The organism is Massilia sp. TWP1-3-3 (assembly GCF_049897805.1).
Classification (GTDB): domain Bacteria; phylum Pseudomonadota; class Gammaproteobacteria; order Burkholderiales; family Burkholderiaceae_D; genus Telluria_A.
In genome coordinates, this window is the sequence record NZ_JAFCWX010000009.1 from 1 (window position 1) to 230,686 (window position 230,686).

General features: G+C 64.3%; 189 protein-coding genes, 3 tRNA genes and 1 other annotated feature (1 of these 193 cut by a window edge). Of the genes, 113 read left to right on the forward strand and 79 right to left on the reverse strand.

Going from position 1 to position 230,686, the window contains the following annotated elements; genetic code table 11:
- Nucleotides 1–78: 78 nt before the first annotated feature.
- The 4 genes from ACP7D4_RS10700 to ACP7D4_RS10715 all read right to left on the reverse strand — a co-directional run bounded on the left by ACP7D4_RS10700 (nt 79) and on the right by ACP7D4_RS10715 (nt 4,679).
- Nucleotides 79–465 carry a hypothetical protein gene (locus ACP7D4_RS10700; protein ID WP_426209027.1) on the reverse strand — a complete coding sequence of 129 codons (387 nt, stop codon included), beginning with the start codon at nt 463–465 and terminating at the stop codon, nt 79–81.
- A 9-nt stretch (nt 466–474) separates the two neighbouring features.
- Nucleotides 475–2,169, reverse strand: a complete 1,695-nt coding sequence (locus tag ACP7D4_RS10705; protein ID WP_426209029.1) for a DUF1800 domain-containing protein — start codon at nt 2,167–2,169, stop codon at nt 475–477.
- Nucleotides 2,170–2,382: 213 nt separating this feature from the next.
- The gene (locus ACP7D4_RS10710; protein ID WP_426105714.1) at nt 2,383–3,408 is read right to left on the reverse strand and encodes a porin; all 1,026 of its coding nucleotides are present in this window, start codon (nt 3,406–3,408) and stop codon (nt 2,383–2,385) included.
- A gap of 116 nt (nt 3,409–3,524) precedes the next feature.
- Nucleotides 3,525–4,679: a sensor histidine kinase gene (locus ACP7D4_RS10715; RefSeq protein ID WP_426105715.1), complete on the reverse strand. Its 1,155-nt coding sequence runs from the start codon at nt 4,677–4,679 to the stop codon at nt 3,525–3,527.
- A 236-nt stretch (nt 4,680–4,915) separates the two neighbouring features.
- Here ACP7D4_RS10715 and ACP7D4_RS10720 point away from each other — a divergent pair, with 236 nt between their 5' ends.
- The 3 genes from ACP7D4_RS10720 to ACP7D4_RS10730 all read left to right on the forward strand — a co-directional run bounded on the left by ACP7D4_RS10720 (nt 4,916) and on the right by ACP7D4_RS10730 (nt 10,253).
- On the forward strand, nt 4,916–5,686 hold the full coding sequence (locus ACP7D4_RS10720) for a response regulator (RefSeq protein ID WP_426209031.1): 771 nt from the start codon (nt 4,916–4,918) through the stop codon (nt 5,684–5,686).
- 316 nt (nt 5,687–6,002) lie between these two features.
- Complete coding sequence (locus tag ACP7D4_RS10725) at nt 6,003–9,038, forward strand: amidohydrolase family protein (protein ID WP_426209033.1); 3,036 nt, start codon at nt 6,003–6,005, stop codon at nt 9,036–9,038.
- A gap of 9 nt (nt 9,039–9,047) precedes the next feature.
- Nucleotides 9,048–10,253: a hypothetical protein gene (locus ACP7D4_RS10730; RefSeq protein WP_426105719.1), complete on the forward strand. Its 1,206-nt coding sequence runs from the start codon at nt 9,048–9,050 to the stop codon at nt 10,251–10,253.
- Here ACP7D4_RS10730 and ACP7D4_RS10735 read toward each other — a convergent pair.
- Complete coding sequence (locus tag ACP7D4_RS10735; protein WP_426105721.1) at nt 10,147–11,073, reverse strand: alpha/beta hydrolase; 927 nt, start codon at nt 11,071–11,073, stop codon at nt 10,147–10,149. The two genes, ACP7D4_RS10730 and ACP7D4_RS10735, sit on opposite strands and share 107 nt — an antisense overlap.
- A 249-nt stretch (nt 11,074–11,322) precedes the next feature.
- On the opposite strand from ACP7D4_RS10735, the gene ACP7D4_RS10740 reads away from it, so the two are divergent.
- The 12 genes from ACP7D4_RS10740 (at nt 11,323) to ACP7D4_RS10795 (ending at nt 24,473) form a co-directional block, all read left to right on the forward strand.
- Nucleotides 11,323–14,004 (forward strand): GNAT family N-acetyltransferase, encoded by a 2,682-nt coding sequence (locus tag ACP7D4_RS10740; protein ID WP_426209035.1) that lies wholly within the window; start codon nt 11,323–11,325, stop codon nt 14,002–14,004.
- Nucleotides 14,005–14,256: 252 nt separating this feature from the next.
- Nucleotides 14,257–15,699, forward strand: coding sequence for an oxygen-independent coproporphyrinogen III oxidase (hemN, locus tag ACP7D4_RS10745; protein ID WP_426209037.1), 1,443 nt, complete (start codon nt 14,257–14,259; stop codon nt 15,697–15,699).
- Nucleotide 15,700: 1 nt separating this feature from the next.
- Nucleotides 15,701–16,459, forward strand: a complete 759-nt coding sequence (locus ACP7D4_RS10750) for a sulfite exporter TauE/SafE family protein (protein ID WP_426105725.1) — start codon at nt 15,701–15,703, stop codon at nt 16,457–16,459.
- Nucleotides 16,456–18,870, forward strand: a complete 2,415-nt coding sequence (locus tag ACP7D4_RS10755) for a heavy metal translocating P-type ATPase (protein ID WP_426105727.1) — start codon at nt 16,456–16,458, stop codon at nt 18,868–18,870. Before ACP7D4_RS10750 ends, ACP7D4_RS10755 begins: the two co-directional genes overlap by 4 nt.
- 1 nt (nt 18,871) lies before the next feature.
- The gene (ccoS, locus tag ACP7D4_RS10760; RefSeq protein WP_426105729.1) at nt 18,872–19,015 is read left to right on the forward strand and encodes a cbb3-type cytochrome oxidase assembly protein CcoS; all 144 of its coding nucleotides are present in this window, start codon (nt 18,872–18,874) and stop codon (nt 19,013–19,015) included.
- Nucleotides 19,016–19,106: 91 nt separating this feature from the next.
- On the forward strand, nt 19,107–20,534 hold the full coding sequence (ccoN, locus tag ACP7D4_RS10765) for a cytochrome-c oxidase, cbb3-type subunit I (RefSeq protein ID WP_426105730.1): 1,428 nt from the start codon (nt 19,107–19,109) through the stop codon (nt 20,532–20,534).
- A 13-nt stretch (nt 20,535–20,547) separates the two neighbouring features.
- Nucleotides 20,548–21,162, forward strand: a complete 615-nt coding sequence (gene ccoO, locus ACP7D4_RS10770; RefSeq protein WP_426105732.1) for a cytochrome-c oxidase, cbb3-type subunit II — start codon at nt 20,548–20,550, stop codon at nt 21,160–21,162.
- A gap of 1 nt (nt 21,163) precedes the next feature.
- Nucleotides 21,164–21,343: a cbb3-type cytochrome oxidase subunit 3 gene (locus ACP7D4_RS10775; protein WP_426105734.1), complete on the forward strand. Its 180-nt coding sequence runs from the start codon at nt 21,164–21,166 to the stop codon at nt 21,341–21,343.
- Nucleotides 21,336–22,319, forward strand: coding sequence for a cytochrome-c oxidase, cbb3-type subunit III (ccoP, locus tag ACP7D4_RS10780; RefSeq protein ID WP_426209039.1), 984 nt, complete (start codon nt 21,336–21,338; stop codon nt 22,317–22,319). Before ACP7D4_RS10775 ends, ccoP begins: the two co-directional genes overlap by 8 nt.
- A complete protein-coding gene (ccoG, locus tag ACP7D4_RS10785) occupies nt 22,316–23,695 on the forward strand; it encodes a cytochrome c oxidase accessory protein CcoG (RefSeq protein WP_426209041.1) in 1,380 nt (459 codons plus the stop codon). The genes ccoP and ccoG overlap by 4 nt, the downstream gene beginning before the upstream one ends.
- 14 nt (nt 23,696–23,709) lie before the next feature.
- Complete coding sequence (locus ACP7D4_RS10790) at nt 23,710–24,243, forward strand: FixH family protein (RefSeq protein WP_426209043.1); 534 nt, start codon at nt 23,710–23,712, stop codon at nt 24,241–24,243.
- Between the two features lie 8 nt (nt 24,244–24,251).
- Nucleotides 24,252–24,473 carry a hypothetical protein gene (locus ACP7D4_RS10795; protein WP_426105739.1) on the forward strand — a complete coding sequence of 74 codons (222 nt, stop codon included), beginning with the start codon at nt 24,252–24,254 and terminating at the stop codon, nt 24,471–24,473.
- Between the two features lie 158 nt (nt 24,474–24,631).
- Here ACP7D4_RS10795 and fnr read toward each other — a convergent pair whose 3' ends face one another.
- Nucleotides 24,632–25,393, reverse strand: a complete 762-nt coding sequence (gene fnr / locus ACP7D4_RS10800) for a fumarate/nitrate reduction transcriptional regulator Fnr (RefSeq protein ID WP_426105740.1) — start codon at nt 25,391–25,393, stop codon at nt 24,632–24,634.
- A 24-nt stretch (nt 25,394–25,417) separates the two neighbouring features.
- Entirely contained in the window at nt 25,418–26,671 is a 1,254-nt protein-coding gene (locus ACP7D4_RS10805; protein WP_426209045.1) for a DEAD/DEAH box helicase, read from the reverse strand.
- Between the two features lie 52 nt (nt 26,672–26,723).
- Between ACP7D4_RS10805 and ACP7D4_RS10810 the strand changes: the two genes are divergently transcribed.
- The 5 genes from ACP7D4_RS10810 (at nt 26,724) to ACP7D4_RS10830 (ending at nt 31,406) form a co-directional block, all read left to right on the forward strand.
- Nucleotides 26,724–27,266, forward strand: coding sequence for a hypothetical protein (locus ACP7D4_RS10810; RefSeq protein WP_426209046.1), 543 nt, complete (start codon nt 26,724–26,726; stop codon nt 27,264–27,266).
- A gap of 62 nt (nt 27,267–27,328) precedes the next feature.
- Nucleotides 27,329–28,597, forward strand: a complete 1,269-nt coding sequence (locus ACP7D4_RS10815; protein ID WP_426209047.1) for a sensor histidine kinase — start codon at nt 27,329–27,331, stop codon at nt 28,595–28,597.
- Nucleotides 28,590–29,360 (forward strand): LytR/AlgR family response regulator transcription factor, encoded by a 771-nt coding sequence (locus ACP7D4_RS10820; RefSeq protein WP_426209048.1) that lies wholly within the window; start codon nt 28,590–28,592, stop codon nt 29,358–29,360. Before ACP7D4_RS10815 ends, ACP7D4_RS10820 begins: the two co-directional genes overlap by 8 nt.
- 147 nt (nt 29,361–29,507) lie before the next feature.
- Nucleotides 29,508–30,032: a hypothetical protein gene (locus ACP7D4_RS10825; RefSeq protein WP_426105748.1), complete on the forward strand. Its 525-nt coding sequence runs from the start codon at nt 29,508–29,510 to the stop codon at nt 30,030–30,032.
- A 75-nt stretch (nt 30,033–30,107) separates the two neighbouring features.
- A complete protein-coding gene (locus ACP7D4_RS10830; RefSeq protein ID WP_426209050.1) occupies nt 30,108–31,406 on the forward strand; it encodes an NAD(P)/FAD-dependent oxidoreductase in 1,299 nt (432 codons plus the stop codon).
- Here the strand turns inward: ACP7D4_RS10830 and ACP7D4_RS10835 are convergent.
- The gene (locus ACP7D4_RS10835; RefSeq protein ID WP_426209051.1) at nt 31,393–32,133 is read right to left on the reverse strand and encodes a sensor histidine kinase; all 741 of its coding nucleotides are present in this window, start codon (nt 32,131–32,133) and stop codon (nt 31,393–31,395) included. The two genes, ACP7D4_RS10830 and ACP7D4_RS10835, sit on opposite strands and share 14 nt — an antisense overlap.
- A 249-nt stretch (nt 32,134–32,382) precedes the next feature.
- Here ACP7D4_RS10835 and ACP7D4_RS10840 point away from each other — a divergent pair, with 249 nt between their 5' ends.
- On the forward strand, nt 32,383–32,757 hold the full coding sequence (locus tag ACP7D4_RS10840) for a hemerythrin domain-containing protein (protein ID WP_426209251.1): 375 nt from the start codon (nt 32,383–32,385) through the stop codon (nt 32,755–32,757).
- A 48-nt stretch (nt 32,758–32,805) separates the two neighbouring features.
- Here ACP7D4_RS10840 and ACP7D4_RS10845 read toward each other — a convergent pair whose 3' ends face one another.
- Complete coding sequence (locus tag ACP7D4_RS10845) at nt 32,806–34,422, reverse strand: response regulator (protein WP_426209053.1); 1,617 nt, start codon at nt 34,420–34,422, stop codon at nt 32,806–32,808.
- A 280-nt stretch (nt 34,423–34,702) separates the two neighbouring features.
- Between ACP7D4_RS10845 and ACP7D4_RS10850 the strand changes: the two genes are divergently transcribed.
- A complete protein-coding gene (locus ACP7D4_RS10850; RefSeq protein WP_426209054.1) occupies nt 34,703–35,113 on the forward strand; it encodes a hypothetical protein in 411 nt (136 codons plus the stop codon).
- Between the two features lie 151 nt (nt 35,114–35,264).
- Here the strand turns inward: ACP7D4_RS10850 and ACP7D4_RS10855 are convergent, their stop codons facing one another.
- From ACP7D4_RS10855 to ACP7D4_RS10870, 4 genes are all read right to left on the reverse strand, one after another.
- A complete protein-coding gene (locus tag ACP7D4_RS10855) occupies nt 35,265–36,248 on the reverse strand; it encodes a diguanylate cyclase domain-containing protein (RefSeq protein WP_426209055.1) in 984 nt (327 codons plus the stop codon).
- Nucleotides 36,249–36,390: 142 nt separating this feature from the next.
- Entirely contained in the window at nt 36,391–39,453 is a 3,063-nt protein-coding gene (locus ACP7D4_RS10860; RefSeq protein ID WP_426209056.1) for an ATP-binding protein, read from the reverse strand.
- A complete protein-coding gene (locus ACP7D4_RS10865) occupies nt 39,450–40,514 on the reverse strand; it encodes a 5-methyltetrahydropteroyltriglutamate--homocysteine methyltransferase (RefSeq protein ID WP_426105756.1) in 1,065 nt (354 codons plus the stop codon). The genes ACP7D4_RS10860 and ACP7D4_RS10865 overlap by 4 nt, the downstream gene beginning before the upstream one ends.
- A 108-nt stretch (nt 40,515–40,622) precedes the next feature.
- Entirely contained in the window at nt 40,623–41,444 is an 822-nt protein-coding gene (locus ACP7D4_RS10870) for a response regulator (protein WP_426209057.1), read from the reverse strand.
- A gap of 126 nt (nt 41,445–41,570) precedes the next feature.
- Nucleotides 41,571–41,674: a sequence feature (Trp leader region), on the reverse strand.
- A gap of 57 nt (nt 41,675–41,731) precedes the next feature.
- On the opposite strand from ACP7D4_RS10870, the gene ACP7D4_RS10875 reads away from it, so the two are divergent.
- The 3 genes from ACP7D4_RS10875 to ACP7D4_RS10885 all read left to right on the forward strand — a co-directional run bounded on the left by ACP7D4_RS10875 (nt 41,732) and on the right by ACP7D4_RS10885 (nt 44,724).
- On the forward strand, nt 41,732–41,962 hold the full coding sequence (locus ACP7D4_RS10875; protein ID WP_426105758.1) for a hypothetical protein: 231 nt from the start codon (nt 41,732–41,734) through the stop codon (nt 41,960–41,962).
- Between the two features lie 276 nt (nt 41,963–42,238).
- Nucleotides 42,239–42,820 carry a YfiR family protein gene (locus ACP7D4_RS10880; protein WP_426209058.1) on the forward strand — a complete coding sequence of 194 codons (582 nt, stop codon included), beginning with the start codon at nt 42,239–42,241 and terminating at the stop codon, nt 42,818–42,820.
- Nucleotides 42,817–44,724 (forward strand): hybrid sensor histidine kinase/response regulator, encoded by a 1,908-nt coding sequence (locus ACP7D4_RS10885; RefSeq protein WP_426209060.1) that lies wholly within the window; start codon nt 42,817–42,819, stop codon nt 44,722–44,724. The genes ACP7D4_RS10880 and ACP7D4_RS10885 overlap by 4 nt, the downstream gene beginning before the upstream one ends.
- 46 nt (nt 44,725–44,770) lie before the next feature.
- On the opposite strand, the gene ACP7D4_RS10890 is transcribed toward ACP7D4_RS10885, so the two are convergent.
- Nucleotides 44,771–45,316: an FxDxF family PEP-CTERM protein gene (locus tag ACP7D4_RS10890; RefSeq protein WP_426105763.1), complete on the reverse strand. Its 546-nt coding sequence runs from the start codon at nt 45,314–45,316 to the stop codon at nt 44,771–44,773.
- A gap of 343 nt (nt 45,317–45,659) precedes the next feature.
- Nucleotides 45,660–45,736, reverse strand: a tRNA-Arg gene (locus ACP7D4_RS10895).
- Nucleotides 45,737–45,999: 263 nt separating this feature from the next.
- Here ACP7D4_RS10895 and ACP7D4_RS10900 point away from each other — a divergent pair.
- The gene (locus tag ACP7D4_RS10900) at nt 46,000–46,269 is read left to right on the forward strand and encodes a hypothetical protein (RefSeq protein WP_426209061.1); all 270 of its coding nucleotides are present in this window, start codon (nt 46,000–46,002) and stop codon (nt 46,267–46,269) included.
- An 82-nt stretch (nt 46,270–46,351) separates the two neighbouring features.
- On the opposite strand, the gene ACP7D4_RS10905 is transcribed toward ACP7D4_RS10900, so the two are convergent.
- Nucleotides 46,352–46,428 (reverse strand) — tRNA-Arg (locus ACP7D4_RS10905).
- A gap of 242 nt (nt 46,429–46,670) precedes the next feature.
- Here ACP7D4_RS10905 and ACP7D4_RS10910 point away from each other — a divergent pair.
- The gene (locus ACP7D4_RS10910; RefSeq protein WP_426209063.1) at nt 46,671–47,225 is read left to right on the forward strand and encodes an OmpA family protein; all 555 of its coding nucleotides are present in this window, start codon (nt 46,671–46,673) and stop codon (nt 47,223–47,225) included.
- 27 nt (nt 47,226–47,252) lie between these two features.
- Here ACP7D4_RS10910 and ACP7D4_RS10915 read toward each other — a convergent pair whose 3' ends face one another.
- Nucleotides 47,253–49,109 (reverse strand): protein kinase domain-containing protein, encoded by a 1,857-nt coding sequence (locus ACP7D4_RS10915; RefSeq protein ID WP_426209065.1) that lies wholly within the window; start codon nt 49,107–49,109, stop codon nt 47,253–47,255.
- Between the two features lie 390 nt (nt 49,110–49,499).
- Between ACP7D4_RS10915 and tssA the strand changes: the two genes are divergently transcribed.
- The 11 genes from tssA to ACP7D4_RS10970 all read left to right on the forward strand — a co-directional run bounded on the left by tssA (nt 49,500) and on the right by ACP7D4_RS10970 (nt 62,729).
- Complete coding sequence (gene tssA / locus ACP7D4_RS10920) at nt 49,500–50,546, forward strand: type VI secretion system protein TssA (RefSeq protein WP_426104331.1); 1,047 nt, start codon at nt 49,500–49,502, stop codon at nt 50,544–50,546.
- Between the two features lie 66 nt (nt 50,547–50,612).
- Nucleotides 50,613–51,113 carry a type VI secretion system contractile sheath small subunit gene (tssB, locus tag ACP7D4_RS10925; protein WP_426104332.1) on the forward strand — a complete coding sequence of 167 codons (501 nt, stop codon included), beginning with the start codon at nt 50,613–50,615 and terminating at the stop codon, nt 51,111–51,113.
- 24 nt (nt 51,114–51,137) lie between these two features.
- Nucleotides 51,138–52,628, forward strand: a complete 1,491-nt coding sequence (gene tssC, locus ACP7D4_RS10930) for a type VI secretion system contractile sheath large subunit (RefSeq protein ID WP_426104334.1) — start codon at nt 51,138–51,140, stop codon at nt 52,626–52,628.
- An 85-nt stretch (nt 52,629–52,713) separates the two neighbouring features.
- Entirely contained in the window at nt 52,714–53,208 is a 495-nt protein-coding gene (locus tag ACP7D4_RS10935) for an Hcp family type VI secretion system effector (protein ID WP_426209066.1), read from the forward strand.
- Nucleotides 53,209–53,308: 100 nt separating this feature from the next.
- Nucleotides 53,309–54,172 (forward strand): type VI secretion system accessory protein TagJ, encoded by an 864-nt coding sequence (locus tag ACP7D4_RS10940; RefSeq protein WP_426209068.1) that lies wholly within the window; start codon nt 53,309–53,311, stop codon nt 54,170–54,172.
- Entirely contained in the window at nt 54,165–54,677 is a 513-nt protein-coding gene (gene tssE / locus ACP7D4_RS10945; RefSeq protein ID WP_426209070.1) for a type VI secretion system baseplate subunit TssE, read from the forward strand. Before ACP7D4_RS10940 ends, tssE begins: the two co-directional genes overlap by 8 nt.
- A complete protein-coding gene (gene tssF / locus ACP7D4_RS10950) occupies nt 54,674–56,548 on the forward strand; it encodes a type VI secretion system baseplate subunit TssF (RefSeq protein ID WP_426209072.1) in 1,875 nt (624 codons plus the stop codon). Before tssE ends, tssF begins: the two co-directional genes overlap by 4 nt.
- Nucleotides 56,533–57,576 carry a type VI secretion system baseplate subunit TssG gene (gene tssG, locus ACP7D4_RS10955; RefSeq protein WP_426209074.1) on the forward strand — a complete coding sequence of 348 codons (1,044 nt, stop codon included), beginning with the start codon at nt 56,533–56,535 and terminating at the stop codon, nt 57,574–57,576. Before tssF ends, tssG begins: the two co-directional genes overlap by 16 nt.
- A 21-nt stretch (nt 57,577–57,597) precedes the next feature.
- Nucleotides 57,598–60,315, forward strand: coding sequence for a type VI secretion system ATPase TssH (gene tssH / locus ACP7D4_RS10960; RefSeq protein WP_426104343.1), 2,718 nt, complete (start codon nt 57,598–57,600; stop codon nt 60,313–60,315).
- Nucleotides 60,316–60,333: 18 nt separating this feature from the next.
- Nucleotides 60,334–61,428 (forward strand): Bd3614 family nucleic acid deaminase, encoded by a 1,095-nt coding sequence (locus tag ACP7D4_RS10965; protein WP_426209076.1) that lies wholly within the window; start codon nt 60,334–60,336, stop codon nt 61,426–61,428.
- Between the two features lie 74 nt (nt 61,429–61,502).
- A complete protein-coding gene (locus ACP7D4_RS10970) occupies nt 61,503–62,729 on the forward strand; it encodes an anthrax toxin-like adenylyl cyclase domain-containing protein (RefSeq protein WP_426104346.1) in 1,227 nt (408 codons plus the stop codon).
- Between the two features lie 41 nt (nt 62,730–62,770).
- On the opposite strand, the gene ACP7D4_RS10975 is transcribed toward ACP7D4_RS10970, so the two are convergent.
- Nucleotides 62,771–63,670: a hypothetical protein gene (locus ACP7D4_RS10975; RefSeq protein ID WP_426209078.1), complete on the reverse strand. Its 900-nt coding sequence runs from the start codon at nt 63,668–63,670 to the stop codon at nt 62,771–62,773.
- 242 nt (nt 63,671–63,912) lie between these two features.
- Between ACP7D4_RS10975 and ACP7D4_RS10980 the strand changes: the two genes are divergently transcribed.
- From ACP7D4_RS10980 to tagF, 7 genes are all read left to right on the forward strand, one after another.
- A complete protein-coding gene (locus ACP7D4_RS10980) occupies nt 63,913–64,302 on the forward strand; it encodes a DUF4280 domain-containing protein (RefSeq protein ID WP_426209079.1) in 390 nt (129 codons plus the stop codon).
- Between the two features lie 54 nt (nt 64,303–64,356).
- Complete coding sequence (locus ACP7D4_RS10985) at nt 64,357–66,390, forward strand: type VI secretion system Vgr family protein (protein ID WP_426209081.1); 2,034 nt, start codon at nt 64,357–64,359, stop codon at nt 66,388–66,390.
- A gap of 125 nt (nt 66,391–66,515) precedes the next feature.
- Nucleotides 66,516–68,081 (forward strand): type VI secretion system-associated FHA domain protein TagH, encoded by a 1,566-nt coding sequence (gene tagH, locus ACP7D4_RS10990; protein ID WP_426209083.1) that lies wholly within the window; start codon nt 66,516–66,518, stop codon nt 68,079–68,081.
- 10 nt (nt 68,082–68,091) lie between these two features.
- Entirely contained in the window at nt 68,092–69,435 is a 1,344-nt protein-coding gene (gene tssK, locus ACP7D4_RS10995; protein WP_426209085.1) for a type VI secretion system baseplate subunit TssK, read from the forward strand.
- Between the two features lie 6 nt (nt 69,436–69,441).
- Nucleotides 69,442–70,797 (forward strand): type VI secretion system protein TssL, long form, encoded by a 1,356-nt coding sequence (tssL, locus tag ACP7D4_RS11000; protein WP_426209086.1) that lies wholly within the window; start codon nt 69,442–69,444, stop codon nt 70,795–70,797.
- A 37-nt stretch (nt 70,798–70,834) separates the two neighbouring features.
- Entirely contained in the window at nt 70,835–74,386 is a 3,552-nt protein-coding gene (gene tssM / locus ACP7D4_RS11005) for a type VI secretion system membrane subunit TssM (RefSeq protein WP_426209087.1), read from the forward strand.
- 5 nt (nt 74,387–74,391) lie between these two features.
- Nucleotides 74,392–75,105: a type VI secretion system-associated protein TagF gene (gene tagF / locus ACP7D4_RS11010; protein ID WP_426209088.1), complete on the forward strand. Its 714-nt coding sequence runs from the start codon at nt 74,392–74,394 to the stop codon at nt 75,103–75,105.
- A gap of 102 nt (nt 75,106–75,207) precedes the next feature.
- Here the strand turns inward: tagF and ACP7D4_RS11015 are convergent, their stop codons facing one another.
- The 3 genes from ACP7D4_RS11015 to ACP7D4_RS11025 all read right to left on the reverse strand — a co-directional run bounded on the left by ACP7D4_RS11015 (nt 75,208) and on the right by ACP7D4_RS11025 (nt 78,260).
- Nucleotides 75,208–76,638, reverse strand: a complete 1,431-nt coding sequence (locus ACP7D4_RS11015) for a PA domain-containing protein (protein WP_426209089.1) — start codon at nt 76,636–76,638, stop codon at nt 75,208–75,210.
- The gene (locus ACP7D4_RS11020; protein WP_426104363.1) at nt 76,625–77,056 is read right to left on the reverse strand and encodes a post-PEP-CTERM-1 domain-containing protein; all 432 of its coding nucleotides are present in this window, start codon (nt 77,054–77,056) and stop codon (nt 76,625–76,627) included. Before ACP7D4_RS11020 ends, ACP7D4_RS11015 begins: the two co-directional genes overlap by 14 nt.
- Nucleotides 77,057–77,384: 328 nt before the next feature.
- The gene (locus ACP7D4_RS11025) at nt 77,385–78,260 is read right to left on the reverse strand and encodes a GlxA family transcriptional regulator (RefSeq protein ID WP_426209091.1); all 876 of its coding nucleotides are present in this window, start codon (nt 78,258–78,260) and stop codon (nt 77,385–77,387) included.
- Nucleotides 78,261–78,354: 94 nt separating this feature from the next.
- On the opposite strand from ACP7D4_RS11025, the gene ACP7D4_RS11030 reads away from it, so the two are divergent.
- Nucleotides 78,355–79,581 (forward strand): M23 family metallopeptidase, encoded by a 1,227-nt coding sequence (locus ACP7D4_RS11030; RefSeq protein ID WP_426209093.1) that lies wholly within the window; start codon nt 78,355–78,357, stop codon nt 79,579–79,581.
- Nucleotides 79,582–79,587: 6 nt separating this feature from the next.
- Here the strand turns inward: ACP7D4_RS11030 and ACP7D4_RS11035 are convergent, their stop codons facing one another.
- From ACP7D4_RS11035 to ACP7D4_RS11045, 3 genes are all read right to left on the reverse strand, one after another.
- Nucleotides 79,588–80,292: a M50 family metallopeptidase gene (locus tag ACP7D4_RS11035; RefSeq protein WP_426104368.1), complete on the reverse strand. Its 705-nt coding sequence runs from the start codon at nt 80,290–80,292 to the stop codon at nt 79,588–79,590.
- A 1-nt stretch (nt 80,293) separates the two neighbouring features.
- Entirely contained in the window at nt 80,294–81,973 is a 1,680-nt protein-coding gene (locus tag ACP7D4_RS11040) for a protein kinase domain-containing protein (protein WP_426209095.1), read from the reverse strand.
- A 362-nt stretch (nt 81,974–82,335) separates the two neighbouring features.
- Nucleotides 82,336–82,412, reverse strand: a tRNA-Arg gene (locus tag ACP7D4_RS11045).
- A 237-nt stretch (nt 82,413–82,649) separates the two neighbouring features.
- Between ACP7D4_RS11045 and ACP7D4_RS11050 the strand changes: the two genes are divergently transcribed.
- The 4 genes from ACP7D4_RS11050 to ACP7D4_RS11065 are packed head-to-tail and all read left to right on the forward strand — an operon-like array spanning nt 82,650 to nt 85,066.
- Nucleotides 82,650–83,123 (forward strand): hypothetical protein, encoded by a 474-nt coding sequence (locus ACP7D4_RS11050; protein ID WP_426209097.1) that lies wholly within the window; start codon nt 82,650–82,652, stop codon nt 83,121–83,123.
- Nucleotides 83,074–84,204: a sensor histidine kinase gene (locus ACP7D4_RS11055; RefSeq protein WP_426209099.1), complete on the forward strand. Its 1,131-nt coding sequence runs from the start codon at nt 83,074–83,076 to the stop codon at nt 84,202–84,204. The genes ACP7D4_RS11050 and ACP7D4_RS11055 overlap by 50 nt, the downstream gene beginning before the upstream one ends.
- Nucleotides 84,182–84,922 (forward strand): LytR/AlgR family response regulator transcription factor, encoded by a 741-nt coding sequence (locus ACP7D4_RS11060; RefSeq protein WP_426104377.1) that lies wholly within the window; start codon nt 84,182–84,184, stop codon nt 84,920–84,922. Before ACP7D4_RS11055 ends, ACP7D4_RS11060 begins: the two co-directional genes overlap by 23 nt.
- A 21-nt stretch (nt 84,923–84,943) precedes the next feature.
- On the forward strand, nt 84,944–85,066 hold the full coding sequence (locus ACP7D4_RS11065) for a hypothetical protein (RefSeq protein WP_426209101.1): 123 nt from the start codon (nt 84,944–84,946) through the stop codon (nt 85,064–85,066).
- Here ACP7D4_RS11065 and ACP7D4_RS11070 read toward each other — a convergent pair.
- Together ACP7D4_RS11070 and ACP7D4_RS11075 are read right to left on the reverse strand one after the other, a co-directional pair.
- Nucleotides 85,063–86,007: a D-2-hydroxyacid dehydrogenase gene (locus ACP7D4_RS11070; RefSeq protein WP_426209102.1), complete on the reverse strand. Its 945-nt coding sequence runs from the start codon at nt 86,005–86,007 to the stop codon at nt 85,063–85,065. The genes ACP7D4_RS11065 and ACP7D4_RS11070 overlap by 4 nt on opposite strands.
- A gap of 16 nt (nt 86,008–86,023) precedes the next feature.
- Entirely contained in the window at nt 86,024–86,941 is a 918-nt protein-coding gene (locus tag ACP7D4_RS11075) for a LysR family transcriptional regulator (protein WP_426104381.1), read from the reverse strand.
- A 131-nt stretch (nt 86,942–87,072) separates the two neighbouring features.
- Here ACP7D4_RS11075 and ACP7D4_RS11080 point away from each other — a divergent pair, with 131 nt between their 5' ends.
- The 7 genes from ACP7D4_RS11080 to ACP7D4_RS11110 all read left to right on the forward strand — a co-directional run bounded on the left by ACP7D4_RS11080 (nt 87,073) and on the right by ACP7D4_RS11110 (nt 95,866).
- Entirely contained in the window at nt 87,073–87,261 is a 189-nt protein-coding gene (locus ACP7D4_RS11080) for a hypothetical protein (protein ID WP_426104383.1), read from the forward strand.
- Nucleotides 87,258–88,106, forward strand: a complete 849-nt coding sequence (locus tag ACP7D4_RS11085) for an alpha/beta hydrolase (RefSeq protein WP_426104385.1) — start codon at nt 87,258–87,260, stop codon at nt 88,104–88,106. The genes ACP7D4_RS11080 and ACP7D4_RS11085 overlap by 4 nt, the downstream gene beginning before the upstream one ends.
- A gap of 143 nt (nt 88,107–88,249) precedes the next feature.
- Nucleotides 88,250–89,452, forward strand: coding sequence for an efflux RND transporter periplasmic adaptor subunit (locus tag ACP7D4_RS11090; protein ID WP_426209103.1), 1,203 nt, complete (start codon nt 88,250–88,252; stop codon nt 89,450–89,452).
- A 4-nt stretch (nt 89,453–89,456) separates the two neighbouring features.
- Complete coding sequence (locus tag ACP7D4_RS11095) at nt 89,457–92,633, forward strand: efflux RND transporter permease subunit (protein WP_426209105.1); 3,177 nt, start codon at nt 89,457–89,459, stop codon at nt 92,631–92,633.
- A complete protein-coding gene (locus ACP7D4_RS11100; protein WP_426209107.1) occupies nt 92,633–94,042 on the forward strand; it encodes an efflux transporter outer membrane subunit in 1,410 nt (469 codons plus the stop codon). The genes ACP7D4_RS11095 and ACP7D4_RS11100 overlap by 1 nt, the downstream gene beginning before the upstream one ends.
- Before the next feature lie 215 nt (nt 94,043–94,257).
- Nucleotides 94,258–94,842: a sigma-70 family RNA polymerase sigma factor gene (locus tag ACP7D4_RS11105; protein WP_426104390.1), complete on the forward strand. Its 585-nt coding sequence runs from the start codon at nt 94,258–94,260 to the stop codon at nt 94,840–94,842.
- On the forward strand, nt 94,829–95,866 hold the full coding sequence (locus ACP7D4_RS11110) for a hypothetical protein (protein ID WP_426209109.1): 1,038 nt from the start codon (nt 94,829–94,831) through the stop codon (nt 95,864–95,866). Before ACP7D4_RS11105 ends, ACP7D4_RS11110 begins: the two co-directional genes overlap by 14 nt.
- A 103-nt stretch (nt 95,867–95,969) precedes the next feature.
- Here the strand turns inward: ACP7D4_RS11110 and ACP7D4_RS11115 are convergent, their stop codons facing one another.
- Together ACP7D4_RS11115 and ACP7D4_RS11120 are read right to left on the reverse strand one after the other, a co-directional pair.
- Nucleotides 95,970–98,879 (reverse strand): VIT domain-containing protein, encoded by a 2,910-nt coding sequence (locus ACP7D4_RS11115; protein ID WP_426209111.1) that lies wholly within the window; start codon nt 98,877–98,879, stop codon nt 95,970–95,972.
- Nucleotides 98,880–99,031: 152 nt separating this feature from the next.
- A complete protein-coding gene (locus ACP7D4_RS11120; protein ID WP_426104395.1) occupies nt 99,032–99,421 on the reverse strand; it encodes a hypothetical protein in 390 nt (129 codons plus the stop codon).
- Nucleotides 99,422–99,606: 185 nt separating this feature from the next.
- Between ACP7D4_RS11120 and ligD the strand changes: the two genes are divergently transcribed.
- Nucleotides 99,607–102,147 carry a DNA ligase D gene (gene ligD / locus ACP7D4_RS11125; RefSeq protein WP_426209113.1) on the forward strand — a complete coding sequence of 847 codons (2,541 nt, stop codon included), beginning with the start codon at nt 99,607–99,609 and terminating at the stop codon, nt 102,145–102,147.
- 205 nt (nt 102,148–102,352) lie between these two features.
- On the opposite strand, the gene ACP7D4_RS11130 is transcribed toward ligD, so the two are convergent.
- The 3 genes from ACP7D4_RS11130 to ACP7D4_RS11140 are packed head-to-tail and all read right to left on the reverse strand — an operon-like array spanning nt 102,353 to nt 104,569.
- Nucleotides 102,353–102,586 carry a hypothetical protein gene (locus ACP7D4_RS11130; protein WP_426104398.1) on the reverse strand — a complete coding sequence of 78 codons (234 nt, stop codon included), beginning with the start codon at nt 102,584–102,586 and terminating at the stop codon, nt 102,353–102,355.
- Nucleotides 102,587–102,593: 7 nt separating this feature from the next.
- The gene (locus tag ACP7D4_RS11135; protein ID WP_426209115.1) at nt 102,594–103,559 is read right to left on the reverse strand and encodes a Ku protein; all 966 of its coding nucleotides are present in this window, start codon (nt 103,557–103,559) and stop codon (nt 102,594–102,596) included.
- A gap of 14 nt (nt 103,560–103,573) precedes the next feature.
- The gene (locus tag ACP7D4_RS11140) at nt 103,574–104,569 is read right to left on the reverse strand and encodes an SDR family oxidoreductase (protein WP_426104400.1); all 996 of its coding nucleotides are present in this window, start codon (nt 104,567–104,569) and stop codon (nt 103,574–103,576) included.
- 150 nt (nt 104,570–104,719) lie between these two features.
- On the opposite strand from ACP7D4_RS11140, the gene ACP7D4_RS11145 reads away from it, so the two are divergent.
- Together ACP7D4_RS11145 and ACP7D4_RS11150 are read left to right on the forward strand one after the other, a co-directional pair.
- Nucleotides 104,720–106,171, forward strand: coding sequence for a diguanylate cyclase (locus ACP7D4_RS11145; protein ID WP_426209117.1), 1,452 nt, complete (start codon nt 104,720–104,722; stop codon nt 106,169–106,171).
- 88 nt (nt 106,172–106,259) lie between these two features.
- The gene (locus ACP7D4_RS11150) at nt 106,260–107,894 is read left to right on the forward strand and encodes a SulP family inorganic anion transporter (protein ID WP_426209119.1); all 1,635 of its coding nucleotides are present in this window, start codon (nt 106,260–106,262) and stop codon (nt 107,892–107,894) included.
- A gap of 122 nt (nt 107,895–108,016) precedes the next feature.
- Here ACP7D4_RS11150 and ACP7D4_RS11155 read toward each other — a convergent pair whose 3' ends face one another.
- The 6 genes from ACP7D4_RS11155 to ACP7D4_RS11180 are packed head-to-tail and all read right to left on the reverse strand — an operon-like array spanning nt 108,017 to nt 113,899.
- Nucleotides 108,017–108,862 carry a GNAT family N-acetyltransferase gene (locus ACP7D4_RS11155; protein ID WP_426209121.1) on the reverse strand — a complete coding sequence of 282 codons (846 nt, stop codon included), beginning with the start codon at nt 108,860–108,862 and terminating at the stop codon, nt 108,017–108,019.
- Nucleotides 108,863–108,922: 60 nt separating this feature from the next.
- Nucleotides 108,923–109,666 (reverse strand): LytR/AlgR family response regulator transcription factor, encoded by a 744-nt coding sequence (locus ACP7D4_RS11160; protein WP_426104557.1) that lies wholly within the window; start codon nt 109,664–109,666, stop codon nt 108,923–108,925.
- Between the two features lie 20 nt (nt 109,667–109,686).
- On the reverse strand, nt 109,687–110,826 hold the full coding sequence (locus ACP7D4_RS11165) for a sensor histidine kinase (RefSeq protein WP_426209122.1): 1,140 nt from the start codon (nt 110,824–110,826) through the stop codon (nt 109,687–109,689).
- Nucleotides 110,823–111,953, reverse strand: a complete 1,131-nt coding sequence (locus ACP7D4_RS11170; RefSeq protein ID WP_426209124.1) for a serine hydrolase domain-containing protein — start codon at nt 111,951–111,953, stop codon at nt 110,823–110,825. The genes ACP7D4_RS11165 and ACP7D4_RS11170 overlap by 4 nt, the downstream gene beginning before the upstream one ends.
- A gap of 19 nt (nt 111,954–111,972) precedes the next feature.
- Entirely contained in the window at nt 111,973–113,469 is a 1,497-nt protein-coding gene (locus ACP7D4_RS11175; RefSeq protein ID WP_426209125.1) for a carotenoid oxygenase family protein, read from the reverse strand.
- Nucleotides 113,470–113,482: 13 nt separating this feature from the next.
- Nucleotides 113,483–113,899 (reverse strand): DUF2141 domain-containing protein, encoded by a 417-nt coding sequence (locus ACP7D4_RS11180; protein WP_426104411.1) that lies wholly within the window; start codon nt 113,897–113,899, stop codon nt 113,483–113,485.
- A gap of 489 nt (nt 113,900–114,388) precedes the next feature.
- Here ACP7D4_RS11180 and ACP7D4_RS11185 point away from each other — a divergent pair, with 489 nt between their 5' ends.
- Genes ACP7D4_RS11185 through ACP7D4_RS11220 form a run of 8 tightly spaced genes read left to right on the forward strand, consistent with a single transcriptional unit; the run spans nt 114,389 to nt 119,982 of the window.
- On the forward strand, nt 114,389–115,237 hold the full coding sequence (locus ACP7D4_RS11185) for an urease accessory protein UreD (RefSeq protein WP_426209127.1): 849 nt from the start codon (nt 114,389–114,391) through the stop codon (nt 115,235–115,237).
- Between the two features lie 11 nt (nt 115,238–115,248).
- Nucleotides 115,249–115,551 (forward strand): urease subunit gamma, encoded by a 303-nt coding sequence (ureA, locus tag ACP7D4_RS11190; RefSeq protein ID WP_426104558.1) that lies wholly within the window; start codon nt 115,249–115,251, stop codon nt 115,549–115,551.
- Nucleotides 115,552–115,560: 9 nt separating this feature from the next.
- Entirely contained in the window at nt 115,561–115,884 is a 324-nt protein-coding gene (locus ACP7D4_RS11195) for an urease subunit beta (RefSeq protein ID WP_426209129.1), read from the forward strand.
- Between the two features lies 1 nt (nt 115,885).
- Nucleotides 115,886–117,586 (forward strand): urease subunit alpha, encoded by a 1,701-nt coding sequence (gene ureC, locus ACP7D4_RS11200; RefSeq protein ID WP_426209130.1) that lies wholly within the window; start codon nt 115,886–115,888, stop codon nt 117,584–117,586.
- Nucleotides 117,587–117,595: 9 nt separating this feature from the next.
- Nucleotides 117,596–118,102 (forward strand): urease accessory protein UreE, encoded by a 507-nt coding sequence (gene ureE, locus ACP7D4_RS11205; protein ID WP_426104415.1) that lies wholly within the window; start codon nt 117,596–117,598, stop codon nt 118,100–118,102.
- Nucleotides 118,099–118,764: an urease accessory protein UreF gene (locus ACP7D4_RS11210; RefSeq protein WP_426104416.1), complete on the forward strand. Its 666-nt coding sequence runs from the start codon at nt 118,099–118,101 to the stop codon at nt 118,762–118,764. The genes ureE and ACP7D4_RS11210 overlap by 4 nt, the downstream gene beginning before the upstream one ends.
- 10 nt (nt 118,765–118,774) lie before the next feature.
- The gene (gene ureG, locus ACP7D4_RS11215) at nt 118,775–119,479 is read left to right on the forward strand and encodes an urease accessory protein UreG (RefSeq protein WP_426209132.1); all 705 of its coding nucleotides are present in this window, start codon (nt 118,775–118,777) and stop codon (nt 119,477–119,479) included.
- The gene (locus ACP7D4_RS11220) at nt 119,476–119,982 is read left to right on the forward strand and encodes a HupE/UreJ family protein (RefSeq protein WP_426209133.1); all 507 of its coding nucleotides are present in this window, start codon (nt 119,476–119,478) and stop codon (nt 119,980–119,982) included. Before ureG ends, ACP7D4_RS11220 begins: the two co-directional genes overlap by 4 nt.
- Before the next feature lie 224 nt (nt 119,983–120,206).
- Here the strand turns inward: ACP7D4_RS11220 and ACP7D4_RS11225 are convergent, their stop codons facing one another.
- Complete coding sequence (locus ACP7D4_RS11225) at nt 120,207–120,836, reverse strand: 1-acyl-sn-glycerol-3-phosphate acyltransferase (RefSeq protein ID WP_426209134.1); 630 nt, start codon at nt 120,834–120,836, stop codon at nt 120,207–120,209.
- A gap of 168 nt (nt 120,837–121,004) precedes the next feature.
- On the opposite strand from ACP7D4_RS11225, the gene ACP7D4_RS11230 reads away from it, so the two are divergent.
- From ACP7D4_RS11230 to ACP7D4_RS11245, 4 genes are all read left to right on the forward strand, one after another.
- Nucleotides 121,005–121,319: an ArsR/SmtB family transcription factor gene (locus ACP7D4_RS11230; RefSeq protein WP_426104422.1), complete on the forward strand. Its 315-nt coding sequence runs from the start codon at nt 121,005–121,007 to the stop codon at nt 121,317–121,319.
- A 10-nt stretch (nt 121,320–121,329) separates the two neighbouring features.
- Nucleotides 121,330–121,752 carry an arsenate reductase (glutaredoxin) gene (arsC, locus tag ACP7D4_RS11235; protein WP_426209136.1) on the forward strand — a complete coding sequence of 141 codons (423 nt, stop codon included), beginning with the start codon at nt 121,330–121,332 and terminating at the stop codon, nt 121,750–121,752.
- Nucleotides 121,753–122,466, forward strand: coding sequence for an arsenical resistance protein ArsH (arsH, locus tag ACP7D4_RS11240; RefSeq protein ID WP_426104425.1), 714 nt, complete (start codon nt 121,753–121,755; stop codon nt 122,464–122,466). It begins immediately after the preceding gene.
- A gap of 88 nt (nt 122,467–122,554) precedes the next feature.
- Nucleotides 122,555–123,070 (forward strand): SRPBCC family protein, encoded by a 516-nt coding sequence (locus ACP7D4_RS11245; protein WP_426104427.1) that lies wholly within the window; start codon nt 122,555–122,557, stop codon nt 123,068–123,070.
- A gap of 32 nt (nt 123,071–123,102) precedes the next feature.
- Here ACP7D4_RS11245 and ACP7D4_RS11250 read toward each other — a convergent pair whose 3' ends face one another.
- The 4 genes from ACP7D4_RS11250 to ACP7D4_RS11265 form a co-directional block, all read right to left on the reverse strand.
- Nucleotides 123,103–123,531: a DUF5990 family protein gene (locus tag ACP7D4_RS11250; protein WP_426104428.1), complete on the reverse strand. Its 429-nt coding sequence runs from the start codon at nt 123,529–123,531 to the stop codon at nt 123,103–123,105.
- Between the two features lie 45 nt (nt 123,532–123,576).
- A complete protein-coding gene (locus ACP7D4_RS11255; RefSeq protein ID WP_426104430.1) occupies nt 123,577–124,629 on the reverse strand; it encodes an alkene reductase in 1,053 nt (350 codons plus the stop codon).
- An 8-nt stretch (nt 124,630–124,637) separates the two neighbouring features.
- Complete coding sequence (locus ACP7D4_RS11260) at nt 124,638–124,934, reverse strand: ArsR/SmtB family transcription factor (protein WP_426104431.1); 297 nt, start codon at nt 124,932–124,934, stop codon at nt 124,638–124,640.
- Nucleotides 124,935–125,013: 79 nt separating this feature from the next.
- A complete protein-coding gene (locus ACP7D4_RS11265; protein ID WP_426104433.1) occupies nt 125,014–125,385 on the reverse strand; it encodes a DUF1304 domain-containing protein in 372 nt (123 codons plus the stop codon).
- A 127-nt stretch (nt 125,386–125,512) separates the two neighbouring features.
- Between ACP7D4_RS11265 and sugE the strand changes: the two genes are divergently transcribed.
- Nucleotides 125,513–125,833: a quaternary ammonium compound efflux SMR transporter SugE gene (gene sugE / locus ACP7D4_RS11270; protein WP_426104435.1), complete on the forward strand. Its 321-nt coding sequence runs from the start codon at nt 125,513–125,515 to the stop codon at nt 125,831–125,833.
- A gap of 89 nt (nt 125,834–125,922) precedes the next feature.
- Nucleotides 125,923–126,855 (forward strand): proline racemase family protein, encoded by a 933-nt coding sequence (locus ACP7D4_RS11275; RefSeq protein ID WP_426209138.1) that lies wholly within the window; start codon nt 125,923–125,925, stop codon nt 126,853–126,855.
- 84 nt (nt 126,856–126,939) lie between these two features.
- On the opposite strand, the gene ACP7D4_RS11280 is transcribed toward ACP7D4_RS11275, so the two are convergent.
- Nucleotides 126,940–127,920 (reverse strand): succinylglutamate desuccinylase, encoded by a 981-nt coding sequence (locus ACP7D4_RS11280; RefSeq protein ID WP_426209139.1) that lies wholly within the window; start codon nt 127,918–127,920, stop codon nt 126,940–126,942.
- Nucleotides 127,921–128,011: 91 nt separating this feature from the next.
- Between ACP7D4_RS11280 and ACP7D4_RS11285 the strand changes: the two genes are divergently transcribed.
- Nucleotides 128,012–129,139 carry an acyltransferase family protein gene (locus ACP7D4_RS11285; protein WP_426209141.1) on the forward strand — a complete coding sequence of 376 codons (1,128 nt, stop codon included), beginning with the start codon at nt 128,012–128,014 and terminating at the stop codon, nt 129,137–129,139.
- Nucleotides 129,140–129,143: 4 nt separating this feature from the next.
- Here the strand turns inward: ACP7D4_RS11285 and ACP7D4_RS11290 are convergent, their stop codons facing one another.
- From ACP7D4_RS11290 to ACP7D4_RS11300, 3 genes are all read right to left on the reverse strand, one after another.
- Complete coding sequence (locus ACP7D4_RS11290) at nt 129,144–129,590, reverse strand: hypothetical protein (RefSeq protein WP_426209142.1); 447 nt, start codon at nt 129,588–129,590, stop codon at nt 129,144–129,146.
- 153 nt (nt 129,591–129,743) lie between these two features.
- Nucleotides 129,744–130,619 (reverse strand): pirin family protein, encoded by an 876-nt coding sequence (locus tag ACP7D4_RS11295; RefSeq protein ID WP_426209144.1) that lies wholly within the window; start codon nt 130,617–130,619, stop codon nt 129,744–129,746.
- 39 nt (nt 130,620–130,658) lie between these two features.
- Entirely contained in the window at nt 130,659–131,258 is a 600-nt protein-coding gene (locus tag ACP7D4_RS11300) for an FMN-dependent NADH-azoreductase (RefSeq protein WP_426209146.1), read from the reverse strand.
- A 107-nt stretch (nt 131,259–131,365) separates the two neighbouring features.
- Here ACP7D4_RS11300 and ACP7D4_RS11305 point away from each other — a divergent pair, with 107 nt between their 5' ends.
- The gene (locus ACP7D4_RS11305) at nt 131,366–132,283 is read left to right on the forward strand and encodes a LysR family transcriptional regulator (RefSeq protein WP_426104444.1); all 918 of its coding nucleotides are present in this window, start codon (nt 131,366–131,368) and stop codon (nt 132,281–132,283) included.
- 83 nt (nt 132,284–132,366) lie between these two features.
- Nucleotides 132,367–132,816 carry a nuclear transport factor 2 family protein gene (locus tag ACP7D4_RS11310; protein ID WP_426209147.1) on the forward strand — a complete coding sequence of 150 codons (450 nt, stop codon included), beginning with the start codon at nt 132,367–132,369 and terminating at the stop codon, nt 132,814–132,816.
- 40 nt (nt 132,817–132,856) lie between these two features.
- On the opposite strand, the gene ACP7D4_RS11315 is transcribed toward ACP7D4_RS11310, so the two are convergent.
- From ACP7D4_RS11315 to asd, 3 genes are all read right to left on the reverse strand, one after another.
- A complete protein-coding gene (locus ACP7D4_RS11315) occupies nt 132,857–135,901 on the reverse strand; it encodes a ligand-binding sensor domain-containing diguanylate cyclase (RefSeq protein WP_426209149.1) in 3,045 nt (1,014 codons plus the stop codon).
- A 231-nt stretch (nt 135,902–136,132) separates the two neighbouring features.
- A complete protein-coding gene (locus tag ACP7D4_RS11320) occupies nt 136,133–137,545 on the reverse strand; it encodes a C13 family peptidase (protein WP_426209151.1) in 1,413 nt (470 codons plus the stop codon).
- A complete protein-coding gene (gene asd, locus ACP7D4_RS11325) occupies nt 137,545–138,396 on the reverse strand; it encodes an archaetidylserine decarboxylase (RefSeq protein WP_426104559.1) in 852 nt (283 codons plus the stop codon). The genes ACP7D4_RS11320 and asd overlap by 1 nt, the downstream gene beginning before the upstream one ends.
- Nucleotides 138,397–138,605: 209 nt before the next feature.
- Here asd and ACP7D4_RS11330 point away from each other — a divergent pair, with 209 nt between their 5' ends.
- Nucleotides 138,606–140,858: a TonB-dependent receptor plug domain-containing protein gene (locus ACP7D4_RS11330; protein ID WP_426209153.1), complete on the forward strand. Its 2,253-nt coding sequence runs from the start codon at nt 138,606–138,608 to the stop codon at nt 140,856–140,858.
- A gap of 10 nt (nt 140,859–140,868) precedes the next feature.
- On the opposite strand, the gene ACP7D4_RS11335 is transcribed toward ACP7D4_RS11330, so the two are convergent.
- Entirely contained in the window at nt 140,869–142,104 is a 1,236-nt protein-coding gene (locus tag ACP7D4_RS11335) for a TCR/Tet family MFS transporter (RefSeq protein WP_426104451.1), read from the reverse strand.
- A 295-nt stretch (nt 142,105–142,399) separates the two neighbouring features.
- Between ACP7D4_RS11335 and ACP7D4_RS11340 the strand changes: the two genes are divergently transcribed.
- A complete protein-coding gene (locus ACP7D4_RS11340) occupies nt 142,400–143,155 on the forward strand; it encodes a hypothetical protein (RefSeq protein WP_426104453.1) in 756 nt (251 codons plus the stop codon).
- Here ACP7D4_RS11340 and ACP7D4_RS11345 read toward each other — a convergent pair.
- The 3 genes from ACP7D4_RS11345 to ACP7D4_RS11355 form a co-directional block, all read right to left on the reverse strand.
- Nucleotides 143,133–143,819 carry a ribonuclease HI family protein gene (locus tag ACP7D4_RS11345; RefSeq protein WP_426104455.1) on the reverse strand — a complete coding sequence of 229 codons (687 nt, stop codon included), beginning with the start codon at nt 143,817–143,819 and terminating at the stop codon, nt 143,133–143,135. The two genes, ACP7D4_RS11340 and ACP7D4_RS11345, sit on opposite strands and share 23 nt — an antisense overlap.
- 81 nt (nt 143,820–143,900) lie before the next feature.
- Entirely contained in the window at nt 143,901–144,791 is an 891-nt protein-coding gene (locus ACP7D4_RS11350) for a hypothetical protein (RefSeq protein ID WP_426209155.1), read from the reverse strand.
- A gap of 207 nt (nt 144,792–144,998) precedes the next feature.
- Nucleotides 144,999–145,253 carry a hypothetical protein gene (locus ACP7D4_RS11355; protein WP_426209156.1) on the reverse strand — a complete coding sequence of 85 codons (255 nt, stop codon included), beginning with the start codon at nt 145,251–145,253 and terminating at the stop codon, nt 144,999–145,001.
- A gap of 199 nt (nt 145,254–145,452) precedes the next feature.
- On the opposite strand from ACP7D4_RS11355, the gene ACP7D4_RS11360 reads away from it, so the two are divergent.
- From ACP7D4_RS11360 to ACP7D4_RS11395, 8 genes are all read left to right on the forward strand, one after another.
- The gene (locus tag ACP7D4_RS11360; RefSeq protein ID WP_426209158.1) at nt 145,453–148,581 is read left to right on the forward strand and encodes a penicillin-binding transpeptidase domain-containing protein; all 3,129 of its coding nucleotides are present in this window, start codon (nt 145,453–145,455) and stop codon (nt 148,579–148,581) included.
- A 72-nt stretch (nt 148,582–148,653) separates the two neighbouring features.
- A complete protein-coding gene (locus ACP7D4_RS11365; RefSeq protein ID WP_426209159.1) occupies nt 148,654–149,952 on the forward strand; it encodes a hypothetical protein in 1,299 nt (432 codons plus the stop codon).
- A gap of 4 nt (nt 149,953–149,956) precedes the next feature.
- A complete protein-coding gene (locus ACP7D4_RS11370; RefSeq protein WP_426104460.1) occupies nt 149,957–150,514 on the forward strand; it encodes a hypothetical protein in 558 nt (185 codons plus the stop codon).
- A 7-nt stretch (nt 150,515–150,521) separates the two neighbouring features.
- The gene (locus ACP7D4_RS11375) at nt 150,522–151,535 is read left to right on the forward strand and encodes a hypothetical protein (protein ID WP_426209161.1); all 1,014 of its coding nucleotides are present in this window, start codon (nt 150,522–150,524) and stop codon (nt 151,533–151,535) included.
- Nucleotides 151,528–152,517 carry a hypothetical protein gene (locus ACP7D4_RS11380; protein WP_426209163.1) on the forward strand — a complete coding sequence of 330 codons (990 nt, stop codon included), beginning with the start codon at nt 151,528–151,530 and terminating at the stop codon, nt 152,515–152,517. The genes ACP7D4_RS11375 and ACP7D4_RS11380 overlap by 8 nt, the downstream gene beginning before the upstream one ends.
- Nucleotides 152,518–152,665: 148 nt before the next feature.
- Nucleotides 152,666–154,882 carry an SPFH domain-containing protein gene (locus tag ACP7D4_RS11385; protein WP_426209164.1) on the forward strand — a complete coding sequence of 739 codons (2,217 nt, stop codon included), beginning with the start codon at nt 152,666–152,668 and terminating at the stop codon, nt 154,880–154,882.
- 8 nt (nt 154,883–154,890) lie between these two features.
- Nucleotides 154,891–157,122, forward strand: a complete 2,232-nt coding sequence (locus ACP7D4_RS11390) for a bifunctional serine/threonine-protein kinase/formylglycine-generating enzyme family protein (RefSeq protein ID WP_426209165.1) — start codon at nt 154,891–154,893, stop codon at nt 157,120–157,122.
- Nucleotides 157,123–157,183: 61 nt separating this feature from the next.
- Nucleotides 157,184–157,399 carry a hypothetical protein gene (locus tag ACP7D4_RS11395; RefSeq protein ID WP_426104470.1) on the forward strand — a complete coding sequence of 72 codons (216 nt, stop codon included), beginning with the start codon at nt 157,184–157,186 and terminating at the stop codon, nt 157,397–157,399.
- Here the strand turns inward: ACP7D4_RS11395 and ACP7D4_RS11400 are convergent.
- The 3 genes from ACP7D4_RS11400 to ACP7D4_RS11410 form a co-directional block, all read right to left on the reverse strand.
- Nucleotides 157,380–158,873, reverse strand: a complete 1,494-nt coding sequence (locus ACP7D4_RS11400; protein ID WP_426209167.1) for an FHA domain-containing protein — start codon at nt 158,871–158,873, stop codon at nt 157,380–157,382. The genes ACP7D4_RS11395 and ACP7D4_RS11400 overlap by 20 nt on opposite strands.
- Before the next feature lie 146 nt (nt 158,874–159,019).
- The gene (locus tag ACP7D4_RS11405; RefSeq protein WP_426209169.1) at nt 159,020–159,991 is read right to left on the reverse strand and encodes a PP2C family protein-serine/threonine phosphatase; all 972 of its coding nucleotides are present in this window, start codon (nt 159,989–159,991) and stop codon (nt 159,020–159,022) included.
- 41 nt (nt 159,992–160,032) lie between these two features.
- Nucleotides 160,033–161,286: an MFS transporter gene (locus ACP7D4_RS11410; RefSeq protein ID WP_426209171.1), complete on the reverse strand. Its 1,254-nt coding sequence runs from the start codon at nt 161,284–161,286 to the stop codon at nt 160,033–160,035.
- Nucleotides 161,287–161,412: 126 nt separating this feature from the next.
- On the opposite strand from ACP7D4_RS11410, the gene ACP7D4_RS11415 reads away from it, so the two are divergent.
- Together ACP7D4_RS11415 and ACP7D4_RS11420 are read left to right on the forward strand one after the other, a co-directional pair.
- On the forward strand, nt 161,413–161,820 hold the full coding sequence (locus ACP7D4_RS11415) for a GNAT family N-acetyltransferase (protein ID WP_426209172.1): 408 nt from the start codon (nt 161,413–161,415) through the stop codon (nt 161,818–161,820).
- A 2-nt stretch (nt 161,821–161,822) separates the two neighbouring features.
- Nucleotides 161,823–162,656, forward strand: a complete 834-nt coding sequence (locus ACP7D4_RS11420) for a hypothetical protein (protein WP_426209174.1) — start codon at nt 161,823–161,825, stop codon at nt 162,654–162,656.
- Between the two features lie 40 nt (nt 162,657–162,696).
- Here the strand turns inward: ACP7D4_RS11420 and ACP7D4_RS11425 are convergent, their stop codons facing one another.
- From ACP7D4_RS11425 to ACP7D4_RS11440, 4 genes are all read right to left on the reverse strand, one after another.
- Nucleotides 162,697–163,164 (reverse strand): SH3 domain-containing protein, encoded by a 468-nt coding sequence (locus ACP7D4_RS11425; protein WP_426104482.1) that lies wholly within the window; start codon nt 163,162–163,164, stop codon nt 162,697–162,699.
- Nucleotides 163,165–164,488: 1,324 nt separating this feature from the next.
- Nucleotides 164,489–167,026 carry an FtsW/RodA/SpoVE family cell cycle protein gene (locus ACP7D4_RS11430; RefSeq protein WP_426209176.1) on the reverse strand — a complete coding sequence of 846 codons (2,538 nt, stop codon included), beginning with the start codon at nt 167,024–167,026 and terminating at the stop codon, nt 164,489–164,491.
- The gene (locus tag ACP7D4_RS11435) at nt 167,023–168,111 is read right to left on the reverse strand and encodes a protein kinase domain-containing protein (protein ID WP_426209178.1); all 1,089 of its coding nucleotides are present in this window, start codon (nt 168,109–168,111) and stop codon (nt 167,023–167,025) included. Before ACP7D4_RS11435 ends, ACP7D4_RS11430 begins: the two co-directional genes overlap by 4 nt.
- Before the next feature lie 111 nt (nt 168,112–168,222).
- Nucleotides 168,223–168,771 (reverse strand): YMGG-like glycine zipper-containing protein, encoded by a 549-nt coding sequence (locus ACP7D4_RS11440; RefSeq protein WP_426209179.1) that lies wholly within the window; start codon nt 168,769–168,771, stop codon nt 168,223–168,225.
- Nucleotides 168,772–168,987: 216 nt separating this feature from the next.
- Here ACP7D4_RS11440 and ACP7D4_RS11445 point away from each other — a divergent pair, with 216 nt between their 5' ends.
- Together ACP7D4_RS11445 and ACP7D4_RS11450 are read left to right on the forward strand one after the other, a co-directional pair.
- Complete coding sequence (locus tag ACP7D4_RS11445; RefSeq protein WP_426209181.1) at nt 168,988–170,124, forward strand: metallophosphoesterase; 1,137 nt, start codon at nt 168,988–168,990, stop codon at nt 170,122–170,124.
- Nucleotides 170,125–170,200: 76 nt separating this feature from the next.
- Complete coding sequence (locus ACP7D4_RS11450) at nt 170,201–171,625, forward strand: M20/M25/M40 family metallo-hydrolase (RefSeq protein WP_426104492.1); 1,425 nt, start codon at nt 170,201–170,203, stop codon at nt 171,623–171,625.
- Between the two features lie 150 nt (nt 171,626–171,775).
- On the opposite strand, the gene ACP7D4_RS11455 is transcribed toward ACP7D4_RS11450, so the two are convergent.
- The 3 genes from ACP7D4_RS11455 to ACP7D4_RS11465 form a co-directional block, all read right to left on the reverse strand.
- Complete coding sequence (locus tag ACP7D4_RS11455) at nt 171,776–171,967, reverse strand: Thivi_2564 family membrane protein (RefSeq protein WP_426104494.1); 192 nt, start codon at nt 171,965–171,967, stop codon at nt 171,776–171,778.
- 121 nt (nt 171,968–172,088) lie between these two features.
- Complete coding sequence (locus tag ACP7D4_RS11460; protein WP_426104496.1) at nt 172,089–172,460, reverse strand: DUF1566 domain-containing protein; 372 nt, start codon at nt 172,458–172,460, stop codon at nt 172,089–172,091.
- Between the two features lie 167 nt (nt 172,461–172,627).
- On the reverse strand, nt 172,628–174,835 hold the full coding sequence (locus tag ACP7D4_RS11465) for a TonB-dependent receptor domain-containing protein (protein WP_426209183.1): 2,208 nt from the start codon (nt 174,833–174,835) through the stop codon (nt 172,628–172,630).
- A 328-nt stretch (nt 174,836–175,163) separates the two neighbouring features.
- On the opposite strand from ACP7D4_RS11465, the gene ACP7D4_RS11470 reads away from it, so the two are divergent.
- From ACP7D4_RS11470 to ACP7D4_RS11485, 4 genes are all read left to right on the forward strand, one after another.
- Nucleotides 175,164–176,882 (forward strand): rhamnogalacturonan lyase B N-terminal domain-containing protein, encoded by a 1,719-nt coding sequence (locus ACP7D4_RS11470; RefSeq protein ID WP_426209184.1) that lies wholly within the window; start codon nt 175,164–175,166, stop codon nt 176,880–176,882.
- Between the two features lie 83 nt (nt 176,883–176,965).
- Nucleotides 176,966–177,583 carry a PEP-CTERM sorting domain-containing protein gene (locus tag ACP7D4_RS11475; RefSeq protein ID WP_426209186.1) on the forward strand — a complete coding sequence of 206 codons (618 nt, stop codon included), beginning with the start codon at nt 176,966–176,968 and terminating at the stop codon, nt 177,581–177,583.
- A gap of 237 nt (nt 177,584–177,820) precedes the next feature.
- The gene (locus ACP7D4_RS11480) at nt 177,821–179,773 is read left to right on the forward strand and encodes a family 43 glycosylhydrolase (protein ID WP_426209187.1); all 1,953 of its coding nucleotides are present in this window, start codon (nt 177,821–177,823) and stop codon (nt 179,771–179,773) included.
- Between the two features lie 24 nt (nt 179,774–179,797).
- Nucleotides 179,798–181,039: an oligogalacturonate lyase family protein gene (locus ACP7D4_RS11485; RefSeq protein ID WP_426209188.1), complete on the forward strand. Its 1,242-nt coding sequence runs from the start codon at nt 179,798–179,800 to the stop codon at nt 181,037–181,039.
- Between the two features lie 15 nt (nt 181,040–181,054).
- On the opposite strand, the gene ACP7D4_RS11490 is transcribed toward ACP7D4_RS11485, so the two are convergent.
- The 6 genes from ACP7D4_RS11490 to ACP7D4_RS11515 are packed head-to-tail and all read right to left on the reverse strand — an operon-like array spanning nt 181,055 to nt 187,826.
- Nucleotides 181,055–182,416 (reverse strand): FGGY-family carbohydrate kinase, encoded by a 1,362-nt coding sequence (locus tag ACP7D4_RS11490; protein WP_426209190.1) that lies wholly within the window; start codon nt 182,414–182,416, stop codon nt 181,055–181,057.
- Complete coding sequence (locus tag ACP7D4_RS11495; RefSeq protein ID WP_426104509.1) at nt 182,413–183,429, reverse strand: ABC transporter permease; 1,017 nt, start codon at nt 183,427–183,429, stop codon at nt 182,413–182,415. Before ACP7D4_RS11495 ends, ACP7D4_RS11490 begins: the two co-directional genes overlap by 4 nt.
- Nucleotides 183,426–184,424 (reverse strand): ABC transporter permease, encoded by a 999-nt coding sequence (locus ACP7D4_RS11500; RefSeq protein WP_426104510.1) that lies wholly within the window; start codon nt 184,422–184,424, stop codon nt 183,426–183,428. Before ACP7D4_RS11500 ends, ACP7D4_RS11495 begins: the two co-directional genes overlap by 4 nt.
- Nucleotides 184,421–185,950, reverse strand: coding sequence for a sugar ABC transporter ATP-binding protein (locus ACP7D4_RS11505; protein WP_426104512.1), 1,530 nt, complete (start codon nt 185,948–185,950; stop codon nt 184,421–184,423). Before ACP7D4_RS11505 ends, ACP7D4_RS11500 begins: the two co-directional genes overlap by 4 nt.
- 5 nt (nt 185,951–185,955) lie before the next feature.
- A complete protein-coding gene (rhaS, locus tag ACP7D4_RS11510; RefSeq protein WP_426104514.1) occupies nt 185,956–186,963 on the reverse strand; it encodes a rhamnose ABC transporter substrate-binding protein in 1,008 nt (335 codons plus the stop codon).
- Nucleotides 186,960–187,826, reverse strand: a complete 867-nt coding sequence (locus tag ACP7D4_RS11515) for a DeoR/GlpR family DNA-binding transcription regulator (protein WP_426104516.1) — start codon at nt 187,824–187,826, stop codon at nt 186,960–186,962. Before ACP7D4_RS11515 ends, rhaS begins: the two co-directional genes overlap by 4 nt.
- A 326-nt stretch (nt 187,827–188,152) precedes the next feature.
- Between ACP7D4_RS11515 and ACP7D4_RS11520 the strand changes: the two genes are divergently transcribed.
- From ACP7D4_RS11520 to ACP7D4_RS11545, 6 genes are read left to right on the forward strand one after another with little or no spacing between them, the layout of a single operon-like run.
- Entirely contained in the window at nt 188,153–190,261 is a 2,109-nt protein-coding gene (locus tag ACP7D4_RS11520) for a bifunctional rhamnulose-1-phosphate aldolase/short-chain dehydrogenase (RefSeq protein ID WP_426209192.1), read from the forward strand.
- A gap of 27 nt (nt 190,262–190,288) precedes the next feature.
- Nucleotides 190,289–191,581, forward strand: coding sequence for an L-rhamnose catabolism isomerase (gene rhaI / locus ACP7D4_RS11525; RefSeq protein WP_426209193.1), 1,293 nt, complete (start codon nt 190,289–190,291; stop codon nt 191,579–191,581).
- 6 nt (nt 191,582–191,587) lie between these two features.
- Entirely contained in the window at nt 191,588–194,284 is a 2,697-nt protein-coding gene (locus ACP7D4_RS11530; protein ID WP_426209195.1) for a tRNA(Met) cytidine acetyltransferase TmcA domain-containing protein, read from the forward strand.
- Nucleotides 194,281–195,729: a glycoside hydrolase family 28 protein gene (locus ACP7D4_RS11535; protein ID WP_426209197.1), complete on the forward strand. Its 1,449-nt coding sequence runs from the start codon at nt 194,281–194,283 to the stop codon at nt 195,727–195,729. Before ACP7D4_RS11530 ends, ACP7D4_RS11535 begins: the two co-directional genes overlap by 4 nt.
- A gap of 1 nt (nt 195,730) precedes the next feature.
- Nucleotides 195,731–196,915 (forward strand): glycoside hydrolase family 88/105 protein, encoded by a 1,185-nt coding sequence (locus tag ACP7D4_RS11540; RefSeq protein WP_426209199.1) that lies wholly within the window; start codon nt 195,731–195,733, stop codon nt 196,913–196,915.
- 17 nt (nt 196,916–196,932) lie between these two features.
- A complete protein-coding gene (locus tag ACP7D4_RS11545) occupies nt 196,933–197,226 on the forward strand; it encodes an L-rhamnose mutarotase (protein WP_426104561.1) in 294 nt (97 codons plus the stop codon).
- On the opposite strand, the gene ACP7D4_RS11550 is transcribed toward ACP7D4_RS11545, so the two are convergent.
- Nucleotides 197,227–198,132 carry an alpha/beta hydrolase gene (locus ACP7D4_RS11550; RefSeq protein WP_426209201.1) on the reverse strand — a complete coding sequence of 302 codons (906 nt, stop codon included), beginning with the start codon at nt 198,130–198,132 and terminating at the stop codon, nt 197,227–197,229.
- Nucleotides 198,133–198,305: 173 nt separating this feature from the next.
- On the opposite strand from ACP7D4_RS11550, the gene ACP7D4_RS11555 reads away from it, so the two are divergent.
- From ACP7D4_RS11555 to ACP7D4_RS11570, 4 genes are all read left to right on the forward strand, one after another.
- Nucleotides 198,306–199,940, forward strand: coding sequence for a GDSL-type esterase/lipase family protein (locus ACP7D4_RS11555; protein WP_426209202.1), 1,635 nt, complete (start codon nt 198,306–198,308; stop codon nt 199,938–199,940).
- Between the two features lie 118 nt (nt 199,941–200,058).
- A complete protein-coding gene (locus ACP7D4_RS11560) occupies nt 200,059–202,515 on the forward strand; it encodes a glycosyl hydrolase 115 family protein (protein ID WP_426209204.1) in 2,457 nt (818 codons plus the stop codon).
- 301 nt (nt 202,516–202,816) lie between these two features.
- The gene (locus ACP7D4_RS11565) at nt 202,817–206,590 is read left to right on the forward strand and encodes a TonB-dependent receptor (protein WP_426209206.1); all 3,774 of its coding nucleotides are present in this window, start codon (nt 202,817–202,819) and stop codon (nt 206,588–206,590) included.
- Nucleotides 206,591–206,595: 5 nt separating this feature from the next.
- A complete protein-coding gene (locus ACP7D4_RS11570; protein ID WP_426209253.1) occupies nt 206,596–208,029 on the forward strand; it encodes an SEL1-like repeat protein in 1,434 nt (477 codons plus the stop codon).
- A gap of 295 nt (nt 208,030–208,324) precedes the next feature.
- On the opposite strand, the gene ACP7D4_RS11575 is transcribed toward ACP7D4_RS11570, so the two are convergent.
- From ACP7D4_RS11575 to ACP7D4_RS11590, 4 genes are all read right to left on the reverse strand, one after another.
- Entirely contained in the window at nt 208,325–209,887 is a 1,563-nt protein-coding gene (locus ACP7D4_RS11575; RefSeq protein WP_426209208.1) for a GDSL-type esterase/lipase family protein, read from the reverse strand.
- A complete protein-coding gene (locus ACP7D4_RS11580; RefSeq protein ID WP_426209210.1) occupies nt 209,884–211,101 on the reverse strand; it encodes a rhamnogalacturonan acetylesterase in 1,218 nt (405 codons plus the stop codon). The genes ACP7D4_RS11575 and ACP7D4_RS11580 overlap by 4 nt, the downstream gene beginning before the upstream one ends.
- A complete protein-coding gene (locus tag ACP7D4_RS11585) occupies nt 211,098–213,443 on the reverse strand; it encodes a glycoside hydrolase family 2 TIM barrel-domain containing protein (RefSeq protein WP_426209211.1) in 2,346 nt (781 codons plus the stop codon). The genes ACP7D4_RS11580 and ACP7D4_RS11585 overlap by 4 nt, the downstream gene beginning before the upstream one ends.
- A gap of 181 nt (nt 213,444–213,624) precedes the next feature.
- Nucleotides 213,625–213,948 (reverse strand): hypothetical protein, encoded by a 324-nt coding sequence (locus ACP7D4_RS11590; protein ID WP_426209213.1) that lies wholly within the window; start codon nt 213,946–213,948, stop codon nt 213,625–213,627.
- Between the two features lie 215 nt (nt 213,949–214,163).
- Here ACP7D4_RS11590 and ACP7D4_RS11595 point away from each other — a divergent pair, with 215 nt between their 5' ends.
- The 3 genes from ACP7D4_RS11595 to ACP7D4_RS11605 all read left to right on the forward strand — a co-directional run bounded on the left by ACP7D4_RS11595 (nt 214,164) and on the right by ACP7D4_RS11605 (nt 218,554).
- The gene (locus ACP7D4_RS11595; RefSeq protein ID WP_426209215.1) at nt 214,164–215,831 is read left to right on the forward strand and encodes a rhamnogalacturonan lyase B N-terminal domain-containing protein; all 1,668 of its coding nucleotides are present in this window, start codon (nt 214,164–214,166) and stop codon (nt 215,829–215,831) included.
- Between the two features lie 205 nt (nt 215,832–216,036).
- Complete coding sequence (locus ACP7D4_RS11600) at nt 216,037–217,173, forward strand: alpha-hydroxy acid oxidase (RefSeq protein ID WP_426209217.1); 1,137 nt, start codon at nt 216,037–216,039, stop codon at nt 217,171–217,173.
- A gap of 22 nt (nt 217,174–217,195) precedes the next feature.
- Entirely contained in the window at nt 217,196–218,554 is a 1,359-nt protein-coding gene (locus ACP7D4_RS11605) for an enolase C-terminal domain-like protein (RefSeq protein ID WP_426209218.1), read from the forward strand.
- Between the two features lie 80 nt (nt 218,555–218,634).
- Here ACP7D4_RS11605 and ACP7D4_RS11610 read toward each other — a convergent pair whose 3' ends face one another.
- The 5 genes from ACP7D4_RS11610 to ACP7D4_RS11630 all read right to left on the reverse strand — a co-directional run bounded on the left by ACP7D4_RS11610 (nt 218,635) and on the right by ACP7D4_RS11630 (nt 224,649).
- A complete protein-coding gene (locus tag ACP7D4_RS11610) occupies nt 218,635–219,561 on the reverse strand; it encodes a hypothetical protein (RefSeq protein ID WP_426209220.1) in 927 nt (308 codons plus the stop codon).
- 5 nt (nt 219,562–219,566) lie between these two features.
- Complete coding sequence (galA, locus tag ACP7D4_RS11615) at nt 219,567–222,482, reverse strand: beta-galactosidase GalA (protein WP_426209222.1); 2,916 nt, start codon at nt 222,480–222,482, stop codon at nt 219,567–219,569.
- A gap of 151 nt (nt 222,483–222,633) precedes the next feature.
- Nucleotides 222,634–222,828 carry a hypothetical protein gene (locus ACP7D4_RS11620; protein ID WP_426209223.1) on the reverse strand — a complete coding sequence of 65 codons (195 nt, stop codon included), beginning with the start codon at nt 222,826–222,828 and terminating at the stop codon, nt 222,634–222,636.
- A gap of 46 nt (nt 222,829–222,874) precedes the next feature.
- The gene (locus ACP7D4_RS11625) at nt 222,875–223,507 is read right to left on the reverse strand and encodes a head GIN domain-containing protein (RefSeq protein ID WP_426209225.1); all 633 of its coding nucleotides are present in this window, start codon (nt 223,505–223,507) and stop codon (nt 222,875–222,877) included.
- Nucleotides 223,508–223,647: 140 nt separating this feature from the next.
- Entirely contained in the window at nt 223,648–224,649 is a 1,002-nt protein-coding gene (locus ACP7D4_RS11630) for a glycoside hydrolase family 53 protein (protein WP_426209227.1), read from the reverse strand.
- A gap of 206 nt (nt 224,650–224,855) precedes the next feature.
- Between ACP7D4_RS11630 and dgoD the strand changes: the two genes are divergently transcribed.
- The 5 genes in view from dgoD to araG are tightly spaced (at most 43 nt apart) and all read left to right on the forward strand, a layout consistent with a single transcriptional unit that may run on beyond the window.
- A complete protein-coding gene (gene dgoD / locus ACP7D4_RS11635; protein WP_426107754.1) occupies nt 224,856–226,004 on the forward strand; it encodes a galactonate dehydratase in 1,149 nt (382 codons plus the stop codon).
- 43 nt (nt 226,005–226,047) lie between these two features.
- Nucleotides 226,048–228,501 carry a beta-galactosidase gene (locus ACP7D4_RS11640; RefSeq protein WP_426209229.1) on the forward strand — a complete coding sequence of 818 codons (2,454 nt, stop codon included), beginning with the start codon at nt 226,048–226,050 and terminating at the stop codon, nt 228,499–228,501.
- On the forward strand, nt 228,498–229,319 hold the full coding sequence (locus tag ACP7D4_RS11645; RefSeq protein ID WP_426209231.1) for an SMP-30/gluconolactonase/LRE family protein: 822 nt from the start codon (nt 228,498–228,500) through the stop codon (nt 229,317–229,319). The genes ACP7D4_RS11640 and ACP7D4_RS11645 overlap by 4 nt, the downstream gene beginning before the upstream one ends.
- 43 nt (nt 229,320–229,362) lie before the next feature.
- The gene (locus tag ACP7D4_RS11650) at nt 229,363–230,352 is read left to right on the forward strand and encodes an arabinose ABC transporter substrate-binding protein (protein ID WP_426107757.1); all 990 of its coding nucleotides are present in this window, start codon (nt 229,363–229,365) and stop codon (nt 230,350–230,352) included.
- Between the two features lie 6 nt (nt 230,353–230,358).
- On the forward strand, nt 230,359–230,686 hold the beginning of the coding sequence (araG, locus tag ACP7D4_RS11655) for an L-arabinose ABC transporter ATP-binding protein AraG (RefSeq protein ID WP_426209233.1). Its footprint extends 1,184 nt past the window's final position; the window shows 328 of its 1,512 coding nt (coding positions 1–328); the start codon lies at nt 230,359–230,361; its stop codon lies beyond the right edge, outside the window.

Consider the following 230,686-nt stretch of genomic DNA (forward strand, 5'->3'; position numbering starts at 1 on the left):
AGGGATAGTAAAAATCCATGCTGGACGCCGCGATTTTAAGGTGATGTCAAGTGTTATTGTGAAAAAATTGATAATAATTTACTGAAATGCACGCCAACTGCTAACTTGGGTGGATTGGGGCGCGAGCGCGTACTGGTGCGCAAAGCCGGCCGAGTCTGTCGGGCTGACCGCGCTCGACAGTGCAGTCGCGGCCAGACTGTCGCGGCTATACGCGAAAGTTGGCCGCGCCTGCTGGTACAGAGCATGGCTGGAAATGTCGTAGGGAACGACGGTGTTGGCGTAATCGTTGCCGCCGTACAGGAACACGCACACCAGCGCCTTGTAATCTGTCGCGCTGGCAGCGCTTGCTTCGGCCATGGCGGCCAGGTTGAGCGCCCAGGGCGCCGCCACGCCAACGAGCGACATGCTCGCCGCGCGTTTTAAAAAAGTGCGCCGTGAGGCGCTCGCGCCATTCTCGGTGTCCATTGTCCGCTCCTATTTTTGTACGATGAATTCGGGGGCCGCCATCACCATGACCAGGGCGGCACGCACCCGGTTCAGGCGCGCCGCGTCGTCACCCGCCGGCATGCCGTCAAGGCAACTGACGACGAGCGCCACTGTGGTCGCGGAAAGCTGGCCGGCGGCAAGTACCAGGTTGACTTCATCGACCAGGGCCCGCGCCGTCTCGGCCAGTGGCAACAGGGTGCTGTAGTCAGGCACCAGGTCGCCAATGCCGCTACCGATGACGTTTTGCATGAAGTTGACATAGCCGACCACGGTCGACTCGTTGGTGATCTGGAACTCCGGCGCCACCAGTCCTGCGCGTGCGATGGCCGTGTTGGGCGGCACGTAATCTGGGCGGAAGAAATTAAAGACCGACGGCGCGCGCAGCGGGCTTTGCCCCAGCCGCGTGGCCGGATCGGAAGTATTACCAATACCCCAGGTGTCGCCGGGCGAGGTGACCTTGAAGGCGCGCGCCCACGCTGCCAGGCGCAAGATGGGTTCGCGCAGTTTGCCGAAACCGGGTGCACTCTGGTAAGCGCTGTTGCGCGCCTCGTCGTCGAGCAGGATGGCGCGGATCACTGCTTTTAAGTTGCCTTTGGTGCGGCTTCCGTCGTTGTTGAACACCGTCGCCACGCGCGCAACGTAAGCTGCGCTGGGGTTGCTGGTGACCAGACGCTGGATCAACTGGCCACTGATGAAAGGCGCAACGTTGGGATGGGCGAAGATGGCGTCGAGTGCCTGGGACAGACTGCTGGCGCCATCGGTGCCCACTGCAATGGTAGTGCCCAGGAAGGTCTTGCTGCCGCTTTCGTGCAACGCCCCGTTCTGGATCAAGGGCATGCGCTTGAAGAGCGGGGTCGTCACATCACCAGCGGACCAGTCATAATCCCATCCCGTAAAGACGCGCGCCAGGCCCATGATGTCGTCCTGGGTGTAGGTTTCGCGCGCCGCCCCGGCACTCAGTTTCAGCGTGCCGTCGAGGTTTAACTGGACCACGCCGATGGTATACAGCTGCAAGAGCTCGCGCGCATAGTTTTCATCAGGGATAGTGCCGGTGGCGGGGTTTGACTTGACATTGTTAATATAGGTTAGGTACTCGCCCATGGGTGCGCTCAGCGAAACTTGTTGCAGTAGCGCGCGGTAATTTCCAAAGGCATTCGCTTCCAACAAGTCCATGAATGCCGCGCCGGCAAATGCATACCATTCATCGCCGGCAAAACCTGAAAGCCCGGCGACCACGATCTCTGACAAGGCAAGCGTCACGCGCTGGCGCAAGGTGTCGTGCGAGCCTAGCAGCTTGCGCCACTGACAGGCATCGGCGCTTGCATCCGGGGCCAGATTGCCGGGCGCGCTGAAGCCAGCGCCAACCAACCAGTCCCAGCGCGACCGGCTGGCCGGCAGCGCGAACTGCTCGTCCAGCCAGCCGGCGTAGCCGAGCGACTGCACCATGGCGATCTGCTCGCGCGTGGCGCCCATCGATGCTTGTGCCAGGAAGCGTGCGGCGCGCTCCGGGGTGACGCTCTCGCGCGCCGGGGGCGGCGTTGCGGCCCCCGGCGCGGCGGCGCCGCCGCCGCCGCCGCCGCAAGCGGATAGCAGGGCGCCGGTCAACAATGCAGCGGTGGGAACGGCGGCGGGAACGGCACTGTCGGCAGGGCGCTCGGCCAGGTCTTGGCTAGTGGTAATCATCATCAACTCCATCCCAAAAAAAACGTTTCTGTGGATTGATGGTCAATGATTTCCTGGCAACGACCTTTGTGCCATTCGTGAAGTTCGCGTTCAATTGACGATAATCAAGATCGTCACTTCGTAGCCATGCGGACACTTTGCGTATTGGCAAAACTTGCCGGCGAAAAAAAAGCTCACGGCAGTGAGCTTTTTTCCTGCGCCGCGTCACGCCCCTCAGAACGCGGCGCGCAGCCCCAGGTCCAGATGATGGACGTTGGTGGTATTTTCCTTGCGCGACGCATCGGCGTACAGGTAAGTGCGCTTGGATAGCGGATACTCGTAGCCGATCGACAATTGCCGGGTGGCCGAGACGCCCTCCGGCTCCTTGCGCCCGTAGCCGATCAACAACGTGCCGTTGACGATGGTGTAATTGGCGCCCACCACCCAGGCCTTGGTCATTTCATTGGCTGCGATGGTGTGGCCGCGGTCCTGGTGGCTGTAGATGGCCATCAGCTTGAGTGCGGCGAACGGCTTGACCGAGGCGGCGGCCGACCACAGTTCGGACTCGATGGCGTTGCGTTCCACCCCCAGCATGGCGCCCATGTTGCCGCTCTTGTAGGTGGCCGAGATCGAGAACGGATTGGCCGAGGCCGAACTGTTGGCGCCGTATTGGGGCAGCAAGGCCGTGCCGCGCCCGATGATCTGGGCGCCGCCGTTCGCTTCTTTGGCGCCCACCGTGGCGTTGAACTGGAAGCCGCCGAATTCGGGCGTGTTGTACCAGGCCGCGTTCGCGATGCGATTGAAGGAGTTGCCGGCGGCGTCCAGCGGCTGCACGGTGTAGCCCGCCACGGCCACGTCGGTGTAAAAGCCGGCCGGCGACGGCGTGCCGTGGAAGGGCTCGAAGGCAATCACCGACTCCATGTACGAGGTGGTGCCGCGCCCGATGCGCAGCGTGCCGAAGCCGCCCTGCAGGCCGACCCGGCTCTGGCCCTGGAACAGGGGGCGCACGCCGCTTTCCAGCGTGCCGGTGTCCGGCTCGTAGCGAATTTCCAGGTGGACCAGCGCTTTCAAGCCCCCGCCGAGTTCCTCCACGCCGCGAAAACCGAGCGTATTGGCGTCGCGCTTGCCGACGGCGGTGCTGCTGCCGGTCCGCTTGATCAGGCCGGCGTCCACGGCGCCATAGAGGGTGACGTTGGACTGGGCCTGGGCGCTGAGCGCAAACGCGCTCGCCAAGCTGACTGCCAGAAGTGATGTTTTCATGCGCGTCAATAGCCTCTTGTGTGGTTAACCGATGGGAAATAAGTCCGGTCCAGCACATAGGAAGTTATTGGAAAGCACAGGCAGGCGGCGAGATTCGACTGCTTCTTTGATTTACCTCAAGGGGAGGTGATCGCAGGGATGGCTTGACTGTCTTTTTCTTGCAAGAAATGATTGGGCGGCATGCGCGGCAGTGTCAGCGTGAAGCAGGTGCCGGCCAGCAGGCTCGAGCCTAGGCTGATGCGACCGCCATGGGCGGCCACGATTTCGCGCGTGATGTACAGGCCGAGGCCGAGGTTGTCGTTGCCGGCATGGTTGCGCTCGCTGATCGGGCGCATCGCAAAGCGCTGGGCCGGCTCGAACACGGTGCGCATGCTGGCCACATCCATCACCGGGCCCATGTTGCGCACCGAAATGACGATCTGCGCGCCGCCATGCACGCTGACCGACACCGGCTCGCCGTCGGCGCCATGCTCGACGGCGTTGCCCAGCAAGTTCGACAGCGCCTGGTTGATGCGCGAGCGGTCCCACACCACGTCCAGGTCGCCGTCCTGCACCAGGTCGATGCGGCGCTCGGGATGAAAGGCGCGCATTTCATCGACCACCAGCATGCATTGCTCGCCCAGCGCATATGGCGCCGGCTTGATCGGAATGCCGTCGCCCAGGTGGCTGGTGGAAAAATCGAGCAGGTCGCCCACCAGTTCGTTGACCCGGTTGGTGCTGGCGAAAATGCTCTTGGCAACGATCTGCTGACGCTCGGTCAGCGCTTCGTCCTGCAGCAGGATTTGCGCACCCATGCTGATCGCCCCCAGAGGATTGCGCACGTCGTGGCCGAGGATGGCCAGGAACACGCTTTGCGATTCGCGCAGCATGCGCGAGTAACGGCCCACCGATTCGGTGAGCGACTGGTCGATCGCTTCGTTAAAGCGCAGCATGTCCTCGACTTCATGGTCGTCGGCGGCAGCGCTCCTATGTTGCCACAAGCGCAACACGCTGGCGCGCACGGCGCGGTATTCGGCCACCAGCTCTTCGATCGCAAAACCGGAATTCATGCGTTCCGAAGCGTGAATTTCCGCAGCCGTATCTTCGCTCACGGCGGGCGCTTTGCCCTGCGACTTGTCGATGCTGTCGCGTTCGCCCTGGTAGGTGTCGAGGTCGGTGCAAATGACCAGCAGCATTTGCTGGGCATGGTCGCGCAACTGCAGCTTGCTCGACGCGCGCATGGGATTGAGCGTGAGGGCGAAGTTTTCCCACTCCTGCAAAATGAGTTCCATGTGTTCACGGATAAATATGGATAGACGCACGGTAATTCTTTCTGGGACAAGCGGGGAGGGCGACGCGGGCATCGACCTGCTAAGCAGCGGGAGGGGATCGGGAAACGATGAGGTGTTGCCGCAGCATACGCTATTCCCGTGCATATGGCACGTGAGCAATAAAAACGTACGACAATGCTGAATAAGAGTCATACTGAAAGACAATTAGTGGTTGATTATTTATTAATGGAAATTACATGAGCACAGACGAGTGCGCCGCACTGCGGGCGAAAATCGCCGGGCTCGAGCAACAACTGGCGCTGCTGCAGGCCGGTTCGCCAGGCGCCGCCCCGCAACAGGATGCTTTCCTGTCGCTACTGACGCACGAGTTGCGCAATCCGCTCGCGCCCATCATCATGGCCAGCAGCATGCTGGCCAAACTGCCGGGCGCCACGCCCGAACTGCTCAAGCTGCAAGCGATCATCGCGCGCCAGGCCGCGCACCTGTCCGGCGTACTCGACGAGCTGCTCGACACCGCCCGCCTGCAGCGCGGCGACGGTGGCGTCTCTTCCGCCGTCCCGGCCGTCCCGGCCACGTTGCCGCTGTGCCGCCCGCTGGCGGCAAGCGGGGCCAAGGCGCGCCGCATCTTGCTCATTGAAGACAACCGCGACGCCAGCGACACGCTGCGCATGCTGCTGGCCGCCGAAGGCCACCACGTCACCGTCGCGTTCGACGGCATTGCCGGGCTGGGGCTGGCGCGGGCGCAAAGCTTTGATGTGCTGGTGTGCGACATCGGCCTGCCCGGCATGGACGGGCTCGAACTGATCGGCCAGCTGCGCCGTTCGCTGGGCATGCCGATTCCGTTCGCGATCGCCATTTCGGGCTTTGGCCGCACGGCCGACCGCGAACGGGCCATCGGCGCCGGCTTCGGCCATTATTTCGTCAAGCCGGTCGACGTCGCGGCCTTGCTGGCGCTGGTCGCCTCCGACGCGGTCACGGGCTTTATCGCGGCCAGCCAACGCCGCTAGTGTCCTGAGTTGGAAGTTCGTTGTATAAATATTCCGACAATCCCCACGATGCTGCGTCAAAAATGCTCGCAAGGCCCCGGCCTTGCTCCGCTTTTGTTCCTTGCCTCATGGCGATTTCGGAACATTTATAAACAACGAACTTCCAACTCAGGACACTCGCTGCGCTCGGGCACCGGCTGACGCGCCGCACCGGCGTTTCCTGCTGGATTTGCCGATGGCGGGCGGCCTGTCACGCGTCAAAAAGCGAGCCCGGCAGTGGGACTAAGGTAGGAATCGCAGCCGCTATTGTCGCGGCGGTTCTCGCCGGGAGTGCCCCATGAAAACGTTTGCCATCCGCTGTGTGCTCGCTGCCTGCGCCACCTTGCTGTGTGCCTGCCAGCGCACAGCCGAGGCGCCGCTGCCGCACGTGGAACAATTGAACCGGCTAAGCGGCCCCACGCGCGACCTGGCGATCGAACTGCGCGAAGGCACCAATATGGCCGCCTCGCCTTCGCCCGACGGCAAGCAGGTGGTGTTCAGCATGCAAGGGGCGCTGTGGGTGATGCCTATCGCCGGCGGCAATGCGCAGCGTATCACTGGCTGGGAGCTGGAGCCGACCTGGCCGGTCTGGTCGCCCGACGGCAAGACCATCGCCTTCCAGAACTACGCGGCCGACGGCAACTATCACCTGTGGACGATTACCCCGGACGGGCGCTCGGCGAGCGAACTGACCAGCGGACCGTGGGACGACCGCGAACCGGCCTGGTTGCCCGACGGCAGCGCCCTGGTGTTCGCGTCGGACCGCGGCAATGACCAGCAATACAAGATCTGGCGCCTGACGCTCGATGGCATGGCGCTGGTGCAGCTTACCGAGGGCAAGGGCGCCGAAAGCCAGCCGGCCGTGTCGCCCGACGGCAAGCGCCTGGCGTGGACCGACAGCGCGCGTATTTACACGCAAGCGTTGACCCCGGGCGCCGCGCCGGTGGCGGTGGCGCCCGGTTCGGCCCCGGCCTGGACCCCGAACAGCAAAACGCTGGCCTACCAGAATTTGGCCGGCCAGCTCACGCTTGGCAACCGCGAAGTGACCGTCAACGAAGACATGTTCCCGTTCCCGGTGCGCTTTTTGCCCGACGGGCGCTTCTTGTACACCGCTGACGGCAAGATCCGCCTGCGCCGGGGTGACGCCAGCGACCCGGTCGACCTGGGTTTCGAGGCCACCATGCTGGTGCGCCGGCCAGGTCCGGCGCGCGCGCGCGAACGCGGTTTTGGCAACCGCTCGGCGCGCCCGGTGCTGGGCATCAGCGCGCCGACGCTTTCGCCGGACGGCACCCGCATCGCCTTTGTCGCCCTCAACGACGTGTGGGTGATGGCGCTCGGCCAAACGCCGCAGCGGCTCACGCACGACCTTGACCGCGACGCCGGCGTGCAGTGGACGAGCGACGGCGGCGCCGTGTATTTTGCCTCGGAACGGGCCAATGGCGGGCGCTTTGCCATCGACCGGATCGACCTGGTGACGCGCGCGCGCACGCGCCTGGCCGCAGTGCCTGGCCAATCGATGGGACACCCCAAAATGTCGCCCTCGGGCCGCTACATCGCCTACACGGGCGAGGCCGGGCAGCTAGCGCTGTGGGACCTGGCCGGGGCGAGCTCGGTGCAGATCGCCGCGGGCGCGGGCAGCGAAGTGAGTGCGCCGTCCTGGAGCGCGGACGAACGGCACGTGATGGTGGTTGCCAACGAGCGCGTCAACAACCGCTTTCGCGAAGGCTACAACAAGCTGCGCGTGAGCGACATTGTCACCGGCGAGCAGCGTTTTTACGCCGTCGGTCCGGCCCCGCGCCAGGTGTCCGAGCGCGACGAGGGCGCCGCCGTGCTCGCCCCTGATGGCCGCCAGGTCGCCTTTATTATGGACTCGGTGCTGTACGTGATGCCGCTCAACGCCGACGCTTCGCCGGCCGGCGCGCCGCGCCAGCTCACCACGGAAGCTGCCGACCTGCCATCGTTTTCCGGCAACGGCGCCACCATCTTGTACAAGGCCGCCGACCAGCTCAAGCTGATTGCCGCCGCCGGCGGGCCGGCGCGCCAGGCGCGCCAGGTGCACCAGGTGCACGTTAACCTGGCGTGGACCCAGGCCGCGCCAACGGGCACCTTGCTCATTCGCGCCGGCGCGCTGTGGGATGGCGTCTCGCCGGTGCTGCGGCGCGACGTCGACATTCTGGTCACGGGCAACCGCATCGTGTGGGTGCGCGCGCACCAAGACGGGGCCGAGACGGCGGCGGCGCGTTTCATCGACGCCTCGCAGCTCACCGTGCTGCCGGGCCTGTGGGACAGCAGCGTGCTGCCGGCCGACCGCTTTGGCCCGGCCGCCGCCGCCATGCTCGCCTACGGCGTCACGTCGGCGCTGTCGTCCGGCGGCCCGCTGCACCAGGGCGTGGAACTGCGCGAGGCGCTCGAGGCGGGCGACATGGTCGGCCCGCGCCTGTTCGCCGCGACTGCGCTCTTGGGCGGCAACCGCGTGCTCGAGCTCCACGCGCGCAGCCTGCGCACGAGCGCGGTGGCCGACCTTGAAATTGCCAAGGCGCGCCGCATGGGCGTGGACTTCATGGCGGCCGACGCGCGCGCGCCGGTGGCGCTGATGAACCGCATCGCGCAAGGGGCGCTGGCGCTGGGCGTGCAGTCGGGCGCGGGGGCGGCCGCGCCGGCCCTGATCGCCGGCATCGGCGGCGCCGCGCCGTTGCCGGGCGGGCAGCGCCTCGGCTACGACTGGTCGCGCTCGGTGCTGATGGGGATCGGCTACCAGGATGCGCACACCCTGTACGGCAACGGCGAATTGCGCCTGACCGACACGCTGGCGGCGACCGGCGCGCTGCTCGCCTACGACCCGGCCTTGATGCTCGATCCGCGCATGCTGCTCGCGCCGCCCGACTTCGCCGCCGCCATGCGCACTGCGCGCACGCCGGGCGCCGCCGTCATGGCCGCGATCCGGCGCGACGCCCAGCAGCAGGCCCGGGTGATCGCGGCCGGGGCCTTGGTCAGCAACGGCAGCGCCGGGCCGCCCGGCGCGCCGGGCATTTCGCTGCACCTGAACTTGCGCGCAGCCGGCATGGCGATGACGCGCCACCAGGCGCTGCAGACGGTGACGATCAACGCAGCGCGGCACGCGCGGGTCGGGCAAGACCTGGGTTCGGTCGAGGCGGGCAAGCTGGCCGACCTGGTGCTTGTGCGCGGCAATCCCCTGCAAGACCTGACTGCGGCGGCCAACGTCGAATACGTGATCAAGAACGGCAATGTCTTTACCCAGGCGCAGATCGTGGCGCCATTCCGGATGCCGCCCTGCGCCGACCAGGCGGGCGCTTGTGGCCCGTCGGACGAATAGGAGAGCAGCATGGATCGCCTTGTGAATTGCCCGGTCAGCCGGCGCGTGCGCCTTGCCGCCGGCGCACTGTGCACCTCGCTGCTGACTGCGTGCGTGCTTTACCTGCCGCCGCGCCCGCGCCCGGAACCGGATCTGTCCGCCCATGCCGACGTGTTGCTCGCTACCGAACGCGGCATGCGCAGCGTCGTGTTCGACGCCCACCATGGCTACCTGTCGCTGTCCAATACTACTGGCGGCCCCAGCCTGGTCCTGCGCACCGGTTCCATGGTCAACCGCTTTTCAACCTGGTTGCCGCTCGACCTGGAGCAATGCGCCCTGGGCCCGGCGCGCGGCGGTGAAGCGCTGCGCGCGCCGGCGCTGGCGCGCGTGGACGGCAAAATCTTCCTGTTCCAGAGCACGCCCGGCAGCGCCAAGGAGCATTCGCTGTGCCAGTTCGAGCACGCCATGGAATGGTTCGCCCCGCGCGACGAGGCGCTGCGCGTGTGCACCGGCCTGTACTGCGAACGGCTGTGGATGACGGACCTGCAGTCCCATCGCGGGCAATTGCTGTCGAATGCCGGGGGCGGAATTAATCTGCTGGCCAGCGCCGACGACGCTCGCCACTGGCGCGCGCTGCTGGGCAGCGTGGACCACGACGCCTGCCCGCATTCGGCCTGGCGCATTGTCGGCAACCGGCTGCTCACCGGCGGCGCCTGTCCGGGCGAGGGCGCCTTCCTGCGCGCCTACGCACTGGCGCCGGACGGCGTGAATTTGGCGTCGACCGAACCGCTGCCGATGGCGCTGCCGGCGCTGGAAAACCGGCGCGTGCACTTCATTGGCGAGGCGGGAGGGCGGGTCTTCGCCGGGGTCGAGGGCGGCTTGCTGCGCAGTCTGGACGGAGCGCGCTCGTTCCAGTTCGTGCTGGGCCAGCTGGAGGCGAGCGGCCAGCCGACCATTCTCAGCCTGCTGGCGCTGCGCAACCGGCCCGGGATCGTGCTGGCAACCGGTTTTGTCCAGGCCAGCGGCAAGCCTTTTCTGGCGCTCTCGCGCGACGGCGGCGCGCGCTGGACCGATGTCAGCGCCAGCCTGCCCGGCTACGAGCGCGCCCGCTTCGAAGGCAGTACACGGCTCACGTCGCTAGTGCAGGACCGGCTGGGACGAATTGTCCTGACACTGAATCTGGATCAGGATGCGCGTGGGCGCCTGGTGCTGCTGACGCTGGGAGGGGTAGACTGAACCGGGAATGCAGGAAGGCGGCGATTTTTTCCTGGGTCGCGGCCAGGTAGGGAATGGTCATGTGGTCCGAGCCGGGCACGATTTCGTCGAGGTGCAGGCGGCCGAGCTGGGCGACCAGCAGATCGGTGTGCGAATGGGGCACCACGTCGTCGCTGGCGGCGCGCAGCACATAGGTGGGCGCGGTGAGCGAAGGGGCGTACTTGACCGACTCGAACCGGTGCCGCAGCACGTATTCGACCGGCACCGCGCGGAATTTGCGCTTGGCAATGGCCAGGATCGAATCGTAGGGCGTGATCAACACCAGCGAATGGACGGGACGCTCGAGCGCCACCTGCACCGCCACGCCGGAACCGAGACTGCGCCCGACCACGGCCACGCGAGCGGCGTCCACGTGGTGGCGCTCGGCCAGCCAGTCGAACAGCAGGCGCCCGTCTTCGACCATGTGCTGCTCGGCCGGGTCGCCCTGGGAGGCGCCGTAGCCGCGGTAATTCACGGCCAGTACCGCCATGCCAGGGAACATGCTGGCCGCGTCGCGCACCACCCACGACACTTCTTCGGAGCGCCCGCCAAAGTAGACCACGGCCGGATGGGGCCCGACCACCTGGGGCGTCATCAGCCAGCCGGACAGCTTGGTGCCGTCGTTGGCGCGCAAAACAATCGGGCGCGTCCGATGGCCGCTGCTGCGCGGCTTGTCCACCTCGCGCTTGAGCGTGGGATTGAACACCAGCCGGCGCTGGCTGGCGGCAATGGCGGCAGTCATGCCCAGCCAGATCAGGCTGAGCGCACCCGCGACACCGGCAACTTTTTTCGAATTATTCATATGTGCAACTTTAACCCTCATGAACCCAGCACTATATGCGCAGGTTCATCCAAACGCCAACTCGTGCGTTAGCCTGCATCAGGCGCCGTGCTGGGAACAGGGGTGATAACCTGCTGCCAGCACAGCGTGGTTTCTTCCGCCACCCGATGGCGCAAGCGGCCCCATGGACAAATTTGATGCACATCAACGGAATATTGCCTTGTTCCGTCTACGCTGCACCACCAATCACACAAACAGGGTGAGACCCGCATGAGCGTAAGAAACCTGGAGCGCCTGTTCGCGCCCGCTTCGGTAGCCATCATCGGCGCCTCCGAACGGCACGGCAGCGTGGGCGCGACCGTGCTGCGCAATGTGCTGGCCGGTGCGTTCAAGGGGCCGGTGTACGCGGTCAACCCTAAGCACGCGTCGCTGGCGGGCATGGAATGCTACGCCAGCGTGGCCGCGCTGCCCGAGGCGCCCGATCTGGCCCTCATCTGCACCCCGCCGGCCAGCGTGCCGGCGTTGATCCACCAGCTGGGCGAAAAAGGCACGCGCGCGGCCGTCGTGCTCACGGCCGGGCTGGGGCAGTTGCATGACGAGCAGGGCGCAACGCTCAGGCAAGCCATGCTCGACGCGGCGCGCCCGTTCGTGCTGCGCATCCTGGGGCCGAACTGCGTGGGCATGCTGGTGCCGGCCATCGGCCTGAACGCCAGTTTCGCCCACACCAATGCGCTGCCGGGAAAAATCGCCTTTGTATCGCAGTCGGGCGCCCTGGTGACGGGCGTGCTGGACTGGGCCAATTCGCGCCACATCGGCTTTTCCAAGTTCATTTCGCTGGGCGAGGGCGCCGACGTCGATTTTGGCGACGTGCTCGACTACCTGGCCAGCGACCCGCACACCAGCGCCATCCTGATGTACATGGAAGACTTGCGCCACGCGCGCAAATTCATGTCGGCGGCGCGCGCGGCGGCGCGCGGCAAACCGGTGCTGATCTTGAAAGCGGGCCGCATGGCCGAAGGCGCCAAGGCGGCCGCTTCGCACACCGGGGCCCTGGCCGGCGCCGACGACGTCTACGACGCCGCCATCCGGCGCGCCGGCATGCTGCGCGTGCTCACCACCGAAGACTTGTTTGCCGCGGTCGAAACGCTGGCCCATGCGCGGCCCCTGTTCGGCGAGCGCCTGACCATCATGACCAACGGCGGCGGCCCGGGCGTGATGGCAACCGATGCGCTGGTGGCCGGCGGCGGCAGCATGGCGGTGCTGTCCGCTGACACCTTGCGCAAACTGGACGCCGTGCTGCCTGCCACCTGGTCGCACGCCAACCCGGTTGACATCATCGGCGACGCGCCGGCCGAACGCTATGCGCGCACGCTCGCCCTTTTGCAGGACGATCCGCAGTCCGACGCCATCCTGTTCATCCACGCGCCCACCGCCATCGTGCCCAGCGCCGACATTGCGCGCGCGCTCGCGCCGATTGCCAAGGCGGCGTCGCGCAACATCCTGTCGTGCTGGCTGGGCGGCGACGCGGTGGCCGAAGCGCGCCAGATCTTCGCCGACGCCGGCCTGCCCACTTTTGGCACGCCCGAAGAAGCGGTGAATGCGTATTTACAGATCGTCAATTTCCGGCGCAATCAGGATTTGCTGATGCAGGTGCCTCCCAGCGCCTGCGGCAGCTTCGTTGCCGACCGCGCCAAGGCCGCTGCCATCGTGGGGGGCGTGTTGCAAGCGGGGCGCGACATGCTCACCGAACCGGAAGCGAAAGCTTTGCTGTCGGCCTATGGCATTGCCGTTGTCGCCACCCGCACCGCGGGCAGCGTGGACGATGCCGTAGCCGCCGCCGGCGAGATCGGTTTTCCCGTCGCCGTCAAGATCCTCTCGCCCGACATCAGCCACAAGACCGATGTCGGCGGCGTGGCGCTCGACCTGGACAGCGTGGCGGCGGTGCGCGCGGCTGCCACCAGCATGCTGCGCCGCGTGGCCGAGCTCAGGCCTGGCGCGCGCATCGATGGTTTTTCGGTGCAGCAGATGGCGCGCCGGCCCGACGCCCAGGAACTGATCATCGGCGTGGCTCTCGACCCCGTATTCGGGCCGGTGCTGCTGTTCGGGCAGGGCGGCATCGCGGTCGAAGTGATGGACGACCATGCCGTGGCGCTGCCGCCGCTAAACGTGGTGCTGGCGCGCGACATGATCTCGCGCACGCGCGTGGCCAAGCTGCTGGCCGGCTACCGCAACCGAGCGCCGGCCGACATGGACGCTATCATCCACGTGCTGATGCAGGTCTCGCAAATGGTGGCCGACCTGCCTGAACTTGTTGAACTGGACATCAATCCGCTACTGGCCGACAGCGCCGGCGCCATCGTGCTCGACGCGCGCGTGCGGGTGGTGCGTGCAGACAAATCGGCCAGCACGATGGACCGCCTGGCGATCCGGCCTTACCCGCGGGAACTCGAAGAGACCATCGAATGGGATGGCACGGCGCTGCTGCTGCGCCCCATCCGCCCGGAGGACGGTCCGGCGCACGTGGCGTTCTTCGACGCGCTCGAGGCGGACGACGTGCGCTACCGGATGTTCGTGCGCGTGCGCGAACTGCAGCCCTCGCAGCTGGCGCGCTTCACGCAGATCGATTACGACCGCGAAATGGCTTTTATTGCAACCCGGCCCGGTGCCAACGGCGCGCCCGAAACCATCGGCGTGGCGCGCGTGGTGGCCGACCCGGACAATGTCGAGGCAGAATTCGCCGTCACGGTGCGCTCGGACCTGAAGGGGCATGGGCTGGGCCAGATGCTGATGGAAAAGCTGATTGCCTACTGCCGGCAAAGGGGGACGCGCGCCATCGTGGGCGAGGCGCTGCCGCAAAATACGCGCGTGATCCGGCTGGTGAAAAAGCTTGGCTTTATGGTCACGCAAAACCCGGCGGACGACACGCTGCATTTGCGCCTGCCGCTGGAGTAGGGTTTAATCTGGGCTTAATTAGGACATACGCAGGGCTTACGCAGGGCTTACGCAGGGCTTACATAGGGCTTACGTAGGGCTTACGTAGGGCTTACATAGGCATTACGCAGGGCTTACATAGGCATTACGCAGCCCTTACCTGAAGCTTACCTGCAGCGATCTCCCGGCGTCCTGCCGTTTTTGATGCACGTCAAGGATTTTTGAGGTCCTGATCCATACACTCGCTGGATGTTAGATCAGGAGCATCACCCCATGCATGCAAGTTTAATACCCGCAGCTACCTCGCGTCCGCTCGAGTTCGACCCGGTCCTCATTCGCAAACTGGCCAAATCCGGGCCGCGCTATAGCTCCTATCCGACTGCGGACCGCTTCACCGACGCCTTTACCTACCGCGACTACCTGCAGGCGGTGGCCAGCCTGCGCACGCGCGGCAGCGACAAGCCGCTCTCGCTGTACCTGCACATTCCCTTTTGCGACACCGTCTGCTATTACTGCGCCTGCAACAAGATCGTCACCAAGAACCGCGACAAGGCGGCCGTCTACCTCAGCTACCTGAAACGCGAAATCGACATGCAGGGGCGCCTGTTCGGCGGCATGAACCATGTCGAGCAGCTGCACTTTGGCGGCGGCACGCCGACCTACCTGTCGGACGCGCAAATGGAGGAGTTGATGCTGCACCTGCGCCGCTGCTTCCAGTTCGCCCCTGACGAGGTGGGCGAATATGCCATTGAAGTCGATCCGCGCACCGTGTCGGCCGAGCGCGTGCACAGCCTGCGCCGCCAGGGCTTCAATCGCATCAGCCTGGGCGTGCAGGATTACGACGAACAGGTGCAGGTGGCCGTCAACCGCGTCCAGCCGGAGCACGAAACGCAAGCCATCATCGACGCCGCCCGCGCCGCCGGCTTTCGCTCGGTGAGCATTGACCTGATCTACGGCTTGCCGAAACAGGACCTGGCGACGATGGCGCAAACGCTGGCCAAGGTCATCAAGGCGGCGCCCGACCGCATCGCCGTCTACAATTATGCCCACCTGCCGCACCTGTTCAAGCCGCAGCGGCGCATCATCGAGGCCGATTTGCCCAGCGCCGAGACGCGCCTGGCCATGCTGGGCCTGTGCATAGCGACGCTGGGCGCCGCCGGCTACACCTACATCGGCATGGACCACTTCGCCCGTCCCGACGACGACCTTGCCATCGCCCAGAAGCAGGGGCGGCTGCACCGCAATTTCCAGGGCTACTCGACCTACGCCGACATGGATCTGGTCTCGTGCGGCGTGTCGGCCATCAGTTCCGTGGCGGCCACTTACAGCCAGAACGTCAAGACGCTGGACGCCTACTACGACCTGATCGACCGCAACGAACTGCCGATCGAGCGCGGCATTCGCCTGAACATGGACGACGCGCTGCGGCGCACTATCATTCAGATGCTGATGTGCCAGTTCGAGCTGTCGATTTCCGCCATCGAGATGGCGTACCCGATCGTGTTCGCCGATTATTTTGCCGCCGAGCTCACGCAACTGGCGGCGCTCGAGGAGGACGGACTGGTCACGCTGGAGCCGGAGTGGCTCAGCGTCACGGCGCGCGGGCGCATCCTGATTCGCAATGTGTGCATGGTGTTCGACCGCTATTTGTCCACCGGCGCGGCCGGCGGCGCTGGCACCGGCCCGACGCCGGCGCGCCACTCGCGCACCATCTGAGATGGACTTGAACCTGTTTCCCGTGTTTGTCGTCGGCCTGGCCGGCAGCCTGCATTGCGTGGGCATGTGCGGCGGGATCGTGAGCGCGTTTTCGATGGCGCCGGCCGGCCGCAGCGCGTTTCCCGTGGCCGTGGTCACGCAGGCGGCTCCGCGCGCAGCCGACAGCGCGTTGCGCATGGCCGCCTACAACACGGGGCGCATCGCCAGCTATGCGGCGGCCGGGGCGATTGCCGGCGGCCTGGCCGGCGGCGCGCGGACGCTGGCCGGACTGGAAGCGTGGCAAACGCTGGCTTATTGGTTCGCCAACGCCATGCTGGTGCTGCTCGGCCTGTACCTGACGGGCGCCTGGGCCGGTCTGGCGCGCCTCGAACAGCTCGGACAGGGACTATGGCGCAAGCTGCGCCCCTTGATGGGCAAGCTGCTGCCGATCGATAGTCCGTTCAAGATGCTGGCGCTGGGCGCCTTGTGGGGCTGGCTGCCGTGCGGGATGGTCTACAGCGTGCTGCTGACCGCCATGCTGGCCGGTTCCGCCCCGGCCGGCGCCGCCGTGATGCTCGCCTTTGGCCTGGGCACCTTGCCCATGCTGCTGGCGCTGGGCGCGGCGGGCGCGCGTTTGCAGCGCGCCTTGCAGAACAAACATGCCAGGGCTGCGGGCGGGCTGCTGGTGCTCGCCTTTGGCCTGCTCGGCATGCTGCGCGCCGCCGGCGGCGTCTCGCACGGCTGGCTGGACGCCCTTTGCCTGAGCGGGGCGGGCGCATGAACGCGGTGCTGGCGCCGCAGGCGTGCTTTCATTGCGGCCTGCCGTCGCCCGCCGGCAGCACCTGGGCGGTGCGTATCGACGGCGCACTGCAGCCGATGTGCTGCCCCGGCTGCGCGGCGGTCGCGCAGGGAATTGTCGACGCCGGCTTTGCCGACTACTACAGCACCCGCAGCGAGTTTGGCGCCAACAGCGCCGCCGCCAGCCTGATCCCGCCGCAGCTGGCCCTGTACGACGCCGACCCGCGTCTGGCCGAGGGCGGCGACGCCGTATTCTCGGTCGAGGGCATCCGCTGCGCGGCCTGCATCTGGCTCATCGAGCGGCGCATGGCGCGCGTGCCGGGCGTGCTTGGCGCCGACATGAATGTGGCCACCGAGCGCTTGCACGTGCGCTGGGACGGCGCGCAATGCAAACCGAGCGACATCATCAGTTCCCTGCGCGCGATCGGCTACATCGCCTATCCGTATGCAGCGCAGCGCCAGGGCGCGCAGCGCGAGCGCGCGCGCAAAAAGCTGTTTCGCCAGCTGTTCGTGGCCGGCCTGTCAATGATGCAGGTGATGATGTACGCGCTGCCGGCCTATATCGCCGCCGACGGCACCATGGACGCGGGCATGGACGCGCTGATGCGCTGGGCCTCGCTGGTGTTGACCATGCCGGCGCTGCTGTATTCGGCCCAGCCCTTTTTTGCCGGCGCCTGGGCCAGCCTGCGCCAACGCATGCCGGGCATGGACGTGCCGGTTGCGCTGGGCATCGGCGCGGCCGCCGTCGCCAGCGTCGTGGCCACCGTGCGCGGGCAGGGCGAGGTCTATTTCGATTCGGTCACGATGTTCATCTTCCTGCTGCTGGCCAGCCGCTACCTGGAGCAGCAGGCGCGCCGCAAGGCTTCGCGCGCGCTCGAGCAACTGCAGCACGCCTTGCCCGCGTCGGCCATGCGCCTGGCCGGCTGGCCGGCCTCGCGCCAGGGCCAGCTGGTGGCCGCCAGCGCGCTGTGCGAAGGCGACTTGATCATGGTCGCGCCGGGCGAGCCGGTGGCGGCCGACGGCGTCATCGTCGACGGCGCCACCGAACTGGATCTGGCCCTGCTGACCGGCGAAAGCCGCGCCCAGCCGCGCGCCGCGGGTGCCGAGGTGCCCGGCGGCGCCGTCAATACGGCGCAGCCGATCGTGGTGCGCATCACGCGCGCGGCGGCCGACAGCACCCTGGCGCGCCTGGTCCAGCTGGTCGAAGGCGCGGGCGCGGGCAAGCCGCAGCTGGCGCTGTGGGCCGACCGCATCGCCGCCTGGTTCGTGGCCGCGCTGCTGCTGCTGGCCGTGGTGGTCTTCGTCGCTTGGCAAGTGATCGAGCCGGCGCGCGCCTGGGAAGTGGCGATCGCGGTGCTGGTGGTGTCGTGCCCGTGCGCGCTGTCGCTGGCCACGCCAAGCGCGCTGGCCGCGGCCACCGACTTGCTGGTCGGGCGCGGCGTGCTGATCGTCAAGGCGCACGTGCTCGAGACGCTGCACCGCGCCACCCACGTCATCTTCGACAAGACCGGCACGCTGACCGAAGGGCGCCCGGTGCTGCGCCGTGTGGCCGTGTTTGGCGCCTGCGACGCGGCGCGCTGCCTGGAACTGGCCGCGGCGCTGGAAGCTGGCAGCATTCATCCATTGGCCGCGGCCTTGCGCCGCGCCGCCGGGCAGGGCGATCTGCAGGCCGGGTCGCTGCTCAATGTGCCGGGGCAGGGGGTCTCGGGCGTGATCGAAGGCGTGGCCTACCGCCTTGGGAGCGCCGTATTTGCGGGCGGCGACGACCTCGCGTTCGCAGGGCCCGGCGACGCCAGCAGCGTGTTTTTGGGCACCGGCGCGGGCGCGGGTACTGTGCTGCTGGCGCGCTTTGACGTGGCCGACGCGCTGCGCGCGGACGCCGCCGGCGTCGTGCGCGCATGCCAGGCGCGCGGCCAGCGCGTCATTCTCCTGAGCGGCGACCAGCAGGCCGTGGCCGACAGCGTGGCGCGCCAGCTCGGCATCGACACCGCGCTCGGGGGCCAGCTGCCGGATCAAAAGTTAGCGTACGTACGCGCCTTGCAGGAGCGCGGCAGCGTGGTGGCCATGGTTGGCGACGGCATCAACGACGCCGCCGTGCTGTCGGCGGCCGATGTCTCGGTTGCGATGGGCGGCGGGGCCGCGCTGGCGCAGCTGCACGCCGACTGCGTGCTGCTGTCAAACCGCCTGGGGAGCCTGGATGACGCGGCCAGGGTGTCCGCGCGCGCGTTGCGCGTGATCCGCCAGAACCTGCTGTGGGCCACGCTGTACAATGCGCTGGCGATTCCGGCGGCGGCCTTCGGCCTGCTCAACCCGTGGCTGTGCGCGGTGGGCATGTCGGCCAGTTCGGCCCTGGTCGTCATCAACGCGCTGCGCCTGCGGCGCTGGAAGGATTGACATGGAAGCCTTGTACTTGCTGGTCCCCTTGAGCGTGATCATTGTCGCCTTTGCGGTCTGGATTTTTTTCGGCGCGGCCGACAGCGGCCAGTTCGACGACCTCGATGGTCCGGCCCTGCGCATCCTGCACGACGACGATCTTTGATCATCTGGCCGTTTTTGATTCACATCAAGGATTTATTGTCTCCAGAAAACTACTCTTCTGCTGTCATCGGAGTATTTATCAGGAGAGCGTTTTGGACAAAGCTTTAAATTACAACAACAAGGTCGTCAGGCAGTTCACGATTGCGACCGTCGTCTGGGGCGTGATCGGCATGCTGGCGGGGGTGTTCATCGCCGCCCAGCTGGCCTGGCCAGCCCTCAATTTCAACATCCCATGGCTGAGCTACGGACGCTTGCGTCCGCTGCATACGAACGCGGTCATTTTCGCCTTCGGCATCAACGGCCTGTTTGCCACGTCCTACTATGTAGTGCAGCGCACCAGCCAGGTGCGCCTGTTTTCGGACGCGCTGTCCGCCTTTACCTTCTGGGGCTGGCAGGCGGTGCTGGTGCTGGCCACCATCACGCTGCCGATGGGTTTCACGCGCGGCAAGGAGTACGCCGAGCTTGAGTGGCCGATCGCGCTCTTGATTACGGTGGTCTGGGTCACCTACGCGGTGGTGTTCTTCGGCACCCTCATCAAGCGCAAGGTCAAGCACATCTACGTGGCCAACTGGTTCTTCGGCGCCTACATCATCGCCGTGGCTCTGCTGCACGTGGTCAATGGCGCCTCGATGCCCGTCACGTTCTGGAAGTCGTACTCGGCCTACGCCGGCGTGCAGGACGCGATGATCCAGTGGTGGTACGGCCACAATGCGGTCGGCTTCATCCTGACCGCCGGCTATCTGGGCATGGTCTACTACTTCATTCCCAAGCAGGCCGAGCGTCCGGTGTACTCGTATCGCCTCTCGATCGTCCACTTCTGGGCGCTGATCTTTACCTACATGTGGGCCGGCCCCCACCACCTGCATTACACCGCGCTGCCCGACTGGACCCAGTCGATCGGCATGGTGTTTTCGCTCATCTTGCTGGCGCCTTCGTGGGGCGGCATGATCAACGGGATGATGACGCTGTCGGGCGCCTGGCACAAGCTGCGCACCGATCCGATCCTCAAATTCATGATCGTTTCGCTCTCGTTCTACGGCATGGCAACCTTTGAAGGCCCGATGATGTCGATCAAGACCATCAACGCACTGTCGCACTACACCGACTGGGGCATCGCCCACGTTCATGGCGGCGCGCTCGGCTGGGTGGGCTTCATCACGATGGGTTCGATCTACTATCTGATCCCGCGCTTGTCGGGCAAGAAGGAAATGTACAGCACCTCGCTGATCGACCTGCACTTCTGGGTCGCCACCATCGGCATCGTCCTGTACATCGCCTCGATGTGGATCGCCGGCGTGATGCAGGGCCTGATGTGGCGCGCGGTGAACCCGGACGGCACGCTGACCTATACCTTCGTCGAAGGCGTGAAAGCGACCTATCCGTACTACGTGATCCGGGTCTCCGGCGGCGTTCTGTACCTGACCGGCATGCTGATCATGGCGTACAACACCTTCCAGACGATGCGCGGCACCGTCGGTGCGGACGCGAAGATCCCGTCCCTTTTACCTTCACACGCTTAAACCAGGAGCCATCATGAAATTTTCCCATGCGTGGATCGAAAAGAACCCCTGGCTGCTGATCGGACTGATCTTGCTGGTCATTTCCGTCGGCGGCCTGGTGGAGATCGTTCCCTTGTTCTTCCAGAAGTCCACCACCGAGCCGGTGGCCGGCCTGAAGCCGTATTCCGCGCTGCGCCTGACGGGCCGCGACGTGTACATCCGCGAGGGCTGCTACAACTGCCACTCGCAGATGATCCGGCCGTTTCGTGCCGAGACCGAACGTTATGGCCACTACTCGGTGGCCGGCGAGTACGTCTACGACCACCCGTTCCAGTGGGGCTCCAAGCGCACCGGGCCGGATCTGGCGCGCGTGGGCGGGCGTTACAGCGACGACTGGCACCGCAGCCACCTGGACGACCCGCGCTCGCTGGTGCCGGAATCGAACATGCCGGGCTATCCATGGCTGGCGGCCAACAAGCTGGTGCCTGAAGACGTGCTGCCCAAGATGCGCGCCATGAAGCGCCTTGGCGTGCCGTACTCGGAAGAAGAGATTGCCCAGGGTCCGGCCACGCTGGCCGACAAGACCGAGCAGGATGCGCTCATTGCGTACCTGCAGGGCCTGGGCACCCAGATCAAGACAAGGAAATAAGATGGAACATATTTTCGATAGTGCGAGCAGCATCATGACCGTGATCAGCTTCGTGACCTTCCTCGGCATTTTGCTGTGGACCTTTGCACTGCGCAGCAATGCCGACTTTGCGATCCAGGCGGCGCTGCCGTTTGCCGACGACGCCCTCGATGATGGCGTGCAGGAGAAGCGCCATGTCTGATTTTACCCACGTATTCTGGGACCTGTTCATCGTCGTCATCACGCTGCTGTCCGTGGCCGGCTGCGGCATTTTGCTGTACTCGCAGTCGCTGCACAAAGTTGCGCCCGACGCGCCGAGCGACGGCACCACCGGCCACGTGTGGGACGAAGACCTGTCCGAGTTGAACACGCCGCTGCCGCGCTGGTGGATGTGGCTGTTCTACATCACCATCGTCTTCGCGCTCGCTTACCTGTTCCTGTATCCGGGCCTTGGCAGCTATGCCGGCAAGCTTGGCTGGAAGTCGAGCAGCGCCTACACTGAAGAACTCAGTAAAGCCGACGCCGAATACGGTCCGCAGTTTGCGCGCTTTTCCGGCCAGCCGATCGAGGTGGTGGCGGCCGACCCGAAGGCGCATGCCATCGGCGAGCGCCTGTTCATGACGTACTGCGCCCAGTGCCACGGCTCGGATGCGCGCGGCAACAAGGGTTATCCGAACCTGACCGACAGCGACTGGCTGCATGGCGGCACGCCGGAGATCATCAAGACGACCATCATGAAGGGGCGTCACGGGGTGATGCCGCCAATGGGCGCGGCGGTCGGCTCGGATGACGATATCGTCAACGTTGTCCAATACGTCAAGAGCTTGTCGGGCGCCTCGCACGATCCGATCAAGGCGGTGTTCGGCAAGTCCAAGTTCAGTGCCTGCATGGCTTGCCACACCGCCAGCGGCGGGGGCAACCAGGCCATCGGCGCGCCGAACCTGACCGACAAGGTCTGGCTGTATGGCGGCAGCGCCGACACCATCATGGAAACCATCCGCAAGGGGCGCGACAACCAGATGCCGGCCTTCGAGGACTTCCTGGGCGCCGACAAGGTGCACGTGCTGGCAGCTTACGTGTGGAGCCTGTCGAACGACCCGGCCGGCACCAAATCTGCCAGCATCACCGCGGCCAGTCCTAACGCGGCCAGTGACAACGCGGCAGTGGCTAAAAAATGAAGCAGTCCAGTCCAAAGGTGATCAAAATGTACGCGGCGCGCGAGGAGATTTATCCGCGCGAGGCGAAGGGCCGCTATGCGACCCTGCGCTGGGCCTGCGTGTGGATCACGCAGATCGTGTTCTACGGTCTGCCGTGGCTGACCTGGAACGATCGTCAGGCGGTCCTGTTCGACCTGGCCGCGCGCAAGTTCTACATCTTTGGGTTGGTGCTGTGGCCGCAGGACTTCATTTACCTCGCTGCGCTGCTGATCATCTGCGCCTGGCTGCTGTTTTTGGTGACGGCCGTGGCCGGGCGCGTGTGGTGCGGCTTTGCCTGTCCGCAAACGGTGTACACCGAAATTTTCATGTGGATCGAGCGCAAGATCGAAGGCGCGCGCAGCGCCCGCATCCGGCTCGACCGCCAACCCTGGACGCTGGACAAGATCTGGCGCAAGAGCGCCAAACACAGCGCCTGGTGGCTGGTGGCGCTGTGGACCGGGATCTCGTTCGTCGGTTACTTTGCGCCCATGCGCTCGATGATGGCGGGCATTGGCGCGCTCAGCCTGGGGCCGTGGGAATGGTTCTGGATCGGCTTTTACGCGCTCGCCACCTACGGCAACGCGGGCTGGCTGCGCGAGCAGGTGTGCAAATACATGTGCCCCTATGCGCGCTTCCAGAGCGCCATGTTCGACAAAGACACGCTGATCGTTACCTACGACCGGGAACGGGGCGAGCCGCGCGGCGCGCAAACGGCCGAACGCACCAAGGGCGACTGCATCGACTGCACCCTGTGCGTGCAGGTGTGCCCGACCGGAATCGACATTCGCAATGGCCTGCAGTATGAATGCATCGGCTGCGCGGCCTGCGTGGACGCTTGCAACGGCGTGATGGACAAGATCGACCTGCCGCGCGGGCTGATTCGCTATTCGACCGACCAGGCCATGGAAAAGGGCTGGTCGGCGCGCCAGATCGGCGCGCACATCGTGCGCCCACGCGTGCTCATTTACAGCGCGCTGCTGGCCCTGATCGGCATCGGCTTTGGCACCGCGCTGGCGCTGCGCACCCCGCTCAAGCTTGACGTCATCCGCGACCGCGGCTCGATGGGGCGCGAAGTGGGCGACGGCGTGATTGAAAACGTGTACCGCCTGCAGGTGATGAACACCGGCGAAACGGCGCATCGCTTCCACATTGTCGTCAGCGGCCTGCCCGGGGTGCGCCTGGCCGACCAGGAAGAAGTGCTGCTCGACGGCGCCAGCACGCGCGCCGTGCCGGTGCGGGTGCAGACCGAACGGGCAGCCCTGACGGGCGGCTCGCATGCGATCATGTTCGAATTGAGCGCGCTCGACCAGCCCTCGCTCAAGGTCACCGAAAAAGCCGTATTTATCGTACCGAGATAATGAAGGAGAACCGCATGCAAACTGCTTCCCAACCCAGGCTGCGCACGGCGCCGCCATGGTATGCCCAGCGCTGGCCATGGCTGCTGATGCTCGGGCCGGCCGTGGTCCTGGTGGCCGGCGGCTACACCGGTTACCTGGCCTATACGCGCCAGGACGCGATGGTGGTCGACGACTATTACAAGCAGGGCAAGGCGATTAACCAGGACTTGCGGCGCGACCGCGTGGCCAGCGCCCAGCGCCTGTCGGTGGCGCTGCACTACAACGCCGGCGCGCATGCGATGCAGGGCGAATTGACCAGCTTTGGGCAGCCGGTCACGACCCCGTTCAGGATCGGACTGGCGCATTCGACGTTGCCTGAAAAAGACATTTTGCTCGCCGTGTATCCAGATGCACAGGGGCGTTTTTCGGCGCCGCTGCCGGCACTGGAGCAGGCACGCTGGCAGGTGAATGTGGAAGGGGGCAAGCGCGACTGGCGCCTGGCCGCCGAATGGCAATTTCCGGCCCAGCAGTCGATGACGATCGACGCCGATGCGGCCATTGCGCCATGAGGCAGGGCATGAAGCGCCTGGCGATGGCGGTGCTGTGGCCATCGTTCCTGGCCGCGGCGCTCGCTGAAGGCTTTTTCTTCTCGTGGGTCGAGCCGGAAGCGCTGTCGTCGCTGGCGCCGATGGCGGTCTACAGCATCGGGTTTTTCTTCTTCTGGACGTTTTGCACGCTGGCCGGCTTGCTGACGGGGTATTTGATCGTGGTGCCGGACGATGGAAAGGCGCCGTTTTGAGTCGTCGGGTCCCATGGGGCCCAAGTGACCAACGACGGCCGGCGCGTGAACGCGGGGGCGACGATTGGCGGCAATGGAACGGTTCAACTGAGCCAATGTTCCATGGGTCCGTCGCGTGCGCGACGACGATGTGGGGGGACTTTTACGGGTAGCCTGACTCAGGCCATCGGGCTGCACTGCGCGGTACCGGCGGCCATCGCCTTGAGCATCACCGGGTCGAGCAGCGTCACTTCGCGCTTGTCGACCTTTAACCAGCCCTGCTTTTTGAAGCGCGACAGCAATCGACTGATGCTTTCAATGGTCAAGCCCAGATAATTGCCAATATCTTCACGCGACATGCGCAGCTGAAAGCTGGTCGGCGAATACCCGCGCGCCGCGTAGCGCGACGACAAATTGACCAGAAACACCGCAAAACGCTGCTCGGCGCGCATATTGCCCAGCAATAGCATGACGTTTTGTTCACGCGTGATTTCCTGGCTCATGATGCGGTGAAAGTGACGCAGCAGCGTCGGCACCTGGCCGAACAAGTCTTCAAGGCGGGTGAACGGAATCTCGCACACTTCGCTATCCTCGAGCGCCACTGCGTCGCAATGGTGGCGGTCGCCGCTGATGGCGTCCATTCCCAGCAATTCGCCGGCCATCTGAAAACCCGTAATCTGTTGTTCTCCGGCCGCATTGACCTGGTAAGTCTTGAAATGGCCGAAGCGAATCGCGTACAAACTGCGAAAAGGCTGATCCATTTGGTACAGGCGCTCGTCGCGCAAAATGCGGCTGCGCTTGCCAATGATCTGGTCCAGCCGACTCAGTTCGCCCTCGTCGAGCCCCATGGGAAGGCATAATTGGTGCATGCTGCATCCTGCGCAGCTTGCTTTCAAGACGTTGATATTTAATACAGCTGCAGGGGGATTCGGTTGATTCATTCAGTCATCATACTTCATCGCAGCTTATCGGGTTTTTAAAAAGCGGACATCCACGTGCAAAACATCGCCCGTCACCTTGGCCTTTTTCGCCTTCTTCGGCTTCTTGACGACCTGGCCTGCCGTATCGGTCAGCGGCACCCGGTGCTCGGGCGAAAAGCCGGGCTCTTCGATGCGTTCCAGGGTTTGCCGCGTGAACATTTCAATGGCGGCGAGCAAGTCCACCTCATCGGCGCATACCAGCGACACCGCCTGGCCCGCATTGCCCGCGCGGCCGGTGCGGCCGGTGCGGTGGATATAGTCTTCGGCCACGGTGGGTAAGTCGAAATTGACCACTTGCGGCAAGTCATCGATGTCCAGCCCGCGCGCGGCGACGTCGGTTGCCACCAGTATCTTGCACTGGCCCGCCTTGAAACGCTCCAGCGCCCGCAGGCGCGCCGGCTGCGCCTTGTCGCCGTGAATCGCGTCGGCCGCCACGCCATTTGCCGCCAAGGTGTCGACCAGTTGGTCGACACCCTTGCGCGTCTTGACGAACACCAGCACCTGGCCCCAGCGCAGCTTGTGCAACAAATGCAAGAACAGTTCCGGCTTGCGTTTTTTATCGACCGGCACCACCCACTGCCGAATCCGCTGCACCGTGCTGTTGCGCGCGCTAACTTCAATGCTCAGAGGGTTGTTCAAGAGCTTGCCTGCCAGCGCGCGGATCTCGTCGGAAAACGTCGCCGAAAACAACAGGGTTTGGCGCTTGGCGGGCAGGGCGGCAAAAATCTCATTCAGTTCGCGCGAAAAGCCCAGGTCGAGCATGCGGTCGGCCTCGTCGAGCACCAGCGTTTGCAACTGGTCGAACTTGACCGCATTCTGGCGGTACAGGTCGAGCAGGCGCCCGGGCGTGGCCACCAGTACGTCGAGCCCTTTGCGTAGCTTCATCATTTGCGGATTGATGCTCACGCCGCCGTAAGCGACATGGGTGCGCAGCGGCAGGCCGGCGCCATATTCCTTGAAACTGTCGTGCACTTGTTCGGCCAATTCGCGCGTGGGCACCAGCACCAGCACGCGCACCGCGTTGCTGCCCGCCTGGCCGCCTTCCATGGTCAGGCGCTGCAGCAGCGGGAGGGCGAAACCGGCGGTCTTGCCGGTCCCGGTCTGGGCTGCGGCCATTACGTCGCGCCCGGCCAGGACCGGGCCGATCGCCTGTGCCTGCACCGGCGTGGCGCTCGTGTAGCCAAGCGCATCGAGCGTGCGCATGAGCGGGTCGATCAGACCGAGGGAAGCAAACGACATGGGCAAACCTTGCAGCGTTGGGAATGGAGCCGACAGTTTAGCCTGTCCGCCCGTGTCCGTCCCACAAAGGTGGGCCAGCGCGGCCGCGACGCTGCATTGCCAGCCTTCGGCTCAAGGCAATGTGGGGAGCGATGTCTCATCACCGGAAATTAGTCTGGCCCATCTGCATCACGACTTGCTGATTTTGGGACATGGAAATTATGGCGACCGCATTCAAAAAGACGCCGGGTATACGCATTCGGCGCGCTCACTGGCTCGCCTGCTCGAGAAACGGGGTCTGCCGAAAGCGTTTGCGGGCAAGGTCATCCTATGGTCGTGTTTCGGCGGCGCGGCCGCTGGCATGGCGCAATCGCTGACATTCAAATTGTCCTGTCGCGGCTATACGAACGTCCAGGTAGGGGGCTGCCGCTGGATAACGGGCACCATCGTCAACCGTGTGCTGTTATGCCGCAGAAATACCACGCCCGAGAATATAGCCGGTGTGGATGCTCCCGCCGCCATGGAGGACATGATGCGCTACTGCGATAGGACCGTCGACGATGACATTGGCTGGTTTTCCCGCCTCCGTCGGCCCCTGCGGGGTTCTGTCGGATAATGCCGGAAGTCACGGACCGCGCTTGCTAAGCTGCGCCTACGACTACTGACCCGGAACCCCTCATGACCAGCCTCTTTTTCCTGTTTCGCCTCACCGTTTCCTGGATGGTGCTGTATTTCCTGTGCGCCTTGATCGCCAACGACGCGCTGCTGCAACCGATCGGGCGCGACGCCGGCGGCTTTATTGCGGCGACCGGCATGCTGCTCGGCGCCGTGGTCTTGATCACGGCCTTTTCGCACCTGCGCCGGGTGCGCCTGATTACCGGCGAAGTCAACAGCAGCTCGCTGTCGAACCGCCAGCGGCGCCAGATCGAAATCCCGTTCGAAGCGGGAGCCGCCTTCGACCTGGTCGAGGCGGCGGTGCGCGAACTGCCGGGCATCGAGTCGGTCGACAGCGCGCGCGACAGCTTGCAACTGCGCGCCAAGATCAAGCGTATCGACCCTTACAGTGGCGACACGGTGCAAATCCAGTTCACGCGCCACTTGCGCACCCACTTCAACCAGATCCTGGTGACGGTCGCGCCGAATGGCGAGGCCGGCAGCGTGACGCTCATTTGCGAACCGGAGCGCTCAGCCTGGAGCGACTGGTTTTTCGTCGACTTCGCCACCAACCTGGAAAACGCGGAAGCGATCGTGCGCTCGGTTACGCGGCGCGTGGCCGGCCTGCGCCGCGCCGAGCAGGCCAGCGTGGTCCAAAGCGCCACCGAAAAGGAATTGACGGTGGCCAAATTGAGTTTGCTGCACGCCCAGGTCGAGCCGCACTTTTTGTACAACACGCTGGCCAGCGCCCAACTGCTCACGCGCACCGATCCGGCCCGCGCTGACGAGATGCTGGGCAACCTGATTCTATACCTGCGCCATTCGCTGCCGCGCACCGAAGATAGCCTCTCGACCATTGGCGATGAACTCGAACGGGCCCAGGCTTACCTCGACATTCTGAAAATTCGCATGGGCAGCCGCCTGTCGCTGCAGGTCGAGGTCCCCGCTGCGCTGCGCGCCGTGCTGTTTCCCACGATGATGCTGCAAACGCTGGTGGAAAACGCCATCAAGCACGGGCTTGAACCCAAGTCCGGCGGAGGCACGGTGTGGATCCTGGCGCGCACCCACGAGACCGCGGTGGCGGTCACGGTGGCCGACGACGGGCGCGGTTTTTCGGCCGAGGGCGGCGGCACCGGCATCGGACTGCGCAATGTGCGCGAACGGCTGCGCCTGGCCTACGGCAGCGCCGCCTCGTTTGCCATCGTGGCCAATTTTCCCAGCGGGGTTGCGGCCACGATCACGGTGCCCAACACCGCCCTGAACACGATCAAAAAGGGAGCGCAGCATGACTAAGTGCGTAATTGCCGAAGATGAAACGCTGCTGCGCGAGGCGCTGGTGATGCTGCTGGGCGAGGTCTGGCCGGAACTGAACATTGTCGCGGCCTGCGACGACGGCGGCAGCGCGCTGGAAGCGATTGCCCTGCACCAGCCCGAGGTGGCCTTTTTAGACATTCGCATGCCCGGCTTGAGCGGCCTGGAAGTAGCCGCCGCACTGCCCGACGCCAGCCCCGGCACCCAGGCGGTGTTCGTCACCGCCTACGACCAGTACGCAATCGACGCCTTTGACAAGGGCGCAGTCGACTACCTGCTCAAGCCCGTGGCGCGGGCCCGCCTGGCGGCCACGGTGCAGCGCTTGAAAGCGCGCATCGCCGGCGGCGCCGGCGACAGCGCCGCGCTGGCCGCCCTGGTGGAGCGGCTTGGCCGCAGCATTCCCAACAGCGGCAAGGAGCCGCCGCTGGTGTGGCTGACCGCCAGCGCGGGCGCCGAAACGCGCCTGATCATGGTTGACGATGTGGCCTACTTCCAGTCGGACACCAAGTACACGGTGGTGATGACGGCGGGCGGCGAAGCGTTGCTGCGCAAACCGATCCGCGAACTGCTCGACGTGCTCGACCCGGCGATCTTCAAGCAGATCCACCGCTCGACCATCGTCAACCTGCGGGCGGTGGCGTCGATCACGCGCGATGACGCGGGCAGGGGCATGGTCAGGCTGAAAACGCGGCCGGAGACGCTGTCGGTCAGCCAGCCATTCATGTCGCTGTTTCGCAACATGTAATGCGTGTAAGCAGCGGTAACTATGTGTGTTGGCGAACAGAAGTTCATGTTGCCTCTGTTAAACTTCGTGCATGACCAGGAGCGGGCATCAGCCCGCTGCCTGTGGTCAGGCGCCATTGGCGTTTCGTCACTTGCGAAGAGGCACACAATGAAAAAATTACTAATCGCCGCAATGATCATGACGGCTGCGGCCGGCGCGATGGCGCAAAATCTCAGCCTGCAGCTGGGCCAGTCGGGCTACTACGGCAGCATCGACCTGGGTAACCTGTCGCGTCCGCCGGTGATCTACCAGCAGCCGATGATCATCCAGCAAATGCCGCAATACCGCAACGCGCCGCCGATGTACCTGCGCGTGCCGCCCGGCCACGCCAAGAAGTGGAGCAAGCACTGCGCTGCCTACAACGCCTGCGGCCGGCCAGTCTATTTTGTGCAGGACAGCTGGTACAACAATACTTATGCTCCGCAGTATCGCCGCTCGCATGGGGGCGATGGCCACCGCGACGAGAACCGTTACGACAACCGGCGCGACAATGACCAGCGCGGCTTCCGGCTCGACGAGCGTACCAATCACGACAACTACGACAAGCACGAAGGCAAGCACGAAGGCAAGCACGAGGACAAGCACGAAGGCAAGCATGACAAGGGCCACGGAAAAGGCCACGACAAGGACTAAGGCCACCCGCCGTGCGCCGCTCCTGTTGCGGCGCGTAGTAAACTCTCGTCCAATAACGGTGGACGGGAGGATCGCGTGCAGGGTGACATCGTCATTGTCGGAGGCGGCGCCGGCGGGCTGGAACTGGCCTGCAAGCTGGGGCGCAAGCTGGGAGCGGGCAAGGTCACGCTGGTCGACCGGGGCCTGACCCATATCTGGAAGCCCTCGCTGCATGAGGTAGCGGCCGGGACGCTCGACCTGCACCAGGAAGGCTTGTCCTACCAGAAGCTGGCGCATGACAACGGTTTCACGTTCGTCTATGGTGCCCTTACCGCGCTCAATGCGCCGGCGCACAGCCTGACCGTTGGCCCCATTGCCGGCGCAAACGGCGAGTTGGTCTTGCCGCAGCGTACCCTCTCTTTCCATACGCTGGTCATTGCCGTGGGTAGTACCTCGAATTACTTCGGCGTGCCCGGCGCGGCCGAACACACCATTTCCCTCAATGCCACCGAAGACGCAGAACGCTTTCGCCTGCTGCTGCTGACCCGTCTGGCGCAGGCCGATACCCGGCGCGCCGCAGGCGGCCAGGGCGCGGTCGACATCGTCATCATCGGCGCCGGCGCCACTGGGGTGGAGCTGGCCGCCGAACTGCGCGAAGCGAGCGGGGTATACGCCGCCTACGGCTTTGCCCACCTGCGGCCCGAACGGGACGTGCGCATCTTGCTGCTTGAAGGGGCGCCGCGCATCCTGGCGCCGCTGCCCGAGCGCGACTCGGCCCCCGCCCACAAGCTGCTTGAAGAACGCGGCGTCAAGGTCGTTACCGGGTGCCACGTGGCCAGCATCGAAGCGGACCGGGTGCTCGACGCCGACGGCGCCGCCTATCCGGCCAGCCTGTGCGTCTGGGCCGCCGGCATTCGCGCGCCTGCCTGGCTGGCGCAGCTCGGCTTGCCGGTGAATCAGGGCGGCCAGCTCGAAGTGGATGGTACGCTGCGCGTCACCGGCTTTGCCGACATCTACGCACTGGGCGATTGCGCCGCCAGCATGGGGGGCAACGGCAAGCAAGTGCCGCCGCGCGCCCAGGCCGCGCACCAGCAGGCCGATTACCTGTGCCGCCAGCTTGCGCGCCGCGCGGCGGGCAAGGCGCCTGACAACACACCCTATGTTTACCGCGACTACGGCTCGCTGGTGTCGTTCGGGCACCGTAATACGGTCGGTAGCCTGATGGGTTCGCTAAAAGGATTGAACTTTTTCATCGATGGCTTTTTTGCGCGGATGATGTACGCAAGCTTGCACCTGATGCATCATGCGGCCGTGCTGGGCGCACTGAAAACGGCGCTGCTGGCGCTGGCGCGCTTTTTAATCCGGCGCAGTTCGCCGCTGGTCAAGCTGCACTGATCAGCGAGGGAGGACATTCAGGCTGGCGCGGCAGGATGATCGCCAGCGCCGTCCCGCCGCCGGGCAGGGCGGTCACGGACAGCCGTCCGCCCAGGTAGCCGGCGCGCGCGCGCAGCAGGCGCAAGCCGTGGCAGTCGCTTGCCTTGCGGTCGTAGTCGGCCGAACCGATGCCGTTGTCGCGCACGGTCAGCATGATTTCTTCGTCGTTGTCGTCAAGTACCACGTCAACGCCGGTGGCGTGCGCGTGCGCCAGCACGTTGCGCAAACCTTCTTCGCAGGCACGCAGCAGGGCGACGCCCTGGTCGCGCGGGTAGGCCGCGTCTTCGTCAGGCAGGCTGATGCGGGCGGTGATCGGGTGCAGCTTGCCGAACTCGTGCACCAGTTCGCTCAGAGCCGCTTTCACGCCCAAGAACTCCAGCTTGTCGTTCCAGATCGTGATCTGCATCTCGCGGTTGGTGTTGATGATGTTCATCAACAGCGTTTTCATTTGCGCGGTGCGGTTTTGCAGTGTTTTGTCGGCGGGCAGTTGTTGCGTCAGCAGGGCCAGGTGCATGGTGAGCGCCGTCATGGACGAACCCAGGCTGTCGTGCAGTTTGCGGGCCAGATCCCGCCGTTCGTCGTCCCAGCAGGTGGTCAGGTGGCCCAACAGCTCGGCGAGGTCCGCGGTGCGCGCGGCCACCTTGCGTTCAACTTCGGGGTCAAATTGTCCGGGTGCCGGTGCGTTCATGCTCGACTTCGTGAATGTTTCCCAAATCATACAACAGCTCGCATGCGCCTGTCGCCAGTTCAGTGCACGCGTGCGTGAACTGGCGCACAGTCGGCGCCGGCCCGTTTGTCCAAGCTGACGGTAAGGCCCGTCAAGGGCCAACCAGAACCGACCGGAGGGATACGCATGAATGCCAAGACCGTTGACGCCATTTCGATATTGTCAGCCGACCATCGCGAACTACAAGACTTGTTCGAGCAGTAAGCGGCGCTGGGCGAAAGCGCAGGCAGCAAAAAGAAGCATCTGGCCGACGATATCTGCATGGCGCTGACGCTGCACACCATGGTGGAAGAAGAGATTTTCTACCCGGCCCTGCGCCCAGCGGACAAGAATGCGGCCGACCTGCTCGACGAAGCGGCGGTCGAACACGCCGGCGCCAAGGACTTGATCGCGCAGATCCAGGACATGGATCCGGACGATGACTTGTACGACGCCAAGGTGAAGGTGCTGGGCGAGCAAGTCGCGCACCACGTCACGCAAGAAGAGAAGGAAATGTTTCCCAAGGCGGAAAAAGCGGGGCTGGACCTGGAGGCTCTGGCTGACGACATGCTGGCGCGCAAAGAGGAAATCAGCGCGACCTTGTGAGTCTTGTTAGCCTTGTAGGCAAGAGCGGGCACAACAAGGCAGCTGCGTTTATTCGGCCGGCAGGATCGCGCATTGGGTGAGCGCTTCGAGCAGGTGGTTGATGTCCACTGGCTTAACCAAATGCATATCGAAGCCTGCTTCGAGCACGCGGCGCTGGTCTTCGGGCAGCCCGTAGCCGGTCAGTGCAATGAGCTTGATGTGGCGCGTACCATCGTTCTTGCGCAGGCGGCGCGCCACTTCGTAGCCGTCGATGCCGGGCAGGCCGATATCGACCAGCGCCACGTCGGGCGGGTGTGCCACGGCCATGTCGACGCCCTGCAAGCCATCGGCGGCGTGCTTGATCGGGTAGCCGCAGGCGGTGAGCATGGTGGCCATCATTTCGCGGCCGTCGTCATTGTCTTCGATCAGCAGCACGCTTGGCTTGCCGGTGTCCAGGTGGGACGGCGACTCGTTCGCCGGGGCGGGCGCCGCCGCGGCGCGCGGCAGGCGGATGGCGAAGGTGCTGCCGGCGCTGGCGCCGCTGCTGTGCGCGCTGACGCTGCCGCCGTGCAGCTCGACCAGCCGGCCCACCAGCGCCAGGCCAATGCCCAGGCCCCCTTGCGAACGGTCCAGCGTGGTGCTGGCCTGCACGAACACATCAAATACATGGGGCAGCAATTCTTCGGAAATGCCCACGCCCGTATCGCGCACGGTCAAGATAATGTCGTCGTCATCGTCCCTGACGGCAATGTCGATGGCGCCGCCCGGTGGCGTGTACTTGAGCGCATTGTCGATCAGGTTGGTGGCGATCTGCTCAAGCCGGGTCGGGTCGCCATCGACCCAGGCTTGCGCCATGTTTGTGTTCAATAAATAGTTGCCCGTGCGGCCGGTGGCCTTGAAGGTGTCGAGGCAGGCCGAGACCAGCGCGGCCAGGTCGACCGGCCGGCGCGCCAGCAGGATCTTGCCGGACATGGCGCGCGACAGGTCAAGCAGGTCGTCCACGATGCGCGACAAGTGCTGGCTCTGACGCTGGATGATCTGGCGGGCGCGCGCGACCGTGTCCGGTCCGGCTCCGGCCAGGCCGATCAGGGCAGCGGCGCTGCTGATGGCCGACAAAGGATTACGCAGTTCATGGCCCAGCATCGCGAGGAACTCGTCTTTGGCGTGGCTCTTGCGTTCCGCCGCCTGCCGCTCTTCCATTTCGCGGGTGAGGCGCTTGTTGGTGGCGGTCAGTTCGGTGGTGCGCTGGGACAGCTTGTGGGCCTGGCGCTTGAGTTCTTCATTCTTGGTGGCCAGCGCCACGAACACCTGGACCTTGGCGTGCAGGATTTGCGGGATCACCGGGGTGAACAGAAAGTCGGCCGCGCCGCGCTGGTAAGCCTTGAGACGGTCGATTTCATCGGCCAGGAAGGCGGTCACGAAAATGATGGGGATATCGGCCGAGCGGGTGCGCTGGTGGATCGCTTCGGCCGTTTCAAAACCGTCCATGCCGGGCATATTGACGTCGAGCAGAATGACGGCAAAATCGTGCAGCAATACCTGGCGCAGCGCCTGCTGCCCCGAGCGCGCCGAGATGACGTCGTAGCCCGATTCTTCCGCCCATTGATCAAGCAGGCTGGTCAGGGCCAGCAAGCTCGCGGCGTCATCGTTGACCACGAGAATTTTCGGTTTTTCTATTTTTGGCACGTCGTTCCTGTACTGCACGGTCAAGTTTTGTTGGGTCCGCTTGTCTCAGCTCACAGGATAGCAGAATCGTGAAATTTCCTCTGTGAAAACTCCCGTGAATCGTGCCGCAAGTACATTTCCTCCTATCATATCCACGCAGGAAAATGCAGTCCAAACGGACCGTGTGCATAAGGATACATGGCTAGGTTCGCTGGCGCACATACGCGCCGTGCTTGTTGTGCGATAGTCAAGTCAGTTTAGGGACATCGCCCCACCGGGCAGCACTTCGAGAGGACAGAAAATGAATATCAATACCGTAGTCGACAATGAGTTCGCAGGAAAATGTTTCCGCGATATTTGCAACGCACCGCTTTCCGCCATGCGCGGCTTGAGCACCGGGGACGCCAAGGCCTTGCACGCCGCTTTCGGCATCACCACCATCGGGGACCTGGCCGAGCTCAAGTTCGTCAAGTGGGCCACGGCCATCAAGACCTTGGCTGCCGAAGAATGCGATACGCCCGAGCAAGTGGCCAAGGAAACGCTGCTTGATGACGCGGTCGAAATGACGTTCCCGGCGAGCGACCCGATTTCCGTCGACTCCGGCATTACGCGCATTGAAGTGCCGCCCGACATGGTCGATGCCAGCACCGATCACCAGCACGCCAAAGAAGTGGAAGCAAGCACCGAAAAAGGCAAGGGCAAGTCGGCGTAAGCTGATCGTGCAGCATTAAAAAAGCGGGCTGCGGCCCGCTTTTTTAATGGTAAATGACCTGCGCTGCCCTTGTATGCAGCGCTCTTGTAGGCAGCCTGCGTTAGCGCCGCTGGCGGCCTGGTCGTTCCAGCGCCGCAAGCGACTATTGGTGTCAGCGGTGGGGCGCCAGGTTAACTTTTTTTTGGGGAGGCGGCAGGGGCGCCGATTGCGTGGAGGTGGCGCAGAACCGGTTCTTGCCGCCGCGCTTGGCTTCATACAGCGCGTAATCGGCAATGCTGATCAGGGACTCGACATTCTCGGCGTCATCGGGATAGATGCTAATGCCAATGCTGGTGGACAGTTGCAAGGTGAGGTCATTGATGAAAAACGGTTCGGAAACGGCTTCGACCAGTTTGGCCGCCGGCCCTTGCGCATCGGCCAGGCTGTGCACTTCACCCAGCACGACCATGAATTCATCACCGCCCAGCCGGGCCACCGTGTCTTCCTTGCGCGACGCCGCCACCAGCCTTTGTGCGACGATTTTCAGCACTTCATCGCCGTAAGCGTGCCCGTAGGTATCGTTGATGGCCTTGAACCCGTCCAGGTCCAGGTACATGATGGCCGCCTTGTGGTGGTTGCGGCTGGCATGCTGGAGCGTGGTTTCGATACGGTCTTCCAACAGGCGCCGGTTGGGCAGCCCGGTCAGCGGATCGTGCAGCGCGAGCGCTTGCTGCGTCTTGCTGTACTGCGCCAGCTCCTTGTACAGCAAGCGCACTTCCAGCATGTTGTGGATGCGCTTATGCACCTCGAGCAAGTCGAACGGTTTGCTGATGAAGTCGCGCGCGCCCGCTTCGAGTGCGGCTATCTTGAAACTCGGTTGCGCGGTGAGCGCCAATACGGGCAAGTAGCCACCCTGTTCAATTTCCTTCAAGCCCTTCATGACCTGAAAACCATTCAGGCCAGGCATTTGCAGGTCGAGCAAGATCAAGTCGTAACAGTGCTGGCGGTGCAGTGGGCAGACTTGTTCGGGGAGCATGGTCGAGCTGACGCAAACATAGCCTTCTTCCCGCAAAATCTCTTCCATCAATTCAATATTGTCAGCTGAATCATCGACCACAAGAATCTTCGCGTTCAGTATTTCGTCTCGGCTTGGCATACGGCAATCTCGTTTAAAGCGGAATGGGGGAGCCGCGTAACATTGGGGCACCGATTCACTATCAATCCACATAGTGTATCAGCACCAGGAATATTTCTTGTAGGACAGCGCCGCGTAGGACGGTAGGAGGCCGATTCCTTAGCTATTTATTATGACCAGGCGCCATCGCCGCCACCGTGGCTATCAGCTCGCTTGGCTCGACCGGCTTGGAGATGTGCGCCCCGAACCCCGCTTCGAGCGCGCGCAACCTGTCTTCAGAGCGGGCAAAGGCCGTCAGCGCCACCGCTGGCAGCAAGCCACCGTGCGCCGGACCCAGGGCCCGCACCCGCGCCAGCAATTCAAAACCGTCGACGTCGGGCATGCCCAGGTCGCTTACCAGCACGTCCGGCATTTCCTCGGCAATGGCAGCGAGCGCCTGAGCGGCGCTGCCGGCAGTGCGCACGATGGCGTGGCAGTCCGACAGGATACGGTTGATCAGCTCGCGCGCGTCGGCTTCGTCGTCAACCACCAGCACGCGCAAGCCGGCCATGTCGCGCTGCAAAATGTCGGCGGCAAGGGGCGAGGGTGAGCGATACGCCGGCCGGTCCGGGCGCGACGACAGGCTTTGCCGATTGGCCGACGGCAGCGTGAGCGTAAAGCTGGCGCCGCGCTCCTCGCCTTCGCTGTCGACCCGCACGGTGCCGCCATGCTGCTCGATCAAGTGCTTGACGATCGACAGCCCCAGCCCCAGGCCGCCGTGCTTGCGCGTGGTCGAGGCGTCGCCCTGGCGAAAGCGCTCGAACACATGGGCCATGAATTCGGGCTTGATGCCCACGCCGTTGTCTTGCACGGCAATTTCGACATAACCGTCCAGGGCGCTCAGCAAAATGTCCACGCGTCCGTCGCGCGGGGTGAACTTAATTGCGTTCGACAACAAATTCCAGATGACCTGTTGCAGCCTGGCCGGGTCGCCGGCAATCGGACCGACGGCCGGGTCGTAGTGCTTTTCAAGGCGGATATTTTTCGCGTCCGCGGCAGGGCGCACCGTTTCGATGGCGGCATCGATGAACACCGACGGCGCCACCGTCTGCATGTCGAGCAGCACCTTGCCGGACGTGATGCGGCTCATGTCGAGCAAGTCCTCGATCAGCTGCGCCTGGGCGCGCGCATTGCGCTCGATGGTCTGCAGGCCGCGTTGCAGGTCGGCCGTGTCGCGGCTGCCGCGCCGCAGCACTTGGGCCCAGCCCAAAATGGCCGAGAGCGGCGTGCGCAATTCGTGCGACAGCGTGGCCAGAAATTCATCTTTCATCTGGCTGGTGCGCTCCGCTTCAGCGCGCGCCGAGCGTTCGCTTTCAAGCAATACCTTGCGTTCTTCGGCGGCGCGCTGGGCCGCTTCGTACAAGCGCGTGTTGTCAATCGCCACTGCGGCCTGGGCCGCGATGCCGCCGACGATGCGTTCGGTGCGTTCAGTAAATATGCCCGCTTCCGGATGGCCGAAAAACAGGTTGCCGAGTACTTCGCCCGAGCGCGCAATGACCGGCACGGCCAGGTAGCTGCGCACGGCAGGCGCGCAATCGGCCGCGCCGCCGGTGCTGCCGTCGCTGTTGCCATCGCCGTTGCCATCGCACTTGCTGAAAAATGGTTCCGCCTGGCGGTAGCGATCGTCCTGGGTGATGTCGGCCAGGCGCGTGACGCCATCGCCTTGCAAACCGGGTTCGAACAAGGTGCTGCCGTGCGCTTGCCCGAACGGGTCGAAGCCGGCCGGCGCGGTGCCGCTGACGGTATGCAGCGTAAACAGGTCGCCGTCCGGATCCTTGCCATGATAGAAAAAGGCGCCGAAGCGCGCGCCCGAGACGCCCGTGGCGGCGTCGGTGACCGTTTGCAGCAGCGAGCGCAAGTCGCGCTGCGAAGCGAGCGCCGTGCCGGTGCTGTTGAGTAGCTCAAGCACGTTCGATTCTTCGCGCAGCGCCTGCTCCACGCGCTTGACCTGGTCGACGTCGGTATTGGTGCCGAACCAGCGCACCACGTGGCCGAGGCGGTCGCGCACGGCGTTCACGCGCGTGAGGAACCAGCGGTACTGGCCGTCGGCGCCGCGGATCGGATATTCCATCTCGAACGGATTGCCGGTGTGCAGGGACTCGTGCCAGCGCGCCAGCATTTGCGGCAGCACGTCCGGGTCCTGAGTCGCTTGCCAGCCCCAGCCGACCACCTGCTCGGGCGTGGTGCCCGTGTAGTCGTACCAGCGCTCGTTGAACCAGACAATGGCGCCATCGGCCTGCGCCATCCAGGCCAGCTGGGGGATCGAATTGGCCAGTGCGCGCAGCACTTCCTCGCTCTCGCGCAACGTGTCTTCGGCGCTCTTGCGGGTGCTGATGTCTTGCACCACGCCCGTCATGCCAAGCACCGCGCCGGCGCCGTCGCCGTCGCTTTCGTTGTCGTAGTCGATGCGGCCCACCACGCCGATCCAGGCCGCCTCGCTGCCGTCGCCCGCGTGTTTCAGCCGGCATTCGATGTTCAGGTCGGTGCGCTCGGCCACGGCCTGCAAAAATTCGGTGCGCGCCGCCTCGTGGTCAGTGTCGTGCATGCGGTCGCGCAGCGCGCTCCACGGCATCGGCGTTTCCGGCGCCAGGCCGAAGATTTCAGCCGCGCGCGCGCCCAGCGTGACCCGGTCGCTGGCCGCGTCCCAGCGCCAGTCGCCCAGGCGCCCGGCCGAGAGCGCTACTTGCAGGCGGTTGCTGCCGTCCTGCAACGCTTTTTCGTCGGCGCGCCGCTTGCTGATATCCTGGATATAGATCGTCAACCCTTCGGGCGACGGGTAGGCGCGCAGGTCGAACCAGCAATCGAGCTGCGTGTAGAGCAATTCGGCGCTGACGGTCTGCTGCGCGGCGACGGCGCGCTGGCAGTGTGCCTGCATGGCGCTGCCGCGCAGTGCCGGAAAAGCGTCCCAGATCGACTGGCCCAGCAGGTCGGCGGGGCGCTGGCCGCCGGCGCCCAGCAGTTGCAGCGCGCGCGCATTGATGTACGTGATGCGCCACGCCAGGTCGACGGCGCAAAAGCCGTCGGTCAAGCTTTCGAGCATGTTTTCCATACGCGTCTTTGCGCGCTTGAGTTCGTCGCGTGCCTCAAGCAACTCTTGCTGCGCGCGCTGGCGCGCGACCAGCACGCTGTTGGCGTTGCGCAGCGCTACCGAGCGCATTTGTTCGATTTCATCCATGTCTTCGTTCATGCGCGCTCCTCGATCCGGGCCGCGGCCAGCGCGGTGCCTTCGACGCGCGCGCCGATCTTGGCGAAGGCCGTGTCGCGGGTGGTCGATTTGTCGTCGCAAAACGGTGAGAAGCCGCAATCGTCCGTGGTGCCAAGCTGGGCCAGCGGAATGATGCGCGCGGCCTGCAGCACGCGCGCGCAGACTTCCTCGGCGCTGTCGATGTGGGCATTGAGCGGATCGATGACGCCGACAAACACGCGTTGGGACGGCTTGAGGTAGCGGGCGATGATCTTGAGCACGCGCTGCGGATCGGCTTCGCCGGCCAGTGCAATGTAGAAATTGCCGACCTTTAATTCAAACAGGCTGGGCAGCAGTTCGGCGTAGTCGATATCCAGGCTATGGGTCGAGTCGCGGTCCCCGCCAGGGCAGGTGTGCACGCCGATGCGGGCGCGCTCGGCGGGCGAAAAACGGGTCAGCGCCATGTTGTTGAGGTCGATAAAACTGTTGAGCAGCTCGCCGCTTGGATCGAGCTTCATGGCAAGGCGTCCTTCGGTGAAATCGATTTGCACCTTGTGCGCGCCGCGTGCCAGGCAGCGCCGCACCTCGGTTTCGTGCTCGGCCAGCAAATCGTGAAGGAATTGCTCGCGCGGATAGTCGGGCAGGCCCTCGGGCGGGTACATCAGCGACAGCGCGGACGGCGAAATGACCGCTTGCTTGACCGGCGCGCGCGCGTAGCGCTGGGCGGTGACGAGGTATTCGTCGGCGTAGCGCTGGTAGCTGAACGGCCCGCTCGTCAGGCGCGGCATGCGCCGGGTATGGCCGGCCGCGAAGGGGATCTGGAAGCCGTCGGGCGCCATATTGCGCGCGCCGTGCACGCAATAGGTCCAGAAGTTATGGTATTTGCGCTGTTCGCCATCGGTAATGACGGGCGAGCCGGTCGCCTCGAAGCGCGCGACGGTGTCGCGCACGGCCGCCTCGTACATGGCTTCGAGCTGGGGGCCGGCAACATCATCCTGGTTGGCCGCGGCGACGAGCTCCGCGGGCCGGGGAATGCTGCCGATCGGTTCAGTAGGAATGATCATCAGTGTGCTTCGGTCAGGAGCCGGAAGGCGCAACGCAGGCCCACCGGCACGGGGCCACGCCTGCCGGCCGGCCCGGGTCCAATTCTAGCCCAGGGCGCCAGGATTGACTCACACACTTGGCATGGCGCCGGCGCGCGCCAGCGCCGCTTGCAACTGCTCGATTTCATACGGCTTTTGCAAGGACTGGAAGGGGAACTCGACATGGCGCAGCAGCGCTTCACCGTAACCGGAGGCAAAAATAACCTGCATTGACGGGTGCTCGGCGAGCGCCTTGCGCGCCAGGTCCACGCCCGACATGCCGGGCAGGCTGACGTCCGAAAACAGCACGTCGAAGCTGGCCTGCCCGAGTTGCTCGAGGGCGCCTTCGGCATGGCCTACGCCGAGCGCTTCATGGCCGAAGGCCTTGAGCATTTCGCACACCAGGTATTGCGAATCGAGGTTGTCTTCCACCACCAGCACGCGCAGCGCCTGCGCAACCGGTGGCAGGGCCGGCTCGGCGCTGCGCGCCACGGCGCACAACACGCCCTGGACCACGCCCTGTTCGTCGCGCAGCGGGGTCAGGTGCAGGTCGCACAGCAACTGTGGGTGAGTGCCGGTGCCCGACAGCGCGAGCGCCTGCTGCAGGTGCAGCGCTTCGCCGTTGGCGGCGCGGGCAAAGGCGTTGGGCGCGGCGGCCAGCGGCGCGGAAATGGGCGCCGCCGCGTTGCCGCCGGGCGCGGGCGGATGCTGCGGACCGGCCAGTTCGGCATACGCGGCATTAAAGGCGGCGATGCGGCGCGGACCCCATAGCAGCAACATGGGGGAGGGCGCGCCGAGCATGATCTCCATGGAAAGGCGCAGCGTGTGCGGCCAGGCGGCGCTATCGCCGAGGTCGGTGGAAAGCCAGTCGAAAGCTGCCGCCAGCCCCGCGCTTGTGCTAGGTGCGAGCATTGGTTGCCTGTATCATCAGTTGGAAGTTGTAGAAGCGCAAATATTTGGCTATCGTACACCAAGCGCGACTTTTCGTCCGTTTCCGAGGCAACATCCACCCCGGGGTAGATGGCGGCGGGGGTGGGCAAAAAAAAGCCCGCTCAGGGAGCGGGCTAAATCTATTTTTCTTTGAGGAAGAATAGAGGAGACAGATGCATCATGCCAAAATGCAAGGCGCGTTGCTAATTTATCTTTGTGATGTCAGGTATGGGATGAGCGTATAACGCCGTCCGCAAGCGGGGAACAGCATGGCCACCATTATCACGCACCGGAAAGTCAATATCGTCATCCTTGGGCCGGACGAGCCGATCGCCAGCCATTGCGGACCGGGCGACATCGCCATTTGCGCCAGGGCCGATGGCTGGTGGAACAGCTTCATCGATGCCGACGGCGCCGTCGATACCTACGACGCACCGTATCCTACCTACAATGAAGCGTTGTGGGCAGCCAAGGCGGCTGCGGAGTACGGCGTGCTGTAGCAGCCGGGCAGGGGCGCGCCCGGTTGCGCGATTGTGCCTGCTACTTGCTTGACAATTGCACGGCGGATGCGCGGCAGTTCGGTGGCAAATGCAGGCCGATTGCTCGATGGTCGCTCGATGCTTGCTCAAAAAATGAAATATTCACCGTTTCGGCCCCGTCGCCAAACGTGCGCTCTTTATGCACAGCAGAAAATGTTTTACGATAACAAGAACGTGCACATATCTCATCCTTTCACACCAGGCGCGCCGTCTTCCCAGGCGCGAAGGTGCGTTCGCTTGAGTGGCGAGTGCGCACCGGGGCGGCGCCGGACCGTGCTGGGATTGGCGATCGGCGCGCTGCTCGCCGGCGTACCGGTCCTGACAAGGGCGCAAGCGGGTACGACCACGTCGCTCGAGCGCAAGGTCAAGGCAGCCTTCCTGTACAAGTTTCTTGGCTACACCGACTTTCCCCCTGGTGCGCTGGGTGAGGCGGGTGCGCCCCTGGTGATCGGCGTCGTCGATGCCGACGAACTGGCCGCCGAACTGACGCGCATCGTCAGCGGGCGCACGGTTGGCGCGCATCCGATCACGGTCAGGGTGCTGCGCGAGCAAGATGCGCCCGGCGGCGTGCACCTGCTCTTTGTCGGCGGCGCCGACGCGCTCAAGGTGCGCAACGTGCTGCGTTCGCTCGCGCCGGCGCCGGTGCTGCTGGTCACTGAAGCGGAAGACGGCTTGCGCCAGGGCAGCGTCATCAACTTCAGGATCGTCGAAGAGCGCGTGCGTTTCGACGTCTCGCTGGGCGCGGCGGAAAAAAACAGCGTCAAGCTCAGTTCGCGCCTGCTGACAGTGGCCAACCAGGTATACAAGGCCGCGCCATGAGCTGGCAAGACAGCAAGCACCCTGACAGCGGCTCGGTGCGCAGCAAGCTGATATTGATGGCGGTCGCAACCACGTTCGTGGCGCTGTTCGCCTCCTCGCTGGCGATGCTGCTGTACGACCTGCGCACCTTCAAGCAATATTGGGTTGATGAACTGATGACCCAGGCCGACCTGATCGCCAGCGTTACCGCGCCGGCGCTCACCTTCAACGACGCCAGGAGCGCGCAGCAAAATCTGGCGGTGCTGCGGGTGCGTCCCCAGATCCTGGCCGGCGCCATTTACGGCGCCAACGGGGCGCGCTTCGCTTCCTACGCCCAGGGATCGCGCCTGGTCAGCTATCCGCCGCGCCCCGGGGCGCCCGGTTACAGCATCGACGATGGCGAACTGGTCGTCTATCATCCAGTCATCGACAACGGCGAGGTGCTCGGCACAGTCTACCTGCGCGCCCGCTACGGCCTGGTCGAGCGCCTGCTGAACTATGCCGCCATCCTGGGCGCGGTGCTGCTCGCGTCATTGGTGCTCGCCGCGCTGGTTGCTTCGCGACTGCAACAAGGCATCACGGCCCCTTTGCTGGCGGTGACGGGGGTGGCGCGCGAAGTGATGCAGCGGCGCGACTTCAGCCTGCGCGTGCCGGGCCACAGCGGCGGCGAGATCGAGGTGCTGGTGGCCGCCTTCAATGACATGCTGGCCGAGATCGGCAAGCGCGCGCACGCCTTGCAGGAAGCGAACCTGACGCTCGAGCACGAAATGCAGGTGCGTCAGCAGGCCGAGGAAGCGCTGCTCGTGGCCGACCGCCGCAAGGATGAGTTCCTGGCCACGCTGGCGCACGAATTGCGCAATCCGCTGGCGCCCATTCGCACCGGCCTGGATATTTTGCGCATTCGCAGCGGCGACGCTACCGCCACCCAGAAGGCGACCGACATCATGGAGCGCCAGCTGCGCCAGATGGTGCGCCTGGTCGATGACCTGCTTGACGTTTCTCGCATCAATACCGGCAAGTTTGCCATCAAGATGGGGCGGGTGGAACTGAAAGCGGTCGTCAATGACGCACTTGAGGTGGTGCGCTCGTATATTGAGGTGCACGGCCACGAGCTGGTGATCGAATTGCCCGACCGTCCGGTGTTCCTGCACGGCGACGCCACGCGCCTGGCGCAGATCTTGTCGAACCTGCTCAACAATGCCGCCAAATACACCAACCGCGGCGGTCGCGTCAGCCTGGCCGCGCGCGTCGAGGAGCACAACTTGATCGTCAACGTGGCCGACAACGGCATCGGCATTGCGCCCGACATGCTGCACCACGTGTTCGACATGTTCGTGCAAGTCGATTCAACGCTCGAGCGCACCAACGCCGGCCTGGGCGTGGGCCTGTCGCTGGCGCGCCGCCTGGTCGAACTGCACGGCGGCAGCATCGAAGCCCACAGCGCCGGCCTGAATCGCGGCAGCGAATTCGTGGTGCGCCTGCCGATTGTAGTCGAGCCGGAATTGCCTGCCAAGTCGGTCCCGGCCGCCTTCATGAGCGCGGAAACCTTTCGCATCCTGCTGGCCGACGACAATATCGACTTCGTCAACAGCATCGGCGCCTTGCTTTCAGCTATGGGACACAGCGTCGTGATCACCCATAACGGCCCCGATGCGCTGACCGCTGCTGCGCGCTTTTGCCCCGATTACGCGTTTCTTGACATCGGCCTGCCGCAAATGTCGGGCTACGACCTGGCGCGCGGCATCCGGCGTCTGCCCAGCGGGGCGATGACGATGCTCATCGCCGTCACCGGCTGGGGCCAGCAAAAAGACCGCCAGCTCGCCTTCGAGGCCGGCTTCGACCATCATATGGTCAAGCCGGTGCGCTTCGAGCAGATTGAGGAAATCCTCGGCAACCGCACCGTGGTCAAGAAGGTGCGGACCTGATCGAGAACGCAAGCTGCCTTGCGTTCTCGATGGCGCTCGTGCAGCCTTACTGCTCATTGGCGGCCTTGCGCCGGCGTCCGAGCAAGCCCACCACGCCCAGGCCGGCCAGCAGCATGCCATAGGTGGCAGGCTCGGGCACGGGGTTGAGCATGACGGCGCCGCCAAAGCTGCCGGAGGTGTCGGACAACATGGTGCCGCTGACCATCAGGTAGTAGCTGCCTTCGGCAAGGTTGTTGGCGCTGACGGTCCAGACGTCCTGCGCGCCCGAGCTGCCGCTGCCGGCGCTAATGAGCGAGCCGGCCGACGAGAACAGTCCGAATGCCGTGATATCCAGGCCGGTGGCGGCCGTGCGGCTCACCGAGGACACGATGGCGTCCAGGTTCAGCGGCACACCCGAAACATTGAACACGAAATGGTCCATGAAGGTGTCGCCATTGTTGTTGGCCGCGAAGGAGTCGCCGAAGTAGGCGCTGTTGTCGAGAACGGCGAGCGCCTGCGGCCCGTTGGAGATATCGTCGGCGTGGGCCGCCGGTGTTCCAAGCGACGCGGTGGCCAGCACCAGCGCAGCGATCAGGGATGTCGAATTTTTCATAAGTTACCTCGTTTAAAGACAGCCGCCCGAGGGCAGCCGGTTAATCAAGCGTCGGGGTATCTCATGCTAGCAAAGAGGCGTTCAAAATCGGACCGCCTGCAGCGTGTGCGCCACGCCATGCGCCTTGGTGCCGGCGGGCAGGAAATTGCTGTTGGAAGCGCTGCGGCCGGCGCTGTCATAGGAGAGGAGACGCGAAGTGCTGACCGGCCCGCAAGCTTGCCCTGCGTGGGTCGGTTCACGCCTACGCGCAGTCGCGTCGCCATCCTGTGCCGAGCACGCTAGAGGCGACTTGCAAAGAAAAAAGGCCTGAAGATTGCTCTTCAGGCCTTTGGTCTGGTGTTGTTGGTGCGGCTGGCAGGAATTGAACCCACGACCCCTTGGTTCGTAGCCAAGTACTCTATCCAACTGAGCTACAGCCGCGACGAACCAAATTATACCAGCTGTTGCCGCAATCGCAAAGCCGTTGTGCTGCGCGCATTTTTTCCGCGCTCGATGCCGTGGCGCTGCACCCAAGAAGTGACAAAAATGGTCACGAGTGGTCGCGAATGGTCGCGACAGTGACAAAATTTTAACGACAATGCCTGGTTGTGCTTGATTTTTCGTCATCGCTAGCCTCAAATTGTCATGGCACGCGACTTGCATTGCAGGAAAGTATTCTGTTCACTTCAGCCAACTGGAATGCAATGACTTCTCTCCCTTCCTTGAAAACGGGATCTGTCCCCACCGCAGCGACCGCGCTCTTGCTCTTTGTTCTGTCGGCAGCGTCGCTGGGATGCGCCTACGCCGCCTGCTTCGGCGTCACCGCGTCGACCCCGGCGCCGCGCCCCACCGCGCCGGCGGCCAGCTTGCAAGAAGCCGACCCGATGGCCGGCGCCGGCGCGCACATGCGCTGTTCGCCAGGTGCGCGCTTGCGCCGTCCTTACTGCCGCACGGCTGACCTGCCTGCTGTCTGATCGCCGCGGCGGTTAACCTTGCTGCGGACGAAAAAAAAGACCTGCGCCGCAATGCGACCCAGGTCTTTTTTCCTACGAATGTTGGTGCGGCTGGCAGGAATTGAACCCACGACCCCTTGGTTCGTAGCCAAGTACTCTATCCAACTGAGCTACAGCCGCGACGAGCAAGATTATAGCAGCGCCGCGCCAAATTACCAAGGCCGGCGCGCAACCTCCCGCGCGCGTGGCTTGGCGGCCCACCCTCCGGGCCGGGAAGCAGCAAGCGCGCCGCCCTGCGGAACCGGCAATGGCGGATCGTCAAAGTGAATAATTTACTACGATTATTGACGCATTCTCCCGTATAGTAAGCAAAAAAGTTTCCATAATGGCCAAGTCGAGCTTCACTTAACCAGGAGTCCACCATGTACGCCAAATTGCTGATCTCGTTTTGTCTCGTTGCTGCCGCCTTGCCCATCTGCGCCCAACAGGCACCGGTCATGAAGGAGGGACAGGTGACTGAAAATGCGCTGGTCGACGCCTTGACCCCGGCCGAAGAGCCGATCCGCACGCGCGGCATCCGCGTCATCCGCGACGAGCAACCGGGCGGCGCGGCGCCCAAGCAGCCGGCCAAGCGCGCCGCTGCATCGTTGCTGATCACCTTTGAGACCAATTCAGCCGCGCTCACCGCGCACGCCAAGCGCTCGCTCGACGTTGTCGGCCAGGCGCTCGCGTCCGAGAAGCTGGCCGCGTTCCGCTTCGGTATCGAGGGCCACGCCGATCCGCGCGGCGGCCAGGAAGTCAACCTGAAGCTGTCGCAGGCGCGCGCCGAATCGGTGCGCGACTACCTGGTTTCAGCCAAGCAGATCGATACGGCGCGGCTGGAGCCAATCGGCAAGGGCGCAAGCGAGCTGATGAATAAAACCAGTCCGGCCGCCCCGGAGAACCGCCGCGTCACGATCGTCAATTTGTCCAAGTAAGCGTGCAGCGGGGATGTGGCGCGCGCGTCAGTTCGCGTATTCTTCCACCGAGAACATGCTCGCGCCATACAGCGGCGAGCACTGTGCCGGGTCCGGGCACACCGGGACCCCGGCGAACACGGGCGCCGCGCCCGTGTAGCGTTGCAGCGCCCTGGCCGCGCCGGCAGGGGAAAAGTCCAGGAAATCCCCACCCTTGACGCCGCCGGTGGCGCTGAAATCGCGCTCTACATCGGAGACGATGACCAGCACATGATCCTGCCCGGCGGGCCCGGTCATTTCAAGCTTGAAGCCGCGCGGCAGCTTGATCGTTTCGCCGGCCTTGATCCGATTGCGCGTGTCCGAGCGGTTTGGAAACAGCATGACAAAGGTTTTCGGGTCGGCCCCCAGCAGGTGGACGTACAGGTAGCCTGCGTGCGAAGCGGTCACTGAAAAAGCGAGACGGTCGCGTTTGATCAGCAACCGCCGGGGGCCGCTGTCTATGCCCACGCTGCGCTGCTCGCTGGCGCCGGCCACCACGTGCTGAAATGCGGCGAGCGGGTTGAACGGCGCGCTCGCCGCCGTGGCCGGGGGCGGGGCGACTGGCGGCGCCACGCCGGGATGCACTACCGGCACCACCACTGGCTGCACTGCCGTCGGCGGAGCCACGGCTACCGCCGGCGCCGGCAGGACAGCTTGATTCACGCGGGCCGGTTTTCCCATCATCAAGTAGCCAAGCCCGGCCGCCACCGCCAGCGCGCCGGCGACAGCGCCCCCGATCAGCATACCCTTGCGCGCATGTGGCGCCGGCGCCGGCATCGGCGCGGCCAGCGGCGGCGGCGGCGGCGGCTTTGGCGACGGCGGGCGCACCGACGCCGGCGGCGCGTACGTGGTGGCGCCGGGCGGCAGGCCCAGCAGCGCGCGCATCTCGGCCGCGCTTTGCGGGCGCTCTTCTGGCCGCACCGACAGCGCCTGGTCGATGGCGGTCAGGAAAGCGACGCTGTAACGGTCGGCGTAGCGCTGCGCCAACGGCACGTACGGGTCCGAGATGGCGCGCCCCACCGCCGGCGGCGGCGCCTTGCCGTCGATTGCGAAATGCACGACCGAGGCGAGCGCGAACAGGTCGGTCCAGGCGCCCTGTTGCATGCCCGGCGTTTCGGCGTACTGCTCGATGGGTGCGTAACCCTGCTTGAGGATGACGGTAAACGCCTGATCCATGCCGCTGATGGCGCGCCGCGCGGCGCCGAAGTCGAGCAGCACCGGCTGGCCTTCATCAATCATCATGATGTTGTCGGGCGCAATGTCACGGTGAAAGCATTGCTGGTCGTGAATCAGCGTGAGCGTGTCGAGCAGCGGGGCAAGCAAGCTTTTCAGCCACGCTTCGTCCGCTGGCGCCGTGCGTTCGCGCAAAGCCTGCTTGAGCGTGATGCCCTGGTAGTACGGCATGATCATATAGGCCGTGCCGTTCGCTTCCCAGAAGCGGTAGACCTTGATCAGCGACGGATGGTCGAACTGGGCCAGCATGCGCGCTTCATTGACAAAGCTGCGCAGACCGGCCTGGAAGGTTTCCAGGTGGCGCTCGGACTTCACCCGCACTTCCGAGAGCAGGGTGCGCGAAGCGAATGCGGAGGGCATGTATTCCTTGAGGGCCACGTGGCGCTCGAGCGAGCTGTCGTAGGCCAGGTAGACGATCCCGAAGCCGCCTTCGCCGAGCAATCCCGTGATCTCGAATTCTCCCAGGCGCGTGCCCACGGCCAGCGCATTGTGGGGTCCGTCGTCGGCCGGCGCGCCGGTGGCCGGCCCCGTCACCGGCATGTGGCCGGGGCCGGCGGCGCCGCTTGAGCCGGGAGCGGACGCCGCCTTGTTGGCCGCAAGGACAGTACGTTCGTCGTCAGAAGGAAGTGTCATGAAGGGACTCTGGTTGGCCAGGCGGCGGCACGTTGCCGCCTGCTCGCATTTTTATTCTAGGGGCAAGCGCTCGCCGGCGGCATGATCGGCGGCGCTGTCCGCGCTCTTTTTACGGGCATCGGTCCGCCCGCAGCAAATGTTGAGGCCGCTATTTTAGGCTCGTATATTACAGAATATACGCCCTTGTAAAGATGTTCTAATAAAAATATTTTTTTGTAATTTTTTGAGATTTTTTGCCGTATAGTGAGGTTTCTGTCCCGTGTCCATACAACAATTCTAAATGCGGATGACCATGACCATAATTGCAAGGTATGCGCACTCACGCGTACTGTCCGAGCCCGCCTTCGCCGTCGATGTTGACGCACCAGTCTGCCTGGCGGGAGTGCTCCTTTGAGTCAGATTGACGTGGAGAGCCTGCTGCAGGAACTCGATCCGGCAGCCCCTTGCGGCCCCAACCTTGAATACGATCCCATCTTTGTCGCGCTGGAGCTGGAAGCGATTGGCAAGCCCGAAGTGCAGTACGGCGAGACTATCACGCCGGCCGTGCCGCCCGACTGGAAAGCAGTGCGCAAGATGGCTGCCGGCTTGCTCGAGCGCAGCCGCGACCTGCGCCTGGCGGTCTACCTGCTGCGCGCCGAACTGGCGCTCACTGGTCTGGCCGGCATGGCCGACGGCCTGCGCCTGATCGAGCGCCTGCTCGACGAGCGCTGGAACAGCGTCCACCCCGAACTGGACGCCGACGACGACAACGACCCGATGTTGCGCATCAATTCGCTGGCCATCCTGGCCGACGCCGGCACCGTCCTCAAGGACTTGAAGGAAGCGTCGCTGATCGTGCTGCCGGGGCTGGGACCGTTCAGCCTGCGCACGCTCGAGATTGCGAACGGCGAATTGCCGCCGCCGCCGGGCCAGGACAAGGTCTCGCTCGATTCGTTGCAACGCTCGCTGGACGACGTTGACGCCGCCGCGTTGAGCGCCGCGGTCGATCTGCTCGGGCGCGCGCTGGAAAGCGTCGTCGGCATTGAAACCTTGCTGGTGCGCCAAGTGGGCAGTTCGCAAGCGCTCAACCTCGATGCGCTCACCCGCCCCCTCAAGCGCGGGCGCGACTTCCTGGCGCTGCGCGAAAGCGCGCGCGCACCGGCCGAGCTCGCCAACGAAGAAGCCGGCGCCGTCCCACGCGCAGACGGCGCCGCGCACGCCGCCCTGATCAGCGGGGCCGTCGCCAACCGCGACGACGTGGTGCGCATGCTGGAAAAATTGATTGCCTACTATCACAAGTATGAGCCTTCCAGCCCCTTGCCCATCCTCCTCGAGCGCGCCAGGCGCCTGGTGCCCAAGTCGTTCATGGAAATCATGGAAGACCTCGCGCCCGATGGCATGGCGCAACTGATGGTGATCAAGGGCCCGGATGGTTCTCAGCAAGAAGACAGTTACTAGCTGCCAGGTTAGGACCGGGCATTGGGCGGGTGGGTTTGTGTGTGTTCATTCAAGGAGGTATCAATCGTGGGTAAAGAGAGTAGCCAGAAGTTCATCGCACGCAACCGTGCACCGCGCGTGCAGATCGAATACGACGTTGAAGTCTACGGCGCCGAAAAGAAGATCCAGCTGCCTTTCGTGATGGGTGTGATGGCCGATCTGTCGGGTCAGCCCGCCGATCCGCTGGCGCCGGTTGCCGAGCGCAAATTCCTTGAGATCGATGTCGACAATTTCGACGAGCGGCTAAAAGCCATGAAGCCGCGCGTTGCCGTGCAGGTGCCCAACACGCTTACCGGCGAAGGCAATCTGTCGGTCGAAATGACGTTTGAAAACATGGATGACTTTACTCCGGCGGCCATCGCCCGCAAAGTCGGCTCGCTCAACAAGCTGCTGGAAGCGCGCGGCCAGTTGTCGAACCTGATGACCTATATGGATGGCAAGACAGGCGCCGAAGACCTGATCGCCAAGCTGCTGGCCGAACCTGCCCTGATGCAGGCGCTGACCTCGGCGCCCAAGCCAAAAGACTAACACCTGACGTCCTGGAGAACTACGATGGCTGAACTTCAACAAGATACCCAGCAGACCGGCGGCACGCTCGAGATGAGCGAGTTCGGCAGCCTGCTGCAAAAAGAATTCAAACCGCAGTCGGACAAGGCCAAGGAAGCGGTCGAGAACGCCGTGCGCACGCTCGCCGAGCAAGCCCTGATCGGCAGCAACGTCATCTCCGGCGACGTGCTGGCCACGATCGAAGGCTTGATCGCCCAGCTCGACAAAAAGCTGTCCGAGCAAATCAACCTGATTTTGCACACGCCCGAATTTCAGGCCGTGGAGGGCGCATGGCGCGGCTTGCATCACTTGGTCAATAATACCGAGACGGATGAAACGCTGAAAATTCGCGTGCTCAACATTTCCAAGAATGACCTGGGCAAGACGCTCAAGAAGTTCAAGGGTACGGCCTGGGACCAAAGTCCGATCTTCAAAAAGATGTACGAAGAAGAATTCGGCCAGTTCGGCGGCGAGCCGTTCGGCGCCATCGTGGCCGACTATTATTTTGATAACAGCGCGCCGGACGTCGACCTGCTCTCGAACATGGCCAAAGTGGCCGCCGCCGCCCACGCCCCGTTCATCGCCGCCGCTGCGCCGTCGGTGATGCTGATGGAATCGTGGCAGGAACTGGCCAACCCGCGCGACCTGACCAAGATTTTCCAGACGCCGGAACACGCCGCCTGGCGCTCGTTTCGCGAGTCCGAGGATTCGCGCTACGTCGGCCTGGCCATGCCGCGCTTTTTGGCGCGCCAGCCGTACGGCGCCAAGACCGACCCGGTCGAAGCGTTCGATTTTGAAGAAGATACGTCCGCCCCCGGCAGCAAGAATTACACCTGGGCCAATGCCGCCTACGCGATGGCGGTCAATATCAACCGTTCGTTCAAGGAATACGGCTGGTGTTCGCGCATTCGCGGCATCGAGTCCGGCGGCGCGGTAGAAGGCTTGCCAGTGCACTCGTTCCCGACCGACGATGGTGGCGTCGACATGCAGTGCCCGACCGAAATTGCCATTTCCGACCGGCGCGAAGCGGAACTTGCCGCCAACGGCTTCATGCCGCTGGTACACAAGAAAAACACCGACTTTGCCGCCTTCATCGGGGCCCAGTCGCTGCACAAGCCGGCCGAATACGACGATCCGGACGCCTCGGCCAACGCCAACCTGGCGGCCCGCCTGCCATACCTGTTTGCCACCTGCCGCTTCGCCCACTACCTTAAATGCATCGTGCGCGACAAGATCGGCTCGTTCAAAGAGCGCGATGAAATGGAGAAATGGCTTTCCAAGTGGATCGCCCAGTACGTCGATGGCGACCCGCAAAACTCGAGCGAAGCGACCAAGGCCCGCAAACCGCTGGCCGCGGCCGAAGTGCTGCTTGAGGAAGTCGAAGGCAATCCCGGCTATTACCGCTCAAAATTCTTCCTGCGTCCCCATTACCAGCTTGAAGGTTTGACCGTGTCCCTGCGTCTCGTGTCGAAAATGCCGTCTGCCAAGGGCGGTTGATGTGCCTGCAGTAAGCATCACAACTGTCACTATCGTTGTATAACTTGCCGGCGCTGGTCGCCGGTCAAAATTAGGGAGAAAAATCATGGCATTAGATATGTTCATCAAGTTCGACGGCATGACCGGCAGCTCGCAGGACAAAGCGCAAAAGGGCAACTCCGATGTCCTCGCCTACAGCTGGGGCATGTCGCAGTCGGGCAGCTTTCATACGGGCTCCGGCGGCGGCGCAGGCAAGGTCAACATCCAGGATCTGTCGTTTACCAAGTACCTCGATGATTCGACCACCGCGCTGATGATGCATTGCTGCACCGGCAAGCACATTCCCAAAGTCGTCATGCTGATCCGCAAGGCAGGCGGCGAACTGGGCAAGCCGGGTGACAAGGAAGTTGAAATCACGATGACCAAAGTGATGGTCACCTCGGTGTCGACCGGCGGCAGCGGCGGCGAAGACAAGTTCACCGAAAACGTCACCTTGAATTTTGCCGAAATTAAATTCGAAAACTTCAAGCAAGACGCAAAAGGCGTCGTCAGCACAGCTGGCAACCTGGACTGGAACATCGCGGAAAACGCCGGCAAATAAACGCCGCGCAGTAAGTCGGAACCGACCGTGGGAGCCTCTGGCCCCCACGGTGTCTACTTCGCGCCGCAGGCCAATGCCCGCGCACTAACGAAAGCTGCCGATGCTCGCTGAACAATCCCTTGAAGCGGGCAATCTGCCCGCCGCGCTCACTGCGCTGCAAGACGCCGTGCGGCGCGAGCCGGCCAACGTCAAACACCGTATTTTCCTGTTCCAGCTGCTGTCCGTCATGGGCCAGTGGAACCGGGCCTTGACGCAATTAAATGTCGCCGGCGAACTAGACGCCGCAACCTTGCCGATGGTCCAAACTTACCGCGAAGCCATCCAGTGCGAAGCCTTGCGCGGCGCCATATTTTCCGGCGCCCACGCCCCGCTCGTGTTTGGCCAGCCGCAACCGTGGCTGGCGCTGCTGCTGGACGCGCTGCAGTGCGACGCGGCCAATGCGCCCGAACGCGCGGCCAGCGCCCGCGCCCAAGCGTTCGAACTGGCGCCGGCGATTGGCGGCAGTATCGACGGCCAGCGCTTTGCATGGCTGGCCGATGCCGACCAGAGCTTAGGTCCGGTGCTCGAAGCGGTCGTCAATGGCCGCTATTTCTGGATTCCCATGCAGCGCATCAGCCGCATCGAGATCGACGCGCCGGCCGACCTGCGCGACGCGGTCTGGATGCCCGCCTCGTTTACCTGGACCAATGGCGCGCACACGGTGGGCTTGATTCCCACGCGCTACCAGGGCACGGTGGCCCATGGCGGCGACGCGCTGTTGCTCTCGCGCCGCACCGAGTGGGTGGAAGAGGGCGCTGCGGCCGGGCGCGGCCTTGGCCAGCGCACGCTGGCTACCGATGTGGGCGATTTTGCGCTGATGGACGTGCGCGTGATCGAATTTGACGCCCAGGACCAGGACCAGGACCAGGACCAGGACCAGGACCAGCTTGATGACGCTGAACCGGGCGCGGTGCAACATGGCTGAGTTGGCCCCGCGCGAGCGGCTGCAGCCGAGCTTGCTCGACCGCCTGTGCGACGACGAGCCGGCCAACGGCAGCGAGTCGCGCGAGCGGCGCGTGCTGTCGCTGCGCACGCTGCGCGAAGGCGTGCTGCGCGACCTGGCCTGGCTGCTCAATACCACCAATTTGCTCACCGTCATTGATGCTGCCGCCTTGCCTTACCTGGCCAATTCGGTGATCAACTTCGGCGTGCCCGATATCTCGGGCAATTCGGCGGCGAACATGAACGTGACCAAGCTCGAACGGGGCATTCGTCAGGCGATCTGGGACTTCGAGCCGCGCCTGATCCGCGCCACGGTGGTGGTGACGGCGCGCGCGGGCGGCGCCATCGAGCAAAACAAGATTACCTTCGATATCGAAGCGGACCTGTGGGCCCAGCCCTATCCGGAACGGCTGTACCTCAAGACCGAGCTCGACCTTGAGCGCGGTGCCGTCGTTGTTGCCGAAGCGAACGGCAGGGGCCGGCCATGAATCCCCGTTTTTTGCGTTATTACAGCCAGGAATTGCAACACTTGCGCGAAGTGGGCGGCGAATTCGCCCAGGACTTCCCCAAGATCGCCGGGCGCCTGGGCCTGGACAGTTTCGAGTGCGCCGACCCGTATGTGGAGCGCTTGCTGGAAGGCTTCAGCTTCATGGCTGCGCGCGTGCAGATGAAAATCGACGGCGAGTTTCCCCGTTTTACCCAGCATCTGTCGGAACTGGTGTATCCCCATTTGCTGGCGCCCACGCCGTCGATGGCGGTGGTGCAGCTGCAGCCTGACTTGAGTAATCCCGCCTTGCAGACGGGCTTTGTGGTGCCGCGCGGCAGTAGCATGCGCAGCGTGCTGGGCAAGGGCGACAACACGGCCTGCGAGTACCGCACCGCCCACGAGCTCACCTTGTGGCCGATCGAGCTCGTTGACGCCAAGTTCTTCACGTACGGCGGCAGCCAGGCCGGCCTGAACGTGCAATTGCCCGACATCGTCAAGGCCGGCATCCGGCTGCGGCTGCGCAGCAGCGGCGCGCCGTTCAATGCCTTGCCGCTGGAGCGCTTGTGCCTGCACCTGCGCGGCGCCGACGATATGCCGGCGCGCATCTACGAAAAACTGCTTGGCAGCGTGGAAGGGGTGCTGGTGACGCCGCCGGGGCGGCCCGCCGCCTGGCACCGCCTGCTGCCAAAAACGGCGCTGCGTCCGCTCGGCTTTGCCGAGAGCGACGCACTGCTGCCCAGCGGAAAGCGCACCTTCCAGGGCTACCGCTTGCTGCAAGAGTATTTTGCCTTCCCGCAGCGCTTCCAGTTCGTCGAGATCGGCAGCCTGCAGCAAGCGCTGCGCCAGTGCGACGGCAATGAAGTCGAGATCACGATTCTGCTCAACCGGGCCGACGCGCAACTGGAAAAAACGCTCGACGCCGCCAATTTTGCGCTGCATTGCACCCCCGTGGCCAACCTGTTCCAGCGCCGCGCAGACCGCATCAACGTCACCGGCGAGCAGCTTGAATACCACGTGCTGGTGGACCGCACGCGGCCGATGGACTATGAAGTATTCCAGATCGAGTCGGTCACCGGCTACGGCAGCGGCGCCGCGTCCGAGCAAAGCTTCCAGCCTTTTTATGCGGCCAAGGATATCGGCACGCTCAATCAGGACCAGGCTTTTTTCCAGCTGCGCCGCGAAAAGCGCGTCATCTCGCAGCGCCAGCGGCGCGACGGCCCGCGTTCGAGCTACATTGGCAGCGAAGCGTTCATCGCCATCGTCGACGCGCGTGAAGCGCCGTACCGCAGCGACCTGCGCCAGCTTGGCCTGGCGCTCTGGTGCACCAACCGCGACTTGCCGCTGTCCATGCCGCTGGGGACCGGCAAGACCGATTTCATCCTCGACGCCGGGGCCCCGGTCACGGCGCTGCGCTGCGTGGCGGGACCGAGCCAGCCGCACCCGTCGTTTGCCGAAGGCAGCGTGGCCTGGCGCCTGCTCAACCACCTCTCGCTCAATTATCTCTCGCTGCTCGACACCGACGCCGCCCAAGGCGCGGTGGCGCTGCGCGAAATGCTTGCGCTATACTGCCATCCGGCCGACTTGAATGCGCAGCGCCAGGTGGAAGGGGTGCGCAGCATCGCCTCCAAGGCGATTACCCGGCGCCTGCCGTCGCCCGGGCCGATCACGGTCGGGCGCGGGATCCAGATCACCGTCACGCTCGACGACGCCGCTTTTGAGGGCACCGGCGCCTTTATGCTGGGCGGCGTGCTGAGCGAGTTTTTTGCCCAGTACGTGTCGATCAATTCGTTTACCCAAACCGTGGTCAGGACGCTCGAGCGGGGCGAGATCATGCGTTGGCCGGCCAAGGTGGGCGCATGCGCGACCCTGTAGAACTCGACCTCCTGCTTGAAGCGCAGGTGGCGCGCATGGATTTTTACCAGGTGCTGCGCCTGATCGAGAACGCCCATCCGGAGCTGCCGCGCATCGGCGCCTCGCTGCGCGCGCGCGACGACGCGGTGCGCTTCGGGCAAGACCCGGCGCTGGTCTTTCACGCCACCATGCTGGGCCAGTTCAAGCGCGCCGACGGCGAGGCGCGCGCGCGCCTGGCGGTCAATTTTTTCGGCCTGCTGGGCGCCAACGGGCCGATGCCGGTGCATATTACCGAGTATGTGCGCGACCGCCTGCGCCATGGCGGCGACGCCACCATGCTCGCCTTTCTCGACGTTTTTCATCACCGCATGCTCTCGCTGTTTTACCGCGCGCGGGCGGCCGCCGAACCGGTGATCAGCCTTGACCGAGTTGACGGCGACCGTTTTTCCGTCTTTGTCGGCAGCATGTTCGGCATCGGCGCCCCGGCGCTGCGCGAGCGCGACGAGATCGGCGACTTCGCCAAGCTCCATTTCGCGGGCCTGTTGGCGAACAAGGCGCGCCCCGCCTCGGGCCTGGCGACGATCCTGCGCGAGTACTTCAAGCTGCCGCTGCACATTGAGCAATTCGTCGGCCACTGGATGCGCCTGCCGACCGAGGCGCACAGCCGCATCGGCAGCCACGACGAGTCCAACCGCCTGGGCAGCACGCTCCTGCTGGGCAAGAGCGTCTGGGATTGCCAGCACAAGTTTCGCATCGTGATCGGCCCGGTGGGCTACGCCGACTACCAGCGCTTTCTGCCCGGCGGGGCCAGCACCCGGCGCTTGCTGGCCTGGGTCAAGAACTACGTGGGCCTGACGCTGGACTGGGACGTGCGCGTGATTTTGAAGAAGGAAGAGATGCCGCCGCTGCGCCTGGGCGGCGCCACCCGGATGGGATGGAGCACCTGGCTGGCGAGCGCGGCGCCGGTGCGCAACCTTGACCAGATGTTGATCAATCCCGTCCTGATCGAAAGCAGCACCCGAGAACCGGCCGCACCAGGCCGGCATTAGAAAACCATCTGAGGGGAAGTCATGGCCGACATCAGTCGCGTTGCATTGTTTGGCAAGCTGAACAGCCTGTGTTATCGGGCGATCGAAAGCAGCACCGTGTTTTGCAAGCTGCGCGGTAACCCCTACGTGGAAGTGCTGCACTGGATGCACCAGATCTTGCAGCTGCAAGACTCCGACCTGGTACGCATCATCCGCCAGTACGACCTTGATCCGGCCACGCTGGCGCGCGACCTGACGGCGGCGCTCGACCGCCTGCCGCGCGGCTCCACCTCGGTCACGGATTTGTCGTCGCAGCTGGAAGAATCGGTCGAACGCGCATGGGTGTACGGCACGCTGATGTTCGGCGAGTCGCAGGTGCGCTCGGGCCACCTGATCATTGGCATGCTGAAAACGAACGGTCTGAAAAACGCGTTGTACGGCATGTCCAAGCAGTTCGAGAAAATCAAGCTGGAGCACCTGAGCGACAATTTTGCCAGCCTGCTGGCCGAGTCGCCCGAAGCAAAAATGGTCGCCACCGACGGCTTTACCGGCGGCGGCGCCGCGCCTGGCGAAGCGTCCGGCGCCATCGCCCCGGCGGCGATGGGCAAGCAGGAAGCGCTGAAAAAATTCACGGTCGACCTGACCGAGCAGGCCCGCAGCGGCAAGATGGACCCGATTGTCGGGCGCGACGACGAGATCCGCCAGATGGTCGACATTTTAATGCGGCGCCGCCAGAACAACCCGATCATGATCGGCGAAGCGGGCGTGGGCAAGACCGCCGTGGTGGAAGGCTTCGCCCAGCGCATCGCGCGCGGCGACGTGCCGCCCGCGCTCAAGGAAGTGCAACTGCTCACGCTCGACGTGGGCCTGCTGCAGGCAGGCGCGAGCATGAAGGGCGAGTTTGAGCAGCGACTGCGCTCGGTCATCGACGAAGTGCAGGCCAGCCAGAAGCCGATCATCCTGTTCATCGACGAAACCCACACGCTGGTGGGCGCGGGCGGCGCCGCCGGCACCGGCGACGCGGCCAATTTGCTCAAGCCTGCCCTAGCGCGCGGCACCTTGCGCACCATCGGCGCGACCACCTTTGCCGAGTATAAAAAGCACATTGAAAAAGACCCTGCGCTCACGCGCCGCTTCCAGAGCATCCAGGTCGACGAGCCGAGCGAAGAGCGGGCCATTCTCATGATGCGTGGCGTTGCCTCGACCATGGAAAAGCACCACAAGGTGCAGATCCTGGACGAAGCGCTGGAAGCTGCCGTCAAGCTGTCGCACCGTTACATCCCCGCGCGCCAATTGCCAGACAAATCGGTGAGCCTGATCGACACCGCCTGCGCGCGCGTGGCCGTCAGCCTGCACGCCACGCCGGCCGAAGTGGACGACAGCCGCAAGCGCATCGAGTCGCTCGACGTTGAGCTGGGCATCATCGGTCGCGAGAGCGCGATCGGCATCGACATCGGCAAGCGCCACAGCGACGCCACAGCCTTGCTGGAAGAAGAAAAGAGCCGCCTGGCGGGCCTGGAGACGCGCTGGAACGACGAGCGCGCGCTGGTCGACCAGTTGCTCTCGCTGCGTGCCCGCTTGCGCGACGGCGCGCAGCCGGTCGAAGGCACCGGCAGCAAGCTCGAAGCGCAGGCCGATTCCGTGGCGCCGGCCGCGCCCTTGTCGGTCGAGCAGCGCGCCGACTTGATGGAGCAGCTAAAAGGCGTACAGTCCAGGTTGACCGAGCTGCAAGGCGAAACGCCGCTGATTTTGCCCACCGTCGACTACCAGGCCGTCGCCGCAGTGGTGGGCGACTGGACCGGTATTCCGGTCGGGCGCATGGCCAAGAACGAGATGGAAACCATCCTCAAGGTCGCCTCGCTGCTCAGCCAGCGGGTGATCGGCCAGGACCACGCGATGGAGATGATCGCCAAGCGCATCCAGACCTCGCGCGCGGGGCTGGATAATCCGAGCAAACCGATTGGGGTGTTCATGCTGGCCGGGACTTCGGGCGTGGGCAAGACCGAAACGGCACTGGCCTTGGCCGAAGCGCTGTACGGCGGCGAGCAAAACCTCATCACCATCAACATGAGCGAATACCAGGAAGCGCATACGGTGTCGACTCTGAAAGGCGCGCCGCCCGGTTACGTGGGTTACGGCGAAGGCGGCGTGCTGACCGAGGCCGTGCGCCGCAAGCCGTATTCGGTGGTGCTGCTCGATGAAGTCGAAAAAGCGCACCCGGACGTGCACGAGATGTTCTTTCAAGTGTTCGACAAGGGCTTCATGGAAGACGGGGAAGGGCGCTTCATCGACTTCAAGAATACCCTGATCATCCTGACGACCAACGCCGGCACCGATTTGATCGCCGGCTTGTGCAAGGACCCGGACCTGATGCCGGACCCGGAAGGCATGGCCAAGGCACTGCGCGCGCCGCTGCTCAAAGTGTTCCCGCCGGCGCTGCTGGGGCGCCTGGTGACGATTCCATATTATCCGCTGTCCGACGAGATGCTGGGCCAGATCGTCAAGCTGCAACTGAACCGCATCAAGAAGCGGGTCGAGGCGCGCTACAAGATTCCGTTCATGTATGGCGAGGACGTGGTCAAGCTGGTGGTGTCGCGCTGCACCGAGGGCGAGTCGGGCGGGCGCATGATTGACGCGATCCTCACCAACACGATGCTGCCCGATATCTCGAAAGAGTTCTTGACGCGCATGATGGAAGGCAAAGCCGTCGAGCGCGTGCAGGTCGACGTTGCCGATGGACAATTCCATTATCAATTTTAAACGGCGAGGGAGGAATCGATGGCTACCGTTGGTGATTTCTTCAGAAACAAAGGCGCCAAAAAAGTTGCGGCACGATTGTCCACCAAGAACCGGCTGTACTATTACGAGACAGACAATCTGTCGCTGGTTCCACCGTCGGTGTATTTGCACGACTACATGTCGTCGCTGAAGCCTGGCTTGCTGGTAAAAGGCAAGCTGCTGGTGAATTACCCCCGGACGGAATGGGTGAACAACAAAGAGGGCGCAAAGTTCGAGTTTGACTGGAACGATGAAAAGGACACCGAGTTCCAAGGCGCGCCCATCCTGGTCAAGCCGACGATGGCGCACTACAAGCAGTTTTCCCTTGAAAAACTCGGCGCGCCGCCGAACTTGACCTCAATCTACGAGGAAACGGTGCCGTACGGCGAGAGCAAAGCCAGGCGCATCTACATGCTGGCGACCTTCTGCGTGCTGAAAAAGCATGGGTTTGTGTATTACCACAAGACGGAAGGGCATAACATCGGCGCGATCTTGACGTCCAAGCACGGCGATGTCCTGGCCTGGGGCGTGAATACGGGGGAGCACCGGCATGCCGAGGTCAATACCGTCATCAGCTATTTCCTGCGCAATCCTGGCGCCACCAGGTTGCCGGTAGACTCAGTGCTGTTCTCGACCTTGAAGCCTTGCAAGATGTGCTCCAGTCTGATCAAGGCCGCGTCCGATGCCGCGCGCACCCGTGTTTGGTACGGCATGATGGATGAAGGGAAAAGTGGCGCCAGCAAGTTGCTGGGAAATATGGCGTCCAGTTTCACCGGCGTCGATCTTGCCGAGCTAGACGTGTTCGAATTGATGAGCGAGAGCGGCACGCTCGACACGGCCATCACGGCCAAGGGCACCAAGCCGGTATGGGTGCCGGTCGACGGTGGCAAGGTTGACCTGTACGCGACCTTGAACGCCAGCAAGAAGAACGACCCCATCAATAAATCGGCCGCCGACTGGGTCGACGACAGCGCCGACATGATGAAGCTGGTCGAGGCAGCGCTGGTCAAGTTTCAGGGCAAGGCCGACAAGAAGAATCGCGCCGACGGCGCCGTCAAGAAAGTGCTTGCGCACTTGCAGGAATTCGTCAAGTAGGAATCAAGGTAACGGTCCCGTTTTGCCAGGTGCGCAAGGCAGGCCGGCGAGGTCAATCAACAAAAGGATAGCTTATGCGATACGGTGATGCCGCCTGCGAGGAAACCGGGATTTCACAGCGCCACGCCGCCGTGTTCCAGGAGGTGGCTAACGTCACCAAATGCATCATCGCATGCAGAGCGGTGGGCAAGTTCGCAACAGGACTGATCAGTGAGAGCTACTCATCGAAAGGCTTTCACAACAAGGCCAAATCGTGCAACTGGGGGCCGATGGCTGGCTTTGTACTGGCCGATCCGCGCTTTACCAAGTCGCCCGACTTGAAAGGGCAAACCAAGACGCTGGTCGCCGCCTATCTGGCGGGCGCGACCCAGGTGCCATTGTTTATTTCCGAGCAGCGCAGGATCTGGCTGCAAAACGCCGGCTTGTTCCAGTTCCGGTACGGCGACGAGCGGGTGCAGGAAGTTCGCGCGCAGCGGGAGGGACTAGTGATCGATTTTGAGTTGCACCGGGATGTGGGCGAACCCAAAGCTTTGACCTGGGGCATGTGGGCCGTCATGTACAGCATTAACGATCGTGTTGAAGCCTTGGTTCCCCCGTTGGCAAGAGCGGCCGCGCAGTCCACGGTTGAAAAGGTAGGCACCCGTGCGCTCCCCAAGCCGCCCAGCGATCGCGCCCAGCCCAGTTCCGGCAGAATCGGCCCGCCGCGGCCGGCGCTGAAAGTGGCTGTGCAAAGCAGCAGCAGGGAACAAATCGAAGAGCGTCTTGCGCGCATCAATGCGCCCCCCGTGCAGCAGCGCATGGCCGACCCGCACCTGGTGCCCGTGATGGCGGTGCGCGATCCGCACTGTACCGTGGCGGCCAGCGATTATCGTTCGGCGACGACGGGTGATTATGATTTGTTCGCCGTATGGCCGCGCGTCGGCCCCGCAGAACTGATGAACCACCTGGACAGGCGCATGATCCAGACCCACGAACTCGAACAACGCATCACTGCAAGGAAAACCTACAGCTACGAAAGCGAGCACCAGGGTAATCTGACGCCGCGCATCTCCGAGGTTAAAAGCTTGCTCAATGGCGGCTTCATGCGCGCAGGCTACACCGGCGGCAACATGGTGCACCATAGCGACGAGGGTGGCCGCCCGTTCGTGACCTCGATCGACTTGCCTGTGTTCGCCGTTGTTCCCGGCGAAACGCAACCGTATTGCATCGAGTCGGCGCAAGACATGCGCGCCTTTGTCCGGGGGCGCGACGACTATGAATTCCCGATGAACCAAGGGTGGGTGCATGAGATGCGGAACTGAGGCAGACGGCTGCCTCAGCCCGGGCCGGCAGCATTGCCGCCTCAGTGCGCCGCAGCGGCAATCGCGGCGAACGTATCGAAGATCGCCGCATTCGGGTTGCCCGCCGGTGCGGCCGGCTCGAGCGCCGTCACGGGCGCGCCGTCATGCTCGAAGATAGCGAAGATCAGGCCGCCGGTCGGATCGTTGTGCGAGCCGAGCACCAGGCCGCTGTCGCTGTCGGCGCGCGACGAGGCTGCGCACACGCCCGCATTGCCGGTGCTGTGGCGGCGGTCGAAGACGGCGTCGGCCAGGCCGCGCGCGGCGCTGTAGTCTTGCGACTCGCTGGCGGCCGAGACCAGCATGTCGAACGGCGCCCAGTCGACGATGCCGTAACGGCTGCGCGCCTCGCCGCTGGCGCGCAGGCGCTGGAACAGGGGCGCGAGCGCGCTTAGGCGCAGGTCGGCAAACTGCAGCGGGTGGCGCAGCCGGAACAAATGAAAGCGTTGCGCCGACAGCGGCAGGGCGCCGCTTTTTTGCTGCTGCATGAAGGCGCCGGTCTGGTCGGGCGCACCCGGTTTCCACAGCGCCGGCGCCGCCTGCTGCAGTGTGGAGGCCGGGTAAGACTGCAAGGAATAGTGGGCGTGCTCGCGCAAGATGCCGCCCACCGTGCCCACGTACAAGGCGCCCTGGCCGTTGCGCCCGTCAAGGCGGGGGCCGCTGAAACGGTTGTTGCCGTTCATGGAGCTGCCCGGGGGAATGGTGCGCGCTTGCTGGATGCTGAGCGCGCTGTTGACCACGCGCAGCACCAGGCGTCCTGCGCCCAGCGTCATGGTCGGCAATTGCTCGCGCAGCATGGCGTCGTAGGCGATGTCGTAGAACACGTCATACAGCGAAGGATGGCGGATCTTGCCGGCGACCGTCATTTGGCGGCGCGGCTGGTGGCGGCTTTGATAGGTAGTCATGGGCCTCTCGATGTGTTTGTGTCGGACAAAGCCTGGCCAATTGCGGCAGGCGCCGTGCTGTCGAGTATGTCATTGTTAAGGCCGGCCGCAAACGGGAATTGACGGCGCAGCGATCTTGTTGCGTTGCTGCCCAATAGTTGATTGCCATGCCTGCCGCATGCAGCAAAATATTGCATAAATGTACTTTTCCCGACATACTGAACACGAGCGCCACGCAGCGCTCACATTGCAAAGGACGACACATGGCAAGCCAGGTTTCAATGGGAGCGATGATGATGTGCACGATGGGCGCGGCGCCATCCTCGCTGGTCGTGCTGCCCAAGAACAAGGTGCTGTGCGAAGGGCCGCCAGCGGCCAACATCATGGACCATGTGCCGATGATGAACATCATGCCTTTTGGCGTGTGCATGTCGCCGGCCAATCCAATGGTCGCCGCAGCCACCGCAGCCGCGCTCGGCGTGCTCACGCCCATGCCCTGCATCCCCGTCACCGCCGCGCCCTGGGCGCCGGGCGCGGCGACTGTCTTGATCGGCAATATGCCTGCGCTGAACAATATGTCCAAATGCATGTGCAACTGGGGCGGCGTGATTTCCTTCACCATGCCCGGCACCGTCAAGACCATGATCCCGTAGCCGCGCCTTGGCCCGGCCGCAACCGCAGCTCCCTTCCACTTTCAGCACACTCCTATGCCACTAGCCCGCCAAGTTTCCGTCACTTCCGCACTGGCAACCGACGTGCTGCTGTTCAAGTCGATGAGCACGACCGAGGCGCTTGGCCGCCTGCCGGAGTTTCGCGTGCAATTGCTCAGCAAGGATAACGAAATCAAGATCGCCGATGTGCTCGGCAAGGCCATGAGCATCGAACTGCTCGGCGGGCTGGGCGAGGGCGAGCGCCACTTCCACGGGATCGTCACGCGCTTTGGCAGCACCGGCTGGAGCGGCGAATTCGCCACCTACGAAGCGACCATCCATCCCTGGTTGTGGCTGCTCAAAAAGAGCGCGAACTGCCGCATCTTCCAGGATTTAAAGGTCACCGACATCGTCAAGAAAGTGTGCGCCGTGTATGGCGGCCTGGTCAGCCTGTCGCTCGACTCGCTCAGCGGCGAGTATCCCGTGCTGCCGTATTGCGTCCAGTACCGCGAGAGCGATTTCGATTTCGTGTGCCGCCTGCTCGAAGACGCCGGCATCTATTTTTACTTTACCCATACGGCCGACGCCCACACCATGGTGCTGGCCGACTCGCACAATGCCCATGAGCTCATTCCCGGCTACGGCAGCCTCAAATACGCGGTCCACAAAAACCCGGGGGAACTCGAAGAAGAGGCGATCTACCAATGGTCCGCCGGCGGCGAAATTCAATCCAGCAGCTACGTGCTCAACGACTTTGATTTTGAAAAAACGGCCGCCAGCAACAGTGCCGGCCTGTTGACCACCAGGACCATCGCCGCCTTGTACCGACAGGAGGCGTTCGAGATGTTCGACTATCCCGGCGCCTACACCGATGCCGACGTTGGCAAGGCGCTCGCGCTGGCGCGCATCGAGCGCCTGCACGGCCAGTGCGAACAGATTGAAGCGCAGACCGATGCGCGCGGCCTGTTTGCCGGCGGCGTGTTCGCGATGGCCGACCATCCGCGCGACGAGCAAAATCGCAAATACCTGGTCACCAGCGCCCGCCTGGAAATCGGCGGCGGCCAGTACCGCAGCGGCGAAGAGGCGCAGCCGTTTACGGTGCTGTGCCAATTCACCGCGATCGGCAACGCCTACCCGTACCGGCCGAGCGCCACGGTGACCAAGCCGATCGTGCAGGGGCCGCAAACGGCGATGGTGGTCGGCAAGGCCGGTGAAGAAATCTGGACCGACAAATATGGCCGCATCAAGGTCCAGTTCCACTGGGACCGGCTGGGCAAGGAAGATGAAAACAGTTCGTGCTGGGTGCGCGTGTCGCAAGCCTGGGCCGGCAAGGGCTGGGGGGCGATGGCCGTGCCGCGCATCGGCATGGAAGTGATCGTCAGTTTCCTCGAGGGCGACCCGGACCGCCCCTTGGTGACCGGCTGCGTCTACAATTCCGACGCCATGCCGCCGTACGCGCTGCCGGCCGAGCAGACCAAGGCGACCTTCAAGACCAACACCAGCAAGGGCGGCGGCGGCTTCAATGAACTGCGCTTCGAAGACAAGAAGGGCGCCGAAGAAATCTTCATCCAGGCGGAACGCGACTGCAACCGGATCGTCAAGAACAACGACACGCTCAAGGTCGGTTTCGAGGTCGCCAAGAAGGGCGACCAGACCATCGACATCAAGAACGACCAGGCCGAAACCATCGGTAATGACCAGACGCTCAAGGTCGGCAACGACCGCAACGTCACGGTCACGCACGACGAGACCGTCAAGGTCGACAACAACCAGACCATCACCATCAAGGTTGACCAGAAACTCGATGTCGGCGCCAACCAGACAGTGTCGATCGGCGCCGACCAGGAAACGGCCATTACCGGCAAGCAGAAAGTCGATATCGGCAGCACGCTGGTGATCGAAGCGGGCACCTCGATACTGCTCAAGGTGGGCGGCAGCAGCATCAAGATCGAGGCCGCCAAAATCACCATCAAGTCGGCTGAAATCGAGATTTCCGCCGACGCCAACGCCAAGCTGAAGGCGGGCGCGATGATGGAAGTAAAAGCGGGCGCGATCATGACGGTCGAAGGGGCGATGGTCAAGATTAATTGATGCCGTTAGACATTTTTATTGTGTAAATTAATTGTTTGTGCAAAGTATAATCATCTGACTCGGTCGGCTGGCGGCGCGTTTTGCGATCGTGGCGCGACCGCAGGCAACCTTACCTATCTCATCCGATGCTGTTGTACCTACGAATCCTGACGTATCGCAATCAGCCCGTGCCGCCCGCCGGCCCTGTCGGCTTTGCCAAGGCCGGCGGCACCATCGGGCGCGCACCCGACAACGCGCTGGTGCTCGACGACGCCTCCAAATACATCTCGCGCGTGCACGCCAAGGTCGCCTTGCGCGACGGCGTGTTCATGCTTGAAGACGTGGGCAGCAATCCCAGCGTGGTCAACGACCGGCCGCTGGGCAAGGGCAAGGAAGTCGCGCTCGCCCACGGCGACCGGGTCACTATCGGCGACTATCAATTGATGGCCGTGATTGAAGCGGGCATGGCCGCGCTGAACTTGCCGCAGGCGCCACTCAACAATCCCGACTTGCCCCTGTTCGTGCCGCCGCCGCCACCGCCGCCGGTTCAGCTGCCGCCGCTTGAGCTGACGCCGCGCCCTGCATCCGGCATTCTGTCGGCCTCGACACCCCCGCCGGCCATCGGCATGCTCGACGCATTGTCTGCCGCAAGCATCCTGGACGTGGGGCCGGGCGACAGCTTCCAGGTCGGCGGCGCCGATCCGCTGGGCCTGAATTTGTTCGGCGATGGCGCCGACGTGCCGCGTCACGCGGCCGAGAGCGACCATGTGTCGCCGGAACTGGCTGCGTTTTCCATGCCCGCGATGTTTGCCGCAGCGCCGCCTGTACCTGCGAGCGCGCCGGCGCTAGCACCGGCTGCGCCTGGCAGCTTTGCCTTCCCGGCCGATTACGATCCGCTGGCCGACTTTTTCGCGCCACCGCTGGCCAAGCCGGCGCCGCCGGTGTATGCGCCGCCTCCCGTGCCCACCTCCGCCCCCGCATTCGTGCCCGACGAACTGGCGTCGTTCGACCTCGGCGGCCTGACCGACGCAGCGCCGTCGCCCGTCGCGCCGCCCATGGAGATCGCGCCGCCGGCCGCCGCGCCGGCGCCATCGACGGGCGCCGCCGACAGCGAAATCCTGCAAGCGCTGCTGCGCGGCCTGGGCTTGCCCGAACTGCGCTTTCACCGTCCGGCTACCGAAGTGGCCGAGATCGTAGGCAGCATGCTGCGCGAAGCGACCGCCGGCACCATCGACGTGCTCATGGCGCGCGCGCTGACCAAGAAGGAAAGCCGGATGGACGTGACGATCCTGTCGGTGCGCGAAAACAATCCGCTCAAGTTTTTTCCCAACGCCGAGGGCGCGCTGACCCAGATGCTGACCGGCACCATGGCCGGCTACATGGCGCCATCGCAAGCGATGGCCGGCGCCTTTGACGACCTGCGCGCGCACGAACTGGCCGTCATCGCCGGCATGCGCGCGGCGCTGGCAGCCGTGCTGCACCGCTTCGACCCGGACCAGATCGAGGCGCGCCTGGCCGTGCCGACGGTGATGGACAAGATGCTCAGCTCGAACCGCAAGGCCAAGATGTGGGACCGCCTGGTCGAGCTGTACGGTGAAATCGCGCGCGAGGCCGACGACGACCTGCAGCGCCTGTTCGGCGAAAAATTCGCGGAAGCGTACGAAGACCAGGTCGCGCGCCTGCGCCAGGCTAAAAAAGCGGCACTCAACTGAAAGAGACACGATGGCGTGGAAAAATAAGGTAGTGTGGTCGGAAGGCATGCTGTTGCAGCCCCAACACTTGCAGCAGCACGACCGGTACTGGCAAAGCCAGCTCGAAGCGCGCGTGGCCGGCTTGCGCCCGTACAGCTGGGGTTTCATCGACGTCAAGATCGACGAACAGCAACTGGCGCTGGGCAAGGTTGCCTTGCAAGCTTGCAGCGCGGTGCTGCCCGATGGTACCCCGTTCGCGCTGCCGGCCGAAGATGAACTCCCGCTGCCGCTGGACATTCCGGCCGATGCCCGCAACGTGATGGTGATGCTGGCCTTGCCGCTGCGCCGCCACGGCGTGCCCGAAACACGCTTTGACGGCGGCGCCGACAGCGGTGCCGATCACTTCGCGCGCCACCGCGCCGACGAATACGAAGCCTGGGACAGCAATGGCCTGGACAACAGCGCGCTGATGCAAGTGGGCAAACTGCGCCTGCGGCTGGCCCTCGAAAGCGAGGTCGCCAACGCCTACGCCACCGTGGGTGTGGCGCGCATCATCGAACGGCGCTCCGACAACCGCGTAGTGCTCGACCCGGACTATTGCGCGCCATGCCTCGATTTCCGGGCCGCGCCGCGCCTGGCGGGCTTCGCCGACGAACTGGTGGGCCTGTTGCACCAGCGCGGCGACGTGCTGGCCAGCCGCCTGTCGCAGCCGGGCGCTGCGGGCGCCGCCGAAATCGCCGACTTCCTGCTGCTGCAACTGCTCAACCGCGCCGAGCCGCTGTTCATTCACCTGGCTGCGGCCACCGGCGTGCATCCCGAAACGCTATACCGCGCAATGCTTGGCTTGGCCGGCGAACTGGCAACCTTTACCGATGCCGGCAAGCGCTGCAGCGCTTATCCGCCGTACCGCCACACCCACCTGGGCGAGACGTTCGCGCCCTTAATCGCCGACCTGCGCAAGTCGCTGTCGGTGGTGATGGACTCGCAGGCGGTCCCGATCCCGCTCGAGGAACGCCAGTTCGGCATCCGCGTGGCGGTGGTGCCCGACAAGGAGCTGCTGCGCTCGGCCACGTTTGTGTTGGCGGTCAATGCGCAGATGCCGCCCGAGACGCTGCGCGGTGCTTTTCCGTCGCAGGTCAAGATCGGTTCGATCGAAAAAATCCGCGACCTGGTCAACCTGCAGCTGCCGGGCATTGGCATGCGCGCGCTGCCGGTCGCGCCGCGCCAGCTGCCGTTCTATGCCGGCTACACCTACTTTGAACTTGACAGCAAGAGCGAGTATTTCCAGCATCTCCATCAGTCGGCCGGCGTTGCGATGCATGTAGCCGGGGACTTTCCAGGCTTGCAGATGCAATTCTGGGCCATCAGGAGGTAGCACCGCGTGAGCAATCGAGAGAGCAACCCAGAGAGCAACCCAGAGGGCCAGGATCCGCCCCAGGATCCCGACAAGACGATGCTGGTGCCCACGCCGGGCGGACGGCGCGCCGCTGCCGCGGCCAGTGCGGCGCCGCCCGCGCCGGCTTACAATCCCGGCCACGCGGGCGCGTCCGCCGCGCCGCTGGCCACGCTGCCGGGCAGCGGCGTCAATCCCCTGGTGCGCGCCGCCAATGGGCTGGTCGACCTGGTGGTCCCGCTGCGCATGACGGCCCAGCCGCCCGACCAGCAGCAGCTGCGTGAAAAGCTGGCCACGGCCATCAAGGCGTTCGAGAACCAAGCGCGCGCCGCCGGCATTGCCGTCGACACCATCGCAGCAGCGCGCTACGTGCTGTGCGTGCTGCTCGACGAAACCATCTCCAGCACCGCCTGGGGCAGCGGCGTGTGGGGTTCGCGCAGCCTGCTGGTCGCCTTTCACAACGAAGCGTCGGGCGGCGAAAAAGTTTTCCTGATCCTGCAAAAGCTAAGCCAGAACGTGGCCGCCAATATCGACCTGCTCGAACTGATGTATCTGTGCCTTTCGCTTGGCCTGGAAGGGCGCTACCGCGTGATCGACCAGGGCCAGGCCCAGCTGGCCACGCTGCGCGAACGCCTGCTCAAAATGATCCAGGACCAGCGCGGCCCGCGCGAGACCGACCTGTCTCCGAACTGGCGCGGCGAGGCGTCCAGGCTGGTCTCGCCGCTGTCGGGCGTGCCGGTATGGGTGATGGCCGCTGCCGCCTGCGCGCTGCTGCTGGTGCTGCAACTGGTGGGCAGCACGGTGCTCAACCGCGCTTCCGACCCGGTGTACGCGGGCCTGTCTAAAATTCGCGTAGCCGTGCCGGCGCCAACCGTGACCCCCGCCGCCGCCGCCCCCGCGCCGGCCAAATTTGCCACCTTCCTCGCGCCCGAAGTCGCGCAGGGCCTGGTGAGCGTCAAAGAGACGGCCGAACGCAGCGTGATCACCGTGCGCGGCGACGGCATGTTCGGTTCCGGCAGCGCCGAAGTGCAGGACAAGGTCGCGCCGCTGCTGGCGCGCATCGGCGACGCACTCAAGACCGAACGCGGCAAGATCATCGTGATCGGCCACACCGACGACACTAAGCCGGGCCTGTCGGCGCGCTTTCCCTCGAACTTTGACCTGTCCAAGGCGCGCGCGGCAGGCGTCATGGTCGAACTGGCCAACCGCGCCGTCACGAGCGCGCGCTTTAGCGCCGAAGGGCGCGGCGACACCGAGCCGATGGTACCCAATGTCTCGCCGCTGAACCGCGCGCGCAACCGGCGCGTCGACATCGTTGTCCTTGCGCCGCCGGCGGCGCCATGATCGCTTACCTTTTCCCGGGCCGCCACGGCGCGCAACCATGAAAAAACTATTTACCTGGATGTTCAAGCCGGCAGTCCTGGCGCTGGCGGGCGTTTTCCTGCTCGCGCTGGTGATCTGGTTCGAGGCGCCGCTGCTGGTATTTGACGGCAAGGTGCCGTTCGGCTCCAGCGGCGTGCGCTGGTTCATCATCGTGCTGCTGCTCGCGCTTTGGGCTGGATACTTTACCTGGAAGGTGGTCGCCGCGCGCCTGGCCAACAAGCGCCTGATGGCGAGCCTGGCGCCGCCGCTTGATGCGCCGCCGGCAAACGCCGGCGCGCCGGCCCAGCAGGCGGCACTGGCCGAACAGGCCGCACTGGCGCAGCGCATGCAGCAGGCCGTGGGCCTGTTGAAAAAATCGGCATCGGGCAAAAAGCAGTGGGGCGGCCAGTACCTGTACCAGCTGCCCTGGTATATGTTTGTCGGCGCGCCAGGCAGCGGCAAGACCACCACGCTGCTCCATTCGGGATTGAAGTTCCCGCTGGCCGAAGCGATGGGCCCCGGCGCCATTGGCGGGGTGGGCGGCACGCGCCAGTGCGACTGGTGGTTCACCGATGAAGCCGTGCTGCTCGATACCGCAGGGCGCTACACGACCCAGGACAGCAACGCTGAAGTCGACCAGGCCGGCTGGCAGGGCTTTTTGGGGCTGCTAAAGAAACACCGGCCGCGCCGCCCCGTCAACGGCATCATCGTCGCGCTCAGCGTGGCCGACCTGCTGCAGCAAGGCCCGGCCGCGCGCCAGGCGCAGGCGCTGGCCATTCGCGCCCGCATCAAGGAGCTGCACGACACCCTGGGCAGCAGCTTTCCGATATACGTAGCCGTCACCAAGTGTGACCTGCTGGCCGGCTTCGTGGAGTTTTTCGATCACCTTGGCCGCGACGAGCGCGCCCAGGTCTGGGGCATGACGTTCCCGCTGGCGCTTGAGGGTCAGGCCAGCGCTGCGCTGGCCAGTTTTCCCGAGCGTTTTTTGGCGCTCGAGCAGCGCCTGCAGGTGCGCGTGCTTGACCGCGTGCAGCAGGAGCGCGACCTGCAGCGGCGCGCCTTGCTGTACCGCTTCCCGCAGCAGTTCGCCGCGCTTGGCGACGTGCTGGGCGGCTTTTTGACGGCCGTGTTCGAGCCGAATCGCTTCGAGAGCGCTTCGTTGCTGCGCGGCGTGTACTTCACCAGCGGCACCCAGGAAGGTAGCCCGATCGACCGCGTCATGGCGTCGCTGGCGGCGGCCTTTGGACTGGACCGCAAGGTGCTGCCGCCGAACGCGGCCAGCGGGCGCAGCTACTTCATTACGGCACTGCTCAAAGAGCTGATGTTCAAGGAAGCGGGCCTGGCGGGCACCGACAGCCGTTTTGAAAAGCGCCGCAGCCAGATGCGCCTGGCGCTGGGCGCAGGCGTAGCCTTGCTGGTGGTGTTGGTGGCGACCGGACTTGGCGTGAGCTACTTTCGCAACCAGGCGTACGTGGCCCAAGTGGCCGCCAAGAGCGACCAGCTGGGGCAACTGGCCGGGGCCGCGCCGCAGCACGGCAGCGTGGTGGGCGTGCTGCCGCTGCTGAACGCCGCGCGCGAGCTGCCCGGTGGATATGCCGAGCGCGATGCCGGCGTGCCGGTCATGAATCGCTTCGGGCTGTCGCAGGCTGACAAGTTGGGCAATGGCGCCCAGAACGCCTACCGGCGCCTGCTGCGCAGCGCGCTGCTGCCGCGCGTAACGAGCCGGCTCGAAGAAGTGCTGCGCCGCGGCGACGCCAATAACCAGGAATATTTGTACGAAGCCTTGCGCGTGTACCTGATGCTCGGCCAGAGCGGCCATCTCGATCCCGATTCGGTGCAAGCCTGGCTGGCGATCGACTGGGCGCGCAACCTGATTGATGCCACACCCGAGCAGCGCGACCAGCTGGCGCTGCACGTGGGCGCCATGCTCGCGCCTGGCGCCGACAGCGAAGAACCGGCGCCGCTGGACGCTGCGCTGATTGCGCAAACGCGCATGACGCTGGCGATGATGCCGCTGCCGCAGCGCCTCTACAACCGCCTGAAGCGCCAGGTGGCAACGGCCAAGCTGCCGGAGTTTAGCGTCAGCAGTGCCGTGGGCCGCGACGCCACGCAAGTTTTGGCGCGCAAGAGTGGTGAGCCGCTCACGCGCGGCATTCCCGGCCTGTACAGCGTGGCCGGCTACAAGGAATTGTTAAAAGAAGCGCCCCAGGCCATGCTCGACATCGCCCAGGACAGCTGGGTGCTCGACAAGCGCGAAGCACAGGGCGCGCTGGACGCCGTGACCGGCGACCAGATGCGCGCCGCCGTGCTTGCCTTGTACTACGCGGACTACATTGCGCAGTGGGATGCGATGCTGGCCGACGTGCGCATCTTGCCGTTTTCCAGCCTGGACCAGGGTGCGCGCATCACCAATGCGTTGGCGGCGGGCGACTCGCCGCTGCGATTGTTCTTGCAGGGCGCGGCTAGGGAAACCAAGCTTGCCGCAGCAGCGGGCAAGGCGCCCGCGCTCGACCAGGCGGTACTTAACAAACTGGCCGCCGCGCGCAAAAAGCTGGAAGCGGCGCTCGGCGCCGACGCCGCGCCTGCCGCCGGGCCGGCCGCCACCAACCCGGTCGACCAGCATTTCGAGCCGCTGCACAAGCTGGTGGGCGCGCCTGGGGCCCCTATGCCGGCGCCGCTGGACGCCATGCTCGCCATGCTCAAGGAAGCGTCCGTGTATTTTGACGCCGCCGAAAACGCGCGCAAGGGCGGCCTGCCACCCCCGCCTGCGGAAGTGCTGCAGCGTATCAAGCGCGAGGCCGACGGCAAGCCGGCGCCGCTGGGCGAGATGATGCAGACCATCGACAGCGCCGGCGCCGGCCTCACGCTGGGCAGCGAGCGCGCGCGCCTGAAAGCGTTGTGGGATGCCGCCGGCGCCACCTTCTGCCGCGAAGCGAGCAGCGGGCGCTATCCGCTGGTGCGCGGCGCCACCAAGGATGTGACGCTGGACGACTTTGGCAAGTTGTTCGGGCCGGGCGGGGTGATGGAGGACTTCTTCAACAAGAACATGGCGACCCAGGTCGACATGTCCGGGCCCCAGTGGAAGTGGCGCGATGCGGCGATCGGCATCCCGCAAGACACGCTCAACCAGTTCCAGCGCGCCGCGCGCCTGCGCGAGATGTTCTTTTCCGCCGGCGGGCGCCAGCCGGGCCTGCGCTTTGACCTGACCCCGGTCAGCGCCGATCCCGTGCTCACCAAAGTCACCGTCGACATCGACGGCCAGCCGGTGGTGTATGCGGCCGGCGCGGTGGCGCGGCCCACGCCGATCACGCTGCCAAGCGGCAAAGGCGGCGGCCTGGTGCGGCTGGAGGCGACGCCGGCGCAAGGCGCCGAGCTGCGCGGCGACGGCGCCTGGGGCTGGTTCCGCATGCTTGACCAGGGTGTGCTGGCGCCGACCGGCCAGGGTGAGCGCTACAAGCTGACGTTCGACCTGGGCGGCCACAAGATTGTCTATGACCTGACCGCCAGCAGCGTGATCAATCCATTCCGGCGCGACGGCCTGGAACAATTCCGCTGCCCGAGCGCATGGTAGACATGGTGGATCCACGGCCAGGCTTTTACGGCAAAGTCACCAGCCATGGCGACTTTGTCGGGCGCCGCCTGGCGCCTTCGTTCCAGCAGGGCTGGGATGGCTGGCTGCAGGCGGGCATGCAGCAAAGCCGGCAGACGCTGGCCGAGCGCTGGGTCGCCACCTGGCTGAGCAGCCCGATATGGCGCTTTGCGCTGGCGCGCGGCGTGTGCGGCGAGAACGCGTGGGTCGGGCTGATGATGCCCAGCGTGGACCGGGTGGGGCGCCATTTTCCGCTGACGCTGGCCGCCTGCATCGACGCTCAGGAGTCGCTGCTCGACTGCGCGAGTTTGCATGACGACTGGTTCAAGGACCTGGAAGAACTGGCCCTGTCGTCCCTGGGCGAAGGGTTTTCGCTTGACGCTTTTGACACGGCCTTGTGCAACCTGGGTCCGCCCGATCAATCCGGTGCTGCCAACGCGGCTGGCGGCAGCGAGGCCGGCACCGTGATTGCGCTCGATCCGGCGCTTCAATTGCATCAGCAGTTGGCAACGCCCTCACCAGGCTTGGTGAAAGCGGTGGCCGGCGCCGCGCTGCATGGCCACAGCTTGTGGTGGACCGATGGCTCGCCCAAGATTGCGCCTTGCATGCTCGTGTGTGACGGCTTGCCCGCGGCCGCTGCATTTGTTGCGCTGCTCGATGGGACGTGGAATGCGCATGGGTGGGTTGGGGCGCATGCTTGACGCCACAATCTCCACAATCTCCACAATCTCCACGATCTGGCATAAAAAAACCGCCTGCAAGCAGGCGGTTTCGTTATACGGCGGTGGCAAGCAGCTTGCGCATTACCAGCCAATATCCTTGAGCAGCTCGAACGTCAGGTCAACCGGCACCGTCAGCGAATGGGTCAGGTCGGCGCTGATGGCCGGCTCCATCAATTGGTTGCGCCGGGCCGAGGTGTTGTAGTGCGATACCGACGAGCCTGACTCATACGGGTTCGGCGTGTACATCGTGATGCGCCGCTGAGAGTCGGTACCGGCGATCAGCGTTTTCGACAGTTCAAGCTTGCCGACCGTACCGGAGGTGTCGCCGTTGGGCTTGCTCAGACTGGCGCCGATCGCGGCGCCGTCAGTTTGCGTGACGCGCACCGCCGGAATGCTGATGCTGGGATCCGCGCCGCCTAGGCCACTGAGTTCAGCGGCGACATTGTCGGCAACAATGACACCGATCGCACCGGCATTCTGGGCGTTCTTGACCTTGATCGTAAAGCCGCAAGTGCCGCGGCTGACCAGCGCAATTTTACCGTACACGGAGGCCGTATTGGCTGGATTGAAAGGCGTGCAAGCCGAACCGGGGCTGTCGGCCTGCAGGGCCACTTTGGCGATTTCGCCCGTGACGGCCGCACTGCCGATCGCCGGGCCAAAGTCGGCCGCGCCCACCGCATACAGACTGGCGGCCTGCTTGGCGCCATAGCCGACCAGGCGCAGCTGCGGTGTGGCCGACAGCACCTTGGGCACGGCCGCCGTCACGCGCGCGCCGGTCCAGGACAAGCCTGCCGGCTTGAGCGACGATGCAACGCGCTCGGCGGCGGTCATGTTGACCCACAGTTTGTTGGTCGTATTGTCGAGCAGGAAGTGGTCCCAGACCGACGGGTAACCGGCCAACTGGCTGCCCGTCAGGCCGCTGGTAAAGGTCTGAAAGCCCAGGCCGTGACCCATTTCGTGCAGCAGCGTGGCGACAAAGTCGATGTTGCTGCCGTGGTTGGCATCCAGGCCCAGGTAAAACGAGGTACCGGTGAGGCAATTTTCCTTGCCCAGTTCGGAATTGAAGTTGGCGTTGATTTGCGGACCGACCTCGTCCGAGATTTCCGCACCATACAGCTTGTTTGCCAGCGCGTACGAATACAAGGTGCCAGCCTTTGGCGCGCCGGGGAAGTCGGCGAAAATCTGGGTCGCGCCAGCGCTGCCCAGTACGGCGCCGGTGGCGGTACAGGTGAGCGGCCGGAACTGCGCATTGATCACGATGGGCACGGCGCTGGTGACGGTCGCGCCCCAGATATTCGCCGCGTGGGTAAAGGCGATCAGGCGCTGCGCGCCGACCGTGGTGCCGGTATTGCCGCCCACTGGCGTGGCGGGCGTGGCGTCGTTAAAGCCGACACCGGCCGCGTTGGCGTTGTTGATGACAATCGTGGCCGCTGCCTGGGCGGCGCCGGCGGCGAACGAGCATGCCAGTGCCGCGGCAAGCAGGGTGAGGCGAGGGCGCTTATTGAACATCATTGTGCTGCTCCTTCGATTGCCTGGTCACTGGGCTCGACATGGTGCTCACTGCGGCGCTGGCGCCGGTGACGCAATCGGTTTCAAGGCCGCCTGCAGCGCTGCGCCGCACGACCGAATACGAGATCGATTCTTCGTCGACGTGGGCGGCGAGGATGCCGTTTTTTTGCAGGCGAATGACGTTGGCCTGCGGCGCGCCGGTGGCCTTGCGCGCGGCAAGCTCGCTGGCGCGGTGGGCGGCGCGCAGGTCGTTCAGTTGCTTCGCTTCAGCCGCGGTCGGGTTGCGCATCTTGCCGGTGGCCGGATCCTTGAACGCGGTCTGGCCGGCTTGGGCGTCCTGGCCTGCGGCGGACGCCGTGGCGGACAGCGCCAGGGCCGCGACAGCGACCAAAGTGCGCAGTGAAAACACGGAGGTATGCATTTTGTGATGTCTTTCTAAAATGTACTTCGATCGGTCTTTCAGGTCTACCGTCCCACTGTTCAAGCCGGTTGGCAATAACTATAGCTTCCCCGATAAGCTGCATGATTGAAATTCTCACGGTGAATATCTCGTTCTTCTCGTAAATGTAAAAATATCGTGCGGTTTCTCCTGGTAAAGCCCGGGCAGTGGCCGGCTTGGCACTGTTGTTTTCCGCGTTATGCGAAGCGTGCCTGGTACTCGCTCGGCAACACACCGAGTTGCGCCGCGAAGGCGCGCCGTAAATTGTATTCGGTGCCATAGCCGCTCTGGCGCGCCGCCTGTTTGACGCTCATTCCCGGCTGTTAAGCAGGCCGCAGGCCAGTTCCATGCGCAGGCGCAGCAGCAACTGGGCCGGCGCGACGCCGGTCTCCTGGCGCAGCCTTCGGTGTAGCGTGCGCACCGACAATGCGCATGCGCCAGCCATCTGCACGACATCAACTTCCTGGCGCAGGCGCGGCCGCAGCCACGCGGCAAGCTGCCCGCCAACGCTCTGTTCGGGCAAGTGCGACAACATCTCTGAACTGAACTGGCGTTGTCCGCCGGGCCGCTTGAGGAAGAAAACCATGCGCTTTGCGACAGCGAGCGCAGTGGCGCGCCCAAGGTCCTGTTCCACCAGGCACAAAGCCAGGTCCATGCCCGCCGAAATGCCGGCCGATGTGTGAAATTTTCCGTCGCTCACATAAATTTCGTTGTCTTGCGTAACGACGCCTGGATGCTCGCTGCGAAGTTGCGCGACGTCTTTCCAGTGCGTCACGGCGCGCCGCCCGTCCAGCAGCCCGGCGCGCGCCAGCACGAACGCGCCCGTGCAGACCGAACAGCAGCGCGCGACGGCGTCGCTGGCGCGCACGATCCAGCGCAGCAGCGTCGCGTCTGTTGGCAAATCCGCGCAGCGACCGCCCGCGACGATCAGCGTCGCGCCGGCAAGGCTGCGCCTCGGTAGTGCCGCAGTCAGCACGCTGATGCCAGACGACGAGACGACCGCGCCGCCACCGAGCGCGATGAGATGGATGCGATAGGGTAGCGGCCGGCCGGCGTCGCGCGCTTCGTCGTTGGCGGTGGAGAAGACCTGCGCGGGACCAGTGGCGTCAAGCAGCAGAAAGTGGGGAAACACCAGCAGCCAGATGTCGATGGGCGCTGCCGCATCGTTGTTTCTTGAAATTTTCATCGTGGCCGATATTCAACCATGAATGTCATTTATGTCAATCGCCGTATCGCTACAATTGCGCCTTACCAAGTTACTTCAGAAAGAGAAATTGCCAATGCCGATCAAACAACATGCCCGTTCATTCGCGCTTGCCGGCCTGCTAGGCTTTGCCTGTACAGCATCGTGGGCCATTGCCGAAGCGCTGCCGGCCGGGTGTCAGTTGGCAGCCAGCACGGCAGCGGCCACGGGCGCGGGCGCGGCCAGCGCGCCTCAGGCTGCGTTTCCCCCGGTGCAGCTGGAAGTGCGCACGCCCGTCGCGCCGGTGCCTGTTCCGCGCGAGGGACGCAATTACCTGATCTATGAGCTGCACTTGCACAATTACGCCGCCGAGGCGTCGAGCGTGCGCGCCATCGAAGTGCGCAGCGCGGATGGTCGCAGCACGGCGAGCGCCCAATTCAAGGACGCGGCCCTGCAGGCGGTGCTGGCGCCGGACAGCGGCGACGAAATCGACAATAGCAACAGGATCAACCATGTGCGCCGCATCGGCGCAGGGCAGGTGGTGGTTGCCTTTTTGTGCGTGGCGTTTGACAAAACGTTGCCAATCCCGGCCAGACTGCGGCACCGCATCGTGCTCGATGGCGCGATCGCCGACGGTCCTGTCGTTGACGTGCGCCGCACCGCCTTGCCGATGCTCGGACGGCCCCTGACCGGCAGCGGCTGGCTCCCCCGCAACGGGCCGCACGCCGGTTCGCATCACCGCATGGGCCTGTTCGTTGCCGACGGCCTCGCAACCATTTCGCGGCGCTACGCGATCGACTGGCACAAATCGAAGCAAGGGGCAACGTTTTCAGGCGATCCGCGCGACCTGCACGCGTACTACGCTTATGGCGAAAACGTGCTCGCCGTGGCTAGCGGCACGGTGGTGGCGGCAAGCGACGGCATGCCGGACAATATCCCCAAGACCGAGGCCGGCTTTGCGACAGCGGTACCAATGTCCATGGCGTCGATCGCCGGCAACGCCATCGTCATTGCACTCGGTGACGGTCAGCTCGCATCCGATTCCCATTTGCAGGCCGGCAGCGTGCGCGTGAAGACGGGGGAGCATGTGAAACGGGGTCAAATGATTGCCCGCGTGGGCAATTCAGGTGACGCGCGTTGGCCGCATTTGCACTTCCAGGTCACGGACCGGGTGCACGCGCTGATGGGCGAGGGCAGCCCTTTTGTGATCGACCACTACCTGATCCAGCAACCCGGTGCTACGTGGGAAGCGCGCAGCGGCGAGTTTCCCTGGGGTGACACTGCCGTGATCGATTTCGGGCCTGGCGCCAGCGCCGCCCAGTAGTTAGCGTCAGCGCCTGGCCGGGACTGGCCCCGGGCGCGCGTTCGGCAGCTTGATATGGCCATGGCGAAACGCCGTCCACCAGATCAGCAGCGACAGCACGGCCATGCACAGCGCAATGGGCAAGGTCAGCAATTGCACGCCCATGTACCTGGCCAGGATGCCCGCGTCGGTGCGGCCGGGAATCGAAAACAGATACATCTGCACGTCGCGCCACGATTCGGAGGCGAACAGGGCCGACACAAGCAGCGTCACCGGTCCGGGGAACTTGCGCCACAAAAAGAACAGCCCCACGCTGATCGCAAGGATAGCCAGCAGGCTCAGGCTGATGCCATTTCCAAAGAGCATAACCAGCGGGGGCAGCGCCACCGTTAGCAAATGCATGGGCCAGATCCACGCGGGCCTGCGCGCCGTGACCAGCAAGGCCGCGCCCCACAGCGAGGTGCCGACATACCCGGCCATGGAAATGACGGGGAACCAGCCGCCCGACGTCCACGTCACGCCATTGCGCGCGTGCACTTCCATGCTGTGCACGGAGCCGCCGGTCAGCCAGGCGCCCACGGCGTGCATGCTTTCGTGCCAGGCGATCAGGTACAGGTCGACCGGCGCCATCAGCGCCGTTTGCCGCAGGTACGCGACGACAATGCCAAAGGCGATGAAGCCAAACAGGGTCGGCCAGATCCGGATGTCGAACCATTGCTTTATTTGTGGCATCTCAGATTGGTCCGTCCTGGCACAGCGCAATTAAGATCGTGATGTTGTCGCGGCCCCCGCACTCCTTGGCGCGTTCGATCAGCTGGGCGCAAATGGCCGCCAGCGACGCCGTCGTCGCGCCGCCCAAAGCCGCTTCCATTTCACCGTCCGTCACGCTGCCGTGCAAGCCGTCGCTGCACAGCATCAGAACGTCGCCCGGCTGCACCAGCTGCGAGCGTACTTCCGGCGCCACGGCAGGCGACGGCCCCATCGCCTGCAGCAGCATGTTGCGCGGCGGGAGATTGTCGAACAATCCCGCATCGAACGCCTGCTGGTACATGGTCTGGTCGCGCGTGAGCTGTTCGAGCCGCCCGCCGCGCAGGCGGTACAGGCGGCTGTCGCCGACATGAAAGAGCACGAAGGGCGCCTGTCCGGCCGGGCGCCAGATGCCGGTCAGCGTCGTGCCCATGCCGCCGCCGTCTTCGCAGTCATTGTCCATGTTGCGCCGGTACAGGCTGCGATTGGCGAACTCGATCGCGTCGTGCAGCAGGCCCACGGCGCGCATGGACGGGTCGGACCAGGTGGCGTCCGGATCGGCGGCGGCGAAGTCGCCGCCGTCGGCCAGCTTGTGCGCATGTGCAGTCAAGTACTCGCGCAGCGCCGTCAGCACGCCGGCGCTGGCCACTTCGCCGGCCGCGTGGCCGCCCATGCCGTCGGCCACCATCGCCAGGCCGAGCGCGGCGTCGATCAGGAAGTTGTCTTCATTGGTGGTGCGCACAGTGCCGATGTCGGTGGCGCCGTACGCCACGATCGAAGGCAACTGGTGCAGCTTGCTCGGGGAAAGTGCGGTCCAGGTGCTCATGGCGTCCTTGTCGGGAAAAGGGTCGGGGCGGGGCGGGGCGGCGCGCGCCAGCGCATCGAGAAAGGCGCGCGCGCACTGAAATCGGTCTTGCGGTGCCTTGGCCAGCGCACGCGCGACGATGGCGTCGTACGGGCCCAGGCACGCCAGCAGCGTCGATGGCGGGGCGGGGGACTCATGCAATATCTGGTGCATCACCGCTGACGACGAGCCGGCAAAGGGCCGCGCGCCAGTGAGCAGCTGGTAGAGCAGCACGCCGCATGAAAACACGTCGGAACGGGCGTCGGCGGTCTCGCCGCGGAACTGCTCGGGCGACATGTAGCTGGGCGTGCCGATCATCGAGCCGGTCTGGTTGAGCGCGGACGGCTCGATGCGCGCGATGCCGAAGTCGCTCAGCTTGACGCAGCCGCAGGATGTGATCAGCAGGTTGGCCGGCTTGATGTCGCGGTGGACGACGCCGCGCGAATGGGCGTAGTCGAGCGCGAGCAGCAGCTCGCTCATCCAGGCAAACACGCGCGCCGGCGCGGTGGGCCGCTGGGGGAATATCAATGTAGAGAGTGGCGCGCCGTCGACAAATTCCATGGCGATGTAGGCTGAGTCGCTGTCTTCGCCGTAGTCATGGACCATGACGATATGTGGATGGTTCAGCCGTCCGGCCGCCTGCGCCTCGTTCTTGAGGCGGCTGATCAGGTCTGCCTGCTGGCTGTTGGAGAACAACTCCTTGCGGATCGTCTTGAGCGCGACGACGCGTTCGCGCTGCGGGTCGAACGCTTTGTACACCACCCCCATGGCGCCTTGGCCGAGGATGCTGTCGATGCGGTATTTGCCTAGCTGCTCGATCATGCCGATCCGTCCCACCTTCGCTTTTCCGACCCACGCTCCGGCTCATGCAAGTAAGTATAATTTGTCAAGATTGTACCGCAGCGTTCCTGGATAAAGTTGTGAAAGTTTGGGGTTTTTGGGGAGGCGAGGGTGTTCAAAGAGATACTGCGTGTTTCGGCTAGCATCTCAAACAACATCGTCCTCGCGCACGCGGGGATCCATGGAGCAGTTGCTCAGTTGAACCGTTCCATGGGTCCCCGCGTGCGCGAGGACGATGTCGTGCTGCGGCATTGCTGCCCCTTTTGCAACAGCCTCGTGCGAGAGGACGATACAAAGAAAAAGGCCTGAAGATCACTCTTCAGGCCTTTCATCTTACGAATTTTTGGTGCGGCTGGCAGGAATTGAACCCACGACCCCTTGGTTCGTAGCCAAGTACTCTATCCAACTGAGCTACAGCCGCGAAAGAGACAGGAGTATAGCAGCAATGTTTTAATTCTGGAAGCGCAAAATAATAGTGGCGTTCCCTACAATGCCGCAGGCCGTTGCAGCATCGTGCCGCGCACCTCGATCTCCAGCGAAGGAAACGCCAGTTACCTTGATTGCCGCAGTCATCCCCGAAAGGAAGCCATTCATCGCAGAGTGGCTGGTGCATACCCTCTTTGAAAGAATCGGGTTTCCCCCATTCTTGGAGCGACACATGCACACCCTTGCCCACCCTGCGACAGAGAAGCTTATTGCGCGTAAGTTCCTTTTGCTATCACTAATTTGCCTGCTTGCCGCCCGCGGACTAGGCACCGTCTTTGCCTGCGCCGCGGCCGTGGTGCGGATTTTTTACCCTGCTTTCGATGTCCATCCGGCGCTGTCGTGGGCGCCGTTGACGCTGGTCGCCGCGCAGCTGGGCTATTTCGGGTTCTGCCGCTATCTGACGGAGGGGAAGACATCGTGGCCCGTCAGCGTTCTGTATTCATGCAAACTCCAGTTGCAGGCCACGTTTGAGTGTTTGTTAGTGATGGCTTGGATCCCACTTGGGATCGGGGGAATTTTACATCGCTGCAAGCATGAGGGGCGATCAGTCCACGGTCCACTGGATACTTCAGACCGTTGCGACGGGGCGCTTTGGGATGCTGGTTGTGGAGCTGTGCCTCGCAGCGCCCATCCTGGCGATCATTAATGCCAGCATACGCCTGTATGCCGCAAGCCGGCGCACTGACGCGCTGGTCAGGCTAATCGACGGCAGCCTCTTGGTGGACACAGTGCTTTTGCGCGGCAATGCCCTCGACTGCGAAAGCGAAATGGCACGCCAGATCGAACGCATTACCAGCGGGCAGATGCCGGGCTTGGGCCGCTTAATCTACGGCAGCCACGCTAAACTGACAAAGCGAATCAGGGGCAAGCAGACCGTCCACGCATTAACCTGGCTGGGCTGCCCGATGCATGTGGAGATCTCCATGCACGCGCTCGAGAATGGCCTACAGCAATTGCGCGTGCGTACTGTACGGTCCGGCGGGCTCGCCTGGTTTGTCGCCGCGCCACTGGACGCGATCGCGCAGATGCAGTACATGGACAGCAACTTGGTACAGCCATTGGTGAACCTGCTTGAGCGCAGGACTGCACAGCGCCAACGCGAAGCGCTGCACAACCAAGCCATTGAAGCGCAGTTGCGCATCCTGCAGGCGCAGATCGAGCCCCACTTCTTGTTCAATACCCTGGCCAATTTACGCCAGCTCTACCGCACCAGCGCGGTCGATGGCGAGTCGATGCTCGATCATCTGATCGCGTACCTGCGCAGCGCCATGGAAAACCTGCGTGCCGAGTATTCATCCGTGGTGCAGGAAATGGACCTGGCTATGCATTATCTGGCGATCATGCAGATTCGCATGGGCTCGCGCCTGGCCTATCGTTTTGTCGTTCCGGATGCATTGCTGAAGCACCCGCTGCCACCGGCCATGCTCATTTCGCTGGTGGAAAATGCAGTCAAGCACGGCATCGCGGAGAGCAGCGAAGGGGTAATCACACTGTCCGTTGCGCGCATAGGCGCCGCGCTGCACGTTAGCATTGCCGACAACGGACCAGGCATCTCCAGCGTAGGCGGCACGGGTCTTGGCTTGTCGAATATCAGGCAGCGCCTGGAAGCGATCTACGGCAGTAGCGCTTGCCTGGAAGTGGGTTCCCCGGTCGAGGGCGGATTTACTGGCACGATTATCATCCCGTTTGAAGAAGGAGTTGTTCATGCCGACCGCATTGCTGGCTGAGGATGAAGCACTGCTGCTCGCCGAATTGCGCACCGCGCTTGCCGACCTGTGGCCAGAGCTGCGTATCGTGGCCGAGACCACCGATGGCGCGGCCACGCTGGCGGCGCTAAGGCAGCATGTACCGGACGTGGCCTTCCTGGACATTAATATGCCAAAGGCGACCGGCCTTGACGTTGCGCGTGTCCGACCGGCTGGCACCGCGGTGGTCTTTCTGACCGCGTACGGGGAACATGCGGTTGACGCGTTCAATGTGGGCGCTGCGGATTATCTGCTGAAGCCGCTCGACCGGGGGCGCTTGCTCGATACCATCGAACGCTTGAAACTGCGACTGGCGGGACCACCCGTTGCGCTCGTCGCACCAGTACCCGCGGGCGCGCCTGAACAACCACGTTATCTGTCGTGGATTCAGGCATCCGTGGGCAACCTGCTGCGCGTGATCACGGTGGATGAAGTGATCTATTTCCAGTCCGATGCGAAGTACACGAAAGTGGTGACTTCAAACGTTGAGGCGCTGATTCGTTTGCCGGTCAAGGATTTGGTGGAACAACTTGACCCGCAGGAGTTCATACAGATTAACCGGGGCGCGATTGTCAATCGCCGCCGGATCGAGGCCGTCTATCGGCAAGATGGCCACATGGAGGTGCGGCTGAAGGGCCGCGCCGAGGTGCTGAGCGTGAGCGCGTCGAATCAAAGCGAGCAGGCGTTCCGTCAAATGTGAATGATGGGCATGGAGATGCCGATGGATGACGCTTTCAGGGACAAGATCGGCAATGGGCTTGACCTGGCGATGGCCTTTTGCGGCCTGCGCGTCATCCTGGATGTCGACCGCCGCATCCTGCTTTCCGCCACCTGTCCACCTTAAACGACGTTCAGCGGCCTGCCCGCATGCCAGGCTTCAATATTATCGATCAGCATATCGGCCAGCGTTTGCATTGCGCCTGCGCTGGCCCACGCCACGTGCGGCGTCAGTATAAAATTGGGCAGCCGAAGCTGCAGCAGCGGATTGTCGGGCAAGGGCGGCTCCTGGCTCAAAACATCAAAGCCGGCGCCCCCGATCACGCCATTGGTCAAGGCTTGCGCCAGCGCCGCCTCGTCGACCAGGCCGCCGCGCGCCGTATTGATCAACAGCGCGCTGCGCTTCATGGTAGCCAGTTCCGCCGCACCGATCAGCTTGCGCGTCTGCTCGTTCAAGGGCAGGTGCAGGCTGATGACGTCGGCCGTGCGCAGCAGTTCGGCCAGCGGCAATTCGGTCACGCCGGCGTCGGGGGCCGGCGAGCGGGACGTCACGCACACTTGCATGCCAAAGGCGCGCGCAATTGCCGCCACCTTCTTGCCCAGCGCGCCATACCCCACGATGCCAAGGCGGCTACCGGCCAGGTCTGCAATTGGATGGTCGAGCAGGCAAAACCGGCTCGATTGCTGCCACAGGCCCGCCTCGACATCGGCGCGATAGGCGCGCAGGTTGCGGCGCAAGGCCAGGATCAGCGTGAACACGTGTTCGGGCACCGACACGAGCGAGTAATTGCGGATGTTCGACACCAGAATGGCGCGCTCGCGGCAGGCCGCCAGGTCCACGTTGTCGGTCCCGGTGGCGGCGACAGCGATCATTTTCAGCTCCGGCAGCTGCGCGATATCGGCCGCGCGCAGCGGCACCTTGTTGGTAATGGCAACGCTGGCGCCGCGCAGGCGCTGCACAAGGTCGCCGGCGCCGGTGGCCGCGTGCTCGCTCCACTGGTGTGCAAAGCCCGGGCGGCGCACCTGCGCCTGCAGGCTGTCGCGGTCCAGAAAAACAATACGATCCATGACGCTACGCTCCATGTCAGGCTTTCTTCGGTTGCAAGCTGGGGTGGGTCATCAACAGGTCAGCCACCCATTCCACGAACACGCGCACCTTGGCCGACAGGTGGCGGTTTTCCGGGTACACGATATTGATCGGCATGGGCGCACTGGTCCAGTCTTGCAGCACCAGTTCCATCTGCCCCGAGGCCACCAGCGAGTCGACCTTGTAGCTGGCCATCTGCACCAGCCCCAGGCCCTGCAGCCCGGCCGTCATGTAGACGGTGGAGTCGTTCACCGCCAGGCACGACGGCACGGGAATGAAAATGGTTTCGTCGCCGCGCACAAAGTCCCAATCATGCGTCTTGCCGCTCTTGGACGAAAAATAATTGATGCAGCGGTGCTCGGCCAACTGGTCGGGGTGCGTGGGACGGCCATGCATGTCAAGGTACTCGGGCGTGGCGGCAATGGCGAAGTGCAGCACGCCGATGCGGCGCGCAATCAGGGCCGAATCGGGCAGGTTGCCGCCGCGGATGGCGCAGTCGACGCCTTCTTCGATCAGGTCCACGGCGCGGTCGCTGCAGCCAAGGTCGAGCCGGATGTCAGGGTAGCGCGCAAAAAAATCCGGCAGGGCGGGGATGATCAGATCATTTGCCATGCCGGTGGAAACGTCCACCCGCAGGCGCCCGCTGGGCGAAGCGCGGTTGGTCGAGAGCGACTCCTCGGCTTCGCGCACGTCCGACAGGATGCGCAGGCAGCGCTCATAATAGGCGGCGCCGTCGGAGGTCACGCTGACCTGTCTTGTGGTGCGGTGCAGCAATTTGACGGTCAGCGCCGTTTCCAGCGCCTGCACCAGGGTCGACACCGTCGCCTTGGGCAGTTGCATGTTCTCGGCCGCGCGCGTAAAACCGCCGGCGTCGACCACCTGCACGAATACTTCCATTGCCTGTAACTTATTCATTTTTCCCTTATTGTTCGGATTCCTGAACAATCAATTCGCGCTTGCCATCTTTATTAGATTGTAGAACAAGTTTAAAGTGTCTGTACTGGCTCAAGAGATGCAGTCAACAACAAAGCGGGAAGGGGTGTCGTATGCGTATTCAAAATGGTTTGTTTGTCGTGGCGGCGCTCACGCTGGCGGCCCTGACCGCTTTCGGTACCGTCTATACCGCCCCGTACCAGCAAGCGTCACGCTCGCAAAGCGCCGGTTTTGATGCACTTGCACATGACCTGTTCGGGGACCTTATGGGTTCCGGCCAGGGCCAGGACGCGGGCAAATGAGCGCGCCCATGAATCCCGCCGAGCTGACACTGCGCGACATTGACGTTGCCGGCGCCGAAGGCGCCCTGGCTGCCCGCCTGTACCGCGGCGGCGCCGACAAGGCCAGGCGCGACGGTCTGGTGGTGTTCTTTCATGCGGGTGGTTTCGTAGGTGGCGACCTTGACGAGGCGGACGAATTTCTGCGCCATCTGGCCTGCTGCTCGACCCGGCATCTGGTGCTTGCCTCGTGCTACACGCTGGCGACCGAACGGCCTTTCCCGGCAGCGGTCGAAGACGCCCATGCGGTGCTGGCGTGGGTGCGCAAGAACAAGACCAAGCTGGGTTGGACCGGCAAGCGCCTGGTGGTGGCCGGCATTGAAGCGGGGGCCAACCTGGCTGCGGTGGCGGCCCTGATGGCGCGCGACCGCGGCGGTCCGGCGCTCGCTGGCCAGATCCTGGTCATGCCCATGCTTGACCCGGGCTTGTCGACCTGCTCGATGCGCGAAGTACCGGTTGATTCCGGCGTGGCCGGCGTGGCCGGCGCGTGCGCGGCGAGCTATCGCGGCTACCTGCCCAACGCCGCCGACCGCAGCCACCCGTATGCGTCGCCCTTGCAATCGAGCCGCCTGAAAAACCTGCCGCCGGCGCTGATTCTATCGGCCGAAGACGATCCATTACGCGACGAAGCTGAACAATACGGCGCCAAACTGAGCGCCAGCGGCGTCACCACCACCATCAAGCGGCTCAATCCCGAGCCGCTGCCGGACGCCGCGGCGCGCAATGAATGCGCTTGCCAGGCGGCCGCGCTCCAGGAAATCGGCAAATTCCTGGTCGCCCTGGAAGAAGAAATTCCGGTTCTTTCCTAGTCAAATCCGCTGTACCAGTTAAACCCGTGCAGCTGCGCTGAGAGACCCTCGGTGCAGCGTACGGACCCTATTCGCCCGCAGTTTGCGGCGCGGACGCTTTGTCGTCTTCATCATTAAAAATATTCAATAAAACAAGGAATCTCATGAAAGCCGTTAATTCACGAATTGCTCCGCGAATTTCTCCACTACGTCGCCCGCTCATCGCCGCGCTGGCGCTTGCCGGGTTGGCGCTGACGCTGTCGGGCTGCGATGAAAGCCGGGCCACGCCATCGGCGCCGATGGCCCCGCCGGTCACCGCCGCCGCCGTCATCGAACGCCAGGTCACTGAAACCGAGGAGTTTTCGGGCCGGCTGGAAGCGGTGGAGCGGGTTGACATTCGCTCGCGCGTGGGCGGCTTTGTGGTCTCGTCCAACTTCACCCCGGGCAGCCTCGTCAAGAAAGGGGACCTCTTGTTCGTGATCGACGCGCGGCCATTCCAGGCCGAGGCCAGCCGCGCCGAAGCGGCGGCCGGTTCGGCCCGCGCGCGCGCCGACCTGGCCAAGCTGGAACTGGCACGGGCCGAACGGCTGCTGGCCGACAAGGCCATCGCCCAGCGCGAGTTCGATGAAAAAGCGTCCGGCCTGAAGGAACTTGACGCCAATGTGCGCGCCGCGCAGGCCTCGCTTGAAGCTGCGCGCCTGAACGTGAGCTACACGCGGGTGCTCTCGCCTATCAATGGCCGCGTCTCGAAAGCGGAAGTCACCACCGGCAACCTGGTGGACGGCGCCGTGATCCTGACGACGGTGGTGTCGAACAATCCCATCTACGCCAGCTTTGACGGCGACGAAGACACTTACCTGCGCCTGGCGCGCGTGTCGCAAAAAGGTGCACCGGTCATGGTCAAGGTGGGCCTGGCCAATGAAGAAGGCTTCCCGCACAGCGGCAAGCTTGACTTTGTCGACAACACGCTCGACGCCAAGACCGGCAGCGTGCGCATGCGCGCCACGTTCGACAACAGCGACAACACGCTGGTGCCGGGCCTGTTCGCCCGCGTCCAACTGGGCGGCGCGGACGGCGCGCAAACGAAAGCCGTATTGATCAGCGAGCGCGCCGTCGGGACCGACCAGAATCGCAAATTCGTGTATGTGGTCAAGGCCGACAACACCGCCGAATACCGCGCCGTGACGCTCGGCCCCGTGATCGATGGCCTGCGCGTGGTGCGCAGCGGCGTCAAGCCGGGTGAAAAAATCGTCGTCAACGGCCTGCAGCGGGTGCAGCCGGGCGCACCGGTGACCGCGCAGATCGTTGCGATGGACGCCGACACCAAGGGCGCAATCAAACTGGCTGCTGCCGCAGTCAAGGAATAAGAACATGAATTTTTCGCGCTTTTTCATCGACCGGCCGATCTTTGCAGCGGTCCTGTCGATCATCATCTTTGTCGCCGGCCTGCTCGCCATTTTCGAGCTGCCGGTGTCTGAATATCCCGACGTGGTGCCGCCATCGGTGGTGGTGCGCGCCCAGTACCCGGGCGCCAATCCCAAGGTCATCGCCGAAACCGTGGCCGCGCCGCTCGAAGAGCAGATCAACGGCACCGAAAACATGCTCTACATGTCGTCGCAATCGACGTCCGACGGCTCGCTCGCGCTGACCGTCACCTTTAAGGTCGGCACCGACGTCGAGAAGGCCGAGTCGCAGGTGCAAAACCGCATCCAGCGCGCCTTGCCGCGCCTGCCCGAGGAAGTGCGCCAGATTGGCGTCACCGCCGTCAAGAGTTCGCCCAACCTGACCATGGTCGTGCACCTGGTCTCGCCAAGCGGTCGCTATGACGACACTTATCTGCGCAACTACGCCGTTTTGAACATCAAGGACCAGCTGGCGCGCCTGCAGGGCATGGGCGAGGTGCAGCTCTTTGGCGCGGGCGACTACGCCATGCGCATCTGGCTCGACCCGCAAAAAGTGGCGGCGCGCGGCATGACTGCCGGCGACGTGGTCGCGGCAGTGCGCGAGCAGAACGTCCAGGTGGCGGCCGGCGTGGTCGGCGCGTCGCCTTCCAAAGGAGCCGAGTTCCAGTTGACCGTCAATACCCAGGGCCGTTTGACGACGGTCGAACAGTTCGGCGACATCATCGTGCGCACCGGCGAAGACGGCGCACTGACGCATCTGCGCGACGTGGCCCGGCTGGAACTGGGCGCCAACTCGTATGCGCTGCGCGCACTGCTGAACAACAAGTCGGCAGCCGCCATTCCCCTGTTTGAAGCGCCGGGCGCCAACGCCCTGCAATTGTCGGCCGATGTGCGCGCCACCATGAAGCGCCTGTCCAAGGACTTCCCGGAAGGCGTCGAATACCAGGTCGTGTACGACCCCACCCAGTTCGTGCGCGAATCGATCAAGGCGGTCGTGGTGACGCTGCTCGAGGCAGTGGCGCTGGTGGTGCTGGTGGTGATTATTTTCCTCCAGACCTGGCGCGCCTCGATCATCCCGCTGGTGGCGGTCCCGGTGTCGATCATCGGCACCTTTGCGGTGATGCTGGCGTTCGGGTTTTCGATCAATACGCTGTCGCTGTTCGGCCTGGTGCTAGCGATCGGCATCGTCGTCGATGACGCCATCGTCGTGGTGGAAAACGTCGAGCGCAATATCGAATCGGGCTTGAGTCCGCGCGACGCCACGGTGCAGGCCATGAAAGAAGTCAGCGGCCCGATCATCGCCATCGCGCTGGTGCTGTGCGCCGTGTTCGTGCCGATTGCCTTCGTGTCTGGTTTGTCGGGCCAGTTCTACCGCCAGTTCGCGCTGACGATTGCCATTTCCACCGTAATTTCGGCATTCAGCTCGCTCACGCTCTCGCCGGCGCTGGCCGCCGCCTTGCTCAAGCCGCATGACGCGCCGAAAGACGCCCTCACGCGCGGCATGGACAAGGTGTTCGGCGGCTTTTTCCGCTGGTTCAACCGGTTCTTCGGGCGCGCCTCGACCCGCTACGAGAGCGGCGTCAATGGTGTCCTCAAGCGCAAGAGCGCGGCCGTTGCCGTGTATGCGCTGCTGGCGATCGGCGCCGTGTTCATGTTCAAGGCGGTGCCGAGCGGCTTTGTGCCGGCCCAGGACAAGCAGTACCTGGTCGGCTTTGCACAACTGCCCGACGCGGCGTCGCTGGACCGGACCGAAGCCGTGATCCGCCGCATGTCCGACATTGCCTCCAAGGTGCCGGGCGTGGAATCGTCGATCGCTTTTCCGGGCCTGTCGATCAATGGCTTTACCAATGCCCCCAACGCCGGCATCGTGTTCACGTCGCTCAAGCCATTCGACCAGCGCAAGGGCAAAGGCGAGTCGGGACCGGAAATCGCCGCTGAAATCAACAAGCGCCTGGGCGCCATCCAGGACGCCTTCATCATGGTGTTCCCGCCGCCGCCCGTCAATGGCCTGGGTACCATCGGCGGCTTCAAGATGATGGTCGAAGACCGCGGCAACGTGGGCTACGATGAGTTGTACAAGGGCGTGCAGGCACTGCAGGCCAAGGCCTGGCAAAATCCCCAGCTGGCCGGCGTGTTCTCCAGCTTCCAGATCAATGTGCCGCAGCTGTTTGCTGACGTCGACCGCGTCAAGGCGCGCCAGCTCGGCGTGCCGCTGGCGACGATCTACCAGACCTTGCAGATCAACCTCGGTTCCCTGTACGTGAACGATTTCAACCAGTTTGGGCGCACCTACCAGGTGCGGGTGCAGGCGGACGCGCAGTTTCGCTCGCAGGCCGACCAGATCGCCCAGCTCAAGGTGCGCAGCGACAAGGGCGAGATGATTCCGCTGTCGTCGCTGATGCGGGTGAAGGACAGCTATGGCCCGGACCGCGTGCAGCGTTACAACGGCTATGTATCGGCCGATATCAATGGCGGCGCCGCGCCCGGCGTGTCGTCCGGCCAGGCCCAGGCGGCGCTGGAAAAAATCGCTGCCGAAGTACTGCCAAAGGGCGTGACGTTCGAATGGACTGACCTGACGTACCAGGAAATCCTGTCGGGTAATACGATGGTGCTGGTCTTTCCGCTGTGCGTGCTGCTGGTGTTTCTGGTGCTGGCCGCGCAGTACGAAAGCTGGACGCTGCCGCTGGCGGTGATCCTGATCGTGCCGATGTCGATCTTGTGCGCGCTGGTGGGTGTCAAGCTGACCGGCGGCGACAACAATATCTTCACGCAGATTGCCTTGTTCGTACTGGTGGGGCTGGCTTCCAAGAATGCGATCCTGATCGTCGAATTTGCGCGCGAGCTGGAAGACCATGGCCGCAGCGTGGTGGAAGCGGCGCTCGAGGCTTGCCGCCTGCGTCTGCGTCCGATCCTGATGACGTCGATCGCCTTCATCATGGGCGTGGTGCCGCTGGTGTTTTCCAGCGGCGCGGGCGCCGAAATGCGCCACGCGATGGGGGTGGCGGTGTTTGGCGGCATGCTCGGCGTGACGTTCTTCGGCCTGTTCCTCACGCCCGTGTTTTACGTCCTGCTGCGCACCTTTGCAAAGCGCATGGAGCGCAAGGCTCCCTTGCCCCAAAAATTGATCATTGAAGGAGCCATCTGATGAACCGCATTGCACAACGGGTCGCCCCCCTGCTGGCGGCGCTGCTGCTGGTGGCCTGTTCCACCGTACCCGTGTTGAAACCAGCGCCGCTCGAGATGCCGGCGGCCTACAAGGAGGCCGCAGCCAGCGGCGTATGGCAACTGGCCGCGCCGGCCGACGCCCAGCAGCGCGGCCAGTGGTGGCTGGCCTTCAAGGATCCGGCGCTCACCGCGCTGATCGACGAGGCGACCAGGGCCAACGCCAGCCTGGCGGTGGCGGCGGCGCGCGTCAAGCAGGCGAGGGCGCTGGCCGGCCTGTCCGAGTCGGAGCGCAGCCTGCAGCTGGGCGCCGGACTGGGCGCGCGGCGCACCGGTGCCGACGGGGTGAACGCGGCAACCCAGTACCAGGCCCGGTTGAGCGCGAGCTACGAGGTCGACCTGTTCGGGGGCGTTGGCGCGAACGTCAGCGCGTCGCGCGCCGATGCCGCGGCATCGACCGCGACGTATCATTCCGTGCTGCTGTCGCTGCAGGCCGATGTCGCGCAGACCTACTTCAGGCTGCGCGCCACCGATGCGGAGCTTGAAACGCTGGCGCGTTCGGTCGACTTGCGCACGCAAGGCGTCAAGGTCAACCAAAGCCGCTTCGACAATGGCGACATTGGCGAATTCGATCTGGCGCGCGCCAAAACGGAGCTGGCCAATGCGAGAGCGGAAGCCATTGGTTTGCAGCGCCAGCGCGTGCAGACCGAGCATGCGCTGGCCGTCTTGCTGGGCAAGCCGGCCGCCATGTTCAGCGCGGCGGCGGGGCCTTTGCCTGAAACGCTCACCTTGCCGCTGATCCCGGCCGGCGTGCCGTCGCTGCTGCTGCAGCGCCGGCCCGACATCGTCGCCGCGCAGCGCGCAATGGTGGCATCGAATGCGCGCATTGGCGTGGCCAAGGCGGCGCGCTTTCCGTCGCTGATGCTCGATGGCGGCCTGGGAACCGATGCGGCGAGCGCGTCGAACCTGTTCAAGTGGAACGCGCATTCCTGGGTGCTGGGGGCGGTGATGTCGCTGCCGATCCTGGACGGCGGTCGTAACAAGGCCAATATCGCGCGCAGCGAAGCGGTGCTGGAGGAATCGGTGGCCGCCTATCGCCAGAACGTGCTGGTGGCGTTCGCCGAAGTCGAGGACAACCTGGCCGGGCTGCGCATTTTGGCGGGGCAGGCCGAACAAGTTGATGCGGCAGTGGTGTCGGCGCGGCGCTCGGCGGACCTGGCGCAAAAACTGTACCGTGCCGGTCGTTCGAGCTATCTCGACTTGCTCGACGCGCAGCGCAATCTGGCGGCGGTGGAACGCAGCGAAGTGCTGCTGCGCGGCGACCGCGCGGTGACGACCGTGGCGCTGATCCGCTCCCTTGGCGGCGGCTGGGACCAGGTCGCGCTTAAATAGCCCTTAAGCACCAGTCAAGAAACACCGGGGTCAGACCACTTTTGCCGAATCGCAAAAGTGGTCTGACCCCGTCTTGGTTTTGACCGCGCGTCGGTTTGGTAGGCAGGTGCGTTTGGTGCGCGGCTTTTGGTGGATTGGACCGATAATCGTAGTCATGAAACAGTTTTGCCCCCTGCGATTGCGGTTTGGTATGGCGCACCCTACAATGTCGTTACATGCCGCCCACACCCATTCCCGACGAAGAGCTGATGATCCGTTACCGCGAAGGCGACTTGCGCGCGTTCGAGGAACTGTATGGTCGTCACCGCCTCGGCCTGTACCGCTTCGTGGCATGGCGTTCGCCGCGCGCCGACTGGGTCGACGAAGTCGTGCAGGACAGCTGGGCCAACCTGCATCACGCCCGCGGACGCTATCGGCCCGAGGCCACCTTTCGTACCTATCTGTATCAGATTGCGCGCAACCGCCTGCTCGACCTGGTGCGCCAGCAGCAGCCTTTGCTGGCCGCCGACATGGGCACCGGCACCGATGGCCGCGACGTTTTCGACAGCCTGGCCGATACCGCGCACGAAGTGATGACGCCCTACGCCGCGCTCGACGAAAAGCAGCGCAACGACCGTTTATATATGGCGCTGGCTGCCTTGCCGAGCGAGCAGAAGGAAGCGGTCGTGCTGCAGCAGTTCAGCGGCATGAGCCTGGACGAAATTTCAGCCATCGTAGCCGCGCCGGTCGAAACAGTCAAAAGCCGCTTGCGCTATGCGATGCGCCGGCTGCGCGAGGGGAGCCTTAGTGAACAAGGATGACATGAGCGACGACGCGCTATTCGACGCTTTTATAAGCGGCGAGGACGACCTTGCGCGCCGCCTGCAGGCACTTGCGCAGCCGGCTCCGAGCGCGGCCCTCGATGCTGCGATTCTTGCCAGCGCGCGCGCGGCCATGGCGCAGGAGGCGCGGCCAGCGGCGGCCAACGACAGCGGTGACAGCACTGCCGCGCCGCAGTTGGCGCCCAGCCTGGGATGGCGCTGGCGCATGCCGGCGGGGATCGCCGCAGCGGTGCTGGTCGGGGTGTTCGCCAAGCAGGCGTATGAAGCGTCGGCCGACTTGCACCAGGGCGGGGCCCCCGCTCCTGCGCAGTCCGAAGCGGTGATGGCTCCGGCTCCAGAGGCCACGGCCCCAGCTCCAGAGGCGACGGCCCCGACTCCAGAGGTGACGGCGCGGGATGATCGGCGTGCTGCGGCGCCGGTATTGGAGCCGGTGCCGGTGCCGGCGCAAAAACCAGCCGCTGCGGCGCCGCGGGTGAAGGCGGACATGCCGTCGCCTCCACCGCCGCCGACGGCGGTATCTGAATCGTCTGTGCCTGCGCCTGCTCCGGCACCTGCTCCTGCTCCGCCGGCCAAAAGCGCTCCGCCTGAAATGGCCGACAAAGCTTCCATTCCCGCATTGCCGCTCGAGGAGTACGCGCGCGCGGCGCCACGCACGCCGCCCGTGTTCAATTACAGCGCAGCGCCGGCGCCAATGGCGAAACAGGAATTCAAGCCGTCAGCGCCGGTTACTGTCTCGGTTTCGGGACGACGCAACCGGGTGGACGCTGCGGGCGCTGATGTCGCGCGCGAGCTGGCGCGGCCTGTGGTGGCTGCGCCGGCAGCGCCAGCGGTCGCCGCGCCGGCAGCGCCGACGGGGGTGATGGCTGAACGTGATTGGCTCGAGCGCATCAAGAACCTCCTCGCCCAGAGGCGGCAGGCGGAGGCTGTGGCTGACTGGAAGGCGTTTCGGGAGGTGTATCCGCATTATCCGGTGCCTGAGGAAATCAGGTCCCGGTTGGAATAAAAATGCGGCGCTGGCGGAGCAAGGCGCAATGCGCTGCGCTTTTCCGCCCTACGTATGGTTACTGTACGGTGGAAAAGCGGCAGGATTTTCGCCTCTTCTCGCTTTAGGGCTTGACCTCGAACTCCCCGACGAACACCGTTTCGCTGGCTTCCTTCAGGCGCAAGGTAATTAACTGTTCCCTTTGCCGTGCCGTGCCGAATTGGCTGAACAGCGTTACTTGCAGCGTCGTCGCGCCGGCGATGACTTGCTGGCGACTGCCAAAGAAATTGGCTTCGATTTTGTACTTGCCCGGTCGCGCGCGCCGCAGCGAAAACTCTTCCGGACCGTAGCCGCCGGTGAAGTCGCGGGTCATGCGCCCGCCTTGCGCCGTTAGTTGATTCTGGTACGAGCAGCGTTCCCCGGTCGGATCGGTGACGTACAAATCCATGTCGGTGTTGTCCGCGTCCCACGTCATCACCACCCGCAGGTCCAGCGGCAAACTGGCGAGCAGGCGCGGGTCGATACGGCTGGTGTCGAGCTTGTGGCTGCTGGTGGCGACGATGGCGTTCAGTTCGGCCAGTGCGATCGATTCGATGTCGGGAAAACGGTCATGCCACGGCCTGAGCGCCACTTCGTAGAGCATGTCGACGGCTTCTTGCTGGCGGCCCGCTGCGGACAGTGCCAGGCCCAGGTCGCGAAACGATTGCGGCTCTTCCATCGCAATACGCTGCACCTGTTCGAACACGGGGACGGCCAGTTGCGGCTGGCCGGCCTGCAGCAGGCGGTAGCCCAGGATGCGCAGCACGGCGCGGTTTTCAAGGTCCATTTCGGCCAGGTTGGATAACACGCGCAGCGCCAGGTCAGCCTGGCCGCGGGCGGCCAGGATATCGGCCGCATCGAGGAAGAAGGCGCTGCTGTTCGCATAGTCGGCCTTCTGGTCCAGATAGACTTGGTACACCTGGTCAGCCGGGGCGCGCTTGAGGCGGTCCATGTAGGGTGCATTGGCTTCCCACTTGCGCAAGGCAATGCCGATCGACGGCGCTATTTTTCCGGCAGCCGCGAAGTTTGACCGAGTACCGCTGTCCGCCGCCTTTTGCGATTCTTGCGGCGCCATTGCCAGCGCCATCGACCGGCGCGCCGTTACCACTACCGATTCAGGTGGCGGCGGTGGGGGCGCCGTCGCCGGCATTGGTAGAAAGGCTTCCATCGATGGCTGGGCTTCAAGCCGGGCTGCCCCTGCAACAGGCGGCGCCTTGCGCCGGTTGGCCGCAAAGGTGCGCTCCCACCACGTCTTGCGCTCTTCGAACCCCTGCACCACGCGCGCGAAGTGATCGCGGCGCTGGCCGGCGCGCTGCTCGTTTGCGGCGCGCTGCAGGCGCTCATACTCGGCCACCAGCTGCGCGGGCGGCGCGATGCTGTAGCGCAGGTAGTCGCTCACCTCTTCAAGTACGATCAGCGACGTTTCGCGCGTCGGAATGCCGAAGCGGCGACCGATGCGGGCAATTTCGCCGCGATGCGCTTCGAAGTCCGCTTCCAGGGTGCGCAAGCGAAAACTGGCCCACATGGCGCCAGCACGTGGATGCGGCACCGCATCGGCCGGCAGCGGCACGACGATGGTCTCGCGCTTGCCGCCATTGACGAGCGTGACCGTCAGCGCAGCCTGCGGCGAGAGCACGCGGCCCGCCACGCGCAGCATCGCGCCGCGCACCGTATGCGAGTCCATCTCGATCTCGGTGGCGCCGGTGGCGCTGATACTATCGACATGCGCTTCCTGGAACAGCAGTGCTTGCGCCCCCGCGCCGGGCGCGGCCCGGTCGATGGCAATCAACTGGCCGCCCTGGCGCTCGGCCAGCGCCGCCAAGCGCGCGCTGTCGGCGGCCAGGGACGAGGTGAGCGCAAACAGCTGCTGGTGCGCCGCCAGTTGGGGGAAGCGCGCGCCGCCATAGTTGTACAGGCCATCGCTAAAGAGCAGGTACTGGTTAACTGCCGGGTCGACCTTCCAGTCGTTTAGCGCAGTGGCGCCGTCGTACACTGTTGTCTCAAGCGCGCGCCGCAATTGGCTCCAGTTGCCACCCCGTACAGCAAACGTTTGTGTCGCTTCCGGTCGGTCGCGCAGGCGCGTCAGGCGAATTTCCACGTTATTCAGGGCTGTCAGGTAGCGATCCAGTTCGGCCAGTTCAGCGTCCACGGCGCGGTTGGCGCCGGAGCCTGAACTGTCCCACAACAGTCCGATGACGCGCGGGGCGGTGCGCGCCGCGCGTACCGATTTGACGGGAATATCGGCTACGAACCAGGCGGTGTCGCCAAGCTGCTGGCGATACACGCGTGGTTCGGCGCTTGCGCGGGTGACGATGTCGAGCGCGCCGTCGGTGGAAAAGCGCGTGCGGCTGGCGCGCGCTTGAAAGCCGTTGCCAACCTGCTCGAAAGCCAGGCCGGCCAGCGCGCCAGAGGCTTGCGGCGGCGCAGCGCTGTCATTGACACGAATTTTCAGGTCAAGGTCGCGCACCGTGCCGTAGGCCAGCGGCAGCTTGTAGGCCCACGCCTGGGCGCGCCGCACCAGCGCTTCGCTGTAGCGTAGTTCGACGACGCGCACCGCCTGCGGCTCAATCGGATAGACGCGCAGTTTGAAGTTATTCCCTTGGGTGACTTCAAGCAGGCCGGGATCGACCCGTTGCCGCGCCACCGCTTCGAACACTTCCCGGCCGCGCGCCTTGTCGACCGGTACGGCCGGACGCATGTCGCCCTTGATATCGAGCGCAAAGCCGGTGATCTGCTGGCCGTCGGCGAGCGGGAACTGCAGGTTGCCTTCGAGCCGGCGCCGATTCGGATTGAAAAAGACCATCCGCACTGTCGTTTCGGCCATGCCGCCGCTGATGTCGGCGCTGATCTCCAGGCGCTGCAGTTCAATCGGTGTGGCGGCCTTGTCGGCCAGGGTCATGAGTGGCGCGCGCACGCGCTGGGCCGGATGGGTGGCCGGTTGCGCCAATGCGGTGCTCGCGCACAGGAGGATGAGGGTGAAATAGCGCGTCAGCATGGGTCTCTCCAGGTTGCCGGAACGTCCGGCTTACTGATGAAACGTGACTGCGCCAATAAAGGGGTTAAAACGGACGCCCGTTTGGACTACCGAAGCGAAAAGGGCAGGTCCCTTGCGAGACCCGCCCCTTGTTCGGTACTGCCGGACTGAAATTACTTGGCTGCGGCTGCTGCGTCAACCTTGGCATCGACCATCGCGGACGATTTGTCAGCGGCTGCGGCTGCTTTGGCTTTTGCCGATTTACGCTTGGCTTTGGCTTTGGTAACTTTAGCGTCGGCCTTGGCAACTGCGACGTCGCCCTTGGCGTCGGCGGCTACTTTAGCGACTTTGGCGTCGGCCTTGGCATCGGTCTTCATTTCTTTGGCATCGGCCTTGGCGACAGCTTTGTCAGCCTTGACTTCAGCTTTGACAACAGCAGCGGCTGGAGCAGCAGGCACTGCCTTGACCGCTGGGGTGGCAGCCTTTGCCGGGGTCGCTGGATCAGCTGCAAATGCGGAAGTTGCGAACAGGCCTGCGATCAAAACTGCGATGACTTTTTGCATGATGTATCCTTAGATTGGTTTATGGCGTTGCGTTTTATATGTGCTGCAAGGATACAAACGCAGGCCCCACACCTTCGGTTGACATGTTATTTGGAAATTTTGAAATAGTGCTCGGTTAGCTGGCGTACGGTGCGTCCCCGATGCCAGTCATAGACTGATGGTATCTCTCCAGAAGGTACTGCGTCATGCCTGATCCATTAGAACGCTACAAATCCAAACGCGACTTTTCCATCACGTCCGAGCCGGCCGAGGGCGGGGAACAGGGCAAAGAGGAACTCAGCTTCGTGATCCAGAAGCACTGGGCCAGTCGCCTGCACTACGATTTTCGCCTTGAACTGGACGGGACAATGAAAAGCTGGGCCGTGCCCAAGGGGCCGAGCTACGATCCCAAGGACAAGCGCATGGCCGTGCATGTCGAGGATCACCCGATTGCCTATGCCAGCTTCGAGGGCACCATTCCGGAAAAGCATTACGGGGCCGGCAAGGTGATTATCTGGGACAAGGGGACCTGGACGCCGCTGGACGATCCGCACCAGGGCTACGAGGCCGGCAACCTGAAGTTTGAAATGCATGGCCACAAGATGCATGGCAAATGGGCGCTGATCCGGATGAAGGGCAAGGGGGAAAAGCAGGAGCCGTGGCTCCTGATCAAGGAGAAAGATGCGCTGGCGCGTCCGGCGGCCGAGTTTTCGGTCATTGACGAGATGCCCGACAGCGTCAAGGAGCTTGCGCTGCCGGGCGCCGCCAAGCAAACCGCAGCCAAACGCGCAGCCAAGCCTGCCTCCAAGGCCGCGTCCAAAGCCGCCATGCCGTCCGAGGCCGCCATGCCGCCCGAGGCAGTCAAGGCTGCGCTGCCCGCGACGCTGGCCCCGGAGCTGGCAACGCTGGTCGACCAGCCACCGTCCACGCCCCAGGACTGGATTTTTGAAATCAAGTTCGATGGCTACCGCATGCTGGCCCGGGTCGACGGCAAGGACATCAAGCTATTTACGCGCAACGGCAATGACTGGACCCACAAGCTTGGTGCGCTGCACAAGAACCTGTTGAAAGCCAAGCTGGCCGACGGCTGGTACGACGGCGAGATCGTGGTCCACGATGAGCAGGGCCGCCCCAATTTCGGCATGCTGCAGCTGGCGTTCGACGGTTCCGACACCGCCGACATTGTCTATTTCGTGTTCGATGCGCCTTACCTGGACGGCTACGACCTGCGCGAGGTGCCGCTCGAGGCGCGCCGCTTGCTGCTCAAGGCGGCGCTGGGCGAGGACAGCGCCGCGCTGCGCTTTAGCGAGGAATTTGGCACCGATCCCGAGCAACTGGTGCTTGCCGCCTGCAAGCTGGGACTCGAAGGCGTGATCGGCAAACGGCGCACGTCGCGCTACGTCACGCGCCGCTCGCCCGACTGGATCAAGCTCAAATGCGGCCAGCGCCAGGAGTTTGTGATTGCCGGCTACACCGACCCGCAGGGCGCGCGCACCGGCATCGGGGCGCTGCTGCTGGGCGCGCACGATGATCATGGCGTGCTGCAGTACGCAGGCAACGTGGGCACGGGCTTTAATGAAGCAACGCTGCGCGACCTGAAGAAAAAGCTCGACGCGCTGGCCACCGACGAGAGCCCCTTTCCGCCCAAAGCGGTGGCGGGCCGCAAGCATCACTGGGTCAAGCCGACGCTGATCGCCGAGGTCAGTTTCGCCGAATGGACCAGTTCCGGCTCGGTGCGGCACGCCGTGTTCCAGGGACTGCGCGCCGACAAGCAGGCCAAGGCAATCGGCCGCGAAAAAGCACAACCCGTGGAGGAAACCATGCAAACGCGAAGCGAACCGGCAGCACCCAAGGGCAAGCTGCCCGACAGCCTGAAAATCACCAATGGGGAACGGGTGATCGACGCCGAAAGCGGGGCCACCAAGCTTGACCTGATCCGCTATTACGCGCTGGTGGGCAGCCTGATGATGGAGCACCTGAAAGGCAGGCCCGTATCGCTGGTGCGCGCGCCGGCCGGCGTAAGCGGTGAACTGTTTTTCCAAAAGCACGCCGATGTCGCCAAAATGCCGGGCATGAAGCAGATGGACGCCGCACTGGACCCGGAGCATCCAGCGATGCTGGAAGTGGGCAGCGCCCAGGGCTTGTTGTCGGCGGCGCAGTGGAACGTGGTGGAGTTTCACACGCAAAACGCGGTGGGCAAGGCGTACGAGACGCCCGACCGGATGGTGTTCGACCTCGATCCGGGCGAAGGCGTGGAGTTCGCCACCATGCGCGAAGCGGCGCAATTGATGCATGCCTTTCTCGACGAGCTGGGACTGCCGTCTTTTCTCAAGACCAGCGGTGGCAAGGGGCTGCACGTGGTGGTGCCGATCAAGCCGTCCTTGGACTGGGACACGGTCAAGGATTTCTCGCAGGCGATCGTGCGCCACCTGGCCGCCGCGTTGCCCGAGCGTTTTGCGTTCAAGAGCGGGCCGAAAAACCGGGTCGGGAAAATTTTCATCGATTACCTGCGCAACGGGCAAGGGGCGACGACGGCCTGCGCATGGTCGGCAAGGGTGCGCCCCGGGCTGGGAATATCCGTGCCGCTGGCGTGGGATGAATTGGCCAATCTCAAGGCCGGCGACCAGTGGAATGTTAAAAATGCGCACACCAGGCTCGATCGCGGCAACGAACCGTGGGCAGGGTATGCCAAGGCCGCCAAGTCCCTCACGGCAGCGATGAAAAAAATGGATTTCAAACCGGATTAACGGCCTGTGAAGATAAGCCTCCCCCCTTTAATGCTGAGCTCGTGTCGCAATTGGGGGAACTGACCCCGGCGAAGGTTGTGCAATCGTAGGGCGGAAAAGCCCATCGGGCGCATTCCGACATCCGGTACAGCGGCGCCTGCCGACACCCGCGCCGTCCGCTTTCCGGCCCTACCGGCGGCAACGGCCGCTGCCCGCGACCAGCCCGTCAATCCTCATTTTTGACAATGCCCCTGACGTTCAAGGCCAGCAGGCCAACATTGAGCGCAATGAGCGCCCACGCCTCGTCGCCCCAGCCCCACGCGATCCACATCAGGTTCCCGGCGATTAACAGGCAAAACGCCATGATGCGTTTTTCAGCTTTTTTGGACCCCATCCACCACGCCGCTGCAAGGCTGATGGCCATGGCGGGCCACTCAAGGTAAGCAACAATGTCTTCCATAGGCAGCTCAGGCCGATTTGCGACGCGCCGGCGCCGCCTTGGCGGGAGCTGCAGCCTTGCCGGTCTTGGCCGCTGCCGTCTTGGCGCTTGGCGTGCGCTTGGGCGTGCTCTTGGCTTCTTCCACGTCCTCAGCTTCGTCTTGCTCTTCGTGGTTCGCCGCCGTGGTCTTGCCCGCCGGTTTTTTGCCCAGGCTTTGCTGCAGCAGTGCGACCAGGTCGATCACGTTGCCAGACTTGGCAGGCGCTTTTTCCTTGCCCGGCATGGTGATGGTCTTGGTTTCCTTGGCCTTGACCTTTTTCTCGACCAGGGCCAGCACGTCTTCGCGGTAGGTATCGTGGTACTGCTCCGGCTTCCATTCCTCGCTCATACCCTCGACCAGCGCCATCGCCATCTTCAGCTCCTTGTCCGAAATGGCAGCTGCCTTGGCGCCCGAGTCGGGGATTTTCAGGTCGGCGGTGTCGCGGATTTCGTCGCTGTAGCGCAGCGTGTTCATGACGATCGCGTCCCCCACGCACACCAGCACGCACAGGTGCTGCTTGACGCGGATCACGACGTTGGCAATGCCGACCTTGCCCGTCTTGCGCAGCGTTTCGCGCAGCAAGGCATACACCTTGTCGCCGCCCTTGCCGGGGGCGAGATAATAAGGCTGTTCGTAATGCAGCAGCGGCACCTGGTCGGCGTCGACAAAGGCAAGGATGTCGATCGTTTGCGTCGCTTCGGGATTTGCCTGGCGCAGGTCTTCGTCGGACAGCACGACGTATTCGCCATCGCTGTATTCGTAGCCTTTGACGATGTCGTCCCAGGTCACTTCCTGGTCGTTGCCCTTGTTGTAGCGCTTGAAGCCGATGGGCGAAAAATCACGCCGGTCCAGCATGGTCAGATCGAGCGATTGTTCGCGCGCGGCCGAATATATCTCGACCGGAATATGCACCAGCCCGAAGCTGATAGCGCCTTTCCATAAACTGCGTGCCATATGCCCGTCCTTTTTTAGGCGCCGACGTTGCCCGTCACGGGCAGCACTATGCCCGTGATGTAGCTTGAACAAATGGACGAGGCCAGGAACACATAGGCCGGCGAGAGCTCTTCGGGCTGCGCCGGGCGATGCATGTCGGTGTCCTCGCCGAAGGTGGCGATTATTTCGGGTGGCTGGTCGGCCGGATTGAGCGGCGTCCAGACCGGGCCGGGCGCGATGGCATTGACGCGGATCCCTTGGTCGAGCAGGTTCGACGCCAGCGACATGGTAAAGGCGTGGATCGCACCCTTGGTAGCGGAGTAGTCGAGCAGGTGGCCCGCGCCGCGCAGCCCCGTCACCGAACCTGTATTGATGATCGCCGCACCGCGCTTGAGGTGCGGCAGGGCGGCCTTGGCCATGTGAAAGTAACCGTAGATATTGGTGCGCATGGTCTCGTCGAAGCGCTCCTCGGTCAGGTCCATCAGCGAATAGGCATGTTCCTGAAAGGCCGCGTTGTTAACCAGTACGTCGAGGCGGCCAAAGGTTGCTACCACCTTGTCGATCGCATCCTGGCAAAAGACCATGTCCTTGACGTCCCCTGCCACGGTCAGGGCGCGCCTGCCCTCGGCCTCGACGCAGCTGGCCGTGTAGGCCGCGTCTTCATGCTCGTTGAGATAAAGGATGGCGACGTCGGCGCCTTCGCGCGCGAACAAGACCGCCACGGCGCGCCCGATGCCCGAGTCGCCCCCGGTGACCACGGCCACTTGCCCCTCGAGCTTGCCGCTGCCCTTGTAATTGTCTGCCATGAAGCGCGGCTTGAGTTCCATTTCGGACTCAAAGCCCGGCTTTGCGAGATGTTGATGGGGAAAGGGTGGTGCCGGTTGAATAGACGGACCTGCCTGGAAAGGCTCCTGGCTTTCCGACTTGATTGCTTCCCCATCCTTTTGATCTTGCCGGCCTTGAATCGCGCGCTGCTGGTTCGCGACAGACTCGACTGACATGTTTCCGCCTGATTGATTCCCTATGGCCATGATTGCCTCCTCCTATAAAAGCCGAGTATTGGCGCACTCTGTTCGCGCGACCGTGCGCACGCACACACATGAACAGGATTGGTCGTGTGCGCCGCCTTTTATGGCAAACTAAGCCGCATGTGTGGATCAAAGAAATTATCAGGAGAATGCATGTTGCAGCAAGAGCAGAAAATGTCGCATCAGGTCGCCGTGTACCTAAACCCGGTGGCCGAACGGCGCGTGCACTTCCAGTCGCTGTTCGGCGAGCAATTCGCCCGCCTGTTCCTGGCCGACGGCCTCGAACAGGCCCGCGTCTTGCTCGCCCAGCAGGAGGTCGGCCTGCTGGTGATCGACCTGGCGCGCTTTGAACGCGGCTTCGATGGCGAGGCGCTCGGTCAACTGATCGGCCAGCGCGCGGGCGCGCCCACCTTGCTGCTGTGCCCATTTGAAAGCGCCGGCTGGCTGCCGCTCTTGATGTCCTTCGGCCCCATCACCTACGCCATATCGCCGCTGGCCGACGAGCACTTGCTCAGGCAAGTGCAGGCCGGAGATGCCATGGCGGCGCCCCCGGACGAAGAGCGCCTGCGCGCCTTGCTCGCCACCGACGCCCGGCTGCAGCACGCTGTCGCGCATGAGGACGGCCTTGCCAACATGGCCGGGCGCCTGTGCGCGGCCATCGCCTGCCTTCCCGGCGTGATGCACGCGTCGCTGTTTCATGCGCGCGACGGGGGCGAACTCCAGCTCGAGGCGCAGCACTCGACGACTGGCCTGAGCCTGGCGCGCGTGCTGTATCGAACCGACCGCCTGATGCATTCGCCGCTGCGGCATGCGTTTCCCGGCCTGCTGGCTGCTTGCACCGGCGAGATGGCGCTGCTGGACGCGCCGGCCAAGTGCGGCGAACCGGAGCTGGCGGTGGCGCTGGTTGATTGCGGCGTGGAGATGGTGCTGGCGGTGCCGTTACCGGTGGGCCGCAGCGGCGCGCAGCGCGGCTCGCTGTGCCTGATGTTTGACACAGCGCGCCAGTTTTCAGCTGTGGAGTTGAGCGCCTTTGGCGGTTTTGCCCAATTGGCCGGCGTTGCCCTGCGCGTGGCTGACCTGAGCCGCGAGAATGAGCAATTGGCGGGTCGGCTTGTCCACATGTCGAGTAGCGATGCGCTCACGGGCGTGGCCAACCGGCGCCACGGCGAATATCTGCTCTCGCTCGAAGTGCGGCGCGCGCGGCGCTACCACGTGCCGCTGGCGCTGATCGCGTTCGATGTGGACCGTTTCAAGGCCATCAACGACCAGTACGGCCATCCCGTGGGCGACGGGGCGATCCGGGCGGTGGCCGAAGCGGCGCAGGCAGCGCTGCGCAACAGCGACGTGCTGGTGCGTTCGGGCGGCGATCAATTCCAGATCATCGCGCCGCATACCAGCGCGATCGATGCGCTCAAGGTCGCCGAAAAGATCCGCCTGGCCATCGCCGCGACCGATATTCCCGGCTGCGACAGGGTGACGGTGAGTCTGGGCGTGGGGCAGGTGTCGGAGCAGGAGACGCCGGACGCGCTGGTGGTGCGGGTGGACGCGGCGCTGGCCCGGGCCAAGCGCGCAGGGCGCAACTGCGTGGAGCTGGCGATGTCATAGGCTGGTGCCGGCAGGAGGCGAGGGGGCCGGCCTTGGGGGAACGCAGCGGCGGTGTTAAGCTGACGCTTTTCCCCACAGTCCTTCCAACATGCTCCACTGGCTCAGGCACTACCGGCGCTCGCTGCTGGCGGGCGACATCAGCGCCGGCATCGTCGTCGCCATGATGATGGTCCCGCAAGGCATGGCTTACGCGCTCGTCGCCGGCCTGCCGCCGGTGGTCGGCCTGTACGCCAGCATCGTGCCGCCGCTGCTGTACGCGCTGTTCGGCTCGAGCATGACGCAGTCGGTCGGGCCAATGGCCATCACGTCGCTGATGACCGGCGCCGCGCTGGCGGCCATTCCCAACGTCGGCCCCGGCCTGTACATGGTGCTCGCCGCCCAGCTGGCGCTGCTGTCGGGCGCCGTGCTGCTGCTGTGCGGCCTGCTGCGGGTCGGCTTTCTCGCCAATTTTTTCTCGCGTCCGGTGATGAGCGGTTTTACCATCGGCGCGGCGCTGCTGATCGCGTGGGGGCAGGTCGAACCGCTGCTTGGCGGTTCCGTGCGCACCCTCCACCTGCCCAGTGCCGCGCTGGGACTCGGTTCGCTCGCGGCGCTGTTCCTGGCGCGCCAGTTTCTCGCCGCGCTGCTGCGCGCGGCCGGCATGCGCGCCGGCGCGGCCGACGTCGTCGCGCGCCTGGCGCCCATGTTCGTGGTGCTTGGCGCCACGCTGCTGGTCGCCGCGCTGGACCTGGGCGGCGCCGGCGTTCACCTGACGGGCGAGGTGCCATCCGGCCTGCCGGGCCTGAATTTGGCCAGCTCCGCGCGGCACTGGCCGCAGCTGGTGAAGCCGGCGCTGCTGATCGGGTTTGTCATTTTCCTCATCAGCATGTCGGCCGCGCAGACGCTTGCGCTGCGGCGCCAGGAAAAGCTGCAAAGTAATTACGAGCTGGTTGGGCTGGGTCTGGCCAACATCGGCAGCGCGCTGACCGGCGGCTTTCCCGTCACCGGCAGCATCTCGCGTTCGGCGGTCAATTTTTCGGCGGGCGCCAACACGCCGCTGGCAAGCGTCATCAGCGCCGCCCTGCTGGCGCTGGCGCTGGTCGCGCCCACCGGCTGGCTGGCGCTGCTGCCGCTGCCCACCTTGGCCGCCACCATCATCGTCGCGGTGCTCGGCATGCTCGAACTGTCGACGCTGCGCACGGCCTGGCGCTACGACCGCGGCGACGCGCTGGCGCTGCTCGCTACACTGGCCGGCGTGCTCTCGCTTGGCATCGAGGCCGGGGTTGTGCTGGGCGTGCTGCTGTCGATGGGGAACCTGATCTGGCGCGCCAGCCGGCCGCACATCGCCGTGCTTGGCCGCATCGCCGGCTCCGAGCACTTTCGCAATATCGAGCGCCACCCGGCCCAGACCACGCCCGATGTGCTGATGCTGCGCATTGACGCCAACCTGTTTTTCGGGAACGTGGAAGCGGTCAACGCACGCATCGAAGAAGAACTCCAAGCGCACCCGGACACGCGCCACCTGGTGCTGGTGATGACGGCCGTCAGTTCGATCGATACATCAGCCTTGTTCGGACTGGAAGAACTGAACCTCTCGCTCAGGCAGCGCGCGATCGGCCTGCACCTGGCCGAAGTCAAGGGGCCGGTGGTGGACCGGCTGCGCCATAGCGACTTGATCGACGCCTTGAACGGCAAGGTGTTCCTGAGCGCGGCCATGGCGTGCGAAACGCTCAGCGCGCAATGAGCGCGGGACAATTTGCCAGCGACGGCTTCGCGCCGGCCGAGCGGGTCCTGTCGGCCATGCCTGCGCTGCCGCGCTGCAGTTAGGCGCTGCAGTTAGGCGCTGCAGTTAGGCGCTGCAAAAGCTTAAAGCACGCCCCGCGTGGTCCACGGCGCGAGCGTCACCGTGGCGTAGTCGCCCACCACGTTAAAACCGATCGCGCGATAGGCTGCCTGCGCGGCGGCGTTGCTGCGGCCCGTGGCCAGGACCGCTTCCACCACGCCCACGTCGCGCGCAATGGCCAGCGCGCCGGCTACCACCGCGCGTGCATAGCCGTGGCCGCGCAGTGCGGGCGGTGTCCACACGTTTCCAATCTGGACCATCCCCGGCAAGCGCGCGTTAAACGAGCAGCACGCCAGCGCCTGTTCGCCTTCGAGGATGAATAGACTGCCGGCGGGGAGCAGGGCGGCGATGTCGGCGCCGCTGGTGAGCATGGTTTTCTCGCCTGGCGCATCGTTCAGCGTGGCCTGACGAAATGCGTAGCGCCAGGCCACCAGGTGCTCAAAGTCGCTCTCCACTGCCACCCGGCAGCGCACCTGTTCCTGCGCCAGGATGGCGGGCACGCGCAGGTCCGCCAGCGCGAGCGCAAACAGGTCTTCGGCGGTGTCCTTGAGCAGCCCCACCTGGCCCAGACCCATGTCGCGCAAGGCGCTGCGCACCTGCACCAAGGGACCAAAAAATCCGGCCAGCCGGCGCGCGCTGTCATTCAGGACGGCGGTGGCGACGGCGCCGGCGCACTGCGGCGCCTGCAGCAAGACCATCCCGCTTGGCGCCTGGGTGGCGGCGGCGACAATGCGACCCTGATCACGCGCGACGAAAAAGGCGCCCGTGGCGCGCCGAAGTTCCGAGCGCAAATAGGCCGAACTGTGGGCGTGCAGGGTTAAAAAGGCGTCCAGTTCAAAGGCGTCATGGACGCGGCTTATCTCAATCACGATTCGATTCTACGGCGCGTTAAAGGTGTCGCGTCAAATCTTCGAGCCGCTGGCATGGCCTCACATCTGGCGAAAGAGATCAGCATAGTTGCGGCTGACGGTCAATTGCTCGGTGCGGCCTTTGAGCTTGACCACCAGGCGCCCGCGAAAGTCGGTATGCGTTCCCGCCACGTGCCGGGCGGCGACGATTGCGCTGCGGTGGATCTGCCAGAACCGCGATTCGTCGAGCTGCTCGCGCAGTTTGGAGAGCGGCGTGCGGATCAGGCATTCTTCGTCCTGCAAAAAGACGCTGGTGTATTTGTCATTGCTCTGAAAGTACACCACTTCATCGATGGCGATCAGGCGCGTTTCGTCCCCGTGCGCGGCGCGTATCCATTGCAGCGGCGCGGGCGCCGCCAGGATGGGCGCGGCGGCCGGCGCCAAATGGCCAAGCAGCGCGCGCAAGGCGTCGGCCGGCACGCCGGGCGCGGCGGCCTGCAGCGCGGCCTTGACCTTGGCCACCGTTCTGGCCAGGCGCTCGGCGCCCACGGGCTTGAGCAGGTAGTCCAGCGCCGAATGCTCGAACGCGTCCACCGCATACTGGTTGTGCGCGGTGATGAACACGATGTGCGGCGCCTTGCCGTCGCTGGCCAGCTTTTCGGCCAGGCCCAGCCCGGACAGGCCCGGCATCTGGATGTCGAGGAACACGACGTCCGGGGCCAGTTCGTCGATCAGGCGCAGCGCATCGAGGCCGTTGACGGCCTTGGCGACGATGCGCAGTTCCGGCCACGCGGCGGCCAGCTGCGCTTGCAGGTACTCGAGCAGTTGCGGTTCGTCGTCGGCGATCAGGGCGCGGGGTTGGTTGATGGCAGGCTCTCCGTAAGTGGCAGCACAATGCGCAGCGTGATGCCGCAGGGTTGATTTTCCAATAATTGTACCTGAGCGGCGCCGTGATACAAACTGCGCAACCTGGCGCGCAGGTTGGACAGGCCCACGCCGCCGCCCGGCTTGACGGGCGCGCCGGACAGGCCGGCCCCGGTATCGCTCACTTCGATCAACAACTGGCCGTGCTGGCGCAACGCGCGCAGTACGATCTCGCCGCCTTCGACCTTCGGCTCCAGGCCGTGCGCGACCGCGTTTTCCACCACCGGCTGCAGCAGCATCGGCGCGATCACGATGTCGCGGCAGCCCGCTTCGATTTCGTAGCGGTAGCGCAGGCGCGGCCCCATGCGCACCGCCAGCACGTCGAGGTAGGCGGCCACCAGGTCCAGTTCCGCGCCCAGCGTGGCGCTGTCGGCGCGGCTGGCGTCGAGCGAGGCGCGCAGGTAATCGATGAAGCGTTCCAGCATGTGGCGCGCCTGGGTCGGCCGGGTGTCGATCATGCCGACCACATTGGCCAGCGTGTTGTACAAAAAATGCGGCTCGATCTGCGCCTGCAGCGAGCGCAGCCTGGCTTCGGCCACCAGTTGCGCGGCGCTGGCGATCTGCTCGCGCTGGCGCAGCGCCAGTGTTTCGGTGGCGATGCGCCGCTCGCCAAGGACGAACACGGCGAACATGAAGATGGCCGTGAACAGGGCAAAAGGCAGCAGCGTCATGGCCGCGCCGCGCGTCATGTAATGCAGGGGGTTGACGCCCTTGAGCAGCGCGCTGCCCAGCACCGTGCCGAGCACCACGCAGCCTGCCACAAGCACGACGTAAAAGAGCAGGCGCGGCAGGCCGCGCGCGCGCGCCGGCCACGCTTGCAGCAGGGGACTGGTCACCGTCATGGCGCCGTGGATCAGGTAACCAATCGTGTTCGACAGCACCAGCGAAGGGTAGAGATCGGCCCAGAATGTGCCGCTGCGCTCGCTGAACATCCGGTTCACGACCACCAGGAACAGCGCCAGCAATGTGTTCCAGATGCCCGTGTAGAGCAAATTGCGCGCGGGCGAACCGGGCCAGCGCCGGAAGTAAGGAATCAAGTCGAGCGGGTGCATGCTGGTCATGGCGCGCCTTTTTCAGTGTTGGCCGCCGGGCCGTATTCCCATTCCCACGGCATGCCGGTGGCGCCCAGTACCAGGTGCGCCAGCTCGGGATAAATGCGTTCTGCCCGCACGTCGTTGGAGAGCATGACGATGCAGCGCCGGCCCGCCTCCTGGCAGATCACCATGTTCGCGGTAGTGTCATTGTGGCCGCCCTTGAACCACGTCAGGGCGCCGGCGTGGCGAAAGGTCACCACGCCCAGGCCCGCGGCCAGTGCAATACGCGCGTTGTCCGGATTGACGCCGGGCGCCAGGGTGGGGAACTGGCGGCTGGACGTGATCGGCAAATGCGCCCTGACCAACTGCGCGCGCGCTGCGGCGGAGAGACCTTCGCCGCGCACGATGCCGGACCATAGGCGTGCCTGGTCGGCGATGGTGGTGTCCATCGACCCCGCAGCGCGGACGCGGCTGCGCTGGTCATGCGCTTGCATGCTGCCATCGATGCCAAAGCCATCGGCCAGGTCAGTGGCGAAGTCGGCGCGCCAGGTCATGCCGGTGCGCGTCATGCCGAAGCGGTCGAACACCCGCCGCTGCATTTCCTTGCCGGTGTCCAGCCCCAGGCCCTGTTCCAGCACGAGCTGCAGGATGTAAAAGCCTTCGCCTGAATAGGCGTAGCGGCTGCCTGGCGTGAAGTGAAAGCGCAGCTTTTGGTCGGGCTCGAGCCAGCGGAAGTTGGCAAAGCCGCCGGCGTGCGTGAGCAGGATGCGTGGCGTCAGCTTGCGCCAGCGCTCGTCGCCTTCCAGGTCGGAAAAATCGAAGCCGGCGTCCCGATATTGGGGCAAGAGGCGCGGCAGGGGGCGCGGCAGCAGCGCGGCGATCGAGGCATCCAGGTCGAGCCGGCCCTCATCAGCGAGCTGCAGCAGCAAGTAAGCAAAGGCGGTCTTGGTCAGTGAGGCGCCATACATGACCGTGTCTTGCGTCAGCGGCTGCGACCCATTGCGCCGGCCATAGGCGCTCACCTTCACCACGGCGCCGTTGTCGATCAGCGCCAGGGCCAGGCCCTCGACATTTTCGCGTGTCATCAGGCGCGCGGCCTGCGCGTCAAGGTCTGGAGCAACGCTGGCGCAGCCGGCCAGCACTAGGAGCAGCATGAACGGTGCAGCACGCATCTTAGCTTTGAAGGAAATTGCCATGGAAGCATTGTGGCGCACGGTAGGGCAGGCGCGCAAGTGCAACCGGTCCCGCGCTGACGCGGCTGGCGTCAAATACCGTCAACACGGTTTGCGCGCGCCGGGTGTCTTGCGCCACCCCGACCAGATAGCCGTCGGTTTCGGACCTGGCGTTGGCGCGCGGGACCAGCACATGTTCCTCGACTTGCCAGCCGGCGTCGAAAAGGTGGGAATCTGCCTTGCCGTTGTCGGTGTCGACCAAGTTGACGGTATCGAATTTGACGTCGGTCTTGCGCGGCGAGCTGCTGATCAGGGCCAGCCTGCGATGGCGCTGCGCGACCACGTGCGGCATCACGCGCGGGAACTCGCTGGCCGCCAGCATGCGTTCGATGCTCGCCTGGCCCGTCGCGTAATTGAGCGTGACGTGCACGCAATCGCTGCGCTGGTCCCGGTTCTTCTGGCGCTCGCCCTGCATCAGGCGCGCCAGGTCGCCCAGCACGTCGCCGGCATGGAGCACCACGTCAAAGCGGGTTGCGGCGCCGTCATCCCAGGCGTTCCCGAAGTGAAAAACCATCAGCGGCGGCAGCTCGAACACCTGGCGTACCTTCAGCGTCGCCTTGGAGACGACGATGGCACGCAGCGGGCGCGCGCTGGCGCCGCTGCCGGCCCAGTGATGCTGCTCGGCGAAGCTCTTGTCCTCGGCCGCCACCATGTCGTACGGCGGCACCAGGAAAATCAGGTGCCTGGCGCTGACCACGAAGTCGTGCACCATGGCCAGTTGCGGCACGTCGATCACGGCGTGCGACAGCATCTGGCCGTTGGCGCCGATACGGTAGATCACCAGCTTGTCGGCGCCGGACAGGGCGCCGAAGTTCCACATGCCGCCGTCCGGATCGAGCTTGGGGTGGGCCGAAAACGGCATCGACTTCAGTTCGTCGGTCCAGGTTTTGAGGCCCACCGTGGCCAGCGTGAGCGGATCGACCTCGGTGGCCGAGCCGCCTTCCCACAACGCGTACACGCGGCCCTGGAACGGCAGCAGGTTGGTATTGGCCGCATTCAAGGTGTCGTTGTCCTTGATGCCGCGGCGCGCAATGTGGGTGCCGAACGTGGGGTACAGGAATTGGCCCGCCGCCGACTCCTCGGTGAATTTTTGCGTGGCGACGAAGCGGCCGCGGTGGCTCACCTTGCCGTCGGCAATCTGCCAGCGCTGGGCGAAGCCGTCGCCGTCGAACAGGTGGTGATAGCGTTCGCCGCCCAGTTCGAGGCGCCCGGGCCCGTTGCGGTAAAAAATGCCGTTCAGGTCGGCGGGAAGGCGGCCCGTGACTTTGGCCTCGCCGGCTTTTTCGCCGACAGTGTCGGCATACACGACCAGGCTCGGGTCGCGCTGCAGCGCCGCCTGGAAGCGCTTGAAGGTGGCGGCGTCGGCCAGCGCGGCGCCGGAGGTGAGGGCGAGAGCGCCGAAAGCGGCGCCGGAGGAGAGAAATTTGCGGCGGTCCATGCTGTTTTCCCCCTTATTTCAGTGACACGCGCAGGCTGGCGCCGGCGGCGGGCAGTACGAATCGGGCGCTGGCATAGCTCGGTGGCCCCATTTTTCCCAACGCGTTATTGCTGAAGCCGTAGTCTTCGGTGGGGATGCCGAGCAGGTTCCGGTCCATCTTGCCATTCGCGTTGGCGTCGTGGTAGACGGCGAAGGCATAGTCGCCCTCCGGCAGATCCCCGATGACGACGGTAGTGCCGTTCAGCGTGGCGGGCGCGCCGCCGGACTTGGCCGCAGCCTTGAGGAAGGTGCCTTCCGAATTGAAAACGGCGACCAGCACGCTGCCGGTAGCGGCCTTGACGTCGTCGACCTGAATGGTGAGATCGGCGGCGCCGGCGAGGCCGGTGGCCAGGCTTGTGACGAGGAAGGCGGTCTTGATCAGGGTGTGCATGGTTGTCTCCGGTGGTGTGGTTGCGATGCATGCCACTGTAGGGAAAAGCCGGCGCCGCAAGTTGGTGATGCGACCAATGGCAGCAAAACGGCGCCAGTTGCAGCCACGCGCCGCCAGTTGCGGCGATCAGCCGGGGGCTGCCTGCACCGGCACAGGATAGCGGGCAAATTGCGCTCGTCATGCACAGCGCATTGACCCGGAAAAACGGCAGGACTACGATCATCTTACGCTCAGCCGCAGGGCGAAAAGACCAGCTTGCACTTGCGACGGGCATGGTGTGCCAGGCGGTGCACCGGCACGGTGCGATCCGGTGTTGGATGTTGCTGTAGTTGCTGTAGTGGCTGTAGTTGCTGTAGTTGCTGTCTGGTGCGCCAGGGTGGGGGCCCTGGTGCGTCCTGAAAGGGTCAGGGGTGTCCGTTGGGTTCGGATGCCCCTTTTTTTGCGTCCTTGCAGATATTGGGCTGGCATGCATCCTGCTAAGTAGAAAATATGCCCGACTCCACCCACCCATCCTCCGTCGACGCCAGCGCCTGGCAAGCCAGCCTGCGGCTGCGCTTCGCCGACGATGCCGGTACCACGCGTTTGGTCGAACGCGCGCACAGCGGACCGCTGCGAGTCCAGAAGCCGCTTTATCCCGAAGGCGCGCACATCTGCCACGCGATCGTGATCCATCCGCCGGGTGGCGTGGTCGGCGGCGACCGCCTCGCGATCGACGTCGGCGCCGGCCCCGCCACGCATGCCTTCCTGACGTCGCCGGGCGCCGCCAAGTGGTACCGCGCCAACGACAAGCTGTCGATGCAGGACGTGCACATCAGCGCCGGCGCCGGGGCGTGCGTCGAGTGGATGCCGCAGGAAGCCATCTTTTTCAATGACGCCAACGTGCGCATGACGCACCAGGTCGAACTGGCGGCCGACGCGCGCTACATCGGGGCCGAGATCCTGTGCTTTGGCCGCAGCGCCTCGGGCGAACGTTTTGACAGCGGCGCCGTCGCCCAGCGCACCGGCATCCGGCGCGCGGGCAAGCTGCTGTGGTGGGAGCAGGGTATGCTGACAGGGGGCAGTGCGGCCATGCACAGCGTGTTCGGCCTGCATGGCGCGACCGTCTGCGCCACGCTGATCGGGGTCGGCGTTGGGCCGGGTGTGCCGGCGCCGCTGCTGGCGGCCATGCGCGCGCTCGATCCGGCGCTTGCCGTCACGCAGATCAAACCGGTGTTCGTCGCGCGCCTGCTGTGCGCCGACAGCGAACGGGCGCGCCGCGTCGTTACCGGCGTATGGCAATTGCTGCGCCCTTACTTGCTCGGCTGCGCCGCGCCGGTGCCGCGCATCTGGAATACCTGATTGGAGGCCGCATGGACCTGACACCCCGCGAAAAAGACAAGCTGCTCATTTTTACCGCCGGCCTGCTGGCCGAAAGGCGCCTGGCGCGCGGACTGCGCCTGAACTATCCGGAGGCGGTGGCGCTGATCAGCGCGGCCATCATGGAGGGCGCGCGCGAGGGCAAGAGCGTGGCGCAGCTGATGTCCGAAGGCGCCCGCATCCTGAGCCGCGCCGACGTCATGGAAGGCATCGCCGAGATGATCCCCGACATCCAGGTCGAGGCCACTTTCCCGGACGGCAGCAAGCTTGTGACCGTCCACAATCCGATTCCGTAGAAGGTTGCCATGATCCCTGGTGAATATTTGCTCGAGGACGACGATATCACCTTCAACCTCGATCGCGCATGCGTGACGCTGGTCGTTGCCAACAGCGGCGACCGCCCGATCCAGGTCGGCTCGCACTTTCATTTTTTCGAAGTCAATACGGCTCTCAAGTTCGGGCGCAGCGCGGCCATTGGCATGCGCCTCAATATCGCGGCCGGCACGGCTGTGCGCTTCGAGCCGGGCCAGCAACGCACCGTCGAACTGGTGGCGCTGGCCGGAGAGCGCCGTGTGTTCGGCTTTAACGGCCTGGTGATGGGCGAGCTGCCGCCTGCGGGAGCGAACTGACATGCCGTCCATTACCCGCCGCGCCTACGCCGAAATGTACGGCCCCACCACCGGGGACCGCATCCGCCTGGCCGACACCGAGCTGTTCATCGAAATCGAGAAGGACTTCGCCTTGTATGGCGAAGAGGTCAAGTTCGGCGGCGGCAAGGTGATCCGCGACGGCATGGGCCAGTCGCAGCGCGTGCACGCGCTGGTAATGGACACCGTCATCACCAACGCCGTCATCGTCGACCATTGGGGTATCGTCAAGGCCGACATTGGCATCAAGAACGGCCTGATCGCCGCCATCGGCAAGGCCGGCAATCCGGACATCCAGCCAGGCGTGACGATGGCCATCGGCGGGGCGACCGAGATCATCGCCGGCGAAGGCAAGATCGTCACCGCCGGCGGGGTCGATACGCACATCCACTTCATCTGCCCCCAGCAAATCGAGGAGGCCTTGATGAGCGGCGTGACCACGATGATAGGCGGCGGCACCGGCCCCGCCACCGGTACAGCTGCCACCACCTGCACGCCGGGGCCGTGGCATCTGCATTCAATGCTGGCCGCTGCCGATGCGTTTCCGATGAATCTGGGCTTCATGGGCAAGGGCAATGTGAGCCTGCCGGCGCCGCTGGAAGAACAGGTGCTGGCCGGTGCGGTGGGCCTCAAATTGCACGAGGACTGGGGCAGTACCCCGGCCGCCATTGACAATTGCCTGGCCGTGGCCGACCGCATGGACGTGCAGGTGGCGCTGCATTCCGATACCCTGAACGAGGGCGGTTTTCTGGAAACCACGCTGGCCGCCTTCAAGGACCGCACCATTCACACCTTCCATACCGAAGGTGCCGGCGGCGGACACGCGCCGGACATCATCGCCGCGGTAGGCCAGGCCAACGTGCTGCCATCGTCGACCAATCCCACCCGCCCGTTCACCGTCAATACGCTCGACGAGCACCTCGACATGCTGATGGTGTGCCACCACCTCGACCCGGCTATCGCCGAGGATGTTGCCTTTGCCGAGTCGCGCATCCGGCGCGAGACTATCGCGGCCGAGGACATCCTGCACGACATCGGCGCCATCTCGATGATGTCGTCCGATTCGCAGGCCATGGGCCGCGTGGGCGAAGTCATCATGCGCACCTGGCAGACGGCGCACAAGATGAAAGTGCAGCGCGGGCCGCTGGCGCCGGACAGCTCTCGCAACGACAATTTCCGGGTCAAGCGCTACATCGCCAAGTACACCATCAACCCGGCCATCACGCACGGCGTGGCACACGTGGTCGGCTCGCTCGAAGTGGGCAAGATCGCCGACATCGTGCTGTGGAAGCCTGCCTTTTTCGGCGTCAAGCCGTCGATCATCCTGAAAGGGGGCATGATCGCCGCGGCGCAGATGGGCGACCCGAACGCGTCGATCCCGACCCCGCAGCCGGTGCACTACCGGATGATGTTCGGCGCCTATGGCGGCGGGCTGAAAAAGTCCTTCACTTTCGTCTCGCAGGCCGCTTTCGACGCCGGCATCAAAGAGCGGCTGGGCCTGTTCAAGGACGTGATTGCGGTGCGCGGCATGCGCCACCTGCGCAAGACCGACATGATCCACAACGGCGCCACGCCGAGCATGGAAGTCGACCCAGAAACCTACCAAGTGCGCGCCGACGGCCAGTTGCTGGTCTGCGAAGCGGCAGCCGTGCTGCCGATGGCGCAGCGTTATTTTTTGTTTTAAGGAGAACCCATGCTGATGCTGCACACCAAACTGGATCGAGCCGACCGGATCGACGGCGAACTGCTGCTGCCCTACGACCAGCGCGAAAAATGCCGGCTGCGCGCGCGCCTGGTGTCAGGCGAGGAGGTGGCGCTGTTCACCCCGCGCGCCAGCGTGCTGCGCGACGGTGACCTGCTGACCGGCGCCGATCGGCGCGTGATCCGCGTGCTTGCAGCAGCGGAGGCGGTATACGCCATTCATTGCGCGACCCCGAACATGATGGCACGCTGCGCTTTCCACCTTGGCAACCGGCATACACAGGTGCAGATTGGGGACGGCTGCCTGCGCATCCGCGTCGATCCCGTGCTGCGGGACATGCTTGAAGGCCTGGGTGCGCGCGTGGAGCCGCAGACGGCGCCGTTCGAGCCGGAGGCGGGCGCGTATTCCGGCGCAGGCCACGTTCACGCCGACCATTTGCTGGCGCCAGTGCCGCTGCGCCAGAAGATCCACCGTCCCGGCGACGCGGCCGGCGCATGAACGCTGCGGCCCTGCTGCACCTGTTGCAATTCGCCAGCCCGGCGCTGCCGATCGGCGGCTACAGCTATTCGCAGGGCCTGGAAGCGGCGCTCGACGCCGGCGTGGTGCATGACGCCGTGACCGGCCGCGCATGGATCGCCGCCTATCTTGACGAAGTGGTGGCGAGCTGGGACGCGCCGCTGTTCTGGCGCCTGCTCAAAGCCCTGGAGGCTGGCGATGATGTCTTGGTCGCGCTGTGGAGCGAACGCTTCCTGGCCGCGCGCGACAGCGCAGAGTTTCGCGCCGAGACGGTCCAGATGGGCTATTCGCTGACCAGGCTCCTGGCCGAACTTGGCGTGGCCGATGTCGGCGCGCTCGGGTCCGAGGTCGGCCTGCCCACCGCGTTTGCCTGCGCCGTCAACGCGCTCGGCATCCCGCACCACGAAGCGCTGCTGGCGATGCTGTTTTCATGGGCCGAGAACCAGGTGCTGGTGTGCGTCAAGTCGGTCCCGCTGGGACAAGTCGCAGGCCAGCGCATGCTGTTGTCGCTGCGCGCCGACCTTGAGCAAGCGGCGCAACGCGCGCAAACGATGGGCGACGAGGCCATGTCGAACTGGTCGCCCGGTTTATCCATCCTGTCGATGCGCCACGAGGTGCAGCACGGCAGGCTTTACCGTTCCTGATAGGGCAATCATGATATCAAATCCACTGCGGGTCGGCATCGGCGGTCCGGTCGGCTCGGGCAAGACAGCATTGTGCGAGCGGCTTTGCCGCGGCATGCGCGACCACTATGACATGGCCGTCATCACCAATGATATCTACACGCGCGAGGATATGGACATCCTGGTGCGCGCCAACGCGCTCGCGCCGGAGCGTTTGATGGGCGTGGAAACCGGTGGCTGCCCGCATACCGCGATCCGCGAGGACGCCTCGATCAACCTGGAAGCGATTGCGCGCATGCATGCCGACTTTCCGGCGCTGGAGCTGATCCTGATCGAGTCGGGCGGCGACAACCTGGCTGCGACCTTCAGCCCCGAGTTGTCGGACCTGACGCTGTACGTGATCGACGTCGCAGGCGGCGAGAAGATCCCGCGCAAGGGCGGGCCGGGCATCACCCGGTCGGACCTCCTAATCATCAACAAGACCGACCTGGCGCCGCATGTGGGCGCCGATCTGGCAGTCATGGCCGAGGATGCAAAGCGCCAGCGCGGGGAGCGGCCGTTTGTGTTCACCAACCTGCGCAGCGGGGAGGGCGTGGAAGAGGTGATCGCTTTCATTCGCCGGCAAGGTTTGCTGGACCAACCAGCAAATGGAGAAAACCCAGGAGAAAACCCAGGAGAAAACCCAGGAGAAAACCCAGGAGAAAACCCAGGAGAAAACCCAGGAGAAAACGCATGAGGAAAATATTGTTCTTCGCGCTGTGCTGTGTGGTGCTGCCGGCCGTCGCCCACCCTGGCCATGCAGATGCATCCGGCTTGGCGGCGGGACTGCTGCATCCGTTCATGGGGCTGGACCATGTGCTGGCGATGGTGGGCATCGGCATGTGGAGCCGGCGCCAGGAGGAGCCGTTGGCGTTGCCGCTGGTATTTGTGGCGATGATGGCGATCGGCGCGATGGCGCCTGGCGGGTTCGTTGTTGCGAATTCCTCGATTGCCGCCAGCGTGGCCGCGACGGGAGTGCTGCTGGCGGCGGTGCGGCTGCCGCAGTGGGGAGCGGTGGCGGTGGTGGCTGCGTTTGCGCTGCTGCACGGGCAGGTGCATGGACATGAGTTGCCTGGTGTCGCCAGCGCGTCCGGCTACCTGCTTGCAAGCGCCGCGCTGCTGGCGGCAGGACTGGCGATCGGGAAGTCGCGCGTGACGGGCGTGGCCATTGCGTGCGCCGGGTTTTGGATGCTAGCCTGACGCCACCATCGCTCTAACCTAGTGTCCCGAGTTGGAAGTTCGTTGTATGAATATCCCGAGAATCCCCGCGATACTGCGTCAAAAATGCTCGCAAGGCCTCGGCCTTGCTCCGCTTTTGTTCCTTGTCTCTCGGCGATTTCGGAACATTTATAAGCAGCGAACTTCCAACTCAGGACACTAGGCTGTCGGGACCTACGGCCGTGATCCGTTTTGCGACAGCCTCGCTACCCCTGCGCAGCATCCGCACCATCCTTGCGCGGCGGCGCCAGCGTGATCGGCGCGGCAAGTTCGGGATGCTTGCCCAGATGTCCCTTGTAGGCGGCCGCAATGGCCGCCATATCGAGTTCCTGGTCGCCGGTCAGCCTGATCGTGTCGACTACGCCCAATTCCTTGTTCGGATAATCGAGATACACAATTACCAGCGGCACTTTGGCCATCACCGCCAGATGATAAAACCCGCTGCGCAGGTGGGGGCGGTAACTGCGCGTACCTTCCGGCGCCAGTGCCAGCCAGAACCAGTCCGACTGGCGCATCTTGTCGGCCAGGCGCTGCGTGGCGCCGGTCGACGCGCCGCGTTCGACCGCCACCCCGCCCCACGAGCGCATGAGGCCGGCCCACGGCCCGCGAAATAGTGACTCCTTGCCGAGCCAGCGAAACGGCAGCCCAAGCGCCCATTTGCCCAATAGCCCAACCACGAAATCCCAGTTGGAAGTATGTGGATAGACGATCGCGACGCCGTGCCGGCCCGGCAGCGGCTTGTAGCGCACCTTCCAGCCAAACAGGTGGAACAGGCGCAGTGCCAGGCGCTGGCCAAGGCGGGGAAGGGAGGCCGCGCGCAGCTCGTAATTACTCATGATGGACTCCGTTATCAAAGGGCAATCCCGCAATGAAACTTGCGCTGTGGGAAATTTGCGTCTGGATTCTACAGTGCACCGAAGTGGCTGGACAAGCAAAAATAATTGTTCTGGTTTGATAATTCAAGTATTATTGAAATATCGAATTCATCATCAGGCACAGCTTAAGTGGATACCAAAAATGCCCTGGCGGCCTTGACGGCAGTGGCGCAGGAGTCGCGCCTTGCCGTATTTCGCCTGCTGGTCCGGTCCGGTCCAGGTGGGCTGGCCGCCAGCAAGATTGCCTATCAACTCGGCATTGCGCCGTCGTCGCTGTCGTTTCACCTGAAGGAGCTGGCGCATGCGGACCTGGTCACGCAGCGCCAGGATGGCCGCTTCGTCATCTACAGCGCCAACTTCGACACCATGACCGCGCTGATCGCCTTCATGACCGAAAACTGCTGCGCGGGTGCGCCGTGCAGTCCCCCCTTACCCAACGCTTGAGGAATCCACCATGGACATCACCATTTACCATAACCCGCAATGCGGCACCTCGCGCAACACGCTGGCCCTGATCCGCAATACCGGCGCCGAGCCGCAAGTCATCGAATATCTGGCCAATCCACCAACGCGCGAAGCGCTGGCGGCGATGATCGCGCAGACGGGCTTGAGCGTGCGCGAAGCGATGCGCGCGAAAGAAGTCATGTTTGCCGAACTTGGGCTGGACGATCCTTCCCTCAGCGACGACGCTCTGCTCGATGCAATGATGGCCCATCCGATTTTGCTCAATCGTCCCTTCGTGATCACGCCTGCCGGAGCGCGCCTGTGCCGCCCGTCGGAACTGGTGCTCGACATCCTGCCGCTGCCGCAGCGCGCCGCCTTCAGCAAGGAAGATGGCGAAGCCGTCATCAATGCCAGCGGCAAGCGGGTGAACTGAATGGACACCAGCCTGCCCAATCTGAGCGAAGCGCAGTTCGACGTGCCAACGCCGGCAAAGCTGGCGCCTGCGCTGCCGTTCGACCATCCGCCGCGCATCCTGATTCTGTATGGATCGCTGCGCGAGCGCTCGTTCAGCCGTTTTTTGGCCGAGGAAGCGGGCCGCATCCTCACGCGCATGGGCGCCGAAGTGCGCTTTTTCGATCCGCGCGAACTGCCCGTGACCGACACCGTGCCCGCCACCCATGCCAAGGTGCAGGAACTGCGCGCGCTGTCGTTGTGGTCCGAAGGGCAGGTCTGGTCCAGCCCCGAGCGGCACGGCGCCATCACGTCGGTGATGAAAAACCAGATCGACTGGATCCCGCTGGAAGTCGGGTCGACCCGGCCGACCCAGGGGCGCACGCTGGCCGTGATGCAGGTGTCGGGCGGCTCGCAGTCGTTTAACACGGTCAACACGCTGCGCCTCTTGGGCCGCTGGATGCGCATGGTGACCATTCCCAACCAGTCGTCCGTGCCCAAGGCGTACGAACAATTCGACGAGGCGGGACGCATGAAACCGTCGCCGTATTACGACCGCGTAGTGGACGTGATGGAAGAGCTGTTCAAATTTACGTTGCTGATTCGGGAGCGCAGCGACTACCTGGTGGAGCGCTACAGCGAGCGGCGCGATGCGGCCGCCAAGCTTGATGCGCAGGTGGCGTTGGCAAAAATGTAGCGTGCGAAGCTTGACATCTTCTCAACAGCTGGGATGATGGCGCTGACTGCCTGCAAGACCAACGCAACGCTAGCCAAGGAGAAACTGGATGACAAGGGATACGAGCGTCGATTTCGTCATTGCGCGTACTTTTAACGCGCCGCGCGCGCTGGTGTTTGCCACCATGACGCACAGCGAACACTTGCAAAAATGGTGGGGGCCGCAGGGCTGCACCATCGATGTGCTCAAGAACGAAATGCACGCCGGCGGCGTGTTTCACTACTGCATGCGCTTTGGACCCGGCGTCGAAATGTACGGGAGGTTCAATTATGTCGAGATCGCGCCCGTTGAACGCCTTGTATTCATCAACGGCTTTGCCGATGCGCAAGGCAATCGGATTGCTTACGCGATGAGCCCGACCTGGCCGCTGGAAGTGCTCAATACCGTCACACTGGTGGAACAGGACGGCAAGACGAACATGACGCTGGTGTCCTCGCCCATCAATGCCGACCCGGTGGGGATTGAAACGTTCCGGGCCGGGCACGGCTCGATGCAGCAAGGCTTTGGCGGCATGTATGACGAGTACGAAAAATACCTTGCGACTTTGGTCACGGCAGAGCGTTGACTTGTTATGTCAATTTTTTGACGACGGAAACCCTATGCACGAGCACCCGCAGCGAGCTTCCATACGATGGGTTCGCTCGCGTGGGGTTTGCGCCCGGTAATATCCGCTTCCAAAGGCAGCCCCGCCTCGATCAGGTGCCAGGGCAACGCCGACCGCGGGATCTTGACCCGTTGCTGCCACGGCGTCGGCGCGTCGCCAAGCCGTTTCCAGCTCAGGTACAAAAATCTCTTTGCCGGCGTGCCGTGGACAAATGGGCCTGAAAAAGCGGGCAGCGCGCTAGCCGGATCCGGTTTGATTAGCACGGTGCACGCGAACCGCCAACCCGCCTCGCCGTGCACACCTTCGTGGACCTGCTGGAACTTGTCCTGTATGCCAACGGTGACCGGCAGCGGGTCTGCCGCGAGCTGGGGCAGCGAGCGGCAAGCCAGCCAAAGGGTGAGGGTTCGCGGTGCTTGTTTCATGAGGCTCCTTGAGGCTTCTTGATACCGACCGGGCTGGACGTCAGCTTACAACGCCGGATAGTCAGTATAGCCTTCCGAGCTCGGGTGATAGAACCGGTCCGGCCGCGCTTCGTTGAGCGGCGCATCTGTCTCCAGCCGGCGCGGCAAGTCCGGATTGGCGATGAACCACTTCCCGAACGCAACGGCGTTGGCTTCGCCGGACTTGACCAGTTGCTCGCCACTTTCCTTGGTCAGGCTTTCGTTGGCAATGTACACGCCGCCAAACTCCTGCTTCAGGTAAGGCCCGAGCCGATCGTCGCCCAAGCCTTCGCGGGCGCAGATGAACGCGATGCCGCGCTTGCCAAGTTCGCGCGCCACATAGCCGAACGTCGCTTTCGGATCCGAGTCGCTCATGTCGTGCGCATCGCGGCGCGGCGCCAGGTGCATGCCGACGCGGCCCGCGCCCCATACCTCGACGCAGGCGTCGGTCACTTCGAGCATCAGGCGCGCGCGGTTTTCAATCGACCCGCCATAGATATCGGTGCGTTTATTGGTGCCGTCCTGCAGGAACTGGTCGAGCAGGTAGCCGTTGGCGCCGTGGATCTCCACGCCGTCGAAGCCGGCCAGCTTGGCGTTTTCGGCGCCCTTGCGAAACGCTGCCACCACGCCGGCAATCTCTTCCAGCGCCAGCGCGCGCGGCACCACATAGTCGCGCAGCGGCCGCACGATGCTCACATGGCCCTTGGCCGCGACCGCGCTCGGCGCGACCGGCGCTGCGCCGCCGAGGAAAATCGGGTCCGAAATGCGGCCCACGTGCCACAGCTGCAGCATGATGCGACCGCCGGCCTTGTGCACGGCGTCGGTCACTACTTTCCAGCCTGCGACCTGCTCGTCGGACCAGATGCCCGGCGTGTCGGCATAGCCCACGCCTTGCGCCATGACAGCGGTCGCTTCGCTCAAAATCAGGCCGGCGGAGGCGCGCTGCACGTAGTACTGCGCCATCAGCGCGTTGGGCACGCGTTCGCCGCCAATGGCGCGTGCGCGCGTGAGTGGTGCCATGATGATGCGGTTTGGCAGTTCAAGGTCGCCAACGGTGATCGGATCGAATAATGTAGTCATGAGTATTCCTAAAGTCCCTGGTTCATATGGTCGAGGAAGGCCTGGATGGTCTCCTCGTCGCGTTTGTAGAAGATCCACTGCCCGACGCGGCGCGATGTGATCAACCCGGCACGCTGCAGCGTGGCCAGGTGGGCCGACACGGTCGACTGCGAAAGACCAGTGCGTTCGTCGATCAGGCCGGCGCAGACACCCATGTCGAGCCCATGCTGCTGGTGCCCGAAATGCGTTTGCGGATCCCTCAGCCACTGAAGGATTTCGCGGCGCACCGGGTTGGCCAGCGCTTTGTGAATAGCGTCGATTTGCATATATCGGATTTCTACGAAACTAATATCGTTATTCTACGATATAAACCAGGAACCTGCCTGAGCCGGGCGAAAACGACGATTACGCCGCCGTGCGGGCGATGTTGTACAGCATCAGCGCGAGGATGGCGGGGATGGTCTGGAAGAACAGGATGATGGTCTTGACCGTCAGTGCGCCCCACACGCCGGCCACGGCCACGCAGCCGAGGCCATACAGGACAAAGGTGTGGGCCACGGCCGGATCGCGGTGCAGCAGGCCGATCGCCAGGGCCACCACCAGAAAGCCGTTATAGCAGCCCTGGTTCGACATGGCCGGGGCCATGACGTCCGCCTTTTCGGCGGAGAGGCCAAACGCGCGGCGCCCGCGCGTCTTGAACAGGACCGTTTCGAGAAGCAGGAAATACACGTGCATGAACAAAATCAGGATGATCAGGACTTTGGCGACAATGGCCATGGGCGGCTCCTTTTTAATTATATGAATGGCGCAGTGTACCTGCCTGCGCGCCGCGTGGCGAGACTCGGCTTGCGAGGCCAGGCAGGCACGGCCAATGCTATACTCTTGCCTGCCATGAGGAGCCGAAATGCCGTGGATTTACCTGTTAGCCGCCGGACTGCTTGAAATCGCCTGGGCAGTGGGCCTGAAATATACGTATGGCTTCAGCAAGCTGGGACCTTCCGTGTTCACGCTTACGGCAATGGCCGGCAGCGTCGGCCTGCTTGGTCTGGCGCTGCGTCATCTGCCGCTCGGAACCGCGTACGCGGTGTGGACCGGCATCGGGACGGTGGGCACCGCCATTGCCGGGATGGTGATGCTGGGCGAGCCGGCCGGGGCGATGCGCCTGGCGTGCATCGCGCTCATCGTGGCGGGCATTCTGGGCCTGAAACTGTTGACGCCTGCTTGAGTTCCTGCGGTCGGCTTTGTGCCATTTTTCGTGGCGCCCAGGGTGTTTCAGTACAAGACAGACGGGTTCGGGCTTGGTATGCTGCGTCCATGAAACCCATTACCATTATCGACTCCCACACTGGCGGCGAGCCGACGCGCCTAATCATCGAAGGTGGTCCGGATCTGGGCAGCGGCCCCTTGTCCGAACGGCTGGCACGCTTTCGCGACCAGTTCGATCACATACGTTCGGCCGTCGTCTGCGAGCCGCGCGGCTCCGGCGTGGATGTCGGCGCGCTGCTGTGCGAACCGCATGCGCCGAACTGCGTGGCCGGCGTCATTTTCTTTAACAATGTCGGCTACCTGGGCATGTGCGGCCACGGCGTGATGGGCCTGGTCGTCTCGCTCGCGTATTTGGGGCGCTTGGCGCCCGGGCGCCACCGGATCGACACGCCGGTAGGCGTGGTGGAAGCTGAACTCCACGGCGACGGCTCCGTCACGATTGAAAACGTGGCCTCCTACCGGACCTTGTCCGCAGTGCCGGTGCACGTCGAGGGGCGCGGCACCATCACCGGCGACGTGGCGTGGGGTGGCAACTGGTTCTTTTTGGCGGGCGACCATGGTCAGGTGCTGGCCACTGATCATGTGGATGCGTTGACGGCGTACGCGGTTGCCGTGCGCGAGGCGCTCGAAGCGAAGGGCGTCACCGGGGACGATGGGGCGCCGATTGATCACATTGAACTGTTTGCCCCGTCGCGCACTGGCGCGCACTGCCAGAATTTTGTGCTGTGTCCGGGGGAGGCCTACGACCGCTCGCCCTGCGGGACGGGCACCAGCGCCAAGATGGCTTGCCTGGCGGCCGATGGCGAGCTCGCAGAAGGCGCCATCTGGCGCCAGGAAAGTGTGATTGGCAGTGTGTTTGACGCCTACTATCGGCGTGACGGCGCCATGATACGGCCAAGCATTCGGGGCAGGGCGTGGGTGATCGCGCGCTCGATCTTCATATTCGATGAGACCGACCCGTTTTTGTGGGGAATTCGGTAGCTTGTGCGGCTAATTGGTCGCTACTGCGCAGTTACCGAAGTCGGGGTATCACCGCAGCTATAACTCCAGCTATTACTCCAGCTGTTACTCCATATGCCGATCAAAGTCGGTATTGGGCCGCGTCAGGTAATACCACTCATTGTTCGGCTGCGCGTTCACGTCCGGGAACAGGATCTTGCCATCGAATTCGGCCGTTGCCGCGGTGCCGTCGGCGCGGGTGCCGATAAGGTCCCCTTTGGCCAGCGCATCAAAACTCGACCAGGTGCGGCTGAACTTGTCGCCGGCATCGAGCTTGTCATGCACAACCACCATCGACAGCGACTCCATCGCCTCAAGCGCGATCGGCTCCGGTTCCGGCGCCTCGATCAGCTTGAGGAAAGCGAGCGTATTCATGATGGCACGGTAAGCCACGTCGGGCGCGGCCGGATCGGCATGCTGCCCGCACTCGAGCGTGAGCGCGTAGCCGCCGGTGGTGCGCATGTATTCGGTGGTGCCGACGCCGTAGCGCAGCACGGTCTCGAGCTGCGCGGCAGCGCTGCCCTGCATGCGGCGCTGCACGCCCTGGCCGTAGGTGGCCAGCCAACCGTCCACAAAGCGGCTCACGCCAAGCCGGCGCGCCAGGGCGCGCTCCTTTTCGGCGTGCCGGAATGGCTGCAGCGCACCGTCGTTATTGCGCGGGCCGACCATCACGAAGGGCTGGCTCTGGGCGTTGAACGAGTGCAGGTCGAGCAGCACGTCATGCTGCGCCAGCAAGGGGCATAGCCAGTTGGCGACTTGGTCTTCGAAGTCTTGCGGCGCATCCTTGGGGAACAGGTTGCGGTTCAGGTTGCGATCGCCCGAGCGCCGGTTCAACTGATAGGCGAGGGGATTGGTGATGGGGACAAAGGTCACGCTGCCGGCGCGCACCAGCAGCTGGCCGCTGTCGATCTCCTCCATCACGCGGCCAATTGCGCGCGTGCCGCAAGTCTCGTTGCCATGGACGGCGCCGGTGATGATCAGGCGCGGTCCGCTTTCAAGACCCGTGTAATTGATCGATTTGAACTGCAGGTCGCGTGCACTTGTCATTGCTGGTCTCGTCCTCGGATATAGATGGCAGCGCTCATTTTAGCGGTAAACACTGGCGCGCGTTGCCGACGCATGGCATCATCGCCGCTTCATGAAAACCACGCTCCCCACACAGCGCAATCACGGCCTCGACACCCTGCGCGCCCTTGCCATCATCTTCGTGGTGCTGCACCATTACGTGCTGTTCGTCAGCGGGGAAGATACGTTCGGCTGGGTCGGCGAGATCGGCTGGGTCGGCGTCGACCTGTTTTTCGCCCTCTCGGGCTACCTGATCGGGAACCAGATCTTTGCTGCCTTGCGCAGCGGACGACCGTTTTCGCTGCCGCGCTTCTATGCGCGCAGGCTGCTGCGCACCTTGCCCAACTTTTACGTGGTGCTGGCGCTGTATTTTTTGTGGCCCGGTTTTCGCCATGGTTCGCCGCTGCTGCCGCTGTGGCACTACGTGAGCTTCACGCAGAACATCAACTTGCAGCCGGGCAGTGCGTTCTCGCATGCCTGGTCGCTGTGCATCGAGGAGCAGTTCTACATGCTGCTGCCGGCGCTGGCGCTGGGAGTCGCATCGATGCGCCGTTCGCTGCGCTGGGCATGGGGCGCCATCGCGCTCGCATTCGTCGCGGGGATGGTGATCCGCTACACCGTGTGGGGCGAGCTGGTCGCGCAGAGCCGGGAACCAGGCACCAGCTACTTCAAGTACATCTACTACTCGACCTTCTGCCGCTTTGACGAACTGGTGGCCGGCGTGGCGCTGGCGCTGCTCAAAAATTTTCATCCGCGCGCGTGGCGCAGTCTGACCGGGCATGGCAACGGCCTGCTGGCGGGCGGCGTGGCGCTGGCCGGGGTGACGTTCTGGCTGTTCCTGCACGAGCGCCAGGCGCTGCCGATCACCGTGCTTGGGTTTCCGCTGCTGGCGCTGAGTTTTTCGATGCTGATTGTCTCGGCATTGTGCCGCAAGAGCGTGCTGCGCACAGTGCGCGTGCCCGGCGCCGCCAGCCTGGCCCTGTGGTCGTATGCGATCTACCTTGGGCACAAGCAGCTGTGCATCCTGGCGCGCGGCCCGCTCGAACGCCTCGGGTACGGGCCCGAATCGGCGCTGGCGATTGCCGTGATGCTGTTCTCAAGCGTGTTTGCGGGGTGGCTGCTGTATCGCTGCGTCGAGACGCCGTTCATGCGGCTGCGGGCCAAGTACGTGCCGACCAATTTCGCGCCGGCCAAGGCCTAGCAGCTCAGGCTTCGATCACATTGAACGCCGCCGGCATCGCGCCCAAAAAGTCCATCACGCCGCGCGCGTCACCGTCGCAGGCGACGATGGCGGCGCGCAGGCCGGGGATGACGTCTGGCGTGTGGGGGCTGCGGTAAGCGTTGACCAGCATCGCCACCAGGTCGTTGGGATTGGCGCCGGGGCGGCGCATGCGCGCCTCGATCACCGACAGCAGCGCGCGCTGCATGGCCGGCGTGGGATTGGCGATCCGCACGAAAATGGTTGGCGTGTTGAAGATGCGTTCACAGATCGAACGCTCGATTTCTTCGGGCTTGAGGTCGGAAGCGATGTCGAAGTAAGCACCGTTCCAGTGCGTGCGCGCGTGGGGGTGTCCCGGCGGGAAGGAATCAACTGTTTCAAAGCCGCATACGCGGCTGATCCAGGCGAGGGCTTGCATAAAAAGTGGAAGCATAGGCAGTAGCGAAATGTAGGGTGGAACAGCGATAGCGCATTCCATTAAAGGCATGCGTCGCGTGAGCGCCGGCCTTCGTTGGAATGCGCTATCGCTTTTCCACCCTACGAAAACCAGGCGGCATGGGCGACGCCCCTAGTTTAACCCAGAATTTCAGGCAGCCGTCAGGCGCCCCGACCGGAAGTCTTCCACCGCCTCGATCAGCTCTTGCTGGGTATTCATCACGAACGGGCCGTGCTGCGCGATCGGTTCGCCCAGCGGCTGGCCGGCGATCAGGATCAAGCGGCTTGGCTGGGCGGCGACGATGCGCACGCCATCGGCCGCCGGATCGTTCTTCAGAATCGCCATTTTTGTTTGCGGCACATTCTGCTCGTCGACGACGACCTGTCCCCGGTACACGTAGATGAAGGCGTTATGCCCTGGCGGCAGCAACTGCTCGAACGTGGCGTTGGCCGCCAGGTGCACATCCAGGTACAGCGGCTCTGTATGCGCGCGCTGCACCGCCCCGGCCACGCCATGGCTGGCGCCTGCGATCACCTTGACCGTCGCCCCGCCGCTGGTCTCAAAGCGCGGCACTTCAGCGTCAGGGATGTCGCGGTACCACGGCGCCGTCATCTTGTCCTTGGCGGGCAGGTTGAGCCAGAGCTGGAAGCCTTCCATCAAGCCGTCGGTTTGCTCCGGCATTTCGGAGTGGGCCACGCCGCGCCCGGCCGTCATCCACTGCACGCCGCCATCGGTGATGAGGCCTTCGTTGCCGGCGCTGTCGCGGTGTCGCATGCTGCCGGCGAGCATGTACGAAATGGTCTCGAAGCCGCGATGCGGATGCTCGGGGAAGCCGGCGATGTAGTCGCCCGGCTTGTCGCTGCCGAAGGCGTCGAGCATCAGGAATGGATCGAGCCGGCGCTGCAAGGCGTGGGTGAGCACGCGGTTGATGCGCACCCCCGCGCCGTCCGTCACGAACTGCCCGCTGATCAGGCGCTCGACCCCGCGTGCGTGCTTGACGCGTTCTGCTGTCACTTGTTCAATCATGGCTTCCTCCGGGTGATATTGCTGCACAAGCAGCTGCAATTATGCCAGTTCGGCTTCGATCTGCGCGTCGGCCTTTGCCTGTGCGGTGGCCACCGCTTCCGGACCCATGCCCAGCCCTTCGGCGTAGACAAACGTTACGTCTGTCATCCCCAAAAAGCCGAGGAAGGTTTTCACGTGCTGGGTCTGGTTGTCGTTGCCGCCTTCCCTGTGAAAGCCGCCGCGGGCCAGCGTGACGTACACTTTTTTTCCGCTCAACAAGCCAACCGGGCCGGTTGCCGTGTAGCTGAACGTGGTGCCGGCGCGGGCCACGGCGTCGAACCAGCTCTTGAGCTGCACGGTGATGCCAAAGTTGTACATCGGCGAACCAATGACGACCACGTGCGCAGCTTGCAGTTCGGCAATCAGCGCGTCGTCAAGCGCCACGCGGGCAGCTTGCTCGGCGCTGCGCTTGTCAGCGGGCGTAAACAGCGCGCCCAGGGTTGCTTCGTCGATCGGCGGATGCGGCGTGACGGCAAGGTCACGGCGCACCAGCGACGCTTGCGGCGTGGCGGCCTGCAACTTGGCGACGATGGCATCGGCCAGGCGGGTGGACTCGGAACCGTTACTGCGGGCGCTGGAATTGATTTGCAAGATGTTCATGGTGTTTCCTTTGTTGGTTCAGGTGCGATGGAATACACTTTATACGTTCCAAAAACAATGCGGAAGACCGTAAAATGGATATCATTATTCAACTGGTGGCATAATTAATGGATGTGGAACCAAACGACTTGCTGCTGTTTGCGCGTATTGTCGAGAGCGGTAGTTTCAGTGCAGCGGCATTGCGGGTGGACTTGCCCAAGTCGACCGTGTCGCGCCGGATCGCACTGCTGGAAGCCCGGCTGGGCGAGCGGCTGCTCCAGCGCACCACGCGCAAGCTGATGCTCACGGAGTTTGGCGCCAGTCTGCTCGAGCATGCGCGCAAGGTGGTCGAGGAGGTCGAGGCGGCCGGGGCGCTGGTCCAGCACCGCCAGCAGGCGCCCAGCGGCCGGCTGCGCATTTCGATGCCGGGCGACTTTGCCAACCTGGGGCTGACGTTCATGATTGGTGCGTTTATCGAGCGCTATCCCGCCATTACGCTAGAGCTTGATTTGTCGCCGCGGCGGGTGGACCTGGTCAGTGAAAACTTCGATATCGCAATCCGCATGGGTGACTTGCCGCAGGATTCGACCTTGCATGCGCGCCGGGTGGCGCTGGAGAAAATCAATTTATACGCCGCGCCATCGTATATCGCCCGCAAAGGGATGCCGCGCGAGCCTGATGATCTGTTTCAACATGACTTGCTGTGCTTGTCGCGCCAAGCGGGCGGGGCGCAGCCGTGGATCCTAACGCGCGGAAAAACGGTGTGGCAGCGCGAGTTGCCGGCAAGGCTGGCAGCGAATTCGCCTGACTTGCTGGCGCGCATAGCCTGCGCCGGGACCGGGATTGCGGCCAGCTCCGACCTGTTTGCGGAGGGGTACGTAGAAAAAGGCGAGCTGGTGCGGGTGCTACCGGAATGGTCGCTGCCTGAAGTAACCGGGTGGGCGGTGTTCCCGGGCCGGCGGCTGATGCCCGCCAAGACGCGCGCGTTTCTCGATATGATGGAAGAGATGTGCTGCGACGAGGCGCGCAAGCGGTTCCGGGGGTAAGCCAAGCGCACAACTTTCGCAGCGCAGCACCAAAATAGTTCTGCACCAGCCTGTTACTCAATCCATCAACGAAAGGATTTCACATGTCCGAATCATTGGCAGAATCATTGCTTGATACCGCTGCAAAACCTGATCTTGGCGCCCCTTTTGGCGCCGTGACGGCGCTCCTAAGTGACTACTTTGATGGCATCTATTTCAGCGACACCAGCATTTTGCGCCGCGTTTTCCATCCTGGCGCCCTGTATGCCTGCGCGACGGACGGCACCTTGTTGCAGCTTGGGATGGCTGACTACTTTGCCGTCGTCGACCAGCGGCCGGCGCCCGGCAAGCTTGGCCAGCCAAGGCAGGACCGCATCGTCTCGATTGAATTTGCCGGCCCCGGCCTTGCCATTGCCCGCGTTGAATGTGCAATTTTCCCCAAACGTTTCGTTGACTTGCTAACGCTGGTCCATCTCGACGGCCGCTGGCAGATCATGTCCAAGGTGTTCCACTTCGAAATCGCTGACAACGCCGCCCCGGAAAAAGTAGCGTAATCCCCGATCTACCCCGGGTGCGGCGGTAGCGTCGGGTGGGCTAGCGCCATCGCAGAGCTTGTTCTGGCGCAATCGACGTCATCGCCGGCAATATTGCTTCGGCTACCAGGTCGCCAAGGGCGTTGGTGACGCGCGGCCCGGGGTTGGGCGCGTTGGCCGATAGCACCACGCCGACCCAGGCGTCGCGCCCCGAGTGCTTGGCCGCGTACAGGCACTGGTCGGCCATTTTCACGGCGTCTTCCCAGGCATACGCTTCCGGTTCCGATTCCAGCACGGGGAAGGCGGCAAACCCGAGCGAACAAGTCTTTTCCAGAATCACGCCATTGCCGATGTCGATCCGCAAATCGCGCACGGCGTCGCGCAGCTTGTTGGCCAAGACATCGGCGGCACTGCGGTCGGAATTGCGCGCAACGATCAAAAATTCCTCGCCGCCCCAGCGCACCACGAAGTCTGCATCGCGGCAAGCGCCCCTTAACGCGGTGCTCGCTTGCTGCAGCACCAGGTCGCCTGCGGCATGGCCGTAGGTATCATTGATTGCCTTGAAATGGTCCAGGTCCACCATGAAAATGAGCAGCGTCTTGTTGACGCCGTCGTGCGCGTGATGGCTTGCCCGATATTGCCGCATGACCCGGGCCAGCTCATCGGGCATGCTCAGCCCCAGGAAGCGGCGGTTCTTCAGACCGGTCAGGGGATCGATCATGCTCGCGTCGTGCAGCGCGGCATTGGCTTGCTCGAGCGCCTCGGTGCGCGCGCGCACCAGCGCCGCCAGCTCGGCGTTGCCGCGCTGCAGGCGGCCGTGGCGCCAGCGCATGAACAGAAACAGCAGCAGGCCGGCCGCAATCACGGCCATCCCAGCCGCCCACGCAGTGCGCCACCACGGCGCCAGAATGATTACTTCGCGCATGCTGGTCGGGCCGTATTCGTCTGCGCTCATCGAAGCGCGCACCTCAAAGCGATATTTTCCCGGCGGCAGGCCGGTGTAGCGCGCTTCGCGGATGTCGGTCCCGCGCCACGCATCTTCAAAGCCGAGCAGCCGCACTTGCGCATGGATGCGTGTTTCGTTCAGGTAGCTGAGCACGGCGAAACGGAAGGTCAGCGTGCGATTTTCCCATGTCACTTCGGGCACCGGCGCGCTCAAGCTGGCGCCCGCGCCGTCCTCGAGGCGCAGTACGTGCGTGCCGGGCAGCGGTGCCGTGCCAGGCTGGGCGTCGGCATGATAGTGCGCCAGTCCGCTTGCCATGCCGACCCACACGTCGCCGTTGCTGTCGGCCCAGAAGGCATTGGCCGCGGCGTCTTCGCTGGGCAATCCTTCGCCCCGGCCGAATTGCTCCACGCGGCCATCTTTCCAGCGCTTGACGCCCTGCGCCGTCCCCATCCACAGCGCACCGTGGGCGTCGAAGCCGAGTGAGTAGATGTTGTCGGACACCAGGTTCACGGGCGTTGCGAGCTGGGTCGCCTTGAGCAAGCCGGCGGCATTGGTCGCAAACTGCGTCATGCCGTGAACGTTCCAGTAGCTCACTACCAACGTGCCGGCCTGGTCCACCGCGACCGTTTCAATGTGGCTGTCGAGCAGGCCGTGCTGCTTGCCGAAACGGCGCCATGTGTGTCCGTCAAAAAAAGCCAGGCCATTTGCGCCTGCCACCCACAGCCTTCCCTGTGGGTCGCGCAGTACCTGGTTGATCTGCTCCTTGTTGCCGCCCTTTGGCAAGCTGACCGCCTCGCCCCGGTAGCCATCGCCGTCCCGCACCAGGCGATGCAGGCCGCTCATCATTCCCAGGTAGAGCGCGCCGTCAGGGCCGAAGTCCATACTGTTGATGCTGCCTGGACCCTCCAGGTGGCTGATGGGAATCGAGCGGAAGGCCGAGCCGTCGGCCGGGCGCATCAGCAACGCATTGCGCGCAGCTTTGGCGTTGTTGCCGCCCGCCCAAAGGTTGCCTGCGGCATCCTGGGCCAAGGTGTAGACGATCCGTTCCTCCGTGCCGGGCAGCACCACCCAGCCCTTGGGGGTCGACTGCGCCAGGCCGCGGTTGGTCCCGGCCCACAACACGCCGTCGCGGCTGCGCGCCACGTTCCAGACCGTATCCGATGGCAGTTTTTGGTGCCGCGTTTGCGCGCTCCACATGAACCGGCCTTGCAGCCGGTGCACGCCTTCGGACGACACCCACAGGTTGCCTTCGCGGTCGAACATGATTGACGCTGCTGACTGAGTGGGCAAGCCTTGCTGCTCGGCCAGAATCCAGATGCCCCGGTCGTCAAAGCGCGCCACACCCAGCGTGGTGGTGGTCCAGGCGCGGCCTTGCGGGTCCAGCGCCAGGTGCCCGCGCAGCATCGCGGCGCCGGGCAGTGTACTGCTCAAGTCTTCCGGCGTGGCGCGGGCGCTGGCCATGCGCAGCAGCAAGCGCGGTCCGCGCAGCCAGATGCGCCCGCGCGCATCCTTGATGACCGTGTGGATCAGTTCGTTTTTGGAGCCGACCGGAAGTCGATATGCCGTCCATGCGCCCCTGCCAATACGCTGGTACAGGTCGCCGCGCCAGGCAATCAGACTTTCCTGGCCGTTCGGCGCGATCCACACGGCGCCCCCATCCATGCTGGGCAAGCCGGGCACCCGCACCAGCTTGTCAGGCGGTCCTTCGTATACCCCCTCGGCGCTGGTGACGATCAGGCTGCCAGCCATCGACGCCCCCATCGTAAAGATCTTTTCGTTGGGCAATATGACGGTCTTGGCCAAGGGATCGGGGGTGGCGCCGTTCCAGGCCATGGCCCCCTTGTTGCTGATGACCCAGACCCGCCCGCCAGGTTCGGTGTACAGCGATACGATACTATCGCTGAACATGCCCTGGTCCATGCCGAAGCGCTCGAAACGGTTGCCGTCGTAGCGGAACAAGCCGTCTTCCGTGGCGGCCAGGATGAAGCCGTCGCGGTCCTGCGCCATACCGGTCACGGCCTGGTTGCGCAAGCCCTGTTCCGGGCCGTAACTGCGGAAGGTGTAGGCGCCCGCAGCGTCGGCGCCCCACGCCAGTGGCTGGCCGAGCAGCAGCAGGACGGCGCCAACGAGCAGGGCGCGGATGGACGAAATCAATGGCAAGATGTGTGGGTCCTTTGCCGCGAACGGCAAGCGTGTATGTACATTTGTGACAGTAAAATTGAATACGCGCAATAAGCTACAAGTATCAACGGACGGGATGGGGACGTCAACGGAAAGTGGCGGGCCACGACGTATTTGACTGGCGGGGCAACACTTCTCGCAGAGGGTATTGTTGGTATGATATTGAGCGCGATGGCAACGTCGCCAAAGAGCCGCGCTAGCCTCGCGGCGCTAGCCCTTCAACCGCATCCGCAGTTGTTTCAGGTATGCTCTGATTCTGGTGCCCACCTTGATCTGTGGATTGGAGTATCCGTCATCCTTGCCCGCTTCCTTTTCGCGTTGATCGATGACCAGCCTGGCAGCGGTGTGCGCTTCTTCAAACGACAGCGTGTTGGTGCGCAGCTGCTCGTCATACATCGCCCGTCCAAAGAAGGTCAGCTCTGATTTTTTTCCGCATCCATACGACGTGTGGTCGGCGTCGGACGCCGTCATCACCAGCGTATCCTCACCGGCCAGAGGTGCAATCCAGTTGCCGGCGTAGCAGGCCGATATCGATATCACCCGATGCTTGATGCCCGCTTCGTCGAGCCAGCGCTTCAGGTCTTCCGGCGTGACCGGCGCCACCTCGAGCGGCTCGAAGTTCGCCGCCAATTGCCCGTCCTGCGCGCCGTGCGATGTCAAGTGAATGAAGAGCACGTCCTCATCGCGGTCCATGGTCTGCGCCACGCCCGCAATCGCGCGCTGCAGATTGAGGGGCGTGGCCCACACCGTCTGCTCGATTTCCTCTGCATGGTTGATCAGCGTCAGGCCGCGTCCGGCCGCGTCGAAGCGCTTGGCCATCACCTCATTGACCACCCGGGTCTCGCGCCGGAACACTTCTTCGCCTTCGAACGGGGCAAAGGTGATGGTGTACATGTCGGCCACGCCGGGCCGCTGCGGCTTGAGGGCGGCCACGTCTGCCTGCAGCATCGGCTGCTGCATTTCGATCAGTTCCTGGTCGAAGCGCAGCGCCGGCGGTGGTTCGTCCAGATCGTCTTCGAGCGCTGCTTCCCGCTCGCGCCAGAACGACGGGGCGGGGGCCACGTAGTACGACAGCACGCCACCGGCAACGACGGCGCAGACGGCGGCGAAACGGCGCAGCATGGCGCGCTCGCCGGTGCGCACCATCAGCGTCAGCGTGGCGAGCGTGCTCCAGAGGACCGGCACCAGCCACAGCGCCAGCTGCCCCCACTGGCCGACCTTGCCAAACCAGGCGCTGCGCGCAAACAGCGCGTACGCCAGTCCGTACACACACGACAGGCACAGCGACAGCGCCAGCACGAGGGTCAACAGATGGGCCGCGCCGGGCGCGGCGGATGGCGCTTCGCCGGCCACCGGTTGCGGGCGCATCACATGGCAGGCCCAAACGGTCAGCAGCAGGCCGGCCCATCCCGCCGCGCCGGCCCGCCAGTTAAATACGGCGCCGCTCTCGTAAAACAGGCGGCTCACGCCGATCGACACCAGCAGGCGCAGCGCGACCAGCAGGGCGATGAACGCCGGGCCGGTCGCCAGACGCTCCCAGCGCGGCAGGCGAAAGCACAAGGAGCGCGCCCCTTCGTGCAGCCAGCGCAGCAGCGAAAGACGCGCAGGCTGGCCGCTGCCCATCATGCGCTCTGGTTGCCCATGACCTCTCCGAGCCGCACCGCGCGCTCAGGCGCCCACTGTGGGTTGAAACGGATCGTGTCCTTCTTGAACAGCATGACGATGGTCGAGCCAAGCAGGAAGCGCCCCATTTCCTCGCCTTTTTTAATAACGATCTGCTGGTCGTCGTAGCGCCATTCGCGCAATTGGCCCGAGCGCGGCGGATTGACCAGCCCATGCCACGTCGTGGCCATGCTGCCGACGATGGTCGCGCCCACCAGCACCGACACGAACGTGCCATGCTCGGGCGAGTCGAACACGCACACCACGCGCTCGTTGCGCGCGAACAGGTTGGGAATGCCGCGCGCGGTGGTCGGGTTGACCGAAAACAGCGCTCCCGGCACGTAGATCATCCGCATCAGGCGGCCGTCGCACGGCATGTGCAAGCGGTGGTAATCCTTGGGACTGAGGTACAGGTTGGCAAAGCTGCCGTGCTGGAACTGGGCGGCCAGCGCCGCGTCGCCGCCCACCAGCGCCGTGGTCGTGAAATGGTGTCCCTTGGCCTGGAAAATCTGGTGGTCGTCAATCACGCCGGTCTGGCTGATGGCGCCGTCCACCGGGCACACGAAGTCGGCCTGCGCCAGCGGCCGCGCGCCTTCGCGCAGCGCGCGCGTGAAAAAGTCGTTGAAGCTGGCGTAGCTGGCGATGTCCGGATTGGCCGCTTCATCCATGTTCACGTTGTACTGCTTGACGAACCAGCGAATCAGCGTGGTGGTGTAGCTGCCGCCCTGGTGGCCGGCGACGCGCCCGGCGAGCTTGGTCAGCCCCTGTTTCGGGAGTAGGTACTGGGGTAGAACTTTGAGACGCGACACGATAGGGGCCTGTAAGGGTGACGATTCCCAATTATAACGGTCCGTTTCCGCGCGCAGTTCACAATTGCTTGGGGCTGCGATGCGGGTGGCGGGCCGAGGCGCGAAAAGTCCCTGATGCAACATGCATATCAAAAATATATGTTTTCTGCTGCCACGGCACGTGCTTTCTGTTGGACAATGTCGGCCTTGAATACTTTTGCTGGAAAATCCCTATGTTTTTGCACAACCGCCGGTTTCGCCTGACCGTTCTCGCCGCCGCGCTCGCCGCTGTCTTGCCGGCCTTCGCCCAGCCCGCCTTTGCCCGGCAAACGGCGCCGGTCGTCAAGCCACAACCGGCCGACCCTGCGGCCATCCAGAAGGTCGAGGTCAAGGGCGCTGCCGACTCCTATGATGCGCGGCGTGACGACACTGCCTCCAAAATCGTGCTTAATCACGAGGAAATCATCAAGTTCGGCGACACCAATGTGCTCGATGTGCTCAAGCGCCTGCCGGGCGTGACCGTGTCGGGGGCGTCGGGCCGCGGCGGCGGCGAGGTGCGCATGCGCGGCCTGGGCAGTGGCTACACGCAGGTGCTGATCAACGGCGAGCGCGCGCCGGCGGGCTTTTCGATGGATTCGCTCGCGCCCGACGCGATCGAGCGCATCGAAGTGCTGCGCGCGGCCACTGCCGAATTTAGCACGCAGTCGATCGCAGGCACCATCAACATCGTACTGAAAAAGGCGATCAAGACGGCCCAGCGCGAACTGAAACTGAGCGTGGGTGCCGGCGCCGATACGCTCACTCCCACGGCCAACTTGCAGATGTCGGACCGCAAGGGCGCGCTCTCGTATTCGCTCACCGTCAATGGCGTGCACCAGAAGTTTGACCGCGATACGCCGGTGGAGGAAGTCGAGACCGACGGCGCCGGCGTCCTGCGCGCGCGGCGCATGATCGCCTACTACGAAACCGGCTCCTACGACGGCCTCAATATCGGACCCCGCCTGAACTGGACGTTCGCCAACGGGGACACCCTGACGTCGCAATCGTTCTTCAATTACGGTCGCTTCAAGCGCCTCTTCGAATCGACCACCAGCGCCTTTCCAAGCAGCGCAACGGGGCCGTATCCTTATCTCGACTGGGATATGGAAAACGTCAGCAAGAACTTTCGTTCCGACCTGAACTGGGTCAAGAAGCTCGCTGACGGCGCCAAGCTCGACGTCAAGCTCGGCGGGTTCATCGGCCGCGCCACCAACGACTCGTACCGCCAGGGCTACACGGCCAAAAACGGCGCGCTCACGCTCGACAGCGACGTCAAATCGATCTTGAAAGAACATGGCTATACCAGTACCGGCAAGTATTCGGTGCCGCTGGGCCAGGGCCACGCACTGTCGGCCGGCTGGGATGGCGGCTACACCACCCGCTACGACATGCGCCTGCAGGCCGAAAAGCGCGCCAAGGTCCCGAGCGCACAAGACCCGGTGCCCGGCTTTGTCGACTTTCCGGCCGACGAGCGCTATACCGCCGACATAACGCGCTTTGCCGGCTATGCGCAGGACGAGTGGAACGTGACGCCCCAATGGTCGGTGTACATGGGCGTGCGCTGGGAAGGCATCTGGACGGCGGTGTCGGGCAATCACTTCAAGGACAGCAAATCGCGCACCAGTGTCTGGAGCCCGCTGTTCCAGACGCTCTACAAGATCCCCGGCACCAAGGGCGACCAGCTGCGCTTTGCACTGACGCGTACCTACAAGGCGCCCAGCGCCGACCGCATCTTGCCGCGCCGCTGGACTTCGCCCGACAACAAGAACCCGAATGCGCCCGACCTGCTCGGCAATCCGGACTTGAAGCCTGAACTGGCGACCGGCATCGACGCCGCGTATGAACACTATTGGGCCAAGGGCGCGATGGTGTCCGTCAGCGCATCGATGCGCCGGCTCACCGACTACACGCGCACCTCGGTCCTGCCGGAAGCTGACGGCACCTACGTCTCGAAGCCGGTCAACGATGGCACCGCCAACACGCGCGGCCTGGAATTCGAGGCGAAGTTTCCACTGACGGCGGTGTTCGAAAAGGGGCCGGCGATCGATCTGCGCTTGAACATGAGCCGCAACTGGTCGAGCGTGTCGGCCGTTGGTGGACCGAACAACCGGCTCGACCAGCAGACGCCGTTTTCGGCAACGCTGGGCGCGGACTACAAGATGGGCAGCCTGACCACGGGTGCGAGTTATTCGTTCAGGAACGGCGGGCCCGTGCGCGTGTCCGCGACGCAGGATGCGTACACCACACCGCGGCGCGACCTGGAGATGTACGGGCTATGGAAGTTCAGTGCCAAGAACCAGTTGCGCGTCGGCTTGACCAACATCCTGGCGCAGGAGTACATCAGCGAGACCACTTACACCTATCTGAATGGCAGCGGCGCGAGTCGCCGCCGCACGTTAACGCCGGGCGAAGCGGTGCTGCGGCTGACGATGGAGATGAGGTTCTAAGGCAGTGCAATCAAACCTTGTAGTGGTGGGACTTGAAATACCGGCTCGCCACGAAAATGGCCACCGCCTGCATCGCGGCGCACACAAAAAACGTGGTCCCGATGCGCCAGTCGTTCGGACTCAGATGGGTGCTGCGCGCCAGGATGGCGGTGCCCAGCAAGGGCATGAACACCACGCCCAGGCTCTGAATCGATTGCAGGGACCCCATCAACTCGCCCTGTTCCTCGGACGACGTAGCTTTTGAAATCACCCCTTGCAGCGCCGGCCCGGCTGCAAAGGCGAGCAGATTGCACAGGATGAAAACGTACATCATCCACCCCTGCGTGGCCAGCCCGTAAAGAATATAAGTGATCCCGCCCGAGGCCAGTCCAAGCAGCGACAGGCGCACTTCGCCAAAGCGCTTCAAGAGCACCGCCAGCAGGCCCGCCTGCACCACGGCAGCGGTCAGGCCGACGCAAAACAGCGCAATCCCGTTTTGCAGCGGCGTCCAGTTGAAGCGAAACGTGGTGTACAGCACCCAGGTAGTTTGCAGCATCATCTGCGCCAAGGCCGAGAGCGCAAACACGATCACCAGCCCGCGAATCTCGACCCGCCCGGCCAGCTTGACCAGCGCCGTGAAGGGATTGATGCGCGCCAGTTCAAACGGCTTGCGGCGCGCCGCGTCGAGCGACTCGGGCACGCATAAATAGCCATAGATGAAGTTGGCGGCGCTGAGCGCGGCGGCCACGTAAAACGGCAGGTGCAAATTGCCCTGACCGAGCACGCCGCCCAGCATCGGCCCGCAAATGAACCCCAGCCCGAAAGCGGCGCCCACCTTGCCGAAGCTCTTGGCCCGGTTGTCGGGGGTGGAGATGTCGGCGGCGTAGGCTGACGCGACCGACATGCTGGCCGACGACATGCCGCCGATGACGCGCCCGAGGAACAAGAAGCCGAGCGTGGGCGCCCAGGCGGTCATCAGGAAATTGAGGCACATCCCGGCCATCGAATAGAGCAGCACCGGCCGGCGGCCCACGCGGTCGCTGACCGCGCCCAGCATGGGCATGAACACGAACTGCATCAGCCCGAACACGGCCGACAGGATCCCGAACCACAGCGCCTGTTCTTCGCGCCCATGGACGAACTCGCCCACCAGCACCGGCATCACCGGGATGATCAGCCCGATGCCGAGCATGTCGATGAAAATGCTGACCAGGACAAAATTGAGGTTGCCTGGCTTCGCTGCCGCGGCGGCGGGGACGCTGGTCATGGGTATGGGCCCGGGCAGGGCATGGTGGCGGGACCGTCTATCTTAACGCAACATTGCCCCTCTTTGCGCCCTGCGAAGCCAGCAGGCAGGTCGGGAAAGGACGCAGTCGCATTCCGACCAGCGCCGTCGAAACGCATTGCGCCATGCGGCCCGCGCCCGCCAGAACTAAGGTACGGACAATTGCCATTCATATAAGTTCCTAGTGCGATGATGACCTGCCGCATTGCCAAGACATTGCAAATTGTTTAACATGCGCGGCGCACCTTAATTTAATTTCATTCACTCTGGAGCAAGTATGCCGATTGCCGGTTTGGGCCTACATTTCATCATCGCCCTGTTTTTCGCCATCCACGCGGTACGTTCCGGCCGCGAGCTGTACTGGCTCATTTTGCTGTTTTCCTTTCCCCTGCTGGGCAGCCTGGTGTACTTCCTGGCCATTTTCCTGCCGCAGTCGCGCCTCGAACGCACGCTGGGCAAAGCCGGCAAGACCGTCGTCGCCGCCCTCAATCCCGGGCGCGCACTGCGCGAAGCGCAACAGGCTTTCGACCTGACCCCGACCGCGCACAACCAGACGCGCCTGGCCAAGGCCATGCTCGAGGCGGGCATGCATGCGCAGGCGGTGGCGCAGTTCGACGCTTGCCTGGCCGGTCCCTTTGCCAACGATCCCGACATCATTTTCGACGCCGCCCAGGCGCGCCTCGCCAATGGCCAGCACGATGGCGCCATCGCCGCGCTGCTCGGCCTTCAACAAGGCAAGCCATCATTTCGCACCGAGCAGGTGTCGGTGCTGCTGGCGCGCGCTTACGCCGCGGCCGGCATGCATGCCCAGGCGGGACAGGAGTTCGCCACGACCGTGCAGCGCTTCACCGGCATTGAAGCGCGCGTCGAATACGCGCTGTGGGCCCTGTCGCGGCGCGAGGCCGTGGTGGCCCAGGAACAGATCAGGGAATTGGCGCATTCGCGCAAGCACATGAACAAATATACGCGCTCGCTGCACGACGACATGTTCAAGCGCCTTGACAGCGCCGTCAGGATGCAGGGCCGGCAGTAGACGGCTCGGTCCACGCCGCAATCGCGCGTTGCGACAGGGCGTCGGCTTCACCATTTTTGTGGCGCGGAATCCAGCGCAGCGCTGGTGCGCCAAGCCTGGCGATCAGCGTGCGGGCCTGCTCGCGCAGGCGGGCGAGCGCCGGCGACTGGCCGCCATCGCTGCGCGCCACATCATCGATGACAACCTGGCTGTCGCCGTAAATCGTCAGAGCGCGCGCGCCGGCCGCCAGCGCCGCGTCCAGCAATGCAATCAGCGCCAGGTACTCGGCCTCGCTGCTGTTGCCGTATCCCGCCGCGCGGGACACCACGAATTTTTCGCCGCCAGGACCCAGCAGCAGCGCGCCGATGCCGCAGCGGCCCGGGTTGGGATGGGCTGAACCGTCGAACCAGCCGCGCCAGGGCGTCGCCGCACCGTCATGGCGGGCGGCGCGGGTCTGGTTGGCGCGCTCTTTTTCTTCGCGCCGCGCCACGGTGCGCGCATGCGCGGCGGTTTGCAGCGCGTTGCGGCCGGCGACTAAACCGGCCAAACCCGCCAGACCGGCCGCCTGCTCCAGCGTGATGCGCAGCGCGGCTGCTTCGGTCACGCCGCTGCGCGCGGCGAGACGGCGGGCGGCGACGCGTTCGCCGTGAAAGGCGATGGCGCACAGGTCGGAAAAATCAGTCATGGGCGAAGCATAACTAAAAAACGTAAAAAAAGCGCCACCACGGAAAAGCCGGGTGGCGCTTTCAGCGGTTATGCAAACCGTTTAATGGCGACGCTGGTCGTCCGGAAAGCGGTCGTTCTCATTGCGGTAGCCATCGCCATCGCGGTCGGCATCGTTACGGTTTCGCACACCGTCGTTGTCGCGGTCGCGGTCGCGCGCGTCGGGAACGCCATCGTGGTCGCCGTCGCGCCGTTCCATGCGGTCGGGCACGCCGTCGCGGTCACGGTCGCGTCCTTCGAGGCGATCGGGCACGCCGTCGCGGTCACGGTCGCGTCCTTCGAGGCGATCGGGCACGCCGTCGCGGTCGCGGTCGGCGCCACCTTCCATGCGGTCCGGGATGCCGTCGCGGTCGCGATCATGTCCGCGGCCACGGTGAGCATCTTCCCATCGACCCTGTTCCATATACCACTGGCCGTTGCGCTCAATCCAGCGCGGTTGGGCGTACATGTAGCCCGGGCGTTCACGCATGTAGGTACCGGCAACCCATTCGTGGCGGTTGCCGCGCCAGTTCCAGTAACCCGGCACCCACACGTAGCCGCGCCGTGCATGCGGCGCGCGCTCGTAGCGTGCCGGTGGCGGCGCGACGCCAATCATGTTGCCGTTGACCGCAGCCTGCACCGCCACTTGCTGCCAGCCGCCGCGGTTCAGGCGCCAGCCGTTGTTGTCGCGTGCCCATTCATGGCGCTGGTACTGGTAGCCGCTGCGGATCGTTTCCCAGTGGCCCGCGGTCCAGACGTGGCGGTTGCCTTCCCAGTTCCAGTAACCAGGCGCCCATACCTGACCGGTCCGGGGCGCGGGAATGCTCTCGTAGCGAGGGGCCGGAGGGACAGTGGTGACGAATACGTTGATGCCGGCTTGCGCCATCGAAGGCAAAGGCATGAGGGCTGCTGCGCCTAACGTTAATGCTGCTGCAAAGGTGAGGGTGCGTTGCATTTTCAGGTCTCCTTGTGAAAGCGTACGGTCCAATATAACGTCCAGAATTTGCATTCAGGACAATTGAATCAAGTGCTTACATCTGAAACAACGGGAGGCCGTTTGTAAGTGCGGTAGCCAACACAGATCAGGAGCACTGCGGGCCAGGCTGTATCGCGTCAGCCGGCGCGCAGGTCGGTTCTGGAAATCCCTTGCGACCGCATGCCATTACATGCGGTTCGCTGCGTTCTGCGCTACGGCGAACTGGCCGTCGGCGTCGCGTTCAGCCTGCAGCGACTGGCGCTTTTCTTCGGCAGTCATGCGCTTGGCCTTGACCACGACCGCCGGTGCCTGGGCGCCCGCACTGGCCGTCACCGCAGCTTTGGCGTTCGCCTGCGGCAGCGTGTCGATGGCATATGCGCCGCCTACGGCAAGGACGACGGTGGCGAGGAATACGGCTTCCATGTGCTTGAGGATGTTCATACAATTTCCTTTCAATGTGGGGTGTCGATGAATGTACTTTAGACGCACAATTCGCCCCCTTCCACCCGTATGCGATGAAGGGCCGCTTTCGCGGAACGGCCTGCGAAATTGGCCGATAAGTTGTTGCCGGGCTCGCTTTCCCGCCCCCCCCGCTAGTGTTGTGCAGGCCGGGTGGCCGCTTTCAGCGTGGGGGAGTGCGATGGCAGGTTGGTTCGACAGGGTGGCGCTGGCGCTGGCGGGGCGTCACAGGCAGTGGCGGCGCGCGCGCAACCTGCGCGCGGGCACGCAGCGCCCGGCGCGCCCGGCCGCGCGCTGGGTCGGCGCCGGCGGCGTGCTCGTCGCGCTGGCTGGTGCCGTCATCATCGCCGGCCATGCGCGTCACCTTGGTCGCTCCGCGCCCGGGCCGCTTGACACCGGGGTGCCATCGGCGGTCGATATTCTTCCGCCGGCGCTGGCGGGCATGGGGTTCACGGTGCCAAAGCAAGCCGGCGTCACAATGGCCTTGAGCGACCAGGGCGCTATCGTGATCGCCGCCGGCATGCACGCCGCCGACCCGGTGCGCGTGAACTTGTGCGACCAGGTTCAGGGCGCGCGCATGCTGCCGCTGCGCATCGGCTACCAGTTTGACGACGTGGCGCGCCTGGTCGCGCGCAGCGAAGCCGGCGGCAAATTATTAACAATTCGAAACGTTGCGCTGGCGTCGGACATGCCCCAGGTGCAGATCAACGGCCTTGCCTTGCCCGCAGGCGGCCCGCTGCAGGTGTCGTGGCAAGCGGCCGGGCGCAAGGTGCGCTGGGCCAGCGATGCCGGCTCCGGCGCCTTCCGGCGCGACGGGTTTCTGGTGTGGAGCGACGGCGCCTTGCGCGTGCAGCGCCGCGCCGCTGCCGCTTGCAAGAGCGCGGGCGAACTGGTGCTGCAGTTGTATCGCAACGGTGATGGCGGCGCTGCAAAAGCGCTGGTCACGGCCTTTCCGGCAGGCGGCGACGCCATCTCGACGTGGCTGCCCCCGGGGAGCTACCGCGTGCCGGCAGCGCCGCGCGCCAGCCTGGAAGACCAAACGCTGTTCCAGCAATTGGCCGCGCACGGCCTGTTGCGTTTGGGTGATGACGGTTTGATCGAGTTGGCGCCGCGCGACCTGGCCAGCTGGCAAGCCGCGCCCGGCAGCGCGCGCAGCGGCGAACTGGGCAGTTGGCAAGCGCTGGCGTCCGACGCCGCCGCCACAATGCTGTTCAAGCGCCTCTATCGCATGGCCGACGGCGCCTATGTGCGCGAGCAGGTCCGCATCTTCAATAACGAACGCCGTTTGCTGGCCTGGCGCGTGCGTCCGGCGCTGGCCGGCGCCGTCTGGCAAGCCAGCGTGGCTGGAGCGAGCGTGGCCACCGGCGCCGAACTGCCGCTGGCGGCCGCGCGCCTGTTTGCCGACGTGCCGCAGGGATGGGCACCATGGAACCGGGTGGCGGCGTGGCCTGCGGGCGGGCCGGACGCGGCGGCGCGCCTGGTCATGCAGCAGCCGCGCGCCGGACAGCGCATCGAACTGCTGCTCGTTGGCCGCGTGCTGGGCGTGGAAGGGGCGCGCATGCTCGCGCCCCCGCGCGCCGCCTGCAGCGGGCGCGCCTGTCCGGCGCCGGGGGCCGTGCAGCTGGTGGTGCTGGAAGCATTGCCGGGCGCGGCCAACATCGCACTGACGGCCGCGCCGCTGGCGATGGACGCGCTGGCCGGCGCCGACGCCCAATATCGCCATCTAAGCGTTGCAGGCGGCAAGCTGGCGTGGCGCGCGCTGGCTGCCAACAGCGCCACCGCGCGCCATGCCGATCCGGCCGGCGTTGTCCTGCAAGACCGGCATGGCGTGGAAGTGTGGAGCGGCGGCGCGCCGAGCGCGGCCGCCATCGATGCGGGCCTGGCGCCGCTGCTTGGCCTGCGCGCCGAACACGCCAGCAGCGTGGCCGGCATGCTCGCCCGCGTTCCCTCGCCAAGCGGGGAGCCGCACCGCGCGCGCCTGTCGCTCGACCTGGCGCTGCAAAAGGCCAGCCACGACGCGCTCGATTGCATCGGCATGCGGCGCGGCCGGTGGGACGGCGCGCGCTGCACCGGCGCCATGGCCGTACCGCCTGGCCGGCAGGCGGGCATCGTCATCCTCGACACCGACAACGGCGACATTTTGGCCGCGGCCGGCGCGGGCGGGGGCGTTGTCGACGCCGCCAACTGGAATGAAGTACGCGACTTCGACCGCGCCAATCCCGCGCGCAGCCCCTTGCGACTGCCTGCATTCCAGCATGACGGGGGCGCTTACCGCAGTCCCGGCTCCACCTTCAAGATCGTCAGCGCGCTGGGGCTGGAACTGGCGGCGCAGCGCGACGCGCAACTCGACATGCTGCTGGCCGGGATGCCGCTGGCCGCCCTGAACCGGGTGGCGCGTGCCAAGGGTTTCGCGTTCCAGACCAATGCCGCTAGCTACCCGTTCGGCACGCGCCTGGCGCACATCACCAACTACAAGGACCAGCACCTGGACCGGCGCGCGCAAGACGGCCGCATGGGACTGGCGCAGGCGCTCACTTATAGCTTGAATACCTGGTTCGCCTGGTCCGGGGAGCTGAGCGACCGCAGCCTGTTTGGCCGTGCCGACGGCGGCGCGCCCGACTTGCAGGCGCTGGAACCCGGCTCGCTGGACAGCGTGCGCCCGATCGCCGCCATGGCGCACAAGGTCGGCTTTGGCCAGCAATTGCGGCTCGATGGCGGCCTGCTGCCGGCGGACTTCCGCTGGTCGCCGTGGGACGCGCTGCAGCCGAGCGAAGCGCACATCGATCCGATTCACACCCGCCACGAACTGCGCCAGATGGCCATCGGGCTGCGCATGCAGGTAACGCCGCTGCACATGGCGATGGTGGCCGGTGCCATTGGCGAGGGCCGCGTGATCGCCCCGCGCCTGCTGCTCGAACTTGACGCTCGCGCGGCGCACGCAGCAGCGCCGCCCAGGCTTGGCGTGCGCCTGGACCGGATTCGCGCCGGCATGAAGGGCGTGGTCGACGCCGGCACCGCCGCCGCAGCGTTTCGCGGCGCGCCTCTGGACGCGGTGCGGCGCGGCCTGGCCGGCAAGACCGGGACTTCGCCGGCCATGGTCACGGGGCCGGACGGCGTGCGGCGCGAGCTGGCCACGGTCTGGTTCACCGGCTACCTGGAACCGGGCAGCGTGCCGGGACAGCGCCACCGGCTCGCCGTTGCCGCCTTTGTCAGCCATTCCGAGGCCAGCGGAGGCGAACATGCGGCGCCCATCGTGGCCTCGGTGCTGGGATCGATGGCGGGCCTGAACCGCGAACAGAAGGGTAAATAGGGGTTTCAAGCGCGCCTTGCCCAATCCCGTTGTGTGGCATCATTTTGAGGTAAACACAACATTGAGGATGGTATGCGCCTGCCGGGCACCCGCTACCAGGAACACGGCTGGGAACATGTGCGCAAACTGCTGGGGCGCTGTTCCCTGCAGGCGTTCGCCCACGCCGGTCTGTCCCTGCTGCCCGATGCGAACGCAGACGATCTGCAGCTCGCCCTGTACGTGGACCTGGTAGCCGAAGCGCTGCATACTGGCGCGCGCGCCGCGCGCGCCGAGGCGCCCGGTAACAGCTATGGCGATAGCGTAGCGGAACTGGCCCTGAGCCTTCTGTACGAGCTGCAGGCGCGGCCCGGCGACTGGTCCGCGTTCCGGGCCGCGGTGGCCGCCGAGCATGCGCGCAGTGGTCCTTTTTGGGAAGGCGCGGGGGGCGAGGCCATCTTGCGCAAGAAGGTCAATGACATGTTCGCCGTTTTGCGCGACAAGGTCGACGCCGACAATTACCAGGCGGCCTGCGCCCGCCCGTGCAGCGCCAACAAGATCTACACCTACCGCATGCTTGATACCGCCTACGGCGAGATCGCGCGCATTTTCGGCAACTGGCAAGCCCACCTGGCGCAAGTGTCGGCTATCTTGGGGCGCGAGGTTGATGCGGCGCCGATCGAGGTGCGCCAGATGAAGTCGATCGCGGCGTGCCGCCCGGAGTGGGTAATACGCTGGAGCGAGTCGCTGGCGCAGTTCGGCGCCGGGCCGGGCCCCTTGCATACGCGCTCCAAGCGCTTTGCCAGCCTTAAAAACAGTCCGGCGAGGATCGCCGAGCTGATGACCGAGATCGGCGACTATAAAGAATTGTCGTCCAACCGCGACCAGGACTGGCTGCACGACGCCGGCGAAGCTGCCGAATGGCTGGAAGACCTGTGGCGCGTGCTGGACGCGCCGGCTGGCCCACAACCCGACCAGATTTTGCCGCCCGCCGAAGATGAATTCGACGGCAGCGTGCTATCTGATGCGCCGCCGGACGATGCGGGCAGCGACACCGGCAGCGACACCGGCAGCGACGCCGAACGCGCAGCGGCCAGCGCGCTTTCACTGCCCCCCCGCTTTATGCAACTGGCAAGGGCTGCGCAGGAAGCGGGCAGCTGGACCGCGCGCCAGCTGGCAAACGAATCGATGGCGGTGCGCCTTGCCGTGTACCTCAAGCTGATGGGAAGCGCCGACGACACGTATCCGTCGCAGTGGCTGGACCCGGCAACGGGCGAACTGCCGACGATGGCGCAGTTGGCGGCGCTGGACCAGCTTTCGCTGCCGACGCTGCGCAAAAGGCGCGATGCGGCGATTTCCGTTCTGCTTGCCGCCGCGCCCCCACGAAAGGAGTGATGTGATGACTGAACAACTTGACGCCAGGCTGCAGGAACAACTGCTGCTATCGCGCCGCGTCGAAGGCGACCGGCTGGTGCTGGCCGACACCGTGATCGTCGCTGCGCTGGCCGGCAGCCGGGCACTGACTGCCAAAGAACGCGACGCATTGCGCGCGTCACCCCTCACGCTGCGCCGCTTCAAGGCGCTGGCGCAAGAGCGCAGGGGTGCTGCGCTGCGCAGCTGGCCCGATTGGAAGGGCAGCAGCGGCATGCTGCGCGCGGCGTCAAGCAGCGCGCCCTTGAGTGCCATCGCAACCGATGATGGTTTCTGGATGCTGCACTTCGTGGAGCAGGACGGCGCTACGCGCGTGATCCTCGCGTTGAATGCAGCGGCGCCCTTCGCGGCCCGCCTGCTGCGCGAGCAACCCATGCTGCGCGTGCTGGACGGCGCCGGCGCCGTCGTCCTGCAGGGCAGCCTGGATGCCGACGGCGAGTGCGAGAGCGCCTGGCCGTTTGCCAGCGCACCGGCGCCGCACTTTCAGCAGGCCGGCGCGGCCTTCTCCGTGCTAGCTGCACCCTGACCGAGCGATGCGCGGCCTGTTCAAACGCACCGCCCCCGCCGGCGCCCCCGATACCGCGGCGCTGGGGACAGACGCACTTGCGCTGCGCGTGCCTTCGGGCACGCTGGTGCCGCATGCCTGCATCGGCCTGGCCTGCGGCAAGGGTGGTGCGACCCGGCGCGTGGAGCACGGCGCGCGGCTGGCCGCTGGCGACAGCGAGAGCGCCTATTGCTTTCATCCGGGCCCGTACAGCACTGAACTGACCCCGTTCGCCGCCGCGCCAGAAATTGGTCTGCAGCTTTCGTTCGTTGTCGACGACCCCGATCCGCGCGTGGCCCAGCAGCGTTTTGACCTGTACCTGGCCAGTGAAGGCGGCGAGGGCGTGTCCCTGGCCGCTTTCGCGCTCGCTGTCGACTTGGCACTGCAGCGCGAACTGGCGCAAGGTAATCTGGAACTGCCGCCCTGTACAACGCTGGACGAATGGAATCTGTTCCGCGCGGGCCTTAATCAACTGCTGTACCAGCGCTTTGGCGTGACAGTCGAGGACTGCCTGCCGGTCGACCTGGGCGATCGGGTCGACTATGCGCAGCTGCTGCTCGCGCGCGCTGTCGATGTGCGGGCGAAGAGCGCGGTGAGCGCGCCGGCGCCAAGCGTGCCGGCACTCACCGACGCTCAGGCGCTGCGCCGCCTGTTCCTTGAACTGCCCGGCGTGACCAGTGCCCTGCGCCTGGTTGCCTTGCCGCCGGGGCAGGCGCTGTTCCGCCAGCACCAGGCGCTGCTGCAGCGGCTCGATGGTGTCGCCCTGCTGTTTGCAACCATGCCATCGCTGGAACTGGCAGCGCCTGGCATAGCGCTGGATGTGGCCAGCCGCGCCGCCCGCGAGCGGCACAGCGCCGGCGCCGTACTCGCGCTGGACGAAGCCTGGTCGCTGGCGGCGCGCTTTGCGCACGCGCCGGCTGCAAGCTGGCTCGACGACGCCGACCGCATCGTCGCCAACCTTGAACACCATGGCGCCGGGCGCCGCGCGAGCGAGCATGCATAAACTTCCCGACACCGCGCATTGCCGCACCACGCTGGCCGACGGCTCGATTGCAACCGTCACCGCCACGCGGCGCCCGCGCGCAGGGCGGGCCGACGTCAAGTGCAGCCCCGCGCAGGTGGCCGAACGCATGCAGCAAGTGGTGCGCCTGGCGCGCCACACCGAGCCGCGCGTTGACAGCCGCGACCAGGTTGTCATCAGCATCGACCGCGCGCCCGGCCGGGACGAGCGCGACTGGGAGCTGGCCGTGGTGCTGGCCGACCGCATGGTGCGCGCCGTGTGGCAGGGCGCAGGCCAGGTGCACGCCAACGGCTGGTCTGACCAATGGGAACTGGGGCGCATCGGCGGCCATGACAGCGCCGCTGCCGGGGCGATAGTCGGCGGGCCAACCGGTCTGGCGCATCTGGGCGCTCTGTCGGGCCAGCCCGATTGCGGCGCCAGCGTGTCCGCGGCGCGGGCCTGGTTTCCTTTGCATAGTGGCGGCATCAACGACTGTCTGTGCAAGGTCGAGGTCAGCGTCTATCCGTTATCTGGCGCGGCCGGGGAGGAAGAAGACAGCATCGCCACGCCCGGCCTGGACCTGGCCGCGCAACTGGCGGTGCGCCAGGTGCTGGCGGGCGCGCGTCACTTCGATGGGCGCGGCCTTGGCCGCTGGCGCACCGTAGTGCGTTTCGCGCAGCCGCGCTTTCAAGGCAATTCGTTCGAACTGGCGCTGGTGATGGCCGACCGCATGGCGCGCGGGCGCGAATTCGTGCCGCGCGGGCGCGTGATCGCCAGCGGGTCTTCAGGCGCCTGGCACGCGGGGCAGGTCGACGCGGTGGAAGGGTGCGCGCCGAAATGCGCGCTGATCGAGCGCGAGGCGGTGTCGGGCGACCGCATTTTGCTGCCAAAGGCATGGGAAGCGTCGGCGGCGCCCGAGTTTGCGGGAGCGCTGCACGAGCGCGGCGCCAGCGTGGCCTGGATTGACCGGATCGGGATCATCTGAGACCGAGAATGCACGACCACGAGAATGCATGACCAGGAGCGTACGCTTGCGTGCGCAATGTACGGCGCGCTGTCCCCTGCTAGAATCGACTTGAACAGGGCGGGCGCCGCGAGAGAAGCAGTGCAGAGTAAACAACCAGGAGTCTCATATGTTCCAGATGTTTGGATTTGGCGGCATCAAGTGTCCGCGCTGCGAGCATAAAAATGCCGGCGATTCGGGCTATTGCGCCCAATGTGGACTCACGCTTGGCGCGGGCCGCAGTGAACCGATTTTCCGCGACAACCGCTGGATCCCGGCCGAGAACGAACTGGCCGTGTTTTTTGGCGTGCGCGAACTATCCGGCCTGTTTGTCAAGACCTTGCGCGTACCGGCCACCACCCGCGCCTACATTCTGCAGGCGGACAAGGCGACCGAGGTGCCGCAGGGCGAATACGAAATCGAAGGCTTTTTCACGCGCCTAAACAACCTGCTGCGCGACCAGCATGCCGAGATCCTCATCACGCGCAGTTCGGCCATGCCGGTCCACTTTGCATTCGACGACCTGCAAACGGCTGAACACCTGACGGTGTCGGCGCGCTTTTCGGTCAGCGTCAAGGTTGAACAGGTGGCCGCCTTTGCGCGCCACTTCATGACCATGCCGGGCACCGTCACCAGCGAAAACCTGCGCGACCTGCTGGCCCCTTCGGTGCGCCAATTGGCCTCTGAATTTATCGCCGGCCAGCCGATCCGCGACCTGGCCAGCAACCTGGACCTGCGAGCGCAGCTCGACGAGCGCCTGCAAGGCTCGCTCAAGATGCGCCTGGCTCAATATGGCCTGGCAGTGGTGCAGGTCGATACGCTCAGATTGCAGCACGACAAGTTCGACGCCAACCGGGCGCGTATTGGCAGCCTGTATCTGGTGGCCGACGAGCGCAACGTCCAGCTCGAGCATGCCAAGCACATCGACCAGCTCTACAACGACGAGGAATGGCTGCGCCTCTGGCGCGAGGAGCAGGAAGGCCGGCTGCGCCACCGCCGCCAGGAGATCGGCCAGGACGAGCAGGCTGACAAGGCCGAGCTGACCTTGCAGGGCGCCGAGCGGCTGCAGGCGATTCGCGCGCGCGAGATCGAGCTGTATGGCCGCATCGTCGACTCCAAGAACCGCAAGCAGGCGCTGGAACGGGGCGCCGGCGAAATCGTCACCGAACTCGAACACGAGCTGGCCAAAAAAGGCGCCGCGCGCGACGATGAATCGACCCAGTGGGCGCATTTGCGACACCTGGCGCAGATCCACATGCGCACCGAGCTTGAAATCGCGCAGCAGGCCGCTAACGAAACGCGCCAGCTTGCGCAGCAGCGTTTTTCGCACCAATTGCTACAGCAGCAGATCCAGAACAAGATCAGCCAGGCGCTGGGCATCGAGGACGAAGCGCGCAAACGCGCCGAGCTGGCCGGCCTGCACCAGCGCCAGCTCGCCGCCAGCGCGCGCGCGAGCGAGATCGAAGGCGAGCAGCACAAGGCCCAGTGGCAGGCGCTGGCCCTGACCAACGCCGCCCACCAGCGCGGGGCCGAGCGCATCGCCGAATGGGAAGAGCAACTGGCGCTGGACCGCAAGCGCGACCTGCTGCGCACCGACGCCCTGAAGGAAGTTGGCGGCAAGGCGCAAGTGGAAGAAGTCGCGCAACGCATCGACGCGCTGCGCCGCACGGGCGCGACCGCCGAATCCATCGCCCAGCACGAAAAGCTGCTGCGCACGATCGAGGCCGACGGCGTTCACCAGCGCCAGTCGCAGCAGCTTGCACTGGACGGCGAGCAGCAGCGCCACGCGCTGCGCCAGCAAGAGCACGAGGCGCAGTGGCAGCAAGAATTGCGCCGCCTGGACCATGCGCGCGAGGAGAAATTCGCGCAGCAGGCCCATGTTGCCGACATGGCGCGCATCGACATCGCGCGGGCCGAATCGATCGGCGCCATGAGCGACAGCGCCAAGGTGGCCCTGGCCGCCGGGCCGAATGCGGCCGCCCTGGCCGACGTGATGAAAACCCAGGTGCACGCCGGAATGAGCGCGCAGCAGCTGGCGGCGCTGGCGGACGTGGTGGCGGCCACCAATGGCGTCACCGCGGGCGAGGCTGCGCGCCAGGTGCAGCAGCAGCTTGAACGCGAGCAGGCCAGGCGCGACGCCGAGGTTGACAAGGACCGGCGCCACCAGCTTGACCTGCTTAACTTGCAGAACGACGTCAACAAGGCGGCGCTCAAGACCCAGTCCGACCTTGGCGCCGGCGTGGCGCACGCGCGCTTTGCGCCTGCCCCGCGTGCCTGCCCCAACGGCCACGCGGCGGGACCGAACGACCAATTTTGCGCGCGCTGCGGCGCCGCGATTGCAGCTTGACGGGACCGATGCAAACGGCACGAGACAAGATCCGCGAACTGCGCGCCCTGTTTGAGGACGGCCTGTTAAGCCTTCAGGAGTTCGAGACCCGCAAAAACGCCATCCTGGACGCGGAGTACGCGCCGCCGGGAGCGAGCGCTACGCCCATGGCGCCGGCAATCCATATCAACCGTGGCACCGAGATCGGGCTGATGGCCGGCCAGGAGATCGGCCCGCAAAACCGCCGCTACCGGCTCGAACGGTTGATCGCGCAGGGCGGCATGGGACAGGTGTGGCAGGCGACCGACCTGGCCACCCACGCCGAGCTTGGCCACAGCGCCATGGTCGCGCTCAAGATTTTGCCGCCGATGCTCACCCAAAGCCCGACCCACGCCAAGCTGCTGATCGAGGAAGCCACGCAGGCGCGGCGTCTAGCGCACGAACACATCGTGCGCGTGTATGAATGGGCGCAGGACCCGGCCACGGCCAGCTATTTCATCATCATGGAATGCCTCGAAGGCGAGGATCTGGACAGCCTGCTGGCGCGCGAAGGGCCGCTGCCGCTCGCGCGCGTGCAGCAGCTGCTCGCGCCCATCGGCGAAGCGCTGCGCTACGCGTGGGACAAGCACAAGCTGGTTCACCGCGACATCAAGCCGGGCAATGTGTTTGTCACCAACAAGGGCGAAGTCAAGCTGCTCGACTTTGGCATCGCCGCGCGCGCGCGCAGCAGCGCCAGCGTGATCGGGCTGGAAGCGCCCGCCAATTCCGGCACCGCCGGCTACCGCGCGCCGGAGGCAGGCACGCTGCAGCGCCAGAGCGGCCGCGCGCTCGACGTCTATGCGGTGGCGGTGATGGTCTACCAGATGGTGGAGGGGCGCATGCCCTTTGACGGCATGCGCAGCGCCGGCCACGAGCCTTTCATGCCGCCTGCGCTGACCACCCGCCAGTGGGGCGTGCTGCAAAGCGGCTTTGCGTGGGACCCCGAGCGCCGTCCGGCGTCGGTCGCCGCACTGTTGGCTGCGCTGGACAATGCAGTGGCGCCAACCCAGGCCGAACTTGCCGCTCAAACCGCCGCCGCGCACGCGCAGGAAGAACAACGCGCCGCGCAGCTGGCCGTCAGGCGCAAGGCCGACGCCGACGCTGCGGCGGCGCTGCACTTGCAGCGGGACAAGCAGCGCCGCGAACAGGAGGCGGCCGAACGCGCCCAGGCCGAGCAAGCCAAGCGCGAACGCAAGGACGCGCTGCGCCAGCAACTGCACGACAGGCGCGTGGCCGACGCCGAAAAGGCGCGCCTGGCCAAGGAAGCGGAAAACCGCAAGGCGCTGCAGGCCAGGGCAGCGGCCGCCTACCGCAGCGAGCAGGAACGCGCCCGTTTCGAACAGGCCGCGCGCAACGAGGCCGAGCTTGATGCGCTGATGCCGGTGCCGTCCAGCCCCGTGGCCGACACCGAGGGCGTGCTGCGCGACCGGTTTTTGGACGGCAGCGGCAAGGGACCCGAGCTGGTGCTCATTCCAACCGGGCGCTTTCAGATGGGCTCGACCGAGGGTGAACGTAAAAAAGCGATGGACGCCGGCGCCCAGAAAGCCTGGGTGGAGCGCGAGAAGCCGCAGCACTGGGTCGGCATCGAGCAGTCGATCGCCCTGGGCCGCTACCCGGTCACGGTGGGCGAATGGCGCCAGTTCGTGCGCGCCACGCTGTGGGAACCCAAGGGGGAAGTGAACTGGTCGGCGCCGGGTTTTCGGCAAACGGAAAGCCACCCGGTGGTGGGGGTGACCTGGCACGACGCGCAGCAGTATGTGGTGTGGCTGAGCGTGCGGACCGGCCAGGTGTATCGCCTGCCCAGCGAAGCGGAATGGGAATACGCTTGCCGCGCCGGCACAAAAACCGCGTTCAGCTTTGGCGAGGACATCAACACCGGCTTGGCCAATTACGACGGCAACACCACGTACAACGGCAGCCCCAGGGGTGAATATCGCAAGGGGACCACGCGCGTGGACATGTTCGACCCCAATCCGTGGGGCTTGTTCGACATGCATGGCAACGTGTGGGAGTGGGTGCAAGACGTGGTGCATGACAGTTACGAAGGCGCCCCGGCAGACGGCAGCGCCTGGGAAGAGGGCGGCGACCAGGGCCGGCGCATCCTGCGCGGCGGCTCGTGGCTGTACAACCCGTACTACCTGCGCTCAGCTTTGCGCAATGGCTTTTCGGCGGTACTGAGCAACGATATTGTAGGCTTTCGCGTCGCCCGTAATCTCATCTGACTTGAACTTTTCGCCTGGCCGCCTAGACTAAATGTTGTGTCCTGGTGACTTAGGAGAGACCATGAAAATCCCTGACGAGCTGCGCATTCCCGCCATCGTGTTTGGCCTGGAGGGCATTTTGATCACGGGCGCCGCGCTGGTGTTCATTGTGCTGGTGCGGCTGGTGCTGCTGGTGCTGCTGGTGCTGCTGGTGCTTCTGGTTCGGCTGATGCGGCCAGTGCGGCTTATGCGGCTTATGCGGCCGGTGCTGGCACTGTTCAGGCAGTGTACATATTGACGGCGTCTGCTGTTGTCGGCGCCTTCAGCGCCGAGCGCACAATCCAGCACTCCGGATACGACTCGGGCGCAAAGCGCGTGTGCGCGCTCACCTGGCTCAACTTGTCCATGGCCGTTTGCGGCGTGAGCGGCGTTTCTTGCCCGGTCACCCGGTCAAAATGCCAAAACCCGCCATGCTGGTGGAACAGCAGCGGCATGGCCGCCGCCTGCGGCAGCGCGCCAAATGCCGTCACCGGATAGCCTGGATGCCTGCCTGGCTCAAGAAAATAAAAGCACTCCGCATGCACACCCTGGTCGATCCGGTGCATGATCACCCCATGCGGCATGATTGCCGTCACGCTCAGCACCACAATGCCCTTGATGCTGGCAGACAGTTCAATACGCATCCCAAGACGCAACTGCACCGGCTTGTTTTTGCCCGGCCACACGCCGTCCAGCAGCAAGCCGTAGCGCGACACGTCTTCAATGTCAAAGCCTGCCCCCGCGCGCCGGATCACGGCGTGGCGTCCCGACAAGCGCCGCGTGAGGCCGTCACGGTCCTGGCCGTCGTCCCCAAAATGGGTGAGCAGCACGTCCGCTTCGGGGTCATGCAGCTCAAAGCGCCCCAGCACGCATTGTTCCATCGCGAACAGGCGTACCTGGCGCTGCGCCCCGGCGTCCGGCGCGGCATTGACCAGGCACGCCATGACGCTCTGGTGGGGGTGCGGTTCGGCATGGGCCGGAACGTCGATTTCGATCAGGTCTTCGTCCCAGGCGATGGTCGAAAAGCCCAGGTTGACCTTGCCCGGCCGCGCGTCCAGATTCAGGTGCGCGATGGAAGCGTTGCGCGCGTGGACGTCGATGTCGAGCCGCCCGCCGCCCGCCTGCGCCTGCACCCTGGCGATCGATGCATCGTCAGCCATCACGCGCACGTTCTTGTGCGTGGACAGAAACGTCTGGTGGATTTCGGTGAGGGTGGCGTCGGGACGGGGGATCAGGATCACCGGCGTGCACACCCACTTGTGGCTGATGCGCGCGTCCTTCTGGCAGTGCAGCTCAACGTCGATGCGGTACTGGCCGTGTTCCTTGTCGCGCGAGGAAAATTCAATGAACAGCGGACGCCATTCGCCGCGCAGCGTGCGTGCAAACGAATGGCTGGCCACGCCTTCGGGCAGCAGCGCCGATTGCAGGCGCATCGTCACCAGCGGCGCGCACCCTGCAGGCATGTTGCGTAGTTCGACCTTGATGGCCTGGCGTCCGCCGGCAGCGCGCGGGTCGAAGCCGCTGATATGCAGGTGCGGTGCGCCGTCGCGCGTGGCGGCATCGACGCTCTCGAGGGAACGCGACGGTGCGCTTGGCGTCGGTGCGACCGCGTAGCCCACCGGGTGCGGGTGCGCGGCACGCGTGCTGCGCAAGGCGCTGATCAATTCAAAGCTGGACGGCACGCCCTGCGCTTGCGCGTGCCCGCTTGCGCACGCCGTTTCCCCTGGCGTCACCCATAAGGTGCAGTGCGGATGCTGAGAGTTGCTGCATTTCTTCATAGCCTGAAAGCCCGTCCGTTTTTTGATAAAGCTTACGCGATTTCGCCATTCGACGGCATTTCGCTACGCGTGAAATACAACGCTGATTCTGGCTGGAACATTTAATGCATGGGCACCGCCCTTGGCAGCGCAGTTTCATGCATGTTGCCGAGGGAACGCAGCACAATGGCGGTCATGTTGTCGGGGTGGAGCGCCGGCGGCGGGTTGGCGCCGATCTCGTCAAACAAGCGCGCGTTCAGGGCCGCAGCGCTGGCAGCGCCCTCGAACAGCGCCGGCCAGCGCGCCACCCAGTGCTGCGGCGACGGGCAAGCCCAAAAGCCGTCTGTTGCCAGTACATACAGCGCTTTTGGATCGAGTTCCAGCGCGCGCCGATCAGCCATATGGGCCAGGAAAAACGGCAAGTTCAAGGGCGACAAGGCATACAGCGGATCGCGCAATTCTGCCGGATTGGCAAAGGCGTTGCCAAGAATAAACGCTTGCGAAATCTGTGAACGGTATTCGCCGTGCACCTGTTCCCACCAGGCGGCCTCGTCGAGCAAACCGTCCATGGCAAAGGCGGTGGCCGGAACGTGGTCGACCGTTAGCGGCGCCGCCTTGCCGCCGGCGATCTGGTACAGGCGCGAGTCGCCCACGTGGTACAGCAGCGCGGCCTGGCCGGGGCGCAGTTCGAGCATGGTCAGCGTGGTGCCGGGGCGCTTGCCGGGTTGGACGTCGGCGCCGAAGTGTTGTTGCAAGCTTGCGTGCAGGCTATCGAGGCGGCTGCACAGTTCGCCCAGGGTATCGCAGGCAGGCAAGGCGAGCAGGCCGGCGACGACCGCCTCGGCCGCTTCGCGTCCGCGTCTGTGGCCGCCCATGCCGTCGAGCACTGCAAGGCGGATATGGCCGGGTGGCCAGCCTTGCACTTGCTGGCGCCGTTCCACCTGGTCCGCGAGAAAACATGCCATGCCGCTCGTGTCGATCAACAGGTAATTGTCCTGGTTCTCTGTCTGCGAGGCAGCTTTGGCGCCGGCGGCGGTGCGCACCGCCACATCGAAGTGGGGACCGAACCGCAGGCTGTGGGGAGATGGCGTCATGGCATCAGGATAACCGACTTGGCCGCCGTCCAAAGCACCGATCAGATGGAGGTTTCCCTCTCTCCAGTGAGCAAGGCAACGGCGTTAATCATTACACAAGCGCCGGCGGTGGCGAGCGCGGCCTGCACACCAAAGTGGTCGGCGACGCGGCCCCACACCAGGCTGCCGAGCGCGTACCCGCCGGCCATCACGAACAAGTAAATCGACAGCGTGCGTGCGCGTATCGCCGGCGGAAAGGCCAGTTGCGCGGCCGCATTGAGCGTTGACACCGTGGCCGACCAGGCCATGCCCGCTGCCATGATCAGGGGCACCATGAGCGCGACGGTATGCAGGAAGGGCAAGGTCATCAGCATGATGCCGTACACAAACAGGGATGCGGCCAAAAGGCGCGTCTTGCCGACGTACTGGCGCACGGTGGGCAGCAGCAAGGCGCCGCCCACGGCACCGATGCCCAGGCTGCCCATCAACAGGCCAAAAATGCTGGAATTCATATGCAACACATTCTTGACGAATACCGGCAACAGGCCGGCGAAGGCAATGGTGGAAAAAAACACGGTGCTCACATTGACCAGGATGCGGCGGTAGCGGTGGCAGCCCAGCGCGCTCGACAGTCCCAGTTTCAGGCTGCTGGCAAAACTGGTGCGGACGATCACCGGCGCCGTGCTTTCGCGCCACCAGACGGCATACACCCCCAGCAGGCCGACAAAAGAGATGGCATTGATCAGGAACAGCGCCCCCGGGCCAATCCATGAAAACAATACGCCGCCCATAGCGGGCCCGACGATGGCAGCCACGTTGTAGCTCAGGTTGTTCAAGGTGGCGGCGGCCTCGACTTCGTCCGTCTCCACCAGTCCCGACATCGACGCTTGCCATGCGGGCCACATGAAGGCCGAGCCGGAACCGATGCAAAACGTGATAGCGAGCACCGGTCCCGCAGCCGCATGGCCGGTATTGACGAGCAAGGCCAGTGCGCACGCGCACAGCGCCATGAAGCAATTGCAAAAGAAAAGGAACTTGGGCCGATGCACGGCGTCGGCAATCACGCCGGCGAACAGGGCGAACAGGAACACGGGGATATACGTTGCGGTCTGCACCAGCGTGCTGGTCGAGGCCGACGTCGAAACGGTGGCGATCAGCCACGCGGAGGCGAAAGTCTGGGTCCAGGTGCCCAAATTCGATACCAGGTTGGCAAGCCAGAGCTGTCGGTAGCGCCTGTGCCGCAAAGGCTTGGTCAACGGCACCTTGGGGCGCCGCGATACCGCAGCGCGCGGCAGGGACAGGCTTTGTTTCGACATGCTGGTAGTCTACGGGCCGTTGATGCAGTGCGTCAACTTATACACCATAATGTGTGCGCATGTTATCTTTAGGGAATGACCATACGACCTATCACAGACGACGATATCCCCGCAGTGGCTGCGCTCATGCGTTCGCTCTCCAACGAATTTATCGTGCATGACTGCAGCCCTGTTGCTGCGGCCAGTTTCGTCCGTGAAAATGACGAACACGCCATCCGCGCCTTCGTGCGCGCCGGGATGGCGTATCACGTGGCCGAGAAAGAGCAGGGCATTGCCGGATTCATTGCCATTCGCGACAACAAGCATGTGTTTCACATGTTCGTGGCCAAAGCGCATCATCGCCAGGGCATCGCCAAGGCTTTATGGGCGGTGGCCCGGCAGGCCGCGATCGAGAAGGGCAATCCCGGACAGTTCACTGTCAACGCTTCCAACTACGCTTTGTCCGCGTATGAGGCGATGGGCTTTGTGCGGACCGCGCCGGTCCAGTGCAAGAATGGCATCACCTACAATCCCATGCAATTTGACGGAACATGACGATGACGATGCGAACCATGGCAGCGTTGCTGCTGACGCTGGCCTCAACCGGGCTGCACGCGCAGCAAGTTCAAGTGTTTTCGGATGGCAAACCGGTGGCCATGGCGGATGATGGCAACGGCGCCCGCTTGCGCGCGCACGACGAGCGCGCTGCCAGACAACCCTTGGGCGAGCGCGCGGACGGTCCCGCCATCGCAGCGGCGCATGCGGCAGCTTTTGTGCGTTGCGGCTTGAATGAGGCGCGCTATCCGGCGGAAAAACCGAGCACGCCGGAAGAGCGCGATTATTTTGTGCGCAACGCCAGTTACATTCCGGTCAAGGGCAGCAACAACATCATCCTGATCGGTGAATTTTCGCGTGGCAAGGCGCTGATCGACCTCGACAAGCTGACCGTGCTGACGCCGCAATGCCCGGCCGGCGTGCGTTCGCTGTTCTGGTCGCATGATACCGAACGTGTCATGTTTGCCACGCAACAGGTGGACGGAATCGCGTTTCACGGCGACAGCCGCGCCCTGTGGACGGCCGCGTTCCAGGAGCCGCAGGACGTCTGGTTGGGCGACAGTGCGCATTCGGGGTTCCGAAAATTGATGAGCCTGCCGAAGGAACGCGTGCTTGATATCATGCTGCCGGACAAGGCGGACCATGTCTGGGTGCTGAGCCAGTCCGAGAAAATAGACCTGGGCAACCCGGGCGCATGGATAAAGGCGGTGACGGGCGCGCCCGCCAAAAAAATGGATATTTTGCTGCGCAAGGTGGATTTGCAGGGCAAGACGCTGGAGATCATTACGGTGGCCAAAGGCGTGGCGGCGGGGTCGGCGCTTTTCGTGCGCGAATAGCGTTGTTTCCTGCCCCTTGCATCGCACGCGCGAGGCCGGACTAAAGGCGCGCTTCGTCAGCACGGCGCAGCCACAAACTGCTCGACCACCCGCGCACTTCCTTGCCATCGACCCGTGTACTGACCTGCCACCAGTCGCCGTCGCCGTCCCCGGTCGTGGTCACTTCGCTGCCGGCCGGTACCACGGCAATTCTGCGCGCTCCGGTCCCCTTGGCAGAGCGCAGGTTCAAGTCTTCATGCACGCGATAGCGCGTTCCCTTCCCTGGTGCCGCCATCGAAAGAGGCGCAATTCCCATTGTCACCGGTGTCAATGCCAGCACCTGCGCAGGCCCAGGCATCAGCCACAGCACCAGGCTGCCGATGCCCCACGTGCCCGCCACGACAATGGCCAGCGCGCGCGCGTTCATCTGGCGCCACCAGCGCGCCGGCGTGAGCCAGGCCGCCAGCACCAGCGTGGCCACCAGGCCCAATCCAAACGCGGCTAAGGCAAGATAACTGACGTTGAACATAGCGGCTCCCTTCAGGCGTCGAAACGCAGCATGTAGTGACCGGCGACCACATGGTGACCATGCGGCAGCAGGTACGGCTGCTCCGCGTTCGCTTCCCCGATGCTCGCGACAAAATTGCGCTGCGCGTCCAGGTGATACAAAGCTTGCGTGGGGCTGATCCGCCCGATCTTGAAGGCGCCGGCGACAGCTTCGAAACTGAACGCATTGCGCGACAAGCCGATGCGGTCGGCGCTGGCGCTCGCAGCGCCATCGGCGCAGCGCACAAAGTGCGGCGAATCGAGCACGCGCAGCGCCGCCAGCATGGGCGCGCTGCGGCCAAAGACCAGCCGCGCGCCGCTCGCCACCGGCAAGGTGGCCGGTTGCGGCAGCATCAGGATCGCGCTGTAGCGTTCCAGCATGCCCGGCGCGACCTCGGCCAGATCGATCTTGCCGCCGCTGGCTGCGATCGTGAAGCTGGCCGGGGCGCTGACCTCCTCGCGTCCGGCGTCCGTGGCGGCGTGCAACTGGTCGTTGTCATCGACGGAAAATCGGATCGCCGCCGGTGCGCCCGGACCGGCGATGTTCGATGCAGCGTCAAAGCCCAGCTCCAGGCTGGTGGCGCCGGTATCGCGGTAGCGGCTAAGCCGGGGCAGGGCAATGCCCACCAGCGTCACGCACTGCTGCGCCACCGGCGCGAAGGTGGCGTCGGCGGGGCGATGGCTGAACGGCACTGCGGTCAGTTCCGGCGCGGCGCAAGCGCGCGCCTTCCAAACGGCCGTCGGCTTGACGGTGGGCGGGGCTTTGGCCACGCGCTCCACCTTCATCAAGAACTGCACCGGCGCGCCGGCCTGATCGAACCTGGAAAAAGTATGGACATTGCTGGCCGCGTCCAAGCTGTACTCGAGAACACCCTTAGGGCGCACCTGCACTTCGAGCGGCGCATCGGGGCCGTCGTTGACCAGCAAAATGGCGCCCACGGGGCCAAAGGGCCAGCCCGGCGCCGCATGGCTGGCCAGTTCGGCGTCTTGCCCAATGAGCGCCAGGCGCTGGTGCAGGTAGATCGGGCAGGCCGGTTGCCACTGTTCGCCGTCGTGCGAGGTGCTGACCGTGTACAGTGTGCTTTCACCGGCGCTTGGCAGGTACACCGCGTGGCCGAACTTGACTTCGACTTCGCCCGGCGCCAGCGCCTCGGTGCCGATCACGTCGTAGCGCACTTCGTCGGCGCCGAGCAGGTCGCCAAAGTCCTTCTGGTGCAGCGCCTTGAGCGACTGCGCCAGGTCGCGCACGCGCGCGCCGCGCGTCAGGTGCCGGTCGTCGTCGAGTTCCTCCTGCGCCAGCAGCAGCGTTACGTGCGAAAAGCAGCGGGTCGGCGCGCGCCCGCGAAGCTCGCGCGGAGAGCGTTCCAGCAGGTCGCGCAGCAGCGGGCGGCGCGAGAACAGTGCCAGTCCCGGCGCCTGCCAGAGCGCCTCCGCATTGAAAACATCGTGAACCTTGCCCAGGACTTCGTGTTGGACATAGACCGGCATGACAGATTCTCCTCTAGTAATTGCGCGCTGATCGCATTGAACGCTAGCAGGGGGCAGATGAAAAACAGCAGATGGCTGCCGCCGGCCGACAAAAAGCTCATTGGCTGGCCCATGATCGGAAAGATCGCCAGGTTGGTGCCCCACGAGAGCAGCAGATGCCCCAGCACGAAGGCGGCGCCGCCGCACAGCGCAAAGCTGCGAAAGCGCCACAGCCAGGCCTGGCGAAAGTCGCGCGCCGCTTCGCTGGCTGCAAACGCGCGCGCCGCCGTTTGCAGCACGCCGACCAAAAACAGTGCCTGCAGCGCCCATAGGCCGAGCGCGCCCACCAGACCGTGGCGGTTAATGAAAAACGAGGGCGCAAAATCATCCTGCACCGCCGGGATGTGCAGCGCGCTGCCGCCAGCTTGGCCCAGGCTGCCAACGCCGAGCCAATTGTCGGCACCCCACCATGCACCGTCAGCCACTGCGCGCGCGCCCAGCAGCAACTGCTGACCCGTATGCGGATGGCGCGCCGGATCGAGCCACACCGCGAACCGGTCGGCGTAAAAGCCCCATTGCGCGATCTCCTCGCCGCCGGCTACGCGCAGCCAGGCAATGGCGCAGACGGCCAGACAGGCAAGGCCCGCCAGCAGGGCGGTCACCTTCAGGCGCCGCGCCGCGACCGACCAGGCCAGCGCCATTGCCATGGCCCACACCAGCAGCAGGATCAGCGGCGAAAAATCGTCCACCTGCAGCAGCGCCAGGCCAAGCAGGGCGGCAAACAGCAGCGCGGGACCGGCCAGGCGCAGCCAGCGTACACAGGGGCGAGCGCGCTGCGGCATGGCCCGATGCCAGCCAAGGCCGATCGCCAGGCAGTGGGCGCTCAGTGCCGTGAGCGCCAGCTTGGCAAATTCGACCGGCTGCAGGTCGAACACCCCGGTTTCGTCGCCGAACAGCACTTGCATCGACAAGGCCACGAGCGCCGCGCCGGCCAGCAGCGCCAGTGTCCATTCGAGCCAGGTTTGCGGCGCCATGGCGGTGCCGGCGCCAGAGCCAGAGCCAGAGCACATGCGAAGGCGCAGGTGCGCGCCCACCCCCAGGCCAATTGCCAGCAGCGCCGTGGTTTTTTGAAAATGCCGCAACCATGACGACTCCATCGCGCCCAGGCCCAGCTCCAGCTGCATCAACAGGCCAATGGCGAGCAGCAGGATGGCGGCGCAAGTGGCCAGCGCCGGGCGCCCTGCGGCCAGCAGGAAAGTCCACAGCGCGGCCCAGCCCAGCAGCATCGACACGCCCACGCCCAGGTTGGCACCGGCGCGTTGGAGCAGCAGCGCGGTGACGCCGGCAATGGCCAGCAGCGCGGTCGCGGCGGCAGCGACGCGCATGTCGGCCGAAGCCTCGCGCACAAAAGGCCAGCGCCCCTGTTGCCAGGCCAGTGCGCCGGCGGCGGCCAGCACGGCGCACAGCGCGGCAGCCACCCACCACTGCGCGCCGGCGGGAACGCTCCACGCCGAGCGTTCCCGCCACTCCCAAACGAGCGTGGTTGGCAAGGCGACGCGCGCCTCGGTGAACAGCGCCACATGGCGCAGCGGGCGCAATTGGAGGCGCGCGCCGTCCAGCGAGACGGCAAAGCGCGTGCGCCCGGCGACGATGGCGGCGACACCATCGAGCCGCTCCTCGCGCTGGGCCAGGTCACGCTCACCCTGGGTTGACGAGAGCAGCAAGGGCGTCTGCGCTTCGCTGCCGGCGGCATTTGACAACAGCACCGCGTCCTTGGCGCGCACCGCGAGCGCGCTGCCCCCGGCGAGGTAAGCGATGCCCAGCCGGTTGCCGCAATTGAGGTTGCCGCCAAAGGACAGGGGCCGGGCGAGCGTCAGGCTGTACGGGGCCGCGCGGTTCCACAGCGCGACCGCGCCCGCCGCAAAGCCGGCGCCGGGACAGGCAGCTTGCGCAGCGCCGTCGCGGCGCAGCGTGGCCCCGTCGTAGCGCCAGGCGTGGCCCGCTCCCGTGAATGCAATCTCGCGCGCGTTCGCGGCGTCGACCGTAAAGCTGGCGCTGCCGATGCGGAACCACTGGCTCTGGCGCAGCGCGCTGCTGCCCATGCGGCGATCGACGCCGTCGCGCAATGCCAGCACCTGCCTGCCGGCGCTGGCATTGCGCAACCACCAGTGGCCCGCGCGGTCGCGCCGCAGTGCCAGGTGGCCGGGTGAAGCCTGGGGTGCTGCCAGTTCATCGCGCCCGAGGGTGAATGCCTGCCCCGGTTCCAGCGTAATATTGACGGCAGAAGGCGAGTACACCGCCGGCGCGCGCCAAAGGCAGAGCAACTGCAGGGCGCACAGCAGGGCGAGCAGGGGCAGCGCCAGCATGCGCGCACTCATGCCCGGCTCCCGGCGCGATGCTGCCCGACAGTGGAAGTGCGCGTGAACGCGGACGGCGCTTGCAGCTGGCGGCCAATTGCGACCAGCATGCGGCTGATTTGCAAGGCGTGCCGGGGGCGCGCGTTGCGGTCGGGGGCGAGCAGCATGCGCAGCAGCGCAAGCGCCGCCGCCGGTGGCTTGACGGCGGCGCCGGGGAACCAGGTCGCGTCGGTCCGACCAAGATCTGCGGCATCATTAGCAGTGCCATGATCAGCAGCGCCGGCCGCAAAGCGCTGCAGGAACAGGGCCGCTTCATCGTCATGAAGGGTGGGGCCCATGCCGCCGGGGCGCGCCAGCAGCACCGCCGCTGCGCCACCCTGATGCTCGCGGTAAGCCTGGCCGCAGTCGCCGCAAAAGCGCAGTGGCACGCCGCCCGTCACCAGGTAAAAAAACATGGCGCCTAGGGCGAAATAGTCCGTGCGGAGATCGGTCGTGAAGCGCTGCTGCGGGTCGGGAAAAAACTGCTCCGGCGCCTGCCAGCTGGCCGTACCCGCGTACGCGTACGCGGGCAGGGCGCTGCGCAGACGGTTGGTGCCGAAGTCCGCCAGCTTGACGGCGCCGTGGCGTGTAAGCAGCACGTTGGCCGGCTTCAAGTCCAGGTAAAGCCAGCCATACTGATGCACCTTGGCGAGCGCCTGGTTCACCTGGGCGATCCATTCGAGCACATTGATGATGGTGGCATTGTGTCGCTGGCCCAGGTCGCCCTCCATCAGTTCGAGCGCCATCACGGGCAAGCCGTCATGCGCCCCGCTGTCGAGCAGGCGCACAATATGGCGTTCATCCCACGGCGCCAGAGATTGCAGGAAAGCGATTTCGTTTGCCGCGCTGGCGACCCAGCGTGTGTGCAAGGCCGGCTGCGCGCGTTCCATCTGTACCCGGTTGATTAACTTGAGGGCGACGTCCGGCATCCCGTCTGGCGCTGCCGCGCGCCACACCACGCCGTAGGCCGACCCCGCAAGCTGCTGCTGCAGACGGTAAGCACCCTTGCTCAATGTAACGATGTCGTCCGACTGCAGCATGCCCATCCCCCGATAAGCGGCAACCATGCCGTCACCGAGCCATAGCGGAGGGACCCGCAAAAAACAACGCCTCGCCCGGGGGAAGGGGTGAAAAAAAGCCTGGCGGGGCGGCCAGGCTATGTGTGCTGCGAGTGTGGGTTACCAGCCGTGGCCGTGGCCATGGCCGTAGCCGTGGCCGCGACCGTGACCGCGCCCGTAGTAGCCGCGCGGCTCGACATACACCACGGCCGGCGCATAGTAGCGGGGAGCCGGGCGGTAGTACACGGGCGCAGGCTCGTAATACACTTGCGACTGCACGTACGTCGGCGCCTGGCGGTAGCGGTTGTCGTAGCCCTGGTTGTAACGGTTGTCGTAGCCCTGGTTGTAACGGTTGTCGTAGCCATTGCTGTAGCCGTTGTTATATCCGCCGTTGTTTTCGCCGCCGTTGTAACCGCTGTTGTAATAACCCGTGGACCGGTTATCGTAGTAGCCGTTGCGGTGATTGTTGTTGGTGCTGATCGAGTTGCCGACGGCGGCGCCGATCACGCCCCCCACCAGCGCGCCATTGCGATGGCCCACCTGGCTGCCGATTGCTGCGCCGACAACGGCGCCAACTGCGGTATTGACACCGCGGTCGCTTGCCATCGCCGACGAAGACACTGCCGTTGCGGCAATGATGACTGCGCCTACGAATTTGGTATTGAACATGGCGTTTCCTTTGGCCTCAACCGAGATCGGGATGATCAACTTAGCGCTGGGGCATTGATGTCACTATATAAGGCGGCGCCCGGAACACCATTAGTCATAACAGAATATTACAAATGTCGAAGGCTCTGTAACACACCGGGGACGCACGTCCCAGCCCTTGCAGATGGCCGCCTTTGCCCCATGTAGTCATTCCTCCTATAGACACTCTCGACTCCCATGCCCCCGCGCCGTACCGTCTTTACCGTTCTTGCTCTACTGATATTATTGCATATGTATATAGGCGTGCGTCTGATTCCCGCCATGGGTCTGCATGCCAGCGCGCTCATGGCCGGGATTGCGCTGCTCGCCCTCTCGACGCTGCTGCTGCCCTTGGGACTGATGTCGTCGCGCTTCAAGCGCTGGCGCGGCGCCGACCAGCTGGCCTGGGCGGGGCTACTGGCGATGGGCTTTTTCTCCTCGCTGCTGGTGCTCACGGTGCTGCGCGACGCGGGACTGATCGCGCTCGCGCTGGTGGGCGCCGCCAGCGCCAAGGTCGACCACGTCAGCGCTTATGGGGTGCCCTTGATGGCCTTGGCGGTCACGCTCGTCGGCCTGGTCAACGCGCGGCGCGTGGCGCGCGTGGTGCAGGTGGAGGTGCCGATCGCCGGCCTGCCGGCCGCGCTGCAGGGTTACTGCATCGTCCAGATATCGGACGTGCATGTCGGGCCCACCATCAGGCGCGGCTACCTGGACGCCATCGTCTCCAAGGTCAACGCCCTAAAACCCGATGCGATCGCAATCACCGGCGACCTGGTCGACGGCAGCGTGCAGCACTTGTCGGTGCATACAGCGCCGCTGGCGCGCCTGGACGCACGCGACGGCACGTTTTTCGTCACGGGCAATCACGAATACTACTCGGGCGCGCATGCGTGGATCGCCGAACTGCGGCGCCTTGGCCTGACGGTGCTGATGAACGAGCATGTGGTCTGCGAACGCGATGGCGAAGCCTTGATCATCGCCGGCGTCACCGACTTTACGGCGCACCTGTTCGACCCGGCGCACCGCAGCGACGCGCGCGCGGCCGCCGCCGGTGCGCCCGGTCATGTGAGCGTCAAGATCCTGCTGGCGCACCAGCCGCGCAGCGCGCCGGCTGCGGCCGAGGCGGGGTTCGACCTGCAGCTCTCCGGCCACACGCACGGCGGCCAGTTCTTCCCGTGGAACCTGTTCGTGCCCTTGCAGCAGCCGTTTACGGCGGGGCTCAATCGCCTGAGCCAGTTGTGGGTCTATACCAGCCGCGGCACCGGCTACTGGGGACCGCCCAAGCGCTTCGGCGCGCCGTCCGAGATCACCTGCGTGCGCCTGATGGCGGCCTGACAGAAAGGCAGTCCTGCAAAAGAATGGCAAATGCGCTATCGTTCAGATCCACTTCAAGCTTTCAAGGACCTGCCGCATGCAACGCACGCCACTGCTCTCCATCCTGCCCGCACTTCTGCTGGCCATCGGCGCCCACGCCGCCACGCCCGGGAGCGACCCGGCCGCGCTGAATAAGGTGCGCGATACGGGCCTGGCCAGCGACTGGGCCTATGAACGCCTGGCTGACCTGACCGACCTGGTTGGACCGCGCCTGTCCGGCTCCGCCGGCGAGGCGGCGGCGGTGGTGCAGGTGGCCGATGCGATGCGCAAGCTGGGCGCCAAGGTGACGCTGCAGCCGGTCAAGGTGCCACACTGGGTGCGCGGACTCGAAACGGGCGAGCTGGTCGAGTACCGCGGCCGTCCGGCGGGCCTGTCGCAAAAGGTGGTGCTGACCGCGCTGGGCGGCTCCGGCGCAACCCCGGCCAACGGCCTGACGGCGCCGGTCATCGTGATCAAGACCCTGGAAGAACTCAAGGCCAGGGCGGGGGAAGTGAAGGGGCGCATCGTGCTGTTCGACGTACGCTTCGACCAGGACATGGCCGACCGCGGCCAGGCCGGCCAGGCCTACGGGCAGGTGACGCGCTTTCGCGGCGGCGGCACCCGCATGGCCGCCGAGATGGGCGCCGTGGCGGCGCTGGTCAGTTCGGCCGGCGGCGCCAACTACCGCCTGGCGCACACCGGTTCCAGCGGCCTGCAGGATGGTGCGCGCATTCCGGCGGCCGCCGTGTCGGTGGAAGACTCGCTGCTGATGGTGCGCCTTGCCGCGCGCGGTCCGCTCAGCATGAAGCTCACGCTCACGCCGCAGATCCTGCCCGACGCCGACAGCTTTAATGTCATTGCCGACTGGCCGGGCACCGACAAGGCCGATGAAATCGTGATCGTCTCGGGCCACCTCGATTCGTGGGACCTGGCCACCGGCGCCAATGACGACGGGGCCGGCGTGGCCACCGCCATGGGCGTGCTCGAGACGCTCAAAAAGCTCGACTACCGTGCGCGCCGTACGATCCGCATGATTGCCTGGGCCAACGAGGAAAACGGCGGGCGCGGTTCCAAGGTGTATCTGGAGGCGAACAAGGAGAACACCGCCCGCCATTTTGCGGCGATTGAAAGCGACAATGGCTCCGGTCGCCCGTTCGGCATTCGTTCAAGCGCGCCGCAACAGGCAAACGCTTTGTTCGCGAACCTGGCGCCGACGCTCGAATCGATGTCGGCAGGCGCGTTTCAGCGCGCCGATGCATTAGCGTCACCCGATTTGCGCGGGCTGGAAGAGGCGGGCGTGCCAAGCTTTACCCCGCTGATCGATACATCGGACTACTTCAATTACCATCATACGGCGGCCGATACGCTGGACAAGGTCGATCCACGCAACTTGAAGCGGCATGTGGCGGTGATGGCGTCGCTGGCGTGGTATCTGGCCAATATGGAGCAGCCGATCGGGCGCTGGTCGGCGCTGTCCAAATAGCACCAGTGCGCATGCAAACCCTCTGACGGCAAGGATGCGCCGCACAGCCTGCTGCAGCGTGCGGTGCTTTGACGCAAAAAAGCGCGGGGCAGAAAAACCAGTTGACTGGCTTTTCCGCCCCGCGCAGGGATTGCTTGCAGCGTGAGTGTGCTACAGGTTCAGCTTGGGCAGGTAACCGCCGGGGATAATGCCAAAGACGGACAGCACGATCAGGATCAACAGGATGATGAACAGAACGCGAACGATCTGCGCTACCGGGGCCGGTAATGGCAGCATGCTGACCAGCCACCAAATCAGGCCAAAAATGACCAGATAGACGATGAGGTTGATTAGTAAAGTCATTATTATTCCTCTATTGCTATTGTTATCAATGCGTTTTGTCGGAAGACAGACACAAGATAGCTGGAAAACCTTGTTTTTTCTGTACGGCAGGACACATAGCGGAAGGCAACCTTCATCCCCGCTACTCTTCCACCAGTCTGCGCACCGCGCGCGCACGCCCGCGAAATGGGCGCCCGTACATGGTTTGGATTCCACTAGTAAAGTTTTGCCCCCATACCAATTGCGCGCGGGGTTCCTGCGGTTCGCATGACCAGTACCAAACCCGTTCGAATTGTTCACGCATGTTGGCGTATAGCAGTGCCAGCTCGCGCCGCGTCGGCAGTTCGCCGCCCGCGCCACGGGCCCATTCGCCCGCTGCCGACCATGAAACCTCCTGCGCTTCGCCGGGCAAAAGCACCACATGGTGGTCCGGCTTGCCTTCCTTGCCCAAAATCAGCCCCGCATATTGCTCGCCGTCTTGCAGCGTAGCCTTGACCTTCTTGTAATCGCTCATCTAGCCCTCTCCGCTCATGGTTCCAGCTTTAGGACAGCGGCGCGGCCATGCAAGTTGCATCCAATTGTTTGACTTCCATACAGATATCTTGATTGACAGGATAAGGTGTATTCGCGTAAATAAGGGTTGTGGCCCTTGCGCGCGCGGCGGCGAACTGCCCCCACGTCTCATGTGCTTGGCTGGCTCCGGCGCGCGCCGGCAGGTCCCCTGCGCTGGGCCACGCCGCCAAACCGGTAGCTTAAGCCAACATACACAAGCCGACCATCCGACCTGCGCGTGTTCGTCTCCTGGAGCAGGTCGGTATCGGTAATCGTTTCTATCTTGTTGGTATTGAAAACATCGGTCACGTTCATCACCAGGCTCAACGCTGGCGTGAACGCATGGCGCAGGCTCAGGTTGGCGGTGGCATTGGGCTGCCGGTAGCCCTGGCGCGACAAGGCCTTGCCCTGTGCATTGACCGACAGCTGTACCTGGCCGCCATTGGGTAAATCGTAGCGCAGGCGGGCATTGCCGCCGAACGAAGGCGCGCTGCGCTTCGCATCGGGGCTTGACCCCGCATTAGCGCCCGGATTAACAATCCTCTGTTCGGTATAGGCCAGGTTGCCCGACGCGTTGAGCGTCAATCGGGGCATCAGTTTGCCGCGCAAGGTGAATTCGAGTCCGCTGGCCCGGTTGGTGCCCGCGTTGTCGCGCGTGGTCAGCAACACCGTCTCGCCGATGAATAGCTTGCGTTCCGAAATCAGGCCGCTGTCCTTGCGGTAATAGCCGCGCAGGTTGGTGTCGATGGGGCCGAACTTGGTCTCATACGCCAGCTCGAACGCGTCGGTAGTGGTGGGCTTCAGATTTGGATTGCCCGCCGAGACATTGAATTCGTCGCGGTACACCACGAAGGGATTGAGGTCGTTCGCGCCAGGGCGCCGAATGCGGCGCGCGTAGCTGAAACGAAAATCGGTGTCTCCCGATGCGTTGTAACTGATGAAGGAGCTGGGAATCACATTCAGGTAGTGATTGCTGGCCTTGAGGGCGCCCGTCATTTGGGCGATATCCAGGTCCGTGCGTTCAACGCGCAGGCCGCCGACCAGGCCCCAGCGCTGGTCCAGGCGCATCGTGTATGACCCGTAGGCTGCCAGGATCATTTCGTGCAGCGCAAAGCGGTTGCTGCGCGCGCCGTTGGGACGCTCTTCCAGCGTAGTGTTGTCGATGTTGAGGTAGCGCGTATCGAAGGTGTTCTTGTTGCTGGCGACCTTGTAGCCAACCCTCAGAAAACTGCTGCCGAGCGGCCGCTCATAGTCGCCCGTCACATCGACAATGGTGGTCCCGGTCCGGCTGGCATCCCGTCCACGCGCGTCGGCCGGGTTGAATGCGCCCAGCGTAGCCGTGTTCAGGTATGCGTTGTTGCTCTCGTTGGCAGTGGACGATACGCGCATGTCGAGTTTGGCCAATTCGCCGCTGACCGCACCCTTGTGATCGAGGCGGGCATCCCAGCTGACGCTTTTACTGCCGCCGGCGGTGCGCGACGTGCGCGCGTAATCGCGTGCCACGCTGCCATCGCCGCCAAAGCTGATGTAGCGGTTGACCGCATCACGCTCGTTGCCGCGCTCCATGAAAGCCACGCTGCTCGTGACCGTATCCTTCTCGCCCAAGTTGTAGGTGAGCGTTGCATTCAGGCCGGCCGAGTCGTTCAAGCCCTGGTTCCGCGTGGCCTGGCTGGTGCGGCTGGCCGCGCGCGTGACCGGGTCGATACGCACGCGCGCGGCGTCGGCCAGGTCGTTGCGCCCGTCGTGGCGCAGGTGGGCTGTACCCTGGACGCCGAGCCGGCCGCTATTGTAACTGCCCGAGGCCGATGCGTTGTAGCGCCCGGCCGAACCCGCGTTGGCGCTCAGCGCACCATAGCCGCCGGCCTTGCGGGTGCGCCGCATGACCAGATTGAGGATAGGCCCGCCGCCCGCCTCGTTGCCGAACTGCGCACCGGGGTTGTTGATGACCTCCACCGATTCAATGTCTTCGGCCGGCATCGCGTTGAGCGTATTGCCGCGGTTATCGCCCTGCAGCATCGCTGACGGCTTGCCGTCGATGAGCACCTGCACGTTGGTGCTGCCGCGCAGGGTGACTGTGCCGTCCGGGTCCACCGCCACCGAGGGGATATTGGCGAGTGCATCGGCGGCCGAGCCGTTACTGGCGCCCACATCGGACTTGACGTCGTAGACCTGGCGATCGACCCGGTTGGTAGGGCGCTGCGCGCTGACGTTGACGACCGGTTCAATGCCTGCCGCGACAACCGGAGGCGGCTTTTTGACCACCGCGTTTGCAGCGACGGTTTGCGCGACGGCGGGCAGGGCGAGGCAGGCGATCGCGGCGAGGGGAAGGTGCTTCATGCGGCGGAGGTAGCGGGGATCATGCGAGCGAGCTTAGTGACAAGCCGGTCGCAGGCATAGGGCGCCCGGCAAATAATCAGGCGCGTGAGTGCGCAGTGCGTGTTCCTGACCATCTGCCGTTGCGCTCGATTTCCGATCACGCCCGTGATTCTTTTTAAAAGTTACCGCCGCGCGATTGACTGCAATGTAACGACAACCCAATACTGATGCACACATTCCAAAACAAGAAACCCATGTACCGCAGGCCTTCCCGGGGCGCGCGGGTGGATCGGGTCGCGTGTGCGGTGCGGGCAATCCGGCCTGGCCCTCGACAAACAATGGAGACAAAATGAGAACAACCCTAATCCGGTCGGCCACCGCCCTGGTCGCGCTATCGGCCATGATGGCCGGGTGCGGCGGCAGCGATGCTGGCCCCGCCGCGCCCCAGCAAAAACCGGCCATGCTCGCCGCCGTGGTCGGCTCCTTCGGGCTGACCACCGACGCCACCTTCTACACCATCGACACCGGCGCTGGCCTGGTATTCAAGATACGCCGTTTCGATGACGGCGCCAGCACGCGTTCGGCCGGCGATATCGCTTCCATGGTCTACAACGGTGTGCAGTACCAGGATCCGAGCCGGGGCACGCAGGTCAATTCCGGCTTCGACTTCCTGTACACGGGCGTGTCTGCCGTCACAGTGACCGCCGAAAGCATTGGCCATGACTACGTCAAGGTAACCGTCAAAGGCGGCAACCTGACCCACTACTACATCGCCAAGCGCGGCGACCCGAAGATCTACATGGGTACTTACTTCACGACGGAGCCGAGCACGCTGAACCTGGTGCGATTCATCGCGCGCATACCGATCAATGCGCTGCCGTTCAGCCCACAACCGTCGGACCTGCGCGGCACCACCGGCACCGTGGAGTCGGGCGATATTTTCAGCCTGCCCAATGGCGAAACGCGCTCCAAGCATTATTCCAACATGCGCCTGAAGGACTGGAAGTACATTGGCGCGACCAGCAACACGGCAGGCGTGTGGATCGTGCGCGACAACCAGGAAGGCGGTTCGGGCGGCCCGTTCTACCGCAGCCTGCTGAACCAGGCCACGTCCACCAACCAGGAAATCACCTACATCGTCAACTATGGCGAAGCGCAGACCGAGGCGTACCGGTTCAATCGCCTCAATGCGTACACGATGGTGTTCAACGATGGCACGCCGCCCGGCGCTGTCGATACGTCGTTCTTCGGCAGCCTCGACCTGCTCGGTTACGTGGGTCCTGCGGGCCGCGGCGCGGTAGCGGGCGGCGGCATCAGCGGACGCAATACGACCCACGCCTACACGGTGGGCTTTTCCAACGCCGGCGCCCAGTATTGGACCGACGTCGATCCCGTCGACGGGCACTTCAGCAGCACCGGCATGCTGCCGGGCGACTATACGATGAAGGTCTACAAGAACGAACTCGAGGTCGACACGCGTAGCGTGAAGGTGACCGCCGGCGCCACCACGCCGTTTGCGCCGTTCGCCATCGCGGCCGACCCGAGTGCGGCGCCGCCGCTGTGGCGCATCGGCGACTTTGATGGCAGCCCGGCCGAATTTTTGAATGGCGCCAAGCTGACGACGATGCACCCGTCCGATCCGCGCATGAGCTCATGGCTTACCGGCGACTACACAATTGGCAGTTCCACGCCGGCCCAGTTCCCCGCCTACCAGTGGAAGAGCGTAAACGGTTTTGTCACCATCAAGTTCAATTTGCGCAAGAGCCAGATCGCACCGCTGACGCTACGCGCCGGCATCACGACGGCGTTTGCCGGCGGACGGCCCAAAGCGCAGGTCAACGGCTGGGTCTCGCCCAACCCGGCGGCGTCGGCGCAGCCAAACAGCCGCACCCTCACCGTGGGCACCTACCGCGGCAACAACACCATGTACAGCTTTAACATTCCGGCCAGCGAGCTGGTGGTGGGGGAGAACGTGGCTTACCTGAGCGTGATCAGTGGTTCGAGCGGAACCACGTTTTTGAGTCCGGGTTATGCCGTCGATGCGGTTGATCTGATTCGTACACCTTGAGTTTTTAGAACAGGCGGGCGGCTGCGGCTTCCCGCCAAACAGACAGAGAGAAAATAATGAAGAATGTTTTACTGAAGTTGGTAGTGGGCGTGAGCGCGGCAGCGGCGATGATGACGGCCTCGGCTGGGGTGGTGCAAACCTTCGGCGCAGGATCGGCCGTGAAAACAGTCACCAACAGCGCCAACTTCGCTGCCAACGTATCGCTGGCAAACAAATATATTGAAAATGGTCTACTGTTCAGCTTTACCGGATCGGCTGCCAATAATAACTGCGGTTACGCGGGCGCGAATTGCTACGACGACCCAAGCGAATTGAGTTCTTCGTTCGAGGGCAATTACATGGCCACGGCCGGCGAAGGCGCCTATTTGAGCGTGAAGAAAGCCAATGGCGCCGATATGCAGGGCATTGAATTTGCAGCGGGGACCTCGTATGCGAGCCTGAATGGTTTCTGGAGGACGTTTAATAATAATGTGCAGACGGGGATGGGCAATTTTAGCGGCGGCGATGGAACGGTGTTGGGATTGTTCGACCTGAGCGGTTTTGACGAAGTGCGCTATTTTTCCTACTCGCGCGCCAATCGCCAGAGCGGCTTTAGTGCGCCCGCATTCGACCAGGTCACGGTCGGCGTGCCGGAGCCAACCAGCCTGGCGCTGATGGGGCTGGCGTTGATGGGACTGATGGGCGTGAAACGCCGCAAATAAGCGGTTTTGCGCGGGAGTGTGTTGCAAGGCGTTTCGCGACCATTTGACGGCACATTTTTGTGCAAGGAATTGGTCCTAAAACGTTTGCAACACCGCTGCGCGAGGACCACGCAGCGGAATGGCCCCGTCCGATACCAGCTTTACCCCTAAACCAGGCATTGCGATGATTGTTTCGCAGAAACACCCGCGGTACCGTTGCCATTGCATAAAATACGAGCTTTGCCTGGAGCCTGATCAATGACTGCTATCCTGCGCTGGTTCACCTGCGCCCTTCTATTGACATGCACCGTCGCAAGCGCCGCAAGTCCCGAATTCGCCAACCCCCTGGTGCGCCAGCGTGCCGACCCGCACGTGACGCTGCACACCGACGGTTACTACTACTTTACCGCGACCGTTCCCGAATACGACCGCATCGAACTGCGCCGCGCCCGCACGCTGGACGAACTGGGCAAGGCCGACACCAAGGTCATCTGGCGCAAGCACGCCAGCGGCCCCATGGGCAACCATATCTGGGCGCCCGAACTGCACTTTATCGACGGCAAGTGGTTCATGTACTTTACCGCCGGTACCGCTGAAGACAAATGGGCTATCCGCCTGTACGTGATTGAAAACACGTCAGCCAACCCCATGGAAGGCACCTGGACCGAGCGCGGCCAGCTCAAAACTGGCTGGGAAAGCTTCACCCTGGACGCCACCACCTTCAGCAACGCGGGCCAGCGCTACCTGGTCTGGACCCAGCGCCGGCCTGAAAAAGATCTGCCTGCAACCAATATCTACATCGCAAAGATGGACACGCCTACGTCCATCAGCAGCGCCCCCGTGCAATTGTCAACGCCCGAGCACAAGTGGGAAAAGGTCAAATTCCTCGTCAATGAGGCGCCTGCCGCGCTGCTCAGGAACGGCAAGGTCTTCATTACCTATTCGGCCAGCGCAACGGACGCCAGCTACAGCATGGGCTTGCTGACGGCCGATGCCGGCGCCGAGCTGCTCGACGTCGCCTCCTGGCGCAAGTCGGGCGACCCGGTCTTTGTCACCAGTGCTGCGAACGGGCAGTACGGCCCCGGCCACAACGCCTTTACCACCACACCCGACGGCAAGACCGACGTGCTGGTCTACCACGCCCGCAACTACCGCGACATCAAGGGTGACTCGCTGCTCGATCCCAACCGCAACACGCGCGCGCAAGTGATCAATTGGCGCGCTGACGGCAGCCCCGACTTTGGCGAACCGGTTGCCGACCGCGGTCAGATTGCCGCCAAGCCGCTGTTTCGCGACCCGCTGTTCGATGGCGCGGCTGACCCGGTACTGGTGCGCAACGTTGCAAAAGACCGCTGGTGGATGTTTTATACGAGCCGCCGCGCCACCGCGACTGAACTGCCCGGCGTATCCTGGGTGCACGGCACCCGGATCGGGATTGCCGAGAGCAGCGACGAAGGCGCCACCTGGCACTACGTCGGCACGGCCGACATCACCTTGCCAATCGAACTTGGCGGCAAGGATGCCACGCACTGGGCGCCGGACATCGTGCGCGCCGACGATGACGTGTATCACATGTTCCTGACCCTGGTTCCGGGCATCTTTACCGACTGGAACCACCCGCGCCATATCGTGCACCTGACCAGCACCGACTTGCTGAAATGGGACAACGCGCAGACGCTCAAGCTGGCCAACGAAAAAGTCATCGACGCCGCAGTAGCGCGCCTGCCCGGGGGCGCCTGGCGCATGTGGTACAACAACGAGAAAGACAACAAGTCGATTTACTACGCCGACAGTACCGACCTGAAAACGTGGACCGATCACGGCCGCGCCGTGGCTGACCAGGGCGGCGAAGGCCCGAAAGTATTCGAGTGGAAAGGCGCCTGGTGGATGATTACCGACGTCTGGCATGGCCTGGCCGTGTACCGTTCGCCCGATGCGAAAACCTGGACCCGGCAGAGCGGCAATTTGCTGCAGCAGCCAGGGCAGGGCGCCGACGACAAAGTCATGGGCGGGCATGCCGACGTGGTGGTTAGCGGGGGGCGCGCCTACTTGTTTTACTTCACCCATCCCGGCAGACAAGGACCTGACGCCAAGAAAGATGGCGCCGAGCAGCGCCGCAGTGCGATCCAGGTGACCGAGTTGTTCCATGCCGACGGCAAGCTCACGGTGGATCGCGACGCGCCCACGCGCATCGTGCTGCGCAACGATTAATCCTCATCGATAAAACAGGTCCGCATGTCACGCAATGTCAGTTTTGGAATCATGGCCTTGGCGCTGGTCGCGCGCGTGGCAAGCGGGGCCGAACCCGCCGTTCCCCCCACCACCTGGATCGACAAGGATACCGGTCACCGCGTCTGGCGGCTGACGCCCGAGCCTGGCTCGTCTTCATTGTATTTCAACTATAACGCGTTTACGCCGGACGGCAAGTCGATGGTGTATAACTCGCCGGCCGGCATCCATGCGCTGGACATGGCGAGCCGCAAGACGCGCTTGCTGGTGCCTGCCGGGCCGGGCCGCAACCGGCCGCATACGATTTCCGTCGGCCAGAAAACCAATTCCGTGTTTTACCTGAAGACAGATTCCGAAACCAAGATCACCAGCATTTACTCAGCAAGTTTCGACACGGGTCTGGAAAAGAAGCTGGTCGAGCTGCCGGCAGGCAAACGGGTCGACAGTATTAATGCTGACGAAACACTGGCCGCAGGCACCTTCGAGCCGGTATCGGCCACACCGCGACCGCCCCAGCCCAAAACGAACAGCAAGGGCGCCATGATGGAGCAGCGCCTCGCTTCCAGGACGCCGCTGGTGCTGTTTACCATTAACCTGCAAACCGGTAAGGTTACCGAGTTGCTGCAGTCAAGGGATTGGGTCAATCACTTGTTGTTTTCGCCGACCGACCCAACGCTGCTGATGTATTGCCACGAAGGTCCGTGGCAAAAGGTGGACCGGATCTGGACCATTCGCACCGACGGCAGCCAGAACACCCTGGTCCACAAGCGCACGATGGCGATGGAAATTGCCGGGCATGAATGGTGGGGCAAGGACGGCAAGACCATCTGGTACGACTGGCAGTATCCGAAGGGCGTGGTGTTTTACGTGGCGGGGGTCAATATCGACGCTGGCAAGCGGACTGCATACAGCCTGCAGCGCAATGAATGGTCGATTCACTACAACGCAACGAGCGACCTGGCACTATTTGCCGGTGATGGCGGCGATCCGGGCCAGGTGGCCAAGGCGCCGGATGGGCAGTGGATTCAATTGTTCCGGCCGCAAAAGGTGATGGTGCCGGGAGCGACTGACGAACCGGGATATGTGCAGGGCGGCGTGTTCAAGAGCGAACGGCTGGTGAACATGGCAAAGCACGATTATCGACTGGAACCGAATGTGCGATTTTCTCCGGATAACAAGATGGTGATTTTCCGGACAAATATGTTTGGCCCGTCCTATGTCTTGGGCGTTGGGGTAGACCGGGAGTAAGCATCTCTCCCAGGTCTAGTCGAGCAGTACACGCCAACGAGCCTGGTAATCGTGCAAGCCGACTAAATCGAGCGCTTGCGCTTCAATACTGTTGAATGCGACAGAAATCGCAAGCTGGCGGTGCAGTTTCCATCCCCCGCAAATCGTCCCGTTGGCGTCATTGGACACGACTATTTTCTGTCCCTGTCGCAAGAGCGCCAGCACCGCCGGGAAGTGCGGATTCACGCTGAAGCTGCCCTCCAATGCAACGACGCCACGCGCATTGAGCGCTTCGAGGCAGTAGTCGCTCATCAGCGCCGTGTAAATTGTTGCCAGCGCGTACCATTCTTTCGCAGTACGCGGGCGAGGTCCTGTGATGGAGCCCACTCGGCCACTGAACGGTCCGCCCGATTGCGCAAAGCACGGCAGGGCAAAAATACCTTCATCGATAATGTGCTGTAAGTCCTGCAAAGTGCACATTTCGGGATTTGGCCCGGCCAGCACCCCGAACTCGCGCCCGCCCATGAAGCGCATGCACGCTACCGGTTCACCCAGTGCATTGGTATTGGCCAGCATATCGGCACGCTCGCACAACGCGTCAAGCGGGGTGCCGAACGAAGCGGCAATCACCCATGTGCCCGTGGACAGTACCGCGCCAACGTTGCCATCCAGGTAGCGCAGCAGTGATGCATTGCTGTCGTGAATCCCGCACAAGACCTTGCAATCGGCTGGCAGGCCTGTCAGCGCCACCAGTTCAGGCAACAGCGCCCCCAGCACCGCAGACGCGGGCTGAATGGGAGGAAACAATTCACGCCAGCCCCGCTGGGCCACGAGTGACGAATAATCCTGCCTTTTCGGGTCCCACAAATCGGTATGGCAACCAAGCGATGTGACTTCACTGGCCAACACGCCCGACAACCGCCACGCCCAGTATTGTGGATACATCAATATGTATTGGGCGCGCCCGAACTCGGTAGGAAATCTGGTCGACAACCATTCCAGCTGCCGCCCCAGGTTGAGCCCGGCCGCCAGTGCCGGCGAGTACGTTTCTTCAAAGGGCGGGCGCACCTCGCCATATTGCGCGTTTACTTGTTCCGGCAACGTACTTTCATAATCGAGCACGGGCAGGACCAGAGACTTGCTGTTCACCAAGGCAGCAGTGGCCCCGTGGGTCACCGGCACGATGGCGCCAACCTTGGCAATCTTGGCAAACGCGCGACAGGTGGTGAGCATCCAGTCCCAGATGCGCTCGGTATCGTGATGCGGATATTGTCCTTCGTACAGGATTGCATTCGGGCAGCGCTGCTCGGCCAGCGTGGCGCCGTCGACATCAATCAGCGTCAGCTTGCAGTTGGTCTTGCCAATATCGAGTACCAGCGTGGCGTCACGTTCCGTCATTTGTTCGTCTTTCGTCCGCGCATCAGGCGGGGTAGGGCAATGGTTACCAGAAGCAGCACGCCAACAACAATCGTCATGATGATGCCGGGGATATTCGCCAGCGACAGCCCGTAGGTGACAATGCCCAGCGTCAGCACGGCCAGCAAGACGCCGCCAATGCTGCCGGCGCCGCCCTCGATGCGCACCCCGCCCAAAATGACCATGGTGATGATTTCCAACTCCCAGCCCATGGCGATGTTGGGTCGCGTGCTGCCGATGCGCCCCGTCAGCAGCCAGGCGGCAAGGCCGGCCATGGCGCCGGTCAGCACGAACAGCATCATGCGATAGCGGTCGACCGGGATGCCGGAAAATCTTGCCGCCACCGGGTTATTGCCAATGGCAAAAATACGGCGACCCCAACTTGTGGTGTGCAAGATAAAGGCAAACAGTGCGGCACACACCAGCAGGATCACAAACGCGCGCGGAATCACGCCAAGGAAATAGCCTTGGCCCCAGTCGCTCATCAGTTGCGGGTAGCCAGTGAACGCCTGGTCGCCCAACACGACGCTGGCAAGTCCCCTGAACAGTGATACCGTGCCGATGGTCACGACGATTGACGGCAAGCCAAAGCGCGTCACCAATACGCCGTTGAGGCTGCCGCACAGGATCCCCGTTGCCAGCGCGACCACGATCAGCCCATGCGGCGGCATGCCGTGCGCGTGCGCCATGCCCATCGCTACGGATGACAAGGCCAGCGTGCCGGAGACCGAGATGTCGATCTCGCGGCAAATGATCAACAGCGCCATCGGCAGCGCAATAAGGGCTTTTTCGCTGAAGCTGAAGGTGGAATCGGCCAGGTTGTACAGGTCGAAAAAATTTGGCAGCAGGATGCTGTTGGTGACGAAGGCCGCAATGAACAGCAGACCCAGCAAAGTTTCCCAGCGGCCCAGAAAAGCTTTCCACTGGAACGCGGGCCGGTCGTGGATGGTGTAGCGCGATTTACTTGCGGCTGGCAAAGTGATGGTTGCACTCACGCTGCGCTCCTGTTGGCGGTTGGGTTGACCAGATGCAGCGGCAGGATTTGGCGGCTGCCTTTTTTATCGCCCCGGGCGTTGATCAGCACGGCAGTGAGGATGACCAGGCCCGTCAGCGCGCTCTGCCAGAATGGGGAAACCTTCACAATCGGCAAGGCGTTGTTGATCACCGAGAGGAACAGCGCGCCCAGCACCGCACCGCTGACCGTGCCAACCCCGCCCGCAATATTGATGCCGCCAATCACGCACGCGGCTATCACGGTGAACTCAAAACCGTAGGCAATTTCTGTGTAGGCAACGGCGTAGCGCGCCACCCACAAATAGCCGCACAGCCCGGCCATGGCGCCGGACAAGCCGTACGTCCACAGCAAACGGCGCGCCGTGGGAATGCCGATATAGCGCGCGGAGTGCGGTTCATTGCCGATGGCGTACAGGTCGCGGCCAAAACGGGTGTGGCGGGCAATGAACCATGTCAGCAGAATCACCAGCGCGGCGATCCAGACCAGGTGCGTGATGCCCAGTAATCGGCTGAGCGGAAAAGCAATAAAGTCAGCCGGCATCTGGTGCGAGGATACCCACGCGCCGCCCGAGAGCACAAACACGAGCCCGCGATAGACGCTCATCGTGCCCAGTGTCACCACAATCGGTGGCAGCGCGAGCTGGCCAATCAGATAACCGTTGATGAGACCCAGCGCAAGCCCAATGGCGACGGCGACGGCAATGACCGCCACCAGCGGCAAGCCAGGATACTTTGCTGCCAGCAAGGCTGACATCATCCCGGACAGCGCCAGGTTGGACGCGACCGACAGATCAATCCCGCGCGTGATGATCACAAACATTTGCGTGAGCGCCAACATGACCAGCAGCGTGCCGTCCGTGAGCAAGTTGCCCAGGCTGGCGGGCGTCAGGAACACCGGCGCGCGCATTCCCACCATCAAGATCAAGGCGCCAATCAGTGCCGCCAGCAATAGTTCACGTCGTTTCAGCAGCTTCATGCGCATTCTTTCTGTGCCAGTTCGCTGCCCGATGCGGCCGCCACCACGTTTTCCGGTGTGGCTTGCATGCGCGAAAAGATTTTTTTGATGTGGCCCTGATGCATCACGACCACGCGGTCGGCCATGCCCAGCACTTCCGGCAACTCTGACGACACCAGGATCACCGACAGCCCGCGCGTTACCAGTTCACTGATGAATCGGTGCACTGCAGCCTTGGAACCAATATCGATGCCCTTGGTCGGCTCATCGAGGATGATGACCTTGGGACTGGTCGCCAGCCACTTGCCCAGCACCACTTTTTGCTGATTGCCGCCTGACAGTTCGGACACAAGTTGCTGCAAGTTATGCGCCTTCAATTCCAGTTCGGCACTGAAATGGCGGGCAATCGTCGTTTCCACCGCGCGCTTGCCGCGCAAGAAGAAGCCGATTTTCGCCAGGATCGGCAGCGTGATGTTGTGTGCGATCGGCATCGACAAGTGCGCGCCCTGGTGCTGGCGGTCTTCCGGCACGTAGGCCAAGCCTTGCTTGACGGCGTCGGCGGGGCAGGTGATGCGAACCAGCTTGCCTTCAATGCTGAGCTTGCCGCTGACGCCAGCGGACAGCCCGAATAAGGCTTGCATTACTTCAGAACGCCCGGCGCCAACCAAGCCGTAAAAGCCGAGAATCTCGCCCTTGCGCAGCGCAAAGCTGACCTGATCGAACTCGGTCGGATGGCATAAATTATTCACCTCCAGCACCGTTTCCCCCAGCGCCACGTCCTGCTTGGGAAAGGTTTGGTGGATGATGCGGCCCACCATTAATGACACCAGTTCCGGCTCCGTAATGTCCGCCAACGCACCTTCGGCAACAAACTGGCCATCGCGCAGCACCGTGTAACGGTCGGCCACTTCAAAAATCTCATCAAACTTGTGCGAGATGAAAATCACCGCCGTGCCTGCGGCCTTCAACTGGGCAATGATGCGGTACAGCTCGTGGATTTCGCGCTGCGACAGCGACGCCGTCGGCTCATCCATGATCACCACCCGCGCATCTTGCGAGAGGGCGCGCGCAATTTCCACAAAATGTCGCTGCGCCACGCTCAAGTCTTTGACGCGCGCGCGCACCGGCAGCGTCACTTCCAGTCGAGCAAACAGTTTCTCGGCCTCGGCCTCGATGCGCGCCCAGTCCACGCGCGGCGGAAAGCCCCGCGTCGGTTGCCGGCCGACATAGATATTCTCCGCAACGGTCAATTCATCGAACATGACGGTTTCCTGGTGCACGGCGGTGATGCCCGCATGCATGGCTTGCTGCGCGCTGCCGAATACCATGTCTTCTCCGGCAAGGCGGATCGTGCCGCCATCGGGCCGGTAAATGCCGGTCAGCGTCTTGACCAGGGTCGACTTGCCGGCGCCGTTTTCGCCGATCAACGCCATCACTTCGCCGGCGCGCACGTTCAGGCTCACATTGTTGAGCGCAACGACACCGGCGAACCGTTTACAGATGCCGGAAAGTTCCAGCATGGGGACGGGCAAGTTAATTACAGACATAAGCGTCAAAACACCTTGGAGAATTTGTCGACGTTCTCTTTGTTATAGGTGAACGGTGGCGCCAGCGCGGCTTCGGCGCCGCCGTCAAGCGCCACGTCGCCCATCCGGCCCAGGCGCAGCGTGCCGCCGGCCTTGGCGTTCGGGTTGCCCTTGATGAATTCATTGGCGGCGTAGGTGGCCGCGTAACCCAGGTCGATGGGATTCCATATCGCAAATTCCTTGACGGCGCCGGACTTGACATGGCCCGCCATTTCGGACGGCAAGCCCAAACCCGTTACATACACCTTGCCAACCATTTTCTCGTCCACCACGGCCTTGGCTGCTGCATTGATACCCACCGTGCTGGGCGAAATGATGGCTTTCAGGTTCGGATAGGCGCGCAGCAAGCCCACCGCTTCGCGGTAGCTTTTGTCGGACTGGTCGTCGCCATACACGGTTGCCACCAGCTTGATCTTGGCAAATTCCGGCTTGTTCAACGTGGTTTTCATGACGCCAATCCAGATATTCTGGTTGGTCGCCTGGGCCGATGCCGACAGGATGGCAATATCGCCAGCGCCGCCAATCGCGTCGGATGCCATCTGCACTTGTTTTTCCCCGATCAGTTGCGCGTTCGATGGGTTCAGTTGCATCAAGCGGCCTTCGGGCGCCAGAGCGCTGTCAAAGGAAATGACCTTGATGCCGCGCTGCATCGCTTTCTTGGCGATGGGCACGATGGCGTTCGGATCGTTGGCTGAAATCACGATCGCATCGACCTTTTGGCTGATCAGTGAGTTGATGATCTCAATCTGTCCTTCGGCACTCGGTGTGGTGGGACCAGTGTAGATGATCTCGACATTGCGCAGTTCGGCGGCCGCCTCGAGCGCGCCCTCATGGGCGGCATCGAAAAAACCGTTGCCCAGGTTTTTGACGACCATCGCGATGCGCGTTTTGGCCGGTTTCTTCTCGGCGCAGCCGGCAACGGCGACTACCAGGGACACGGCCACGGTCGCCGCCAGGAGTGTTTTAAGGCTCAATGTGCTGTCTCCGAAAGGTAGAGCGCGCTGGATCGTTGATCGAAGGCTTGATTGAAGGCACTGCTGTTCGCTTGTGGCGGCAATGTTTCCGGCGCCACTGTGATCACTTTTACGCCCGATTGCTCAAGCAATTGAACGGCGGAATCGGTCGCATAGGTATCCGTGATCACCGTCGACACACGGTTAAGACCGCACAGGATCAATCCGGCCTTCTTGGCGAACTTGGAACTGTCGGCCAGCACGATCAATTCTTCCGCCTGGCCGATCAAGCGTTTTTCGGCCTGGATCAGCAGCGGGTCCGCTTCCATCAGGCCGAGCAGCGACAAGCCATGCACGCTCATGAACATTTTGGCTGCGTAATGGTGCTGGGTAATGTCGTTCTCAAATGGGCTGAGAATCACGTTTTGTTCGCGGTAGACAGTGCCGCCGGGAAGGATGATTTCATTCTCGCTCGACACCAGCAAGCGCTCAGCCATGAGGAAGGAGTTGGTCAGTATCTTGAGGTGCTTGTCGACCAAAAACTCGGCCATCATGAAGGTGGTCGTGCCGCCGTTGATGATGATCGTTTCGCCATCCACGCATAGCGTGCTGGCATGGCGGGCAATGGCGCGTTTGCGTTCGCCGTAACACTGGATATTGTTTTGAAAAGTTTCACTGGAAAGCGCGAAGCAGCGCTTCTTTTGTTCCAGGTTGGCGGCGCCGCCGCGTGTGCGGGTCAGCAGGTTGCGCGTGGCCAGCCAGCTGATGTCGCGGCGCACCGTTGCGGGGGAAGCGCTGAGCCACTCGACCAGTTGCGGCACAGTGGCCGTGGTATGTTCGGCGAGCAGTTTCAGCAAACGTTTACGGCGTTTGTGATTGACCATTTTGTGTCTCCATGAATGCCGTCTTTGCGGCCTGCGCCGGTAGTCGTTTCGATATTGAACGCCCCGATGACTGTGCAGACTAGTCAGTTAAAATCAGGCCGTCAATCACATCTCGATCAATTAATTGATTATTTCGAAAACAGCGTTTTTGCGATATCCAAACCAATCAACAAAATGATTATTCGCCGATTAATCAGTATCGTGATCGCCGATTGATTGACACTGACTGCCGTGCTGAATTCTACTGAATGCACTTGCTGGGGCTCGCATTGCATCCACATGCGCATGCAGCAAAACGCATTCACACATTCAAAAACGGAGATCGTATGACGGTGGTAAACCAATCGCAGCAACAACAAGCCATTACCTCGCTGTGGGACGACAGCGTTGCAGCAACCATGAGCGAACCTGAGCTGCTGCTGTATCGCTCCAACCTGCTCGGCTCGGATCTGCGCATCACCAATTTTGGTGGCGGCAATACGTCGGCCAAGGTAGCGATGACCGATCCGCTCAGCGGCGAACCGGCGGAAGTGCTGTGGGTCAAAGGCTCCGGCGGCGACCTGAGCAGCATCAAGATGGACGGCTTTTCCACGCTCTATATGGACAAGCTCAATGCTCTCAAGGCCCGCTACCGCGGCCTGGCGCTGGAAGACGAAATGGTCGCCTACCTGCCGCACTGCACCTTCGACCTGAACCCGCGGGCCGCCAGCATCGACACGCCGCTGCACGCCTACATCGCGCGCCGCCATGTCGACCATATGCATCCAGACTCGGTGATCGCCATTGCCGCCTGCAAGAACAGCGAAGCGCTCACCGCCAGAATTTTTGAAGGTGAACTGGGCTGGCTGCCGTGGCAGCGCCCGGGCTACGACCTGGGCCTCAAGCTCGAACAGGTGTCGCAGTCGCAGCCGAAATTAAAAGGCATCATCCTCGAAGGCCACGGCCTGTTCACCTGGGGCGACAGCGCCAAGTCCTGCTACGAAACCACGCTGGCGATCATCCAGCGCGCCGAAAGCTGGCTGCAGGCGAACACCAAAAAGCCATCGTTTGGTGGCGCCAAAGTCGCGCCGCTGGCTCCCGCCGAGCGCGCCGCGCTGGCCACCCGCCTGATGCCGGTCTTGCGTGGCAAGATCAGCAAGGACGAATACAAGCTTGGCCACTTTGACGACAGCAGCGCCGTGCTGGAATTTGTCTGCAGCGCCGATCTGGCGCCGCTGGCCGCACTTGGCACGTCCTGCCCGGACCACTTTTTGCGCACCAAGATCCGTCCCTTCCTGATCGACTTCGATCCTGCCAATCCGGATATCGATCGCCTAGTCGCCGGCCTGGACGATGCGCTGGCCAACTACCGCGCCGACTACATTGCCTACCATGCGCGCTGCAAGCGCGATAACAGCCCGGCCGTGCGTGACGCCAATCCGATCATTTACCTGATTCCCGGCGTGGGCATGCTCTCGTTCGCCAAGGACAAGGCCACCGCGCGCATCGCCGGTGAGTTCTACGTCAATGCGATCAACGTGATGCGCGGCGCGGCCGGGGTGGACACCTATGTGGGCCTGCCGGAACAGGAAGCCTTCAACATCGAATACTGGCTGCTGGAGGAAGCCAAACTGCAGCGCATGCCCAAGCCAAAAAGCCTGGCCGGGCGCGTCGCGCTGGTCACCGGCGGCGCCGGCGGCATTGGCCAGGCAGTGGCACGCCAGCTGCTGCAGGAGGGCGCTTGCGTGATGCTGACCGATATCGACGTCGAGGCCCTGGCCGAAGCGCATGCGCATCTGGTCAACGTGGCCGGCAAGGACAATGTAGCCACCATCGGCGCCAACATCACTAGCGAAGAGGGCGTCGAAGGCATCTTGCAGGCCACCGCGCTGCGCTTTGGCGGCATCGACCTGCTGGTCTCGAACGCGGGCATCGCCTCGTCAGCCCCGCTGGAAGACACCACGCTTGAAAGCTGGGAGCGCAACCAGGCGATCCTCTCGACCGGTTACTTTTTGGTCAGCCGCGCCTCGTTTCGCATCATGAAGCAGCAGCAGCTGGGCGGCAGCATGGTCTTCGTGGCCAGCAAAAACGGCCTGGTGGCGTCGGCCGGCGCCTCCGCGTACTGCACCGCCAAGGCAGCCGAAATCCATCTGGCGCGCTGCATTGCGCTGGAAGGCGCGCCGCACGGCATTCGCGTCAACGTCGTCAATCCGGACGCCGTGATTCGCGGCTCGCGCATCTGGGACGGCAAGTGGAAGGAAGAACGGGCCGCGTCGAACAAGATTGAAGCGGGCGACGTGGAAGACTTTTACCGCCAGCGCAGCATGCTCAAACTGAGCGTGCTGCCCGAAGATATTGCCGAAGCCGTATACTTCCTCTCCAGTAGCAAGGCGGGCAAGAGCACCGGTAACATCATCAACGTCGACGCCGGCAACGCCGCCGCTTTCACGCGCTAACTATAAAAAATCCGGGAGACGCAGCACATGACTACACTGATTGACAGCGCACGCATCGAGCAGCACAACGCCAGCGTGCGCGCCGACCTCGAACTCGATTACGCCGCGCTTGGCGGCATGCTGGCGCGCCGCGGCCAGGACATCGAAAAGCTGACCGCGCTCGCGCAAACCTTCGCCGTCGCGCTCCCCAGCTGGGGCGTGGGCACGGGCGGCACGCGCTTTGCGCGTTTTCCGGGCAAGGGTGAGCCGCGCAACGTGTTCGAGAAAATGGAAGACTGCGGCGTGATACAGAAATTGACGCGCGCCACCCCAGCTGTATCACTTCACTTCCCGTGGGATAAGCCGGGCGACGTCAAGGAGCTGCGCCAGGTCGCCGCAAGCTACGGCCTGGGTTTTGACAGCGTCAACTCGAACACCTTCCAGGACCAGGCCGGCCAGGCGCACAGTTACAAGCACGGCAGCCTGACGGCCTTGAGCGCCGAGGCCCGCGCGCAAGCCGTGGCGCACAATATCGAATGCATCGAGCTGGGCGCCGCGCTCGGCTCCAAAGGATTGACGGTATGGGTCGGCGACGGCGCCAATTTCCCCGGCCAGCACAATTTGCGCGGCGCGCTTGAGCGCTACCTGGACAGCATGCGCGGCATCTACGCGGCCTTGCCGGCCGACTGGCTGATGTACATCGAGCATAAATTGTTCGAGCCGGCGTTTTACGCCACCACCATTGCCGACTGGGGCACCAGCTTTGCCTGCGCCACCGAACTGGGACCGAAGGCCAAGTGCCTGGTCGACCTGGGGCACCACGCGCCCAACACCAACATCGAGATGATCGTGGCGCGCCTGGCGCAGTTTGGCAAGCTGGGTGGCTTTCACTTTAACGACAGCAAATACGGCGACGACGACCTGGACTCGGGCAGCATCAACCCGTTCCAGCTTTTCCTGATCTTTAATGAGCTGGCCGACGCCACCGCGCGCGAGCCGGCTTTCAAGCCGTCGTACATGCTGGACCAGTCGCACAACGTGACGGACCCGATCGAAAGCCTGATGAACAGCGCCATTGAAGTGCAGCGCGCCTTTGTGCAGTCGGCCCTGGTCGACCGCGCGGCGCTCGAGCAGCACCAGATGAACCACGACGTGCTGCAATCGGCGCAGGCGCTCAAGCACGCGTTTCGCACCGATGTCAGTCCGATCCTGGCCATGGCCCGCCTGCGCCTGGGGGGCGCCGCCGATCCGGTTGGCTGCTACCGCGCCAGCGGCTACCGCGCCAAACAGGCCGAACTGCGTCCGGCAGTCGCCGGCGCCAGCAGCAGCGGCATCGTTTGACGCGCAATGAAGAGCGCCAAGCTGCTAGCTGTCGTACTGTCCACCCACATCGGCCTCGCGCAGGCGCTCAGTCCTGGCGCGCCGGCGCCGGCGCCGTCCCTTGCGCAACTGGCCGCGGGCTTTGTCACCCCGCCTGCCAACACGCGTCCTTTGGTGCGCTGGTGGTGGTTCGGCCCTTCGGCCAATAAACAGGAGCTCGAACGCGAACTCCTGGCCATGAAAGCGGGCGGCTTTGGCGGCGTTGAAATCCAGCCCGTGTACCCGATGGAGCTGGACGACCCTGCCCGGGGTATTCACAACACGCCTTACCTGTCGCGCGAATTTCTGGACGCGCTCAGCTTTGCCAACAAAACGGCCAACGCCAACCACCTGCGCGTTGACATGACGCTGGCCAGCGGCTGGCCGTACGGCGGGCCGCACATCGCGCCTGCCCACGCCGCCGCACGCCTGCGCAGCGTGGTCACCGAGCTGCCCGCGGGTGAAACGAACCCCATGCAGCCAGCCATCATGAGCGGCGAAAAGCTGCTCGCCACCTTCATCGGCCAAGGCAGCAGCGCCAGCTTTGATGCCGCCGGCCTCAAGCTGATTGATGGGATGGTGACCCCGGCGCCAGAGGCGCGCGTGGTTGTGAGCTACATCGCCAGCCGCACCGGCCAGCAGGTCAAGCGCGCCGCGCTGGGCGCCGAAGGCTTCGTGCTTGACCATTTAAGCCGCAGCGCCGTCGAGCACCATCTCGACAAGGTCGCCGCGCCCTTGCTCAAAGCCTTCGGCAAGCAGCCGCCGTATGCGGTCTTTTCAGACAGCCTGGAAGCCTACGGCTCCGACTGGACCGACGACTTCATCGCCGAATTCAAGCGCCGCCGCGGTTACGATGTCACGCCGCACCTGCCGGCTATCGTGAGCGGGCAGGGCGTCGCCGCCGCCAGTGTGCGGCGCGATTGGGGCTTGACCCAGACCGAACTTGTCAACGAACGCTATCTCACGCCAATTGACACCTGGGCCCGTGCGCACAATACGCGTTTTCGCTCGCAGACCTATGGCGAACCGGCGGTGTCGCTCTCGAGCAGCCGCCTGGTGGCGCTGCCCGAAGGTGAAGGCCCGCAGTTTCGCGCTTTTTCGTTCACGCGCCTGGCCACGTCGGCCGGGCACTTGTACGGCAAACCGGTCATCTCGGCAGAAACCTGGACCTGGCTCAATTCGCCCGCCTTTGCTGCCACCCCGCTCGACATGAAGGCTGAAGCCGACCGCATGCTGCTGCAAGGCGTGAACCAATTCGTCGGCCACGGCTGGCCCTACACGCCGCCCGGCACGCCGGAACCGGGCTACTCCTTTTACGCGGCTGCAGTGCTCAACGAGCACAATCCGTGGTGGACCGTGATGCCCGACGTGAACCGCTACCTGCAGCGTATGAGCTACCTGATGCGCCAGGGCGCACCGGCCAACGACATCGCGGTGCTGCTGCCCAATGACGACGTGTACGCCGCCTTCTTGCCTGGCAAGGCGTCACTGTCGGCCGAGATGCACAAGCACGTCACGCCCGAGCTGACCACGCAAATTCTCGACGCCGGCCACAACCTTGACTATGTCGATGCCGAATCGGTCATGGCGCTGGGCGTGGGGCACCCGGTACTGGTGATGCCGCACGTGTCGCGCCTGGCGCCGGACGTGATGGCCAGGCTGGCCGAGTACGTACGCGGCGGCGGCAAGATCATCGCGGTGGGCAGCAGGCCGTCGCTGGCGCCGGGCCTGGTCGACTTTGAACGGCTCTCGGCCAAGGTGCAGGCGGCTTCGCAGGCGCTGTTCGCCCAAGCCGGCGTGCAGTTCGTGGCCAACGATGCCGATCTGGGCGCGGCGCTGGCCAATGCCATCGTCCCTGACCTGCGTATCTCAAGCCACGCCGCCGACATCGGCTTTGTGCACCGCAAGCTGGCCGACGCAGACCTGTACTTCATCGCCAACACCAGCAACCATGAGGTGAGCACCCGCGTCGACTTTCGCACGCCGCGCAAGTTTGCCGCCTGGTGGGACGCCGACACCGGCAGCATGACGGGCGCGGCGCTGGCGCCGCAGCTCAAGCTTGCGCCGTACGAGTCGCGCGTGCTGGTGATGAGCGAAGCACCGCAGGCCAGCGTACCGGCTCCGCGCCTGGCGCCTGCCACGCAGTTGGCCGACCTGGGCGCCGACTGGCAGTTGCGCTTTCCCGGCGCGCCAGCCGCGCGCATGCCTGTGTTGCGGTCCTGGACGGACAACCCGGCCACCCGCTATTTTTCGGGCGAGGCGGTTTATACCAGAGACGTTGATGTGACGGCCGCGCAGTTGACCGGCGCGCGCATCTCGCTCGACTTTGGCCCTGGCACGGCGCTGGCTGCCACGCCCGCCGTCCCGGCCGGCATGCGCGCCATGTTCGACAGCCCGCTGCGCGAGGCGGCCGTGGTGCTGGTCAACGGCCAGCGCGCCGGCGCCCTGTGGCATCCGCCCTATGTGCTGGACATCACGCGCTTGCTGCGCCCGGGCCGCAACCAGCTTGAAGTACGAGTGGCCAACCTGGCCTTGAATGCCAGGGCAGGGCGCTCGGAGCCGGATTACCGCTTGCTGGCGGCCCGCTACGGCGAGCGTTTCAAGCCGCAAGATACTGCCCTGGTTAAGCCCCAGCCCTCCGGCATGCTGGGCCCCGTGCGACTAATTGAAGAGAAAATCCAATGAACGGTCAACGTTACAAAATCCTGGGCGGCTCGCTCTTCGCGCTGCTGATGATGGTAGCCCAGGCCAGCGCCGCCGGCACCTTCAGCACCGCGCGCTATGGCGCCAAAGGCGACGGCGTCACAATGAACACCGCCGCTATCCAGCGTACCATCGATGCCGCCGCCAAAAACGGCGGGACAGTCATCTTCAAGGCGGGGACGTACCTGACCGGCTCCATCTTCGTCAAGAGCGGCGTCACGCTCAAGATCGACAAGGGAGTCACGCTGTTGGGTTCCCAGCATATCGCTGATTATCCTGTCATGCAGACCCGGATCGCGGGGGTCGAGATGCACTGGCCGGCGGCGCTGGTCAACATATATGAGCAAACCGGCGCTTCCATCATCGGCGATGGCACGATCGATGGCGACGGCAAGGTATTCTGGGACAGCTACTGGACACTGCGCAAGGCGTACGAGCCGCGCGGCCTGCGCTGGGCCTCGGACTACGACGCACAGCGGCCGCGCCTGGTGCAGGTCTACAAATCGTCGCAAGTCAAAGTGGGGGGCGGCCTGCTGCTGCGCCGCTCCGGCTTCTGGACGCTGCATGTCTGCTTTTCGGAAGACGTCACCATCGACGGGGTCGTGATTCGCAATAACGACGGCGGGCTCGGGCCATCAACCGACGGCATCGACATCGACTCCTCGCGCAAAATACTGGTGCAAAACGCCGACATTTCGGTCAACGACGACGCGCTGTGCCTGAAGGCCGGGCGCGATTCGGACGGCCTGCGCGTGGCGCGCCCCACCGAAGACGTCGTGATCCGCAATTCGATCGTGCGCGACGCCGCAGCCGGGCTCACCTTCGGCAGCGAAACGTCGGGCGGCTTTCGCAACATCGAGGCCTACAACATCACCGTCAAGGGCGGCAAGGTGCCGGTCGGGATCCTGTTCAAATCGGCCCATACGCGCGGTGGCTTTGGCGAGAACCTGCGCCTGCACCACTTTGACATGAGCGGCGTGCCCGTGGTCCTGCGCATTACGATGAACTGGAACCCGAGCTACAGCTACGCCCAGATTCCGGATAACGTGGCCGAGGTGCCTGCAGTCTGGAAGATACTGGCCACGCCGGTGCCCAAGGAACAAGGCATGGCGCGCTTTCATGACGTGCACCTGCATGACATCACGGCCCGGGGCGCCACCACGGCCTTTGAGGTGAGCGGCTTCAAGGAAGCGCCGCTGCAGCGCTTTCGGCTGGACCGGCTGGACATCGAGGCGGCCAGCGGAGGCCATATCCAGGATGCCGTGGACTGGCAGTTTTCGGATGCGAAGCTGATTCTGGGTTCGCCTGTGGCCCTCGAAAACGATACCGGCGTGCGCGGCTTGCCTGCCGCAGCTGCTGTCATCAAGGCGCCCGCGCTCAAGGTCGATCCGTCTAAAAAGAGTTTTGAAGAACAGGACAAAAGCTGACATGAACACGCGCCGTAACATCGTCTCCTTTGCCGCGCTGGCCCTGGCGGCCGGCCTGCTGCACGCGCAAAGCTACCCACAGCCCACGAACGCCATGCAAGCGATCATCGACAAGGACACCAGCCGTCACTTTGGCGACGCGCCGCTCGACGCCGGCCCGCTGGCGAGCGACTTGTCGGCCAGGCTTGAACCGGCCGCCATCGACAAGGCGCTGCGCAAGGTAGCCGACTGGCAGCTGGCGCGCTCGCGGCCCTATTTTGACCGCATCTGGACCTCGAGCGTGATGTACGCCGGCTTTATGGCCGCATCGGCAGCGACCGGGGAGCGCAAGTACCGCGACGCCATGCTCGACATGAGCCGGCATTTCGACTTCCAGCTGCGCGACCGGCTGCCCAATGCGGACGACCTGAGCATCGGCCAGACCTATCTGGAGCTGTACCAGCAGGACAAGCGGCCCTCGTACATTGGCAAGACCAGGATGGAGCTTGATGACCTGATCGGCATGAAAACCGTAGCGCCGGGTGACCCGCGCCTGCCGTGGTGGTGGTGCGACGCGCTGTTCATGGCGCCGCCCGTATGGGCCAAGATGTACCAGGCCACGGGCGAGCGTAAATACCTCGACTACGTGCACGCGCAATGGAAACTGACGTCAGAGCTTTTGTACGACAAGACCGAGCACCTGTACGCGCGCGACGCCAGCTACATCGGCAAGCGCGAACCAAATGGCAAAAAGGTGTTCTGGTCGCGCGGCGAGGGCTGGGTCATGGCGGGCCTGGCGCGCACGCTGGACTTGATCCCGCCGGACGACAAGCAGCGCCCGTTTTACGTGCAGCAGCTGCGCGAGATGTCGGCGCGCGTGGCCGCCCTGCAGGGCGCGCACGGGCTGTGGCATGCGGGAATGCTCGATGCGGCCACCTATCCGCTGCCGGAAGTGTCCGGCTCGGCGCTGTTTGTGTACGCGATGGCGTATGGCGTCAATCACGGCCATCTGGATGCCGCCACTTATCGCCCGGTGATCGAGAAAGCATGGGCCGGCATTTTGAAGCATGTGTATGCGGACGGGCGCCTTGGGGGCATTCAGCAAACGGGCGCCGAGCCTGCGTTCTACCGGCCGGCGTCGAGCTACAACTACGGCGTGGGCGGCTTCATGCTGGCGGCGGCGGAACTCAAGCAGATGGCCAAGTGACGCAGCGCGCCTTCCGCATGCAGCTCAAGGCCGGTGCTGCCGACGAATACCGCAGGCGCCATGAGGCGCTGTGGTCTGACCTGGCTGCGGCGCTGACGGACGCTGGAATTTACGACTATTCGATATTTCTCGACGACGCCACGCATTGCCTGTTTGCGGTGCTCAGGCTGCGCGAGGGGGACACCAGTGCGACGCTCGCCAGTTCCCCGGTGATGCGGCGCTGGTGGGATTACATGGCGGACTTGATGGAGACCGAGCCTGGCAACCGCCCGCGCGAGTGGCCGCTCACGCCCATGTTCCACTTGCCCTAGTCACCGATCCGGCAGCCTGGCCAATTGTTCGCGCAGCCATTCCTCGGCCCTGCGCGGCCATGCGGATGCTGTTCCCAGGCCGCTTCGCATGCCCATCCCGTGCCCGCCCTGCTCGAACAAATACATCTCGGCCGGCACGCCCGCGCGCGTGAGCGCCTGGTAAAACAGGATGCTGTTCTCGACCGGGACCGTCTTGTCGGCCTGGGTATGCACCAGCAGTGTCGGCGGCGTGGCGGGGCTCACCTGCTGCTCCATTGACATCAGGCGCACCGCATCGAGCGTGGGCGCGCCGCCCAGCAGCGCCATGCGCGAACCGGCATGCGCGGCCGGTCCTGCCATCGTGATCACGGGGTACATCAGCATCATGAAGTCCGGCCGCGCGCTGACCGCATCCAACGCGGCGCCGGTGCGGCCAAGGGGATGGTCGAACAGCGTTCCCGCGCTGGCGGCCAGATGCGCGCCGGCCGAACTGCCCATCACCCCGATCTGCGCCGGGTTGAGGCCAAGCTTGCCCGCCTGCGAGCGCACCAGCCGCACCGCGCGCAGCACATCTTGCAGGGGCGCGGGGTGGCCAAACTGCGCCAGGCGATACTTGAGCACAAAGCTGGTCACGCCGAGCGTGCCAAGCCAGGCCGCATAGTGCGTCCCTTCCCGCTCGGTCGACAGGCGGCTGTAACCGCCGCCGGGGCAGATGATGACGGCGGCGCCGTTCGCCTTATCGACGGCGGGGCCGTACATGGTCAGCGTTGGCACGCTGACGTTACCCGTCTTGCCATCGGCCACAGTCTCCGCGCCGATCGCTTTAGCGCCCGGCACGCCTTCGGGCCAGAGCGGCATCACCAGTTCGGATGCGCAGGCAGCGAGCGACAGGTGGAGCAGGGCGGCCAGCACGACAAGGTATCTCATACATATTCCCGCAACAGTAAACGCCTATTGTCATCGCTTTTCGCGCCCTTGAGCACACCCCCCGCGCTTTGCTCACCCGCATGATTGCCGCTCATGTCGGTGATTGTTTCTGGCACGCATGGGCATAGCGGCAGGCGTCGCCTAGAATAGGGCTTTTGTCCACCGTGAACGTTATGCACACATTGTTGCCCGCGCTGCGCCGCGCTCTTGCCTTTGTCGTTTTGCTCGGCTGCGTGAGCGCCTGTTCACAGGCTGCCTTGGCGCCGGCCGTCAACACCGATCCGCGCCATGGCCAGAAGATCGACCTGCCGGAACCGGCCAATCCGGCGCTGCCGTCGCTGTTTCTGATCGGGGACTCCACCGTGCGCAATGGCCGCAACGATGGCCAGAAGAAGGGCGCGCAGGGGCAGTGGGGCTGGGGCAATCCGATCGCCGCGCACTTCGATCCGAGCCGCATCAATGTGGTCAACCGCGCCATTGGTGGCTTGAGCAGCCGTACTTATCTGACGGGCGGCCACTGGGAGCGCACGCTCGCCTTGATCAAGCGCGGCGACTTCGTCATCATCCAGTTCGGCCACAACGACAATGGCGCCATCAACGACGCCACCCGCGCCCGCGCCAGTATCGGCGGCACCGGCGAACAGGCCGAACAGATCGACAACCTGCTGACCGGGCAGCGCGAAACCGTGCATACCTACGGCTGGTACCTGCGCAAATACGTGGCCGATGCGCGCGCCAAGGGCGCCACGCCCATCATCGCCACACTAGTGCCGCGCAAGCGCTGGGATGCCGGCGGCAAGGTGGTGCGCAACCTGGCCGAGCATGCCGGCTGGGCGCGCGAGGTCGCGCACCGCGAGGGCCTCGCCTTGATCGATCTGAACGAGGCCGTGGCCAGCAAATACGATGAGTTGGGCCGCGACGCGGTGCTCAAGCTGTTCCCGCAGGCAACGCCCGACGAGCATACGCATACCAACCTGGCCGGGGCTGAACTGAATGCGCGCATGGTGTTGGCGGGGCTGCCCGCGCCGCTTAAAGCGTTTCTTCGCCTGACCGAAGATGCGCGCCCCGTAGTCGACGCAGCTACGCTGCCGGACGAAACGGCGCGCGATCCGACGCTGCCCACTTTGTTCCTGGTCGGCGATTCGACCGTCAAGGGCGGCGGCCAGAATGACGTCATCGGCTGGGGCGAGCGTATTGCGCCGTTCTTTGATGCGCGCAAGCTCAACGTCGTCAATCTGGCGATCGGGGGGCGCAGCAGCCGCACGTTCTTTACCGAAGGGCGCTGGAACAAAGCCCTGGCAAAGGTAAAGGCGGGCGACTTTGTGCTGATTCAGTTCGGGCATAACGATGGTGGGCGCGTGGGCGACCCGGCCAACAAGAACCGCGCGTCGGCACCCGGGACCGGGCCCGAGACGGTAGAGGACCGCAGGCCTGACGGGAGCGCGGAGCAGGTGCATTCGTTCGGCTGGTATATGGCCATGTATGTAGCCCAGGCCCGCGCCAAGGGCGCCGATGTGATCGTGTGTTCGCCCGTGCCGCATCGCGATCAGTGGGAGAAGGGGCGCGATTTTGCGCTCGTGGCGCAGTGGGACGAACAGGTGGCGCGCGCAGGCGGGGCGCAGTTTGTCGATCTGACGGGGCTGGTGAGTGATGGGTATCGGGCGGCCGGTACGGGCACGGTGAATGGTTTTTTTGCCGATGCCAGGACGCATACCAACGACGCCGGCGCTAGCTTTAATGCGGCGCGCGTGGTGGAGGGTTTGCGCAAGCTCGAGGGCGATCCGTTTGGGGCGTTTTTAGCGAGATGATCGCGCCATTGTGCTCGCGCAGGAGCGGCGTTTCCCGCCTGGTTTTGGTTTTCCCGTTTCCAGACGCCGCGGTTTCTGCGCTCGCGGGGACGAGGTCGTGATCTATTCGAGGCAATCGATGGTGCATCTTGTGCGGTTTCTATTCCTGGTTCTGGTCTGCCAGGGCGCCTTGGCAACCGAAACCTGGGTCGCGCAGACCGGCAGCGCGCACGACTTTCCGCTCGCTACCCGCAGCGCCACCGCGTCCATCCACTATGCCGACACCGACGCCAAAGTCGTCGCCATCGCGGCCGGCCACCTGGCCGACGACGTGGAGCGCGTCACCGGCCGCAAGATGGCCCTCAACGCTAACTCGAACGGCCCCATGGTCCTCATCGGCACCCTTGGACATAGCCCCTTCATCGACCGCCTCGCCGCCTCCGGCCAGCTCGACGCCACGCGCCTGGCCGGCGCCTGGGAAAGCTTCATTATCGCCACCGTCCAGCACCCGTTCCCGGGCGTTGCGCAGGCGCTGGTCATCGCCGGCAGCGACCGCCGCGGCACCGCCTTTGGCGCCTACGAGCTGTCCCAGGCGATCGGCGTCTCGCCCTGGTACTGGTGGGCCGACGTGGTCCCGGCAAAAAGGCAGGCGCTCTACATTCGCGCCGGTACGCGCCGCTTTGGCCCGCCCTCGGTCAAGTACCGCGGCATTTTCATCAACGATGAAGACTGGGGCCTGCAGCCGTGGGCGGCGCGCACCTTCGAGCCCGAGCACGGCGGGATTGGCCCCAAGACCTACACGCGCGTGTTCGAGCTGCTGCTGCGCCTGAAAGCCAATACGCTCTGGCCTGCCATGCATGCGTCGACGCCTGCTTTCAACAGCTTTCCCCAAAATGCCCAGCTGGCCGACGACTACGCCGTCGTCATGGGGTCGTCGCACGCCGAACCCATGCTGCGCAATAACGTGAGCGAGTGGAAGGACGGGCCCGGCGCCTACAACTATCAGACCAACCGCGACGGCGTGCTGCGCTACTGGACCGAACGGGTGGCCGCCAACGCGATTTTTGAAAATTTTTATACCGTCGGCATGCGCGGCGTGCACGACTCGCGCATGCAGGGGCCGGCCACCGATCCCGAACGCATCAGTCTCTTGCAGCAGATCTTCGCCGACCAGCGCGCGCTGCTCGCCGCGCAGGGCGGCCCGAGCGCCGACCGGATCCCCCAGCTGTTCTGCGCCTACAAGGAGGTGCTCGGCCTGTACCGCCAGGGTTTGCAGGTCCCCGAGGACGTGACGATCATGTGGCCGGACGATAATTTTGGCTATATCCGCGGCTTTGCCAATGCCGCCGAACGGGCGCGCCCGGGTGGCTTCGGCGTCTATTACCACCTGTCTTACCTCGGCGCGCCGATGTCGTACCTGTGGCTGAGCACCACGCCGCCCGCGCTGGTCTGGTCCGAGATGTCCAAGGCTTACGACACCGGCGCGCGCCGCATCTGGATTGCCAATGTGGGCGACATCAAGCCGGCCGAAGTCGATACCGAACTGTTCCTGCAGATGGCGTGGGACGCCAGGCGCTGGACTGCCGTCACGCTGCCGCGCTTTTTGCCAGAGTGGGCGCGGCGTGAGTTCGGCGCGCCGCATGCGGACGAAATTGCCGCCATCATGCAGGGCTATTACCGCCTGAACTACCGGCGCAAGCCCGAGCAGCTGCAGTGGTGGCTGCCCAAGGAGGCGCCGCGCCATAGCGACTTGTCGGCGCAAGAATCACAGGCGCGCCTGGCGCAGTTTGCGCAATTGAACGCGCGCGCCGAACGCGTGGCGCGCGCGCTCGCCCCCTCGTTGCAGGACGCGTTTTTTGAACTGGTGGCTTATCCGGTCGCCGCGTCAGCGCTGGCCAATCGGCGCTTGATCGAGGGCGAACGCGCCAACCTGGCAGCGGCGCTGGCGGCCAATGCGCGCCTGGAAGCGCTGACGGCGCGCTGGAACACCACGCTGGCCGGCGGCAAGTGGCGCCACATCATGGCCGAGGAACCGGCCGACAGCCAATGGCGTTCACTGCGCGCCGCGCGCTGGACCATGCCTGCCTATTCTGCGCCGGCCACGCTGCGGCAAGGGCCGATCATTACGCTCGAAGCGGAGCGCTACGATCACGCGCGCCAGCAAAGCGGCGCTGCGTGGACCGCCGTGGCCGGGCTTGGCCGCAGCGGCGCAGGTGCGGTGACTGTGCTGCCAGCGAGCGCGCCGGCTGTGTCACTGGAGCAGGCGCGCAACCGCGCGCCGCGCCTGGCTTACCGCTTCCGCGCCGCCGAAGGTGTTGCCGACCTGGCGGTCCACCTGGTGCCCACCCATCCAATCAGCGGCAACGCTTTGCGCCTGGCCGTGGCAATTGACGACGGGCCGCTGCAGCTGCTTGCGCTTGAGCTCAAGGATGGCGGCGCCGACTGGGCCGCCGGCGTGCTCGATGCGCGCCGCACCGCCCGCGCGCGCATGACGATTGGTGCGCCAGGCGCGCACACCTTGTACGTCTACGGCATTGACCCGGGCGTCACCCTTGACCGGATCGATATTTCCTTCCCGGCGCAATCAATCCCGTGATTGCGCGCGCCTGAAAATCCGAGCATCTGTTCGGTGAATTGGCGTGCGATACCGTTTATTTAGTTTATCTGATTAATTCCGGGAAAAACGTTATCGCATCTGCTCAATATGCGTCGCTTTCCTGCGCCGAAAAGACACTTTCGATCACATTGCTGAGTGTTTTTTGGAACGTCCCACACAGCGCAGATACGCCAATAGACTACAGGCTGTCCCGCGTGTATGTATCCAGCGGGGAGCGGTTGCACCGATCAGCAAGTCGACAAAACAGGTCCGCTACGAGACCAATAACGGAGATAGACAAATGCGTGAAAATTCAATAATCCGGCCGAATCGCCTGAGCTTTGCGGTATCGATGGCAATGGCCTTGCTGGCGGCCGACGTCGCGCTGGCGCAAGAGGTCAAACCGGCGCCAACGCCGCTGGCGCAAGACGCCAAAAAACCTGCCGCGCCGGCTGTCAAGAAGCCTGCCGCAGCGGTTGTCACCACCGACGTGAACACCGTCGTCGTGGTCGGCGCGCGCGAGTCGCAGCGCAGCAGCATCGCCCGCAAGAAGAACGCCAAGACGGCGATGGACTCGATCGTGGCCGAAGACGTAGGCGCTTTCCCCGACCGGAATGTGGGCGAAGCGATTTCGCGCATTGCCGGCGTGGCGCTCGACCGCGGCGACTTCGGCGAGGGCGTGAGCGTCTCGGTGCGCGGCAACGGCGCCGACCTGACCCGGGTTGAACTTGACGGCCAGGCGGTGCAGGCCGGCGGCGGCACTGACCTGCTGGGCGGCGGCGACGGGCGCGGCGTGGAGTTTCGCGAAATGTCGTCGGACCTGATCAAGAGCGTGGACGTGGTCAAGGGTTCGACCGCCGACATGGTCGAAGGCTCCCTTGGCGGGGGCATCATCATCAAGACGCGTACCGGCCTGGATTTCAAAAAGCCGTTTTACTCGCTGCGCCTGGGCGCTTCGCAAGGCTCGCTCAACAAAAAAACCAGTCCCAATGTGAATCTGGTGGTGGCCGATAAGTTCCTCGACAACCGGCTGGGCGTGCTGCTGAACGTCAATGCGTCTCAATATTATAACGAAGCCCATTCACTGGCCAATGGTGGCAGCAACAATACCCAGGGACCGCTGCGCCAGGTCGACTTTGACAACTCGCCGGAAAAGACGTTTTCCTTCAATCCGGCCGCACTGTCGAAGACTGAACCGTCCGTCACCAAGCCGTTCCTGATGTCGCCATTGACGGCAGGGGGCACGTTTGACGCCTCCAGCCCGATAGAGCTGGTCACCCGCTCGGGTGCGGCGGCCACCAAGGCTGATTGCAACGCCGCGTTCCCGGCGTTGACCAGCGCGCAGACGGGCGCCATCAATGGCCCCACGGCGCGTACGGCGGCGATCAACCAGCGCTCGAATGAACTGATCACGTGCCTGAACCAGTGGAACGATTACTCGCCATCGATCATCCGTTCGATCGTCAAGCAGCAAAATGACAAGCGTACCGGCGCCGACCTGCGCTTCGATTACAAGGTCAACAGCGCGCTGTCGGTGTATGCCAAGGGCAGTATCAACCGGCGCACGGTGGACGACCATGTCAGCTTCTACAATCTTGGCAACGTCAGCGTCAACAATGCGGCCGTCAATTCACCGACCACCGGCTACATTGGCAGCAGTATCGTCGACGCCAACGCGGCCGTTCGCGCGGCGGCTCCCAAGTCGGGTTACTACACGTATGCCAGCACGCCATCGTTTCGCGCCGGCGCAACGCCGGCCATGGGCGCCACGGCCAACGTCAAGCCCGGCTACACGGTCGACGACTCGCATCACCTGACCAAGTACACCATCACCGACGGCGGCTACGGCACCGACCAGATCAACAGCAAGGTCGAGACCAGCTCAAAATATCTGCAGCTGGGCGGGGCCTACAAGAGCGGCGACCTGTTTGCCGAGTTTTTTGTCGGCAGCGCCAAGTCCGACTCGATGCGTCATGATGTGCGCGCCGCGTATAACTATGGCTACGGCGAAGCGACCTTCAGCCTGCTGCCCGACGGCGCCTGGGCTTTCGCCCTGCCCGAAGGGAGCAACCGCGACCAGCTCAATTACGCCAACTATGCGCCGCTGGCGCCGGCCCCGGCCCAGGCTGCAGCGCCGCTGTCGGCCACCAATTCGCTCGCCACGCCGGCCTATACGCCGGCCCAGCGCGCGCTCTATACGCCGACCACCAACTTGCAGGTGATCCGGGCGCGCAAGAGCGAATCGGGTGAAAACACAGCGCGCGCGGACGTCACGTTCCGCCTGCGCGACCGGGTGCCATTCCTGACCTCGATCAAGACCGGCTTCAACTTGCGCGACACCTCCAGCGTGTCGTGGGGCCTGGGCGGCGGGGCGATCAAGGACCCGATCGGCACCTTTGGCACCCCCGGCTACCAGCCGGGCGTGTACCTGCCGAACCTGAACGCGAGAAGCTCCGTGGTCGGCTGCCAGAACACGCCAGGCTCGCTGGCGCCGGGCGGGCAGCCCTGCGCATACGGCTACAACCCGAGCACCAACCCGACCGCGCCGCTGTTCGGCCAGACGGTGCTCAGCCCGGCCGCCTATCTGGACATGGTCAAGCAGACTTTGTCGGTGGCGCCGTCCGGCCAGTTTTACGGCGGCGCCAAGGGGCGCGCGGACGGCTTGATCAACGGCTGGAACCAGATCGACATGGCCAAGCTGTACCAGCTGGCAGGCATCGAGAAGCACCTCGATTGCATCGTGCGCTGCACCGCGACCGACGGCAAGGACTACGACCAGGCCATCTCGCGCTACGACGAGCGTAGCTATGCCGGCTATCTCATGACTGACTTTGAGCTGAACCGCTTCCCGTTCACCAGACAGCCGCTGCCTTTCGGGATCGAATTGTCGGGCAATATGGGATACCGCATCGTCAAGACCAACGTCAAGGGCACCGGCCAGCTGGCCTTCACCTCGATCAAGAAGACAGCGGCCTACGATCCGGCCAATCCGGACGCCGCAGCCGGTATCGTCACCGCCACGTTCCGCCAGAATACCTCGATCGAAGATGATACGACCGACATCCTGCCGATCTTTAACCTGGCCGCCTGGATCGTGCCCAACAAGCTGGTGCTGCGCTACAACCGCGCCAAGACGGTGGCCCGTCCTGGCCTGAGCCGGCTGCTGCCGAACATCAACTGCCGGTACGACGAGCGCAGGCTCGATGCGCCCGACGACGCCGACGGCAGCGACGCCGACCAGACTTGCACCGGCACCATGGGCAACCCGGGGATCAAGCCGTTCACCAACATCAATTCCAACTTTGCCGTCGAGTGGTACGTGAACAAGGACACCATGTTCAGCGCTGCCACGTTCGTGCAGCGCGGGCGTATCGGTGCGCCGAACGGCGTGATCGCGCGCTCCGGCGTGAAGGTCTTTGGCGCCTCCGATTTTGTCGACCCGGTCTCCGGCGTGAAACTGTCGGACGTCGACTTCACCTTCAACCAGTACGACAACCTGAAGCCGTCCACGCGGCGCGGGGTGGAGTTTGGCACCAAGACTGCGTTCACGTTCTTGCCGTCGGTGCTACGCTACACCGGATTTGACGCCAACTACACGCGCGTGCGTTCGACCGAAGCGACGCCTACGCTCGACCTGCTCACGGGCGACACACTGCCGCCGCCGTATGAGCCGAAGTATTCGTACAACGCGTCGCTGTGGTACGACGACGGTGCTTTCTCGGCCCGCCTCGCGCTGCAGGTGGTGGCGCCGCGCTACAGCTGCTTTGCGCCGTGCACCAATTCGAACGTTGGCGTGAACAACTTCCCTGCCGACGGCGCGTCGAGCTGGCGCCTGCCGTACAACCCGGGCCTGCCGAACTTCATTGACCGCACCCGCTATCTGGATGCCAAAATGGCTTACCGCTTCAAGAACAACATAGAGCTGTTTGCCGAAGTGCGCAACCTGACCGGCGAGCGCACCCATAACAGCACCGGCGGCTATGAGGGCTATTCGAGCGGCGCGCCGAACCTGTTCTACGATAACTACAATGGCCGGCGTGTGATGGTGGGCTTGAATATCCGGAGCGCGCAGTGAGTTTGATGGCCAGGCCAGGCGCGCTGACGCTGGCGGGCAGCCTGGTGCTCGCTGCCTGGGGGCCCGCGCAGGCGGCGCCCCAGGCGAGCGCCGCGCCCGAGGTATCGGTCGTGACGGTGCTGGGACGCATGGCGCCGCGCACTTCACCCCGGGTACGGCGCTTGAGTTCGTCGTCGGCATCATCGTGTGCTTACGATGTTTCGTCCAGCCAGCAAGCTTTCATCGACAGCTACCTGGACAGCTTTCAGGGGCGCGAGCGGGGGCATGCCGGCGACGAATTGGACACGCGCGTGGAGGGCGATGCACAGGCTGGCGCCAGCTTCAGCGACACCAGCCCGTACGGCGACGCGACCGGCGCCGGCAAGCCGCTTGACGCCGAGGATCGCGAGGGCCGGCGTTCTGCCTGCACCCAGGCGTCGTACAGCGCGGCGGCGGGGCGCAACCAGATCGCGCGCACAGACAAGTCGCTGGCCGAGGCGTATGCTGCCTACGACCGGGGCGACTATGCGCGTGCGCTCGCTTCCTTCCAGGCGTCGTACAACAAGGTTGGCTGGGACGAGGCGGCGCTGATGGCCGGCACCATGTACGAAGCAGGCCAAGGCACGGCGCGCGACCCAAGGCAGGCAGCGGCGTGGTATGAAAAGCTGGCCCTGGCCAGGCTGAACGCGGCCCATTACAGCAAGTTCGATCCGAAGGCGCCGCAACAGGGCACGCCGCGCATCGAGGCCCAGGTGCGCCTGGCGCAGCTGGCAATCACAAGCGGCGACATGGCGCGCGCGCGCTCGTGGTACCGGCAGGCGGCCGAACTCGATCATGTGCCGGCGCGGTATACACTGGGGCGCATGCTGTACAGCGGCTTTGGCGGCGAGCGGGATGTGGTCGGTGGACTGAAGCTGTACGCTAGTGCGGCGCTTTCCGGCTACGTCCCGGCGCAGCTGGCGCTGGCGCAGGTATCTCAGGAAAATGACCCGCAAGGGGCGTTTGGCTGGTGGCAAAAAGTCGCCGTCAATGCGCCGGCCGGGCGCGACAAGGTCGAGGCGCAGTACGCGCTGGCGCAGGCGTATGACGAGGGCTTGGGCGTGGCGGGCGACCCGGCGCGGGCGCTGGCGTTTTACAAGCTGGCAGCGGTGGCGGGACATCCTGCGGCGCAAAATGCGCTGGGGACGTATTTTTTTCAAGGCCAGCAAGTCGGCCAGGATTTGCCGCTGGCGCGCAAGCTGTTTCTGGCCGCTGCCTCGCAGGGGTTGGACGCGGCGATGGTCAATGCGTCGGCCATGCTGTACCGGGGTGAGGGCGGGGTGAGGGATCCTGTGCAGGCGCTGTCTTGGCTGCGCCTGGGCGCCAAGTTGGGCAATGCGCAGGCGGTGCAGGGCGCGCTGGTGGTGGAAAAGTCGCTTGCGCCGGATGAACTGGCGCGGGTGAACGCGGTGGTGCAGTAGTTTGCATGGGACTGTGGCACAAGAGGGACCGCGTGGCAGAACAACGTTGTCCTCGCGTGCGCGGCCGTCCGACGGCTCGGTACCCATAGAACGGATGCCAATAGTTCTATTCTAGTCAATGTGTTACCGTGATCAGCTCGTGTAAATGAGACCGTGACTCGTCCGTTCTATGGATCCCCGCGTGCGCGAGGACGATGTAACTGTGCTGCGCTGCTGTCCCTTCTGCTAAAGCCTAGTACGCGAGGACGTTGTGGTTCAGGGTTTTCGGCGCAAGCATACTGCGCGCGCGCTCGCCCTACGGTTTTAGCAGCGGCTCGAGCGCGCTCGCCCACATTTCGTACCCCTCGGCCGACAAGTGCAGCTTGTCGCGGCTTAGCCCTTTCCAGTTGTCGCCTTCCGGCGTAAAGCGCGCCGCCAGATCGATGTAAAACACGCGCTTGTCGTCCGCCAGTTTGGCCAGCTGCAGGTTTGCCTGGGCCATCTTCCCGGTCGCCCGCGCATTGGGCAAAATGCTCATCAAGGCGATCCTGGCAGCAGGGAACTTGCGTTGCGTGGCCGCCAGCACCGCTTTCACGCCGGCCGCAATCTCGTCCGGCGTATCCTGAACGTTGTTGGTGCCGATCATGACCACGGCCAGCTTGGGCGCCAGGTTCGGCAAGGCGATGTTCTCGAGCCGCCACAAGGTGTGCTGGGTCTTGTCCGCTCCCAGGCCGAAGTCGAAGCCGCGCTCCTCGAAATGCCGCTTCCACACCGGCCAGCCGGCGCCCCAGCGCCATTGCTCGGTGATCGAGTCGCCAACGAACACAATCTGCGCCGGCTGCCCCCGGCGGCTGGCCACGTAGTCGTTGAAGTAGGTCTGGTAATTCAGGCGCGGCCGGTAGTTGCCATCGTCGGCAATGGTGGTGGCCGGCGCGCCCGCTGAGCGCAGCGTGTCCACCAGCGCGGCTGGGACGGCAATGGCCGTGCCGTGGCGCATGCGCAGCGCCGTGCCGTCGTCGGGGAACTGCATTTTGGCGGTGACGTCTTCCCAGTTCACCATGTCGCGCGAGCGCAGCGCGCCGTAATGCTTCGAGGTGTACGCGTCGTAGTAGACGATGACGTCCTGGCCCACCTGCAGCGCGGTTGGCCCTTCCACCCACAGCCCGCTTTTGGTGATCGGTGCGCCCAGCTGGCCGAAAGGGCCGCGCACATCCGGCGCGGCGGCCAGCTGCAGGTATTTGCGCGGCGGATGGCGCGTTTCATCCTTCACCATCAGCCACGACTTGCCGAGCGCGCGCACGAAAGTGGCATCGATCACGCTAAAGCCGGGATCATAAAACAACTTTGTGGGGGTAAAGGACTTGAAGTCGCGCGTCGTCGTAGCGTACATCCGGTGATTGTATTTTTCTTCCGATGAGCCTTCGGTGAGCGGGAATTTGCCCGGTATGGTGGAGGCCCAGAATATGAGGAATTCGCCGCGCTTGTCGTCGTAGGTGATCTCAGGCGCCCAGGCGTTGAGCACTGTCGGCTCATGCGCCATCACGGGCAGTTCTTTTTGCTCGGACCAGTTCACCAAGTCGGTGGACGACGCGTAGCCGATGTTGTTTTCGTTCCAGCCCGACGTCCACACCATGTGGTAGGTGCCGTCCGGTCCGCGCACGATGCACGGGTCGCGCATCAGGCGCGATTTGCCGACCTTGGGCTGCAGATAGCTTTTGCCGCCATTGAGCTTGTCCCAGCGATAGCCGTCGCTGCTGGCCGCCAGGTGCAGGCCGTCTTCGCCGTTGTTGGTAAAGTAGGTGAACAGATAGGCGTCACCCGCGTGGGCGGCGGCGCTGGCGAGCAGCAGTGCCAGCGGCAGGAGTTTGGGCAGTTTCATTGATTGGTCTCGTCGCCAAGCGGGCGCTGTGTGGTGAAGTCGGGGCTGGCCGGAACGGCGAACGCCGCCACCGGATCGGGGTGGGCCGGATCGAACACGCCGGCGTCGTCGGCGATAAAGACGGCGGCCGGCACCTTGGCCGCGCGCAGGCCGGTCACGATGGCCTTGGCAAGCTGGTAGCTGCCGTAGTTGTTGTGGTGCGTGTTGTCGGTCTGGCCGGGCTTTGGCTCGGCAAACGCCAGGCGCGATTGCTCGGGACCGAGCGCCTCGTAGAACGGTTTGCTGATCGCATTCAGGTCAATGAAGGCCGCGCCCAGTTCCTGCGCCGCCTGGCGCGCGGCGTTGGCGTAGTCGATCAGCGAGGGTCGCACTTTGCCATGCTCGTCAAAGCTGCGCCTTTCCATTGGCGAGACAATGACGGGCACGCCGCCGCGCGCGCGGATCCGCGTGACGTGGGTGCGGATTTCGTCCTTGTAGGTGGTGAACGGGCCACCCTTGCCATCCTTGAGCTGTTTCTGGTCGTTGTGCCCGAACTGCATGATGACTGTGTCGCCCGGCTGCAGGGCGCTGAGCACCTTGTCGAGCCGGCGCCGGGCGATCGCGTCGCGGTAGGTTTCGCCCGACTCGGCATGGTTGGCCACTGCAATGCCCGGCTTGAAAAACCGCGGCAGCATCTGGCCCCAGCTGGCGTACGGTTCGCGCCCCTGGTCGCAGACGGTCGAGTCACCCAGCAAGAACAATGTGGGCGTGGCCGCCGGCACGATGCGAATCTCGCGCACTGCGGGATGGGCGCCGATAAATTCGAGCGTCAAGCGCGCATCCCAGGAAACGGCTTCGTCCACGGTTTCGCGCGGCGCCTTGAGCTTGACCTGGCCTGCCGCCACGCCCGGCACTGCCTTGATCTGCGCGGTGCGCACATTGACCGTAAAGGTGCGCGTGGCCACTTCACCTGGCAAGGTGCGCACGTTTTCCAGCATCAGGCGCCGCAGTTCGGCCTTGACCGTGGTGCTGGCCGCCTGGCTTCGGTCGCCAAAGCTGATGCTGACGTTGTAATTGCCTTCGGGGAGGTCGGCATTGAAGACCAGGGGCTTGCCCCCTTGCGCCGCAGGGTCGAACGTGTAGCGCATGGCGTCGCTGCAATGCGCGCAGGCCGACAATGCCAAAGCGCTTGCCGCTGCGCTTGCCATCTTGGCGGCAAAGCCCACGCGCTTCATGGGGCCGCCGGCGCCGTGGCGATGCTCAGTGACGCTGGCGGCAAGCCCTTTACGGATGCCTTGAGCGTGATGGCGCTGCCCGTCGCAGTGGCCTTGACTACCGCCAGGCATTTGCCGGCGGCGGCCACGCACGCCGTGCCCTGGTACGAGGCGTGGCTGTTGATGTCGCCATTGTCGAGCGCTGCCAGCGCGCCGGGGCCGGCCACGGCAAAGCTGATCTCCTGGCCGCCGTTGGGAACCGTCACGCCCTTGGCGTCGACCAGGCGGGCAGTGACGAAGGCAGCGTCGTCGAATGCGGCGCTGAGCTTGGGCCGGCTACTGGTCAGTTCGATGCGCGCCGCCGGGCCGGCCGTTACCAGTTCTTCGGCGGCGACTTCCTGGCCGCCATTGCGGCCCACGGCGCGCAGCTTGCCGGGCGCGAAAGTGACGTTCCACGCACGCGGCGCGGCATCCTTGGGCAGGGCCTTGGCGCCCAGCGACTGGCCATTGAGGAACAGCTCGACTTCCTCCGCATTGCTGTACACCTCGACTTTGGCATCGTCGTAGGTTTGCATGTCGGTCGGGGTCCAGTCGTTGACCCAGGAGCCGGCGCCGCCGTTGTCGTTGTTGCGCACGATGTGCACCACCGGCTCGCTCGACCACCAGCTGCGCCGCTGCAGGCCGCGCGGCTTCCAGTTGCCGGCGCGATCGAACAGGCCCTGGTCATAGGTGGTGGCGGGCCAGTCGGCTTCGCCCAGGTAGTCAAAGCCGACCCACAGGAACTGGCCGGCGACAAAGGCGTTGTCGCGCATGGCGAGCCAGGCCGCGCTGGTGTGGCCGTTTTCGGTGCCGATGACCTTGCGCGCCGGCTTGGCCAGGTGCGCGGCCACCAGTTCGCTCTCGCGGTAGTTCTGGCCCACGATGTCCATGGTCTCGACGAAGCCATTCTGGTAGACCTTGGACAGGGCGGGGCGAAACAGCGCCATCGTCACCGGGCGCGTCGGGTCAAGCTGGTGCACCAGGTCTTGCTGCATCTTGTACTTCTGGAAGCCTTCGGGGTTGTCGAGGTTGTCATGGATCTCGTTGCCCACGCTGTACAGGATGATGCTCGGGTGGTTGCGGTCGCGCAGGATCATGGCGCGGGTGTCGGCTTCCCACCATGTCTTGAAGTTCAGGTTGTAACCCTTTTCGCCATTGTGTTTGGCGGCGGTCCAGGTGTCGAATGTCTCGTCCATGACCATGAAGCCCATGCTGTCGGCCAGGTCGAGAAATTCTGCGGCGACCTGGTTGTGCGAGGTGCGAATCGCATTCACACCCGCCTGGCGCAGCAGCGTAAAGCGCCGGCGCCAGGCGTCGAGCGGCACGGCAGCGCCCAGTGCGCCAGCGTCGTGATGCAGGCAGACGCCCTTGATTTTGAGGTTCACGCCATTGAGCCAAAAGCCGGTGGCCGCCTCGAATTTTGCGTCGCGAATGCCGAAGGTGGTGCTTTGCTCGTCAAGTACCGCGTTCCCGTTGAGTAGCACCGACACGGCGCGGTATAGCGCCGGTTGCGACGGCGACCAGCGCTGCGGCGCCTTGACCGCGCCGGCCTGCTCCAGCGTGGCCGACTGGCCGGGCGCCACAGTCTGGGCGGTCTCGATGGTCTGGAGGGTTTTGCCGTCCGGGTCGACGATGGTGGTGCGCAGCGTGTAGCGAGCGCCGCTTGCCGATTCATTGACCACGTCCGCTTGCAGGCGCAGACTGGCGTTGTCGGCGCCGGCGTTCGGCGTGGAGACAAACACGCCGCCGGCGCCAAAGTGCACAGGCGCCGTGCTGACCAGTTTGACGTGCCTGAAAATCCCGGCGCCCGTGTAGTAGCGCGAGGCCGGTTGCACTGTCGTGTCGGTGCGCACGGCGATGACGTTGGCCTGGCCCTTGCCGAACTTGAGGTGGGCGCTCAGATCGAGGCTAAAGTTGACGTAACCGTAGGGGCGTTTGCCCAGGTGGACGCCGTTGATCCAGACGTCGCTGTTGGCCATCACGCCGTCAAATTCGATACGCACGCGGCGGCCCGCCTCGCCGGCCGGCAGCGTGAATTGCTTGCGGTACCAGCTCACGCCGCTGGGCAGGTAGCCGCCGCCGCGCCCGCTGGGGTTGGCTTTGTCGTAGGGGCCTTCAATGCTCCAGTCATGCGGTACGGCCACGCTTTTCCAGGCGGAATCGGGGAAGGCCGGCGCTTCGGCACCCGCCGCGTCGCCTTTCAGGAAGCGCCAGCCGGGGTCAAACGAGGTGGTCACGCGGCCGCTCTGGGCAAGCGCGGGAAAGGCGCCCAGCAGCAAGACGATGGTGGCGGTGAGACGAAGGGCTGGCAGCAGTGTTGGCATGAGGTCGGTTTCTATAGCGCGAATGGGGGAAAGCCTGAGCGGTATTCTATGTGAGGCATGCATGCGCGCAAGTGATGACTGGAAAGAATCAAAAACTTGATTGGTGTGATTGTCTAGTGAGCACGAAAGGCAGGCGCGGGGTGGGGTGGCGAGTGCGGCTCGCTCGTGCATTTTGTCGCGTTCAATGCCTCGTTTTGTCGAATTTGCAGGCGTTGCGCGGCTTTTCGACATTAAGAGGGAAACGGGACGAAAATTCGACAAAACAAAGCTGTCGATGAGACAAAACGCCATAGGGCTTGGGGTCGCGCCACCACACCCACGGCGCTGGCGGGCTGAGCATTAGTTGGCTGCTGATGCCAAAGTAATTGTAATTTGGTATGAAGACGGCGAGCTCGGTTGCGTTCTGTTGACCCAAAAAAATTGCAACGAGCTGTCGCCAGCCCGTTGCGAAGAGACTTAGGTGCGCAGCCTCATCAAGCAAGCGCGATGCCAGTATTAATTTCATGCCGGCGCTTGTCAACGACGCATGCCTTTGGCTCAACAGATAATCATGTGGCTGAGCAAATAGGCCTGCCCGCAGTCCCGCCCGTCGTCTTCCTTCCAATCAAGCGCCTGAGTCTTTCGGGAATTGGGCCGTGTTGTATTGACTGACCTGGCTCGTGCCGCAATAGTGGATTGCGGGCACGAGCCCGCCTCGATACCAATCAGACGGAGACAATTTTGGACAATCCAATCAAACCCACCGCGCCGCAGCGACGCTGGCGCAGCGCCTGCCTGGCGGCATGCTCGGCCATGCTGCTGGCGGGTGCCGCCGGGCCGCTGCACGCACAATCAGAACAACTGCTCGCGGTTAACGCCAGCGCCTTTGGCGCCGTTGCCGCCAGCGGCATCATTACCATCGACAGTGGCGCGGGCCTGGTGTTCAAGGTCCGGCAAAGTTCGGGCGACATTATTTCGATTCGCTATAACGGCGGGCCCGAGCTGCAATTGCAAAGCAAGTTTTCGCACATCAGCTCCGGTATTGGCGCGCCGACCACGTTCGCCGTGGCCGATGGCGTGGTGAAACTGACCTTGACCACGCCCACGCTGACGCATTACCTGCTGGTACGCCAAGGCGAAAACACGATCTATATGGGTACTTACGTCACTGCCGAACCGGCGGTAGGCGAACTGCGCTGGATCACGCGCCTGAACGGGGCGTTGGTGCCCGAGCGTCCACCCGCGTCGAACACGGAGGGCACTACCGGCGCAGTCGAAAGCGCAGACGTATTCGGTCTGCCGAACGGCGAGACGCGCTCCAAGTATTTTGGCAACCAGCGCGCCATCGACCTCACGCTGCGTGGTGTACGCGGCCCCGGCGTCGGCGTCTACATGGCTTACGGTAATCGCGAGTCCAGTTCCGGCGGGCCTTTCTACAACGATATCCAGTTCCAGACCGCTGAAGTCTACAATTACATGAATTCGGGCCACAACCAGACCGAAGCATGGCGCACGGGTTTTCACGGTCCGTACGCGCTGCTGTTTACCAACGGCGACGCGCCCGCCATTCCGGACATGGGCTGGATGGGAGCGCATAACCTGAAGGGCTGGGTGGGCCCAGCCGGGCGCGGCGAGGTGGTGGGCGCGGGCTTGAGCGGCATGAACAGCGCCTACCCGTACACCGTCGCGTTCGCCAATGCTGTTGCGCAATACTGGACGACGGCCGATCCCGTCACCGGCAGTTTTAGTTCGCCCGCGATGAAGGCAGGCAACTACAGCATGACCGTCTACAAGGGCGAGTACGCCGTGCTGACCGAACCGGTGACGGTGACGGCGGGGGGCAGCACCACCCTGGACAGCCGCAGCGTGCTGGCCGACCCGGGCAACGACGTCGCGCTCTGGCGCATTGGCAACTGGGACGGCACGCCCAACGAATTTGCCAACGGTGCGCGGCTGCGCGACATGCATCCATCCGACGTGCGCCAAGGTCCGTGGACCATGGGCGAATACAGGGTAGGAACGTCGGTAGCGGCGACCGATTTTTCGCCTTACCAGTGGAAAGATGTGAACGGCAACATCACAATCAAGTTCAACTTGCGCAAGAGCCAGATCGCACCCTTGACGCTGCGCGCAGGCATCACGGTGGCGCAATCGGGCGGGCGGCCAAAAGCCCAGGTCAACGGCTGGGTCGCGCCCAATCCCGGCGCCTCGAACCAGCCGAACAGCCGCAGTATCACGCTGGGTAGCTTTCGCGGCAACAACAAGATGTATACTTACAACATCCCGGCCAACGAGTTGCTGGTGGGGGAAAATACCATTGTCTTGAGCGTCATCAGCGGCTCGGGCGGCGTCCAGTACTTGAGTCCCGCCTACGCCTACGATGCCATCGATTTGATCAAGACGCCCTGACGCCGCGCCTTGTTTGCGCTGGCGGCAGGGCGCAGGGCATGGCCTCGCCCCCACCGGTGGCGCAAATCATCATCTTGATTATTTGGGTGCCGGTTCGATCAATGCCAATCATTGCTTGTACGATGGCCGCAAATCAAAGGGCCGCCAGCGCCCGGCGGGCGTGCCCGAACAACGCTTTTTTTTCGGAGAATGACAAGTGCAATCGATGACCTGCATTGAGGACCTGCGGCTATTAGCCAGGCGCCGGGTGCCGCGCATGTTCTACGACTATGCCGATTCGGGCTCCTGGACCGAATCGACCTATCGCGCCAACAGCGACGATTTTGGCGCCATCAAGCTGCGCCAGCGCGTGGCGGTCAACATGGAAAACCGCTCGCTTGCCGTCACCATGGCTGGCCAGCACGCGGCCATGCCGGTGGCGCTGGCGCCCACGGGCCTAACCGGCATGCAGCATGCCGACGGCGAGATCCTCGCGGCCAAAGCTGCCGAAGCGTTCGGCGTTCCTTTTACGCTCTCGACGCTGTCGATCTGCTCGATCGAAGACGTCGCCGCCCACACCAGCGCCCCTTTCTGGATGCAGATCTATGTCATGAAGGACCGCGCCTTCATTGAACGGCTGATCGAGCGCGCCAGGGCGGCCCGATGCTCGGCGCTGGTCCTCACGCTGGACTTGCAGATACTCGGCCAACGCCACAAGGATTTGCGCAACGGCCTGTCGGCGCCGCCGCGCCTGACCTTGAAGAACATCGCCAACATGATGACCCGGCCACGCTGGTGCATGGGCATGCTGGGCACGCGGCGGCGCGGCTTTGGTAACGTGATCGGGCACGCGGCAGGGGTGACGGACATGCGCTCCTTGTCGTCGTGGACCTCGCAGCAGTTCGATCCCGCCCTGTCCTGGAGCGACGTCGAGTGGATCAAGCGGCGCTGGGGCGGCAAGCTGATTTTAAAAGGCATTCTGGACCCGGAGGACGCCGTGCTTGCCGCGCAATGCGGGGCCGACGCGCTGATCGTGTCCAACCACGGCGGGCGCCAGTTGGACGGTGCGCGGTCGAGCATTTCGGCCTTGCCGGCGATTGTGGAGGCGGTCGGCAAGCAGGTCGAGATCCACATGGACGGCGGCATCCGCTCGGGCCAGGACGTGATCAAGGCCGTGGCGCTTGGCGCGCGCGGCGTCTATATTGGCCGGCCCTTCCTGTACGGGCTGGGGGCGGGCGGGCAGGCGGGCGTTGCGCGCTGCCTGGAGATCATCCGTAATGAACTTGACATCACGATGGCGCTTTGCGGACACCGCGATATTGCCGACGTTGGCCGTACCATCCTGGTGCCCGGCACCTATTAGGAAGCAACTCAGGAAGCAACGCATGACGCAACTCATGAAGCAACTCATGAATGAACTGCCTACGGCGCCGGTCATTACGGCGATGCGGGTGGTGCCGGTGGCTGGCCGCGACAGCATGCTGCTGAACCTGAGCGGGGCGCACGGCCCTTATTTCACGCGCAATATCGTGATGTTGACCGACAGCGCGGGCCACACGGGCCTGGGCGAAGTGCCGGGCGGGGAACCGATCAGGAAAACGCTGGAAGAGGCGCGCGAACTGGTGCTGGGGCGGACGCTGGGCGCCTACCAGCAAGTCCTGAACGGCGTGCGCGCCGCCTTCGGGCAGCGTGACGCGGGTGGCCGCGGCTTGCAGACGTTCGACCTGCGCGTGACCGTCCACGCCGTTACGGCAATCGAGTCAGCCTTGCTTGACTTGCTCGGCCAGTTCCTTGGGGTGCCGCTGTGCGCGCTGCTGGGCGAAGGGCAGCAGCGCGACAAGGTGCCCATGCTCGGTTACCTGTTTTACATTGGCCAGTCCGATCGCGCGCCAGGATACGCCGCCGAACCGGACGCGCCCGATACCTGGTCGCGCATCCGGCGCGAACCCGCGCTCACGACCGAGGCGGTAGTGCGCCTGGCCGAGGCGGCGCAGGAGCGCTACGGCTTCAGGGACTTCAAGCTCAAGGGCGGCGTACTGCGCGGCGACCAGGAAATGGAGACGGCCGCTGCGCTGGCCGAACGGTTTCCCGATGCGCGCATCACGCTCGACCCGAATGGCGCATGGTCGCTCAAGGAGGCGATCCGCTTGTGCCGCGGCAAGGGGGCGGTGCTCGCTTATGCGGAAGACCCGTGCGGGGCCGAAGGCGTCTATTCAGGGCGCGAAACCATGGCCGAATTTCGGCGCGCGACCGGGCTGCGTACGGCCACCAACATGGTCGCCACCGACTGGCGCGAGCTGGGGCACGCGTTCTTGCTGCAAGCGGTCGATATTGTGCTGGCCGATCCGCATTTCTGGACCATGCAAGGGTCGGTACGGGTGGCGCAACTGTGTCATGAATGGGGCTTGACGTGGGGTTCGCACTCGAACAATCACTTTGACATATCGCTGGCCATGTTCACCCAGGTCGGCGCCGCCGCGCCGGGGCACATTACCGCGCTCGACACGCACTGGATCTGGCAGGACGGCCAGCATCTGACGCGCGAGCCACTGCGCATTGTCGACGGCGAAGTGGCGCTGCCGGCCAGGCCCGGGCTGGGCGTCGAGGCTGACATGGACGCGATCGAAGCGGCGCACCAGCTCTATCTGCGTCATGGACTCGGGGCGCGCGACGATGCTTGCGCCATGCAGTACTTTTTTCCCGGCTGGACCTTCGACCCGAAGCGGCCCAGTTTCGTGCGCTAGCAGCAGCGTGTTGATTGCAGCCCAATTGCAGCCTGATTACGGCCTGATTACGGCCTGATTACGGCTAGATTATGGCTAGATTATGGCTTGAGCGGCGCCCACCGCAGACCGCGTGCCAGCGCCGCCCGCTCGGGCGACTGCGCCCCCTCGTCAGGCTTGCTGGCGGCGTATTGCGAAGCCGGTCCATCGAGAACGAACAGCCGCCGGCCACCCTTTTTCTGTTCCTCCAGGCCGCGTTTGATGCCGGGAAAACTGCGCATCAGGCGCTCGTAACTGCCATCGTCCTGCGCAATCTTCAAGCCAAGCTCGATACGCTGCGCGAGCGCCTTGTCCTTCCGATTGACAAAAAAGTAGAACGGCGCCGGATAGTAGAGCATCAGGCTTTTCTCGATGCGCAATCCGGCCTCGCGGTGTATGCTTTCTTCATTCCACACTTCATACAGCCCGCGCGGGAAGTAGTCGAAGCGTTTGAGCACCAGCATTTCGAATAGCGCGTTGTAGTGCAGCGACGTTGTCACCTGGTAGCCGTTGCTGCGCATGATGTCGCTATCCACCCATTGCGCACCCATGCCGGCGCGCAGTTTGCGCAAGTCATCGGCCGTGCGCACCTGGTCGAACACAGCCTGGTCCTGTTCGCGTATCAGGAGCACACGGTAATTGTTCAACTCGCGCAGCAGTGAAATGCGCACGGGCAGCAGCTGCTCTTCACGAGCAGGGTTGCTTGCCGTCCAGATCAGGTTGATGGCCTTGCCGGCGCGTAGTTCCTCGACGCTGCGTTGCACCGACACGTGGCGCGGGTAATAGTCAATCGCAAAGGCGCCATGGCTCGATTCTGTCTTGCGCAAAGCCAGTTCTAGCGCCTGCGGAAAAAATTGGGCATGCCCGCGCGCGCTCGTTTCAATCGGCGGGATGATGATCCTGAGCGCTTGCGCGCCGGCCTTGGCCCCCGTCAGCAGTACCAGGGCGCAGCCGATGCGGGCCAGATGGGTGAACAGTGCAGGGCACATGCGATTCACCGCGCCAACGCGCTGGCCTGGGCGATGCTGCCCGCTTCCACGCTCACGTCGTCCATGCCGGCCGCTTCCCCCGCCTGGCGTTCGATGATCACCGTGATCCGGCGCGCGCCTGTTCCTGCGAGTAGCGGCACGCGCCATTCGGCCGGCGCGAACGCGCTCTTGGTGCCCGCCAGGCGATCATCGAGCCAGACTTCAGCCTTGCCTGCGATGCGCTTGAAACGCAGGTGGGCGTTGCCGTCTGATAGATTTTTGCGCGGCGTGAAGCTGGTGCGAAACAGGTTGAACTGACCGCCTTTTTCGGCGTCCAGCTTGGCCGGCGCCTGCTGGCCCCAACCCCACACTTGCAGCTCGCTTTCGCTGGGATTGGATGCCGGATCGGGCCGCGTAGCACTGGCCGGGGCGATGCGCCAATTCCCAAGTTTAGTGGGCGCAGCGCCGGCTGCCGGCGCGAACGGCATTGCGCCGACCGCTTTGACGGGAATGCGCACGCTGGCTGCGCGCAGTCCCGGTGCGCTGGCCGTCACCTGCAGCATGCCTGCGCTCTCAAAGCTGCTTTGCACGATCAGCTGGGCCAGGCCGTTGAACAATTTGCGCGTGCTGCCTTGTTCATCTTCGTGCGAATTCGGGTCGCCATTGCCATGGCCGATCGCGCGGCCCGCGCCTGACACGTCGAAGGTCAGCTGGGCGCTGTCGGTGGGCACCGCGCGCCCCTGCGCATCGATGGCGCGCACGGTAATGGGCATGGCGTCGCGGCCGTCGCCGGCCAGCGCATCGCGGTCGGGGACCATTTCAAGGGCCACGGCCGGGCCGGTGGTTTCCACGCTGGCGCGCGCCACTTCGCGGCCGTGATTGAAACCAACCGCTTCCAGCTTGCCGCTCTGGTAGGGGACGGTGAAGTAGTTCATACGGTACGGGTCGATCGCCTGTTCGCCGATCACGCGCCCGTCCAGCAGCAGCATGGCGCGTTCCACATTGGCCATCACCATCACGCGGATGTCCTTGCCTTCGTTGCCGGCCCAGTTCCAGTGCGGCGCAAGGTAGATCAGCGGGCGGTCCTTGATCCACTGCACCTGGTGCAGGTAGTAGGCCGTCTTGGGAAAGCCGTTCATGTCCATGATGCCAAATACGGAGCTCACCGACGGCCACACGTTGGGCGTGGGCTCGCCCCGGTAGTCGAACCCGGTCCAGACAAAACTGCCTGCCACAAAAGGCCGGGTGGCGATGGCTTGCCAGGCGTCGCGGTGGCTGTTGCCCCACTGTGCGAAGTCGTCGTCGTAGCTGGCGATCAGGTTTTTGCCGGCGTCGGTGGAAAATTCGCCGCGCGTCATGAAGGCGGACGTGTCTTCGGAACTGGTGAACGGCTTGCCGGGATTGGCCTTGTGGTACTTGTCGTAGTCGCCCACGTGATAGTTGGCGCCCACCACGTCCACCGCCTGCGCCACGTTGCGCTCGCTAAAGTAGCCGCCGTTCATGGCGGCCGTCACCGGCCGTGTCGCGTCCAGCGTCTTGACGGCGGCGACCATGCGGCGCACCATTTCGTAGCCCACTTCGGTGCCTTGTTCGGGTTCCTCGTTAAACACGGACCACAAGATGACGCCGGGACGGTGGCGGTCTCGCCGCACCATCCATTCAAGCTGCAGCAGGTAGTCTGGCGAGGGATTAAAGTTACGGTTCTCGTCCATGACCAGGAAACCCATGCGGTCGACCATGTCCATTACCTCGGGCGCGACGGCGTTGTGCGAAAAGCGGATCGCATTGACGCCCAGTTCCTTCAGGCGGCGCAGGCGGTATTCCCAGATCGCGTCGGGCACGGCCACGCCCACGCCCGCGTGGTCCTGGTGAATGCACACGCCTTGCAGCTTGACGTGCTGCTCGTTGAGGAACAAGCCTTGCTGCGGATCGAAGCGGATGGTGCGAAAGCCCGTGTGCAGCATCGTTTCGTCGAGCAGCTTGCCATCCTGGCGCACCGTCACGCTCACGCGGTACAGATTGCGCTGTTCCAGCGACCAGCGCGCCGGCGCCTTGATTGCCAGCGGCAGCGTGACGGTGGTGTTGGCCAGCACGGGTAGCGCGACCCGGCGCGCAGCGCTCGCGGCCAGCTTGCCGTCCGGCGCAAACAGGCTTACTTCAACGCTGACCTTGGCCGGGCGGTCGGCGCTGTTATTGAGCGTGACGCCTACCGGCAGCGACCAGTCATGGCCTTTGACCAGGCGCGCGGTGGCAGCGACGCCATCGGTCACCACATGTACGCCATTGCTTTTCACCAGCCACGCGTGGCGATAGATGCCCGCGCCTTCGTACCACCAGCCTTCCATCGGGTTGGCGTCGGCGCGAATGGCGATGGTGTTGCCAGCGTCGCCGTAGCGCAGGTAGGGCGTGATGTCGATGTTGCTGGCGTTGTAAGCAGACCAGTTGCGGTGCACCAGGTTGCCGTTGACCCACACCGTGGCGTGGGTGGCGATGGCGTCGAACTGCAGTTCCATGTGGCGGCCGCGCTCGCTTGGATCGATACGCAGGTAGCGCCGGTACCAGCCGACCCCGCGCGGGCGGTAACCCTGGGCGCTGTTGCCGTTGGGGTCGAACGGGCCTTCGACCGCCCAGTCGTGCGGCAGGTCGAGGGCGCGCCAGTCGGAGTCGTCGTAGGTGGTGGCGGCGGCGCCGGCGGCGTTGCCGGCCTTGGCGTTGTTGTAGCTGGGGTCGGCGCCCTTGATGTCGGGCGGGGTGATGTCACCGAGATGGAATAGCCAGCCGCGGTCGAGGGACAGGCGTTCGCGGGGCGATGCCGCGGCGCCGGTAGTGGAAGGAGCGGTGGCAGCGGCGGCGGTAGCGGCGAAGGCGGCCAGAACGAGCGCCATGGCGGCAAGCGCGCAGATGAAGCAGCGCTGCCCAGCCTGTCCGTAGATGGCTTCCATGTCTCGCTCCAATAATTATTCTATGGAGCAATATTAGGCAAGGGCGAGGGCGGGGTCCAATGCCTTTTTTCACCGAAGCCATATCATTTTTGTGAAAACCAGTATCAAGTTTGCCACTAACCGATCATTTCAGGGTGGCTGCCCGTTCACTTTAGTCGCCCGGGCCATCGCCTGGCATGGTGTCGGCCATCAGCCTGAGTTCTTCCTCGCTCAGCTCCTCGGGCGCCTTGATCGCGTCGTCGGCCGCTTCCTCTGCCGCTTCCTCTGTGTCTTGCTCTGTGTCCTCCTCGGTGTCTTGCACGATGCCTTCCTCGTTCCCTTGCCCTTGCTCCGGCAGCTGGTTCATGTCGCACCTCCATAAAGCAAGTTTGACCGCCCTGGCCGCCGGGAGTTCAATCGCCAGCCTTGACCGACCCGATCCCATCGACTTGCTTGCGCACCGTGCGCGGGTTGCCGTAGTAATTGAGCGAGCCCATGCCCTGTACCGTCGCGTCGAGCTTTTGGCTGGCGTACACTTTGACCGCGCCAATGCCTTCAAAGTTGACGTTGGCCTCCTGCGCCAGCAGCGCCTTGGTGTCGACGTCGCCAACGCCCTGGGCATTGAGCTTGAGCTGCCTGACCTTGCCGGTGGCCACCAGCCGTCCTGCGCCCTGGAAACCGATATCGATCTTGTCGCCGTTGATATTTTTCAGCTCGACCGAACCGGCGCCCTCGACGTTGAACGAACTAAGCGTGAGCATGGCGATGTTGATCGTCGAGTCGCTGTTGACCTCGTGCTTGTCGGTTTTGGGGAAGGTGATCACGAGTTTGCCGTCGACGACCTTGGTCATCACGCGCTTGAGGAATTTGTCGTCGCCCTTGAGCACGAGCGACTGGGTCTTGCCCACTTCTACGATCATGTTGACCGGACCCTGGGCGCTCACGCCCGTAAAGGGAGGCATGGGACGGGTTTGTTCGGCGGCGCCGGCAACAGCGCTGGCCAACAAGCTGGACAACAATACAGCGAAAGAGATAGAAGTGCGCATGGTCGTTTCCTCGGTAAGCAATGTTTGGTTTCTTGAAAGAACACAATCATCGTAACGGGGGGCCATGCGCGCGGCAGCCTGTTTGCGACAGGCTGCATTATTGCCGGTCTGAGCGGTAAAACCGCGTCAACCATGCGCCGTCAAAAAGGATCCATCGCCGCGGTGAACTTGCCCGTCGTGTCCATGGCGCCAAAGGTATAGCCCTGCCAGCCCGGATAGGCTTGCGGCTCCCAGTAAAACACGCCCAGGCCGTTGGCGCCCATCGCGCGCGTCTTGGCCAGCAAATCGGTCAGCATGCTTTTACTGGCCGCCGCCTGCTGCCAGTCCATGCCCACTTCGGCAATCATGACCGGTTTGCTGTAGCGCCCGATCATGTCCCACATGGTGTCGGACACGTAGCGGTTGTAATTTGCCCAGTCGGCCGGTGGCGGGTAGTGCGACATGGCGGTTACGTCCCATTTGCCGCCGTTGGCCTTGAGCCGGTCGAAGAACGACCGGAATTCGTTCATCTTGTAGCCGTTGGCCAGGTGGACGATCACCTTGGCGTTCGGATACACCGCTTTGCTCGCGTTGTAGCCGCTGTTGATCAGGCTTGCCAGGTTGGCAAAGTTGGCGGTGCTGCCTTCCGGCCACAGCATGCCGCCATTGATTTCATTGCCAACCTGTACCCACTCGACGTTGATGCCATTGGTCTTCAGGTAGTTCAAGATGCCCCGGGTGTGGCTGTCGACATCGTGCAGGAGCTGGGCAATCGTGTGGTTGGCCCACGCCGCCGGCTTGTTTTGTTTGCCCGGATCGGCCCATGCATCGCTGTAATGAAAGTCGATCATGATGCGCTGGCCCTGGGCGGCGGCGCGCTTGGCCTTGTAGAGCACGTCGGCGCCGCCGCTCCAGCCGCCGGCCGGGTTGACCCACACCCGCAGCCGGATGGCGTTGATCTGCAGGTTCTTCAATAGCAAAAACGGATCGGTCTGCACGCCCGCACTGTTATAGAACTTGTAGCCGCTGCTTTCCTGCTGGCTGACCCAGCTGACGTCCGCGCCGTTGGCGAAACTCTGGGCCGAGGCGCCGGCGGCCGCCAGGCCCAAACCGGTTGCAATGAGGGCGGTGCGGATGCGCTTCCAGATGCTGGATGTTGTCATTCTGTTGTCTCCTGTTATGTTTTATTGTGCTGCCTAATCATTGTGCAGAAAGGCGGCGTTCACCACTAATGAGACGTTCATATAGCAGAATGCATTTTGGATATAGGTCGATATGTGATTTCGATATACATTTAACCCAAATATTCATATTTCCGATCTAGCTTGCCGCCGTAGACTAGCCACATTCCTTGACCAATGGCTTAGACATGAAGATCATTAAACTCACAACGTACCGGGTCCCACCGCGCTGGATGCTGCTCAAGATCGAAACCGACGAGGGCGTCGTCGGCTGGGGTGAACCGGTCATTGAAGGCCGGGCCCGCACGGTGGAAGCGGCGGTCCACGAAATGTCTCCTTTCCTGATCGGCCAGGACCCGGCCCGCATCAACGACTTGTGGCAGACGATGTACCGCGCAGGTTTTTACCGCGGCGGCGCCATCCTGATGAGCGCGATTGCCGGCATCGACCAGGCGCTGTGGGACATCAAGGGCAAGGTCATGGGCAAACCCGTGTATGAACTGCTCGGCGGCCTGGTGCGCGACCGCATGAAGACATACAGCTGGGTTGGCGGCGACCGCCCAAGCGACGTGATTGCCGGCATCCGCAAGCTGCGCGAAGCAGGTTTTGACACCTTCAAGATGAACGGCACCGAAGAAATGGGTATCCTCGACAGCGCCAAGGCGGTCGACGCCACGGTGGCGCGCATCGCCGAGATCCGCGAAGCGTTCGGCAACGAGATCGAATTTGGCCTGGACTTCCATGGCCGCGTCTCGGCGCCGATGGCCAAGGTGTTGCTGCGCGCGCTGGAGCCGTACCGCCCGCTGTTCGTCGAGGAGCCGGTGCTGGCCGAACAGGCCGAGTACTATCCGCGCCTTGCCGAAATGACCTCGATCCCGCTGGCCGCCGGCGAGCGGATGTACTCGCGCTTTGAATTCAAGCGGGTGCTGCAAGACGGCGGCATTTCGATACTCCAGCCTGACTTGTCGCACGCCGGCGGCATCACCGAATGCGTGAAGATCGCGGCCATGGCCGAAGCCTACGACGTGGCGCTCGCGCCCCATTGCCCGCTCGGCCCCGTGGCGCTGGCCGCCTGCCTGCAGGTCGACTTCGTGTCGCACAATGCGGTGCTGCAGGAGCAGAGCATGGGCATCCACTACAACAAGGGCGGCGAGCTGCTCGACTATGTGCTCAACAAGGAAGACTTCAAGATCGTCGATGGCTATATAAAGCCGTTGCCGAAACCGGGTCTGGGCGTGGAAGTGGACGAAGAGCGCGTGATCGAGGCCAGCAAGAATTGCCCCGACTGGCGCAATCCCGTCTGGCGCCATGCCGATGGCAGCGTCGCCGAGTGGTAAACAACACCAAAGCAAACTAAAACATAAAAAAGCCGGAGACACAATGCACCCACCTATCAAAAAACTGCCGCTGTTACTATCGTTAGCCCTGTCGTTGCCCTTGTCGCTGCACGGCGAAACGCTGCACATCGACGCCAGCGCACCTGCCAAGACGCCGCTGGAAAACCAGCTGCGCATGGGCACTGCGGTGTCGCCGTCGGGCGAACGCCTGGGCGTGAACAGCCAGTACCTGACCCGCAACGGCAAGCCATGGATGCCGGTAATGGGCGAATTTCATTACAGCCGCACGCCAGCGGCCGAGTGGGACGGCGAACTGCGCAAGATGAAGGCGGCCGGCATCGATGTGGTGGCCACCTACGTGATGTGGAACCACCACGAAGAAACCGAAGGCAAGTTCGACTGGAAAGGGCAGCGCGACCTGCGCCGCTTCGTCCAGCTGGCTGCCAAGGCGGGGCTCGATGTGATGGTGCGCGTGGGGCCTTGGGTGCACGCTGAAGTGCGCTACGGCGGCATTCCCGACTGGGTCGTGAACGCGATGCCGACCCGGCGCGACGATCCGCAATACCTGCAGCGCGTCGAGCGCCTCTATACCCAGATTGGCCAGCAGCTCAAGGGCCTGCTGTTCAAGGACGGCGGGCGCGTGATCGGCGTGCAGATCGAGAACGAATACAACAACAATGGCGCAGGCGAGGGCGCCGGCCACATTAACACGCTCAAGCGCCTGGCAGTCAAGGCCGGCATGGACGTGCCGCTGTACACCGTCACCGGCTGGGACCAGACAGTCTATCCGTCGGGTGAAGTGACTCCCGTCTTTGGCGGCTACCCCGACGAGCCGTGGGCCACCAGCACCAAGGAACTCAAGCCGAAGGAAACCTACGCCTTTCGCTTCGACACCCGTGTTTCGGGCGACCTGGGCGCGCAAACGCGCGCGGCCAGCCGCGGCACCGCTGAAACCGACATGGCCACCACGCCGTTTTTGGGCGCAGAATACGGGGCCGGCCTGCCGTTCATGTACCGCCGCCGCACCGTAGTCTCGCCCGACGACATTGCCTCGATGCTGCCGGTGCAGCTGGGCTCGGGCGTGAACCTGGTCGGCTACTACATGTTCCACGGCGGGCGCAATCCCATGGGCTTGACGTCGCTTGAAGAGAGCACCCTCTCGGGCGGCTACAACGACACGCCGATGATCAGCTATGACTTCCAGGCCCCGCTCGGACCGGATGGACAGGCGCGTCCCGTACTGTCCTACCTGCGTCCGTTCCACCTGTTCATGCGCGATTTTGGCGAGCGCCTGGCGCCCATGACGGTACGCAAGCCGGACGTTGCGCCGGCCAGCCCGGAAGACTTGACCACGCCGCGCTTTTCGCTGCGCAGCAAGGATAGCAGCGCCTTCCTGTTTGTGAACAACCACGTGCGCCAGTATCCGATGCCGGCCCAAAAAGACGTGCGCTTTGCCGTCAAGCTGCCGGGCGAAAGCCTGACCTTCCCGCGCAAGGGCGTGGACGTCGCTGACGGCAGTTACTTCATCTGGCCAGTCAATATGGACCTGGACGGCACGCGCCTGTCGTATGCCACGGCGCAGCCGATTGCACGGCTCGACAACGGCAAGGCCGGCATCACCTATGTGTTTGGCGCTGCCGCCGGCATTCCGGTGGAACTGGCGTTCGACGCCGGTGCGGCGGCCTCGCTGCAGTTGCTGAGCTCCGGCGCCAAAGTCGTGCAGGCCGACGGCAAGGCCATCGTCGAAGGCATCGTGCCCGGCACCGGCGTGGCGCTGTCGATTCAGCGGCCCGGCGCGCGCCCAGTCACGCTGCTGGTACTGACGGCGCAGCAGGCACGCGAAGTGTCGGTGGGCGAACTAGCCGGCCAGCGCCGCCTGGTACTGACGGCGCAGCAAAGCTGGTTCAACGATGGCAAGCTCGAACTGCGCGCCGACGGCAATCCGGACCTGGCGTTTGCGGTCTACCCGGCGCTGCCTGGCAAACCCAAGGCCAATGCTGCGCTGACCGAGTCGCTGGACGGCGTATTCCAGTCGTTTGCCGCCAAACTGCCCGCGCAAAAAATCGAGGCGACCATCACCCAGGTGCGCGCAGCGCGTGCGGTGCGCGCCGTGACCATCGGCGGTCTGGCCAATGCAGCATTGCAGCCGATGCCCGAAGCGTTTGGCGCGGCCGCCGCATGGACCATCACGATTCCCGAAGCGCAGCGCAAGGCCAACCCGGAGGCGCTGATCGAACTTGATTTTGTCGGCGATATCGGGCGCCTGTTCAACGGTACCCGCATGCTGGACGATTGGTATTACAGTGGCTACGGCTGGAAGTACCCGGTGCGCCATGCAGGCCAGGGGCCGCTCACCTTGTCGGTGTTGCCACTGCGCGCCGATGCGCCGATCTACTTGCCAAAAGAAGGGCGGCCCGATTTTGGCGCCAACAAGCAGTTGGCGCAACTGCGCGGCGTCAAGGTTACGCCGGTGTATCGGCTCAGCGTGCGGCCATGAAGCAGCCCGGCCGCAGTCTGCGCTGGGACGCCGCCGGCAGCCGCTGGTGGTGGTCGAACAGTGATGCGGCGGCGCTGCACGCCTGGTCGGAAACGGAGCAGGCAACCATGACGTGCAAGCTGCCTGACCGCGCCGGCCTGATTGCGCACTGCAGTTCGGGGCGCCTGCTGGTGGGCCTGCCCAAGCGGCTGTGCCTGGCCGGACCGGCCGACCCGCAGCGCGGCGCCATCCAGCTCAAGGTGCAGGCGCTGGTGGCGGTGGACGCGGCCGAACCGCGCACGGGCATCAGCGACGGTTGCGTTGACCGCCACGGCTTCCTGGTGTTCGGGACCGCCAACGCCAGCGAAGACCGGCGTCCGATCGGCAGCTTTTACCAGTATTCGGGCCAGCACGGCTTGCGCAGGCTGGCGCTGCCGGCGGTGGCCGAAGCGAGCGGGATCTGTTTTTCAGGCGACGGCGCACGGATGTTCTTCGCCGACGCAGGCGGCGACGCCATCCTGTGCTGCGACTACGATGCCGGGCGCGCCAGCGTGTCACGCATCGGGATCTTTGCGCAGCTGGAGAAGGGCGCCACGGCGCGCGGCTCCGTGGTCGACCAGGAGGGTTGCCTGTGGAACGCCCAGGCCGGGCAGGTAGTCCAGTATGACAAGGGCGGCAAGGTCGTGCGCCGCATCGCCATTGACTGCGCCACCCCCGCATTTGGGGGCGCAAGGCTGGACCAGCTGATGGCAGCCGGGCCGGCGGGACTGGTACCGCTGCCGGTGAAGGCAAGCGGCCACGCAGAAGCACTGTTCGACGATCAGCATTTACATAATTAGCTACTTAGTTAGCTACACAGATACGCAAACTCAGGAGACAAACATGAAACGACGCCCAATCATCGCCTCACTGGCAGCTGCCACCCTCGCCCTGTGCACCTTCGGCTGCGCGCAAGCGTCGGACCCGGTCAAGATCGGCTTTCTGGTCAAGCAGGCCGAGGAACCGTGGTTCCAGGACGAGTGGCGCTACGCCGAACAGGCCGCCAAGGAAAAGGGCTTCACGCTGGTCAAGATCGGCATCCCGAACGGCGAAAAAATGATCGCCGCGATCGACAACCTGGCTGCGCAAAAAGTGCAGGGCTTTGTCATCTGCGCACCCGACGTCAAGCTGGGCAAGGCGGTCGAACGCGCCGCCAAGCGCAACAACATGAAGGTCATCTCGGTCGACGACCGCCTGATCGACGGCTCCGGCTCACCCGTGGCGTCCATTCCGCACATGGGTATTTCCGGCTACGAGATCGGCAAGCAGGTGGGCCTGGGGCTGGCCTCGGAAATGAAGGCGCGCGGCTGGAAGCCGGAAGAAGTGGGCATGCTGCGCGTGGCATACGACCAGCTGCCAACCGGCCATGAGCGCACTATGGGCGCGATTGATGCCTTGAAAGCTGCCGGCTACCCGGCCGCCAACGTAGTCGACGCGCCGCAGTCCAAGACCGATACCGAGTCGGCCTTTAACGCCGCCAATATCGCTTTTACCAAGCAGCCGCGCTTCAAGAAGTGGGTGGCGGTTGGCCTGAACGATGAAGCGGTGCTGGGCGCGGTGCGCGCCGCCGAAGGGCGCGGCATGCGCGCCGACGCCATGATCGGGATTGGCATCGGCGGCAGCAAGACGGCGCTCAATGAATTCACCAAGCCGCAGCCGACCGGCTTTTTTGGCACCGTGATGATCAGCCCCAAGCGCCACGGTTATGAAACCGCGGCCAATATGTACACCTGGATCACCACCAACAAGGCCCCGCCGGCAGTCACGCTGACGGCCGGCACCTTGATGACCCGCGCCAACCAGGCGCAGGTGCGCGCCCAGAACGGTCTGTGAGTCGCCATGTCCGCCTATCTTCAATTTGACAATGTCTCGAAACACTTCCCCGGCGTGATTGCGCTGGGCGGGGTGAGCTTCGAGGCCCATGCCGGCACGGTGCATGGCCTCCTGGGTGAAAACGGCGCCGGCAAGTCGACGCTGCTCAAGATCCTGGGCGGGCAGTACCGTCCGGACGGCGGACGCCTGCTGCTGGGCGGCCAGCCGGTCGCCTTTGGTTCGGCCAGCGACGCCATCGCCGCCGGCGTGGCCGTGATTCACCAGGAATTGCAGTACGTGCCCGAACTGACGGTGGCCGAAAATATCCTGCTTGGGCGCTTGCCAACACGATACG

Coding starts and splice junctions, on each gene's coding strand:
- ACP7D4_RS11335 (WP_426104451.1), bottom strand. CDS start 142,104: ATGACCAGCGTCCCCGCCGCCGCGGCAGCGAAGCCAGGCAACCTCAAT.
- ACP7D4_RS10790 (WP_426209043.1), top strand. CDS start 23,710: ATGCAAACTGCTTCCCAACCCAGGCTGCGCACGGCGCCGCCATGGTAT.
- ACP7D4_RS11030 (WP_426209093.1), top strand. CDS start 78,355: ATGCCGATCAAACAACATGCCCGTTCATTCGCGCTTGCCGGCCTGCTA.
- ACP7D4_RS10885 (WP_426209060.1), top strand. CDS start 42,817: ATGAGCTGGCAAGACAGCAAGCACCCTGACAGCGGCTCGGTGCGCAGC.
- ACP7D4_RS11430 (WP_426209176.1), bottom strand. CDS start 167,026: ATGAGTGCGCGCATGCTGGCGCTGCCCCTGCTCGCCCTGCTGTGCGCC.
- arsC (WP_426209136.1), top strand. CDS start 121,330: ATGGACATCACCATTTACCATAACCCGCAATGCGGCACCTCGCGCAAC.
- ACP7D4_RS10985 (WP_426209081.1), top strand. CDS start 64,357: ATGCCACTAGCCCGCCAAGTTTCCGTCACTTCCGCACTGGCAACCGAC.
- ACP7D4_RS11620 (WP_426209223.1), bottom strand. CDS start 222,828: ATGAACCAGCTGCCGGAGCAAGGGCAAGGGAACGAGGAAGGCATCGTG.
- ACP7D4_RS11515 (WP_426104516.1), bottom strand. CDS start 187,826: ATGGTCAATCACAAACGCCGTAAACGTTTGCTGAAACTGCTCGCCGAA.
- ACP7D4_RS11535 (WP_426209197.1), top strand. CDS start 194,281: ATGAACGGTCAACGTTACAAAATCCTGGGCGGCTCGCTCTTCGCGCTG.
- tssH (WP_426104343.1), top strand. CDS start 57,598: ATGGCCGACATCAGTCGCGTTGCATTGTTTGGCAAGCTGAACAGCCTG.
- ACP7D4_RS11365 (WP_426209159.1), top strand. CDS start 148,654: ATGCGCCTGCCGGGCACCCGCTACCAGGAACACGGCTGGGAACATGTG.
- ureG (WP_426209132.1), top strand. CDS start 118,775: ATGATATCAAATCCACTGCGGGTCGGCATCGGCGGTCCGGTCGGCTCG.
- ACP7D4_RS11360 (WP_426209158.1), top strand. CDS start 145,453: ATGGCAGGTTGGTTCGACAGGGTGGCGCTGGCGCTGGCGGGGCGTCAC.
- ACP7D4_RS11645 (WP_426209231.1), top strand. CDS start 228,498: ATGAAGCAGCCCGGCCGCAGTCTGCGCTGGGACGCCGCCGGCAGCCGC.
- ACP7D4_RS10860 (WP_426209056.1), bottom strand. CDS start 39,453: ATGAACGAAGACATGGATGAAATCGAACAAATGCGCTCGGTAGCGCTG.
- ACP7D4_RS11370 (WP_426104460.1), top strand. CDS start 149,957: ATGACTGAACAACTTGACGCCAGGCTGCAGGAACAACTGCTGCTATCG.
- ACP7D4_RS11285 (WP_426209141.1), top strand. CDS start 128,012: ATGAAAACCACGCTCCCCACACAGCGCAATCACGGCCTCGACACCCTG.
- ACP7D4_RS10730 (WP_426105719.1), top strand. CDS start 9,048: ATGGATCGCCTTGTGAATTGCCCGGTCAGCCGGCGCGTGCGCCTTGCC.
- ACP7D4_RS10980 (WP_426209079.1), top strand. CDS start 63,913: ATGGCAAGCCAGGTTTCAATGGGAGCGATGATGATGTGCACGATGGGC.
- ccoG (WP_426209041.1), top strand. CDS start 22,316: ATGAAGCAGTCCAGTCCAAAGGTGATCAAAATGTACGCGGCGCGCGAG.
- ACP7D4_RS11605 (WP_426209218.1), top strand. CDS start 217,196: ATGACGCAACTCATGAAGCAACTCATGAATGAACTGCCTACGGCGCCG.
- ccoP (WP_426209039.1), top strand. CDS start 21,336: ATGTCTGATTTTACCCACGTATTCTGGGACCTGTTCATCGTCGTCATC.
- ACP7D4_RS11070 (WP_426209102.1), bottom strand. CDS start 86,007: ATGGATCGTATTGTTTTTCTGGACCGCGACAGCCTGCAGGCGCAGGTG.
- ACP7D4_RS11275 (WP_426209138.1), top strand. CDS start 125,923: ATGAAACCCATTACCATTATCGACTCCCACACTGGCGGCGAGCCGACG.
- ACP7D4_RS11020 (WP_426104363.1), bottom strand. CDS start 77,056: ATGCATACCTCCGTGTTTTCACTGCGCACTTTGGTCGCTGTCGCGGCC.
- ACP7D4_RS10735 (WP_426105721.1), bottom strand. CDS start 11,073: ATGAATAATTCGAAAAAAGTTGCCGGTGTCGCGGGTGCGCTCAGCCTG.
- ACP7D4_RS10890 (WP_426105763.1), bottom strand. CDS start 45,316: ATGAAAAATTCGACATCCCTGATCGCTGCGCTGGTGCTGGCCACCGCG.
- galA (WP_426209222.1), bottom strand. CDS start 222,482: ATGGAAGCCATCTACGGACAGGCTGGGCAGCGCTGCTTCATCTGCGCG.
- ACP7D4_RS11345 (WP_426104455.1), bottom strand. CDS start 143,819: ATGACTGATTTTTCCGACCTGTGCGCCATCGCCTTTCACGGCGAACGC.
- ACP7D4_RS10940 (WP_426209068.1), top strand. CDS start 53,309: ATGCTCGCTGAACAATCCCTTGAAGCGGGCAATCTGCCCGCCGCGCTC.
- ACP7D4_RS10835 (WP_426209051.1), bottom strand. CDS start 32,133: ATGAACGCACCGGCACCCGGACAATTTGACCCCGAAGTTGAACGCAAG.
- ACP7D4_RS11250 (WP_426104428.1), bottom strand. CDS start 123,531: ATGAAACAAGCACCGCGAACCCTCACCCTTTGGCTGGCTTGCCGCTCG.
- ACP7D4_RS11095 (WP_426209105.1), top strand. CDS start 89,457: ATGAATTTTTCGCGCTTTTTCATCGACCGGCCGATCTTTGCAGCGGTC.
- ACP7D4_RS11040 (WP_426209095.1), bottom strand. CDS start 81,973: ATGATCGAGCAGCTAGGCAAATACCGCATCGACAGCATCCTCGGCCAA.
- ACP7D4_RS11520 (WP_426209192.1), top strand. CDS start 188,153: ATGACGGTGGTAAACCAATCGCAGCAACAACAAGCCATTACCTCGCTG.
- ACP7D4_RS10900 (WP_426209061.1), top strand. CDS start 46,000: ATGACTTCTCTCCCTTCCTTGAAAACGGGATCTGTCCCCACCGCAGCG.
- ACP7D4_RS11470 (WP_426209184.1), top strand. CDS start 175,164: ATGAGAACAACCCTAATCCGGTCGGCCACCGCCCTGGTCGCGCTATCG.
- ACP7D4_RS11035 (WP_426104368.1), bottom strand. CDS start 80,292: ATGCCACAAATAAAGCAATGGTTCGACATCCGGATCTGGCCGACCCTG.
- ACP7D4_RS11585 (WP_426209211.1), bottom strand. CDS start 213,443: ATGCCAACACTGCTGCCAGCCCTTCGTCTCACCGCCACCATCGTCTTG.
- ACP7D4_RS10815 (WP_426209047.1), top strand. CDS start 27,329: ATGACCAGCCTCTTTTTCCTGTTTCGCCTCACCGTTTCCTGGATGGTG.
- tssK (WP_426209085.1), top strand. CDS start 68,092: ATGGCGTGGAAAAATAAGGTAGTGTGGTCGGAAGGCATGCTGTTGCAG.
- ACP7D4_RS10855 (WP_426209055.1), bottom strand. CDS start 36,248: ATGCCAAGCCGAGACGAAATACTGAACGCGAAGATTCTTGTGGTCGAT.
- ACP7D4_RS11630 (WP_426209227.1), bottom strand. CDS start 224,649: ATGACAACATCCAGCATCTGGAAGCGCATCCGCACCGCCCTCATTGCA.
- ccoO (WP_426105732.1), top strand. CDS start 20,548: ATGAAATTTTCCCATGCGTGGATCGAAAAGAACCCCTGGCTGCTGATC.
- ACP7D4_RS11625 (WP_426209225.1), bottom strand. CDS start 223,507: ATGCGCACTTCTATCTCTTTCGCTGTATTGTTGTCCAGCTTGTTGGCC.
- ACP7D4_RS10750 (WP_426105725.1), top strand. CDS start 15,701: ATGGACTTGAACCTGTTTCCCGTGTTTGTCGTCGGCCTGGCCGGCAGC.
- ACP7D4_RS11015 (WP_426209089.1), bottom strand. CDS start 76,638: ATGATGTTCAATAAGCGCCCTCGCCTCACCCTGCTTGCCGCGGCACTG.
- hemN (WP_426209037.1), top strand. CDS start 14,257: ATGCATGCAAGTTTAATACCCGCAGCTACCTCGCGTCCGCTCGAGTTC.
- ACP7D4_RS11420 (WP_426209174.1), top strand. CDS start 161,823: ATGACGATGCGAACCATGGCAGCGTTGCTGCTGACGCTGGCCTCAACC.
- ACP7D4_RS11555 (WP_426209202.1), top strand. CDS start 198,306: ATGCACACATTGTTGCCCGCGCTGCGCCGCGCTCTTGCCTTTGTCGTT.
- ACP7D4_RS11150 (WP_426209119.1), top strand. CDS start 106,260: ATGCTCCACTGGCTCAGGCACTACCGGCGCTCGCTGCTGGCGGGCGAC.
- ACP7D4_RS10965 (WP_426209076.1), top strand. CDS start 60,334: ATGGCTACCGTTGGTGATTTCTTCAGAAACAAAGGCGCCAAAAAAGTT.
- ACP7D4_RS10915 (WP_426209065.1), bottom strand. CDS start 49,109: ATGACACTTCCTTCTGACGACGAACGTACTGTCCTTGCGGCCAACAAG.
- ACP7D4_RS11445 (WP_426209181.1), top strand. CDS start 168,988: ATGCCCCCGCGCCGTACCGTCTTTACCGTTCTTGCTCTACTGATATTA.
- ACP7D4_RS10795 (WP_426105739.1), top strand. CDS start 24,252: ATGAAGCGCCTGGCGATGGCGGTGCTGTGGCCATCGTTCCTGGCCGCG.
- ACP7D4_RS10710 (WP_426105714.1), bottom strand. CDS start 3,408: ATGAAAACATCACTTCTGGCAGTCAGCTTGGCGAGCGCGTTTGCGCTC.
- ACP7D4_RS10725 (WP_426209033.1), top strand. CDS start 6,003: ATGAAAACGTTTGCCATCCGCTGTGTGCTCGCTGCCTGCGCCACCTTG.
- ACP7D4_RS11305 (WP_426104444.1), top strand. CDS start 131,366: ATGGATGTGGAACCAAACGACTTGCTGCTGTTTGCGCGTATTGTCGAG.
- ACP7D4_RS11375 (WP_426209161.1), top strand. CDS start 150,522: ATGCGCGGCCTGTTCAAACGCACCGCCCCCGCCGGCGCCCCCGATACC.
- ACP7D4_RS11060 (WP_426104377.1), top strand. CDS start 84,182: ATGCCGACCGCATTGCTGGCTGAGGATGAAGCACTGCTGCTCGCCGAA.
- ACP7D4_RS11440 (WP_426209179.1), bottom strand. CDS start 168,771: ATGTTCAATACCAAATTCGTAGGCGCAGTCATCATTGCCGCAACGGCA.
- ACP7D4_RS11505 (WP_426104512.1), bottom strand. CDS start 185,950: ATGTCTGTAATTAACTTGCCCGTCCCCATGCTGGAACTTTCCGGCATC.
- tssG (WP_426209074.1), top strand. CDS start 56,533: ATGCGCGACCCTGTAGAACTCGACCTCCTGCTTGAAGCGCAGGTGGCG.
- ACP7D4_RS10850 (WP_426209054.1), top strand. CDS start 34,703: ATGAATATCAATACCGTAGTCGACAATGAGTTCGCAGGAAAATGTTTC.
- tssF (WP_426209072.1), top strand. CDS start 54,674: ATGAATCCCCGTTTTTTGCGTTATTACAGCCAGGAATTGCAACACTTG.
- tssC (WP_426104334.1), top strand. CDS start 51,138: ATGGCTGAACTTCAACAAGATACCCAGCAGACCGGCGGCACGCTCGAG.
- ACP7D4_RS11255 (WP_426104430.1), bottom strand. CDS start 124,629: ATGACTACATTATTCGATCCGATCACCGTTGGCGACCTTGAACTGCCA.
- fnr (WP_426105740.1), bottom strand. CDS start 25,393: ATGAATCAACCGAATCCCCCTGCAGCTGTATTAAATATCAACGTCTTG.
- ACP7D4_RS10755 (WP_426105727.1), top strand. CDS start 16,456: ATGAACGCGGTGCTGGCGCCGCAGGCGTGCTTTCATTGCGGCCTGCCG.
- ACP7D4_RS11330 (WP_426209153.1), top strand. CDS start 138,606: ATGTTTTTGCACAACCGCCGGTTTCGCCTGACCGTTCTCGCCGCCGCG.
- ACP7D4_RS11435 (WP_426209178.1), bottom strand. CDS start 168,111: ATGGTTGCCGCTTATCGGGGGATGGGCATGCTGCAGTCGGACGACATC.
- ACP7D4_RS11530 (WP_426209195.1), top strand. CDS start 191,588: ATGAAGAGCGCCAAGCTGCTAGCTGTCGTACTGTCCACCCACATCGGC.
- ACP7D4_RS11610 (WP_426209220.1), bottom strand. CDS start 219,561: ATGTGCCCTGCACTGTTCACCCATCTGGCCCGCATCGGCTGCGCCCTG.
- ureE (WP_426104415.1), top strand. CDS start 117,596: ATGCTGATGCTGCACACCAAACTGGATCGAGCCGACCGGATCGACGGC.
- ACP7D4_RS11340 (WP_426104453.1), top strand. CDS start 142,400: ATGCCGATTGCCGGTTTGGGCCTACATTTCATCATCGCCCTGTTTTTC.
- ACP7D4_RS11265 (WP_426104433.1), bottom strand. CDS start 125,385: ATGGCCATTGTCGCCAAAGTCCTGATCATCCTGATTTTGTTCATGCAC.
- ACP7D4_RS11090 (WP_426209103.1), top strand. CDS start 88,250: ATGAAAGCCGTTAATTCACGAATTGCTCCGCGAATTTCTCCACTACGT.
- ACP7D4_RS10720 (WP_426209031.1), top strand. CDS start 4,916: ATGAGCACAGACGAGTGCGCCGCACTGCGGGCGAAAATCGCCGGGCTC.
- ACP7D4_RS11380 (WP_426209163.1), top strand. CDS start 151,528: ATGCATAAACTTCCCGACACCGCGCATTGCCGCACCACGCTGGCCGAC.
- ACP7D4_RS10805 (WP_426209045.1), bottom strand. CDS start 26,671: ATGTCGTTTGCTTCCCTCGGTCTGATCGACCCGCTCATGCGCACGCTC.
- ACP7D4_RS11225 (WP_426209134.1), bottom strand. CDS start 120,836: ATGAGTAATTACGAGCTGCGCGCGGCCTCCCTTCCCCGCCTTGGCCAG.
- ACP7D4_RS10970 (WP_426104346.1), top strand. CDS start 61,503: ATGCGATACGGTGATGCCGCCTGCGAGGAAACCGGGATTTCACAGCGC.
- ACP7D4_RS11195 (WP_426209129.1), top strand. CDS start 115,561: ATGATCCCTGGTGAATATTTGCTCGAGGACGACGATATCACCTTCAAC.
- ACP7D4_RS10865 (WP_426105756.1), bottom strand. CDS start 40,514: ATGATCATTCCTACTGAACCGATCGGCAGCATTCCCCGGCCCGCGGAG.
- ACP7D4_RS11490 (WP_426209190.1), bottom strand. CDS start 182,416: ATGACGGAACGTGACGCCACGCTGGTACTCGATATTGGCAAGACCAAC.
- ACP7D4_RS11550 (WP_426209201.1), bottom strand. CDS start 198,132: ATGAGATACCTTGTCGTGCTGGCCGCCCTGCTCCACCTGTCGCTCGCT.
- tagH (WP_426209083.1), top strand. CDS start 66,516: ATGCTGTTGTACCTACGAATCCTGACGTATCGCAATCAGCCCGTGCCG.
- ACP7D4_RS11350 (WP_426209155.1), bottom strand. CDS start 144,791: ATGCAACGCACCCTCACCTTTGCAGCAGCATTAACGTTAGGCGCAGCA.
- ACP7D4_RS11575 (WP_426209208.1), bottom strand. CDS start 209,887: ATGAAACTGCCCAAACTCCTGCCGCTGGCACTGCTGCTCGCCAGCGCC.
- ACP7D4_RS11565 (WP_426209206.1), top strand. CDS start 202,817: ATGCGTGAAAATTCAATAATCCGGCCGAATCGCCTGAGCTTTGCGGTA.
- ACP7D4_RS11130 (WP_426104398.1), bottom strand. CDS start 102,586: ATGGAAGACATTGTTGCTTACCTTGAGTGGCCCGCCATGGCCATCAGC.
- ACP7D4_RS10820 (WP_426209048.1), top strand. CDS start 28,590: ATGACTAAGTGCGTAATTGCCGAAGATGAAACGCTGCTGCGCGAGGCG.
- ACP7D4_RS10975 (WP_426209078.1), bottom strand. CDS start 63,670: ATGACTACCTATCAAAGCCGCCACCAGCCGCGCCGCCAAATGACGGTC.
- ACP7D4_RS11485 (WP_426209188.1), top strand. CDS start 179,798: ATGTCACGCAATGTCAGTTTTGGAATCATGGCCTTGGCGCTGGTCGCG.
- ureC (WP_426209130.1), top strand. CDS start 115,886: ATGCCGTCCATTACCCGCCGCGCCTACGCCGAAATGTACGGCCCCACC.
- sugE (WP_426104435.1), top strand. CDS start 125,513: ATGCCGTGGATTTACCTGTTAGCCGCCGGACTGCTTGAAATCGCCTGG.
- ACP7D4_RS11120 (WP_426104395.1), bottom strand. CDS start 99,421: ATGCAAAAAGTCATCGCAGTTTTGATCGCAGGCCTGTTCGCAACTTCC.
- ACP7D4_RS11385 (WP_426209164.1), top strand. CDS start 152,666: ATGTTCCAGATGTTTGGATTTGGCGGCATCAAGTGTCCGCGCTGCGAG.
- ACP7D4_RS11185 (WP_426209127.1), top strand. CDS start 114,389: ATGCCCGACTCCACCCACCCATCCTCCGTCGACGCCAGCGCCTGGCAA.
- ACP7D4_RS11500 (WP_426104510.1), bottom strand. CDS start 184,424: ATGAAGCTGCTGAAACGACGTGAACTATTGCTGGCGGCACTGATTGGC.
- ACP7D4_RS11055 (WP_426209099.1), top strand. CDS start 83,074: ATGCTGGTTGTGGAGCTGTGCCTCGCAGCGCCCATCCTGGCGATCATT.
- ACP7D4_RS11115 (WP_426209111.1), bottom strand. CDS start 98,879: ATGCTGACGCGCTATTTCACCCTCATCCTCCTGTGCGCGAGCACCGCA.
- ACP7D4_RS10740 (WP_426209035.1), top strand. CDS start 11,323: ATGAGCGTAAGAAACCTGGAGCGCCTGTTCGCGCCCGCTTCGGTAGCC.
- tssM (WP_426209087.1), top strand. CDS start 70,835: ATGAAAAAACTATTTACCTGGATGTTCAAGCCGGCAGTCCTGGCGCTG.
- ACP7D4_RS11640 (WP_426209229.1), top strand. CDS start 226,048: ATGCACCCACCTATCAAAAAACTGCCGCTGTTACTATCGTTAGCCCTG.
- ACP7D4_RS11065 (WP_426209101.1), top strand. CDS start 84,944: ATGGATGACGCTTTCAGGGACAAGATCGGCAATGGGCTTGACCTGGCG.
- ACP7D4_RS10910 (WP_426209063.1), top strand. CDS start 46,671: ATGTACGCCAAATTGCTGATCTCGTTTTGTCTCGTTGCTGCCGCCTTG.
- ACP7D4_RS11390 (WP_426209165.1), top strand. CDS start 154,891: ATGCAAACGGCACGAGACAAGATCCGCGAACTGCGCGCCCTGTTTGAG.
- ACP7D4_RS11245 (WP_426104427.1), top strand. CDS start 122,555: ATGACAAGGGATACGAGCGTCGATTTCGTCATTGCGCGTACTTTTAAC.
- rhaI (WP_426209193.1), top strand. CDS start 190,289: ATGACTACACTGATTGACAGCGCACGCATCGAGCAGCACAACGCCAGC.
- ACP7D4_RS11405 (WP_426209169.1), bottom strand. CDS start 159,991: ATGACGCCATCTCCCCACAGCCTGCGGTTCGGTCCCCACTTCGATGTG.
- ACP7D4_RS11540 (WP_426209199.1), top strand. CDS start 195,731: ATGAACACGCGCCGTAACATCGTCTCCTTTGCCGCGCTGGCCCTGGCG.
- ACP7D4_RS11180 (WP_426104411.1), bottom strand. CDS start 113,899: ATGCACACCCTGATCAAGACCGCCTTCCTCGTCACAAGCCTGGCCACC.
- ACP7D4_RS11455 (WP_426104494.1), bottom strand. CDS start 171,967: ATGACTTTACTAATCAACCTCATCGTCTATCTGGTCATTTTTGGCCTG.
- ureA (WP_426104558.1), top strand. CDS start 115,249: ATGGACCTGACACCCCGCGAAAAAGACAAGCTGCTCATTTTTACCGCC.
- ACP7D4_RS11480 (WP_426209187.1), top strand. CDS start 177,821: ATGACTGCTATCCTGCGCTGGTTCACCTGCGCCCTTCTATTGACATGC.
- ACP7D4_RS11355 (WP_426209156.1), bottom strand. CDS start 145,253: ATGAACATCCTCAAGCACATGGAAGCCGTATTCCTCGCCACCGTCGTC.
- ccoS (WP_426105729.1), top strand. CDS start 18,872: ATGGAAGCCTTGTACTTGCTGGTCCCCTTGAGCGTGATCATTGTCGCC.
- ACP7D4_RS10875 (WP_426105758.1), top strand. CDS start 41,732: ATGGCCACCATTATCACGCACCGGAAAGTCAATATCGTCATCCTTGGG.
- ACP7D4_RS11580 (WP_426209210.1), bottom strand. CDS start 211,101: ATGAAGCGCGTGGGCTTTGCCGCCAAGATGGCAAGCGCAGCGGCAAGC.
- ACP7D4_RS11260 (WP_426104431.1), bottom strand. CDS start 124,934: ATGCAAATCGACGCTATTCACAAAGCGCTGGCCAACCCGGTGCGCCGC.
- ACP7D4_RS11080 (WP_426104383.1), top strand. CDS start 87,073: ATGCGTATTCAAAATGGTTTGTTTGTCGTGGCGGCGCTCACGCTGGCG.
- ACP7D4_RS11140 (WP_426104400.1), bottom strand. CDS start 104,569: ATGGCCATAGGGAATCAATCAGGCGGAAACATGTCAGTCGAGTCTGTC.
- ACP7D4_RS11290 (WP_426209142.1), bottom strand. CDS start 129,590: ATGCTTCCACTTTTTATGCAAGCCCTCGCCTGGATCAGCCGCGTATGC.
- ACP7D4_RS10705 (WP_426209029.1), bottom strand. CDS start 2,169: ATGATTACCACTAGCCAAGACCTGGCCGAGCGCCCTGCCGACAGTGCC.
- ACP7D4_RS11570 (WP_426209253.1), top strand. CDS start 206,596: ATGGCCAGGCCAGGCGCGCTGACGCTGGCGGGCAGCCTGGTGCTCGCT.
- ACP7D4_RS10775 (WP_426105734.1), top strand. CDS start 21,164: ATGGAACATATTTTCGATAGTGCGAGCAGCATCATGACCGTGATCAGC.
- ACP7D4_RS11650 (WP_426107757.1), top strand. CDS start 229,363: ATGAAACGACGCCCAATCATCGCCTCACTGGCAGCTGCCACCCTCGCC.
- ACP7D4_RS11145 (WP_426209117.1), top strand. CDS start 104,720: ATGTTGCAGCAAGAGCAGAAAATGTCGCATCAGGTCGCCGTGTACCTA.
- ACP7D4_RS11105 (WP_426104390.1), top strand. CDS start 94,258: ATGCCGCCCACACCCATTCCCGACGAAGAGCTGATGATCCGTTACCGC.
- ACP7D4_RS11545 (WP_426104561.1), top strand. CDS start 196,933: ATGCAGCTCAAGGCCGGTGCTGCCGACGAATACCGCAGGCGCCATGAG.
- ACP7D4_RS11220 (WP_426209133.1), top strand. CDS start 119,476: ATGAGGAAAATATTGTTCTTCGCGCTGTGCTGTGTGGTGCTGCCGGCC.
- ACP7D4_RS10935 (WP_426209066.1), top strand. CDS start 52,714: ATGGCATTAGATATGTTCATCAAGTTCGACGGCATGACCGGCAGCTCG.
- ACP7D4_RS11415 (WP_426209172.1), top strand. CDS start 161,413: ATGCGTTCGCTCTCCAACGAATTTATCGTGCATGACTGCAGCCCTGTT.
- ACP7D4_RS11450 (WP_426104492.1), top strand. CDS start 170,201: ATGCAACGCACGCCACTGCTCTCCATCCTGCCCGCACTTCTGCTGGCC.
- ACP7D4_RS11165 (WP_426209122.1), bottom strand. CDS start 110,826: ATGACCAGCATGCACCCGCTCGACTTGATTCCTTACTTCCGGCGCTGG.
- ACP7D4_RS11295 (WP_426209144.1), bottom strand. CDS start 130,619: ATGATTGAACAAGTGACAGCAGAACGCGTCAAGCACGCACGCGGGGTC.
- ACP7D4_RS11320 (WP_426209151.1), bottom strand. CDS start 137,545: ATGGGCAGCGGCCAGCCTGCGCGTCTTTCGCTGCTGCGCTGGCTGCAC.
- ACP7D4_RS11025 (WP_426209091.1), bottom strand. CDS start 78,260: ATGAAAATTTCAAGAAACAACGATGCGGCAGCGCCCATCGACATCTGG.
- ACP7D4_RS10715 (WP_426105715.1), bottom strand. CDS start 4,679: ATGGAACTCATTTTGCAGGAGTGGGAAAACTTCGCCCTCACGCTCAAT.
- ACP7D4_RS11170 (WP_426209124.1), bottom strand. CDS start 111,953: ATGCTGCTCCTAGTGCTGGCCGGCTGCGCCAGCGTTGCTCCAGACCTT.
- ACP7D4_RS11075 (WP_426104381.1), bottom strand. CDS start 86,941: ATGAATAAGTTACAGGCAATGGAAGTATTCGTGCAGGTGGTCGACGCC.
- dgoD (WP_426107754.1), top strand. CDS start 224,856: ATGAAGATCATTAAACTCACAACGTACCGGGTCCCACCGCGCTGGATG.
- ACP7D4_RS11425 (WP_426104482.1), bottom strand. CDS start 163,164: ATGTTCAACGTCAGTTATCTTGCCTTAGCCGCGTTTGGATTGGGCCTG.
- ACP7D4_RS11465 (WP_426209183.1), bottom strand. CDS start 174,835: ATGAAGCACCTTCCCCTCGCCGCGATCGCCTGCCTCGCCCTGCCCGCC.
- ACP7D4_RS11600 (WP_426209217.1), top strand. CDS start 216,037: ATGACCTGCATTGAGGACCTGCGGCTATTAGCCAGGCGCCGGGTGCCG.
- arsH (WP_426104425.1), top strand. CDS start 121,753: ATGGACACCAGCCTGCCCAATCTGAGCGAAGCGCAGTTCGACGTGCCA.
- ACP7D4_RS11300 (WP_426209146.1), bottom strand. CDS start 131,258: ATGAACATCTTGCAAATCAATTCCAGCGCCCGCAGTAACGGTTCCGAG.
- ACP7D4_RS11280 (WP_426209139.1), bottom strand. CDS start 127,920: ATGACAAGTGCACGCGACCTGCAGTTCAAATCGATCAATTACACGGGT.
- ACP7D4_RS10700 (WP_426209027.1), bottom strand. CDS start 465: ATGGACACCGAGAATGGCGCGAGCGCCTCACGGCGCACTTTTTTAAAA.
- tssE (WP_426209070.1), top strand. CDS start 54,165: ATGGCTGAGTTGGCCCCGCGCGAGCGGCTGCAGCCGAGCTTGCTCGAC.
- ACP7D4_RS11210 (WP_426104416.1), top strand. CDS start 118,099: ATGAACGCTGCGGCCCTGCTGCACCTGTTGCAATTCGCCAGCCCGGCG.
- ACP7D4_RS11175 (WP_426209125.1), bottom strand. CDS start 113,469: ATGGACCGCCGCAAATTTCTCTCCTCCGGCGCCGCTTTCGGCGCTCTC.
- ACP7D4_RS11135 (WP_426209115.1), bottom strand. CDS start 103,559: ATGGCACGCAGTTTATGGAAAGGCGCTATCAGCTTCGGGCTGGTGCAT.
- ACP7D4_RS11310 (WP_426209147.1), top strand. CDS start 132,367: ATGTCCGAATCATTGGCAGAATCATTGCTTGATACCGCTGCAAAACCT.
- ACP7D4_RS11460 (WP_426104496.1), bottom strand. CDS start 172,460: ATGAGCGATTACAAGAAGGTCAAGGCTACGCTGCAAGACGGCGAGCAA.
- ACP7D4_RS11395 (WP_426104470.1), top strand. CDS start 157,184: ATGAAAATCCCTGACGAGCTGCGCATTCCCGCCATCGTGTTTGGCCTG.
- ligD (WP_426209113.1), top strand. CDS start 99,607: ATGCCTGATCCATTAGAACGCTACAAATCCAAACGCGACTTTTCCATC.
- ACP7D4_RS10870 (WP_426209057.1), bottom strand. CDS start 41,444: ATGCTCGCACCTAGCACAAGCGCGGGGCTGGCGGCAGCTTTCGACTGG.
- ACP7D4_RS11100 (WP_426209107.1), top strand. CDS start 92,633: ATGAACCGCATTGCACAACGGGTCGCCCCCCTGCTGGCGGCGCTGCTG.
- ACP7D4_RS11050 (WP_426209097.1), top strand. CDS start 82,650: ATGCACACCCTTGCCCACCCTGCGACAGAGAAGCTTATTGCGCGTAAG.
- ACP7D4_RS11410 (WP_426209171.1), bottom strand. CDS start 161,286: ATGTCGAAACAAAGCCTGTCCCTGCCGCGCGCTGCGGTATCGCGGCGC.
- ACP7D4_RS11085 (WP_426104385.1), top strand. CDS start 87,258: ATGAGCGCGCCCATGAATCCCGCCGAGCTGACACTGCGCGACATTGAC.
- ACP7D4_RS10825 (WP_426105748.1), top strand. CDS start 29,508: ATGAAAAAATTACTAATCGCCGCAATGATCATGACGGCTGCGGCCGGC.
- ACP7D4_RS11560 (WP_426209204.1), top strand. CDS start 200,059: ATGGTGCATCTTGTGCGGTTTCTATTCCTGGTTCTGGTCTGCCAGGGC.
- ACP7D4_RS11590 (WP_426209213.1), bottom strand. CDS start 213,948: ATGAAATTAATACTGGCATCGCGCTTGCTTGATGAGGCTGCGCACCTA.